218 protein-coding genes, 2 tRNA genes, 4 pseudogenes and 1 riboswitch (1 of these 225 running past the window's edge) are annotated in these 223829 nt (G+C 59.8%); of the genes and pseudogenes, 107 read left to right on the forward strand and 117 right to left on the reverse strand.

Annotated elements, in window-relative coordinates; genetic code table 11:
- The 5 genes from ribD to tyrS form a co-directional block, all read right to left on the reverse strand.
- On the reverse strand, nucleotides 1–492 hold the 5' portion of the coding sequence (ribD, locus tag V0R37_RS08995; protein ID WP_420374210.1) for a bifunctional diaminohydroxyphosphoribosylaminopyrimidine deaminase/5-amino-6-(5-phosphoribosylamino)uracil reductase RibD. 645 nt of this gene lie to the left of the window's left edge; 492 of the gene's 1137 nt are visible here — the first part of the coding sequence; it begins with the start codon at nucleotides 490–492; the stop codon falls past the left edge of the window.
- Nucleotides 489–950: a transcriptional regulator NrdR gene (nrdR, locus tag V0R37_RS09000; RefSeq protein WP_420374211.1), complete on the reverse strand. Its 462-nt coding sequence runs from the start codon at nucleotides 948–950 to the stop codon at nucleotides 489–491. The genes ribD and nrdR overlap by 4 nt, the downstream gene beginning before the upstream one ends.
- Nucleotides 951–989: 39 nt before the next feature.
- Entirely contained in the window at nucleotides 990–2234 is a 1245-nt protein-coding gene (gene glyA / locus V0R37_RS09005) for a serine hydroxymethyltransferase (protein ID WP_420374212.1), read from the reverse strand.
- Between the two features lie 190 nt (nucleotides 2235–2424).
- A complete protein-coding gene (locus V0R37_RS09010) occupies nucleotides 2425–3060 on the reverse strand; it encodes a YbhB/YbcL family Raf kinase inhibitor-like protein (RefSeq protein WP_420374213.1) in 636 nt (211 codons plus the stop codon).
- A 100-nt stretch (nucleotides 3061–3160) separates the two neighbouring features.
- Complete coding sequence (gene tyrS / locus V0R37_RS09015; RefSeq protein WP_420374214.1) at nucleotides 3161–4390, reverse strand: tyrosine--tRNA ligase; 1230 nt, start codon at nucleotides 4388–4390, stop codon at nucleotides 3161–3163.
- A gap of 248 nt (nucleotides 4391–4638) precedes the next feature.
- On the opposite strand from tyrS, the gene V0R37_RS09020 reads away from it, so the two are divergent.
- Both V0R37_RS09020 and V0R37_RS09025 read left to right on the forward strand, forming a co-directional pair.
- Nucleotides 4639–6009: a M23 family metallopeptidase gene (locus tag V0R37_RS09020; protein ID WP_420374215.1), complete on the forward strand. Its 1371-nt coding sequence runs from the start codon at nucleotides 4639–4641 to the stop codon at nucleotides 6007–6009.
- Nucleotides 6010–6035: 26 nt separating this feature from the next.
- On the forward strand, nucleotides 6036–7148 hold the full coding sequence (locus tag V0R37_RS09025) for an anhydro-N-acetylmuramic acid kinase (protein ID WP_420374216.1): 1113 nt from the start codon (nucleotides 6036–6038) through the stop codon (nucleotides 7146–7148).
- Nucleotides 7149–7211: 63 nt separating this feature from the next.
- Here V0R37_RS09025 and erpA read toward each other — a convergent pair whose 3' ends face one another.
- The 7 genes from erpA to pmbA all read right to left on the reverse strand — a co-directional run bounded on the left by erpA (nucleotide 7212) and on the right by pmbA (nucleotide 13385).
- The gene (gene erpA, locus V0R37_RS09030) at nucleotides 7212–7580 is read right to left on the reverse strand and encodes an iron-sulfur cluster insertion protein ErpA (protein ID WP_420374217.1); all 369 of its coding nucleotides are present in this window, start codon (nucleotides 7578–7580) and stop codon (nucleotides 7212–7214) included.
- A gap of 62 nt (nucleotides 7581–7642) precedes the next feature.
- Entirely contained in the window at nucleotides 7643–8398 is a 756-nt protein-coding gene (locus V0R37_RS09035) for a DUF6776 family protein (RefSeq protein WP_420374218.1), read from the reverse strand.
- A gap of 54 nt (nucleotides 8399–8452) precedes the next feature.
- Nucleotides 8453–9514: an N-acetyl-gamma-glutamyl-phosphate reductase gene (argC, locus tag V0R37_RS09040; protein WP_420374219.1), complete on the reverse strand. Its 1062-nt coding sequence runs from the start codon at nucleotides 9512–9514 to the stop codon at nucleotides 8453–8455.
- 160 nt (nucleotides 9515–9674) lie between these two features.
- Nucleotides 9675–10067: a 30S ribosomal protein S9 gene (gene rpsI / locus V0R37_RS09045; RefSeq protein ID WP_130038746.1), complete on the reverse strand. Its 393-nt coding sequence runs from the start codon at nucleotides 10065–10067 to the stop codon at nucleotides 9675–9677.
- Nucleotides 10068–10076: 9 nt separating this feature from the next.
- Entirely contained in the window at nucleotides 10077–10505 is a 429-nt protein-coding gene (rplM, locus tag V0R37_RS09050; RefSeq protein WP_420374220.1) for a 50S ribosomal protein L13, read from the reverse strand.
- A 304-nt stretch (nucleotides 10506–10809) separates the two neighbouring features.
- Nucleotides 10810–11910 (reverse strand): TRAP transporter substrate-binding protein, encoded by a 1101-nt coding sequence (locus V0R37_RS09055; protein ID WP_420374221.1) that lies wholly within the window; start codon nucleotides 11908–11910, stop codon nucleotides 10810–10812.
- Between the two features lie 107 nt (nucleotides 11911–12017).
- Nucleotides 12018–13385, reverse strand: coding sequence for a metalloprotease PmbA (pmbA, locus tag V0R37_RS09060; protein ID WP_420374222.1), 1368 nt, complete (start codon nucleotides 13383–13385; stop codon nucleotides 12018–12020).
- A 61-nt stretch (nucleotides 13386–13446) separates the two neighbouring features.
- On the opposite strand from pmbA, the gene yjgA reads away from it, so the two are divergent.
- Both yjgA and V0R37_RS09070 read left to right on the forward strand, forming a co-directional pair.
- Complete coding sequence (gene yjgA, locus V0R37_RS09065) at nucleotides 13447–14004, forward strand: ribosome biogenesis factor YjgA (RefSeq protein WP_420374223.1); 558 nt, start codon at nucleotides 13447–13449, stop codon at nucleotides 14002–14004.
- Nucleotides 14001–14672 (forward strand): alpha/beta hydrolase, encoded by a 672-nt coding sequence (locus tag V0R37_RS09070; protein ID WP_420374224.1) that lies wholly within the window; start codon nucleotides 14001–14003, stop codon nucleotides 14670–14672. Before yjgA ends, V0R37_RS09070 begins: the two co-directional genes overlap by 4 nt.
- Before the next feature lie 55 nt (nucleotides 14673–14727).
- On the opposite strand, the gene V0R37_RS09075 is transcribed toward V0R37_RS09070, so the two are convergent.
- Nucleotides 14728–17184 carry a bifunctional acetate--CoA ligase family protein/GNAT family N-acetyltransferase gene (locus tag V0R37_RS09075; protein ID WP_420374225.1) on the reverse strand — a complete coding sequence of 819 codons (2457 nt, stop codon included), beginning with the start codon at nucleotides 17182–17184 and terminating at the stop codon, nucleotides 14728–14730.
- Nucleotides 17185–17301: 117 nt separating this feature from the next.
- Between V0R37_RS09075 and gltX the strand changes: the two genes are divergently transcribed.
- Complete coding sequence (gltX, locus tag V0R37_RS09080) at nucleotides 17302–18711, forward strand: glutamate--tRNA ligase (protein WP_420374226.1); 1410 nt, start codon at nucleotides 17302–17304, stop codon at nucleotides 18709–18711.
- A gap of 17 nt (nucleotides 18712–18728) precedes the next feature.
- Here gltX and leuD read toward each other — a convergent pair whose 3' ends face one another.
- From leuD to V0R37_RS09115, 7 genes are read right to left on the reverse strand one after another with little or no spacing between them, the layout of a single operon-like run.
- Nucleotides 18729–19343 (reverse strand): 3-isopropylmalate dehydratase small subunit, encoded by a 615-nt coding sequence (gene leuD / locus V0R37_RS09085; protein ID WP_420374227.1) that lies wholly within the window; start codon nucleotides 19341–19343, stop codon nucleotides 18729–18731.
- Nucleotides 19340–20749: a 3-isopropylmalate dehydratase large subunit gene (leuC, locus tag V0R37_RS09090; protein ID WP_420374228.1), complete on the reverse strand. Its 1410-nt coding sequence runs from the start codon at nucleotides 20747–20749 to the stop codon at nucleotides 19340–19342. The genes leuD and leuC overlap by 4 nt, the downstream gene beginning before the upstream one ends.
- A 1-nt stretch (nucleotide 20750) precedes the next feature.
- Nucleotides 20751–21632 carry an isocitrate lyase/PEP mutase family protein gene (locus V0R37_RS09095; protein ID WP_420374229.1) on the reverse strand — a complete coding sequence of 294 codons (882 nt, stop codon included), beginning with the start codon at nucleotides 21630–21632 and terminating at the stop codon, nucleotides 20751–20753.
- Nucleotides 21633–21641: 9 nt separating this feature from the next.
- Nucleotides 21642–22415 carry an ABC transporter permease gene (locus V0R37_RS09100; protein ID WP_420374230.1) on the reverse strand — a complete coding sequence of 258 codons (774 nt, stop codon included), beginning with the start codon at nucleotides 22413–22415 and terminating at the stop codon, nucleotides 21642–21644.
- Nucleotides 22412–23236, reverse strand: a complete 825-nt coding sequence (locus tag V0R37_RS09105; protein WP_420374231.1) for an ABC transporter permease — start codon at nucleotides 23234–23236, stop codon at nucleotides 22412–22414. The genes V0R37_RS09100 and V0R37_RS09105 overlap by 4 nt, the downstream gene beginning before the upstream one ends.
- Entirely contained in the window at nucleotides 23233–24072 is an 840-nt protein-coding gene (locus V0R37_RS09110) for an ABC transporter ATP-binding protein (protein ID WP_420374232.1), read from the reverse strand. The genes V0R37_RS09105 and V0R37_RS09110 overlap by 4 nt, the downstream gene beginning before the upstream one ends.
- 10 nt (nucleotides 24073–24082) lie before the next feature.
- Complete coding sequence (locus V0R37_RS09115) at nucleotides 24083–25066, reverse strand: ABC transporter substrate-binding protein (RefSeq protein WP_420374233.1); 984 nt, start codon at nucleotides 25064–25066, stop codon at nucleotides 24083–24085.
- A gap of 104 nt (nucleotides 25067–25170) precedes the next feature.
- On the opposite strand from V0R37_RS09115, the gene V0R37_RS09120 reads away from it, so the two are divergent.
- Nucleotides 25171–25917, forward strand: a complete 747-nt coding sequence (locus V0R37_RS09120; RefSeq protein ID WP_420374234.1) for a GntR family transcriptional regulator — start codon at nucleotides 25171–25173, stop codon at nucleotides 25915–25917.
- Here the strand turns inward: V0R37_RS09120 and V0R37_RS09125 are convergent.
- The gene (locus V0R37_RS09125; protein WP_420374235.1) at nucleotides 25914–26405 is read right to left on the reverse strand and encodes a hypothetical protein; all 492 of its coding nucleotides are present in this window, start codon (nucleotides 26403–26405) and stop codon (nucleotides 25914–25916) included. The genes V0R37_RS09120 and V0R37_RS09125 overlap by 4 nt on opposite strands.
- Nucleotides 26406–26595: 190 nt before the next feature.
- On the opposite strand from V0R37_RS09125, the gene V0R37_RS09130 reads away from it, so the two are divergent.
- Nucleotides 26596–27030, forward strand: a complete 435-nt coding sequence (locus V0R37_RS09130; RefSeq protein WP_420374236.1) for a CopD family copper resistance protein — start codon at nucleotides 26596–26598, stop codon at nucleotides 27028–27030.
- A gap of 30 nt (nucleotides 27031–27060) precedes the next feature.
- Here the strand turns inward: V0R37_RS09130 and V0R37_RS09135 are convergent, their stop codons facing one another.
- Entirely contained in the window at nucleotides 27061–27513 is a 453-nt protein-coding gene (locus tag V0R37_RS09135; protein WP_420374237.1) for an Lrp/AsnC family transcriptional regulator, read from the reverse strand.
- A 112-nt stretch (nucleotides 27514–27625) separates the two neighbouring features.
- Between V0R37_RS09135 and V0R37_RS09140 the strand changes: the two genes are divergently transcribed.
- The 5 genes from V0R37_RS09140 (at nucleotide 27626) to V0R37_RS09160 (ending at nucleotide 37083) form a co-directional block, all read left to right on the forward strand.
- Nucleotides 27626–31114 (forward strand): indolepyruvate ferredoxin oxidoreductase family protein, encoded by a 3489-nt coding sequence (locus V0R37_RS09140; RefSeq protein ID WP_420374238.1) that lies wholly within the window; start codon nucleotides 27626–27628, stop codon nucleotides 31112–31114.
- A 288-nt stretch (nucleotides 31115–31402) separates the two neighbouring features.
- Nucleotides 31403–34324, forward strand: a complete 2922-nt coding sequence (locus V0R37_RS09145; RefSeq protein ID WP_420374239.1) for a ribonucleoside-diphosphate reductase subunit alpha — start codon at nucleotides 31403–31405, stop codon at nucleotides 34322–34324.
- Between the two features lie 19 nt (nucleotides 34325–34343).
- A complete protein-coding gene (locus V0R37_RS09150; protein ID WP_420374240.1) occupies nucleotides 34344–35504 on the forward strand; it encodes a ribonucleotide-diphosphate reductase subunit beta in 1161 nt (386 codons plus the stop codon).
- 157 nt (nucleotides 35505–35661) lie between these two features.
- Entirely contained in the window at nucleotides 35662–36330 is a 669-nt protein-coding gene (locus tag V0R37_RS09155) for a histone H1-like DNA-binding protein (protein WP_420374241.1), read from the forward strand.
- 189 nt (nucleotides 36331–36519) lie between these two features.
- Nucleotides 36520–37083, forward strand: a complete 564-nt coding sequence (locus tag V0R37_RS09160; RefSeq protein WP_420374242.1) for a YggT family protein — start codon at nucleotides 36520–36522, stop codon at nucleotides 37081–37083.
- Between the two features lie 133 nt (nucleotides 37084–37216).
- Here the strand turns inward: V0R37_RS09160 and V0R37_RS09165 are convergent, their stop codons facing one another.
- From V0R37_RS09165 to V0R37_RS09200, 8 genes are all read right to left on the reverse strand, one after another.
- Complete coding sequence (locus V0R37_RS09165; protein ID WP_420374243.1) at nucleotides 37217–37717, reverse strand: outer membrane lipoprotein; 501 nt, start codon at nucleotides 37715–37717, stop codon at nucleotides 37217–37219.
- Nucleotides 37718–37753: 36 nt separating this feature from the next.
- Entirely contained in the window at nucleotides 37754–38695 is a 942-nt protein-coding gene (locus V0R37_RS09170; protein ID WP_420374244.1) for a carbohydrate kinase family protein, read from the reverse strand.
- Between the two features lie 8 nt (nucleotides 38696–38703).
- On the reverse strand, nucleotides 38704–39792 hold the full coding sequence (locus V0R37_RS09175; RefSeq protein WP_420374245.1) for a DUF3426 domain-containing protein: 1089 nt from the start codon (nucleotides 39790–39792) through the stop codon (nucleotides 38704–38706).
- 23 nt (nucleotides 39793–39815) lie between these two features.
- Nucleotides 39816–40739, reverse strand: coding sequence for a 50S ribosomal protein L11 methyltransferase (gene prmA, locus V0R37_RS09180; protein ID WP_420374246.1), 924 nt, complete (start codon nucleotides 40737–40739; stop codon nucleotides 39816–39818).
- 62 nt (nucleotides 40740–40801) lie between these two features.
- On the reverse strand, nucleotides 40802–42148 hold the full coding sequence (gene accC, locus V0R37_RS09185) for an acetyl-CoA carboxylase biotin carboxylase subunit (RefSeq protein ID WP_420374247.1): 1347 nt from the start codon (nucleotides 42146–42148) through the stop codon (nucleotides 40802–40804).
- Between the two features lie 3 nt (nucleotides 42149–42151).
- Entirely contained in the window at nucleotides 42152–42592 is a 441-nt protein-coding gene (accB, locus tag V0R37_RS09190) for an acetyl-CoA carboxylase biotin carboxyl carrier protein (protein WP_420374248.1), read from the reverse strand.
- An 83-nt stretch (nucleotides 42593–42675) separates the two neighbouring features.
- Nucleotides 42676–43110 carry a type II 3-dehydroquinate dehydratase gene (gene aroQ, locus V0R37_RS09195; protein ID WP_420374249.1) on the reverse strand — a complete coding sequence of 145 codons (435 nt, stop codon included), beginning with the start codon at nucleotides 43108–43110 and terminating at the stop codon, nucleotides 42676–42678.
- 106 nt (nucleotides 43111–43216) lie between these two features.
- The gene (locus tag V0R37_RS09200) at nucleotides 43217–43726 is read right to left on the reverse strand and encodes a TlpA family protein disulfide reductase (RefSeq protein WP_420374250.1); all 510 of its coding nucleotides are present in this window, start codon (nucleotides 43724–43726) and stop codon (nucleotides 43217–43219) included.
- Nucleotides 43727–43817: 91 nt separating this feature from the next.
- Between V0R37_RS09200 and mpl the strand changes: the two genes are divergently transcribed.
- The 8 genes from mpl (at nucleotide 43818) to V0R37_RS09240 (ending at nucleotide 52301) form a co-directional block, all read left to right on the forward strand.
- Complete coding sequence (gene mpl / locus V0R37_RS09205; protein WP_420374251.1) at nucleotides 43818–45176, forward strand: UDP-N-acetylmuramate:L-alanyl-gamma-D-glutamyl-meso-diaminopimelate ligase; 1359 nt, start codon at nucleotides 43818–43820, stop codon at nucleotides 45174–45176.
- A 26-nt stretch (nucleotides 45177–45202) separates the two neighbouring features.
- Nucleotides 45203–45796: a YqiA/YcfP family alpha/beta fold hydrolase gene (locus V0R37_RS09210; protein ID WP_420374252.1), complete on the forward strand. Its 594-nt coding sequence runs from the start codon at nucleotides 45203–45205 to the stop codon at nucleotides 45794–45796.
- 47 nt (nucleotides 45797–45843) lie between these two features.
- Nucleotides 45844–47730, forward strand: a complete 1887-nt coding sequence (locus V0R37_RS09215; protein WP_420374253.1) for a ribonuclease catalytic domain-containing protein — start codon at nucleotides 45844–45846, stop codon at nucleotides 47728–47730.
- 28 nt (nucleotides 47731–47758) lie between these two features.
- Complete coding sequence (locus tag V0R37_RS09220) at nucleotides 47759–48637, forward strand: energy transducer TonB (protein ID WP_420374254.1); 879 nt, start codon at nucleotides 47759–47761, stop codon at nucleotides 48635–48637.
- The gene (aroE, locus tag V0R37_RS09225) at nucleotides 48634–49488 is read left to right on the forward strand and encodes a shikimate dehydrogenase (RefSeq protein ID WP_420374255.1); all 855 of its coding nucleotides are present in this window, start codon (nucleotides 48634–48636) and stop codon (nucleotides 49486–49488) included. The genes V0R37_RS09220 and aroE overlap by 4 nt, the downstream gene beginning before the upstream one ends.
- 3 nt (nucleotides 49489–49491) lie before the next feature.
- Nucleotides 49492–50214 carry a monofunctional biosynthetic peptidoglycan transglycosylase gene (gene mtgA / locus V0R37_RS09230; RefSeq protein ID WP_420374256.1) on the forward strand — a complete coding sequence of 241 codons (723 nt, stop codon included), beginning with the start codon at nucleotides 49492–49494 and terminating at the stop codon, nucleotides 50212–50214.
- 78 nt (nucleotides 50215–50292) lie between these two features.
- A complete protein-coding gene (gene lptG / locus V0R37_RS09235; RefSeq protein WP_420374257.1) occupies nucleotides 50293–51471 on the forward strand; it encodes an LPS export ABC transporter permease LptG in 1179 nt (392 codons plus the stop codon).
- Nucleotides 51468–52301, forward strand: coding sequence for a symmetrical bis(5'-nucleosyl)-tetraphosphatase (locus tag V0R37_RS09240; RefSeq protein ID WP_420374258.1), 834 nt, complete (start codon nucleotides 51468–51470; stop codon nucleotides 52299–52301). Before lptG ends, V0R37_RS09240 begins: the two co-directional genes overlap by 4 nt.
- Nucleotide 52302: 1 nt before the next feature.
- On the opposite strand, the gene V0R37_RS09245 is transcribed toward V0R37_RS09240, so the two are convergent.
- From V0R37_RS09245 to V0R37_RS09260, 4 genes are read right to left on the reverse strand one after another with little or no spacing between them, the layout of a single operon-like run.
- Entirely contained in the window at nucleotides 52303–53061 is a 759-nt protein-coding gene (locus tag V0R37_RS09245) for a 1-acyl-sn-glycerol-3-phosphate acyltransferase (protein ID WP_420374259.1), read from the reverse strand.
- 1 nt (nucleotide 53062) lies between these two features.
- Nucleotides 53063–53485: a Holliday junction resolvase RuvX gene (ruvX, locus tag V0R37_RS09250; RefSeq protein WP_420374260.1), complete on the reverse strand. Its 423-nt coding sequence runs from the start codon at nucleotides 53483–53485 to the stop codon at nucleotides 53063–53065.
- Nucleotides 53478–54071: a YqgE/AlgH family protein gene (locus V0R37_RS09255; protein WP_420374261.1), complete on the reverse strand. Its 594-nt coding sequence runs from the start codon at nucleotides 54069–54071 to the stop codon at nucleotides 53478–53480. The genes ruvX and V0R37_RS09255 overlap by 8 nt, the downstream gene beginning before the upstream one ends.
- Before the next feature lie 48 nt (nucleotides 54072–54119).
- Nucleotides 54120–54284, reverse strand: a complete 165-nt coding sequence (locus V0R37_RS09260; protein ID WP_102068856.1) for a rubredoxin — start codon at nucleotides 54282–54284, stop codon at nucleotides 54120–54122.
- Between the two features lie 145 nt (nucleotides 54285–54429).
- On the opposite strand from V0R37_RS09260, the gene thiD reads away from it, so the two are divergent.
- The 3 genes from thiD to hemL all read left to right on the forward strand — a co-directional run bounded on the left by thiD (nucleotide 54430) and on the right by hemL (nucleotide 57246).
- Entirely contained in the window at nucleotides 54430–55230 is an 801-nt protein-coding gene (gene thiD / locus V0R37_RS09265) for a bifunctional hydroxymethylpyrimidine kinase/phosphomethylpyrimidine kinase (protein ID WP_420374262.1), read from the forward strand.
- The gene (gene thiE, locus V0R37_RS09270) at nucleotides 55227–55877 is read left to right on the forward strand and encodes a thiamine phosphate synthase (protein WP_420374263.1); all 651 of its coding nucleotides are present in this window, start codon (nucleotides 55227–55229) and stop codon (nucleotides 55875–55877) included. The genes thiD and thiE overlap by 4 nt, the downstream gene beginning before the upstream one ends.
- 91 nt (nucleotides 55878–55968) lie before the next feature.
- Nucleotides 55969–57246: a glutamate-1-semialdehyde 2,1-aminomutase gene (hemL, locus tag V0R37_RS09275; protein WP_420374264.1), complete on the forward strand. Its 1278-nt coding sequence runs from the start codon at nucleotides 55969–55971 to the stop codon at nucleotides 57244–57246.
- Between the two features lie 34 nt (nucleotides 57247–57280).
- Here the strand turns inward: hemL and V0R37_RS09280 are convergent, their stop codons facing one another.
- The 7 genes from V0R37_RS09280 to V0R37_RS09310 all read right to left on the reverse strand — a co-directional run bounded on the left by V0R37_RS09280 (nucleotide 57281) and on the right by V0R37_RS09310 (nucleotide 65843).
- Complete coding sequence (locus tag V0R37_RS09280; RefSeq protein ID WP_420374265.1) at nucleotides 57281–57691, reverse strand: RidA family protein; 411 nt, start codon at nucleotides 57689–57691, stop codon at nucleotides 57281–57283.
- 9 nt (nucleotides 57692–57700) lie between these two features.
- Nucleotides 57701–59350 (reverse strand): AMP-binding protein, encoded by a 1650-nt coding sequence (locus V0R37_RS09285; protein WP_420374266.1) that lies wholly within the window; start codon nucleotides 59348–59350, stop codon nucleotides 57701–57703.
- Between the two features lie 51 nt (nucleotides 59351–59401).
- Complete coding sequence (locus tag V0R37_RS09290; protein WP_420374267.1) at nucleotides 59402–60574, reverse strand: acyl-CoA dehydrogenase family protein; 1173 nt, start codon at nucleotides 60572–60574, stop codon at nucleotides 59402–59404.
- Nucleotides 60575–61426, reverse strand: a complete 852-nt coding sequence (locus V0R37_RS09295) for an enoyl-CoA hydratase family protein (protein ID WP_420374268.1) — start codon at nucleotides 61424–61426, stop codon at nucleotides 60575–60577.
- 29 nt (nucleotides 61427–61455) lie between these two features.
- Nucleotides 61456–62244, reverse strand: a complete 789-nt coding sequence (locus V0R37_RS09300) for an SDR family NAD(P)-dependent oxidoreductase (RefSeq protein WP_420374269.1) — start codon at nucleotides 62242–62244, stop codon at nucleotides 61456–61458.
- Nucleotides 62241–64577 (reverse strand): bifunctional salicylyl-CoA 5-hydroxylase/oxidoreductase, encoded by a 2337-nt coding sequence (locus tag V0R37_RS09305; protein ID WP_420374270.1) that lies wholly within the window; start codon nucleotides 64575–64577, stop codon nucleotides 62241–62243. Before V0R37_RS09305 ends, V0R37_RS09300 begins: the two co-directional genes overlap by 4 nt.
- A 174-nt stretch (nucleotides 64578–64751) precedes the next feature.
- Nucleotides 64752–65843, reverse strand: coding sequence for a M14 family metallopeptidase (locus tag V0R37_RS09310; protein ID WP_420374271.1), 1092 nt, complete (start codon nucleotides 65841–65843; stop codon nucleotides 64752–64754).
- Between the two features lie 198 nt (nucleotides 65844–66041).
- Here V0R37_RS09310 and V0R37_RS09315 point away from each other — a divergent pair, with 198 nt between their 5' ends.
- The 6 genes from V0R37_RS09315 to proB all read left to right on the forward strand — a co-directional run bounded on the left by V0R37_RS09315 (nucleotide 66042) and on the right by proB (nucleotide 70971).
- Nucleotides 66042–66530 (forward strand): MarR family winged helix-turn-helix transcriptional regulator, encoded by a 489-nt coding sequence (locus V0R37_RS09315; protein WP_420374272.1) that lies wholly within the window; start codon nucleotides 66042–66044, stop codon nucleotides 66528–66530.
- A 51-nt stretch (nucleotides 66531–66581) separates the two neighbouring features.
- Nucleotides 66582–67808, forward strand: a complete 1227-nt coding sequence (argJ, locus tag V0R37_RS09320; RefSeq protein WP_420374273.1) for a bifunctional glutamate N-acetyltransferase/amino-acid acetyltransferase ArgJ — start codon at nucleotides 66582–66584, stop codon at nucleotides 67806–67808.
- 132 nt (nucleotides 67809–67940) lie between these two features.
- On the forward strand, nucleotides 67941–68252 hold the full coding sequence (rplU, locus tag V0R37_RS09325) for a 50S ribosomal protein L21 (RefSeq protein WP_420374409.1): 312 nt from the start codon (nucleotides 67941–67943) through the stop codon (nucleotides 68250–68252).
- A 37-nt stretch (nucleotides 68253–68289) separates the two neighbouring features.
- A complete protein-coding gene (gene rpmA / locus V0R37_RS09330; protein ID WP_420374274.1) occupies nucleotides 68290–68550 on the forward strand; it encodes a 50S ribosomal protein L27 in 261 nt (86 codons plus the stop codon).
- A 121-nt stretch (nucleotides 68551–68671) separates the two neighbouring features.
- Nucleotides 68672–69778 (forward strand): GTPase ObgE, encoded by a 1107-nt coding sequence (gene obgE / locus V0R37_RS09335; RefSeq protein WP_420374275.1) that lies wholly within the window; start codon nucleotides 68672–68674, stop codon nucleotides 69776–69778.
- A 23-nt stretch (nucleotides 69779–69801) separates the two neighbouring features.
- The gene (proB, locus tag V0R37_RS09340; RefSeq protein ID WP_420374276.1) at nucleotides 69802–70971 is read left to right on the forward strand and encodes a glutamate 5-kinase; all 1170 of its coding nucleotides are present in this window, start codon (nucleotides 69802–69804) and stop codon (nucleotides 70969–70971) included.
- A 38-nt stretch (nucleotides 70972–71009) separates the two neighbouring features.
- Here the strand turns inward: proB and V0R37_RS09345 are convergent, their stop codons facing one another.
- Nucleotides 71010–71498: an Lrp/AsnC ligand binding domain-containing protein gene (locus tag V0R37_RS09345; protein ID WP_420374277.1), complete on the reverse strand. Its 489-nt coding sequence runs from the start codon at nucleotides 71496–71498 to the stop codon at nucleotides 71010–71012.
- A gap of 194 nt (nucleotides 71499–71692) precedes the next feature.
- Here V0R37_RS09345 and V0R37_RS09350 point away from each other — a divergent pair, with 194 nt between their 5' ends.
- Nucleotides 71693–72997: a D-amino acid dehydrogenase gene (locus tag V0R37_RS09350; protein ID WP_420374278.1), complete on the forward strand. Its 1305-nt coding sequence runs from the start codon at nucleotides 71693–71695 to the stop codon at nucleotides 72995–72997.
- Here the strand turns inward: V0R37_RS09350 and V0R37_RS09355 are convergent.
- Complete coding sequence (locus V0R37_RS09355) at nucleotides 72973–73713, reverse strand: response regulator transcription factor (RefSeq protein WP_420374279.1); 741 nt, start codon at nucleotides 73711–73713, stop codon at nucleotides 72973–72975. The two genes, V0R37_RS09350 and V0R37_RS09355, sit on opposite strands and share 25 nt — an antisense overlap.
- Nucleotides 73714–73912: 199 nt before the next feature.
- Between V0R37_RS09355 and V0R37_RS09360 the strand changes: the two genes are divergently transcribed.
- The gene (locus V0R37_RS09360; protein WP_420374410.1) at nucleotides 73913–74317 is read left to right on the forward strand and encodes a helix-turn-helix domain-containing protein; all 405 of its coding nucleotides are present in this window, start codon (nucleotides 73913–73915) and stop codon (nucleotides 74315–74317) included.
- A gap of 184 nt (nucleotides 74318–74501) precedes the next feature.
- On the opposite strand, the gene V0R37_RS09365 is transcribed toward V0R37_RS09360, so the two are convergent.
- The 6 genes from V0R37_RS09365 to V0R37_RS09390 all read right to left on the reverse strand — a co-directional run bounded on the left by V0R37_RS09365 (nucleotide 74502) and on the right by V0R37_RS09390 (nucleotide 80730).
- On the reverse strand, nucleotides 74502–75167 hold the full coding sequence (locus tag V0R37_RS09365) for a YiaD family glycine zipper/OmpA-like lipoprotein (RefSeq protein ID WP_420374280.1): 666 nt from the start codon (nucleotides 75165–75167) through the stop codon (nucleotides 74502–74504).
- Between the two features lie 216 nt (nucleotides 75168–75383).
- Complete coding sequence (locus tag V0R37_RS09370) at nucleotides 75384–76379, reverse strand: Bug family tripartite tricarboxylate transporter substrate binding protein (protein ID WP_420374281.1); 996 nt, start codon at nucleotides 76377–76379, stop codon at nucleotides 75384–75386.
- A 166-nt stretch (nucleotides 76380–76545) separates the two neighbouring features.
- A complete protein-coding gene (locus V0R37_RS09375) occupies nucleotides 76546–77286 on the reverse strand; it encodes an amino acid ABC transporter ATP-binding protein (RefSeq protein ID WP_420374282.1) in 741 nt (246 codons plus the stop codon).
- Between the two features lie 48 nt (nucleotides 77287–77334).
- Entirely contained in the window at nucleotides 77335–78432 is a 1098-nt protein-coding gene (locus V0R37_RS09380) for an amino acid ABC transporter permease (RefSeq protein ID WP_420374283.1), read from the reverse strand.
- A complete protein-coding gene (locus tag V0R37_RS09385; RefSeq protein WP_420374284.1) occupies nucleotides 78432–79616 on the reverse strand; it encodes an amino acid ABC transporter permease in 1185 nt (394 codons plus the stop codon). Before V0R37_RS09385 ends, V0R37_RS09380 begins: the two co-directional genes overlap by 1 nt.
- 97 nt (nucleotides 79617–79713) lie before the next feature.
- Complete coding sequence (locus tag V0R37_RS09390) at nucleotides 79714–80730, reverse strand: amino acid ABC transporter substrate-binding protein (protein WP_420374285.1); 1017 nt, start codon at nucleotides 80728–80730, stop codon at nucleotides 79714–79716.
- Between the two features lie 231 nt (nucleotides 80731–80961).
- Between V0R37_RS09390 and V0R37_RS09395 the strand changes: the two genes are divergently transcribed.
- The 3 genes from V0R37_RS09395 to mutY are packed head-to-tail and all read left to right on the forward strand — an operon-like array spanning nucleotide 80962 to nucleotide 83623.
- Nucleotides 80962–81633: a cell division ATP-binding protein FtsE gene (locus tag V0R37_RS09395; RefSeq protein WP_420374286.1), complete on the forward strand. Its 672-nt coding sequence runs from the start codon at nucleotides 80962–80964 to the stop codon at nucleotides 81631–81633.
- Nucleotides 81630–82538: a cell division protein FtsX gene (locus tag V0R37_RS09400; protein WP_420374287.1), complete on the forward strand. Its 909-nt coding sequence runs from the start codon at nucleotides 81630–81632 to the stop codon at nucleotides 82536–82538. The genes V0R37_RS09395 and V0R37_RS09400 overlap by 4 nt, the downstream gene beginning before the upstream one ends.
- Entirely contained in the window at nucleotides 82538–83623 is a 1086-nt protein-coding gene (gene mutY, locus V0R37_RS09405; RefSeq protein WP_420374288.1) for an A/G-specific adenine glycosylase, read from the forward strand. The genes V0R37_RS09400 and mutY overlap by 1 nt, the downstream gene beginning before the upstream one ends.
- An 872-nt stretch (nucleotides 83624–84495) precedes the next feature.
- Here the strand turns inward: mutY and rodA are convergent.
- The 5 genes from rodA to V0R37_RS09430 all read right to left on the reverse strand — a co-directional run bounded on the left by rodA (nucleotide 84496) and on the right by V0R37_RS09430 (nucleotide 90256).
- On the reverse strand, nucleotides 84496–85632 hold the full coding sequence (gene rodA, locus V0R37_RS09410) for a rod shape-determining protein RodA (RefSeq protein WP_420374289.1): 1137 nt from the start codon (nucleotides 85630–85632) through the stop codon (nucleotides 84496–84498).
- A complete protein-coding gene (gene mrdA, locus V0R37_RS09415) occupies nucleotides 85629–87686 on the reverse strand; it encodes a penicillin-binding protein 2 (RefSeq protein WP_420374290.1) in 2058 nt (685 codons plus the stop codon). The genes rodA and mrdA overlap by 4 nt, the downstream gene beginning before the upstream one ends.
- A 5-nt stretch (nucleotides 87687–87691) precedes the next feature.
- Nucleotides 87692–88270 (reverse strand): rod shape-determining protein MreD, encoded by a 579-nt coding sequence (gene mreD, locus V0R37_RS09420; protein ID WP_420374291.1) that lies wholly within the window; start codon nucleotides 88268–88270, stop codon nucleotides 87692–87694.
- The gene (gene mreC / locus V0R37_RS09425) at nucleotides 88248–89141 is read right to left on the reverse strand and encodes a rod shape-determining protein MreC (RefSeq protein WP_420374292.1); all 894 of its coding nucleotides are present in this window, start codon (nucleotides 89139–89141) and stop codon (nucleotides 88248–88250) included. The genes mreD and mreC overlap by 23 nt, the downstream gene beginning before the upstream one ends.
- A gap of 71 nt (nucleotides 89142–89212) precedes the next feature.
- On the reverse strand, nucleotides 89213–90256 hold the full coding sequence (locus V0R37_RS09430; protein ID WP_041682717.1) for a rod shape-determining protein: 1044 nt from the start codon (nucleotides 90254–90256) through the stop codon (nucleotides 89213–89215).
- A gap of 230 nt (nucleotides 90257–90486) precedes the next feature.
- Between V0R37_RS09430 and gatC the strand changes: the two genes are divergently transcribed.
- Genes gatC through gatB form a run of 3 tightly spaced genes read left to right on the forward strand, consistent with a single transcriptional unit; the run spans nucleotide 90487 to nucleotide 93785 of the window.
- A complete protein-coding gene (gatC, locus tag V0R37_RS09435) occupies nucleotides 90487–90795 on the forward strand; it encodes an Asp-tRNA(Asn)/Glu-tRNA(Gln) amidotransferase subunit GatC (protein WP_420374293.1) in 309 nt (102 codons plus the stop codon).
- A gap of 3 nt (nucleotides 90796–90798) precedes the next feature.
- Entirely contained in the window at nucleotides 90799–92331 is a 1533-nt protein-coding gene (gene gatA / locus V0R37_RS09440) for an Asp-tRNA(Asn)/Glu-tRNA(Gln) amidotransferase subunit GatA (RefSeq protein ID WP_420374294.1), read from the forward strand.
- Nucleotides 92331–93785 carry an Asp-tRNA(Asn)/Glu-tRNA(Gln) amidotransferase subunit GatB gene (gene gatB / locus V0R37_RS09445; RefSeq protein WP_420374295.1) on the forward strand — a complete coding sequence of 485 codons (1455 nt, stop codon included), beginning with the start codon at nucleotides 92331–92333 and terminating at the stop codon, nucleotides 93783–93785. Before gatA ends, gatB begins: the two co-directional genes overlap by 1 nt.
- Nucleotides 93786–93787: 2 nt before the next feature.
- Here gatB and pyrE read toward each other — a convergent pair whose 3' ends face one another.
- On the reverse strand, nucleotides 93788–94459 hold the full coding sequence (pyrE, locus tag V0R37_RS09450) for an orotate phosphoribosyltransferase (RefSeq protein WP_420374296.1): 672 nt from the start codon (nucleotides 94457–94459) through the stop codon (nucleotides 93788–93790).
- Nucleotides 94460–94494: 35 nt separating this feature from the next.
- Nucleotides 94495–95382 (reverse strand): LysR family transcriptional regulator, encoded by an 888-nt coding sequence (locus V0R37_RS09455; RefSeq protein ID WP_420374297.1) that lies wholly within the window; start codon nucleotides 95380–95382, stop codon nucleotides 94495–94497.
- Nucleotides 95383–95586: 204 nt separating this feature from the next.
- Between V0R37_RS09455 and V0R37_RS09460 the strand changes: the two genes are divergently transcribed.
- From V0R37_RS09460 to V0R37_RS09470, 3 genes are all read left to right on the forward strand, one after another.
- Nucleotides 95587–95994 (forward strand): DoxX family protein, encoded by a 408-nt coding sequence (locus V0R37_RS09460; protein WP_420374298.1) that lies wholly within the window; start codon nucleotides 95587–95589, stop codon nucleotides 95992–95994.
- A gap of 54 nt (nucleotides 95995–96048) precedes the next feature.
- Complete coding sequence (locus tag V0R37_RS09465) at nucleotides 96049–96852, forward strand: DODA-type extradiol aromatic ring-opening family dioxygenase (protein ID WP_420374299.1); 804 nt, start codon at nucleotides 96049–96051, stop codon at nucleotides 96850–96852.
- 84 nt (nucleotides 96853–96936) lie between these two features.
- On the forward strand, nucleotides 96937–97719 hold the full coding sequence (locus tag V0R37_RS09470; protein WP_420374300.1) for an exodeoxyribonuclease III: 783 nt from the start codon (nucleotides 96937–96939) through the stop codon (nucleotides 97717–97719).
- Here V0R37_RS09470 and V0R37_RS09475 read toward each other — a convergent pair.
- On the reverse strand, nucleotides 97701–99146 hold the full coding sequence (locus tag V0R37_RS09475) for an aminotransferase-like domain-containing protein (protein ID WP_420374411.1): 1446 nt from the start codon (nucleotides 99144–99146) through the stop codon (nucleotides 97701–97703). The genes V0R37_RS09470 and V0R37_RS09475 overlap by 19 nt on opposite strands.
- A gap of 157 nt (nucleotides 99147–99303) precedes the next feature.
- On the opposite strand from V0R37_RS09475, the gene V0R37_RS09480 reads away from it, so the two are divergent.
- Nucleotides 99304–100170 (forward strand): DMT family transporter, encoded by an 867-nt coding sequence (locus V0R37_RS09480; RefSeq protein WP_420374301.1) that lies wholly within the window; start codon nucleotides 99304–99306, stop codon nucleotides 100168–100170.
- A 76-nt stretch (nucleotides 100171–100246) separates the two neighbouring features.
- Here the strand turns inward: V0R37_RS09480 and V0R37_RS09485 are convergent, their stop codons facing one another.
- The 8 genes from V0R37_RS09485 to metX form a co-directional block, all read right to left on the reverse strand.
- Nucleotides 100247–100441 carry a hypothetical protein gene (locus V0R37_RS09485; protein ID WP_420374302.1) on the reverse strand — a complete coding sequence of 65 codons (195 nt, stop codon included), beginning with the start codon at nucleotides 100439–100441 and terminating at the stop codon, nucleotides 100247–100249.
- Between the two features lie 59 nt (nucleotides 100442–100500).
- Nucleotides 100501–102117, reverse strand: coding sequence for a diguanylate cyclase domain-containing protein (locus tag V0R37_RS09490; RefSeq protein ID WP_420374303.1), 1617 nt, complete (start codon nucleotides 102115–102117; stop codon nucleotides 100501–100503).
- Between the two features lie 102 nt (nucleotides 102118–102219).
- A complete protein-coding gene (locus V0R37_RS09495; protein WP_420374304.1) occupies nucleotides 102220–103509 on the reverse strand; it encodes a PepSY-associated TM helix domain-containing protein in 1290 nt (429 codons plus the stop codon).
- Nucleotides 103510–103520: 11 nt separating this feature from the next.
- Nucleotides 103521–105719, reverse strand: coding sequence for a TonB-dependent receptor (locus V0R37_RS09500; protein WP_420374305.1), 2199 nt, complete (start codon nucleotides 105717–105719; stop codon nucleotides 103521–103523).
- Between the two features lie 118 nt (nucleotides 105720–105837).
- Nucleotides 105838–106452, reverse strand: a complete 615-nt coding sequence (locus tag V0R37_RS09505) for a trimeric intracellular cation channel family protein (protein WP_420374306.1) — start codon at nucleotides 106450–106452, stop codon at nucleotides 105838–105840.
- Between the two features lies 1 nt (nucleotide 106453).
- Nucleotides 106454–107698, reverse strand: coding sequence for a muropeptide transporter (locus V0R37_RS09510; RefSeq protein ID WP_420374412.1), 1245 nt, complete (start codon nucleotides 107696–107698; stop codon nucleotides 106454–106456).
- 12 nt (nucleotides 107699–107710) lie between these two features.
- Nucleotides 107711–108322, reverse strand: coding sequence for a methionine biosynthesis protein MetW (gene metW / locus V0R37_RS09515; protein WP_420374307.1), 612 nt, complete (start codon nucleotides 108320–108322; stop codon nucleotides 107711–107713).
- Nucleotides 108319–109572, reverse strand: a complete 1254-nt coding sequence (gene metX, locus V0R37_RS09520; RefSeq protein WP_420374308.1) for a homoserine O-succinyltransferase MetX — start codon at nucleotides 109570–109572, stop codon at nucleotides 108319–108321. The genes metW and metX overlap by 4 nt, the downstream gene beginning before the upstream one ends.
- Nucleotides 109562–109640, reverse strand: a riboswitch (SAM riboswitch). Its footprint overlaps the gene before it by 11 nt.
- Nucleotides 109641–109793: 153 nt before the next feature.
- Between metX and V0R37_RS09525 the strand changes: the two genes are divergently transcribed.
- On the forward strand, nucleotides 109794–110066 hold the full coding sequence (locus tag V0R37_RS09525) for a LuxR C-terminal-related transcriptional regulator (RefSeq protein ID WP_420374309.1): 273 nt from the start codon (nucleotides 109794–109796) through the stop codon (nucleotides 110064–110066).
- Here the strand turns inward: V0R37_RS09525 and V0R37_RS09530 are convergent.
- Nucleotides 109993–110502 (reverse strand): hypothetical protein, encoded by a 510-nt coding sequence (locus V0R37_RS09530; RefSeq protein WP_420374310.1) that lies wholly within the window; start codon nucleotides 110500–110502, stop codon nucleotides 109993–109995. The genes V0R37_RS09525 and V0R37_RS09530 overlap by 74 nt on opposite strands.
- Nucleotides 110503–110557: 55 nt before the next feature.
- On the opposite strand from V0R37_RS09530, the gene gshA reads away from it, so the two are divergent.
- The 4 genes from gshA (at nucleotide 110558) to V0R37_RS09550 (ending at nucleotide 113519) form a co-directional block, all read left to right on the forward strand.
- A complete protein-coding gene (gene gshA / locus V0R37_RS09535) occupies nucleotides 110558–112150 on the forward strand; it encodes a glutamate--cysteine ligase (RefSeq protein WP_420374311.1) in 1593 nt (530 codons plus the stop codon).
- A 290-nt stretch (nucleotides 112151–112440) separates the two neighbouring features.
- Nucleotides 112441–112578 carry a type II toxin-antitoxin system HicB family antitoxin gene (locus V0R37_RS09540; RefSeq protein ID WP_420374312.1) on the forward strand — a complete coding sequence of 46 codons (138 nt, stop codon included), beginning with the start codon at nucleotides 112441–112443 and terminating at the stop codon, nucleotides 112576–112578.
- 347 nt (nucleotides 112579–112925) lie between these two features.
- Complete coding sequence (locus V0R37_RS09545) at nucleotides 112926–113204, forward strand: type II toxin-antitoxin system RelE/ParE family toxin (protein WP_420374413.1); 279 nt, start codon at nucleotides 112926–112928, stop codon at nucleotides 113202–113204.
- Between the two features lie 12 nt (nucleotides 113205–113216).
- Nucleotides 113217–113519: a HigA family addiction module antitoxin gene (locus V0R37_RS09550; RefSeq protein WP_420374313.1), complete on the forward strand. Its 303-nt coding sequence runs from the start codon at nucleotides 113217–113219 to the stop codon at nucleotides 113517–113519.
- A 69-nt stretch (nucleotides 113520–113588) separates the two neighbouring features.
- On the opposite strand, the gene V0R37_RS09555 is transcribed toward V0R37_RS09550, so the two are convergent.
- Nucleotides 113589–113663: transfer RNA gene (locus V0R37_RS09555), tRNA-Arg, on the reverse strand.
- Nucleotides 113664–113894: 231 nt separating this feature from the next.
- Here V0R37_RS09555 and V0R37_RS09560 point away from each other — a divergent pair.
- Nucleotides 113895–114782 carry a c-type cytochrome gene (locus tag V0R37_RS09560; protein ID WP_420374314.1) on the forward strand — a complete coding sequence of 296 codons (888 nt, stop codon included), beginning with the start codon at nucleotides 113895–113897 and terminating at the stop codon, nucleotides 114780–114782.
- Between the two features lie 128 nt (nucleotides 114783–114910).
- Here V0R37_RS09560 and V0R37_RS09565 read toward each other — a convergent pair whose 3' ends face one another.
- Both V0R37_RS09565 and V0R37_RS09570 read right to left on the reverse strand, forming a co-directional pair.
- Nucleotides 114911–116446 carry a 3-hydroxyacyl-CoA dehydrogenase gene (locus V0R37_RS09565; protein WP_420374315.1) on the reverse strand — a complete coding sequence of 512 codons (1536 nt, stop codon included), beginning with the start codon at nucleotides 116444–116446 and terminating at the stop codon, nucleotides 114911–114913.
- A 43-nt stretch (nucleotides 116447–116489) separates the two neighbouring features.
- Nucleotides 116490–117710, reverse strand: coding sequence for a CaiB/BaiF CoA transferase family protein (locus V0R37_RS09570; protein ID WP_420374316.1), 1221 nt, complete (start codon nucleotides 117708–117710; stop codon nucleotides 116490–116492).
- A 158-nt stretch (nucleotides 117711–117868) separates the two neighbouring features.
- On the opposite strand from V0R37_RS09570, the gene V0R37_RS09575 reads away from it, so the two are divergent.
- The 3 genes from V0R37_RS09575 (at nucleotide 117869) to V0R37_RS09585 (ending at nucleotide 120006) form a co-directional block, all read left to right on the forward strand.
- Nucleotides 117869–118849, forward strand: a complete 981-nt coding sequence (locus tag V0R37_RS09575; protein WP_420374317.1) for an NAD(P)H-dependent flavin oxidoreductase — start codon at nucleotides 117869–117871, stop codon at nucleotides 118847–118849.
- The gene (locus tag V0R37_RS09580) at nucleotides 118846–119586 is read left to right on the forward strand and encodes an enoyl-CoA hydratase-related protein (RefSeq protein ID WP_420374318.1); all 741 of its coding nucleotides are present in this window, start codon (nucleotides 118846–118848) and stop codon (nucleotides 119584–119586) included. Before V0R37_RS09575 ends, V0R37_RS09580 begins: the two co-directional genes overlap by 4 nt.
- Before the next feature lie 186 nt (nucleotides 119587–119772).
- Nucleotides 119773–120006 (forward strand): hypothetical protein, encoded by a 234-nt coding sequence (locus tag V0R37_RS09585; RefSeq protein WP_420374319.1) that lies wholly within the window; start codon nucleotides 119773–119775, stop codon nucleotides 120004–120006.
- A gap of 117 nt (nucleotides 120007–120123) precedes the next feature.
- Here V0R37_RS09585 and V0R37_RS09590 read toward each other — a convergent pair whose 3' ends face one another.
- From V0R37_RS09590 to V0R37_RS09650, 13 genes are all read right to left on the reverse strand, one after another.
- Nucleotides 120124–122223 (reverse strand): UvrD-helicase domain-containing protein, encoded by a 2100-nt coding sequence (locus V0R37_RS09590; RefSeq protein WP_420374320.1) that lies wholly within the window; start codon nucleotides 122221–122223, stop codon nucleotides 120124–120126.
- 47 nt (nucleotides 122224–122270) lie between these two features.
- Nucleotides 122271–124382 carry a primosomal protein N' gene (locus V0R37_RS09595; RefSeq protein ID WP_420374321.1) on the reverse strand — a complete coding sequence of 704 codons (2112 nt, stop codon included), beginning with the start codon at nucleotides 124380–124382 and terminating at the stop codon, nucleotides 122271–122273.
- 315 nt (nucleotides 124383–124697) lie between these two features.
- Complete coding sequence (gene hemE / locus V0R37_RS09600; RefSeq protein WP_420374322.1) at nucleotides 124698–125768, reverse strand: uroporphyrinogen decarboxylase; 1071 nt, start codon at nucleotides 125766–125768, stop codon at nucleotides 124698–124700.
- Nucleotides 125769–125795: 27 nt separating this feature from the next.
- Nucleotides 125796–126602, reverse strand: coding sequence for a hypothetical protein (locus V0R37_RS09605; protein ID WP_420374323.1), 807 nt, complete (start codon nucleotides 126600–126602; stop codon nucleotides 125796–125798).
- A gap of 193 nt (nucleotides 126603–126795) precedes the next feature.
- On the reverse strand, nucleotides 126796–127221 hold the full coding sequence (locus V0R37_RS09610) for a F0F1 ATP synthase subunit epsilon (RefSeq protein ID WP_420374324.1): 426 nt from the start codon (nucleotides 127219–127221) through the stop codon (nucleotides 126796–126798).
- 9 nt (nucleotides 127222–127230) lie between these two features.
- Nucleotides 127231–128652 carry a F0F1 ATP synthase subunit beta gene (gene atpD, locus V0R37_RS09615; protein WP_420374325.1) on the reverse strand — a complete coding sequence of 474 codons (1422 nt, stop codon included), beginning with the start codon at nucleotides 128650–128652 and terminating at the stop codon, nucleotides 127231–127233.
- A 48-nt stretch (nucleotides 128653–128700) separates the two neighbouring features.
- Entirely contained in the window at nucleotides 128701–129609 is a 909-nt protein-coding gene (atpG, locus tag V0R37_RS09620; RefSeq protein ID WP_420374326.1) for a F0F1 ATP synthase subunit gamma, read from the reverse strand.
- 100 nt (nucleotides 129610–129709) lie between these two features.
- Nucleotides 129710–131251, reverse strand: coding sequence for a F0F1 ATP synthase subunit alpha (gene atpA, locus V0R37_RS09625; protein WP_420374327.1), 1542 nt, complete (start codon nucleotides 131249–131251; stop codon nucleotides 129710–129712).
- Between the two features lie 35 nt (nucleotides 131252–131286).
- The gene (locus tag V0R37_RS09630; protein ID WP_420374328.1) at nucleotides 131287–131826 is read right to left on the reverse strand and encodes a F0F1 ATP synthase subunit delta; all 540 of its coding nucleotides are present in this window, start codon (nucleotides 131824–131826) and stop codon (nucleotides 131287–131289) included.
- A gap of 14 nt (nucleotides 131827–131840) precedes the next feature.
- The gene (locus tag V0R37_RS09635; protein ID WP_420374329.1) at nucleotides 131841–132311 is read right to left on the reverse strand and encodes a F0F1 ATP synthase subunit B; all 471 of its coding nucleotides are present in this window, start codon (nucleotides 132309–132311) and stop codon (nucleotides 131841–131843) included.
- Between the two features lie 127 nt (nucleotides 132312–132438).
- Nucleotides 132439–132681 carry a F0F1 ATP synthase subunit C gene (gene atpE / locus V0R37_RS09640; RefSeq protein ID WP_310932679.1) on the reverse strand — a complete coding sequence of 81 codons (243 nt, stop codon included), beginning with the start codon at nucleotides 132679–132681 and terminating at the stop codon, nucleotides 132439–132441.
- A 102-nt stretch (nucleotides 132682–132783) separates the two neighbouring features.
- The gene (gene atpB / locus V0R37_RS09645; protein WP_420374330.1) at nucleotides 132784–133662 is read right to left on the reverse strand and encodes a F0F1 ATP synthase subunit A; all 879 of its coding nucleotides are present in this window, start codon (nucleotides 133660–133662) and stop codon (nucleotides 132784–132786) included.
- A gap of 57 nt (nucleotides 133663–133719) precedes the next feature.
- Nucleotides 133720–134145: an ATP synthase subunit I gene (locus V0R37_RS09650; protein WP_420374331.1), complete on the reverse strand. Its 426-nt coding sequence runs from the start codon at nucleotides 134143–134145 to the stop codon at nucleotides 133720–133722.
- A gap of 563 nt (nucleotides 134146–134708) precedes the next feature.
- Between V0R37_RS09650 and V0R37_RS09655 the strand changes: the two genes are divergently transcribed.
- Genes V0R37_RS09655 through V0R37_RS09670 form a run of 4 tightly spaced genes read left to right on the forward strand, consistent with a single transcriptional unit; the run spans nucleotide 134709 to nucleotide 138464 of the window.
- Nucleotides 134709–135695 carry a TRAP transporter substrate-binding protein gene (locus V0R37_RS09655; protein ID WP_420374332.1) on the forward strand — a complete coding sequence of 329 codons (987 nt, stop codon included), beginning with the start codon at nucleotides 134709–134711 and terminating at the stop codon, nucleotides 135693–135695.
- A 1-nt stretch (nucleotide 135696) separates the two neighbouring features.
- Nucleotides 135697–136638 (forward strand): amidohydrolase family protein, encoded by a 942-nt coding sequence (locus tag V0R37_RS09660; protein WP_420374333.1) that lies wholly within the window; start codon nucleotides 135697–135699, stop codon nucleotides 136636–136638.
- A gap of 35 nt (nucleotides 136639–136673) precedes the next feature.
- Nucleotides 136674–137174 carry a TRAP transporter small permease gene (locus tag V0R37_RS09665; RefSeq protein ID WP_420374334.1) on the forward strand — a complete coding sequence of 167 codons (501 nt, stop codon included), beginning with the start codon at nucleotides 136674–136676 and terminating at the stop codon, nucleotides 137172–137174.
- 12 nt (nucleotides 137175–137186) lie between these two features.
- Nucleotides 137187–138464: a TRAP transporter large permease subunit gene (locus V0R37_RS09670; protein WP_420374335.1), complete on the forward strand. Its 1278-nt coding sequence runs from the start codon at nucleotides 137187–137189 to the stop codon at nucleotides 138462–138464.
- 42 nt (nucleotides 138465–138506) lie between these two features.
- Here V0R37_RS09670 and V0R37_RS09675 read toward each other — a convergent pair whose 3' ends face one another.
- On the reverse strand, nucleotides 138507–139283 hold the full coding sequence (locus V0R37_RS09675) for an enoyl-CoA hydratase (protein ID WP_420374336.1): 777 nt from the start codon (nucleotides 139281–139283) through the stop codon (nucleotides 138507–138509).
- Between the two features lie 32 nt (nucleotides 139284–139315).
- On the opposite strand from V0R37_RS09675, the gene V0R37_RS09680 reads away from it, so the two are divergent.
- Entirely contained in the window at nucleotides 139316–141103 is a 1788-nt protein-coding gene (locus tag V0R37_RS09680; RefSeq protein WP_420374337.1) for a M61 family metallopeptidase, read from the forward strand.
- On the opposite strand, the gene V0R37_RS09685 is transcribed toward V0R37_RS09680, so the two are convergent.
- Entirely contained in the window at nucleotides 141100–142041 is a 942-nt protein-coding gene (locus tag V0R37_RS09685; RefSeq protein WP_420374338.1) for an NAD(P)/FAD-dependent oxidoreductase, read from the reverse strand. The two genes, V0R37_RS09680 and V0R37_RS09685, sit on opposite strands and share 4 nt — an antisense overlap.
- Before the next feature lie 60 nt (nucleotides 142042–142101).
- Here V0R37_RS09685 and folB point away from each other — a divergent pair, with 60 nt between their 5' ends.
- The 3 genes from folB to V0R37_RS09700 are packed head-to-tail and all read left to right on the forward strand — an operon-like array spanning nucleotide 142102 to nucleotide 145852.
- Nucleotides 142102–142461, forward strand: coding sequence for a dihydroneopterin aldolase (gene folB, locus V0R37_RS09690; protein WP_420374339.1), 360 nt, complete (start codon nucleotides 142102–142104; stop codon nucleotides 142459–142461).
- 17 nt (nucleotides 142462–142478) lie between these two features.
- Nucleotides 142479–143465 carry a tRNA 2-thiocytidine(32) synthetase TtcA gene (ttcA, locus tag V0R37_RS09695; protein WP_420374340.1) on the forward strand — a complete coding sequence of 329 codons (987 nt, stop codon included), beginning with the start codon at nucleotides 142479–142481 and terminating at the stop codon, nucleotides 143463–143465.
- Complete coding sequence (locus V0R37_RS09700) at nucleotides 143465–145852, forward strand: mechanosensitive ion channel domain-containing protein (protein ID WP_420374341.1); 2388 nt, start codon at nucleotides 143465–143467, stop codon at nucleotides 145850–145852. The genes ttcA and V0R37_RS09700 overlap by 1 nt, the downstream gene beginning before the upstream one ends.
- Before the next feature lie 38 nt (nucleotides 145853–145890).
- Here V0R37_RS09700 and V0R37_RS09705 read toward each other — a convergent pair whose 3' ends face one another.
- From V0R37_RS09705 to hemA, 5 genes are all read right to left on the reverse strand, one after another.
- Nucleotides 145891–146493 (reverse strand): UbiX family flavin prenyltransferase, encoded by a 603-nt coding sequence (locus tag V0R37_RS09705; RefSeq protein WP_420374342.1) that lies wholly within the window; start codon nucleotides 146491–146493, stop codon nucleotides 145891–145893.
- Nucleotides 146490–146816 carry a Grx4 family monothiol glutaredoxin gene (gene grxD, locus V0R37_RS09710; RefSeq protein WP_420374343.1) on the reverse strand — a complete coding sequence of 109 codons (327 nt, stop codon included), beginning with the start codon at nucleotides 146814–146816 and terminating at the stop codon, nucleotides 146490–146492. Before grxD ends, V0R37_RS09705 begins: the two co-directional genes overlap by 4 nt.
- A 51-nt stretch (nucleotides 146817–146867) precedes the next feature.
- Complete coding sequence (prmC, locus tag V0R37_RS09715) at nucleotides 146868–147683, reverse strand: peptide chain release factor N(5)-glutamine methyltransferase (RefSeq protein ID WP_420374344.1); 816 nt, start codon at nucleotides 147681–147683, stop codon at nucleotides 146868–146870.
- A gap of 4 nt (nucleotides 147684–147687) precedes the next feature.
- Nucleotides 147688–148767 carry a peptide chain release factor 1 gene (prfA, locus tag V0R37_RS09720; RefSeq protein WP_420374345.1) on the reverse strand — a complete coding sequence of 360 codons (1080 nt, stop codon included), beginning with the start codon at nucleotides 148765–148767 and terminating at the stop codon, nucleotides 147688–147690.
- 69 nt (nucleotides 148768–148836) lie between these two features.
- The gene (hemA, locus tag V0R37_RS09725) at nucleotides 148837–150111 is read right to left on the reverse strand and encodes a glutamyl-tRNA reductase (RefSeq protein WP_420374346.1); all 1275 of its coding nucleotides are present in this window, start codon (nucleotides 150109–150111) and stop codon (nucleotides 148837–148839) included.
- Nucleotides 150112–150280: 169 nt separating this feature from the next.
- Between hemA and V0R37_RS09730 the strand changes: the two genes are divergently transcribed.
- From V0R37_RS09730 to V0R37_RS09840, 23 genes are all read left to right on the forward strand, one after another.
- Nucleotides 150281–150356, forward strand: a tRNA-Phe gene (locus V0R37_RS09730).
- A 173-nt stretch (nucleotides 150357–150529) separates the two neighbouring features.
- Nucleotides 150530–151843, forward strand: a complete 1314-nt coding sequence (locus V0R37_RS09735; RefSeq protein WP_420374347.1) for a tyrosine-type recombinase/integrase — start codon at nucleotides 150530–150532, stop codon at nucleotides 151841–151843.
- An 84-nt stretch (nucleotides 151844–151927) separates the two neighbouring features.
- Complete coding sequence (locus V0R37_RS09740; RefSeq protein WP_420374348.1) at nucleotides 151928–152221, forward strand: plasmid mobilization protein; 294 nt, start codon at nucleotides 151928–151930, stop codon at nucleotides 152219–152221.
- A gap of 56 nt (nucleotides 152222–152277) precedes the next feature.
- Nucleotides 152278–152943 (forward strand): TrbM/KikA/MpfK family conjugal transfer protein, encoded by a 666-nt coding sequence (locus V0R37_RS09745; protein WP_420374349.1) that lies wholly within the window; start codon nucleotides 152278–152280, stop codon nucleotides 152941–152943.
- 11 nt (nucleotides 152944–152954) lie between these two features.
- Nucleotides 152955–153620: a lytic transglycosylase domain-containing protein gene (locus tag V0R37_RS09750; protein ID WP_420374350.1), complete on the forward strand. Its 666-nt coding sequence runs from the start codon at nucleotides 152955–152957 to the stop codon at nucleotides 153618–153620.
- 90 nt (nucleotides 153621–153710) lie between these two features.
- Nucleotides 153711–154031, forward strand: a complete 321-nt coding sequence (locus V0R37_RS09755) for a TrbC/VirB2 family protein (RefSeq protein WP_420374351.1) — start codon at nucleotides 153711–153713, stop codon at nucleotides 154029–154031.
- Between the two features lie 3 nt (nucleotides 154032–154034).
- Nucleotides 154035–154355, forward strand: coding sequence for a VirB3 family type IV secretion system protein (locus tag V0R37_RS09760; RefSeq protein WP_420374352.1), 321 nt, complete (start codon nucleotides 154035–154037; stop codon nucleotides 154353–154355).
- A gap of 11 nt (nucleotides 154356–154366) precedes the next feature.
- Nucleotides 154367–156811: a VirB4 family type IV secretion/conjugal transfer ATPase gene (locus tag V0R37_RS09765; RefSeq protein WP_420374353.1), complete on the forward strand. Its 2445-nt coding sequence runs from the start codon at nucleotides 154367–154369 to the stop codon at nucleotides 156809–156811.
- 11 nt (nucleotides 156812–156822) lie between these two features.
- Nucleotides 156823–157164 (forward strand): hypothetical protein, encoded by a 342-nt coding sequence (locus V0R37_RS09770; protein WP_420374354.1) that lies wholly within the window; start codon nucleotides 156823–156825, stop codon nucleotides 157162–157164.
- Nucleotides 157165–157557: 393 nt separating this feature from the next.
- Nucleotides 157558–157935, forward strand: a complete 378-nt coding sequence (locus V0R37_RS09775; protein ID WP_420374355.1) for a hypothetical protein — start codon at nucleotides 157558–157560, stop codon at nucleotides 157933–157935.
- A 78-nt stretch (nucleotides 157936–158013) separates the two neighbouring features.
- Nucleotides 158014–158718: a TrbJ/VirB5 family protein gene (locus V0R37_RS09780; protein ID WP_319280921.1), complete on the forward strand. Its 705-nt coding sequence runs from the start codon at nucleotides 158014–158016 to the stop codon at nucleotides 158716–158718.
- An 11-nt stretch (nucleotides 158719–158729) separates the two neighbouring features.
- Nucleotides 158730–159680 (forward strand): TrbL/VirB6 family protein, encoded by a 951-nt coding sequence (locus V0R37_RS09785; RefSeq protein ID WP_420374356.1) that lies wholly within the window; start codon nucleotides 158730–158732, stop codon nucleotides 159678–159680.
- A gap of 88 nt (nucleotides 159681–159768) precedes the next feature.
- Complete coding sequence (locus V0R37_RS09790; RefSeq protein ID WP_420374357.1) at nucleotides 159769–159906, forward strand: conjugal transfer protein; 138 nt, start codon at nucleotides 159769–159771, stop codon at nucleotides 159904–159906.
- 3 nt (nucleotides 159907–159909) lie between these two features.
- Nucleotides 159910–160596 carry a VirB8 family type IV secretion system protein gene (locus tag V0R37_RS09795; RefSeq protein WP_420374358.1) on the forward strand — a complete coding sequence of 229 codons (687 nt, stop codon included), beginning with the start codon at nucleotides 159910–159912 and terminating at the stop codon, nucleotides 160594–160596.
- Between the two features lie 27 nt (nucleotides 160597–160623).
- Nucleotides 160624–161511, forward strand: coding sequence for a TrbG/VirB9 family P-type conjugative transfer protein (locus tag V0R37_RS09800; protein ID WP_420374359.1), 888 nt, complete (start codon nucleotides 160624–160626; stop codon nucleotides 161509–161511).
- Complete coding sequence (gene virB10, locus V0R37_RS09805; protein ID WP_420374360.1) at nucleotides 161508–162635, forward strand: type IV secretion system protein VirB10; 1128 nt, start codon at nucleotides 161508–161510, stop codon at nucleotides 162633–162635. The genes V0R37_RS09800 and virB10 overlap by 4 nt, the downstream gene beginning before the upstream one ends.
- A 49-nt stretch (nucleotides 162636–162684) precedes the next feature.
- A complete protein-coding gene (gene virB11, locus V0R37_RS09810; RefSeq protein ID WP_420374361.1) occupies nucleotides 162685–163632 on the forward strand; it encodes a P-type DNA transfer ATPase VirB11 in 948 nt (315 codons plus the stop codon).
- Nucleotides 163633–163779: 147 nt separating this feature from the next.
- Nucleotides 163780–164697 (forward strand): TrfA, encoded by a 918-nt coding sequence (locus tag V0R37_RS09815; RefSeq protein ID WP_420374362.1) that lies wholly within the window; start codon nucleotides 163780–163782, stop codon nucleotides 164695–164697.
- A 451-nt stretch (nucleotides 164698–165148) separates the two neighbouring features.
- Nucleotides 165149–165607: a hypothetical protein gene (locus V0R37_RS09820; RefSeq protein WP_319280906.1), complete on the forward strand. Its 459-nt coding sequence runs from the start codon at nucleotides 165149–165151 to the stop codon at nucleotides 165605–165607.
- 34 nt (nucleotides 165608–165641) lie between these two features.
- Nucleotides 165642–166079: a hypothetical protein gene (locus V0R37_RS09825; RefSeq protein WP_319280904.1), complete on the forward strand. Its 438-nt coding sequence runs from the start codon at nucleotides 165642–165644 to the stop codon at nucleotides 166077–166079.
- Complete coding sequence (gene stbB / locus V0R37_RS09830) at nucleotides 166076–166783, forward strand: StbB family protein (protein ID WP_420374363.1); 708 nt, start codon at nucleotides 166076–166078, stop codon at nucleotides 166781–166783. Before V0R37_RS09825 ends, stbB begins: the two co-directional genes overlap by 4 nt.
- Nucleotides 166784–166806: 23 nt before the next feature.
- Nucleotides 166807–167229, forward strand: coding sequence for a hypothetical protein (locus V0R37_RS09835; RefSeq protein ID WP_420374364.1), 423 nt, complete (start codon nucleotides 166807–166809; stop codon nucleotides 167227–167229).
- A 12-nt stretch (nucleotides 167230–167241) separates the two neighbouring features.
- On the forward strand, nucleotides 167242–168867 hold the full coding sequence (locus V0R37_RS09840) for a type IV secretion system DNA-binding domain-containing protein (protein WP_420374365.1): 1626 nt from the start codon (nucleotides 167242–167244) through the stop codon (nucleotides 168865–168867).
- Between the two features lie 77 nt (nucleotides 168868–168944).
- Here the strand turns inward: V0R37_RS09840 and V0R37_RS09845 are convergent, their stop codons facing one another.
- Nucleotides 168945–169355, reverse strand: a complete 411-nt coding sequence (locus V0R37_RS09845; RefSeq protein ID WP_420374366.1) for a very short patch repair endonuclease — start codon at nucleotides 169353–169355, stop codon at nucleotides 168945–168947.
- A 208-nt stretch (nucleotides 169356–169563) separates the two neighbouring features.
- On the opposite strand from V0R37_RS09845, the gene dcm reads away from it, so the two are divergent.
- Nucleotides 169564–170835, forward strand: a complete 1272-nt coding sequence (gene dcm / locus V0R37_RS09850; RefSeq protein WP_420374367.1) for a DNA (cytosine-5-)-methyltransferase — start codon at nucleotides 169564–169566, stop codon at nucleotides 170833–170835.
- Here the strand turns inward: dcm and V0R37_RS09855 are convergent.
- A complete protein-coding gene (locus V0R37_RS09855) occupies nucleotides 170730–171908 on the reverse strand; it encodes an HNH endonuclease (RefSeq protein WP_420374368.1) in 1179 nt (392 codons plus the stop codon). The genes dcm and V0R37_RS09855 overlap by 106 nt on opposite strands.
- A 200-nt stretch (nucleotides 171909–172108) precedes the next feature.
- On the opposite strand from V0R37_RS09855, the gene mobF reads away from it, so the two are divergent.
- Both mobF and V0R37_RS09865 read left to right on the forward strand, forming a co-directional pair.
- Nucleotides 172109–175006 (forward strand): MobF family relaxase, encoded by a 2898-nt coding sequence (mobF, locus tag V0R37_RS09860; protein WP_420374369.1) that lies wholly within the window; start codon nucleotides 172109–172111, stop codon nucleotides 175004–175006.
- A gap of 490 nt (nucleotides 175007–175496) precedes the next feature.
- Complete coding sequence (locus V0R37_RS09865; protein WP_420374370.1) at nucleotides 175497–176195, forward strand: SOS response-associated peptidase; 699 nt, start codon at nucleotides 175497–175499, stop codon at nucleotides 176193–176195.
- On the opposite strand, the gene V0R37_RS09870 is transcribed toward V0R37_RS09865, so the two are convergent.
- The 5 genes and pseudogenes from V0R37_RS09870 to V0R37_RS09890 form a co-directional block, all read right to left on the reverse strand.
- Nucleotides 176196–176405 (reverse strand): hypothetical protein, encoded by a 210-nt coding sequence (locus V0R37_RS09870; RefSeq protein ID WP_420374371.1) that lies wholly within the window; start codon nucleotides 176403–176405, stop codon nucleotides 176196–176198.
- A gap of 49 nt (nucleotides 176406–176454) precedes the next feature.
- Nucleotides 176455–176934, reverse strand: coding sequence for a single-stranded DNA-binding protein (gene ssb, locus V0R37_RS09875; RefSeq protein ID WP_420374372.1), 480 nt, complete (start codon nucleotides 176932–176934; stop codon nucleotides 176455–176457).
- Nucleotides 176935–177012: 78 nt separating this feature from the next.
- On the reverse strand, nucleotides 177013–177813 hold the full coding sequence (locus V0R37_RS09880; protein WP_420374373.1) for a DUF3560 domain-containing protein: 801 nt from the start codon (nucleotides 177811–177813) through the stop codon (nucleotides 177013–177015).
- Nucleotides 177814–178373: 560 nt separating this feature from the next.
- Nucleotides 178374–178907, reverse strand: a complete 534-nt coding sequence (locus V0R37_RS09885) for a JAB domain-containing protein (protein WP_420374374.1) — start codon at nucleotides 178905–178907, stop codon at nucleotides 178374–178376.
- 601 nt (nucleotides 178908–179508) lie between these two features.
- Nucleotides 179509–179880: pseudogene (locus V0R37_RS09890) on the reverse strand (nitrilase-related carbon-nitrogen hydrolase); the annotation flags it as partial.
- 68 nt (nucleotides 179881–179948) lie between these two features.
- Between V0R37_RS09890 and V0R37_RS09895 the strand changes: the two are divergent.
- Complete coding sequence (locus V0R37_RS09895; protein WP_420374375.1) at nucleotides 179949–180539, forward strand: SAM-dependent methyltransferase; 591 nt, start codon at nucleotides 179949–179951, stop codon at nucleotides 180537–180539.
- A gap of 297 nt (nucleotides 180540–180836) precedes the next feature.
- Here V0R37_RS09895 and cadR read toward each other — a convergent pair whose 3' ends face one another.
- A complete protein-coding gene (gene cadR / locus V0R37_RS09900; RefSeq protein WP_420374376.1) occupies nucleotides 180837–181217 on the reverse strand; it encodes a Cd(II)/Pb(II)-responsive transcriptional regulator in 381 nt (126 codons plus the stop codon).
- Nucleotides 181218–181785: 568 nt separating this feature from the next.
- Entirely contained in the window at nucleotides 181786–182532 is a 747-nt protein-coding gene (locus V0R37_RS09905; protein ID WP_420374377.1) for an IclR family transcriptional regulator domain-containing protein, read from the reverse strand.
- A gap of 112 nt (nucleotides 182533–182644) precedes the next feature.
- Between V0R37_RS09905 and V0R37_RS09910 the strand changes: the two genes are divergently transcribed.
- The 5 genes from V0R37_RS09910 to V0R37_RS09930 are packed head-to-tail and all read left to right on the forward strand — an operon-like array spanning nucleotide 182645 to nucleotide 187577.
- Nucleotides 182645–183646 (forward strand): Bug family tripartite tricarboxylate transporter substrate binding protein, encoded by a 1002-nt coding sequence (locus V0R37_RS09910; protein WP_420374378.1) that lies wholly within the window; start codon nucleotides 182645–182647, stop codon nucleotides 183644–183646.
- Nucleotides 183647–183686: 40 nt separating this feature from the next.
- Nucleotides 183687–185210: a class I adenylate-forming enzyme family protein gene (locus V0R37_RS09915; protein ID WP_420374379.1), complete on the forward strand. Its 1524-nt coding sequence runs from the start codon at nucleotides 183687–183689 to the stop codon at nucleotides 185208–185210.
- Nucleotides 185211–185231: 21 nt separating this feature from the next.
- A complete protein-coding gene (locus tag V0R37_RS09920) occupies nucleotides 185232–185999 on the forward strand; it encodes a citryl-CoA lyase (protein ID WP_420374380.1) in 768 nt (255 codons plus the stop codon).
- 31 nt (nucleotides 186000–186030) lie between these two features.
- Nucleotides 186031–186759, forward strand: a complete 729-nt coding sequence (locus V0R37_RS09925; protein ID WP_420374414.1) for an SDR family oxidoreductase — start codon at nucleotides 186031–186033, stop codon at nucleotides 186757–186759.
- Nucleotides 186760–186782: 23 nt separating this feature from the next.
- Nucleotides 186783–187577: an SDR family NAD(P)-dependent oxidoreductase gene (locus tag V0R37_RS09930; RefSeq protein ID WP_420374381.1), complete on the forward strand. Its 795-nt coding sequence runs from the start codon at nucleotides 186783–186785 to the stop codon at nucleotides 187575–187577.
- Nucleotides 187578–187989: 412 nt separating this feature from the next.
- Here V0R37_RS09930 and V0R37_RS09935 read toward each other — a convergent pair.
- The 8 genes and pseudogenes from V0R37_RS09935 to V0R37_RS09970 form a co-directional block, all read right to left on the reverse strand.
- Nucleotides 187990–188599 (reverse strand): annotated as a pseudogene (locus V0R37_RS09935) (IS3 family transposase); the annotation flags it as partial.
- A 297-nt stretch (nucleotides 188600–188896) separates the two neighbouring features.
- Nucleotides 188897–189259 carry a transposase gene (locus tag V0R37_RS09940; RefSeq protein WP_420374382.1) on the reverse strand — a complete coding sequence of 121 codons (363 nt, stop codon included), beginning with the start codon at nucleotides 189257–189259 and terminating at the stop codon, nucleotides 188897–188899.
- A 63-nt stretch (nucleotides 189260–189322) separates the two neighbouring features.
- Complete coding sequence (locus V0R37_RS09945) at nucleotides 189323–191140, reverse strand: acyl-CoA dehydrogenase family protein (protein WP_420374415.1); 1818 nt, start codon at nucleotides 191138–191140, stop codon at nucleotides 189323–189325.
- Nucleotides 191141–191316: 176 nt separating this feature from the next.
- Nucleotides 191317–192096 carry an IclR family transcriptional regulator gene (locus V0R37_RS09950; protein ID WP_420374383.1) on the reverse strand — a complete coding sequence of 260 codons (780 nt, stop codon included), beginning with the start codon at nucleotides 192094–192096 and terminating at the stop codon, nucleotides 191317–191319.
- Nucleotides 192097–192146: 50 nt separating this feature from the next.
- Complete coding sequence (locus V0R37_RS09955) at nucleotides 192147–192935, reverse strand: citryl-CoA lyase (RefSeq protein WP_012250674.1); 789 nt, start codon at nucleotides 192933–192935, stop codon at nucleotides 192147–192149.
- Nucleotides 192936–192948: 13 nt separating this feature from the next.
- The gene (locus tag V0R37_RS09960) at nucleotides 192949–193455 is read right to left on the reverse strand and encodes a MaoC family dehydratase (protein WP_012250675.1); all 507 of its coding nucleotides are present in this window, start codon (nucleotides 193453–193455) and stop codon (nucleotides 192949–192951) included.
- Complete coding sequence (locus V0R37_RS09965; protein ID WP_012250676.1) at nucleotides 193452–194618, reverse strand: acyl-CoA dehydrogenase family protein; 1167 nt, start codon at nucleotides 194616–194618, stop codon at nucleotides 193452–193454. The genes V0R37_RS09960 and V0R37_RS09965 overlap by 4 nt, the downstream gene beginning before the upstream one ends.
- A gap of 43 nt (nucleotides 194619–194661) precedes the next feature.
- Nucleotides 194662–195414 carry an SDR family NAD(P)-dependent oxidoreductase gene (locus V0R37_RS09970; protein WP_012250677.1) on the reverse strand — a complete coding sequence of 251 codons (753 nt, stop codon included), beginning with the start codon at nucleotides 195412–195414 and terminating at the stop codon, nucleotides 194662–194664.
- Between the two features lie 188 nt (nucleotides 195415–195602).
- Between V0R37_RS09970 and V0R37_RS09975 the strand changes: the two genes are divergently transcribed.
- The 7 genes and pseudogenes from V0R37_RS09975 to V0R37_RS10005 all read left to right on the forward strand — a co-directional run.
- Complete coding sequence (locus V0R37_RS09975) at nucleotides 195603–197714, forward strand: acetate--CoA ligase family protein (protein WP_420374384.1); 2112 nt, start codon at nucleotides 195603–195605, stop codon at nucleotides 197712–197714.
- Between the two features lie 45 nt (nucleotides 197715–197759).
- Nucleotides 197760–198728 (forward strand): Bug family tripartite tricarboxylate transporter substrate binding protein, encoded by a 969-nt coding sequence (locus tag V0R37_RS09980; protein WP_420374385.1) that lies wholly within the window; start codon nucleotides 197760–197762, stop codon nucleotides 198726–198728.
- 13 nt (nucleotides 198729–198741) lie between these two features.
- Nucleotides 198742–199800 carry a CaiB/BaiF CoA transferase family protein gene (locus tag V0R37_RS09985; RefSeq protein WP_420374386.1) on the forward strand — a complete coding sequence of 353 codons (1059 nt, stop codon included), beginning with the start codon at nucleotides 198742–198744 and terminating at the stop codon, nucleotides 199798–199800.
- On the forward strand, nucleotides 199784–200380 hold the full coding sequence (locus V0R37_RS09990; protein WP_012250681.1) for a flavin reductase family protein: 597 nt from the start codon (nucleotides 199784–199786) through the stop codon (nucleotides 200378–200380). Before V0R37_RS09985 ends, V0R37_RS09990 begins: the two co-directional genes overlap by 17 nt.
- Nucleotides 200381–200571: 191 nt before the next feature.
- Nucleotides 200572–201321, forward strand: a complete 750-nt coding sequence (locus V0R37_RS09995) for an electron transfer flavoprotein subunit beta/FixA family protein (protein ID WP_012250682.1) — start codon at nucleotides 200572–200574, stop codon at nucleotides 201319–201321.
- 16 nt (nucleotides 201322–201337) lie between these two features.
- Nucleotides 201338–202270 (forward strand): electron transfer flavoprotein subunit alpha/FixB family protein, encoded by a 933-nt coding sequence (locus V0R37_RS10000; RefSeq protein WP_012250683.1) that lies wholly within the window; start codon nucleotides 201338–201340, stop codon nucleotides 202268–202270.
- A gap of 29 nt (nucleotides 202271–202299) precedes the next feature.
- A pseudogene (locus V0R37_RS10005) lies at nucleotides 202300–202630 on the forward strand (acyl-CoA dehydrogenase); the annotation flags it as partial.
- A gap of 56 nt (nucleotides 202631–202686) precedes the next feature.
- Here the strand turns inward: V0R37_RS10005 and V0R37_RS10010 are convergent.
- Nucleotides 202687–202851: a pseudouridine synthase family protein gene (locus V0R37_RS10010; protein ID WP_012250685.1), complete on the reverse strand. Its 165-nt coding sequence runs from the start codon at nucleotides 202849–202851 to the stop codon at nucleotides 202687–202689.
- A gap of 41 nt (nucleotides 202852–202892) precedes the next feature.
- Nucleotides 202893–203192 (reverse strand): annotated as a pseudogene (locus tag V0R37_RS10015) (hypothetical protein); the annotation flags it as partial.
- Between the two features lie 811 nt (nucleotides 203193–204003).
- Here V0R37_RS10015 and V0R37_RS10020 point away from each other — a divergent pair.
- The 4 genes from V0R37_RS10020 to V0R37_RS10035 all read left to right on the forward strand — a co-directional run bounded on the left by V0R37_RS10020 (nucleotide 204004) and on the right by V0R37_RS10035 (nucleotide 207168).
- The gene (locus V0R37_RS10020; protein WP_012250687.1) at nucleotides 204004–204354 is read left to right on the forward strand and encodes a helix-turn-helix domain-containing protein; all 351 of its coding nucleotides are present in this window, start codon (nucleotides 204004–204006) and stop codon (nucleotides 204352–204354) included.
- A 707-nt stretch (nucleotides 204355–205061) separates the two neighbouring features.
- Complete coding sequence (locus tag V0R37_RS10025; RefSeq protein WP_420374387.1) at nucleotides 205062–205316, forward strand: helix-turn-helix transcriptional regulator; 255 nt, start codon at nucleotides 205062–205064, stop codon at nucleotides 205314–205316.
- Nucleotides 205317–205426: 110 nt separating this feature from the next.
- Nucleotides 205427–206125 (forward strand): DUF6088 family protein, encoded by a 699-nt coding sequence (locus V0R37_RS10030; RefSeq protein WP_420374388.1) that lies wholly within the window; start codon nucleotides 205427–205429, stop codon nucleotides 206123–206125.
- On the forward strand, nucleotides 206122–207168 hold the full coding sequence (locus V0R37_RS10035; RefSeq protein ID WP_420374389.1) for a nucleotidyl transferase AbiEii/AbiGii toxin family protein: 1047 nt from the start codon (nucleotides 206122–206124) through the stop codon (nucleotides 207166–207168). The genes V0R37_RS10030 and V0R37_RS10035 overlap by 4 nt, the downstream gene beginning before the upstream one ends.
- A 302-nt stretch (nucleotides 207169–207470) precedes the next feature.
- Here the strand turns inward: V0R37_RS10035 and V0R37_RS10040 are convergent, their stop codons facing one another.
- The 6 genes from V0R37_RS10040 to V0R37_RS10065 all read right to left on the reverse strand — a co-directional run bounded on the left by V0R37_RS10040 (nucleotide 207471) and on the right by V0R37_RS10065 (nucleotide 213005).
- Complete coding sequence (locus V0R37_RS10040) at nucleotides 207471–208505, reverse strand: 5-oxoprolinase subunit C family protein (RefSeq protein WP_420374390.1); 1035 nt, start codon at nucleotides 208503–208505, stop codon at nucleotides 207471–207473.
- On the reverse strand, nucleotides 208502–209257 hold the full coding sequence (pxpB, locus tag V0R37_RS10045; RefSeq protein ID WP_420374391.1) for a 5-oxoprolinase subunit PxpB: 756 nt from the start codon (nucleotides 209255–209257) through the stop codon (nucleotides 208502–208504). The genes V0R37_RS10040 and pxpB overlap by 4 nt, the downstream gene beginning before the upstream one ends.
- A gap of 19 nt (nucleotides 209258–209276) precedes the next feature.
- A complete protein-coding gene (locus tag V0R37_RS10050; RefSeq protein ID WP_420374392.1) occupies nucleotides 209277–210047 on the reverse strand; it encodes a LamB/YcsF family protein in 771 nt (256 codons plus the stop codon).
- An 82-nt stretch (nucleotides 210048–210129) separates the two neighbouring features.
- The gene (locus V0R37_RS10055; protein ID WP_420374393.1) at nucleotides 210130–211089 is read right to left on the reverse strand and encodes a TRAP transporter substrate-binding protein; all 960 of its coding nucleotides are present in this window, start codon (nucleotides 211087–211089) and stop codon (nucleotides 210130–210132) included.
- 87 nt (nucleotides 211090–211176) lie between these two features.
- Nucleotides 211177–212469, reverse strand: coding sequence for a TRAP transporter large permease (locus V0R37_RS10060; RefSeq protein ID WP_420374394.1), 1293 nt, complete (start codon nucleotides 212467–212469; stop codon nucleotides 211177–211179).
- A gap of 17 nt (nucleotides 212470–212486) precedes the next feature.
- Nucleotides 212487–213005 (reverse strand): TRAP transporter small permease, encoded by a 519-nt coding sequence (locus V0R37_RS10065; RefSeq protein ID WP_420374395.1) that lies wholly within the window; start codon nucleotides 213003–213005, stop codon nucleotides 212487–212489.
- Between the two features lie 186 nt (nucleotides 213006–213191).
- Here V0R37_RS10065 and V0R37_RS10070 point away from each other — a divergent pair, with 186 nt between their 5' ends.
- Together V0R37_RS10070 and V0R37_RS10075 are read left to right on the forward strand one after the other, a co-directional pair.
- The gene (locus V0R37_RS10070; RefSeq protein WP_420374396.1) at nucleotides 213192–213893 is read left to right on the forward strand and encodes a GntR family transcriptional regulator; all 702 of its coding nucleotides are present in this window, start codon (nucleotides 213192–213194) and stop codon (nucleotides 213891–213893) included.
- A gap of 73 nt (nucleotides 213894–213966) precedes the next feature.
- Nucleotides 213967–214614, forward strand: coding sequence for a DsbA family oxidoreductase (locus V0R37_RS10075; RefSeq protein ID WP_420374397.1), 648 nt, complete (start codon nucleotides 213967–213969; stop codon nucleotides 214612–214614).
- Nucleotides 214615–214639: 25 nt separating this feature from the next.
- Here the strand turns inward: V0R37_RS10075 and V0R37_RS10080 are convergent, their stop codons facing one another.
- The 3 genes from V0R37_RS10080 to V0R37_RS10090 all read right to left on the reverse strand — a co-directional run bounded on the left by V0R37_RS10080 (nucleotide 214640) and on the right by V0R37_RS10090 (nucleotide 220207).
- Nucleotides 214640–215893, reverse strand: coding sequence for an MFS transporter (locus V0R37_RS10080; protein ID WP_420374416.1), 1254 nt, complete (start codon nucleotides 215891–215893; stop codon nucleotides 214640–214642).
- Between the two features lie 199 nt (nucleotides 215894–216092).
- Nucleotides 216093–218612 (reverse strand): YbcC family protein, encoded by a 2520-nt coding sequence (locus V0R37_RS10085; RefSeq protein ID WP_420374398.1) that lies wholly within the window; start codon nucleotides 218610–218612, stop codon nucleotides 216093–216095.
- Nucleotides 218609–220207: an NADH-quinone oxidoreductase subunit L gene (locus V0R37_RS10090; RefSeq protein WP_420374399.1), complete on the reverse strand. Its 1599-nt coding sequence runs from the start codon at nucleotides 220205–220207 to the stop codon at nucleotides 218609–218611. Before V0R37_RS10090 ends, V0R37_RS10085 begins: the two co-directional genes overlap by 4 nt.
- A gap of 95 nt (nucleotides 220208–220302) precedes the next feature.
- On the opposite strand from V0R37_RS10090, the gene V0R37_RS10095 reads away from it, so the two are divergent.
- The 4 genes from V0R37_RS10095 (at nucleotide 220303) to V0R37_RS10110 (ending at nucleotide 223793) form a co-directional block, all read left to right on the forward strand.
- Nucleotides 220303–221205 (forward strand): LysR substrate-binding domain-containing protein, encoded by a 903-nt coding sequence (locus V0R37_RS10095; RefSeq protein WP_420374400.1) that lies wholly within the window; start codon nucleotides 220303–220305, stop codon nucleotides 221203–221205.
- A 42-nt stretch (nucleotides 221206–221247) separates the two neighbouring features.
- Nucleotides 221248–222600 (forward strand): diguanylate cyclase domain-containing protein, encoded by a 1353-nt coding sequence (locus V0R37_RS10100; protein ID WP_420374401.1) that lies wholly within the window; start codon nucleotides 221248–221250, stop codon nucleotides 222598–222600.
- A gap of 83 nt (nucleotides 222601–222683) precedes the next feature.
- Nucleotides 222684–223409: a uracil-DNA glycosylase family protein gene (locus V0R37_RS10105; protein WP_420374402.1), complete on the forward strand. Its 726-nt coding sequence runs from the start codon at nucleotides 222684–222686 to the stop codon at nucleotides 223407–223409.
- A 36-nt stretch (nucleotides 223410–223445) separates the two neighbouring features.
- On the forward strand, nucleotides 223446–223793 hold the full coding sequence (locus V0R37_RS10110; protein WP_420374403.1) for a mismatch-specific DNA-glycosylase: 348 nt from the start codon (nucleotides 223446–223448) through the stop codon (nucleotides 223791–223793).
- Nucleotides 223794–223829 lie beyond the last annotated feature (36 nt).

Here is a 223829-nt window from a genome sequence, read left to right on the forward strand (position 1 = left end):
AGCCGCCAATTTCAACCAGACCCATGGCGTTTTACGGGCCATGCGCGCCACGAAGCCGGGATTGACGGCCAACGCCTCGTGGGCGCATACGCCCGCCGTGACGGCAATGCCGGCCGCCTGCAGCTTGGCGATGCCACGCCCGCCAACCAGGGGGTTGGGATCGCTCATGGCGATGACCACACGGGCCGGCCGAGCCGCAATCAAGGCATCCACGCAGGGCGGCGTGCGCCCGAAATGGCTGCAAGGCTCAAGGGTGACGTAAACCGTGGCGCCCGAAACATCGATGTCCTGCTCGGCGGCCTGGCGCAGCGCCATGACCTCGGCATGCGGGCCGCCCGCGCGCTGCGTGGCGCCGGATGCCAGCAAGTGTTCGCCACGCACGACAAGGCAGGCCACCCGTGGGTTGGGCGCCGTGATGTACATGACGCTTTCAGCCAGCCGCAAGGCCTCGCGCATCCAGCGCTCGTCGTCGACAACCAGGCCCGTGTTCACGTTTTTGGGGGCACCTGGATTTCGTCTATGGCCTTGACGAACTCGCGGATGTCTTCGAAGCTTTTATAAACCGATGCGAAGCGCACATAGGCGACTTGGTCGAGTTTTTTGAGTTCGTTCATGACCAGTTCGCCGACATAGTCCGACTTGACCTCGCGCAAGCCGCTGACCAGCAGGCTCTCTTCGATACGCGCCACGGCGGCGTCGACGTCTTCGGTGCTGACCGGCCGCTTGCGCAAGGCAAGGTTCAGGCTGGCACGCAGCTTGTTGACATCGAACTCGGCCCGTGTGCCGTTGCGCTTGACCAGGGCGGGCATGAGCAACTCGACCCGCTCGTAGGTCGTGAAGCGGCGCTCGCAGGCCGTGCAGCGGCGGCGCCGGCGTATCGTATCGCCCTCTTCTGAAACACGAGAGTCAATAACTTGCGTATCGAAGCTACCGCAGAACGGACATTTCATGGCTGGCCAGCCCCAGGAGAACCGGGGGCCATCCCCGCTTTAACGGTACACCGGCAAACGCGCCGTCAGTTCGTTGACGCGCGCCCGCACATCGGCGATGGCCGACTCATTGCGCGGGTTGTCCAGGACATCGGCGATCAGATGTCCGGTAAGTTCGGCTTCGGCTTCCTTGAAGCCGCGCGTCGTCATGGCCGGCGTGCCCAGGCGTATGCCGCTGGTGACGAAAGGTTTTTCGGGATCGTTGGGAATTGCGTTCTTGTTGACCGTGATGTGGGCTTCACCCAGGACGGCTTCGGCTTCCTTGCCCGTAATGCCCTTGGCGCGCAGATCGACCAGCATGACGTGGCTTTCGGTGCGGCCGGACACGATGCGCAGGCCGCGCTGAACCAGAGTGCGGGCCAGCACGTCGGCATTCTTGACGACTTGCGCGGCGTAATCCTTGAAATCGGGCGACAGGGCTTCTTTGAAGGCCACGGCCTTGCCCGCAATGACATGCATCAAAGGGCCGCCCTGAATGCCCGGGAAAATCGCCGAATTGATGGCTTTTTCGAACTGGGACTTCATCATGATGACGCCGCCGCGGGGGCCGCGCAACGATTTGTGCGTGGTCGAGGTGACGAAGTCGGCATGAGGCACGGGGTTGGGATAAGCGCCGCCGGCCACCAGGCCCGCGTAATGAGCGATATCGACCATGAAAAGCGCGCCGTTGTCGTGTGCGATGCGGGCCATGCGCTCGAAATCGATGCGCAGCGAATACGCGGATGCGCCGCCCACGACAAGCTTGGGTTTGTGTTCTTTGGCCAGCTTTTCCAGTTGTTCGTAATCGAGCTCTTCGTTGGCATCCAGCCCATAGGATACGAAGTCGTACAGCTTGCCCGATGCATTGACCGGCGAGCCGTGCGTAAGGTGGCCGCCTTCGGCCAGGCTCATGCCCAGCACCTTGTCGCCGGGCTTGAGCACCGCCATATAGACGCCCTGATTGGCCTGCGAACCGGAATTGGGCTGGACATTGGCGGCCTCGGCGCCGAAGATTTCCTTCAACCGGTCGATGGCCAACTGCTCGACAATGTCCACGTACTCGCAGCCGCCGTAATAACGCTTGCCCGGATACCCCTCGGCATACTTGTTGGTAAGCTGCGTGCCTTGAGCCTGCATGACCGCTGGGCTGGTGTAGTTTTCGGAGGCGATCAGCTCGATATGCTGTTCCTGGCGAACATTTTCCTTCTGGACGGCGGCCCAAACGTCGGCGTCGACTTGATCGAGGGTGCGGGAACGGTCAAACATTGTTTATCCTGGTGTGGTGATGGCGGGTGGCGAAGAGCAAAGCGCTTATTTTAGCCCGAATGGCCGCCATTTTTGCGCAAACTGCTTGCAATGCACCTGCGAAGCACGGTTTTCGGGCCCGCCGACAGCCTTGCCGGGCTCCTTGCTCAAACTGACTTGAAGTCCGCTCAACCAGCAAGAAAGACATGGCCTATGATTTACCGGCCAGGCGGGGATTCAGGGTGTAGGTGCCCAGAATCGAAGCCTGCGCCAACACATGGCCCTGTATGGCCTTGATGACGTCGCCACCGGTAAAACGGCCCTCGAATGGAAGCTCGGCGATGTCCAGCGCATAAACGGTGAATACATAGCGGTGCGCAATGGAGTCGTTCCACGGGGGGCACGGCCCGTCGTAGCCGAAGTAATCGCCATTCATGTCGCGGTCCGCCGCGAACCAGGTGGTGAAATCGTTGACGCCCTGGCGTGTGCCATCCAGCGCCAGAGGCCCCGCCTTGCCTCGGGGTGTAATGCCGTCCGAATAGGCCGCTTCGGCGATCTCGTTTACGCTGGCCGGAATGTCGATGAGTGCCCAATGGTAGAAGTCCACCCTGGGCAGGGAACTGGGTATCTCGCGATCCTCTTGGTTGACATCGTCGGGCTTGCTGGGGACATCGGGGTCGTGGCAGATGACGACGAACGACTGGGTGGCCTGGGGCGCGTCGGACCAGGCAAGATGCGGATTCGCATTGCCAGCCAGCGCCACATGATTCTGCCCATCGATCTTGCCGAAGGCGTTGCGCTCGGGGATTGCGCCCTGATCCGTAAAAGACTCACTGGTTAGCTTCATGACATGCTCCAAAAAAAAGCCCCCACGCTGCGCCTTCGGCTTGCTGCCCCCCAAGGGGGCGCTTTTTGCCTTGGGGCGGCCCGGCGGCAAAAAAAGGCTGTCAGCCGGTTAACGTGACACGGGCGAACTTGCGCTTGCCCACCTGTACGACATAGGTGCCCGCGGAAAGCTGCAGGGATTTATCTTCGACGCGCGAGCCGTCGATACGCACGCCGCCCTGCTCCACATTGCGTTGCGCTTCGGCTCCCGATACCACCAAGCCGGCTTCCCGCAATATCTTCAGTATCCCCAGCGGGGCGGCGCCGACCTGCACTTCGGGCATTTCGTCGGGAATCGCGCCATCGCGGAAACGCGCTTCGAAATTGGCCAGCGCGTCATCGGCCGCGCTCCGTGAATGAAAGCGGGCCACGATTTCCTGGGCCAGCGACACTTTAGTATCGCGCGGATTCATGCCTTCTTTTACTTGTTTTTGTAACTGGGCGATATCGTCCATTGAACGGAAGGACAGCAGCTCGAAGTACTTCCACATCAAAGTGTCGGAGATCGACATCAGCTTTCCGAACATGGAGTCGGGCGATTCGGTAATGCCAATGTAGTTGCCCTTGGACTTGGACATCTTGTCCACCCCATCGGTGCCTTCCAGCAATGGCATGGTCAGGATGCACTGCGGCTCCTGCCCATATTCCTTTTGCAGCTCGCGGCCCACCAGCAAATTGAACTTCTGATCGGTGCCGCCCAATTCGAGATCGGCTTTCAGGGCCACGGAATCGTAGCCCTGCATCAGCGGATACAGGAACTCGTGCACGGAAATGGGAATACCGCCCTTGAAGCGCCGCGTAAAATCCTCGCGCTCCATCATGCGGGCCACGGTATAGCGCGACGCGAGCTTGATCAGGCCGCGCGCGCCCAGTGGATCGCACCACTCGGAGTTATAGCGGATTTCAGTCTTGGCCGGATCCAGGACCAGGCTGGCCTGCGCATAATAAGTCTTGGCGTTTTCATGTATTTGCTCGGCCGTCAGGGGCGGGCGCGTGGCGTTGCGTCCGCTGGGATCGCCGATCATGGAGGTGAAATCCCCGATCAGGAATATGACGGTATGGCCGAGATCCTGCAGCTGGCGCATTTTATTAAGGACCACCGTGTGTCCCAGATGGATGTCGGGCGCGGTGGGGTCCAGCCCCAGTTTGATCCGCAACGGCTTGCCGGTGGCATGGCTGCGCGCAAGCTTCCTGGCGAACTCGGACTCCACCAGAAGTTCGTCGCAGCCTCGCTTGGCTATACGCAGATCTTCGTCGACTTGGGGGGTGATAGGGGCTTCGGTGGACGGCATATGAAATGGCTTTATCAGGGAAAATACAAAAAAATGCTCGAAAAATCGCGCCTAATACGCTAGCATAACGTGCGGGCGCGGTTCCGGTACTGCACTGGATAGATACGAAAACGATGCATGACGTCATCTTATCAGAGCGCTTGTCCCCGTAAAAAGGGGTACGCGTTCACTGGCCCCACACCAGCAAGTATTCCAGGCGGCCGGTTACATCTTCCAATAAAGCAGCGCATTACTAGGTTTTTGTTTTTATGTTCAAGACAGGGAAAACTGGCACTCCCTCTTATCGCGACACGCTTCGGGTACATCGGACACATCACTTTTTGCGCAACGGCCTTGTGCTCGTGGCGCTGGGTCTGTTCGCGGGCGCCGCGGCGCTGGCCGTCGTGAAGCCGCCCGAAACGCCTCCCGTATATCAAGCCAGCCAAAATCTGGCTCTTCCCAATCCCTTCCCCCAGCCGTTGGGGGATTTTTCCGCCCCGTTCATCAGTGAAACGCAAATCCGCCGGGGCGACACCCTGGCGGCAATATTGCAGCGCCTTCGTGTACAAGAACGCGGTCTGCAGCCCTTCCTGGTCCAGAACAAAGACGCCCGTTCCATCTACAAGCTGTACCCTGGCCGCAGTGTCCAGGCCGCGCTGGATAAGGACGGCAACCTTGTCTGGCTGCGCTACAACCATACTCCCGGCGCCAACGAGAATGGCAAGTATGTATCGCGCTGGCTCGAGATCACGCCCGACGGCAAGGGCGGCTTTGCGGCCGCCGAGCAAAGCCAGGCGGCCAGGCAACAGATACGAATCGCCGAAAGCGAGATCAGCAGCTCGCTGTTCGCCGCCACCGATGCCGCCGACATCCCCGACGCCGTCACCATGCAGATTGCCGACATCCTGGGAAGCAAGATCGATTTCATACGCGATTTGCGCCGCGGCGACCGGTTCCGCATCGTTTATGAATCCTATTCGCACGATGGCCGGGAAATCGGTGTCGGCCGCGTCCTGGCGCTGGAATTCATCAATAACGCCAAGGCCTACGAGGCGGTATGGTTTGCGCCGGATACGGGCTCCTCGGGAAGCTATTACGATTTCGACGGCCGCAGCCTGAAGGGGGCCTTCCTGCGCACAGCGCTGAAGTTCTCGCGCATCAGTTCCACATTCGGCATGCGCAAGCATCCTGTGCACGGCGGCTGGCGCGGACATAAAGGCGTCGATTATGCGGCGCCCACCGGCACGCCCATCCACGCGACGGCCGATGGCATCGTCGAGTTCAAGGGCAAGCAGAACGGCTACGGAAACACCATCATCCTGAAGCACCATGGCAGCTACAGCACGCTGTACGCGCATCAAAGCCGATTTGCCGCGGGCCTGAAGAAAGGCGACTCGGTCAGCCAGGGCCAGCTTATCGGGTATGTCGGCTCCACCGGCTGGGCAACCGGACCGCACCTGCATTACGAATTCCGTGTCAACAAAAAGCCCATCGACCCCTTGTCGGTGGACCTGCCTGTAGCCCGCGTATTGGACAAATCGCAGCGCAAAGCCTTTGAGCACACTGTGGCGCAATACCAGGAACACATTCATTTCCTGACGACGCTCCAGGGCGAGGGCACGCAAGTGGCAAAACGCTAGCGCGTTTGCCACACGCCGCGCCCCATATGGCTAGCTCCCTTTTCATCGGCCTCATGTCCGGCACCAGCACCGATGGGGTGGACGGCGTGCTGGCCGATTTTTCGGCCACCGGCCGGCCCCGCAGCCTGGCTTCGATATCGCTGCCCATGCCGGCGGCCCTTCGCGAAGAATTCCTTGCCCTGAACCTGGTTGGCGAAAATGAACTGGCCCGGGCAGCGCTGGCCGGCAATGCCCTGGCGGAACTGTACGCGCAGGCCGTGCAGTCGCTGCTTGCACAGGCCGATGTGGACCCCGCAAAGGTTGGCGCCATCGGCGCGCACGGCCAGACGGTCCGGCATGATCCCGCCGCGGGCTACACCATACAGATCAATGCGCCAGCTGTGCTGGCCGAGCGTAGCGGCATAGCGGTCATTGCCGATTTTCGCAGCCGGGACATCGCGGCGGGCGGCCAGGGAGCGCCGCTGGTGCCGGCATTCCACCACGCCCTGTTCGGGGAAGCCGCGCCGCGAGCCGTCCTGAACCTGGGCGGCATTGCGAATGTGACCTTGCTGGATGCCGACGGCGGGATTCGCGGCTTCGACACAGGTCCGGCCAATGTCCTGATGGATTTGTGGGCTTACGCCAAAACCGGCCAGGCCTACGACATTGATGGCGCCTGGGCGGGGACCGGCCAGGCCAATGCCGGATTGCTGGATATGCTGATCCGCAGCGAGCCCTGGTTCGAAAGGGCGCCCCCAAAATCGACCGGGCGGGATATGTTCAACTGGGCCTGGCTGAGCCAGCGGATTACGGAATTCAGAGCGGGCTCCGCCGGGCCGGCCGATAACGATATACAAGCGACCTTGCAACAGCTGACCGCCGCAACGGTGGCGCAAGCTATCGTCCGGCACGCGCCAGAAACCAGGGAAGTTCTGGTTTGCGGCGGCGGTGCGCTAAACGGCGGATTGCTGCGTGACCTGCGCCATGCCCTGCCCTGCCCGGTTCGCCCCACCTCGGAGCTGGGCGTTCCGGTGCAAATGGTCGAGGCGCTGGCATTCGCCTGGCTGGCCTGGGCGCATGAACACAGCCGCCCGGCGGGCCTGCCTTCGGTCACCGGTGCGCGCGGCGCCCGGGTACTGGGATGCAAATACCCCGCCTGAAGCGGCATGCGCCAAGGCGGGGCATCTGGCAAAACAGATGGGCGGCAACCTCGCCGCCATCGTTCAAGGCGAGAACGACGAACCGCAACCGCAGGTGGAATTGGCGTTGGGATTGCGGATGACGAACTGCGCGCCCTCGAGATCGTCCTTGTAGTCGATTTCGGCGCCGACAAGGTATTGGAAGCTCATGGGGTCGACCAGCAGTTGCACACCTTCCTTGTCGATGGTGGTGTCGTCGTCGTTGGTGGTTTCATCGAAGGTGAAACCATACTGGAAGCCCGAGCAGCCGCCGCCCTGCACGAACACGCGCAGCTTCAGTTCGGGATTGCCTTCCTCGGCCAACAAGTCCTTGACTTTGGACGCGGCGGCATCTGTGAAGATCAGCGGCGAGGGCGGAGCCTGCAGATCGATGGATTCGGTATGGGTATTCATTAGGCACTCCTGGCAGCCCTGTAAGACTGCGCAAATCAAGAAACTACTATAACACTAGCGGACTACTCGGCCGCCGGCAGATTGATCCGGCGGGAAACCCGCAAGGTGCCGCCTTCAAGAATATTGAGCGTGACAGCCTGGGGCGTGAAACCTTCGGGGACGCTCAACAAGCCGCCGCTGCGCAAGAACTGGTCAAAACTCAGGTCAAGGCCGGTTACCTCGGGGGAGGCGGAATCGGCGCTGCCGGGGGCCAGGGCGGGATGCAAGGTAATTTTAACCGGTTTCCCCTGCTGAACCCCCGCGGCCACAAACTGCATCTGGCCTTTGAACGGCGTGTCGTCCTGGGCATTGCGCATGAGCAGCACCTTGTATTGCAAGGTGGGGCCCAATCGCTCGATATCAAGTGCCCTGATGCTGATGGCCCCCTTGGGGCCGGGAGGCAGCAACTGATCGAAAAATGCCAACTGATCGCGGGCTTGCCCCAATTCCGCCTGGGTCGCCTGCAAGGTGGTTTCCAGCCCTTTCCGGGTGCTTTCCTCCATGACCAAACGCCCCGTCAACGCGTCCAGTTGCGCCCGCGCCTGGGCGAGTTCGATACGATGGTCAGTCAGTTCCGCCTGGATTTGCTGCGCCTGGCTTTCGTTTTGCTGGTGGTTGACGCCCCCGGCCCAGTACAGGGCGCCAGCCGCGCCAAGCACCAAGCCCGCCAGCAACGCCGGCACCTCCAGGCTCAGGCCCTTTCGTTTATGCCCCACGGATACCGATGGGGACATGCCGGCCTGCTCGTCAGAGCCGGTGCCCGTTGTTTTTTCTTTCATAGCAGAACAGACCCGTTGCCGGGAATTCAGTTCCGGCGCAAGCGTGCGCAGATGTTACGGCAATACCGCCACCTGCGTAAGCCCGGCCGATTCCGGCAGGCCGAACATAAGATTCATGTTCTGCACGGCCTGACCGGAAGCGCCCTTGACCAGGTTGTCCTGGGCGACCAGGATCACCAGTTGGTCGCCGCCGCCCGGCCGGTGCAGGGCAATGCGCAGGTGATTGGAAGCGCGCACGGAGCGGGTTTCAGGCAGGCTGCCGGCCGGCATGACATCGACGAATTCCTCGGTGCCGTAGCGCTGCTCGTACAGCGCCTGGAAATCGGTATCCAACGCCTCGGGCAGAATGCGTGCATAAATTGTGGAGAACATCCCGCGTATCATGGGGACCAGATGGGGCACGAAAGTCAGTCCGACGGGCTGACCCGCCAGTATCTGCAGCTGTTCGGCGACCTCGGGATGGTGCCGGTGGCCGGCCACGCCGTATGCCTTGAAGTTGTCGCTGGCTTCGGAAAACAGCGTGCTGACCTCGGCCTTGCGGCCCGCACCCGAAACACCCGATTTGCAATCGGCAATGATGTGCGTGGTATCCACCAGTTTTCGTCCGCCCTCGAGCAAGGGAGCCAACCCCAACAGCATGGTGGTCGGATAGCAGCCCGGATTGCCCACGACTTGCGCACCGGCGATTTTCTGGCGATTGAGTTCGACCAGGCCATAGACCGACTGCTTGAGGATGTCGGGGCAGGCATGCGGCATTTTGTACCACTGCTGGAATACCTGGGTATCCTGCAAGCGGAAGTCGGCCGCCAGGTCGATGATGCGCACGCCGTGCTGGAGCAGATTCTGGGCTTGGCTCATGGCTACGCCATGGGGCGTGGCAAAGAAGACCACGTCGCATTGTTCCAGCCCGGCGGTCTCGGGGGTCTGGAAACGCAGGTCGACGCGGCCCCGCAAATTGGGGAACATATCGGCGACGGGCATGCCGTCTTCCTTGCGCGAGGTAATGGCGGTCAACTGGGCATTCGGATGCTGGGACAACAGGCGCAAAAGCTCTACGCCCGTATAGCCTGTACCGCCCACAATGCCGACCTTGATCCGTGGTGCTGCCGAAGTCATAACAATTCCCAAAAAACGATCATCAACATCATGATTATGCAACAAGCTTGCCCAAGAGGGTATGCCGCCAGCGACAAACTTGGCCGATAAAAGACAAAACCCCCAGCCATCGGCCGGGGGTTTTGTGTCGCAAGGCCCAAGGGCCCCGGAGTACAGCCGATTAACGCTTGCTGAACTGTTTGCGACGGCGTGCTTTGTGGAAGCCGACTTTTTTACGTTCGACTTCGCGGGCGTCGCGCGTGACGAAGCCGGCTTGCTTCAACGGCGACTTGAGCGTTTCGTCGTAGTCGATGAGCGCGCGGGTAATGCCGTGACGCACCGCGCCGGCCTGACCGCTTTCACCGCCACCATGAACGTTGATATGAAAATCGAACGATTCCAGGTGGTTGGTCAGTTCCAGAGGCTGACGTACGACCATGCGGCCGGTTTCACGAGCGAAGTACTCATCGACGGGCTTGCCGTTGACGACGATCTTGCCCGAACCCTTTTTCAAGAACACGCGAGCCACCGACGTTTTGCGGCGGCCTGTTCCATAGTTCCAATTACCGATCATGACCTATCCTTAGAATTCCAGCGGTTTGGGCTGCTGAGCAGAGTGCGGATGCTCGGCGCCGGCATAAACCTTGAGCTTCTTGGCCAGGGCGTAACCCAAAGGCCCCTTGGGCAGCATGCCCTTGACGGCTTTCTGGATGGCGCGGCCAGGAAAACGCTCTTGCATTTTCTGAAAGTTGGTCTCGGTGATACCACCTGGGTAAGTCGAGTGACGGTAGTATTTCTTGTCTTGCGACTTATTACCGGTAACAACGATCTCGGCTGCATTGATAATGACAATGTAATCGCCGGTGTCAACGTGGGGCGTGAATTCTGGCTTGTGCTTGCCGCGCAAACGACGTGCGACTTCGCTGGCCACACGACCGAGGACTTTGCCCTTGGCGTCAATCACGTACCAGTCACGTTTGACTTCATGCGGCTTGGCCACAAAGGTCTTCATGATGGTTCCTAAATATTCAAGATAAGCTCTGCGGACAATCCGCGAAAGAGCGTTTTTCCCTGGCGGATAAATGCGTTTTTCTGCATGATGTTTCTGCATAAAAGCATTTATTTATCTGTTAGCCAAATCCGCCAAAGCGTTGTGTTTCGCCCGTGCGGTTTATGCGTATAGCCAGAAAAGCTCATTATCTTAGCATATTTACAGATTTTTCTCTGAGTTTTCAATGGCCCTACGGGAACACGCCGCCTTTGGGCAGCAAAATAGCCACCCGTGGGTGGCTATTTTGCTGTTGCGCCGCCAGAGGCTATTTTTTCTGGCCGGCCAGGGCCAGGCCCAGGTAGTTGTCGTAGGAGCCTTCGGCCACACGGAACCAAGGCACTATGCCGTCACGGAAGGCCATGTAGTTATCGAAGATTTTCTTGAAGCCCGCGTTCTTGTCGCAGAATTCTTTGTAGACTTCGTTGGACGCCTTGAAAGAGGCATCCATGACGTCGCGCGGGAAGGCGCGGAGAACAGCGCCGCTGGCAATCAGGCGGCGCAGGGCGGCCGGATTGTGCGCATCGTAGTCGCCGATCATTTTGCCGCCGGCGGCGCGCGAAGCGATGTCGATGAGCGACTGGTATTGCTTGGGCAGTTCGTTGTAGGCCGTGTCATTGACATACAGCGAAACCTGAGCGGAACCTTCCCACCAGCCCGGATAGTAATAATACTTGGCCACTTTCTGGAAGCCGAGCTTTTCGTCGTCGACGGGACCCACGAATTCGACGGCATCCAGCGTGCCCTTTTCAAGCGAGGGATAGATATCGCCGGGGGGAATCTGCTGCGGCACCACGCCCATGCGCGACAGGACTTCGCCTGCGAACCCGGCGGTGCGCATCTTCAGGCCTTGAAGATCGGCAACCGATTTGATTTCCTTGCGGTACCAGCCGCCCATCTGCGTGCCGGTATTGCCCAGCGGGAAGTTGATGATGTGGCGCGGAGCAAAGAGCTCGCGCATCAGCTTCAGGCCGTCGCCTTCGTACATCCAGGAATACATCTGGCGCGCGTTCAGGCCAAACGGAACAGCGGTATCGAAGCAGAAGGAAGGATCTTTGCCGTAGTAATAATAGGAAGCCGTCTGGCCGCACTCGACCGTGCGATTGCTGACGGCATCCATGACGCCAAAGCCCGGTACGATTTCGCCGGCGGGATACAGGCGAATCGAGAAATTGCCGTCGGAGGCTTCTTCGACCATCTTGCAGAAGGTTGCCGCCGTTGAATAAAGAGGGGGAAGCGAAGGCCCATAGGTGGAAGTCATTTTCCAGCTAATTTTGGGGTTGCTTTGCGCAAATACCGGGGCGGCAACGGCGGCGGATCCTGCCACGGCCCCTAAACCTGCTTTCTTGAGAAATGAACGACGCTGCATTAAAAGCTCTCCTTTCGGCATTCGAATATTTTTACAGTAGCACTGCCAAGTGCAGATATTACACCGTGCAGCACACCTTGTAACGAGGTAATTCTTCGCGCCGGCGCCTACTGTCCCGCAATGGCCATTTGCTCGATCAACACCGAACCGGTCGTTTTCGAGCCGCGCGTAATGGCATCGGCGCCCACGGCGACGATCTGGCGGAACATATCGGCCAGGTTGCCGGCTATGGTCACTTCCTGCACGGCATGGCGGATCTCGCCATTCTCGACCCAGTAGCCGAATGCCCCTCGCGAATAGTCTCCGCTGACATAATTGACGCCCTGCCCGATCAATTCAGTGACCAGGAAGCCGGTGCCCATTTTTTTCAGCATGGCGGGGAAATCGTCATCGGGCCGGCCAAGGCGGGAGCGCAGGCCAAGGTTGTGCGAACCGCCGGCATTGCCGGTCGTTTGCATTTTCAGCTTGCGAGCCGTGTAGGTGGACAGGAAATAACCATTGAGCACGCCTGCCGTCACCAATTGACGGGCCGTGGTATGGACGCCCTCGCCGTCGAAAGGGGAGCTGCCCATGGCGCCGGGTACGTGCGGATCCTCGAAAACGTCCAGGTGGTCGGCCAACACCGGCTTGCCCAGGGAGTCCAGCAGGAAGCTGGCCTTGCGGTACAGGGCGCCACCGCTGGCGGCCTGTACCAGAGCGCCAAGCAGGCCGACCGCCACCGGGGCCTCGAACAGGACGGGAAACCGCCCCGTCTTGATGCGGCGCGCCGAAAGACGGGCCAAAGTGCGTTGGGCGGCGTAGCGCCCAACGGCTGTGGGGTCGGCCAGGTCGGCGGCGGCCCGCGCGGTGGAATACCAGTAGTCGCGCTGCATGTTCGCGCCGCGTCCGGCGATGGGCGCAACCGACAGGCTATGGCGCGAATAGGGATAGCCGCCCATGAACCCGCGGCTGTTGCCCAGCACGAAATGCCCTTCGTAGGTATCGACCGACGCGCCGTCGGTGTTGGTGATCAGCGGGCTGACCTCGCGCGATGCGGCCTCGGCCCGGATCGCCAGGGCGGTTGCGTCCTCGGCGGAGACATCCCAGGGATGGTGCAGCTTCAGATCGGGATAGTCGGCGGCCAGCAAATCGGCGTCGGGCAGGCCGGCGGCGGGGTCGGCCGCGGTATAGCGCGCAATGTGCCAAGCGGCCTCGACGGTTTCGCGCAAGGCCTGGGACGAAAAATCGGAGGTGGATGCCGAACCCCGGCGGGTGCCCGCGAAAACAGTGACGTCCAGCGACCTGTCGCGGGTTTGCTCAACGGTCTCAAGGTCTTGATTGCGCACGGAAACGGACAGGCCGCGGCTTTCGGAAACCTCGGCGGCGGCATCGGAAGCCCCCAGCGATTTGGCATGTTTCAGCGCATCGCCGACCAGTTCACGAAAGCGGCTCTGGTTTTCGGCGATGGGTAAATAGGAAGTGGGTTGATTGCTCATTGATGCTCTTTCAGTTTAGGCGGTTATGATAGCCAATTAAAGAATGTTTTTTTCATCTTTCATGCCAAATACTTCCATCGATACGCCGGAATCGTCCGATCATGGCTACGACCGCCCCAGCAAATCGCAGGTAAAGCGGGAAATGCTGGCGCTGCTTGACCTGGGCAAGCAACTGGTCGACTTGTCTCCCGACCAACTCAAGCAACTGCCCCTGGCGGAGAAACTCTACGACGCCGTGCGGCTGGCGCAGCGCACCACCAGCCGCGAAGGGCGCCGCCGCCAGATCCATTTCGTGGGCAAACTGATGCGCGATGCCGACGCAGACGCCATCCGCAGCCAACTGGATATCTGGGAAAACGGTTCACGCGAGCAAACGCTGGCCATGCACCGGTTGGAAACCCTGCGCGACCTGCTGCTGCGCGACGACGACGCCCTGACCCGTCTGCTTAACGACTATCCCCGCGCCGACGTGCAGCGGCTGCGCACTTTGATCCGGGAAGGACGCAAAGAGGCCCAGGCCAATGCGCAACTGCAAGCCGGCCAGGATCCTCAACGCAAACACTACCGGGCCTTGTTCCAGGCCCTTAAATCACTTGACGACACCACGGAGCAGGAATGAGCGCAACGCTGCTGGAAGCCATTGAAATAGAGACGGGACCCAACCCCGGCCATGCTGTCATCTGGATGCACGGCCTGGGCGCCGATGGCAACGATTTCGCGGCCATCGTGCCTGAGCTCAAATTGCGCGATGGCCTTGCCCTGCGCTTCGTGTTCCCGCACGCGCCGGTCCGGCCAGTGACCATCAACAATGGCATGTCCATGCGCGCCTGGTACGACATTTTCTTCCCCGATCTGGTGCGGCGCGAAGATGAAACGGGCCTGCGCGCATCCCAACAAGCCATCGAGGCCTTGATCGCACGCGAAAACGAACGCGGCATCCCGTCCGAGAACATCGTCCTGGCGGGCTTTTCGCAAGGCTGCGCCATGGCCTTGCAGACCGGCTTGCGCCAGGACCGGAAACTGGCCGGGTTGATGGGCCTTTCAGGCTATCTGCCCTTGGCCTCGACGGCGGCGTCGGAACGCCATCCGGCAAATCAGCACACACCCATATTTCTTGCACACGGCACGATGGATCCGGTCGTCGTCCTTCCGCGTGCGGAAGCATCGCACCAGGCGCTGCTTGACCTGGGCTACCCTGTCAGCTGGAAAACCTATCCCATGCAGCACTCCGTATGCCTGGAAGAGGTGGCGGATATCTCGGCCTTTCTGAACAAGGTATTGGTCTGATTGCCCGGCCTATCCGCAGCGTCGCTTTGCGGCATCCTGCCAGCATCGGCGAATCTTAGCGGCGACGCGTTTCACCCAGGTCGAGCCATACGCGCCGCATGCTGGGGTCGTCCTCGGCCGCGTCATTGCGAAAGCCCAGGTGGGTCATCAGACTGAGCATCGGGCGGTTCGTTGCCAGCACCAGGCCATCTATATAGGTCAGGCCCTGTTCCTGGGCGGCATCGATCAACCCGCCCATCAATTGGGCGCCGAGCCCGCGCCGCTGCCAGGCGTCGCCAATGACCAGGGCATACTCGGCGCCGCGGCCATCGGCATTGCGCAAGTAATGGGCGAAGCCGATGATCTGCTCCCGCGGATGCCCCCGGTGCTCCGGATTGGGCACCTGCACGGTGGCCACCAGCGCCAGTTCGCGGTCGTAGTCGATGCGCGTGTAGCGCGCGAGCATGCGCGGCGTCAGCTCGCGCAACATGGATACGAAACGCATGTACCGGGACTCGTCCGATAAGCCGCGCACGAATTCCTGCAAGGGCTCGGCGTCTTCGGGACGGATGGGGCGCAGCATCCAGGGTTGGCCGTCCTTGAATGTCCGGGCCTGCACCAGCCGGCGCGGATACGGGTGGATGGCCATGTGGCCATATCCGGTCGTCTCGGGCAGCACCAGCATGGATTCGCTGCTCAGCCTTATATGGACGGCGTGTGCGATCAAATGCATATCGCCGGCAAACAGCGGGTCGATCACCAGCGTTTCAAGTCCGGGCATTTCGCTGCAAAGCTGCGAAATGCGCTCCAGGGTGTCCAGCAGGGCTTCGAATGCGCCCGGCGTCATCTGGCGCGACAAGGCGCGATGCCATAAGCTGCTGCGCTGGACGAGCTTGCGCGCCAGGTAACGGTTCAGGGGCGGCAGTTCCACCGCGCGGTACGACGCGGAGATCAGGGCGTCCTGCCCGCCCGAGCCGAACATGATGTACGGACCGAACTTGCCATCGCGGTGAACGCGTATGGCCATGGGCAGGCTGTCGTCGGGCGGAGCGGCGCCCGGCGCTTCCCGCAGCGGCACATGGAAGCAATCCAGCAATTGCCTGGACTCCTGGGCGGTCAGGCTGTGGCGGCGCTCATTCTGGACGAGGCGTACAAGCTCACGCGCCTCGTCCAGCCGGGGGGGCTTGCCCAGCGGTTCCGGCGGCAAGGTCTGCTGAGACAAGGTCTGGTTGTAGTGATACGAACCCAGGATGCCGAAGGCGTTGGCGGCGGACTCAGGGGTACGGAATGCCGGCGTGCCCACGCTGTCCAGCACATGCCTCAAGGGCCGCATGCTGGCATCGCCCAGAAAGCACGTAATAATGGGCTTGCGCGCGTCGGGCGCCATGGCGGCCAACTGCCGCGCAACGCCCTGCAAGTCGGACAGGGGGTCGGGCGAGAGCAGCACCAGCACCCCATCCACGCCTTGATCCTCTGCCAGGATACCGGCAATGCGCTGGACTTTCCCCGGGGTAAGCGGCGCATAGGTGACCACCGGATTGCGGGCCGCCGCGCCCGGCTCGAGCAGTTCATTCAAGGCCTTGACGCTGGCCAGCGACAGTTCGGCCGGAAAGACCGATTCGTTGTCGCCCATGACGTCCAGCGCCAATTGCGCGGCGCCATTGCCATTGGAAAACAGGGCTATCTTGCGTCCCCGCGTGCGCCGCGCATGCACCAGCACCTTCAACGCCGAAAAAAGCTGGACGAAATAACGGATGCGGACAGCGCCGGCTCGCCGCAACAACGCATCGAACACCGCATCCTGCGCGGGCGAGTCGTCGCCCTTGCGACCCGCCTTGAGCACCACGACCGGCTTGACGCTGGCCGCCGCGCGCAAGGCGCTGGTAAAGCGCCGCGACGAGGAGGCCTCTTCAAGATACAGGGCAATGCTGTCGGTGCGCCGGTCCATCGCCAGGTAATCCAGGACGGCGGGGATATCGACGTCGGACTCGTCGCCCACCGATACCACGGCCGAGAAGCCAAGGCTGATGTCTTCGGCCCAATCGAGAACCGCCGCGGCAATGGAGCGCGACTGGGCAACCAGAGCAACCCGGCCGCCCAGGGCCATTTTGGGCTGCAGGCTAAGGTTCAATCCCAGATGAGGGCGCTGCACGCCAAAGGCGCGTGGGCCCAGTATGGTGCAGTCGTTCAGCGTCCCCCAGGACCGGCAATAAATCATGTCTTCGACGGGGTCCGCGGAAGGCTCGCCGTGCGGCAGCAGGACCAGGCTTCTGGGCCGGCAGGCTTTCAGCGTCAGCAAAACCTCGGGCAGCCGCTGCGGAGCGACGCATACCAGCGCTTGATCCAGCCGCAGCTCCGGCCCCACGCCGGCCAGCGCATCGGGTAAAACGACCGGCTTGCCCTGTTCCGTCTGGACGAAGGTCAGGGCGCTTTGCAGCCAGCGCGGCGTATCCCGGACCAGCGGCAGGGGCTCGTCGGCCAGCACGAGAATCGTGCGCGGTTCAAACAAGGCGGCCAGGTGGTGTCGCGGCATGCTAGGGCCTGCTTTCAACAAGAATTGATGTGTACTCTAAAATAGCGGATCGCTTCCATGCTTCCATATCCGATGCGTGCCGATCATCCTGCGCATTCTAAAGCCTAACGACTCACCATGACCACTTCCGCCACTTCTGTTGTCCGCACCCGATTCGCACCCTCTCCCACCGGCTACCTTCACCTGGGCGGGGCTCGCACAGCCTTGTTTTCCTGGGCCTTCGCACGCCACCACAAGGGCGTCTTCGTGCTGCGCATCGAGGACACCGACCTGGAGCGCTCCACTCCCGAAGCGGTGCAGGCCATTCTCGACAGCATGGAATGGCTGGGCATGCAGCCCGACGAGGGTCCGTTCTATCAGATGCAGCGCATGGACCGGTACCGCGAGGTAATCGCCAAGATGCTGGACGACGGCACGGCATACCATTGCTACAGCAGCCCCGAGGAAGTCGAAGCCATGCGCGAGAAAGCCCGGGCCGCTGGCCTGAAGCCTCGCTACGATGGTACCTGGCGGCCCGAAGCCGGCAAAACACTGCCGGCCCCGCCAGCCGGCCGCAAACCTGTGGTCCGCTTCAAGAACCCGCAAGAAGGCGCCACCGGCTGGAACGACCTGATCAAAGGTCCCATCAGTTTCGACAACAGCGAACTGGACGACCTGATCATCGCGCGGCCCGACGGCACGCCGACCTACAACTTCTGCGTGGTGGTCGACGACTGGGATATGAAGATCACGCATGTGCTGCGCGGCGACGATCACGTGAACAATACGCCGCGCCAAATCAATATCTTGCGCGCGCTGGGCGCCGCCCTGCCGGAGTACGGGCACGTGCCGATGATCCTGGGGCCGGACGGCGAGAAGCTCTCCAAGCGCCACGGCGCGGTCAATGTCATGGAGTACGACAAAGAGGGCTATCTGCCCGAAGCCATGATCAACTACCTGGCGCGGCTGGGCTGGAGCCATGGCAACGACGAACTTTTCACGCGCGAACAACTGGTCGAATGGTTCGACACGCGCAATCTGACGAAATCGGCCGCGCAATGGGACCCCAAGAAACTGAACTGGGTGAATGCGCATTACATCAAGCATTGCAGCGACGCCGAGCTGGCCGAAAGGGTCGCGCCGCGCATACGCGAACGCCAGGGCGATCCCGGCGCCGTGGATCTTGGCGCCGTCATGGGCCTGCTCAAGGATCGCGCGGAAACCTTGAATCAGCTGACAGACGGCGCCATGCTGTTTTGCGGCCCTTATACGCCTGTCAGCCCCGAACTGGCGGCCGAGCACCTGGACGATGCCGCGAAAACACTGCTGGCGGATTTCGCTGGAAAGGCGGCCGCCCTATCCGACTGGTCGACCGAGGCGCTGGATGCGCTGATCAAGGCCTTGCTGGCCGAACACGGCGTGAAAATGCCCAAGTTGGGCATCCCGCTGCGGCTGGCGGTCACGGGCCAGAAACAAACCCCGGCCATCGGCGCGGTGCTGTCCATACTGGGCCGCGAGCGGGTGCTTGAAAGACTGGCTGCGCTGTAGACGAGGCATATCCGGCGCTATCCGGCGGCCGGGTATGCCCACGGACGGGTTTGCCTGTCCTGCTGCTGAAATGCATCGATGCGCTGCCCGATTGCCAAGGTCTGCTGGATATCGTCCTGTCCCAGCAGCAAGGCCTGCCTTTGCGTCTCGGGGAAAGCAAAGGCGATGTCTCCCGTTGCCTCGGTAGAGATTATGCAGGTCCGCAAGTCGACTTTTACCAGGCTGCCGGACAGGGCCGACTTGGCCAGCGCGTCTATCTGGGCACGGTCCAGGGTAATCGGCAGCAGCCCGTTTTGCAGGCAGTTATTGAAGAATATATCGCCGTAGCTTTCCGCCACGATACAGCACAGGCCAAACTCCTCGAGCGCCCACACCGCCATTTCCCGGGAACTGCCACAGCCGAAATTGGCGCCGCTTATCAGTATGCCGGCGCGCCGGAACGGTTCCTTGTTCAACACGAAATCGGGGTTCTCCGTCGCGTCGGGCAGATAGCGCCATGCCTCGAAAGCCCAGGGCGCGAATTCGCCGCGCTTCAATTGCGCAATGCGTTCGATGCGGACGATCAGGTCGGTGTCGATGTTGTCGCGCATGAGCGGAGCCGCATGGGCTTCGCATACCGAAAATGCTTTCATGGCCTGTCCCCCATCATGGCCGGTGAGGCGATCCTGCCCATGACCGCGCTGGCCGCCGCAACAGCCGGACTGGCCAGATGAGTCAAGGCGCCGGGCCCTTGGCGGCCCACGAAATTCCTGTTCGATGTCGAGATGCACCGCTCGCCCGGCGCCACCATGTCGCCATTGGCTCCCACGCACATCGAACAGCCCGGTTCACGCCATTGGCAGCCGGCGTCCAGGAATATCCGGTGCAAGCCTTCGCTTTCGGCCTGCCGTTTCACTTGCAGCGATCCGGGCACGACCCAGGCCGTGACGCCCGCGGCGACATGCCTGCCGCTGAAGACCTTCGCCGCCTCCCGTAAATCGGACAGCCTGCTATTGGTGCAGGACCCGATGAAAACCCGGTCTATCCCGATCTGGTCGATACGCTGCCCCGGCCGTAAATTCATGTACTGCAATGCATCGGAAAACGCCTTGCGCCGCTTGGGATCGCTTTCCCCGTCCGGGTCCGGAACGATGGCGTCGATCGCCGCCACGTGTTCCGGACTGGTGCCCCAGGTGACTTGCGGGCCGACCTTCCCGATATCGAGCTCGATTTCCTTGTCGTATACCGCATCCGGTCCGGACGGCAAGCCCCGCCAGTACGCCACAGCCTGGTCGAACGCCTCTGCCTGGGGAGCGAACTCCCGTCCCTCGATATATTCGAAAGTGGTTTCATCCGGCGCGATCATGCCTATCTTGGCGCCCATTTCGATAGACAGATTACAGAGCGTCATGCGCGCTTCCATGCCCATGCCGCGTATCGCCGGGCCGGTAAACTCCACCGCATGGCCGGTGCCCGCCGACGCCCCCAGGGTCCCTATCACGTGCAGAATGAGGTCCTTGGCGGTGACCCCCGCCGCCAGCTCGCCCCGAAAGGCGATGCGCATGGTCCTGGGCCGTTGCTGGCGTATGGTCTGCGAGGCCAGAACGTGCACCAGTTCCGACGAACCGATGCCCCAGGCGATGGCGCCGAACGCGCCGTGGGTGCATGTATGGCTGTCCGCGCATACTATCGTCAACCCCGGCAAGGTCAAACCAAGCTCCGGACCGATAACGTGCACGATTCCCTTGCGCCCATCGTCGATATCGAAAAGCTTTATCCCCCTGCTGGCTGTCTCCTTCCGCATGGCCTCTATCATCGCGGTGCTCCATGACGCATCCCCCGCCCGGCTGCCCGGCTGGGTCGAGGTGACATGGTCCAGGGTAGCGAAGGTAAGCTCTGGATTGCGCACGGGAATTTGACGGCTCTCGAGCCTTTTGATGGCATCCACGCCGGTCAGTTCGTGCATCAGATGGCGATCCACGTGCAGCAGGCTGATGCCGCCCGGCAGGCTTGCCACCTGATGCGCGTTCCAGATCTTGTCGAAAAGAGTATGGCTCATGTCAATCGCCTTTCAGATCCCCGGTTGCATGGCGGCGCTCGAAAGCCCATACATCGTCAAAGCCGACCAGCTTGTGCAGTTGATCCATCGAATACGAAGGGACATTCATGTCCATGGTGTGTCCGTTTGCCTCCAGGTGCTTGTATCCGGCCGCCAGCGCCGCTGTCGCCACACCCATTCCCAGGGCGGGATAGATGGCGATATCGAAGCCCCATTCGCGCAAGGTCGCCGCCGGGATCTCGGGCGAACGCCCGGTGGGCACCATGTTCGCCAGCAGCCACCCATCGATCTCGCCGCCTATCCGGCGAAATTCCTCGGCGGATTCGGGCGATTCGACGAAGACAATGTCGGCTCCCGCCCTGGCGAAGGCCTGACCGCGCTTGATGGCTTCATCCAGCCCCAGGCTGGTGCGCGAGTCGGTGCGCACGAGAAGCAAGGTGTCATCGCTGCGCCGCGCCTCCACGGCCACCTCGATTTTTTTCAGCATCTCCGGCAAGGGGATGACTCTGCGGCTTGGCGTGTGGCCGCATTTTTTCGGCATTTCCTGGTCTTCGAACTGGATCGCCTGGACTCCGGCCGCCTCATAGCCGCGTATTGTGTGGCGCAGATTCAAAAGTCCTCCGAACCCTGTGTCGGCATCCGCGATCAGGGGCTTTCCCACGCCTTGCGCAATGACCGCCGCGCGCCCCACCATATCGGTGTAGGTGACCAGGCCGGCATCGGGCAGGCCAAGATAGGAGCCCGAGACGCCATATCCGGTCATGTACAGCGCCTTGAAATCGAGCTGGTCGGCGATAAGCGCGGAAAACATGTCGAATACGCCGGGCGCCGCCACGAATTCACCGGAGGCAAGAATATGCTTGAGTACTTTTTTGGTAGCCATTGTCGATCTCTAAGGTTGCGTTCCACGCCGTAGATGGCGATCCCACTGCAGCAAGCCGACGCTGACCGCCGTGGCAAATAAAAACAGCATCATGGCCAGCGCCATGATGGTCGGAGGATTGTTCCGGTCGATGGCCAGCATCAACAGGTGGCCGATACCTCGCTGCGATGCGAACATTTCGCCCAGCAGCGTCCCCAGCAGGGTCAGCGAGAATCCGATGCGCAAGCCGGCCACGATTTCGGGCACGGTGGCGGGGATCAGCACATGCAGCGCCCCCTGCCACGGCGTCAACCTGTGGGTGCGGATGGAGCGAAGGTAAACGGGACGGATATTGCGCACCGCCGTCATGGTGAAGATCACGATGGGGATGATGCCGTGGATCACTCCGAATGCGATCTTGGCCGACAAGCCCAGGCCGAACATCAGGAGAATGATCGGATACAGGGAGATTTTCGGTATCGAATACAAAGCGATCAGTATCGGCTCCATGACGTCGCCGGCCAGTCTGCGTACGCCCAGGATCAAGCCCAGGCTGGTGCCGGCCATCACTGCAATCAGCAGCGCGGTAAAAAACGCCTTGCTGGTTTCGATCAGGTGCTTGGAAAAATCGGGGTCCGCAATTTCACGCTGCAATTGCGTCAGCGTGCGCACGGGTCCGGGCAGCACCTCGATGCCCAGGCCCCAGCTTGCGCCCTGCCATAGAAGCAACATGCCCGCGATCAGCAGCAGCACGTCCAGCCACCGGTCCCGCGCCGCTCCACGAGGCTTGATGTCCGAGTTCATGTCGGCTCCTTCAAAACCCGGCGCTGATAGAGACGCTGCTCGGCGGCGTGCAGGATAAGGTTGAGCGTGCCCACGAAAACCAAAAGCAATAGCATCAGGCCATACATCGTCTGGTTGTCGAAGTTGTTATAGGCGAAGGCGATCTGATACCCGAAGCCCGTCCCGGACAACAGGAATTCCCCGCCGATGACCGCAATGAAGGAATACACGATGGAAAGCTTGATCCCGGTAAACACAAACGGAAGACTGGCGGGCAGCTTGATCAGCCAGATTTCCTGCATGCGTCCCATGCGCAGCATTCTCGCCGTGCGAAGCAGGACCCTGGGGATGCGCTCCAGGCCGTTAAGGGTGTTCACCGTCATGGCCACCACGGCGAACAGAAAACCCAGCATTATCAAAGGCCACCGGTTCAAGCCGAAAAGTACGATAAGCATGGGGTACAGAACGAAGATCGGCACTGCGTAGTACGAAAGCAGCAAAGGATCCAGCACGCGGCGCAAGCGCGGCAGCTTGTACAGCGCAAGGCCGAAAAAGAAGCCCGTGGACGTTGCCAGCAGTATCGCCAATGCCGCCGACGAAAGCGTCATGAGCATATCGTCCCGATAAGCCCCGTCCAAGAGCAGCTTCCAGGCGCTCAAGGCCATTTCGGACGGCGGAATGAAAGACACGGGATCTATCCACGCCTGGCGGCTGGCCAGTTCGAGCAGGGCAACGGCAAGGATGACGAACAGGCAGCGCAGAAGGACGACGCGATGCCGGCGCATGGCGGCCGCCGCGCTTGTACGCCGCGGCGCGGGAATGGTGATTGCCGCTCCGCTCATACCCGCAACCCCAATGCCTTGAGCGACTCGTTGCGCAGCATTCCCCATATTTGCGATTGCAAGGCGCCGTAGCGCGGGTCCATGGCGGTTTCGCTGCCACGTTCCCGGCCCCAGCCCGTCTCAACGATATCGATGAAGGTCCCCGGACGCGCCGACATGGTTCCTATTCGGTCGGAGAGCAATACGGCTTCATCGATGGAATGGGTGATGAGCATCACCGTGGAGCCTGTCTCGCGCCACAGCTTGAGCATTTCTTCGCCCATCAGCAAACGGGTCTGCTGGTCCAGCGCGCCAAACGGTTCGTCGAGCAGCATCAGGCGCGGACGAAGCACCATCGCCCGGGCAATGCACACACGCTGGCGCATGCCCCCGGACAACTGCGCTGGATAGGACTTGGCAAAACCAGCCAGGCCCATGAACGCCAGGGCATGATCCACCCGTTCCTTGACTTCGCTTTCCCGCAAGCCGTTGCGGCGAGCTCCGAAGGCGGCGTTGTCGAAGACGGTCAGCCATGGAAAACTGGCGTCCTCCTGAAACACCACGGCGACGCCTTCGGGGACCTGCCCCCTGACCTCGGCGCCTTCGAAGTGGATATGGCCTTCGGTGGGCGAGCTCAAGCCCGCCACAAGATCCAGCAGCGTCGACTTGCCGCAGCCGGACGGCCCCACGACGGAGAAAAACTCGCCTTGCCGCAGGTCGAACGTGACAGGACCCAAGGCATGGACCGGCGCGCCGTCAAGCACGGCAAAGGTTTTCGTCGCGCCGGTGACCGCGACATGGGTCGTACCGCACAGAGCAGGCTCCGCCACAGCGGGATTCGTATCCAGGGAAAGCATGGCCGGACTCTTATTTGCTGCGTTGATCGGCGGGCAGCAGGCTTTCATCCACAATCGCCGTCCAATCGAACGGCCCTGCTTCAATCGCCTTCACCAGGACCAGACCCTTGAGCATGCCGTCCATGCCTTCGTAATCGAATTTTCCGGCGCTCCAGTAAGTGCCTTTCGAGGCCAGGATGTCATTGATCGCCGATTTGGTGATCTTCGGATCCATCTTGTATTGCCTGGCCAGGATATCGCCGGCCTCATCCGGATGCTTCAACAGGTAGTCGACCCCTTTACGGCGCCCTTCGATAATGGACTTGATGATTTCCGGGTTCTTCTTCAAGTAATCGCTGCGGACGATGCCCACGGTCTGGGTCATCCGGGGAATTTCGTCTTGCGACTTGAATACGATCTTGATGTTGTCCTTTTCCCGGCTCAGCACCGGCTCTGTCATGTAGATGACGTCGACGCCGCCTTCGCGCAGGGCGGTATACGCCGAACTAAGGCTGCCAACGGTCTTGCGCTCGACGCTGTCCAGCAAGCCTCGATTGCTCAAGGCAATGGTCGACACCATGTCGGTTACCGATTTGGGGCTGCTATAGCCCAGGCGCTTGCCTTTCAGGTCTTCGATCGACGACATGGGGGAGTCTTTCATGGCCACCCAGACGTTATCCGCCAGGCTGACGACGCCGCCGTGGACGATGGTCAGCTTCACTCCTTGCTTGATGGCCGCAATGGCCGCGGACAAGGCGACCTCGCCATAAGGAATATCGGATGCCAGCGCATTACGCACGGTGGTTCCGCCGCCTTGCGAAGTGATGAATCCGGTGACGTCGATTCCCGCATCCTTGAAAAAGCCTTTTTCCAGCGCAACGGCGAACGGTGCGCCGTACATTCCGTCCGCCCAATGGGTAACCGTAAGGTTAACGGCGCCGGCTTGGCCGCCGGCCAGCAAACCAGCAAAAAGCAGACTGTTTGCCGCCAACTTCAATAGAGGCTTGAATCTCATGTTTGTCTCCTAAGATATAGGTGTAATATATTTTTGTCCTACACTTTTAGATTAAACTATATCCTTATATTTGTCATCATCCTGTTTTAACAATGCAAAACAAAATGAAACCCTCCGGTATCGGCGCGGCAGAGACTGTCCTTCGCAGCGGCGACACCGTCGAGCGTGTCGCCGCCATCCTGAAGGAGCAGATCCTGGAAGGCAGCCTGGCCCCGGGCCAGCGCCTTATCTCAAGGGACCTGATTGAGGAATTGGGCATCAGCCGCGGCCCGCTGCGCGAGGCATTCCGGCGATTGGCCGCCGACAGGTTGATAGAACTGATTCCAAATCGCGGAGCCGTCGTCCGCCGGCTATCGCGCACCGAAATCATCCATCTGTTCCAGATACGCGAAGCGCTGGAGGGCCAGGCGGCGCGCCTGGCGGCACAGCGTATCGACCTTGGCGATAACCGGGCTCGCTTCAGCGCCATTGTGAAGCAGGGCCGGTATCACAAAGACAAGCTGGTCATGCAGTCATTCATCGAGCACAACCGGGAATTCCATCAAGCCATTGTCAAAATGAGCGACAACGCGGAACTGGCCGAATTGATCGACAGGTATCAATTGGCCGTTTTCATGACCTTGCTGCGCCAAGCAGTGGGAACCGAGCAGATCATCAGGGATTCGATAGAGCAGCACGAGGCCATCGCGGCGGCGATTCTGGCCGGCGATCCCGACCAGGCCTACGCCGCCATGCGGCATCATTTATGGCACTCGGCCAACGGCATGCTGGAGCGCGACGAGCTTAAATCGGCTAATGCGATCCGCGGCAAGGGAACATCGCCCAGCAATGCGCGCCGGGCGGCGGGCTAGAACGGCAGCCGATACCCCGGCGACATGCGCCGGGCCTTGATGGCGGATCCATCCGCATGGCGCATGGCAAGCGAATTGCCGCTTAGCGATGAGACCACGTAGCGATTGGTGTAGATGGGGTCGCTGGTATCGATGGGCATGCCATTGGACTGCAGCGTCTGCAAGACCAGGGCTTGACCGTCCCGCTTCCAGCATCCCGTCTCGGAGAGGCCTTGCGACGGCTTGCTGCCGCGCTTGAGCTGCTCGGTATACGCCATGGTGCCGTCCGGATGCAGGGTAAACAGGGTGCGCAATTCGCCCGCGACACCCTTTTCCTTGCGCACGCTTAGCCAATTTCCGGTCAGCGCATCGTCCTGGGCTGGCGCCTGGCATGTGGGCTGCGGCTTTTCCACGGGCGGCGGCTTGCTGGGTGCCGCGCACGCGGCAAGCAGCGCCGCCGCAAACAGGCCCGCGAATATCGCGCGCCGGCGAAACAAAAGTTCAAACATGTAGCCGTCCTTGCAAAACCACAAGCTGCGTGGGGTATCGACGGCCGCCGCAAGACCGGCGGCCTACAATCCTATCGTCCGGAAGTCGCCGCCTTCTTTGCAAGCCGACCTTCCGCCAAAAATAATTCTACCCGAACCGCCGCGCGTGCCAACCGCCGGCGGCGCTTGTGGCCGTGGAGCGCCTTCCATCATGAATTACGTCGTTCTGATCACGCTGCATTTGTTCGCAGCCTTCATCTTCGTGGGCACCGTATTTTTTGAGGTGCTGATGCTTGAAGGGGTGCGCAAGCATGTCCCGCGCGAGGCCATGCGCCAGGTGGAGGGCGCCATAGGCCGCCGCGCGCGCCGCATCATGCCCTGGACACTGCTGGTGCTGTACGGAGCGGGCATCGGCATGGCTTGGCACTACAAGGCCGTGCTGGCCCATCCGCTGGACAGCGCCTTTGCCACGCTGCTGACGATAAAAATAGTTCTGGCGCTAAGCGTGCTGGGCCATTTCATAACCGCCATGGTCCTGGGCGGCAAAGGCCTGCTCAAGACCCGCTATGTGCAGCGCATACACATCAGCGTCTTCACACACATGGTAGGCATCATCCTGCTGGCCAAGACCATGCTCTACCTCTAGATACGCGCCCGTCGCGCCGGCCCCGCCTTCTTACAGAGGCAGCTTGGCATCGTGCTTTATCTCGCGCAATGCCACGATGGTCCGGGTCTGGCGCACGCCCGGAAGGTTGAACAAAAAACGGTGCAGGAAGCTGTCGTAGGCTTCGGGGCTGGGCACCACGATCTTCAGCAGAAAGTCGGCGTCGCCTGTCACGGCATAGCACTCCAGGACCTCGGGGGCATCCCGCACCGATCGTTCGAAGTTCTCGACAATGTCCGCCGAATGCCGCTCCAGGCTGATCTGCGTGAACATGCAGCCTTGAAGACCGACCTTATTGCGATCGACCTTGGCGTAATAGCCCTGGATGACCTGTGCGGCTTCCAGCGCCTTGACCCGGCGCCACACCGGGGCGGCGGACAAGCCGACATGCTCGGATAACTGCTGGGCCGACGAGCGCCCCTCTTTTTGCAGCTGTTTCAGAATTTTGATATCAGTCTTGTCCATATGTCCAGATTTTTGAAATGTTCATTTCAATTTATAGGGATTTTACGCTATGAAATAGCAATAAAAACAGCGGACGGCATCTCTATCATGGGTGGGAACAATGGAGTTTTCTATGTCTTCGCCCTCTCTCGATACCCAATACCGCCTGGACGAAAACCTGACCGCGACGTCGGGGCGCATTTTCCTGACCGGCACCCAGGCGCTGGTCCGTCTGCTGCTGTCCCAACGCCGCGCCGATCGAGCCCGGGGCCTGCATACCGCCGGCTTCGTCACCGGCTATCGAGGCTCTCCGCTGGCCGGCGTCGACATGGCGATGTGGCGGGCCCGGAAACAACTGGACGAGCACCAGGTCAACTTCCTGCCGTCCATCAATGAAGACCTTGGCGCCACCATCGTCATGGGCACGCAACAGGCGGGCATCCGCGGCGACAGGACCGTCGATGGCGTATTCGCCATGTGGTACGGCAAAGGCCCGGGCGTGGACCGCGCGGGCGACGCGCTGCACCACGGCAATGCGGCCGGCGCCTCGAAAGACGGCGGCGTACTGCTGATTGTTGGCGATGACCACACCGCCGCCTCTTCGTCCATTCCGCACGCCAGCGAAACCTCTCTGCTGGCCTGGGGCATACCCATAGTGCACCCGGCCTCGGTCGAAGAATACGAACTGTTCGGCTTGTGGGGCTGGGCGCTGTCGCGCTATAGCGGCGCCTGGGTCGCCTTCAAGGCCGTGACCGAAACCGTTGAAAGCGGCCGCTCGTTCACGCTGCAGCCCATCCCCGACTTCACCGTGCCCGACGGCGATCCCCACAAAGGCGCCCTGGAATACAGCGCCAAGGAGTTCCTTACACCCGGCATCGAGAACCGCATTGCCTCCCGCCTGGAAGCGGTCAAGGCCTTCTCGCGGCTTCATTCGCTGGATCGCCTGGTGTACCCGGCTCCCAACGCCCGCTTGGGCATCGTCACCACGGGCAAGGCCTTCCTGGATACGCAAGACGCCTTGCGGCAGTTGGCCGATGCGCAGCCCGGACAGGCCTTGCCGGAACTGCGCCACTATAAGATAGGCCTTAGCTGGCCGATCGATGAACCCGGCTTCATGAGATTCGCGCGGGGACTGGACGAGATCCTGGTCATCGAGGAAAAGGCGCCGGTCATTGAAAGCCAGATCAAGGATCTGCTCTTCAACCAGGCGGTCCGCCCCCGCGTGGCCGGCAAGCGCGATCTGGAAAACGAGGCGCTGGTACCCAGGGAAGGGCAACTTAGCCCCGCCCTCGTCGCCGGCGCGCTGCGGCGCTGGTTGGCTCAGGCAGCCGGCATGGCCTTGCCCGAGATGGGCTGCGCCCTGGACGCCGACAGCGCCGCAGCGACCACCGCATTGACGCGGCGCCCTTATTTCTGTTCGGGCTGTCCGCACAATACCTCGACCAAGGTGCCCGAAGGCAGTCAGGCATTGGCGGGGGTTGGCTGCCACTACATGGCGACCTGGATGGACCGCGAAACCAGCGGCCTGACGCAAATGGGCGGGGAAGGCGCCGACTGGATAGGCCTGTCGCGCTATACGCGCATGCCGCATGTCTTCCAGAACATGGGCGAAGGCACATATTTCCATTCGGGCTATCTGGCCATCCGCCAGGCCGTCGCGGCAAACGCCAACATCACCTACAAGATCCTGTTCAACGACGCGGTGGCCATGACGGGCGGCCAGCCGGTGGATGGTTCGCTGTCTGTTCCGCAAATCTGCCAGCAGATGCTGGGCGAGGGAGTAAAACGCGTAATTATCACCACCGACGAGCCGGAAAAATACCGGGACGTGCGCTTGACCGATGGCGTGACGGTGCACGACCGGCACGAACTGGACGCCCTGCAACGCGAACTGCGCGCCATACCGGGCGTCACCGTCCTGATCCATGACCAGGTCTGCGCCGCCGAAAAACGCAGGCGCCGAAAGAAGAAGGCCTTTCCCGACCCGGCGCGACGCCTGTTCATCAACACCGCCGTGTGCGAAGGCTGCGGCGACTGCAGCACGCAATCAAATTGCCTGTCGCTGACTCCGGTGGAAACGCCGTTCGGCCGCAAGCGCGCCATCGATCAGTCCAGTTGCAACAAGGACTATTCCTGCGTCGACGGCTTCTGTCCCAGTTTCGTCTCGGTGCTGGGAGGGGCGCCGCGCAGGGCCATGAACGCGGCGCCGGCCGACCGCCAGCGGCTGCGTGATCTGATCGCACAGCTGCCCGCACCCGTTTTTGCGGAACGAAAGGGCGACTGCAATATATTAGTGGCCGGCATAGGCGGCACCGGAGTCATCACCGTGGGCGCCATCCTGTCGATGGCCGCCCATCTGGAAGGACGCGCGGCTTCCGTGCTGGACATTACCGGTCTGGCGCAAAAGGGCGGCGCGGTCATCAGCCATATACGCCTGTCCGACAGCGCGGAACCCACCGGCGCCGTGCGGATAGACCCGCGGCAAGCCGACGTGGCCATCCTGTGCGACACAGTTGCCGCGGCAAAACCGGAAACCCTGCAGGCTCTGCGCCATGGCCACACCCGGACCGTCATCAATACCTATCTGGCGCCCACGGCGGAATTCACGCGGGACCCTCAGGTCGACCTGGATCCACGCCCGCTGATCGATACCCTGCGCGCCGCCGCCGGCGAACCGAACACCCGCGAACTGGATGCCCAGACGCTGGCCGCCCGTTATTTCGGCGACAGCATTCTTGCCAATATGTTGATGCTGGGCTTTGCCTGGCAAGGGGGCGGCATCCCGCTTGGCGAAGAAGCCATTCTTCATGCTCTCAGCCTGAACGGGGTGGCCGTGCAGGCCAACCAGGAAGCCTTCCGCCTGGGCCGGCTTGCCGCCAGCCATCCGCAGGCGCTGCAGTCCGTCCGGGCCGATGAAAAAGCGGTGGTCATCCACATGCCGGAATCGCTGGACGCAATCGTGGAGCGCTGCCGAGCCTCCCTGGTCGCCTATCAGGACGATCGCTATGCACGGCAATACACCGACCTGGTGGACCAGGTGCTGGCCGTGGAGCGCGCCCTGCACCCGGATGCCCGGCCGCGCCTGGCTCCCCGGGTGGCCCGTTCCCTGTACAAGCTCATGGCGTACAAGGATGAATACGAAGTGGCTCGCCTGTACACCAATGGCGACTTCCGCAAGGAACTGGCCGAGAAATTCGAGGGCGACTACACCCTGCAATTCCATCTTGCCCCCCCGCTGCTGGCAAGACGCGATCCCCGCACGGGCATTCCGCGCAAGATGACCTTCGGCCCCGGGATGGAAAAAGCATTCCGCCTGCTGGCCCGCTGTAAGAAACTGCGGGGCACCTGGCTGGATGTGTTTTCATACAGCGGCGAGCGAAAAATGGAGCGGCGGCTTATCGTGGAATACCGGCAAGCCGTCCTGTCCATGCTGGAGCAACTGAACGAGGGCAATTTCGTCAAGGCGCTGGAACTGGCGGAGCTGCCGCAAATGATCCGGGGCTTCGGCCATGTCAAGCAAGCCAATGCCCAAGCCTACGGAGAACAACTAAGGCGGTTACAGGCAGCCCTGGGCCAGCCTGTCATGAACGTTAACAATATTTTTTTCCGGGCGCGCGCATAAGCGGTAAATGGGCGCTACGCCAAGCCTGCCGGGGCCTCGCATGACGAGGCCCCGTTTTTTGAGCGAAACAAGCATAAAAAATTAAAAATACAAGCCCTTGCCTACCTGCTATTCGCTCACTACAATTAGTGTTCCATAAAAACAAGACCACAACATATTGTGGTTTAATCGCTCAAAAACGATTTCCGCAACATACTGCGCCCCGCCGCGCGGCGTGCAGTCCACCCAAACAAAGAACGCTGTTCAACGTGCATCAACCGCTACGTTTTTCTTGTCCCAGGAGCCTTCATGCAAACCACACAAATCGCTGATTCCAGGCCTGACGCCGCCCCTCGCGGCGCACCTGTTTCCGCCAAGCCCGATAGCGGCAGCCAATGGGAAAACTTTCACATCATCCGGCGCAATGGCGCGGTCGTCGGCTTCGAACCCAGCAAGATCGCCATTGCCATGACCAAGGCCTTTCTGGCCGTCAATGGCGGGCAAGGCGCCGCATCCGCGCGTGTCCGCGAACTGGTCGAGAATCTTACCGCTCAGGCCGTCAATGCCCTGGTGCGCAACCGTCCCAGCGGCGGCACCTTCCATATAGAAGAGATCCAGGACCAGGTCGAGCTGGCGCTCATGCGTTCCGGCGAACATGACGTCGCACGGGCCTATGTGCTGTATCGCGAAAAACGCTCGCAAGAGCGCGCCCGCAGCGTGCCGGCGCAGCCCGCCGCCGAGCAAAGCACCCTTAGCGTAACCGACAACGGCATCAAGCGCCCCCTGGACCTGGCCAAGCTGCGCTCCACCATTGCCGAGGCCGGACAGAACCTGCCGCACGAGATCGACGCGGACGCCATCCTCAAGGAAACGGTCAAGAACATCTACGATGGCATCCCCGTCGACGAGGTCTTCAAGTCCGCCATCCTGTCGGCCCGCGCCATGGTCGAAACCGACCCCTCGTACAGCCAGGTCACTGCCCGCCTTCTGCTGCATACCATCCGCAAGGAAGTCCTGGGCGAGGAAGTATCGCAAACCGAGATGCGCACCCGCTACGGCGAATACTTCCCCACTTTCATCAAAACCGGCATCGAAGGCGGCCTGCTCGACGAAAAACTGGCCCAATTCGACCTGCCCAAGCTCAGCGCCGCGCTGAAGGCCGACCGCGACCAGCAATTCAATTACCTGGGCCTGCAAACGCTGTACGACCGTTACTTCCTGCACTTGCGCGGCCGCCGCATCGAGCTTCCGCAAGTCTTCTTCATGCGCGTGGCCATGGGCCTGGCGCTTAACGAGATCGACCGCGAGGCGCGCGCCATCGAATTTTACGAAGTGCTTTCGTCCTTCGACTTCATGAGCTCCACGCCCACCCTGTTCAATTCGGGCACCCTGCACTCGCAGTTGTCCTCGTGCTATCTCACGACCGTATCCGACGACCTGGCCGGCATCTACGACGCCATCAAGGAAAACGCACTGCTGGCCAAGTACGCCGGCGGGCTGGGCAACGACTGGACGCCCGTGCGCGCCCTGCGCAGCCACATCAAGGGCACCAATGGCGAAAGCCAGGGTGTCGTCCCCTTCCTTAAAGTGGTCAACGATACGGCCGTCGCGGTCAACCAGGGCGGCAAGCGCAAGGGCGCGGTATGCGCCTACCTGGAAACCTGGCACCTGGACATCGAAGAGTTCCTGGAACTGCGCAAGAACACCGGCGACGAGCGCCGCCGCACGCACGACATGAACACGGCCAACTGGATCCCCGACCTGTTCATGAAGCGCGTCATGGAAAACGGCGAATGGACCCTGTTCTCTCCGTCCGACGCACCCGACCTTCACGACAAGTACGGCCGCGAGTTCGAAGCCGCCTACCTGGGCTATGAAGACAAGGTGGCTCGCGGCGAAATGCCTCTGTACAAGAAGATTCCCGCCACGTCGCTGTGGCGCAAGATGCTGTCCATGCTGTTCGAAACCGGCCATCCCTGGATCACCTTCAAGGATCCCTGCAACATCCGTTCGCCGCAGCAGCATGTGGGCGTCGTGCACAGCTCCAATCTATGCACCGAGATCACTCTCAATACCAACGAGTCTGAAATCGCCGTCTGCAACCTGGGTTCGGTCAACCTGGCGGCCCACCTGAAGCAGGACGCCAACGGCCAGTACGTGCTCGATCACGAAAAACTCGAGCGCACCATCACCATAGCGATGCGCATGCTCGATAACGTCATCGACATCAACTATTACGCCGTGCCCAAGGCGCGCAACTCCAACGTGCGCCACCGCCCGGTCGGCATGGGCGTCATGGGGTTCCAGGACTGCCTGCACATGATGCGTGTGCCCTTCGCCTCCGATGCCGCCGTCGAATTCTCCGATCGGTCCATGGAAGCCACCTGCTATTACGCCTACTGGGCGTCCAGCAAGCTGGCTGCCGAGCGCGGCCATTACGCCAGCTTCAAGGGCTCGCTGTGGGATCGCGGCATCCTGCCGCAAGACACGCTGGCCATGCTGCGCGAAGAGCGCGGCGGCTACGTCGAGGTCGACGACAGCAGCACGCTGGACTGGGACTCGCTGCGCGCCCACATCGCCGAATACGGCATGCGCAACTCCAATTGCGTGGCGATCGCCCCCACGGCCACCATCTCGAACATCATCGGCGTTTCGCCATGCATCGAGCCCAATTACCGCAACCTGTACGTCAAGTCCAATCTTTCGGGCGAGTTCACCGTGGTCAACGACTGCCTGGTCCACGACCTGAAAGAACGCAATCTGTGGGATGAAGTCATGGTCGCCGACCTGAAATATTTCGACGGCAGCCTGGCGCGCATCGACCGCATTCCCAACGACCTGCGCGAACTCTACGCGACCGCCTTCGAAGTCGACCCCACCTGGGTGGTCGAATGCGCCGCGCGACGCTCGAAGTGGATAGACCAGGCGCAGTCGCTGAACATCTTCATGGCCGGCGTCTCGGGCAAGAAGCTGGACGACATCTACAAGCTGGCATGGGTGCGCGGATTGAAGACCACCTACTACCTGCGCTCCACCGGTGCGACCAATGCCGAGAAATCCACCGGCCGTGGCGGCGAGCTCAATGCCGTATCCATGGGCGAGTCCAGTCCGCTTGCCGCTGCGGCGGCAGCCCCGGCGGTCGCAGCGCTGCCTGAAGCGGAAATAATGGGCGCCGCATGCACCATGCGCCCCGGCGACGAAGGCTTCGAAGAATGCGAAGCCTGCCAATAACCAGACACAGGAAATCATTATGTTGAATTGGGAAGACACCCCGGCTACGCCCACCAGCGCCCCCGCCGCCGATGCCGGCGCCCCGCGCGCCGCCACGCAGGGCGTGGCCGACAACGCCATCGCGGCGCCCGCCATATCCGCCTCTATGGCGGCCGATGCCGGCGGACGCGTGCGCGCCGCCGACAAGCGCATCATCAACGGCAAGACGGACGTCAACCAGCTGGTTCCGTTCAAGTACAAATGGGCCTGGGAAAAATACCTGGCCACTTGCTCCAACCACTGGATGCCGCAAGAAATCAATATGTCGCGCGACATCGCATTGTGGAAGAACCCCAACGGCCTGACCGAAGACGAGCGCCGCATCGTCAAGCGCAATCTGGGTTTCTTCGTGACGGCCGATTCGCTTGCCGCCAACAACATCGTACTGGGCACATACCGGCATATCACCGCGCCGGAATGCCGGCAGTTCCTGTTGCGCCAGGCATTCGAAGAAGCCATACACACCCACGCGTATCAGTACATCGTCGAAAGCCTCGATCTGGATGAAGCCGAGATCTTCAATGCATACAACGAAGTTCCATCCATCCGCGCAAAAGACGAATTCCTGATTCCCTTCATCGATGCAATTGCCGATCCAAACTTCAAAACCGGCACGCCGCAAGCCGACCAGACGCTGCTTAAATCGCTCATCGTTTTCGCTTGCTTGATGGAAGGTTTGTTCTTTTATGTTGGTTTTACGCAAATACTTGCGTTGGGCCGCCAAAATAAAATGACAGGCGCCGCCGAGCAGTACATGTACATCTTGCGCGACGAATCCATGCACTGCAATTTCGGCATCGACTTGATCAACACGATCAAACTCGAGAACCCGCATTTATGGACGGCCGAGTTCCGCGAAGAGATGCGCGAATTGTTCCGACAGGCTGTAGACCTTGAATATGCTTACGCTGAGGACACAATGCCACGCGGCGTGCTCGGTCTGAATGCCTCGATGTTCAAATCGTATTTGCGTTTTATCGCCAATCGCCGCTGCCAACAAATCGGGCTTGAAGCGCTTTTCGCGCAAGAAGAAAATCCATTTCCATGGATGGCCGAGATGATCGACTTGAAGAAAGAACGCAACTTTTTTGAGACACGAGTCATCGAATATCAGACCGGCGGAGCATTAAGCTGGGAATAATGCTTGGAAGTCAGAGTGAGCTTACGTTAGACTCTAGGCGTGCAAAGTACTAAGTGCTTTGCACGCTTGCGCCATTTGAGATGGGTCGCACCCTTTTAGTGGGGGCCATATCAAATGGGTGGACGTTCTCTTCGACTCGATCTCAAGGAGCATTACTATGGCAACAGCCAAGAAGGCCGCAAAAAAAACGGCTACCAAAAAAGCTGCACCCGCCAAGAAGGCAACACCCGCTAAAAAAGTCGCTGTAAAAAAACCCGTAGTCGCTAAAAAAGCCGCGGTCGCCAAAAAGGCCGTCGCTAAAAAAACCGTAGCAAAGAAAGCAGTCGCCAAGAAAGCGGCGCCCGCCAAAAAAGCAGCAAGCAAAACTGCCGCCAAGAAAACGGTAGCCAAAAAAGCAGTCGCCAAGAAAGCCGTAGCTAAAAAAGCCGTGGCTAAAAAAGCGCCAGCAAAGAAGGTCGCCGCCAAGAAAACGGTAGCCAAAAAGGCCGTTGCAAAGAAGGCCGTAGCTAAAAAAGCGGTAGCTAAAAAGGCCGTCGCAAAGAAGGCACCCGCCAAGAAGGCCGTGGCCAAGAAGGCAGTCGCCAAGAAAGCCGTAGCCAAAAAGGCAGTCGCAAAGAAAGCGCCCGCCAAGAAAGCGGCAAGCAAGGCACCCGCCAAAAAGGCGCCAGCCAAGAAAGCAGCCCCGGCTGCTAAAAAGGCGGCTCCTAAAAAGGCCAGCGTAAAGAAGGCAGCTCAGGCCACCAAGGCGGCAACGCCGGCGCCGGCAGCCAAGAAAACCATCAATCCGGCCGCATCGTGGCCCTTCCCTACCGGCGGCCGTCCTTAAGGCCGTCCTTGCCGCCCGTCTTTCCGGCGGATACGGCATAGGGATGTAATGCGTTTTCAGTACCGCAGCACCTAACTGCCCGACATGTTCGGGCAGTTTTCATGCCGGCCGCTCTTTCACGGCCGGCATCTTCCGCCCGCAAGCCCAGCATGCGACAATGGCGCTTCTGAAATCACACGTAGCCCAGCCATGTTCAGCGAAGCCCTGCATTTCATCATCAATATCGCCTTTTCCCTGTTCGGTATTGCACTGATCATCCGCGCATGGATCTACGCCATACGCCTGCACCCCTTCAATCCCTATTCCCAGGCCGTGCTGCGCGTCACCGATTGGCTGGTCCAACCCATCCGCAAAGTGGTGTCGCCAGGCAACCGCATCGACTGGCCCAGCCTGATCGCCTGCTGGCTGACCGCCCTGGTATTCCTGCTTTTGACATGGTGGGTGCTTACCGGGCAGCTGCCCTTGGTCGACAGCCTGCCGCCGGCTTTGCTTGCGGCGGTGTTCACCGTGCTCAAGTGGGCATTCAACGTCATTCTATGGCTCACGCTTATACAGGCGATTCTGTCGTGGGTGAATCCGCTGGCCCCCATAATGCCGGTGCTGCATACCCTGACCGCCCCGCTGCTTGATCCCATACGGCGCATTCTTCCCAATCTTGGCGGGTTCGATCTTTCACCGCTGGTGTTGCTGATCATCGCCCAGGTCGCCATGATGTTCCTGCAACATTTCGCATTCAGGTTATTCGGGGTTTGATACGTTGGCGCGGCCGTGCCGCGACACGGCGCAGGCGGGGCGAGAATAATAGCCTTGACAGGCGCCCATAAGAAAAGGGGCCAATTCCTACGGATCGGCCCCTTTTTTTCTGCGTCATGACGCAGGCCGGGCTTTACATGGGAACGACGCGGGTAGGGCCATTGCCGCTGATAAGGCGTACGCGCTGCCCCGCCGAGATGGCGACATCGGCCGCCTGGGCGATGACCCGGGTTTCCCCATTATCGAGGCGAACGGTAATTTCCAGGCCCTTGGTCTTGCCGACCTGGTTCTCGACCGCATTGCCGGCCACTGCGCCGAGTATGCCCCCGCCTATGGTAGCCAGCACGTTGCCCCTGCCCCCGCCTATGGCGCTGCCCGCCACGCCGCCCAGCGCGCCGCCCGCAAGAACGCCCGCTCCGCTGCTGCGATCTTTCTGGATGGTGACGTTGCGCACGGATTCCACCGTGCCCGTGCGGACGACTTGTTCGCGCTGTGCCTGGCCGTAGCTGTACACCGACGATGAGGCGCTATCGTTGGCGCAGCCGGACAACACGGCCAGCGAGCCAAGCAGAGCGACGGCGGCCAGGGTTCGAGCCGAACGGTTGCCTGCGAACTGCGTATGAACTGTACTCATGGGATACTCCTTTAAAACAGATGCCGGATTTTCGGTTCAGCCCAGCAGGTTCACGCCATAGCGCTGGTTCAAGGCGGCGCCGATCTCGGCACGGGTCGGGCGATGATTCTGGGGACCCCGTGAACCGATTTTAAAGCCACCCATCACGTTCGCCAAGCGACATGCATCGACCAGGCTCCAATTTTGGGTAAGCCCGTATAGCAAACCGGCGCGATGCGCGTCGCCGCAACCCGTAGGATCGACCACGTATTGCGCCTTGACCGGCTCGATGTGGATTTCGTTGCCGTCGGCATACAGCGTTGCGCCTTCCGCACCGCGCGTCACGACGACCGCCTGCATGGACTGGGCGATTTCCCGCATGCTTCGCCCTGTGCGCTGCTCGACCACGCTGGCCTCGTAATCGTTGGCCGTAAGTATCCGGGCCAGCTTCAGCATTTCGTTGATGTCGTCGCCGGAGAACAGCGGCATGGCCTGGCCCAGGTCGAAAATAAAGGGTATGCCTTGCGCGTGCATTCGGCGGGCATGCGCGAACATGCCGTCCTTGGCGTCCGGCGCCACAATGCCCCATGCCGCCGCACGGCCGCTCAGGTCGTTGTCGGCCGAGCGCATCATGGCGCCCGGATGAAAAGAGGCGATCTGATTGTTGTCCAGGTCAGTGGTAATGAAGCACTGCGGGGTAAACATGTCGGCAAGCACGCGTATCATGCTGGTGTCTATGCCCAACTGCTGCATATAGACGATATAGTCCGCCGCGTCGGCGCCCACCGTGCCGACCGGCACCGGATTGCCGCCCAGCAGGCGCAGGTTATAAGCGATATTGCCCGCGCAGCCGCCATACTCCTTGCGCATCGTCGGCACGAAGAAAGACACGCTGAGCGATTGGATATTGTCGGCCAGGATATGATCCTTGAAGTGCCCCTCGAACACGGCGATGGTGTCGAACGCCACCGACCCGCAAATCAAAACCTTGTCAGACATTGCAATCCTTATTGAAAAAACTTGTCTAATTTATATCCGTTGATCTTCAGGCCATCAAGCGCGATGGGGACACTTATGGAGGCTTCGCTGCCCGCTGGAAACGGCTGATTTTTCGCCTCCGGCGCCAGATAGCTCTCGGGCGGAAGATTCTTGCGAACGATCAAGGTGCCTGAAAAATCCGTCAGGTCCAGCACCAGGGTCGGCCACTCTTGAGGCTTGTCGTAAGTATTGCGCAGCGTCAGTTGCAAGACCATGGAATCCGAGCCCGCCACGCCCGCGGGGTTCGCGGCGCCTTCGGCCATTGCCGCGGAGCCCGACCGCAATGAAGAGCTCATGATGGAAATGGCATCGATCCGGCGCGCATACGGAACCTTGCAATGCAAAGGGACACAAGCCCGTTCCAGGATCGGCCGCAGGAAAGCCGCCTGGTTGGCGATCTGCGCGCGATAGATGTAGGTCAGTTGAGCCAGCAAAAGGGCAAGGCCGATAATGACCAGCGCGGCCCAAACGATCCGGACCGGATTGCGGCCGGCCGCAATATCGCCGTCCAGGAACGCAGGGGCAGCCTCGCCTGGACCGGATGCCGGGCGGCGCGGCTCCACATAGACTTGCGGGGCAAGGCCATCGTCGCGCCGCCGTACCTGGGGCAAGCCTGTCTGGGGTTCCTTTGCCGGCCCTGCCTGGGGCTGTCCGATCACCGGTTCGGATTTGGATTTGGGAGCGCTCAAGGGCTCGCCAACACGAAAAACGGGGTCCTGGCGCGTTGCATGAGGACCCGCATCACGGCCCGAAGAAATCGTGAACGGATCGGCGGTACCGCCACGAGGCATTTCGGCATCGGGAGATACGGTATGGCCCGCCGCTTGCTGCGGCGCGGTCCGCCCGGGCGCGTCCGCGGCCGGCGCCGGACGCTGCCGGACAACGCTGGGCGGGATGACCGGCTCTTGGGCTGGCGATGCCGGCGACACCACGGCCTCGAAGCCGTCGAAAATATGAGCGCAATTGACGCAACGAATATAGCCCTTGCGCAACTGCAACTGCTGCAGGCTAGCCGAAAACGTTGTGCCGCATTGCGGGCAGCGCGTGGTCAAATCCATATGCGTAAAATCGTTCCAGACCGCTAGGCGGGGCGTTGACCATGCAGGCAGACCCAGCCTTCACGGGCCCGCCATACATTCATTTCCATCCAGGGAGCATACGCCTGGGCGACTTCTTGCGCCTGGCGCTCCAGCACGCCGGACAACACCAGATGCCCGTGCGGCGCCACCCGATTGGCCAGCATGGGTGCAAGCACCTTCAGGGGATTGGACAATATATTAGCCACTACCAGCCGGAATTGCCCATCGGGAAGATCATCGGGCAGCATCGCTTCCAACTCTACCCGATTGACCTGGGCATTGTAGCGGGTGGACTGCACGGCCTGCTCGTCTATATCGACAGCCAGCGTCCGGCCAGCGCCCAGCATCCGCGCGGCTATCGCCAAAATGCCCGATCCGCAACCGTAGTCCAGCACCGTTTCCCCGCCCCGCACATTGCCGGCCAGCCACTCCAGGCACAAATGCGTCGTGGGATGGCTGCCGGTGCCGAATGCCAGGCCCGGGTCCAGTTCTATATGGACCAGCCCGCCCGCCGCCTGATCCTGGACGGCGGGAACGTCGGGATTGCCGCGGTGCCAGCTTGGCACGATCCATATCCGGTCGCCCACCTGTATGGGCTGAAACTGCGCCTGTGTCAGGCGCACCCAATCGGCATCGGGAACGTCCCGCAACGTCCAATCGCCGCCGCGATAATCGGCGGCGCCGGAGTCCTGCACCTGTTCGAGTATCAGTTCCGGATCCAGGCCGTCGGGCAGCAGCGCCACCACGCGGTTGTTTCGCCATGCCTGCACATCGGGCTCAAGCCCAGGCTCGCCGAAAAGGGGCTGTTCGGCATCGGTGTCGCCGTCGGCGTCCTCAACCGATACCGACAGTACGCCCGCCTCGATCAAGGCATCCGACAGCGCTTCGGCCTGTGCTTCGGGGCAGATAAGCACGAGTTCGCGCATAGTTTATTCCATCAGTAAAACAGGGGCCTTGCCCCTGTTCGCCAAGCAGGCGGCCCCGCGGGCTAAGGCCGTTGCGACAGCTTGTGTTCCAGGTAATGAATGCTGGTGCCGCCTTCGACAAAGCGCGCATCCTGCATCAGCTCGCGATGCAACGGAATATTGGTCAGCACGCCTTCGACGATCATTTCCGACAGGGCGATTTCCATGCGCGCTATGGCCTGCTGGCGTGTGTCGCCGTAGGTGATGAGCTTGGCGATCATGGAATCGTAGTTGGGCGGCACGGTATAGCCGGCAAACACATGCGAGTCCATGCGTACGCCGGGACCGCCGGGTGTGTGCCAGTTGGTGATGCGGCCCGGGCTGGGCGTGAACTTGAACGGGTCTTCGGCATTGATCCGGCATTCGATCGAATGGCCCTTGAACTGCACGTCGCGCTGGCGCAATGTGAACTTCTCGCCGGCGGCGATCAGGATCTGCTGCTGCACCAGATCTATGCCGGTAATCATCTCGGTAATGGTGTGCTCGACCTGAATACGGGTATTCATTTCGATGAAGAAAAACTCGCCGTTTTCGTACAGGAACTCGAACGTGCCCGCGCCGCGATAATTGATCTTGCGGCAGGCTTCGGCGCAACGCTCGCCGATGCGTTCGATCAGGCGCCGGGCAATACCGGGCGCGGGAGCCTCTTCGATGACCTTCTGATGGCGCCGCTGCATGGAGCAATCGCGTTCGCCCAGCCAGATGGCATTGCGCCCGCCGTCGGCCAGAACCTGGATTTCGATATGGCGAGGATTCTCGAGGAATTTCTCCATATAGACTTCCGGGTTGTTGAACGCCGCACCCGCTTCGTTGCGCGTCATGGCAACCGCATTCAATAACGCCGCTTCGGTATACACGACGCGCATGCCGCGACCACCGCCGCCGCCGGCCGCCTTGATGATGACGGGATAGCCGACCTCGCGCGCAATACGAATGATTTCCTGAGGGTCTTCAGGCAGCGCGCCTTCGGAGCCGGGCACCACGGGTACGCCGGCCTCGATCATGGCCCGCTTGGCGCACACCTTGTCACCCATGATGCGGATCGACTCGGGACGGGGCCCGATAAAGACGAAGCCGCTCTTTTCGACGCGCTCGGCGAAGTCCGCGTTTTCGGCCAGGAAGCCGTATCCGGGATGTATGGCTTCGGAATCGGTGACTTCGGCGGCCGAGATGATCGCCGGCATGTTCAGGTAGCTGTCGCGCGCCGGCGCCGGCCCGATGCACACGGATTCGTCGGACAGGCGGACATATTTGGCGTCGCGGTCGGCTTCCGAATGCACCACCACGGTTTTGATGCCCAGCTCGCGGCAGGCGCGCTGAATGCGCAATGCGATCTCGCCCCGGTTGGCAATAAGGATTTTTTCGAACATGAATTAGCCGATGATAAACAAGGGTTGACCGTATTCGACGGGCTCGCCGTTTTCGACAAGGATTTCCTTGATGACGCCGGATTTATCGGCCTCGATCTCGTTAAGCAGCTTCATGGCTTCGATAATGCAAAGCGGCTCGCCCTCCTTGACCGACTGGCCGACTTCCACGAAGGGCGAGGCACCAGGATTGGGCGACCGATAGAAAGTGCCCACCATGGGCGCCTTGACCGCATGGCCCGCGGGCGCGGCCGGAGCTGCCGGAGCGGCGGCCGCCGGGGCGGGAGCTTCGGCGACAGGCGCCGGTGCGGCGGCGTAGGCCACGGGTTGCACGGTTTGCGAGAATTTGACGATTCTGACCTTGCCCTCGCCTTCGGTGATTTCGAGTTCGGCGATGCCCGATTCAGCAACGAGGTCGATCAAGGTTTTCAGTTTTCTTAGGTCCATACCAACTTCCCGTGCATTACCCCACTGCCATTGCACAGGGTGAACGCAAATGATTAAAGGTTAAAAAGAGACGTGTCCCGCTCTTAACTGGCTAAAGCATAACGCAGGGCGGCTTCATAGCCGAAGGGCCCAAGCCCCGCCACCACTGCCTGCGCCTTGTCGGCCAGGTAGGAATGATGGCGGAAGCTTTCCCGCTTATGCACATTTGATAAATGCACTTCAACAAAAGGAATTTCGACGGCTGACAGCGCATCGCGCAGCGCTACGCTGGTATGCGTGTACGCTGCCGCATTGATGATGATGAAATCGGTCTGGTCCTGGCGCGCCGCCTGTATGCGATCGACGAGCTCGCCTTCGTGGTTGCTTTGGAATGCAACGCAGTGCGCCCCGCATTCCGCCGCCACTTGCGCCAGACGCTGATTGATGTCCGCCAAGGTATGCCGCCCGTAGACTTCGGGCTCGCGGATGCCAAGCAGATTCAGGTTGGGGCCGTGCAAGACTAGGATGTGCTGCGCCATTGCGAATGTTTTGTGAAGACAGACCGCCTTTTTACGCTAAAAAGCGGTATTTGTCCATTAAATAGCCAGCGACGGGCGCGCTCGAGATCCCGACCCCACGGGGTTCTCAGCTCATGCCGACGATGATCTGCTCGAGTTCCTGGGGCTTCACTTGGCCCAGTATCTGGCGGGAAATGCGTCCATCTTTATCGAATACGACCGTAAAGGGCAGGCCGCCGTTCTTGTTGCCCAGGTCTCGCATCAGCTTGATGCCCCCGTGGCCGGCAATCAGCAGGGGATAGGATACCTGGACCTTTTGGCCGAATTTGCGGACATTGGCCGCCGTATCCACCGCCAGGCCCACAAACCGCACATGCCTATGCTTCTGGTGCAAGGCTTCCAGATCGGGCATTTCCTTGACGCACGGCGGGCACCAGGTCGCCCAGAAGTTCAGGACCAGCGGCTTGCCCAGGTATTGATCCAGGCCGATCCGCCGGTCGTCCAGGCCGGGGAACGCATTTGCATAGAAGGGGTCCGGCGGCAAGGCGGCGGCTCGCGCCGTCCAGATCGGCCCGGACAGGCCCGCGCAACCGGCAAACGCCAGCGAGGCCTGGCGTAAAAAGTCTCGCCGTTTCATAGGAACAATCCGAAGGGGTTCAGTAAACGCTTTCATCATAGCATCGCGTCGGCGGCGCTCTCCTGACTACAATACGCCACGGAGGATAGACATGCACTTACATATTCTTGGCATCTGCGGCACGTTCATGGGCGGACTCGCGCTTATCGCGCGCTCGGCGGGTCACACGGTCACCGGTTGCGACGCCGGCGTTTACCCGCCCATGAGCACGCAGCTGGAAGAACAAGGCATCCGCCTGATCGAAGGCTTCGAGACAGATCAGCTAAGCCTGAAGCCGGACCTGTTTGTCATAGGCAATGTGGTGACGCGCGGCAATCCGCTGATGGAAGCCATACTGGATCAGGGCCTGCCTTACGTATCGGGCCCGCAGTGGCTGGGCGAACAGGTGCTTCAGGGCCAGCATGTGCTGGCCGTGGCTGGCACTCATGGCAAGACGACGACCAGCTCGATGCTGGCCTGGATACTGGAACATGCCGGCCGCAAGCCTAACTTCCTGATCGGCGGAATTGCGGCGGGATTGCAGGTTTCGGCGCGCTACGACCCGGGCCGGCCGCTATTTGTGATCGAGGCCGACGAATACGATACGGCCTTCTTCGACAAACGCTCCAAGTTTGTCCATTACCGCCCGCGAACGGCCATATTGAACAATCTTGAATATGATCACGCCGATATCTTCCCCGACCTGGCAGCCATAGAAACCCAGTTCCATCACCTGGTGCGCACCATTCCCGCGCAAGGCCTCCTTGTCCGTCCCGCCGCCTGCGATGCGCTGGATAGAGTCCTGGCCCGCGGATGCTGGACGCCGGTCCAGACCTTCGGCCCCGGCGGCCAATGGCGGGCGCCGGCGGACGACCATCCTTCGCATTTCGAAGTATGGAACGATGACCGCGCCATGGGGACGGTCGAATGGGCGTTGACCGGCGAACACAACAAGATGAACGGGCTTGCCGCCCTGGCGGCGGCCGGGCACCTGGGCATCTCGGCACAGGCCGGCATAGAAGCGCTTTCGGCCTTCCAGGGCGTCAAGCGGCGCATGGAGCTGCGCGGCACTGTGCGCGCCATCGACGTCTACGATGATTTTGCGCACCATCCTACCGCCATCGCCACCACCTTGGCCGGCTTGCGCAAGCGGTTGGGAAGCCGCCGCATCCTGGCCGTGCTGGAGCCCCGCTCCAATACGATGAAGCTGGGCGCCATGGCGGCACGCCTGCCCGACGCGCTGGCCGCGGCCGACCTGGTCTTCTGCTTCGGCGCCGTCCAGGGCAAGCATGCGCTGGGGTGGGACCCCGCCAAGGTCCTGGCGCCGTTGGGCGAACGCGCCACGGCCTACTCCGATCTGGATAAAATGATTGAAGCCATACGCTTGGCGGCACAGCCCGGCGACTCGATTCTTGTAATGAGCAACGGCGGATTCGGAGGCCTGCACCAAAAGCTTCTAGACCGCCTATAGCCTCCAACCGCACAGATGGACGCACCATGATTCTTTATCTGCACGGCTTCCGGTCGTCGCCCAAATCGCACAAGGCCACCCTGCTGGCCGAGGCGTTGCGCGAACGCGGCATGCGGGACGAATGGGTCGCTCCGCAATTGCCCGCCAGTCCCAAGCGGGCCATCGAACTGGCGGCTTATCTTATAGAGCAGGCGAAAAAGACGCGCGGCCTGGAGCCCCAGAAGGATCTGACCATCATGGGTTCGTCGCTGGGCGGCTATTACGCCACCTGCCTGGCCGAATTCTGGAAATGCCGTGCTATCGTCCTGAACCCGGTCGTCTATGCCGCAAGGGATTTGGCAACGCAGGTGGGCGAACACACCATGTACCATTCCGACGATCCCTTCGTTTTTTTGCCCGAATATGTGGACGAGCTGGCGGAAATGGCCGTGGGCAGGCCGGCACACCCCGAGCGCTATTACCTATTGGCGGCAAAAGGCGACGAAGTCCTTGATTGGCGCGAAATGGCGGATTGGTTCTCTGGCTGCAAGGGTCGCATCCTTGATGGCGGCGACCATGGTCTTTCGGATTTTGAACAATGGCTGCCCGAGGTCCTGGCCTTCGCGCTGGCTCCCAGCTAATACCTTACACACCTCATGCGCGCCTTTGCGCACCCCGACGGATCACTATGTACGTTCTTTACGAAGACAGCGGAAATTTCAAGGCGGAGAAGATTTTTTCGCAAAGCGACTCGACCATGCAGGTTGAGTCCGAGTCAGGCAAGCGCAGCAAGATCAAGAACGCCAGCGTATTGTTCAGCTTCGAGCAGCCGGCCCCCGCCGCCCTGCTGGAACAGGGGCAGGCGCTTGCCCAGACCCTGGAAATCGACTTCCTTTGGGAATGCGCGCCGCAAGAAGAGTTCGAGGCGGCCACATTCGCCCAGGATTATTTCGGCCATCCGCCCAGCGCGGTCGAAAAGGCAGCCGTGATTTTCGCCCTGAACAGCGCGCCCGCTTATTTTCATCGGCGCGGCAAGGGCTGCTACCGCCCCGCCCCGCCCGACATCCTGGCTGCCGCTCTGGCGGCCATCGAGAAGAAACAGAAGCAAGCCGCCCTGCAGCAGACCTGGACCGACCAGATGGTGGCCGGCACGCTGCCGCCCGAAATCGCGGCGGTCGCGCAAACGCTGTTGACCCGTCCCGACAAGAACTCCATGGAATGGAAGGCCTTCGAGGCGGCGATCGACACGCTGGGCACCAGTCCCGAAAAATTGCTGCTGTCGCTGGGCGCCTGGCCGCATGCACTGGCCCTGCACCAGCACCGCTTCATGTCGGCGCATTTTCCCAAGGGCACGCAGTTCGCGCCGGTGGAGCTGGGCAACGTGGGCGCCGATCTGCCGCTGGCAGACGTAACCGCCTACTCGGTCGATGACAGCAGCACCATCGAGATCGACGACGCGCTGTCCGTTTCGGCACAGGACGGGGACATCGCCACGATAGGCATCCACATCGCCGCGCCGGGACTGGCCGTTACCCGCGATAGCGACCTGGACAAGCTGGCCCGCAGCCGCATGTCGACCGTCTATATTCCCGGCCTGAAGATACCCATGCTGCCGGCCGAGCTCATCAACGCCTTTTCGCTGGATGCCGGCCAGCCCCGGCCCGCGCTGTCGCTCTATGTGAAAGCCAATCTTGCAACCGGCGAACTGCTTTCCTGGGAGACCCGCCTGGAACGCATACAGGTGCGCGAAAACCTGCGCCATGACATGCTGGACGCCGTGGTGACCGAAGAGGCCCTGGACGACCCTGAAAGCGTTCTGCCCCATGGCGAGTGGCTGCGTCCATTATGGCGCTTTGCGCAGCATCTGTCGGAGCAGCGCGAGCAGATACGCGGCAAGCCTGAAAACAACAACAGGGTCGAGTACTCGTTTGTGCTGGACGGCCCCTACGACGATCCGGATACGCCTGTGCGCCTGGTGCCGCGGCGCCGCAACGCGCCGCTGGACCGCCTGGTCGCCGAATACATGATTCTGACCAACAACCTGTGGGGCGGCCTGCTGGCCAAGCATGGCGTACCCGGCATCTACCGCTCGCAGCAAGCCGGCCGGGTGCGCATGTCCACCCATGCGCTGCCGCATGAGGCCATAGGCGTGCCTCAGTATGCCTGGTCCACCTCGCCCCTGCGCCGCTACGTGGACCTGGTCAACCAGTGGCAGATACTGGCAACGGCCGAGCACGGGGTTTCGGCGCGCCTGGTGGCGCCCTTCAAACCCAAGGACGCCGATTTGTTCGCCATCATCGGCGCCTTCGATTCGCAGTACGCGGCCTGGAGCGACTACCAATCCTCTATGGAGCGCTATTGGTGCATGCGCTGGCTGCAGCAGCAGGGAATGCACACCGTCCAGGCCACAGTGCTGCGCGACGATCTCGTGCGCCTGGACTGCGCACCGCTGGTGATCCGGGTTCCCGCGCTGCCCGAACTCGAGCGCGGCCAGCTAGTGACTTTGGATATTCTTGGATTTGACGAACTTGCCCTTGAACTGGACTGCAGGCTGCGGGAAGTCGCCGCCGCCTGATCCATCGAGCCGGCGCTAGGCCACGAACATGCCCTTGCTTTCCGTCCCGCCGGGGCTGCATGCGCCCCACAACGATTACCTGCGCATAGCCCTGGTATTGTCGCTGGCCATTCATGCGGCCGCGCTGACCGTGCATTTCGTCGATCCGCCGGCGCGCCCACCCGAAACGTCCACGCTGGAAGTTACGCTGGTCAATGCCCGCAGCGAGGCGGCGCCGATACAACCCCGGATGCTGGCGCAGAATCCCTTGAACGGCGGAGGCGAAGCCAACTCGGGCCAGGCTGCCTCGCCCTTGCCGCGCACGGCGGCCCAATCGGCCGACGAAGTAGTGCTGGCGGCCCTGCGAAAACGGCAGGAAGAACTCGAAACAGAACAGGAACGCCTGTTCACCCAACTGATATCCAAGCAGGAAACACGCCCCGAACGCAAGCAGCCCGACTTGTTCGAGCAATCCAATGACCCCGGCGCCGATGCCCGCCACCAGGAAAGCCTGATACTGAATGCCCGGATCAGCGCATTGAAAGAGCGTATAGAGCGATACAACGCGCAACCCCGGCGGCAGTTCACCGGACCATCCGCCAAGGCGGTGGACTATGCCGAATATGTGGAGGCCTGGCGCAAGAAGATCGAGCTGCTGGGCACCGAGCACTACCCCGACGAGGCGCGGGGCAAGGTATACGGAAGCCTGCAACTGACGGTATACATCCGCCGGGACGGTACGCTGGAGCGCATTGAAATAGATCGGCCCTCCACCTACCCCGTACTCAACCTTGCCGCCTCGCGCATCGTGCAATTGGCTGCGCCCTTTCCGCCACTGCCACCGGCCATCGCCGCCAGAACCGATGTGCTTGCCATTACGCGAACCTGGAATTTTATAAACCAGACACTGGAAACCCAAACCCCATGACCTTATCCGGCACACCGAAACGCTATGGCGTCGTGGGCAACCCCATAGCCCAAAGCCGCTCTCCTTTCATTCACCTCGAATTCGGACGCCAGACGGCTATCGACCTGTCGTACGAAACCATCCTGGCCCCGCTGGATGGTTTCACGCGTACGGTGCAGGAGTTCTTCGAACATGGCGGCGCCGGCCTGAACGTTACCGTGCCCTTTAAAGAGCAGGCTTTCGATCTGGCCCATGCGCATCTGTCGGAGCGTGCCCGCCTGGCGGGCGCCGTCAACACCCTGTGGATGCAAGACGGCCAGTTGCACGGCTGCAACACCGACGGCGTGGGCCTGCTGAAGGACCTGGAACGGCTGGGTCACCCCCCAACAGGAAAAAAAATCCTGCTGGTCGGTGCGGGCGGCGCCGCGAAAGGCGTAGTGCTGCCGCTCATGGAAGCAGGCTGCACCCTGTTGCGCGTCGCCAATCGGACGGCGGAGCGCGCCCGCGATCTGCGCGCCCACGTCGCGGGACAGGTGCCCCAACTGGCGCCCAGGTTTGAGGCCGGAAGCCTGGATGAGGCCGGCGGTCCATGGGATATCGTCATCAATGCCACATCCAGCAGCCTGGGCGGCACGCCGCCCGATCTGCCGCGGAACCTGTATGCGCAAGAGGCCTTGGCCTACGACATGGTCTACGCCGCCAGGCCCACGGCCTTTCTGGCGCAAGCCCGGGAACAAGGCGCCAGGCATACGGCGGACGGCCTGGGCATGCTGGTCGGCCAAGCCGCCGCGGCCTACCGGATATGGCACGGCCGCATGCCCGATGTGGAGCCTGTACTGGAAGCCTTGCGGCGCGAGCTTCACTATACTTGAGCCATGACCGCCAGAAAAATAAACAAGACGAAACTGATCGGCGCCACGCTGCTGCTGGGCTTCGCGGCGCTGCTGCTGTACCAGTTCGGCCTGCTCGTCATGGTGCTGTGGCTAAGCGTGCGCGATCCGGGAAGCAGCGCCTTCATGAACGCCACGCTGACCCAGCTTCGAGCCTCGGATCCGCAGGCCAGCCTTGAATACCGCTGGGTACCCTATGAAAACATCAGCAAGAACCTGAAACGCGCCGTGGTCGCCTCGGAGGACGCCAATTTCACCGATCATGAAGGCATCGAGTGGGATGCCATCCGCAAAGCTTGGGAGTACAACCAGAAACAGGCGGATCGCGGGCGCAGCAAGATGCGCGGCGGCTCCACCATTACGCAGCAGTTGGCAAAGAATCTTTTTCTGTCCAGTTCCCGTTCGTACTGGCGCAAAGGGCAGGAACTGGTCCTGACCTACATGATCGAGTTCACCATGAGCAAGGAACGCATACTGGAACTGTATCTGAACGTGGCCCAGTGGGGTACGAATGTGTTCGGCGCCCAGGCCGCCGCCCGGCATTACTACAAGACGGACGCGGCGCGCCTGAGCCAATACCAGGCCGCCACGCTGGCCGCCATGCTGCCCAACCCGGCTTATTACGACGCGCATCGCAGCACGTCTTATCTGCGCTCCCGCGCCGCCACCATACAAAAACGCATGCACATGGTGGAAATCCCCGGGTAAGACGACCGCTGCGCCGTCCGCAAATGTTAAGCTTGCATCTTTCCGTTCGCCATTTAATTCAGGCCTCAAGCACATTCAATGCGCACCGCCCGCCGCTATCTCGCCCGCGAAATATACCGCTCCAGCGCCGTCGTCCTGATGGCGCTGATCGGACTGTTCACTTTTTTCGCCTTGATCGAAGAGCTGGACAATGTCGGCACCAAATTCACGCTGCTCAACCTGTTCTACATGCAGGCGCTGGCCCTGCCTACCCGCCTGTACGATTTGCTGCCGATAGGCCTGCTGATCGGCGCCATCCTGGCCCTGGCCGGCCTGGCGCAGCGCAATGAATTGGTCATCCTGCGGGTATCCGGCGTCAGCGGCATGAAGCTGCTGGCCATGCTATGGGTGGTTACCATCCCGCTGGTGGTGGGGGCCTTCTTCCTGTCGGAGGTCGTCACGCCGGCGGCCGAGATCAAGAGCAGCGAGGCCAGCCTGGCCTTGCTGGGCAAATCGGACGGCAGCCGCCTGAATAGCGGCTACTGGTTCAAGGAAGCCGATGCCGGCGGCGGCACCCGCATCATCAATATTTCCGAATTGAAGTCCAGCGGCGGCGTGGCCGGCATTACCTTGTATGAATTTCATGCCGGGCAGGAACTGGCCTCGGTGTCGCAAGCCAAGGAAGGTCATTTCACCAACGGCACCCTGGTGCTCGACGACGTAACCCAAACCAGCATCGATGCCGGCTCGGTGTCCGCCCTGGCCAACGCCAAAAAGCCGGATGCCCCTCTTACCCGCATCGACACCCAGGCGACCCGGGTGCTGAAGACCACCCTGACACCCGAACGGCTCATTGCACGCATCCTGACGCCCGAGCGGATGTCGATACTCGACCTGGTGGACTACATCGGCTACCTTAAAAGCAACCAGTTGCAGACCGAACGCCAGGTGGTCGCCCTGTGGCGCAAGATGGCCTACCCCTTTACCTTGCTGGTCATGATCACCATTGCGGCGCCCATCGGCTTCATGCAGACCCGGCGCGGCGGCGTGGGCAGCAAGGTGTTCATCGGCATCCTGCTGGGGGTGGGCTTTTTCATGCTCAATCAATTGGCCCTGAATGTCGGCATGCTCAGCAAGTGGGCGCCCTGGGTGACTGCGCTGGTTCCCAACCTGGGTGCCCTGGGCATTGCGCTGGGCGCCCTCATTCTCATGGAAAATCAGCATAATGTCCGGCGATTCAACCAGAACCGCTGGCCCTGGAGCAAATCGGCGGCATGACATCGGCACCCAGCATCTGGATGATAGGCGACCTGCAGGGCTGCTGCGAACCACTGCGCGCCCTGCTTGCGCATCCTGAAATCGCCCGCGACCCGCAGGCCCGTTTCTGGTTCGCGGGAGACCTTATAAACCGGGGGCCCGATTCCCTGAGCACCTTAAGAATGGTCATGGGACTGGGCGACCGCGCCATTTCCGTCCTGGGCAATCACGACCTGCACCTGCTGGCCGTGGCGGCCGGCGTCAAGAAGCCCGGCAAATCCGACACGCTCAACGACATCCTGGATGCACCCGATGCGCAGGAACTGATCGACTGGCTGCGCCACTGCCCCATGGCGCACTACGAACAGCGCCATTTGCTGGTCCATGCCGGGGTGCTGGCCAAATGGGACGTGCGAAAAACATTGAGTCTGGCCGCCGAAGTGGAATCGGCTCTGCGGGGACCGGACTGGAAAAAAATGCTGCACAGCATGTACGGCAACGAACCTGCGCACTGGAAGGACGAGTTCAGCGGCGGCAAGCGCCTGCGCGTCATCATCAATGCCTTGACGCGCATGCGCATGTGCAATGAGCGCGGACACATGGAATTCTCGCACAAGGGAGCTCCATCGCACGGCAGCGACGGGCTCATGCCCTGGTTCGATGTGCCCCATCGCGCCATCAAGGACGATACCGTCGTCTTCGGGCACTGGTCTACGCTGGGGCTGATGATCCGTTCCGACGTCATCTGCCTGGATACCGGCTGCGTCTGGGGCCGGCAATTGACGGCCCTGCGGCTGCATGATCAGCTATTGGTCCAGATACCCTGCGCCCAGTACCAGGAACACCATTAAGCTAAACGTCGTCGACGGCGGCGCCCATGACGGCGCGGCGTATGGCGCGATGCGCCGAAGCCGCCACCTTGGCGCGCCCTTCCTCTTCGCAATATGTGCTGCTCATGATCGGCAGGAACACCAGCTCGACCACGACTCCGGTGGTGCCCAGCAGCCGCCACAGGTTCTGCATCAAGTTCTGCTCGCCGACGAATGCCAGATAGTCGCTGCGCTGCCCCCGATGCGTGAAGCGCAAGGCCACCGGCTGGATATCGACATGGGCCCGGATAGCCGCGTCGAACAGGCTCGAATGAAATGGGGCGACATCGTAGCCGCTGGATGTGGTGCCTTCGGGAAACAGGCCCACGACCTCGCCTTGCTCGAATCGCGCCTTCATTTGGTGGCCCACCGCGCGAACCGCATGGCGATGTCCTCTTTCGATGAAGACCGTGCCCGCGCCCGCCACCAGCCAGCCCAGCACCGGCCAGCGCCGGATGTCGCTTTTTGCCACGAAGGCGGTTGGGCGTATGCTGTTGAGCACAAAGATATCGACCCAGGAAACATGGTTCGCCACCCACAGCACCGGGCCCGCGCGCTTGGGCTCGCCCCGGATGCGCAGCGCAACCCCGCACAAGCGCATCAGCACGCGCGACCAATGCAGGTTCATGCATGAACGCGTTCCAGGGGAAGCCAGGGGAAAGACGATGCTGACGGACAGTAAGCCCAGGATGATCCAAAGCGCCACAAAAACGGCGCGCAATGAGAAACGCAATACGCTCAAATCATTCTCTCTGTGAAGAATTTCCGGATTGGGCAAGCGCATCCAGGTAGCGCTGCAATATCACCATGGCGGCCATGGCGTCGTCCGCATCGTGGGTACCCAGCATTTGCTGGGCCTCCATGCTGGATCCGCGCTCATCGACCAATTCGACCTGCACCCCGAAGCGGCCTCGCAGTTGATTGGCGAATCGGCGGCAACGCAGGCTGGCGTATTGTTCGCCGCCATCGCTGGCCAGGGGAAGGCCGACGATGACTTTGTCGGGTTGCCAGGTCGCCAGCAATTGTTCGATGTCGGCAAAACGCTGATCGCGCCGCACGGACAGCAATATTTCCAGTGGCCGGGCTTGGCCCGTCAATGTATTGCCGATGGCAACGCCTATTTTTTTTGTTCCGTAATCGAACGCCAGCAGGGTCTGCTCAGGCATGGCCCGCGTCGCCGGTCAGCATGAGCGGATCGATGCCTAGCTGGCTCAGGGCCACCCCGTAACGGTCTTCGAATGGCGTCTCGAACAGGATGTCCTTGCTGACGGCCACATTCAGCCAGGCATTCTGCGACATCTCGCTTTCCAGCTGGCCCGCTCCCCATCCGGCATAGCCCAATGTGACAAGAAGTTGCGACGGCCCCTTGCCCTGGGCCACGTCCTGCAAGACATCGCGCGAGGTGGTCAAGGCCACATCCCCCAGTTGGATGCTGGAACTGTATCCACCCACCGGCGCGTGCAGCACAAACCCCCTGTCCGTCTGGACCGGTCCGCCAAAGAAAACCGGAGAGTCCTGGACAGGTCCGATTTCCAGGGAGAGATCCAGGTCGATGCGCTTCAGAAGATCGCCCACCGTAAGATCGGTAGGCCGGTTGATGACCAGGCCCAGTGCTCCATGCTCGGTGTGTTCACAGACATAGATGACCGTATTGGCCAGGTTGCCGGATACCTTGCCAGGCATCGCCAGCAAAAGCTGCTGGGACAAATCGGCGCTCGATTCCGTATCGGGGCGCTTAGCGGATGTGTTCATGGCTCGGCCTCCTGGTATCCAAAAATCGCAACATCGGCAGCTATGTGCTTATACCTCGATCAGCTCGAAATCTTCCTTGCGGGCACCGCACTCGGGGCATACCCAATTGGGAGGCACATCTTCCCAGCGGGTGCCCGGGGCAATACCCTCTTCAGGCAATCCCGCTTCCTCATCATATATCCAACCGCAAATCAAACACATCCAGGTACGCATTTTTTCTTACTCACTGAGATTTACAAATTCAAAGTCCGACGGACTCCGAACGCTTCCATTAGAATGGGGTCAATGTTACTAAACCCAATAGCATTGCACTTGATGCCAGGCAAAAATAGTGCAGACTTTAACCGACCGTTGATACGTGCAAGTTTCAAACCCGCCATTAATACTTATTTTCGGCCCTTTCGATCCCAGCGGATCGAGTAGCCTGCCTGCCGACACGGTTACCTGTGCCGCCATGGGCTGCCATGCCCTGTGCACCCTGACCGCCATCCTGGTGCGGGACACGGCCAGCACCGAGGAAATCCAGCCGGTGCCGCCCGAGCTCATCGACGACCAGGCACGCTGCCTGCTCGAGGACATGACCGTGCACGCGATAAAGGTCGGGCCACTTTATACAACGGAATCGGTAAGTGTACTCGCTCAGATAGCGGCCGATTACAACCACGTACCCCTGGTCCTGCACCTGGGACACCTGCCGGACGAGTCGCTGCTGGAAGGCATCGACGCCGAAGAGGTGCAACTGGCCCTGTTCGAACTGCTGATGCCGCAAACCGATATCGTGGTGGTCGATCACAAGCTGCTGGAGCAATGGCAATCGGAAGGCGTGTTTACCGGCGTCGACGCCGACACCCCCGCCCAGGCCCTGCTCCATTACGGCGCCAAATGGGTACTGAGCACCGGCGCGCCCTTGCGTCCCGGCCATGGCAGCCATCTGCTTCAAGGCCAGCACAGCGAGACCAGCAACTGGAATTGGCGGACGCCCGCCGCGCGGCTGGCCGATGCCGATGGCCCGCTGGCCTGCGCCATCACCACCCAGTTGGCCAGGGGCCTTGACGTCCCGGCCGCCGTCGACGCCGCCATATCGCTGTCCGAACCCTTGGCGGCGCGAACTTTCCAGCCCGGCATGGGACACCTATTGATCAACAGGTCTTCGCCATGACTCTTTCATTACGATTCCCTCAAGGTCTATACGGCATCACACCCGAATGGCACGACACCGACAGGCTGCTGCAAGCCATTCGGGAAGCGGCCCTGGGCGGCATGTCGGCCTTGCAATGGCGCCGTAAAACCGCGACTGCGGAAGAAGGGCTGGAACAGGCTCGCCGCGTGGCCGCGCTATGCCGGGAGCTGGGCCTGGTCTGCATCGTCAACGACGACTGGCGGCTGGCGGCGCTGATAGACGCCGACGGCGTACACCTGGGCAAGGAGGACGGCGGCATGGCGCAGGCCCGCCTGGCCCTGGGTCCCGGAAAGATCATCGGCGCTTCATGCTATAACCAGCCGGCCCTGGCCGCGCAGGCCTTGAAGGCCGACGCCGACTATATCGCTTTCGGCGCCGTATATCCTTCCAGCGTAAAGCCCGATGCCGTACGCGCGACCCTGGAACATATCGAACAGGGCCGCATGCTGGCCGAAAGCAGCCCCGAAAGGCCGCGGCCGGCCGTGGTGGCGATAGGCGGCATCACCGCCGACAACGCCGCCCCGGTCGTTCATGCCGGCGCAGACAGCATCGCGCTGATCAGCGGCCTGTTCGACAGCGGCGATATCCGCGCAACGGCGGCGCGCTGCGCGGCCCTGTTCGCCTAAGCCCCACCCCGGCCAAAGAGCCATGGGGCCGGAACAGCAACGCTTATTGTCCTATAGTCTGTATTTCCAATTTTCCGCGAGAGCCTGAATCATGTCCCGCAATACTCAATTATTCGACCGCGCCTGCCAGACAATACCCGGCGGAGTCAATTCGCCCGTCAGGGCCTTCCGATCGGTGGGCGGCGCACCGCGCTTCATCAAGCGCGCCCAGGGTCCCTATATGTGGGATGCGGACGACACACGCTATATCGACTACGTGGGCTCCTGGGGTCCGGCCATTCTGGGCCATGCGCATCCCGAGGTCATACGCGCCGTCCAGGAGGCCGCTAAAGACGGACTGTCTTTCGGAGCCCCCACCGAAGCCGAGATCGAGATAGCCGAAGCCATAGCGGCGCGCATTCCCTCGATTGAAAAAGTCCGCCTGGTAAGCTCCGGCACGGAAGCGACAATGACCGCGATCCGCCTGGCGCGCGGATTCACGGGGCGCTCGAAAATCATCAAGTTCGAGGGCTGCTACCACGGCCATGCCGACAGCCTGCTCGTCAAGGCGGGCTCGGGGCTGCTGACCTTCGGCAATCCCACCTCGGCGGGCGTGCCTACCGAGTTCATAAAGCACACGCTGGTCCTGGACTTCAACAAGCTGGAGTCCGTCGAGGCGGCATTCAATCAGTACGGCGCCGAGATCGCCTGCGTCATCGTGGAGCCCATAGCGGGCAACATGAACCTGGTCAAACCCACTGCCGGCTTTCTCGAGGGGCTGCGCACACTGTGTACGCAGCATGGCGCATTACTGGTTTTCGACGAGGTCATGACGGGCTTTCGCGCCGGGCCGCAAGGCGTGCAGGGATTGACCGGGGTTACCCCCGACCTGACGACCTTGGCCAAGGTCATAGGCGGCGGCATGCCGGTGGGCGCATTCGGCGGCCGCGCCGACATCATGGAGCACATCGCTCCCTTGGGCGGCGTATATCAGGCCGGCACGCTATCGGGCAACCCCGTGGCGGTTGCCGCGGGCCTGGCAACCCTGAAGCTCCTGGCCGAACCGGGCTTCTATGAGCGCCTGGAAGGCCAAACGCGCAAGCTGGCCGAAGGCCTGGCCCAGCGCGCCCAGGCCGCCGGCATCCCGATGTGCAGCGATTATGTCGGCGGGATGTTCGGAATCTACTTCCGCGAAAGCGTGCCCACGACGTTTGCCGAAGTATCGCAAAGCGATGTGGAGCGCTTCAAGAAGTTCTTCCATGCCATGCTGATCAAAGGCGTGTATTTTGCGCCGTCGGCGTTCGAGGCCGGATTCGTATCGGCCGCGCACGACGACGCGATCATCCAGAGTACGCTGGACGCCGCCGAGGAAGTCTTCACAAAGCTCTAGCAGCCGGCCCGCTTGATGGATGGCGCCGCGCCTGTCAGCCCTCCGGCGGGACGACGGCGGTGACCTCTATTTCAACGCGGGCCCGGTCTTCGATAAGGTCGGCCACCTGCACGGCCGTCATGGCCGGAAAATGGCGGCCGATGATCTCGCGGTAGTGCTGACCCACCTGCCGCAGCGCCGACACATATTCCTGCTTGTCGCATACATACCAGGTCATGCGGGTGATGTGCTGCGGACCCGCGCCGCCCTCTTTCAGGATGGCGACGATATTCTTCAGGGCCTGGCCCACCTGCTCGGCGAAATCGTCGGTTTCGAATTGCTGATGCGCGTTCCAGCCTACCTGGCCGCCCACAAACAGCAGGCGGCTGCCCACCTTCATTTCCGTCATGATTCCGTTCGCGTAGCCGCGCGGCTCCAGCCAATTGGGGGGATGCAGAAACTCCATGCGTTTTCCTTATTGAGTAGCTTTCTTGCGCAGGACGAAGCGCTGTAATTTGCCGGTTTCGGTCCGGGGCAGGCTTTCCATGAACTCGATGGACCTGGGGTATTTGTAGGGCGCGATCGCGGCCTTGACGTATTCCTGCAAGGCCTTGGCCATGGCGGCATCGCCTGCGAAGCCGGGCTTGAGCACGACATAGGCCTTGACGATATTCCCGCGCTCGGCGTCGGGCTGGCCCACCACGCCGCACTCGGCCACAGCCTCGTGCCGCAGCAGGACGCCTTCCACCTCGGGACCCGCGATGTTATAGCCGGCCGAAACAATCATGTCGTCGTTGCGCGCCTGGTAATACAGGTAGCCTTCTTCGTCCATGATGAAGGTGTCGCCGGGCAGGTTCCACCCCTGCTGCACGAATACACGCTGGCGCTCATCGTCCAGATAGCGGCAGCCCGTGGGACCTTTCACCGCCAGCCGGCCCGCCACGCCGCGGGCCACGGGCCGCAGGGCTTCATCGACCACTTGCGCCACGTAGCCCGGCACCGCTTTGCCGATGGCGCCCGGGCGCACCTGCTTGCCGGCGCTCGATACATACACATGGATCATTTCCGTGCCGCCGATGCCGTCTATCATCTCGATGCCGGTCGCCTGCTTCCATAACTGCCGTGTCGCATCCGGCAGGGCCTCGCCCGCCGAGACCGAATTCTTGAGGGACGAAAGGTCGTACTTGCCGACTTGCCCCGCCATTTGTCGATAGAAGGTGGGCGCGGTGAACGTCATGGTCGCGCCGAAATCCTGCACGGTCTTCAGCAATTCGTCGGGCGTCAGTTTTTCGGCCAGCACCGTGGACGCCCCGACGCGCAACGGGAAGCACAACAATCCCCCCAGGCCGAAGGTGAAGGCCAGCGGCGGTGTGCCGCAGACGATGTCATCGGCCCGCATGCCCAGCGTATGGCGCGAAAAGGTGTCGCACATGGCCAGCACGTCGCGGTGGAAGTTCATGCAGCCCTTGGGCTTGCCCGTCGTGCCGCTGGTGAATGCAATAAGGCAGATATCGTCGCCGGCGGTATCGCAGGGTGTGAAATCCGTTGGCTTGCCGGCGGCCAGCGACTCGATGCTGTCCGGGCCATCGTCGTGGAAACAGCGAACCTGGGCCAGCTCGGGACAATAGCTGGAATGCCCTGGATCGGTGCAGTGCATGATTTCGTCCGACAGGCGCTTGTCGCACAGGGCCGCCTGGATCTTCGCCTTGCTGATGGCTTTTTCAAGCTCCACCGCCCGCAGCAAAGGCATGGTGGGAACGGTGACCAGTCCAGCCTTGACGGCGGCCAGCCAACAGGCGGCCATCATGGGATTGTTGGGTCCGCGCAGCAATACGCGGTTGCCCGGCTGCAAGCCCATGTCCTCGACCAGCACGTGCGCAATGCGGTTGGTCAACACCATCAATTCACGATAGCTCATGCCGCGCTGGCCGGGGCCTTCGCGCCAGCGCAGGGCGATCCGCTCGCCGTGGCCCTGCTTGACCATGTCGTCGACCAGGACGCTGGCGCAATTGAATCGCGGCGGATAAGCCACGTCGGGGTTTCCATCGAGCAGCAGGTCCGGCCATTCCTCGAGGGGCGGAAGATGATCCCGCGCAAAGGTATCGTTATGAGCGGATGTTTCCATTGTCGTCTCCTGTCTTTGTGCACACGCGGCGCCGCTTGCGGCGCGCCGGGCCTAGCCGCCTTTCAGCAGCTCCCTGGCGATAATCAGCTTCTGGACCTCGGTGGCGCCTTCATAGATGCGCAGCGCACGAATTTCCCGGTATAGCTTTTCGACCGGGGCGCCAGAGACCACTCCCGCGCCGCCGAACATCTGCACGGCGCGATCGATGACCCGCTGCGCGGACTCGGTCGCCGCCATCTTGGCCATGGCCGCCTCGCCGGTGGTGCGCACCCCCTTGACGTCGCGCAGCCAGGCTGCCCGATAGGTCAACAAGGCGGCGGCGTCGATCTCGCAGGCCATCTCGCCCAGCGCCGCCTGGGTCAGTTGCATGTCGCCCAATGTCTGGCCGAACATGCGCCGCGACTTGACCCTGGCCACCGCCTCGTCCAGCGCGCGGCGGGCAAAGCCCACGGCCGCGGCCGCGACCGAGGCCCGGAAGATATCCAGTGTCATCATGGCGATCTTGAAGCCCTGCCCCGCGTCGCCCAGTCTTCTGTCGGCGCTTACCCGGCAATTTTCGAATCGCAAAGTCGCCAGTGGATGGGGCGCAATGACATCGATGCGCTCGGCGATATGCAGGCCGGGAGTATCGGCGTCCACCACAAAAGCGCTGATGCCCCGGGCTCCAGGCGCCTCGCCGGTTCGGGCGAAGACGCAGTAGAAATCGGCGATTCCGCCGTTGGATATCCAGGTTTTCACGCCATTCAGGATGTAGTCCCCGCCATCCTGAACCGCGGAGCAGGACATGGCGGCCACGTCGGAACCCGCATCCGGTTCCGATAGCGCGAAGGCGGCAATGGAACGGCCCGCCGCCACCTCGGGCAGATAGCGATGGCGCAGGGCCGTGCTTCCGGCGAGCGAAATGGCGCCGCTGCCCAGGCCTTGCATGGCGAAGGCAAAATCGGCCAGGCCATCGTGACGGGCCAGCGTCTCACGCAAAATGCATAAAGAACGGGAATCGATCTCGGGCCAGCGCCCGCCCCATGCGCCCTGCGGCCCCTGCGGCACGGCGTACCGCAGCCAACCGGCCTGGCCCAATTGCGCCACCAGCCGGCGGCAGGCCGCATCGGTATCCGCATGGTCGACATCCGTCAGCGCATCCCCGCACCAGGCCTCCAGGCCGGATGCCAGTTCCTGATGGCGGGCGTCGAAAAAAGGCCAATCCAGCCAACTGGTGTCGCTCATTCAGTTTCCTTCGAACACAGGCTTGCGCTTGGCGACGAAAGCCTCGTAGGCGCGCCGGAAATCCCGTGTCTGCATGCAGACGGCCTGGGCCTGAGCCTCGGCTTCAATGGCTTCATCCACGCCCATATTCCATTCCTGGTGCAACAGCTTCTTGGTCATGCCGTGCGCAAAGGTGGGCCCGTCCGCCAGTTGGCGCGCCAGCGCCTGGGCCGCCGGCAGCACCGCGTCCGGCGCGTGCAGGCTATTGAAGAAGCCCCAGCCCATGCCTTCGTCAGCCGTCATGGCCCGGCCGGTGTAAAGCAGTTCGGACGCCCTGCCCTGCCCTATCATGCGCGGCAAAAGCGTGCAGGCGCCCATATCGGCCCCCGCCAGGCCGACACGCGTGAACAGAAAGGCGGTGCGTGCCTGCGGCGTACCCAACCGCAGGTCGGAAGCCAGGGCGACCATGGCCCCGGCGCCGGCGCAGATGCCATCCACCGCCGCGACGATGGGCGCCGGACAGGCGCGCATGGCCTTGACCAGGTCGCCCGTCATGCGCGTGAAGTCCAGCAACTGAGGCATGCTCATTTCCGTCAACGGTCCAATGATTTCATGCACGTCGCCGCCCGAACAGAAGTTCCCGCCCGCTCCCGTCACGACGACAGCCTTGATATCGGTGGCATAGACCAGCCCGCGAAACAGATCGCGCAGCTCGGCATAGGAATCGAACGTCAATGGGTTCTTGCGTTCGGGCCGGTTCAAGGTGATGGTGGCGACCTTGCCGTCCTGCGATGCGGTCCACAGGAAGTTCTTCGCCTTGAAGCCGGCGTAGGGACGCTTATGATGCGTCATGGTGTGTACTGTTTCCTGCATGCTGTTTCCTTTTCTGTGCGCGGCGGGCCTCAGCCCGCCATGACCTCGCCGCCGTCCACGGGCAGGGCTTGTCCATTGATGGATTCGGCGGCCGGCAGGCATAGCCACGCCACGGCCTGGGCCACGTCGCTCGGCTGCACCAGCCTGCCTTGGGGGTTGCGTTGCGCCAGCGTGGCCCTGGCCTGGTCGGCGGATACGCCCGTTTTATTTACGATGTTCTCGATGGCACCCAGGACGATATCCGTTTCGGTATAGCCGGGACACACGGCATTGACCGTGATCCCCTTGCGGGCGACCTCCTGGGCCAGCGCGCGGGTAAGCCCCACCACGCCGTGCTTGGCCGCGCAGTAAGCGCCGACATAGGCATAGCCGACCAGTCCGGCGGTGCTCGCAACGTTGACGATGCGGCCCCATTTGCCTTCCAGCATGTCGGGCAGCGCGGCCTGCATGCAGTGGAAGGTCCCGCTTAGATTGACCGCGATCATGCGTTGCCAGGCGTCTTCGTCGATGCGGTCGAAGCGCTGGCTTTCCGCCTGCCCCGCATTATTGACCAGGATGTCGATGGCGCCGAACGCGGCCTTGGCCTGCGCGAAGGCTTGTACGACTTGGGTTCGCTGCGCGATATCGGCGCGCACGAAACCGGCCTGCGCCTGCGCGCCAAGGCGGCCGGCCGCCTCGTCCAGCGCGTCGGCATCGCGCCCCATCAGTGTGACGCGCGCACCTAGGCCGGCCAGGCGCTGCGCAACTGCGAAGCCTATGCCGCGCGATCCTCCGGTCACCAGGGCGTGCCGCCCGTTCAATGGCTGGGTTGTGTTCATTTTGCTATCGGCTGCGCATAGGCGGCCGCCCGTTCGAAATTGGTTTCCAATTGCCGTTTGGCGGGGAAGTACTGGCGCGGCCAATTGATATCGGTGTAGCCGATGCGCGCCGATTCCCGCAGGGTCCAGGCGGCATCGGCCAGATGGGGCCGGGCCAGCGCGCACAAGTCGGCGCGCCCCGAGGCGATGATGCTGTTCACATGATCGGCTTCGAAAATGGCTCCCACGGCTATCGTCGGCACGCAAGCCTCGTTGCGGATGCGGTCGGAGAACGGCGTTTGATACATGCGCCCGTAGACCGGCTGCTCCGCCTTGCTGACCTGCCCCGAGGAGCAGTCCAGCATGTCGGCGCCGGCCTGCTTGAAGCGCAGCGCGATCTGTACGGCATCGTCGGCGGTGATGCCGCCGTCGACCCAATCGTGCGCCGAGATCCGCACCGACATCGGCAACTCTTCGGGCCAGGCCGCCCTGACAGCGTGGAAGACTTCCAGCGGATAGCGCAGGCGATTGTCCAGCGACCCACCGTATTCATCATCGCGCTGGTTGGTCAGCGGCGAAATGAAGCTGGACAGCAAGTAGCCGTGGGCGCAATGCAGCTCCAGCCAGTCGAAGCCGGCCTGGGCCGCGCGCCGGGCCGCCGCCGCGAACTGGTCGCAAACGGCATCCATCTGCCCGCGCGTCATGGCCTGGGGCACCTGCGATACTCCCGGCATATACGGTAGCGCCGACGCGGACACCAGGGGCCAGTTGCCTTCGGTCAAGGGCATGTCGGTGCCTTCCCAACTGACGCGGGTGGAACCCTTGCGGCCCGCGTGTCCCAGCTGTATGCCTATGCGCGCATCGCTGTTCTGATGGACGAAGTCGACGATGCGCTTGAAAGCCGACATCTGCCCGTCCGTCCACAATCCGGGACAGCCCGGGGTTATGCGCGCTTCCGGAGATACGCAGGTCATCTCGACCATGACCATGCCTGCACCCCCCATGGCGCGCCCGCCCAGGTGCACCAGATGGAAATCGCCCGGCACCCCATCCACGCTGGAATACATCGCCATGGGCGACACCACGATACGATTCTTCAGTGTCACGCTGCGCGCCTTGTAGGGGGTCAGCATGGGCGGCACCGGACCGCCATCCGCATTCATGCCGGCTGTGCCGGCCAGCCATTGCTCATAGCCCTCCAGCCAGGCGGCATCGCGCAGGCGCAGGTTTTCGTGGGAAATGCGTTGCGAGCGCGTCAACAGCGAGTAGGCGAACTGCCTCGGTTCGAGGCCGGCATAGCGCGCGACATTTTCGAACCATTCGGTCGAATTGCGCGCAGCATTCTGGATTTTCAGGACTTCGACGCTGCGCACTTCCTGATAATGGGCAAGCGCCGCCTTAAGGTCTTTGCCATGGGCCAGCAGGGATCGGTGCAGTTCGATGGCGTCTTCCAGCGCCAGCTTGGTGCCCGAACCTATCGAGAAATGCGCCGTATGCGCGGCGTCGCCCATCAGCACGACGGGTACGCTGCGCCCGTCGGGCAAAGCCTGTTGATGTATCCATGTATCGCAGATGACGCGCGGGAAGCGTATCCAGATCGCCGACCCGCGCAGATGCCCGGCGTTCGAAATCAGCGCGTGCCCGCCCAGCCACGGCGCGAATAATTTTTCGCAATAGGCGATGCCGTCCTCCTGGCTCATCGCATCCAGGCCGGCGGCCTTCCAGGTTTCGTCCAGGGTCTCGACGATGAAGGTCGACATGCCCGGCTCGAATTGATAGGCATGCGCCTGGAACCAGCCGTGTTCGGTCTGGACAAAGGCAAAGGTGAACGCGTCGAATGTCTGCGTGGTGCCCAGCCAGACGAAACGGCACTGGCGCGTATCGATATCGGGCTTGTAGGTATCGGCGTAGCGTGTGCGCACCCGACTGTTCAAGCCGTCGGAGGCGATCACCAGGTCAGCCTGATATTTCTGGGCGATGGCCTGGTCGTCGGCCACGTCGGTTTCAAAGACCAGATTTACGCCCAGCGCTTCGCAGCGCGCCTGCAGGATATTCAGCAGCTTCTTGCGGCCTATGCCTATGAAGCCATGTCCGCCGCTGCGCACGCTTTGGCCTTTGTAATGGATTTCAATATCGTCCCAGTGGTTGAAGGCGGCGCTGATCTGCTCCGCCGAGACAGGGTCGGCTTCCTTCAGGTTATCCAGGGTGGCATCGGAGAAAACCACGCCCCACCCGAAGGTGTCGTAGGGGCGGTTGCGCTCTATGACGGTGACTTCATGGCGGGCATCGGCAAGCTTCATCAGCAAACCGAAATACAGCCCAGCCGGCCCTCCGCCTATGCATGCGATTTTCATGGTTGCTCCGGGTTTGTCTTCGCCATGGCCGCATTGCGCCATCGGCCGCTATATAGTTTAAGCTTAAACTATATAGCCAAAAAAAACCGCCCGCAAGGATTTTTTGCACAGCGCCCGGAGGCGCCATGCTTGCGAACGGCGTCGGCCCGTCAGGACCTTTGAACACCCACCAACTTAACGATTCGATTCCGCCAAGCCATAGATGGCCTGCAACAGATTCACACGGGATTGCGCCACCACCGCGCCGCGCCATTCGTCGTGATCGGGATAGAAGGCCGCCCGATGCGCCGCCTTCATTTCCTTGCGCCGGGCCGGGTCGACGTCGGCCTGGGCGGCCAGCCAGCGATCCCCGCGCAAAGCCAGAAAGACTTCGTTCATGGGCACCGTACCGTATTCGAGAGCCATGAAGGTCAGTTCGGGAACCTGGCGGCATTCCTCCAGCATGGCCTGCAGGCCGGTGCCAATGATGTCCACCGTGCTGGAATCGGGATCGGTCACGCTGACCACGTCGCTGCCCCACCAGGCTTTGGCCCGCAGATATTCCGGGCGCCCCTTCTGTACGAAGATTTTCTCGGCGTGCCCGTAAGGACCCAGGCCGGTGTGATAATCGATCCAAGCCATTCGGTCGCGATTCCGTCCGTAGAGCGCCAGCACCTGGCGCAATGTACGGTTGCTCCAGCTGGGCTTGCCGCCGCCGTAGAACAGGCCGTTCGGATGGCTGTATTGCCCCAGCATCACGCCTTCGCGATAGGCCTGCTCGCCCTCATTGTCCCTGAATGCCTGGATGGCGGCTTCGTTCTCGGCGGAAGGCGGCCAGCTTTGCGGAATCAGCAAGTCGTGCAGGCGTCCGTAGTGCTGGTTCCCGGGCAACGGTTTGCTGAAATCGCAGAAATTCCGGTTCAGATCGATATTGTCTTCATTGGTGCGATGCCCCCAGGAAAACCCATAGGCGTTCACCGCGTGGATCAGCAGGATGCCTATGCCGGCGGCCTGAGCCTTGTCCAGCAGGGCCTGGTCGTCCAGCAACGCCACCTGGCATCCCGATCCGCAATAACCCTCTTCGCCATGCATGGCCGAGGTCAGCACCAGCAAGGCGCGCGCGTCGGCGGCGCCGTAATAGGCCGTGTCCATTGCAAGTTCCTCGCCCTGTACGCCCGGACCCACCGGATTCACGTAGGACTCCAGATTGCATTGCCGCCGGCGGGCGGCGGCAAGAAAGCGTGCGCGCGCATCCGCGTAGCTGCCGCCAAAGTACTTCTCGAACATTATTCAGGTCTCCTGCAATTGTTATTCGGCGGACTGCGCCATATCAAGGACGGCGGCGGGGCGACTGGGTAAACTGCCGTTTGCGGCCGCTAACGGAATTTACCACCGCCATGTCATTGAAGATTAAAATATCCCGGCCTCTACCTTGGCATCCCGCAACAACGCCTCCTCAGTGTCATTTATCCTACAACAAAAGCCATGCCCGATACGCCCGACCTGGAAAGCCGCACCGTCCCCGAAGACCATCGCGATTTGCGGCTCTGGCTGCGCATGCTGACCTGCTGCAACCTGATCGAAAGCGAGATACGCAGCCGCCTGCGCACGGAGTACGAAACCACCCTGCCGCGTTTCGACCTGATGGCGCAACTGCTGCGGGCGCCGGGCGGCATGAAGATGAGCGAGCTCTCGCGCCATATGATGGTCACCAACGGCAATATCACGGGGATTACCGACCAGCTTGAAAAAGAAGGACTGGTCGAGCGCGTGAAAGTGGCAACCGACCGGCGCAGCTCGCTGATAAAACTCACCGGCAAGGGAAAGCGCAGCTTCAAGAAAATGGCACAGGCGCATGAACAATGGGTGCAATCCCTTTTCAGCGGCCTGTCCGAGAAAAGCCGAAACGCTCTTTTCGACGCCCTGGGCGAGCTCAAGCTGCTGACCCGTCCTCAGCCATCGGACCGGAACTGAACACTACGATAAAATCAATCGTTCCAGAATTCCCCTTGCCGAGTAAACGCCATGGCCGTCAATCTTTACATCCCCCCGGAATCCAGCATTTTCCCCGTCGCGGGCATAGAAATCGGCATCGCCGAGGCCGGCATACGCAAGGCCGGCCGCCGCGATCTGACGGTGTTCCGCCTGGCTGAAGGCAGCAGCGTTGCGGGAGTATTCACCCTTAACCGCTTCCGCGCGGCGCCGGTGCAGGTCAGCGAAGCGCATCTGGCAAGCGGGCAAGGCATCCGTGCCCTGGTCATCAATACCGGCAACGCCAACGCAGGCACGGGCCAGAGCGGCCTGCAAGCGGCCACCAAAACCTGCGAGGCGCTGGCCGGCATTCTTGGCCTGGATTCCCGCCAGATATTGCCTTTTTCCACCGGGGTCATCCTGGAACCGCTGCCAACGGACCGGCTGGTCGCCGCCCTGCCGGCCGCCGTGAGCAGTATTTCCGCGGACAACTGGTTCGCGGCCGCTCACAGCATCATGACCACCGACACCCAGCCCAAGATCGTCTCCAAACGGGTGGCGCTGGGCAATGCCACCATCACGCTTACCGGCATCAGCAAGGGCGCGGGCATGATACGGCCCAATATGGCAACCATGCTGGGCTACCTGGCCACCGACGCCGGCATTGCGCCGCAGTTGCTCAAAGACATGATCCGCGGCATCGCCGACCGCTCGTTCAACCGCATTACCGTCGACGGCGACACCTCGACCAACGATTCCTTCATCATCATGGCCACGGGCCAAAGCGGCGTCCAGGTCGATTCGACATCCGACCCGCTCTATGCACCGCTGTACGAGGCGCTGGCCGAAGCCGCCACGGAACTGGCGCAAAAAATCGTCCGGGACGCGGAAGGCGCAACCAAGTTCATGACCATCCAGGTGGAAGAGGCCAAAACCGGCGACGAAGCACTGAAAGTGGCTTATGCCGTAGCGCAGTCGCCCCTGGTCAAGACCGCCTTTTTCGCCTCCGACCCCAATCTGGGCCGCATCCTGTGCGCCGTCGGCTATGCGGGCATCGACGATCTGGATGTCAAGACGACCCGGCTGTGGCTGGGCGACGTGATGGTGGCCAGCCAGGGCGAGCGCCACCCCGATTACCGGGAAGAGGACGGCCAGCGCGTCATGAAAGAAGCCGAAATCGTCGTGCGCATCGCCCTGGGCCGGGGTACGGCGGCCGATACGGTCTATACCTGCGACTTCTCCCATGAATACGTCAGCATCAACGCGGATTACCGCTCATAAACAGGGTAAGCCCTTGACTTAATGCGTCATTTTCGCGACGCAACTTGACTTGGCCAAACGCCTCGGGCTAGAATCATGAGCTTGGCATTTGGCCAAGGCTTTAAAGCATATTTAAACTTTCAGGAATCCCACATGTACGCGGTCATAAAAACCGGCGGCAAACAGTATCGTGTTGCCGCAGGTCAAAAACTAAAGATAGAACAGATACCGGCAGACATTGGGCAAGAAATCACGCTAGACCAGGTGTTATCGGTTGGCGAAGGCGATCAATTGAAGATTGGCACGCCTTTGGTTACCGGCGCTGTGGTCAAGGCTACCGTTCTTGCGCAAGGCCGCCACGACAAGGTAAAGATTTTCAAGATGCGCCGGCGCAAGCATTACCAAAAACGCCAGGGCCATCGTCAAAACTACACCGAACTTCGTATCGAAGCCATTACGGCTTAACGATTGATTTAACGGTTTTGTATAGCAGGAGCTAAACATGGCACAGAAAAAAGGCGGCGGCTCTACGCGTAACGGTCGCGACTCAGAATCGAAGCGACTTGGTGTAAAAACCTATGGCGGCCAGCAGATTTCGGCTGGTTCCATCATTGTCCGCCAGCGCGGCACCCAGTTCCATCCCGGCGTCAACGTCGGCATCGGCAAGGACCACACGCTGTTCTCGCTGGTTGACGGCACGGTTCAGTTCGCCATCAAGGGCGCGCTAAACAAACGCACCGTCTCGGTCGTCACCGCCGAATAAGCGACGCTCGCGGATATCAGGAAGCCCTGCCGTTAAGGCGGGGCTTTTTGTTTCTGACAGCGCGCATAGACGAACTACAATAGACGCCCAAGGCGCCATCTTTTTTTTTAAGCTCACCACCATGAAATTCGTAGACGAAGCAACCATCGAAGTCATTGCCGGCAAGGGCGGCAATGGCGCGGCGAGCTTTCGCCGCGAAAAATTCATTCCCAAAGGCGGGCCCGATGGCGGCGACGGCGGACGCGGCGGCAGCATCTACGCCATTGCCGATCGCAACATCAATACCCTGATCGACTTCCGCTATGCGCGCCTGCACCGCGCCAAGAACGGCGAGAACGGCCGCGGCTCCGACCAATACGGAGCCGCCGCGCCCGACATCACCCTGCGCGTGCCGGTGGGCACCACCATCCTGGATGCCGAGACCGGCGAACAACTGTTCGACCTGGATCGAAACAACGAAAAGGTCACGCTTGCGGCCGGCGGCCCCGGCGGCCTGGGCAACCTGCATTTCAAGTCCAGCACCAACCGCGCGCCCCGACAATCCACTCCCGGCAAGGAAGGCGAGCAGCGCAAACTGCGTCTGGAGCTTAAAGTACTGGCCGATGTCGGCCTGCTGGGCCTTCCAAATGCCGGCAAGTCGACCCTGATCAGCAAGGTGTCCAACGCTCGGCCCAAGATCGCCGACTACCCCTTCACCACCCTGCATCCCAACCTGGGCGTGGTCCGCACATCGCCCTCGCACAGCTTCGTCATCGCCGATATTCCCGGCCTGATCGAAGGCGCCTCGGAAGGCGCCGGGCTGGGCCATCTGTTCCTGCGCCACCTGTCGCGCACGCGGGTGCTCCTGCACCTGGTCGACGTGTCGTCCCCCGATCCCGATGCCGATCTGATCGAACAGGCGGCCAAGGATGCGCGGGCCATCGTCGAGGAACTGCGCCTGTACGACACAGCCCTCTACGAAAAGCCGCGCTGGCTGGTCCTGAACAAATTGGACATGGTTCCGGATCCCGAGCAGGTAAAGCAGCGGCTATGCGATGCGCTGGGCTGGACCGGCCCGGTCTTCAGCATCTCGGCGCTGACCGGCGACGGCACCCAGGACCTGACCTGGCGCCTGCAGGAATGGCTGGACGCGGAACGCGAAAAAACCAATATCGCCCAGGACAAGGCCGACGGCACTTACGTTGCCGAAGACCCCCGTTTCGATGACACCCGTTCCGATTTAAGCTGAACCGACTCTTCGCCTTTCGCTACATGACCGCCGCTCATATTCCGCTGTCCGCCGTTTCTCATGCCAAACGCCTGGTCGTCAAAGTAGGCTCTTCACTCGTCACCAACGAAGGCAAGGGCATAGACGAGGCTGCCGTTGCGCAGTGGGCGGCCCAGATCGCCAGCCTGCATGGGCAAGGCAAGCAAATGGTGCTGGTTTCCAGCGGCGCCATCGCCGAAGGCATGGCGCGGTTGGGCTGGCCGCGCCGGCCCAACGCCATGCACGAGCTGCAGGCCGCGGCGGCCGTCGGCCAGATGGGCCTTATACAAGCCTACGAAGTGGCATTTGCCCGGCACGGCATACGCACCGCGCAAATATTGCTGACCCATGAAGATCTGGCCGACAGGCGCCGCTACCTGAATGCGCGCAGTACCTTGTACACCCTGCTGGGCCTGGGCGTTGTGCCCATCGTCAATGAAAACGACACCGTGGTGACCGACGAAATCCGCCTGGGCGACAACGACACCCTGGGCGCGCTGGTGACCAATCTGATCGAAGCCGAGGCGCTGGTCATACTTACCGACCAGTCGGGCCTGTACAGCGCCGACCCCCGCAAGCATCCGGATGCAAAGTTCATCGCCGTGGGCCAGGCCGGCGACCCCGCCCTGGAGGCCATGGCTGGCGGGTCGGGCAGCAGCATAGGCACCGGCGGCATGCTCACCAAGGTATTGGCGGCCAAGCGGGCCGCCAATAGCGGGGGCCATACCGTGATTGCCTCGGGCCGCGAGGCGGACGTTCTGTTGCGCTTGGCGCAAGGCGAGTCCATAGGCACCGAACTGCGCGCCATTCTTCCTGTGCGATCGGCGCGCCAGCGCTGGCTGGCCAACCACCTGCGCCTGCGGGGCCGAATTACCCTGGACGCCGGGGCCGTGCGCGCCCTGATGCAAGGGCACAAAAGCCTTCTGGCCATCGGCGTGACCGAGGTCGAGGGCGAATTCGAGCGCGGCGATGTGGTCGCTTGCGTCGATCAGCACGGCGTGGAATGCGGCCGGGGCCTGATCAATTACTCCGCCTCTGACACTCGCCGCATCATGCGCCAGCCCAGCAGCCGCATTGCCGATATCCTGGGCAGCATGTCGGATCCCGAACTGATGCACCGCGACAACATGGTGTTTGTCCGCAGCGCGGCCGGCCCGCGACCAGGCGGGGAATAACGCCGGGGCTCCGTGCCAAGCGGCCGGGGACCAGGCCGCTATTTCTGCGCGGGAATAAACAGGGTTTCCTTGACCTCTTCCATGACGACGCAGCTTTTGGTCTGCGTGACGCCCGGCAAACGCAGCAGGATATCGCCCAACAGGCTGCGATACTGCCCTATTTCCTTGATGCGGGCTTTGACCAGATAGTCGAAATCGCCCGATACCAGATGGCATTCCTGAACCTGCGGAATGCACAGGATTTCGCGTCGGAAATCGTCGAAGGTCCGATCCGACTTGCTGGACATGGATATCTCCACGAACACCAGCAGGCCGGCGTCCAGCGCGGACGGGGCAACCCGGGCGTAATAGCCGGTAATGATGCCGTCGCGCTCCAGGCGCTTTACCCGCTCGATGCATGGGGTTACGGTCAGGCCCACGCGCTCGGCCAGCTCCGTCATCGACATGCGGCCATCGCGCTGCAATAAATCCAGTATGTGCCGGTCCAGCTTGTCCAGTTCAAAGGTGGGGGTGCGCTGTATTCGCATCGCATGTTTCCTGGGAATTTCGCCCGGCCGCCCATGAATGGGCGGCGCCTTTTGCCGCAACAGGGATTATTGCTGAAAACACGGCCTTTCAACTTCTTTTCAGAAAATATTGCTGTAAATCCATTTTCTTTAGGGAAATTAACTAGGCTAGCTACCCTATCATCCTAGAAATTAGAGCTCAAGTTTGGAATGAAATGAAAATCATTGTTCTGGGGGCCGGCGCCATCGGCGTAGCCAGCGCCTATTATCTGGCGCGCCAAGGCCATGAGGTCACTGTGCTGGAGCGCAACCCAGGCCCCGCGCTTGAAACCAGCTTTGCCAACGCGGGCCAGATTTCATACGGCTATTCCTCGCCCTGGGCGGCGCCGGGCGTTCCGCTCAAAGCCATCAAATGGATGTTTGCCCAGCACCCTCCACTGACAATACGGCCGGACGGCACGCTATTCCAGCTGAAATGGCTCTTTCAGATGTGGCGCAATTGCAATGCCGGCCGCTACGCCGCCAACAAAGAACGCATGGTCAGGCTGTCGTCCTACAGCCGCGCCTGCCTGGAATCCTTGCGCAACGAGATCGGCATCCAGTACGAAGGGCGCAGCCAAGGCACGCTACAGGTATTCCGCAGCCAACAGCAACTGGATAGCGTAGGTCAGGACATCGATGTGCTGCGCGAGGCGGGCATCGAATATCAATTGCTGTCCCGCCAGGAACTGCGCCAGGCGGAACCCGCCCTTGCCCACACCGAAGACAAGCTGGCCGGCGGACTGCGCTTGCCCAATGACGAAACAGGCGACTGCCAGTTGTTCACCACGCGTTTGGCGGCTGAAGCCGAGAAGCTGGGCGTACAGTTCCGCTACGGCGTCGATATCCAGCGCGTGGTTCTTGCCGGCGGCAAGGTGGCCGGCATCCAATGTCAGGGCCATCAATTCACGGCGGATGCCTATGTCGTCGCCCTGGGTGCATGGTCCACGCAGTTGCTGAAGCATGCCGTGGCCTTGCCGGTGTATCCGCTAAAAGGCTATTCCATTACCGTGCCTGTCGCCGACGAGCGCCATGCGCCGGTATCCACCCTGCTGGATGAAACTTATAAGATCGCGATCACGCGCTTCGACCAACGCATACGGGTAGGCGGCATGGCCGAGATCGTCGGCTTCGACAAGACCCTGGACGAGCGGCGCCGAAAGACGCTGCAGATGGTGCTGGACGATCTGTTTCCCGGCAGCTATGCGGAAGGCGAGCTGTCTTTCTGGACCGGCTTGCGTCCCAAAACGCCGGACAGCACCCCCATAGTGGGCGCCACCGGACTGCCCAATCTGTTTTTGAATACCGGGCATGGCACATTGGGCTGGACCATGGCTTGCGGCAGCGGCCAGCTGTTGGCCGACATCGTTTCGGGACGGCCGACCGCCATACGCAGCGATGACCTGTCGATACATCGCTACGGTTCAGGCTCGCGCAGAGCCGCCAGTACGACGCACTATACGGGGCCGGTAAACATATAGCCCCAGTTATGCACCGATTTAAGCGGTATGTCGATACCGTGATCGGTGAACTTGCGGCGCAGCCGGCTGACCAGCACTCCCAGCCTGCCTTGCTGTGTCAGCGGCACGGTCAGGGCATAGCTGGAGTTGACCGCATCGATAAGCTGTTTATGAGTGGCCCGCAGTTCGGGGGTGGCCAGCAAAGCTGTCAGAAACGCCCGCTCGCCGGTCGTCAGGCGCATGCGTATGCCTTGCGGACTGACAAGCACCCATGCCTGCTCCTGCATGCTCCAGATGCCTGGCTGCGGATAAGCCGAAGGCTGAACTGACGGACTCTGGACTTTGCCGGCCCGGTAAAACAGGCGCAACAGCATACTGGCCAGGAGGCGTGTAGAACCGGTATGCGGACAACAGTTATCGGCGCCCACCTGCATGGCCTGGATAACGGCTGTTTCACTGTCCGGCTCGACCAGGGCGACGATGCCGGCGCCTGAATGCAGCGCCCGGAGACTGGCGGCGGCGGAACAGTTCTCGTCGTGCGAGCCGGCAAGCACCACGACGGCCAAGTGATCAGGGGAAAGCCGGGCCTGCGCCACCCGGTAAAGCTCGGGCATATCGATGCAGCACAGGACCTCGAAGCCGTGGGACTGTAGCTCGGCCGCACGATTGGAGCACTCGCGGCGAGCCAAGCTTCCCATTTCAGGAGCAAACAACAAGACAATAGGATCAAGCGTCATACTGCGGGAAGGAAAAATGCAAACATTGAGACCTCCGCCCGGGGCCAATAAATTCAAATCGAACGCTTTTCTATTGTGCGCTTTTCCCCAAAAATTTTAACTTCTAAATATTTTTTATTACTTTATTTTACATCAAACTATCACGTTCGTAATTGATACTATTACCAATGTGATTGAATTAAATCGTTCAATCACAATCGTGAACCATTTTGCCGACCGCCTTCGTCGAGCCCGAAATTTACGGGGCATGAGCCAATCCGCATTGGCCAAAGCCTGCGGTCTGTCGCAAGGCGCCATCGCCAACTATGAGAACAAGACGCGCCAAACTGCCAAAGGCATCTTCCAACTTGCCGAGGCGCTGCACGTCAACCCCGCATGGCTGGCCCAGGGCATAGGGCCGATGGAAGCGGCCGATCCCGTCGATGCACCACATTCGACATATCAGCTTTCCGACCCCGCACACGCTTCTCAGCATGGCCTGTGGCCATTCAAAAACATTTCTCCGGATGTTTACTGGTCGCTGTCCCGCAAAGAGCGCAATATCTTGGAAGACACTATGGCCAGTCTGATCAGATCATTTCGGGAAGAGTCCGCACAGCCGTAGGATGCGCAAGCGGGCTTGCGTAACGGCGCCAGCTCCTTGAATCATCGCTACGGGTTCAAGCAAGAAGGGCCAAGATCCGTACTCCATGGATCTTGGCCCTTCTTGCTTGCCCAGCTGCCGCTTCCGGCTGATCGATATTCGAATCAGCCCTGCCTTGGCCGCCCTTTACCTTGATAACGCCGGATCATGGCTGCTTGACGGCATACAGGTAGAGTTCCACTCGGCGGTTCATTGCGCGGCCCTCGGCCGTTGCGTTATCGCCTACCGGGTTTTGCGGACCCCTGCCTTCCGCGGTCAGGTTGCCCACCGGAACACCCCGGTCGGTCAAGTAGTTTGCCACAGCGCGGGCGCGGTTGATCGACAGCGTCTGATTGGTGGCCGCCGACCCGGTGCTATCCGTATAGCCGATGGATTTTGCCCGCAGTTCCGGATGCTGCACCAGAGCTCGCGCAACGCTGTCCAATACCGGCAGCAGAGCGGGCTTCAAGGCATACTTGCCCGTGTCGAAAGACACATTGCTGGGTATGTTCACGCGTAGCGTGCCGTCGGGCATTTCCGTCACATCCACGCCCAGGCTGCTGGCGCCGGATTTTTCGACATCGTTCTTCACGCCCGCCCAGTTGTAGCCGGCAATACCGCCGGCGACCGCGCCTATCCCGGCCCCGATCATCGCCGCCTTGCTGCTGTCGCCGATCAGGGCGCCCAGGCCCGCGCCGACCGCTGCGCCCGCGCCCGCGCCGACGGCTGTCTTGCCGCCCGTACCCATCCCCTGCATGTTGGCGCATCCGGCCATTATGGCAACAGCCCCAATGCTGGCGGCGATCCGGCTGGCTCGCATAGATATGTTCATACCATTCTCCTTGTTCCAGGTGTTTACAGCTTGTGTGGCGTCAATGCTAGCAAGCAGGAAACCCCCAGGATGTTACATTTTGGATCAGGAGCCGGTTTTTGACTTTTGTTGACATTGCGAAAAGAAAAATCCCCATGAACCAAAAGTCCATGGGGATTCGCGTGCCAGCAGCCGGCGCTTGCCGCGCCGGTACTGCCGTGTACGACGGGCCTGGGCTTAGAACAGCTTGGCGCCCGAGACTTCGACGATTTCCTTGTATTTGGCCAAGTCATGCTTGACCAGTTCGCCGAACTCTTCCGGCGTCGTCGGCTTGGCGTCGGAACCCATGGTCAACAGGTTCTTGCGCACGGCGGGATCCTGCAAGGCTTTTACATAGGCCGCATTCAGCTTGTCGACCACCGCTTTCGGTGCGCCGCCAGTGGTGAATACGCCGAACCAGGTACCCAGGTCGAACTTTTCAACGCCCTCTTGCTGCATGGTGGGTACTTGCGGGAATGCCGACGAACGTTCGGTGGTGGTGACGGCCAAGGCCTTGACCTTGTTTTCGGTAATCAGGCTTGCGGCCGATGCCAGGTTGTCGAACATGAAATTGATCTGGCCTGCCAACAAGGCCAGCTTGGCGGGAGCGGCGCCGGCGTACGGTACGTGGACGGACTTGATGTCGGCCCGGACGTTGAGCAGTTCGCCCGCCAGATGCCCGGCGCTGCCGTTGCCGCCGGAGCCGAAGTTCAGGATGTTCGGGTTTTTCTTGGCGTAGGCGATAAGATCCTTGACCGAATTGATCTTGTTGGCCGATGCAAAATCGTTGTTCACGATCAATATGTTGGGCACCGATGCAACCAGCGTCACCGGCTCGAAGCTTTTTACCGGATCGAAGGGCAGTTTTTCGTACAGCCAGGGATTGATGGCGTTGATGGCAACCGCGCCCATGACCAGGGTATAGCCGTCCGGCTTGGCCTTGGCGGCGATGCTGGCGCCGATATTGCCGCCGGCGCCCGGCTTGTTCTCGACGATGACGGTACCCAGGTCGGACTTGACCTTTTCAGCCAGCAAGCGCGCCATGCCGTCAAGGGGGCCGCCTGCCGCGTACGGCACGATGAACTGGATGGGCTTGGACGGAAAGTCTTCCGCCGCAGCCGGTGCCGCAAATGCCGCCATGGCAAAGCAGGCGGCAATCGCAGCGGACGAAATGGTTTTAAGGCCGGACAACATACGTAATCCCTTGTCATAAATTATAAGAAGGCATTACCGTACACGAATATCGCCTTCGGCGCGAGAGAAGTGTCCGTCCCGTGCAACAAGAATGGACACGCGGAGACCGCTACGCCACAAAATAGCCGCCCGCAGTCCCGGTTGCGGTATACGGGCGGGCCGTTGATTAGTGGAGTATCTGGCTAAGGAATAACTTGGTTCGTTCGTTTTGCGGGTTATCGAAAAACGCGTCAGGTGTGTTTTCTTCGATGATCTCGCCCTGGTCCATGAAAATGACCCGATCGGCGACCTTGCGCGCAAAACCCATTTCGTGGGTGACGCACAACATGGTCATGCCGCTTTCTTCGGCCAGGCCCACCATGACATCCAGCACTTCCTTGACCATTTCGGGGTCGAGCGCCGAAGTGGGCTCATCGAACAGCATGATCTTGGGGCTCATGCACAAGGAGCGGGCAATGGCCACGCGTTGCTGCTGGCCGCCCGACAACTGGCCGGGGAACTTCAGCGCCTGATCCGGAATACGGACGCGCTCAAGGTACTTCATGGCGGTGGCCTCGGCTTCGGCCTTGGACTTCTTGAGCACCCACACCGGTCCCAGCGTCAGGTTTTCCAGCACAGTCAAGTGCGGGAAAAGATTGAAATGCTGGAACACCATGCCGACATCGCGGCGTATGGTTTCAATCTGCTTCAGGTCGTTGGTAAGCTCGGTGCCATCGACCACGATGCTGCCTTGCTGATGCTCTTCCAGGCGATTGATGCAACGTATCATGGTGGACTTGCCGGACCCGGAAGGGCCGCAAATGACGATGCGCTCGCTGGGCGCGACGCTCAGATTGATGTTGCGCAGCACATGGAACTGTCCATACCACTTGTTGACATCTGCCAGGCGGATAATGGCCTCAGACATGTCTGTACTCCTTTGTATCTGCCCGCAATGCCGCGGGCGCCGTATTGATCAGCGTTGATGTCCCGTGCGCAAATGTCTTTCAAGCGACTGGCTGTAGCGGGATATCGAAAAGCAGAAAATGAAATAGATGAAGGCGATGAACAGGTAGGCCTCGGTGCTGAAGCCGCGCCAGGCGGCATCGGCCACCGCGGTCTTGGCGGCCTGGGTCAGGTCGAAGATGCCGATGATCACCACCAGCGAGGTGTCCTTGAAGAGCGCAATGAAAATACCGACCAGCGGCGGAATGACGACCTTCAGCGCCTGGGGTAATATGATCTTGCGCATCTGCTGCCAATAGCTCAGGCCGATGGAGTCCGCGCCTTCGTACTGGCCCTTGGGTATCGCCTGCAAGCCGCCGCGCACCGTTTCGGCTATGTAGGCCGCGGCGAACAGGATGATGGCTATCTGAGCGCGCAAAAGCTTGTCGATGCTGAAGCCTTCCGGCAGAAACAAGGGCAGCATGACCGAGGACATGAACAGCAGGCTGATCAGGGGCACACCGCGGATGAGCTCGATATAGACGACGCACAAGGCCTTGACGGCGGGCATATGGGAACGCCTGCCCAAGGCCAGCAACAGGCCGATGGGGAAAGCAAAGGCAATCCCGAAGGTGGCCAGAATAAGCGTTAGCGGCAAGCCGCCCCAGCGGTCGTTTTCGACATGGGTCAGGCCGAATACGCCGCCCCACATGAGAACCGCCACCGAAACCAGCGCCACGATCCAGATCAGTCCCAGGAAAGGCTTCCAGAACCAGCGTATGCAGCTGCACACGATGACGGCGATGAGGATGATCGTGGCCAGCAAGGGCCGCCATTGTTCATCGTAGGGATAGACGCCGAACAGGATGAGACGATGCTTTTCGGCGATGAAGGCCCAGCAGGCGCCGCCCGAGGCGCGGCACTCCTGGGCATTGGTGGCATCGAAATTGGCGCGGATGAACAGCCATTCGACCACGGCCGGAATGGCCATGAGCAAGAGCCAGGCGACCAGCACCGTCAGCAGGGTATTGAGCGGAGATGAAAAAAGACTGGCGCGCATCCATCCGATAACCCCCTGCTGCGCGCGTGGCGGAGGAAGGCTGGGCGCGGTCGGGGTGTGCGTGTTCATTAGCGCTCCACCAGCGCTATGCGCTTGTTATACCAATTCATGAATACGGAAATCGACAGGCTGACGGTCAGGTAGGCCGCCATGATAATAAGAATGCCCTCGATGGCCTGTCCGGTTTGATTGAGCGTGGTATTGACCACCGACACGATGTCGGGATAGCCGATAGCCACCGCCAGGGAGCTGTTCTTGGTCAGATTAAGGTACTGGCTGGTCATGGGCGGCACAATGACGCGCAAGGCCTGGGGCAGTATGACCAGGCGCAGCATGCGCGAGCGCGACAGCCCTATGGCTTCGGCCGCCTCCCATTGGCCCGCATTGACCGACTGGATGCCCGACCGCACGACCTCGGCCACGAAAGCCGAGGTATAGATGATGAGCCCGGCCAGCAGCGCGGCAAACTCCGGCGACATAGTGATGCCGCCGGAAAAATTGAAGCCTTTCAGCACAGGCATCTCGAGCGTGAGCGAAGCGCCGCTGACCAGCCAGCCCGCCACGGGGAAGGCAATAATCAGCGCCACGGCCGCGCGGCCGAGCGGAAAAATATTGCCGGTTGCCTCCTGGCGTTTCTTGGCCCAGTGGCCCAGCACCAATATGGCGAGAATGGCCAGCGCCAAACCGCCCATGACCCAGTCCAGGGCATCTCCCTGCACGGAAGGCAGCTTCAGGCCACGATTGGAAATGAAAACGCCCGGCATGGGATGGAGCGCATCGCGGGGGCCGGGCATGACCTCGGTGATGATGGCGTACCAGAAGAACAGTTGCAGCAACAGGGGAATGTTGCGCATGATTTCGATATAGGCGCTGGCCACCCGTGAAACCAGCCAGTTTTTGGAAAGCCTGGCAATACCCAGCACGGTGCCGAACAGGGTCGCGGCAATAATGCCGGCCACCGATACGCGCAAAGTGTTGAGAATGCCGACCCAGATGGCGCGTCCATAGGTATCCGCCGGCGTGTAATCGACCACAGACTCGCCGATGGCAAAGCCGGCTTCGCGGTCCAGGAAGCCGAAGCCCGTGGAAATATTGCGTACCGCCAGATTGTGCAGGGTATTGGAAACCAGATACCAGACGCCAAGCCCGACTATGCTAAGGACCAGCACTTGATAAATTAGCGACCGCAAGCCAGGATCGTTCCAGGATAAACGCCGCTTGGGAGACCGAGGCAAAGGTTTTTTATTCGTCATAAAGTTTAAATCGTTTGGAGGCTCTGACGCAGCCCCCTTTGCCTGAAGGCCGGACGGCGCAAGCCGCCCCGCCTTCTTACTTACATGCCTTGAAGGCTTAGCGGATAGGCCAGCCGTACATCAGACCGCCCTTTTGCCACTGGGCGTTCAAGCCGCGCTCCAGCTTCATGGCCGAGCTCATGCCGATGTTACGCTCGAACGACTCGCCATAGTTGCCGACTTGCTTGATGATGTTGTAAGCCCATTTCTTGTCGAGCCCCAGGCCTTTGCCCATTTCGCCGGTAACACCCAGGATGCGCTGGATGTTGGGGTTGGGACTTTTGGTCATTTCGTCGACATTCTTGGACGTAATGCCGTACTCTTCGGCCTCAAGCATGGTGTTGAGCGTCCAACGCACCACCATGAACCAGGGGTCGTCGCCCTGGCGAACCATGGGGCCCAGCGGCTCTTTGGAAAAGTCCTCGGGCAGGATGACGTGATCGTCGGGATTGGCCAGCGTGGAGCGGATGGTGGCCAGGCCGGATTTATCGGTCGTGTAGGCATCGCAACGGCCAGCCACGTATGAGCGCATGGCTTCGTCGGGGCTGTTGATCACGACAGGCTTGAATTCCAGCTTGTTGGCGCGGAACCAGTCGGCCAGGTTAAGCTCGGTGGTGGTGCCCGGTTGTACGCACACCGCCGCGCCGCCCAGTTCCTTAGCGCTTTTTACGCCCAGGCTCTTGCTGACCATGATGCCTTGGCTGTCATAGTAGTTGATGCCGGGGCTCATCAGGCCCAGCGTGGTGTCGCGGGTCATGGTGGCCGTGGTGTTGCGGGTAAGGACGTCGATCTCTCCGGACTGCAGCGCCGTGAACCGCTGCTGGGTCGTTACGGGCGTCGTCTTGTACTTGGTGGCGTCGCCGAACAACATGGCGGCGATACCGCGGCAGATATCCACGTCAATGCCGCTCCACTGGCCTTTGCTATCGGCAATCGAAAAACCAGGCAGGCCCGTATGTACGCCGCACTGTACAAAACCTTTCTTCTTGACGGCGTCGAACGTTTCGCCGGCGTTGGACGCGGCAGCGAAAAAAAACAGCGAGGCGCCCAGCGCAGCCGCTTTGATGAGTTTCATGATTAGTCCCTTCCGTATCGCTTCGAGTTTATGAACACGGCATACAATCTCTATTGAGCCGTTAGGTGTCGAATCGTAGCTGTTGAGAAGCATTAAAAACATGGGGGATATCCCTTGAGACATGCTTTGTAACAGCTGGAAAAACCTATTCTTCATTCTGCGGGCAGTCATGAAAAACGCGCAGCGCGGCCTTTGGGCCCTTATCATTCAGGTATCAACTTCATTGTCGCCATGATCGAATTTCAGCATGTATTCAAGTCATATGGGCGCGGGCGCAATATCCTGGCCGATATCAATTTTCGCGTCGAGCCCGGCGAATTCGTATTCGTATCGGGCCCATCGGGCGCCGGCAAATCGACGCTGCTAAAGCTGATCGGCGGCCTGGAGCCGCCCAGCCGCGGATCGGTCCATGTCAACGGCCATCGCATAGACAAGATGCCGGGCCGTGCACGGCCCTACTTGCGGCGTGCCGTGGGCGTGATACTTCAGGACACCCACTTGCTGTACGACCGCAACGCCATCAACAATGTATTGCTGCCCCTGGCCGTCATCGGGCTGGAAACGCGCCAGGCCGGCACGCGTGCACGCGCCGCCATGGAAAAAGTCGGCTTGTCGGGCAAGGAAGACCTGAACCCGGTAGAGATGTCGGGCGGCGAACAGCAGCGACTGGCCATCGCCCGCGCCATCGTCAACCGGCCCGCCATTCTTATCGCCGATGAACCCACCGCGAATCTGGACGAGGAAAGCGCTCGCAAAATCATGGAGGTGTTCCGCGATTTCAACCGTGTGGGCGTGACCACGCTCATCGCCTCGCATGACCGCGCTCTCATGGCTTCTTATGCATCACGCACGCTACGCATCGACGCGGGCCGCTTTTCCGATACCCAAGGAGTAACGCAATGAGGCGCTGGCTGCGACAACACCGCTATGCAATGCTGGTAGCTGTGCGCCGTCTTCTGGCGCAACCGTTTTCATCCCTGTCCAACATTCTTGTCATTGGCCTGACGCTGGCCATTCCCATTATCGCGGCATCGGTGCTGGTCTCGGCCCAGCCGGTCGTAAGGCAAATACCGGTATCGCCCGAGTTGACCGTTTTCCTGGCCCCATCCGCCACGGCCGACCAGGCCCGGAAGCTGGCGGCCGACTTGAAGGAAAAGCATGGCTCGGAGATCGCCAGCACCAAAGTCGTCACGCGCGAGCAGGCGCTGGAAAGCCTGAAAGCCAATCCGTCCTGGAGCGATGCGCTGGCCGTCCTGTCCAGCAATCCCCTGCCCGATGCCATCGTCGTCGTCCTGCGCGAATCGCCCGAGCTCGCCATGCATGCCAGCGCGCTGGCACGTCAATGGCGCGAGCTGGACCAGGTCGACTCGGTGCAATTGGACAGCGATTGGGTCAGGCGCCTGGAAGCCATATTGGGATTCGTGCGAATAGGCCTGGGCATGCTGGCCGCAGGCGTGGCGCTGGTCGTACTGGCCACGGTCTTCAATACCGTACGCATGCAGGCCCTTACGCAACGCGAAGAGATTGCGGTCGCCCGCCTGGTGGGCGCCACGGAGTCATTTGTGCGAAGGCCGTTTCTTTACCTGGGCGCGCTGACCGGCATGGTGGCCAGCGCCGTCGCACTTATCTTTGCCGCCTTGGCCCTGTATCCCTTGAATGCCGCGCTGGCACGTCTGGCCAATAGCTACGGCGCCCACATGGCGCTGCAACTGCCCGACGCCCTGAGCCTATTGCTGGCCTTTGTGCTGGTGGCGATATTGGCCGCCCTGTCGGCCCGCTGGTCCGTCACACGCAATACCCGATTCTGATGCTGTTGAACAAAGATCCCCGCCTGCACACATTCGCAAACACGATCGTCGATTGGCAAAGGCGGCACGGCCGCCATCATCTTCCCTGGCAAGGCACCCGCGACCCTTACCGGATCTGGCTGTCCGAAATCATGCTGCAGCAAACCCAGGTTGCCACCGTCATCGGATATTACGAGCGCTTCCTGTCGCGCTTTCCGGATATCCAGACCCTGGCATCGGCCAGCCAGGAAGAAGTCATGCCTTATTGGGCCGGCTTGGGCTATTACGCGCGGGCGCGTAATCTGCATCGCTGTGCCCAGGCGCTATGCACCGACTGGGGCGGCGCCTTCCCCAAGACATCGGCCGAAATCGCTACCCTTCCCGGCATAGGCCGCTCGACCGCCGCGGCCATAGCCGCCTTTGCCTATGGCGAACGCTGCCCCATCATGGACGGCAATGTGAAGCGCGTCTTCACCCGTTACTTCGGCATAGAAGGCATCACCAGCGAGCGGGCCACCGAGCAGTTGCTGTGGCGCAGCGCCGAAGCGGCCCTGGACCAAGCCGTGCCGGCTCCCGACATGGCGGCGTATACCCAGGGCCTGATGGACCTGGGTTCACAATGCTGCACCCGCAGCCGGCCCGACTGTCCGCAATGCCCCCTGCAATCGAATTGCTATGCCTTTGCACATTCCAGGCAAAGGGAACTGCCCGCTCCCAAGAAGAAAAAAACCAGTCCAGAGCGTCAATGCAAGATGCTTATCCTGGCCTCGTCGGGTGCCATTCTGCTGGAACAACGCCCCTCGCCCGGCATCTGGGGCGGCTTGTGGAGTCTGCCTCAGTACGAGGACGAGCAGGCCCTGGCAACGGCTTGCGCAAACTGGGGGCAAAGCCCCGGAACGGCACAGAAAATGGCCGGTCTTGTGCATGTGTTTTCGCACTTTCGGCTGCATATAGAACCCTGGTATTTGCGGGCCGAAACGCCTATCGCCGCTGAACCGGCGCCACGGCAGGCCTGGATACCCGTCGGCGATCTGTCCGCCACCGCCCTGCCCGCGCCCGTGAAGAAGATACTGGGCGGGCTGTTCGACGAGTCATTCCTTTTCTAGCGCATCTTCGGTTCAGGTGTTTACAAAGCTTTATGGCCGGTAAGCGTGTGGCTCTGCTCCAGCTTATCAAACCGGCGCAGCCGGTGGGCAGGGGCCGTGCTCGGATCGCTGCGCCCCTTCGGGGTTCCCTTGCAGCCGCTTTGCGCCGGGGTCGGGCGCGAACTCGCCAGCCATCAGCCGCCTGTGGGCTGATGGCCGGCTCAAACATGCGCGCCCTCTTACGCCCCCGCCGCAAAGCATCTGCGCCGGCTTGCTCAAACGTCGCCCAGCCCCTGCCCACCGGCTGCGCCTTGGCAACATAGTTGACGATGAACCCCCTTAGCGATGGACGCGGTTGGCGATGGACACCGCTGGGGCGATGAGCACCGTTGACGATGGACCATCCGTCAAGCTCGGAATGCCCCGGCCCGCGCGGCAGGCGCGCGAGGCCGGGACGGCGCAAGACCCCTTCCAGCAGCACCGAGCGCCACACAAAAAGGCCAAGCACAAAAACCGCCCCGGCGGCGCCGCTAACGTAAAACACCGCAGCGGGTCGGGTGGCGGGGGCCGGACGCGGCGACTTTCGGGGCCGAGCAAGCCGTCGGCGAACGCAGCCCGAAGGGGCGCAGGAGCCAGGCGCAGCGGCGTTCGGCGCGCAGGGCGCCGAACCGGACACGAGGAGCAAGGCCGGCTCCCGCCACCCGGCACGCGTCAGAGAGCACCGCACACGGATCTTGAGTCACCACTGAATATCGCGCCGCCAGAACCCGCAAGCACGTATGCACCTGAACCGAAAATGCGCTAGATCAAACGTCAACGCGAAGGCGAAGCGCAGACTTTACTGTTGTAAGGCAAGCGGAACCGACAAAGTGCACGTTGATATAGAAACGGAATTACTGCCTGACCGGCCGGTAGTGGCTGATGCTCATGAGTATCCCGCAGGCTATGCCCAGGGTCAGCAGCGCGGTGCCGCCGTAGCTCATGAAAGGCAGCGGCACGCCCACCACGGGCAGGACTCCGGTCACCATCCCGATGTTGACGAATACATAGACGAAGAACATCATCGCCATCGAGCCCGCCAGCAAGCGGCCAAATTGCGTGTGGGCTCTGGCGGCGATGGTCAATCCGCGCACAATCAGCAAGCCATACAACACCAGCAGCATCACGCCGCCGTACAGGCCGAATTCCTCGGCATAGACCGCGAAAATGAAGTCCGTCGTGCGTTCGGGGATGAAATCAAGATGCGCTTGCGTGCCCATCATGTAGCCTTTGCCGTAGACACCGCCCGAGCCCACCGCGATCATCGACTGTATGGTGTGAAAGCCCTTGCCCAAGGGGTCGGAGCTGGGATCCAGCAAAGTGCACACTCGATACTTCTGGTACTCATGCAGCACCACCCAATCGACATCGGGCTGGCAGATATCCGTCTCGTAGTACACCAATGTACCCAGGCAGACCACCACGACGGCGGCGATGGGCACCAGCAGCTTGAATGACAGCCCTCCGAAATAGATTACGCAGAAACCCGATGCAAAAACCAGCAAGGCCGTACCCAGGTCGGGCTGCATCACGATTAGCGAAAATGGAATCGCCAGCAGTATGCCAGCCACGAAAAAATCCAGTATGCGCAAACTGCCCTGATTCCGATGGAAGTACCAGGCCAGCATCATCGGCACGGAAATCTTCAGCATTTCGGAAGGCTGTATGCGCACCACGCCCAGGTCCAGCCAGCGTGTGGCCCCTTTGCTGGTTTCCCCAAAAAATTCCACTCCCAGCAGCAGGATGACGCCCATCACATAAAAGTACGGCGCCAGCCTCATCAGCAAAGGCGGAGGCACCATGGCCGCGGCCCACATGAATATGAAGGCGATCAGGAAATTGCGGGACTGATCGGCAAAGCGCCAATCTGTGCCGCCGACAGCGGAATGCATCACCGTCATGCCCAGTATGGTCATCAAGACCAGGAGGCTCAGCAAGGGCCAGTCGAACGCCGTCACGGCGCGGATCACCCATTGCATGATGCGTTTCATTGGATACCTCGCGAGGGAAGTCGGGGGTCGGTCCCAGCCAGCGGCGATTCGTGCCCATCGCCGGGCTCGTCCTCGTCAGAGGCCGGCAAATCTTCGGGACGCACCACGGCATCCTGCGACTCGCCGCTGGCGCCCTCGTCTTCCAGCGGCGGAGTGGCCGAGGGCTCGGATTTCGCGGCGGCGTCGGCCCGGTTGCTCTGATCGGCCCGTTTGGGCGAAAGCCAATAGTCGAAAACCTTGCGCGCGATTGGCGCCGCAACGGTCGCGCCCCAGCCGCCATTCTCGACAATCAGGGCCACCGCTATCTGCGGGTCCTCCACCGGCGCATAGGCCATGAACAGGGCATGGTCGCGCAAGCGCTCGTCCACGGCGCTTGCCTTGTACTTGGCCCCTTTCAAGCTGTAGACCTGCGCGGTCCCGGTCTTGCCGGCCGCCTGGTAGGAGGTGCCCGCAAATGCTCGCCGCGCGGTGCCGAAGCGCATGACGTCGGCCATGGCATTGCGGATGACGGCCAGATTTTCCGGCTTGAGCGGAATGGTGTACGAAGGCTTGGTGACCGTGCGCACCCGGTGGCCGGTTTGCGGATTCTCGACCAGACTGACCAGATGCGGCTTCATATACGTACCGTTATTGGCCAGGACCGACGTCGCCTGGGCCAGCTGCAGCAAGGTGAAGGCGTTATAACCCTGCCCCACCGTCACCGAAACCGTTTCCCCCGCATACCAGCGTTGCTGCGCCGGTTTCTTGTACGCCTTGCGCTTCCATTCCGTCGAGGGCAGCACTCCGCGCCGTTCGCCATCCAAGTCGATGCCGGTAATCTGTCCGAATCCGAACTGCTTGCTGAAATCGTGCAGGGCGTTCACGCCGATTTCCGGCCCCAGGGAAAAGAAATAGGTATCGGACGACACCACAATGGCGCGGTGCATATCGGTGGGGCCATAAGCGGCGCCGCCGGCGTTGCGGAAGCGCTGGCCGCCGAACTCGAAATAGCCCGGGTCCGAAATGCGCTGGGTCGCCGTCCGCTTGCCCAGCTCCAGGGCGGCAAGGCCCACAAACGGCTTGTACGTTGAACCGATGGGATACGTGCCGTACAAAGGACGATTGATCAAGGGATGATCCGGCGATTCGTTAAGCTTGCGCCAATTCTCCACGTCGATGCCGTCGATGAAAAGATTGGGATCGAACGAGGGCGCCGAGACAAAGGCCAGCACATCGCCGGTCTTGGGCTCGATGGCCACCAGCGCCCCCCGGCGGCCCTGGAACTGCTCTTCGGCGATCTTCTGCAGGCCTATGTCCAGCGACAGGATCAGATCGGACCCGGGCACCGGATCGATGCGGCTGAGCGTGCGCACCGGACGGCCCGTGGCGGTGACCTCCACCTCTTCGATACCCGTGCGGCCATGCAGCGACTCTTCCCAGGTTTTCTCTATGCCTTTTTTTCCAATGATGTTGCTGCCGCGATAATTGCCCGAGCGGCCTTCTTCTTCCAACCGGGTGACATCCTGCTCCGATATCCGCCCCACGTAGCCCAGGACATGCGCCGCCGATTCGCCCTCGGGATACTCGCGCACCCATCGGGCGCTGAGCTCGACGCCGGGAAACTTGAAGGCGTGCGCCGCAAACCACGATGCCTCGGTATCATTGAGATTGTTGCGCAGCAGGACGGGGTTATAGCGGCCGCTTTGGTTCAGGTGCTGAAGAAAGCGTCGACGGTCGTTGGGGCTAAGGTACACCAGGCGGCCCAGGTCATCGAGCAGCTCCTTGATGTCGCCCTGCACGCTGGCTGGCACGACCGACAGCGTGTAGTCCCGGAAATTCCGCGCCAGCACGGCACCATTCCTGTCCAGTATCTCGCCGCGGCGCGGCGGTATCGGCACCACCGCAATGCGATTCTGGTCGGCGCGCGCGGCCAGGCCGTCGTAGCGCACCACCTGCAAATACCAAAGGCGGCCAGCCAGCCCCATGAAGCACAGCAAGGCCAGCACACCCGCCACCGCCACGCGCAACAGCATGCGCCGCTTCTGATGGTGAGTGGTTTTCTTGAATTCGAACATAGGCCCTAGACCGAGCCGGCGTCGGTTTCATCGAGCCGGCGTTGCGGCAAATGGAGCAAAATATCCGCAAGCGGCCATAGCGCCACCGTGAACAGCGACGACCACAGCCAGCCCCAGCCGGCCCATTCCCCCGAGAGCCAGGCGCATATGAACTGGGTAATGGCGTTGGCCAATACGAATATGGGCAATAGGTGTATGGCTTGCACAATGGGGTTGAAACGCAATAGTCGCCGACGCAGGACGATGGCGCCGTAGGCCACCAGCGTAAACGTAAGCGCCTGGCCTCCGAGCAACGCGGCATCATGCACGTCCATGAACAGGCCGAACACGAAGGCGGTCAGCATGGTGACGCGCTGCGGCTCGTTCAAGCACCAGAACGCGATGACCAGCAATAAGAGATCGGGAGCCGGCTGCCAAAGACGCCAGGGCAAAAGCGAGACCATCCAGACCAGCATCAGGGTGATCCAGATGAACACCAGGCTCGACGGCTTCTTGAACGGCGACGCATCGATGGGCTGCAGCGAACTGAGGCCGGAGCGCGGCGGCCCCATTGCCGAAACGCTATTGTCCTGCTTGCGTAGCATTGGACACGCCCTCCTCTTGCTTGGATTCCTGGGCCGAGATGTCGACCCGCAGGACCAGAAAATGACGATGCCGCTCGGGGTGCGACAAGGGCGTTGCCACGGCCAGGGCGAAGCCTGTTGCAACGTCGCGCTCCACATGGTCGACCGTGGCTACCGAGAGGCCGGCGGGAAACAGCCCGCCGATCCCGCTGGTGATCAGCGTGTCGCCCGGCGCCAGATCCACATTAGCCGTCAGATAGCGGACTTCGACCTTGCCCGAGACATTGCCCCCGAACGCGATGAGGCGCAAGCCATTGCGCAACACCTGCACAGGAATCGAGACCTTGTCGTCGGTCAGGAGCGCCGCCTCGGACGTAAAAGGCGTGACCCTTACGATCTGGCCGACGATGCCGCCTTCGTCGATGACCGGCATGCCGGGCTGGATGCCGCTGGACGACCCCTTGTTGAAGATCAGGTGGTGCGAAAACGCATTGGGCGGTTCGTACAGGACTTCGACCGCCACCGAAGGCTGGACCACGGCGTCGGCGACATTCAGCAGGCGCCGCAATTGCTCGTTCTCGGCGGCCAGCTGGGCGGCATGCGTGGATATCTGGGCCAGTTCGATGCGCTGGCGCTGCAAGGCTTCTTTCTCGCTGCGGGCCAACGCCGCCGCCTCGGTCCAGTTGTCGATGTGCTCGAGCGCATCCCGGGGCGCCATCATGAGGCGCTGAAAAGGATACATGACGACCGATATCGCCTGGCGGGCCGGATCCAGGGCCTGCCAGCGGGAATCCACCACCAGCAAGGTCAGTGCCAGCAAGACGAAGACGAACAGCCTGAATTCAGCGGTAGGGCCGCGCTTGAATAGCCTGATCGTACCGGATTCTTGCATGGAATAGTCGCGCCTGCGCCGTAATATGCCCGGCGCACACGAAGGGGCACCCGACCCTTAAAGAATCAAATTCAATCGTAAATGAATACCGTACCCAGCCGTTCCAGATGTTCCAGCGCTTCGCCGCAGCCACGAACGACGCAGGTGAGCGGATCTTCGGCCACCACCACGGGCAGGCCGGTTTCTTCCTGGAGCAGGCGGTCGAGGTCGTGCAGCAGCGCGCCGCCGCCTGTCAGGGCAATGCCCTTGTCGGTGATATCGGCGCCCAGCTCCGGAGGCGTTTGCTCCAGCGCCGTCTTGACCGCCGAGACGATCTGGTTCAGGGGGTCGGTAAGGGATTCAAGTATCTCGTTGGATGAAACCGTGAAGCTGCGCGGAACGCCCTCGGACAGATTGCGGCCCTTGACTTCGATCTCGCGGATCTCGGAGCCCGGGAAGGCGGAACCGATTTCCTTCTTGATGAGTTCGGCGGTGGGCTCGCCGATAAGCATGCCGTAATTGCGACGTATGTAGTTGATGATGGCTTCGTCGAATTTGTCGCCGCCGACACGCACCGATCCTTTGTAAACCATGCCGCCCAGGGAAATGATGGCGACTTCGGTCGTGCCGCCGCCGATATCCACCACCATGGAGCCGCTGGCATCGGAAACAGCCAAGCCGGCGCCGATGGCCGCGGCCATGGGCTCTTCGATAAGATAGACCTGGCTTGCGCCGGCGCCCAGGGCCGATTCGCGGATGGCGCGGCGCTCGACCTGAGTGGAGCCGCAGGGCACGCATACGATGATGCGGGGGCTGGGCGCAAACATGCTGCGCGGATGCACCATGCGGATGAACTGCTTGAGCATCTGCTCGGTCACGGTGAAGTCGGCGATCACGCCGTCTTTCATGGGGCGAATGGCTTCGATGTTGCCCGGCACCCGGCCCAGCATCTGCTTGGCTTCGCGGCCGACCGCCTGGATGATTTTCTTGCCGCTGGGGCCGCCGTCGTGGCGGATGGCTACAACCGAGGGCTCGTCGAGCACGATCCCTTTGCCGCGAACATAGATAAGGGTATTGGCGGTCCCGAGATCGATCGCCATATCGCTGGAGAAGTAACTACGAAGGAATCCGAACATGGGCGCCCAGTGATATCAATAATTGAAAAAAGTCCGTCGGATCGGTGCTGCCATCAAGCGCAAACGCGAGGCGCCCGAATTCACCAACGAATTAAACCGACAATGATAACTTATAATTGATTCTTGATAAGGTCGAATAACGGCAAATTATTTTCTGTAACCAGCCCGCTGCACAACGCGTTACACGCTAATACATTGCCGGCCGCAACCCTCTTCCTGTAAAGACACCCATGGCAATCACCGAACAAGATGTGGCACGCATAGCCAAGCTCGCGCGCATTGAGCTTTCGCCGGATGAAAGCGCCCGCGCCCAAAACGAACTGAACGGCATTTTAAGCCTGATCCAGCAGTTGCAAGCCGTCGACACGGCAGGCATCGAACCCATGGCCCACCCTCTTTCCGCCCACCAGGACATTGCCCTGCGCCTGCGCCCCGACTCGGCCTCGGCCACCCGGACGCTGCAAGAGCGCCAGGCGCTGATGGCCAACACGCCCGCCGAGGACAACGGCCTGTTCCTGGTCCCCACGGTCATCGAGTAAACCATGCCAAGCACGCCATTACATACACAATTCGACAGCATCGCCTCGCTGCGCCAGGCACTGCAAGCGCGCGAGATCAGCGCGCGCGACCTGGCCGGCAGCGCGCTGGACGCCGCGCTGGCCCGCAGCGACCTGAATGCTTTCCTGCACATCGATCGGGAACTCACCCTGGCCCAGGCCGACGCCGCCGACAAGCAGCTGGCCGAAGGCCAGGCTGGCTCCCTCAGCGGCATACCCATTGGCCACAAGGACGTGTTCGTTACACAAGGCTGGCGCAGCACCGCGGCCAGCAAAATGCTGGAACACTACGTCAGTCCTTTCGATGCCACCGTGGTGGCCCGGCTGAAGCAAGCCGGCGCGGTCTCCATCGGCAAGCTCAATTGCGACGAATTCGCAATGGGTTCGGGCAATGAAAACTCCGCCTTCGGACCCTCCAGAAACCCCTGGGATACCGACGCCGTGCCCGGCGGATCGTCGGGCGGATCGGCGGCGGCCGTCGCGGCCGGCCTGGTCATGGCCGCAACCGGCACCGACACCGGCGGATCGGTGCGCCAGCCGGCGGCGCTGTGCGGCGTCAGCGGCATCAAGCCCACCTACGGCACGGTTTCGCGCTTCGGCATGATTGCCTACGGCTCCAGCCTGGACCAGGCCGGCCCCATAGCGCGGCACGCCCGAGACCTGGTCGAGCTTCTCGACCCCATGAGCGGCTTCGATTCGCGCGACTCGACCAGCCTGGAACAATGCGACGGCGCCCCGAACGCGCCCGGCCGCATCCGGGCGGACTTCGATGCCGCGCTCGCCGCCCAGCAATCGGCGGGCAGCCAGCCCCTGAAAGGACTGCGCATAGGCGTGCCTTCGGAATTCTTCAATGGCGGCCTGGCTCCCGATGTTGCCGCCGCCGTCGAATCGGCCCTGCAAACGTTCGAGTCGCTCGGCGCCCTGCGGGTCGGCATTTCCCTGCCGCGTACGGAACTTTCCATCCCCACTTACTATGTCATCGCACCGGCCGAAGCATCCAGCAATTTGTCGCGCTACGACGGTGTTCGCTACGGACACCGCGCTGCGCAATATCGCGACCTGGCCGAAATGACCAGCCGTTCACGCAGCGAAGGCTTCGGCGCCGAGGTGCTTCGCCGCATCATGGTCGGCACCTATGTGCTGTCCCACGGCTACTACGACGCCTACTATCTGCAAGCCCAGCGTGTGCGCCGCATGATCGTCAACGATTTCCAGCAGGCGTTTTCCAGCCACTGCGACGTCATCATGGGGCCCGTCACGCCCAGCGTCGCCAAGCATATCGGCGATAACCGCGAAGACCCCACCGCGGACTGGCTGGCCGACGTCTACACCCTGGGGGTCAGCCTGGCCGGCCTGCCCGCCATGTCGGTGCCCTGCGGCTTCGGCGGCGCCGGGCGCCCCCTGCCTATCGGGCTGCAGATCATAGGCAATTACTTCAGCGAGGGCCGCCTGCTCGCCGTGGCCGACCGCTACCAGCAAGCCACCGACTGGCATCAACGCAAACCGGAACAGCAATAATGGAATGGGAAATCGTCATCGGCCTGGAAACGCACACGCAGCTTTCCACCGAATCCAAGATATTTTCTGACAGCAGCACGCGCTTCGGCGCGGCGCCCAACACACAGGCCAACGAAGTCGACATGGCCCTGCCCGGCAGCCTGCCCGTCCTGAACCAGGGCGCGGTCGAACGCGCCATCCAGTTCGGCCTGGCTGTGGGCGCGCATATCGCGCCCCGTTCCATTTTCGCGCGCAAAAATTACTTCTATCCCGATCTGCCCAAAAACTACCAGATCAGCCAGTTCGAAATTCCGGTGGTACAAGGCGGAACCATCACTTTTTTCGTCGGCGATCAAGAAAAAACAGTCAATTTGACCCGGGCGCACCTGGAAGAGGACGCCGGTAAATCATTGCACGAGGACTTCACCGGACCGCATGGCGAATCGTCCACCGGCATCGACCTGAATCGGGCCGGCACCCCCCTGCTGGAAATCGTATCCGAGCCTGAAATGCGCTCGGCCGCCGAAGCCGTGGCCTATGCCCGCGCGCTGCACGGGCTGGTGGTCTGGCTGGGCATTTGCGACGGCAACATGCAGGAAGGCTCCTTCCGCTGCGACGCCAACGTCTCGGTCCGCCCCAAGGGCCAGGCCGAGTTGGGTACGCGCAGCGAAATCAAGAACGTCAATTCCTTCCGCTTCCTGGAGCGCGCCATACTGTACGAGGCGCGCCGGCAGATCGAGCTCATCGAAGACGGCGGCAAAGTCGTCCAGGAAACCCGCCTGTACGACTCGGACCGCGACGAAACCCGCAGCATGCGCAGCAAAGAAGACGCGCACGATTACCGCTATTTTCCCGATCCCGACCTGCCTCCCCTGATCATCGCCCCCGACTGGATAGAACGGGTACGGCAGGCCATGCCGGAACTGCCCGCCTCGAAACGGGCCCGTTTCGAAACGGAGCTGGGCTTGAGCGGCTACGACGCGGCGCAATTGACCATGGCCCGCGCCAGTTCCGATTATTTCGAGGAAATCGCCGCCCTGCTGCCCGAAGGCCAGGCCAAGCTGGCCGCCAACTGGGTTCTGGGCGAGCTTTCCGCCGCGCTCAATCGCGACGAAATCGACATCGGGCAAAGCCCGGTCCGCCCCGGCGCCCTGGCCGCGCTGATCGTGCGCATCATCGACGGCACCATCTCCAACAAAATGGCGCGCGATGTCTTTGCCGCCATGTGGGCCGGCGAGAACAACGGCGACCCGGACGCCATCATCGAGGCTCGCGGCCTGAAGCAGATCAGCGACAGCGGGGCCATCGGCGCCATGATCGACGAGGTGCTGGCCGCCAACCCGGCCATCGTGGAAGAGTTCCGCGCCGGCAAGCAAAAGGCGTTCAACTCCCTGGTCGGCCAAGTCATGAAAGCCGCCAAGGGCAAGGCCAACCCCCAGCAGGTCAACGACCTGCTCAAGGAAAAGCTGGGCTAGCCCTATACGCCGTAGCGGGCCCGGTAGGCCGCTACGGCTTCGCGGTGTTCGGCCAATTGAGCATCGCCGTCCAACAAGGCCATGATGTCGGCTAGCGACGCGATGCTGACCACCGGTATTCCGTAAGCCGCCGCGACGTCCTGCACCGCAGAATGCGCCGACAGCGCGCCGTCGGGCCCGGCACGCTCCATACGGTCCAGCGCAATCAGCACGGCGGCGGGCTCGGCCCCCGCCTGCCTGATGATTTCCACCGATTCGCGCACCGAGGTGCCGGCGGTGATGACATCGTCGATGATCACCACTTTGCCTTGCAGGGGCGCCCCCACCAGCATGCCGCCTTCGCCATGATCCTTGGCTTCCTTGCGATTGAACGCAAAGGGCACGTCGCGGGCCGCCATCGACGGGTGGCCGGCCAGCGCGACCGAGGTCGCCGTGGACAGCGGAATACCCTTGTAGGCGGGGCCGAACAGCATATCGAAGTGCAGGCCGGAGTCCACCAGCGCCTGCGCATAGAACTGCGCCAGGCGCCCTATCGACCGACCCGTATTGAAAAGGCCGGCATTGAAGAAATAGGGGCTGATCCGCCCTGATTTGACTTTGAATTGCCCAAAACGCAAGACTCCCTGATCCAGGGAGAAACGCACGAAATCCGTACGGTTGGAAGAGTCAGCCATCATTCAGCCAGGAAGAGGAAAGCCAACATTATCGGTCATAACGACCCATTGCCCAACGATTCGGCCAGGAAATCGATGAAGGAGCGCACTTTCGAGGTCAGGTACCTGCGGCTTATGTAGCTGGCATAAAGTTCGTAAGGCAATTGACGATACTGCGGCAGAATCTGCACCAGCGCGCCGGACTTCAAGTCGTCCTCGACCAGCCAGCCCGGCAGAAAACCTATCCCCACCCCTGCTCGCACCGCATGGTAGGAAAAGGTGGAATCGTCGGATTTCATCGCTGGATCCAAACGTATCCGGACCTTTCCCTTGGGTCCCTCGAACTCGAAGGCATCGGTATTCAGGTAATTGGGCACGATGCCCTTATAGCGGGATAAATCGGTAATCGTTGCCGGCATTCCGTCCATCAGATAACTGGGCGACGCCACCAGATAGAAGCGTATCCCGCAAATTCGCCGGGCAATCAATTGCGGCGAAGGGTCCCGGGTAACGCGCAAGGCCAGATCGTACCCTTCCGCCGCCAGGTCGACCTTGCGATTCGTAAACCGCAGATCCAGCACGACCTCCGGGTGCCTGCGCCTGTAGTCCGCCATTAGATGGACGATGCGCGGATTGGCAAACCAGACCGGCGCCGTTACCTTCAGCGTGCCGCGAGGAGCCTCGACACCGGTACCCAGCGCCGCAGCGGCCAGCTCAAGCGTTTCAAGGGCATTGCGGCATTGCTCGTAGTAAAGCGCGCCGGCTTCCGTCAGGCTGATCTTGCGGCTGCTGCGGTTCAACAGGCGGGCACCCAGCTCGCGCTCCAGATGGGCCAAATGCTTGCTTGCCATGGGAGCCGATATGGAAAGCCGCTCGGCGGCCGCCACAAAACTGCCTGCATCGGCGATCTCGCGAAACACCCGCAGGCTGACCAAGGTATCCATTGTTTCCTAAAAAGAAATGAATCAATAATAAATAGGCTATATATTTCCTATTATTATTCTATTAAACTTTCTTGCTGTAAATCATTGACATATCCGTTCGTCAACGAAACCATCTTTCAACCGGCCGGCCATCGACGGTCAATGTCCAGCCTTTAGCAAGCAGCATCTTTTCAACGCGGCACCATCAAACCTACGGGGATTACTATGACGACCAATTCATGCACTATCTGGGCTCCACGTGTATTGAGCATTTTGCGTATTGTGACCGGCTATTGCCTGCTGTGGCACGGAACCTCAAAGTACTTCGGCATGCCCGGCAACGCCATCGAAGGCTTGCAGATCTTTTCCTTGATGGGCATTGCGGGACTTATTGAGCTGATCGCAGGCGTCCTGCTAATCATCGGCCTGTTCACGCGCAGCGCCGCGTTCGTCGCATCGGGCTTTACGGCAGCCGCCTACTTCATCGGTCACGTCGCCGGCAAAGGCATGTTGCTCTTCCCGGTCATGAACGGCGGCGAAGCGGCCGTCCTGTTCTGCTTCATCTTCTTCTACCTCATCTTCGCCGGCCCCGGCCCCTGGAGCATCGACGCTTTGCGCGGCAAATCGGAATAAGCCAGCATTCTTTACACCGTTCCCGGCCAGCGCCGGGAACGGTTCGGACTAGATATGAAACTGCCCACTTACTTTATTTCGCACGGCGGCGGCCCCTGGCCCTATATGCCCGACATGCAAGCCAGCAATGCGGCGCTTGCCGCCTCGCTGGCCGACATTCCGGCGCAGATCGGCGACAAACCCAAGGCTATCCTGATGGTATCGGCACACTGGGAAACTCCCGGTACATTCATGGTCATGGCCGCGTCCAAGCCGCCCATGGTCTACGATTACTATGGGTTTCCAGCGCATACCTACGACATCCAGTATCCCGCTCCCGGTGCGCCCGACCTTGCCGACCGCGTCCTGCAGTTGCTTCAGGCCGCCGGTCTGCCCATCCAGAAAGACAGCCAGCGCGGTTTCGACCATGGCGCCTATGTACCGGCCTTTGTCATGTACCCCGACGCCGACGTGCCTATGGCGCAGTTGTCCATCGATGCGCATTACGATCCGGAAAAACACATGGCGCTTGGCCGCGCCCTGGCCCCTTTGCGCGCCGAAGGCGTGCTGATCATAGGCAGCGGCCTGAGCTACCATAACCTGCGCCAAATATACGGCGGCGGGGCCGAAGCATCGGCGCAATTCGATGCCTGGCTGCAAAAAGTCCTGCTGCACAGCCCGACGGAACAGCGTGCGCAGTCGCTTGCCGGCTGGGAGAGCGCGCCGGCGGCTCGGCTGGCCCATCCCAGGGAAGACCACCTGATCCCTCTTATGGTTGCAGCAGGCGCGGCCGAAAATGAAGCCGTAACCTGTGTGTACCACGAGACCCAGGCCTTCGCCGGCATCACCGCATCGAGCTTTCGCTTCGGGGCCGTCTAAGCGGTTGCCCGCAACACGATCGCGCCGCATAAGGTGCTGTATCGGTTAAAGTCTATGCTTTGACCGATACAGAGTAGCCATACGATGCTCCGCGTAATATCCGCCAATCTCAACGGCATCCGCTCCGCCGTCAGCAAGGGCTTGCTTGACTGGGTTGCCACCCAAGACGCCGATTTCATCTGCCTGCAGGAATTGAAGGCGCAGGCCGACAACATGACGGCCGAAATGCTTAATCCCCCCGGCTATTACGGCTATTTCCACTATGCCGAAAAGAAGGGCTATAGCGGAGTTGGCGTTTATGCACGCCGTCAACCGCTGCAAGTCATCGAAGGCCTGGGCGTGCCTGAAATCGATGCCGAGGGCCGCTATCTGGAACTCGTCTATGACACGCTCTCGATCATCTCGGTATATTTGCCGTCGGGCTCCAGCGGCGATCACCGCCAGGCGGCCAAGTTCGTATTCATGGAGCATTTCTTTGCCCATTTGACCAATCTGGTCAAATGCGGACGGCAAGTCATCCTGTGCGGCGACTGGAACATCGCCCATAAGGAAATCGACCTGAAGAACTGGAAGGGCAACCTGAAAAACAGCGGCTTCCTGCCCGAAGAACGCGCCTGGCTGACACGCGTATTCGATGAGATCGGCTGGGTGGATGTGTACCGCCGCCTATACCCCGAGGCAACCGGGGATGCCTATACATGGTGGAGCAATCGCGGCCAGGCCTGGGCCAAGAATGTGGGCTGGCGCATCGACTACCAGATCGCCTCGCCTGAAATCGCCGCCACGGCGAAAACGGCCTCCATCTATAAAGAACAGCGCTTCAGCGACCATGCGCCGCTGACGATAGACTACGAAACCACGCTATAGCTGGCGCCATGCGGCTTGGGAGCAGCATCCTTGGCCGCCTGCCCGCGCCCTTGGCCAGGCCGGCTCAGCAACCGCTCCAGCACATCGAATAGACGCGAATCTTCCGACTGCGCCACATTGAAGCGCAAAAACGATCCGGCCGACTGGGACAAGCTGAATACATTTCCCGGCGCGAGCACTACTCCATGATCGAGCGCCCGGCGGCTAAGCGTCAACGCGTCGACGCCGTCGGGCAAGCCGCACCACAGAAACATTCCGCCCCGGGGCCGCATCCACGGCTGTATGCCCAAGGTCGCCAGCCGCTCGGCCGCCGGCCCCATCGCATGCGCCAGCCGCAGGCGCAAGCCTTCGGTGTGCCGTCGATAGCTCCCTTCGCTCAACATCCGATGAACCAGCTCGGCCGATAGCCGGCTGCCGCCGAATGTCGTGGCTATCTTCAGGTCCGCCAGGGCGTCTATCCATTCGGGCCGGGCGGCAATATAGCCGCAGCGCACCGAGGCCGAAAGCGTCTTGGAAAAGCTGCCCACATGCACCACCCGATTCAAGCCATCGAAGGCGGCCAGGCGCGGCGACGGCTCCGGTTCGAAATCGGCGAAGATGTCGTCCTCGATGATGGTCAAGTCATACTGCTCGGCCAGCTTGAGCACGCGGTGGGCCGCCAGCGGCGAAAGCGCCGCGCCCGTGGGATTGTGCAGCGCCGAGTTGGTCAGGTACAGGCGCGGCCGGTGCTCGGCAAGGGCCCGCTCGAAACGCGGCAGATCCGGACCCGTCGGCGTATACGGCACCCCCACGACCCTGGCATGGTGCGCACGCAGCAAAGCATGGAAATTGAAGTAGCAGGGGTCATCCACCAGCACGGTATCGCCCGGCTCCAGCAGAAATCGGCACAGCAGATCCAGGGCTTGCGTACCGCAATCGGCCAGCAGAATCTGGTCGGGCGCGGCATCGATCGCGCTGTCATGAAGCCGGCGGGCCAACAGTTTCCTTAGCGGTGCAAAACCCAAAGTCGTGTCGTAGTTGGCCAATGCTCCGGCATCGGCTTTGGCAAGCGATCTCAAGGCGCGGCGTATGCTGTCCTGGGGCAGCCATGACGGCGGCAGCCAGCCGCAACCCGGCTTGAGCAGCCCTTCTTCAGAGTCCAGCGCCTGGCGGGCCACCCATAAGGGATCGATCTCGCGATCCAGCCTGGGGCCGATATCGGTCAGTGACAGGGGGGGCGTGGGCGCCGATACGTAGAACCCCGAACCCCTCCTGGCAAAGATCGTCCCCTCCGCCGCCAGGCGATCATAAGCGTCGACGACCGTCGACTTGGACACTTTCATATAGCCGGCCAGAGCGCGTATGGACGGCAGCCGGGCTCCGGTAATCAACTGGCGCCCGGCAATGCGTTGATGAATTTCGCGCATGACATGCGCCGTCAGCGTCATAGCTTCCAATGTGACCTCCGGGTTTCCATCACTGTATTTTCTGGACTGTACTTATATATGTACCAGTACGGATTTTTATAATTGTACTGATGTGTATCTGGTAAGACGAAACGGAAAGAATCATTATTCCAGCCATTGAATCAAAACAGGGGAAATAATGCGTGACGCTTCCAAGGGCTGGATGAACGGACTGGTGGGCGTGGCCATCTTCAGCGGATCGCTGCCCGCCACCCGTGTGGCGGTGGCTGGTTTCGATCCGGTATTCCTGACGGCGGCCCGGGCCGCCATCGCGGGCATGCTGGCTCTTGCCCTGCTTATCATGCAGCGCAGCGGGCGCCCCTCGTCACGGGACATGGCCAGTCTGTCGACCGTGGCACTGGGCGTGGTTGTCGGATTCCCGCTTTTCTCGGCGCTGGCCCTGCAACACATCACAGCGGCGCGCTCCCTGGTCTTCATCGGCCTGCTGCCCTTGTCCACCGCCATTTTCGGCGTCATACGCGGCAAGGAACGGCCTCGCCCCGCTTTTTGGCTGTTCGCGATCCTGGGCAGCGCCTGCGTGGCGGGATTCGCCCTGGCGCAGGACGCCCATTCCTCGTGGCGCGGCGACCTGCTGATGCTTGGCGCCATCCTGACTTGCGGCTACGGATACGCGGAGGGCGGGCGCCTATCGCGCCATATGGGGGGCTGGGAGGTGATTTCCTGGGCGCTGGTGCTGTCGCTGCCCTTCATGGCGGCCCTGGGCATCGCCACGCAGCCGCAAGCATGGCGGCAGATAGGCATGCCCGCCTGGATAGGCCTGGGCTATGTGTCCTTGTTCAGTATGCTGATCGGCTTTATTTTCTGGTATCGCGGCTTGGCCCAGGGGGGCATCGCCGCCGTGGGCCAATTGCAATTGCTGCAACCGTTCATGGGTTTGGCGCTGGCCGCCGCCATCCTGGGAGAAAGCGTCAGTTTGCCCATGATGGCCGCAACGGTTGCCGTAGTGGCTTGCGTGGCGGGGACGCGCATCTTTGCCAAGAGGTAGCGGCCTGAAAGCAAACGGCGCAAGCATATGCTTGCGCCGAATGTATGCAGGCCTAAAAAAGCCGATGCGCGGAAAACTAGGCCGTCACGTGCAATTGCGTTCCCACCGAACCAAAAGTGGCCAGCTTGGGCATGGAGTCCATGATGCTGGCAATGGTCTGAGCCTGATTGTCGAGCACTTTGCGCAACAGGACATTTTGCTGCTCTTGAGCGGCATTGAATCCTTGAAGGCTTAAGGCGGCACTGACGGTGCTCTCGACAGACATATCCATGGCGACTCCGGTTGGGTAAAGAAACCAGCGTCCAGCATAACGGAGGCCAAACGCATTGTCTAGTCGAAAAAACAGATCCGCAAGCGGCCAGCCCGCTTGGCCTGATACATGGCCGTATCCGCCCGCGTCATCAATTGCGATCCCGAAACGGGCTGGCCGGTATACAGCGCCACCCCTATGGATACGCCAAGCGTGAACTGGTGATTGCCGACAGTATGAGGCGCACAGATCGAAGCCATATATTGCCGAGCCAGGCGCTCCGCATCCGGGCGGGGGTCCGCCAGATTGGCCAGCAGTATCACGAATTCATCCCCGCCCAGGCGCGCCACCGTATCGGAACGCCGCCGCCCCTCGAGAAAGCGCCGCGCCACCTGGATCAGCACGGCATCGCCCATGGAATGGCCGAACTCGTCGTTGATGGGCTTGAAACAATCCAGGTCGCAAAACAGCAGAGCGAAACTCGTCCCATTGCGCTTGGCCAGATCCAGCGTGTACTGCAGGCGGCTTTCCAGCATCTGCCGGTTGTACAGGCCCGTCAGCGTATCGTGGTGCGCCAGGAAAGACAGGCGCTCTTCCCTTTCTTTAAGCACAAGCTCGTTCGCGCGCAATTTCGCCAATAGATAATTGAAGCCGCGCACCAGGCCGCCGACCTCATCGTCGCGTACGATGGGCAAGGCCTCCAGCGGGCGCTTTCCATCGGCCATTTCCCGCATGGACTGAGCGCTTTCGGTAAGAGGCCGCAATATGCGCGGCAACAGCAGCAGCAAAAGCAGCATGACCCCTATCACAGCCACCGATGTGCTCTGCACGACCAAGATCCGGAACTCATTCACCGGACGGAACGCCTCTTGCGTGGGTATGCGCGCCACCACAAACCAGCCGGTGCCGGGTACGCTGGCCATGGCGGAAAGCTCCTCAACCCCTTGTGCGTTGACCGTTACGCCGGTGCCGCGATAGCCGGCCATCGCACGGTCGTGCAGCAGGTTCACTCCCGGCGGCGGCGTAGGCTGCAAGATCATCTTGGGCACACTGGAACTGATAAAAAGCTGATCCCCAGGAGAAATCAATAAGAAGCCCCCGCGATGGCCAAATTGATTCTCTTGTATGTCGCGCAAAAAACCGTCTGCGCTCAGGTCCGCGATGCCTCCCAATACCGCTACAGGCTGATGGCTGTTGTTCCGGACCGCCGAGCTCACGATAATGATCGGCTGGCCAGTCACGCTGGAGCGCTCAGGGCGGCTAAGAATCGATATATTGCTTGCCAGCGCGGCCTGAAACCAGGCGCTATCCGAAAAATCCTGTTTTTCTTCCGGAGGCCAGGGCCCTTCGCCGACCGCTATCCGCTTGCCCTGAGGATCGACAAGAAATATTCCACCGGCGAAAAGCGGATTCAGGCGGTGGCGCTCGTGCAGCCACTCCTGCAATGGCTTGGGCTGGCCAAGCAGTTCCGCAGGCAGTGTGCGCGCCAGCTCGGCAATGAATTCCCGCCGGCTTCTGACGCTATATTCGACATCGCGCGCAATATACGAGGCGATGGCAAGCTGCTGATCGTCAATAAGCTGATGCAGCGTGTCTTGTGCGAATGGAAGCGCGACGATGAACCGAAAAACGATATTCGCAAGCATCAGCCCGGCGCCCAGGGCGAGTATGCGAAACTTTATCGTCTTGAAATTCATCCTGCCATCGTGCCGAGGACATAGGAAGCCATTTACGTATACCAGGAGAAACAGTCAGATATATATGAACACAATTCCAACTGTTTTGCTATCCCGCCGACATTACAGATTGGCGACGCCATCGTAAGTATCACGCCCTGCCGCCTGCTTGCGGGCGCGGCGCTTGCGCGCCCAGATCACTATTCCGGTAATCGACAGCATGGCCACCACGAGTCCCATCAGCGACATCATGACCCGGCCCGGGAAGCCCAGGATGCGGCCCGAATGCAAGGGAAACTGCAATTGGACGAAGATGTCCGCCGCCGTGCCCTTCCAGGGCAGGTAGTCGCCCAGATAACGGCCGTCCGTGCCGTCGAAATACATATTCGCTATTGCCATGCCGCCACTGCCATGATCGGCTCCGGGATGGAAGAAGGCAATGCTATAGAAGCCCAGATTGCGCGCATAGAAAATGCCGCCGGGCGGCCGCTCCCAGTCTTGCCGGCCGGCCTGCTCGCGGGATAGTTCCAGCGCCTGTCCGAAACCGATACGCGGCTCGATGGGTTGATTCAACGGCGACATGGGGCGCGTTTCGAATGGGCCCGGCGTCACTTGGGAAACCAGGGACATGGCGGGGAAGAACACCTCGCGGTACAGGTTCAGCGAAAACGACGTGAAGGCAATGACAAGAATGACGCCCCACACCCACAGCCCGGCGGCCCGATGCAAGTCGAAATTCAGCTTGTAGCCGCCCGCTGCCCAACGCACGCGCCAGGCCGGCATCCAGCGTTGCCACCAACCGCGGCCGTTCGAGGGCAGCGGCGCGTCCGAATTGACCAATCCGCCACGGGCCCCCGCCTGCTTGCGGCGCTGCGGCAAGGTAAGGTATAGCGCCACAAAGCTGTCCAGCAGCCAGACCAGGGCAACAATGCCCATGAATTGGTAGCCCCAGCGGTCGGAACCCCAGAATGCGGGGATGTGCAGGCTTTCATGCAGGTCGCGCAGAAACGGCATCAGGGCGCGCCTGGACAGCGACACTTCGCCGGCATCGCGCCTGCCCACAATGGCCGCCGTTACCGGGTCGACGAATACTTGCGTATAGTCCAGCGAGTACGGCTTGCCCGTGGCAAGGTCGATACGCGGCTGCACCAGATAGGTGGCGGCATGCCCTTCCTCGAAATGCAGGGGCACATACACCACCTGGGCATGCGGGTCGTCGGCCTCGATGACATCGATCAGGTCAATGGGCGAACGGAACTCGCCCTGGCTTTCGATCTTGTACAGATCGCTGTTCAGCCATTCATCGATCTCGTGCTCCCACGAAATCACCGCGCCGGTCAAGCCGGAGACGATCAGAAACAAAGCAATGAACAGCCCGGCCCAGCGGTGTATAAGTGTCGCAAACAATCTCATGAAAATGCCGATCAGTACTGCAATGAAGCCGACAGCATGACGGTGCGCGGCGCGCCCAGGACCAGGTAGCCGGCGCCCGGATAGCCGCCTGCCGACGCCCAGTAGTTCTTGTTGGCGACGTTGACGACATTGGCGCGCAGCGTCAGCAGGTGTCCGTCAAGCTCCGTAAGATAGCGTGCACCCAGGTCGAAACGCGTCCAGGCCGGCAGTTCCTGCTTATTGGCCGCATCGGCATATTGGGACGAGGTATACACCGCCTGCCCCGTCAGCGTCAGGCCGCCGGTGCCCGGAACATCCCATTCCAGGCCCAGATTCGCCATGGTCCTGGGCACGCCGATGGCGCGATTGCCATCGTTGATGCCGCCCACCGTGCTGACCTGCTTGGCATCCAGCAAGGTTACGCCGCCCAATACCCGGAAGCCGCGCACAGGTTCACCGTAGACGCTCAGCTCCGCGCCGCGGTTGCGCTGCTTGCCGTACACGCCATAAACCAGCGATTGCGGGTCGACATAAGCGGAAGGTTGATCCGAGGTGAACAGCGCCAGGCTGCCGCCGATTTTGCCGCCGTCGTATTTGATGCCGACTTCCTTCTGCTTGGTCTGGACTGGATCGAAGGTAGTGCCGGCGTTCATGACCGGACGCGCCGGAAAGCCTGATGTATTGGGCGCCGCGCTTATCTGGGACAAGCCCTCGATGTAATTGCCGTAGAACGAGATCTGGTCGCTGGCCTTGACGACCAGGCCCGCCACCGGCGTTACGCGGCTGGAAGTATTCGAAGGCCCGTTGGACGCGCCCGTGTTGTAGTTGAACGACCTGCTGGAAATCTTCTGGTGACGCAAGCCGGCCGTGAACAGGACCCTGTCGTCCCAGAAGGACATGGTATCGGCGATGGCGAAGCTGGTGGTGCGTATGCTATCGGTCAGCAGCGGGCTCCCCAGGTCTCCGCCGACGAGGCTCGGCGTTTGCGGCAGCGCCACACGCGCCGGATCATACAAATTCGAATTCCCGCTGTCCGCATAGAACACATAGGCGTTGCGGCTGTCCCAGCGATAGTGGTTGGCGGACGCGTTGATGGTGTGTCCGACGCTGCCGGTATTGAACTTTGCCCTTATGCCTATTTCGCCCGTCTTTACGATATCCTTGCGCGCGAACTTCGACCCGGACACGGTCATGTCGCCCGCCTGATTGATCACCTTGGGCGTGGACATGAAGGAAGACTCGTCGCTGCTGCGCCCACCCACCGCCGCCCACGTGGTGACCTTGTCGGTAATGTCGAACTCCCCGCGTATCGTGCCGAACAAGTCGCGTTCGTTGGAATAGATATAGCCCGGCCCCAAATTGGTGCCGGCATTGGGCGCGGACGGTATGGGCAGGCCCGCATCGACATTGATGCTGGGCTGGGGATCCTTCAAGCGGTGATCCTGCCACCCCAAATCCGCCGACAGCCGAACACGCTCGCCGCGCCAGTCCAGCCCCAGGCCGAAGGCGCTCAATTCACGCTTTTCGTCGCTCACGGCCGTACCGCCGTCGCGGCGCACCGCATTCAGCCGGATGCCGGTGCTGTCGTCCGGACCGAAGCGCCTTGCCAGGTCCACCGCTGCGGACCCTTGATTGCCGCTTTCCCAACCCAGCGTCAGTTCGGACAGCGGCTCATTCGGCGCCCGCTTGGGAACCACGTTGATGGAGCCGCCCATGCCGGAGTTGCCCGGTGCCGCGCCGTTCAAGAAAGCATTCGCCCCGCGAAACACATCCAGCCGCTCGATGAATTCGCTGGCCAGATACTGGCGCGGCAACAATCCGTAAAGCCCGTTATAGGTTATGTCATCCGAAAACAGCGGAAATCCCCGAACCATGTAAACCTGCTGGAAATTGCCGAAGCCCCGCGCATTTCGCACACCGGGATCGTTCTGCAAGATGTCCGCGACGCTGGCCGCCTGCTGGTCCTTGATCAATTGATTGGTGTATTGCGTGCTGTTGAACGGGCTATCCATGGTATCCAGATTGCCCAGCAAACCCATGCGCCCGCCGCGCGACACCTGTCCGCCGGCATAGGCGGGCAACAGGCCCTCGGCGGAGGCATCGGCGCTGGACTGCACGGTAACGGGCGCCAAGGTCTCGACCGATGTGTCCGCCGAAGAGGTTTGCGCATAGACCGGAGCGCCCGCAAAGGCGGCGATGATCGCCGCGTGCAGGTATAGGCGTGTTGGCATGATGGGCCTGGATAGAAATTGATATTGAGAATGATCCGCATTATTACGCAGATCAACTCCGCAGGTCAATGCCGCTCGGCCGCGACTTGGTTCAGGGCGACTCGTTGGATAAGATGGCTCAGCGCCATTCGTCGCGGTAAACGAACTTGGGCATCTGCCAGTTAAAGCGCAGCGCCAGCATGCGCAGGGCCAAGCCCGCCGACATGGACGCGATCATCGAGAGATTCAGACCGACTCCCAGATGCTGCGCGCCTATGAACAAGCCGCCTGTCAATACCGAAACGCTGGCATACAGCTCCTTGCGCAACAGCAGGGGAATGTCGTTGCACAGGATGTCGCGCAGCATGCCGCCCGCGCAGCCGGTAATCATGCCGCTGATGAGCACCACCGTAATGGGCAGTTCCATGCGCAATGCGATCTGACAGCCGATTACAGTAAAGACCACCAGCCCCAGGGCATCCAGCCACAGGAAAAGACTGCGCAAGCGCCGCATGACCGGCGCGATCAAGGCGGTAAGCAACGCCGCCCCCGCCGTTATCCACAAGTACTCCGGATGCAGCACCCAGGTTACCGGGTAATGGCCCAGCACCACATCGCGCAAGGTGCCGCCGCCCAGCGCCGTCACACAGGCAATGATGCAAACCCCTATCCAATCCATGTCGCGCCGGCCCGCCGCCAGGGCGGCGGTCATGGCCTCCGCGGTGATGGCGATCAGGTACAGGGCCAGCAGCATGTCAGGACACCGTATCCAGGCTGTCGATCTCGGCCTTGCGCAAGCGCAGCAGGATCAGGCCCGGCAAGGCGATCAGCACCGTAATCACAAAGAAGCCCGGCCAGCCTATCGACTCGACCAGGGGCGGCGTCAATGGACCGGCCAGGTAGGTGCGCCCCACCGCCGACAATGCCGAGAGCAAGGCAAACTGGGTCGCTGAAAACTCCTGCTTGCACAAGGCCATCAGCAAGGCGACAAAGGCGGCCGTGCCCAGGCCGCCGCACAGATTCTCCACCGCCACGACCAGCGCCATGGAATAAACGTGAGGCGGCGTTACCGCCAGCACCCAATAGCCGAAATTGGACACGGCCTGCAAAAGGCCGAACAGCATCAAGGAACGGTACAGGCCCAGCCGCGCCATGATGGACCCACCGGCCAGCGCCCCGACGATGGTGGCGGCAAGGCCGAACACCTTATTGATGGTTCCCACTTCCGAAACGCTGAAGCCCGCGCCGCGCAGCAAAAAGGTGGTCGACAGCGCCCCGGCGAACGCATCGCCCAATTTGTAGAGCACGATGAGCAGCAAGATGGTGAGGGCGCCGCGCCGCTTGAAAAATTCGACCAGCGGCTCGACCACCGCGACGGCCAGGGATCGCGGCGCGCGTGCCACCACTTCAGGTTCCGGGGCCAGGACGGTGGCAACGGCGCACACCGCCATGAAACCGCCCATCAGGAAATACATGTTCCGCCAGCCCAGCCACTGATCGGCCAGCACCAGGGCCAACCCTCCGGACACGATCATGGCCAGGCGATATCCCAGCACTTTGACAGCCGCCCCCGCCGCCCGCTCTTCCTTGCGCAGCACATCGGTGCTGTAGGCGTCAAAGGCGATATCCTGAGTCGCCGACAGGAAGGCCACCAATACCGCCAGCGCGGCCAGCAAGCCCAGGTGTCCGGCGGGTGAAAACAGGCCCATGCAGGCGATGGCCGCCGCCAGCAATATCTGCGTGAAAAATATCCAGCTGCGCCGGCGGCCGAGAACGGGCGGCGCATACCTGTCGACCAGCGGAGCCCAAAGGAACTTCAAGGTGTATGCCGTTCCGATCAGCGTCAGAAAGCCTATGTTCTGCAGCGATACATTATCAACGGTGGCCCAGGCCTGGAGCGTTCCACTGGTCAAGGCCAACGGCAACCCACTTGCGAACCCCAGCACCAGAAGGGGAATCACGCGGGGGCTGGCGTAAACGCTGGAAAATGTAGCGATGATGCACCTCTCTGATCAGTTGGGGGATTCGAAGCGATACACCGCCAGGGTACTGCGCCAGCCAGGCAAGAACTTGATTTCCTTGTTGCCGTTGAAGGTGGCCAGATGCGTTATGCGCAATTGCAGCGCAAGCGCCAGCGCCTCAAAATCCTTGAGCGTGCATAGATGGATATTCGGCGTATCGAACCACTGGTAAGGCATCTCGCCGGTTACCGGCATGCGCCCCCGCAATATCGACCAGCCGTGCGGCCAGTAACCGAAATTGGGGAAGGAAACTATCCCGTAGCGCGCCACCCGCGCCATCTCTCGCAATATATGCTCGGTGCGATGCATGGATTGCAGGGTCTGCGAAAGCACCACCGTGTCGAACTGTTGGTCGTCGAACAGCGCCAGGCCCTCTTCCAGGTTCTGCTGGATCACCTGCACGCCGCGGCGCACCGACGCAATCACATGTTCGTCGTTCAGCTCGACGCCGGCGCCGACCACTTTCTTGTCGGCCTGCAGATAGGCCAGCAAAGTGCCATCCCCGCAGCCCAAGTCCAGTACACGGCTTTCCGGCTCTATCCAGCTTGCAATGCGTCTAAGGTCGGCGCGTACATGGCGCGGCGCCACAGTTGACTGGCTCACGCTAGCACTCCTGTTGTCCGGGTTCGCTCGGGCAACCCCAGCTTGGCAGCGATCCGGTCGTAATAGCCCTGCACCACGGCGTGATAGCGGGCATCGTCCAGCAAAAAGGCATCGTGGCCATGCGGCGCATCGATTTCCGCATATGTTACGGGCCGCTTGTTTTTAAGCAGCGCTCGCGCAATCTCGCGCGAGCGGGCCGGTGGAAAGCGCCAGTCCGTGCTGAAGGAAACCAGCAGGAAATCAGCCTGGACGCCTTGCAGCGCACGCGCCAGGTCGCCGCCATGGTTGCGCGAGGGATCGAAATAATCCAGTGCGCGCGTAATCAATAAATACGTATTGGCATCGAAATAAGTGGAGAACTTCTCGCCCTGGTAGCGCAGATAGGACTCGACCTCGAATTCGACGTCGTAGCCATAATGGAATTCGCCGTTGTCGGCCGGCGCACGCTGGGTGCGGCCGAACTTGGTTGCCATGTCGTCATCCGACAGGTACGTAATGTGCCCCACCATCCGGGCCACCGACAAACCGTGTTTCGGCACCCTGCCGTGTGCGTAGTAATCGCCGCCATGAAAGTCCGGATCGCTGATGATGGACCGCCGGGCCACTTCGTTGAAGCCTATATTTTGGGCCGACAGGCGCGGGGTGCTGGCGATCACAACACAATGCCCTATGCGTTCCGGACAGGTTATGGCCCAGCTCAGGGCCTGCATCCCGCCCAGAGAACCGCCCATCACCGCCGCGAACTTTTCAATCCCGAAATGATCGGCAAGCCTGGCCTGCGCACGCACCCAGTCTTCGACCGTCAGCATGGGGAAAGCCGCGCCCCAGGGCTTGCCGGTTTTCGGATTGATGCTGGCCGGACCAGTCGAGCCGAAGCACGATCCAATATTGTTCACGCCAATCACAAAAAAGCGATCGGTGTCCACCGCCTTGCCGGGCCCGACCATGTTGTCCCACCAGCCAATGTCCCTGGGATCGTCGGCGGCAATGCCCGCAACATGGTGGGATGCGTTCAGGGCATGGCAAACCAGCACCGCGTTGCTGCGTTCCTGATTCAGCACGCCATAGGTTTCCACAGCAAGCTCGTAGCTGGGCAGAACCTGGCCGCTGGTCAATGCGAGCGGCTCGGTGAACGATATATATTGGGGGGATACGATGCCCACCGAACCCGAAGGCGTGGTGGAAGGCAGGATTTCCGCAGTAGCGGGCACGGCGATAGGGGAAATGACGGTTGCGGATAGTTCGGCCATATGGACCTCTTTAGCTGGATTTATGAGGCGCCCGCAAGCAGATCAAGCAAATCGGCGCTGTTTCAGGCTGTTATTTTATCACTCCTGCCAAACACGGCTTTTCGCAGACCGGACTTGCTGCCGCTGCGCTTTTATCCAGGACGGTTTTACCCGGATGATAAAACTTGATACATTCCATAAATAAATGTAAATAATACCGGAGATATAAGGAGGAGTCGCCCATGAAGCCGCTCACGCAACGGGAGGTGTCGTGCCTGCAATGGGCGGCGCTCGGCAAGACCAGCTGGGAAATGGGAATGATCCTGGGCCTTACGGAAAGAACCATCAATTTCCATATCCATAATGCCTGCCGCAAGCTGGGCGTCCATGGACGGCAAGCCGCCATCACTGCCGCCTTGCAGGCAGGCTTGCTGCCAGGCCTTATCGGGCCGGTTTCACACCCTGCAAAAACTCGGCGGCCTGGCTCTCGGGAAACCGATCCCGCGCGGCGGTAACAATCCCTTCCGTCAAGCCTTGCTCCGTCAGCCAGGCCCTGGCCTGCAAGGTGATTGCGCCGCTGGGAGACTGGCCCTTCACGGTGAACGATTCTCCTGGAGCCGGCAATGCCTTGGGCGGCTCCTGGCCCAGATTCCTGTATAACGATCCCACCACGGCCAAGGCGAATTCCTTGCGCCCGGCCTCGTCCGCCCGCAAAGCGTCGGGCAGCGCCGCATAGGCCACAGTAAAGAGAGCGTCGTCCACCGTCACGCTGGTCATGCTGAAGGTAATATCGTGCCCGGAAAACTTCAGGCGGCGTTCCTGAGTCACCGGCTTGTCGGGGAAAAAGGCCGTCACGGCGCCATCGCCCACGGTAAGCTGCCGCCAGTTGTATTGCGGCGAACATGCCACCAACAGGCTGGACAGCAGCATAATCACACCTATACGTATCACGGCCACACCTCGGGTAAAATCGCCAGCGACAGACACTTCTTTAAAGATACCCTGAATGACTTCAAGTAACCAACGCCTTGCCGTGCTGGGCTCTCACTTGCCGGTGCTGCAAGGCATATTGCGCGGTATTGAAAAAGAAGGCCTGCGCGTAACAGAGCAAGGCGCGCTGGCAACAACGCCCCACCCCTCGGTCCTTGGTTCGGCATTGGCCAACCCGCGCATCACCACCGACTACTCGGAAGCCTTGCTGGAACTGATTACAGGAACGCACGATTCTACCGAAAGCCTGGTCCACGAGCTGGAGCAGACGCATCGCTACGTTGCGCAGCAGTTGCCAAGCGAACTGATCTGGAATCAGTCCATGCCGGCGCACCTGCCGCCCGAAGCCGAAATTCCCATTGCCTGGTACGGCACATCCAACACCGGCATGCTCAAGCATGTATACCGACGCGGGTTGGCCGAACGCTACGGCAAGGCGATGCAATGCATCGCCGGCGTACACTACAACTTTTCGCTGCCCGATGCATTCTGGGACCTGATCGGCATACAGGGCGCTTCGCAAAGCGAACAGCGCTCCAAGGGCTACCTGGCGCTTATCCGGAATTTCACGCGCTATTCCTGGCTGCTCATGTATTTATTCGGCGCCTCGCCCGCCATATCCAAGAACTTCATGCGCGGCCTGCCCAATCCGCTGCTGGAACTCGACGCCGACACGCTATACCTGCCTTACGCCACCAGCCTGCGCATGAGCGACCTGGGTTATCAGAATAAAGCGCAATCCGATCTGCAGCTTTGCTACAACGATCTGGAAACATTCCTGGCCCGCATGCTGAACGCCGTCACCAAGCCCTGGCCCGCCTACGAGGCCATAGGTACGCATCGCAACGGCGAATGGATACAGCTGAACACCAACATTCTGCAGATCGAAAACGAGTACTACTCCAATATCCGCCCCAAACGCGCCACCGGCCGATGCGAACGCCCCGCCACCGCCCTTGCCGAACGCGGCGTGCAATACATTGAAGTCCGGTGCCTGGATATCGACCCTGAATCGCCCATAGGCATTTCGGCCGGCACCAGCCGCTTCATGGACGCCTTCTTGCTGTTCTGCGCGGCAGAGCAAAGCAAGCTGTTCCCCAATAACGGCTACTGCATGGATAGCCACGATAATTTCAGCGTGGTAGTGAAAGAAGGCCGCAAGCCCGGCCTGGTTCTGGTCAACCAGAATGTGGCCACGACCCGGGAGGAATGGGGTGCGGAGCTGATCGAAGGCATTGCTCCATACGCCCGCTTGCTCGACCAGGCCCAGGGCGGCGACTTGTATGCCCAGGCGCTGGCCATCCAGGCCGAAAAAGTGCGGGACAGCGAAAAAACGCCTTCGGCGCGCCTGCTGCAAACCCTGCGCGACCAGAAGCTGAGCCTGCACGATTACTCGCTCAAGCGCAGCCTGGAACATCGCGAAACCCTGCGCGCGCAGGCGCTGGCACCGGCCGAGCAGGACGAATACGAGACAATCGCCAAGGAGTCGCTAGTCGAGCAGAAAAGACTGGAAGACAGCGACACCGAGGATTTCGACAGCTACGTGGCGCGCTACCACGCCGCGCTCAAGAACACCGACAAAGGGTTGTCCTGCGGTTCATCAAGTTAATGCCAAGGGGTAGACGGCCGCGCCGTTTCCACTACGGCTTTTTCCCGGGCTTGCCGCCTGTGCTCTCATCACCCGAGGATACCGGGTGCTTCGCTCACTCCACGCCGGGAGCATCCGCCGTGCCTTCCGCCTGTATAGCGGCGTAATCCCCTTCCCCGGGACGCTGCCCGCTGCGTGCATCCCGGTCGGCGGCCGCCGTGCCGCGATCAAAAAAAGGATTTGCCCACGCCGACAGTACGCAGCATCCTTAAACAAGCCGGCCTGAAATGATCAGACCAGGAGGAAGCAAATTGCGTTATCCCATCTACGTGCATAAGGAAGGCAACAGCGCCTACGGCGCTACCTTTCCTGATATTCCAGGTTGCTTTGCTGGTGCCGATGATATCCAGGCGTTGCCACGTGCCGAACACGAGATGGCGGAAGCCTGAAACGCAAATCCCGAAGGCCCGCACCTAGCCCAATGCCTAGCCATGGCTATGGCGGAACACCCCCCATGGGGCACACCAATCTCAGGATGTTCTTTAAGGTCTACAGGAAGGGGAAAAGATGGTGCAGCCCGTGGCCGGGAGGAGGCCAAGATGGACGCTCTATTCGCATTGCCGCCGAAACAAAAGCGGCGAACTGCGATTAGTTGATTTCTGTCACGCTGTTATTACAGGCGACATAAGCCATTGATTCTGGCGCGCCCGACAGGAATCGAACCTGTATAGCATTTCAAGAAAATGGCTGAATTTATCGTTTGACGTTAAACGATAAACGCCATAAAATACAGACCATGATAAAAAGCTTCCGCTGCCACGACACCCAAGCTCTTTACAAAGGCAAACGAATCGCTCGTTTTACGAGTTTCCGGACTGTGGCGGAGCGCAAGTTGCAAATGCTCGATAGCGCCAGCACGCTGGATTTTCTGCGGTCACCGCCTGGCAACCGGCTGGAAGCGCTAAAGGGCAACCGAGTCGGGCAACATAGCATCCGCATCAACGATCAGTGGCGGATTTGTTTCATCTGGAGCGCAGAAGGGCCGGAATACGTCGAAATCGTCGATTACCATTGAACGGAGTCCATAATGATCAAAAATGGCATGCGTCCGATTCATCCGGGCGAGATACTACGCGAAGAATACCTCACGCCTCTGGGCATGAGCGTCAACGCTTTGGCCACTCATCTACATGTGCCGGCTACGCGCATGAATGAAATTGTGCGTGAGCGTCGCGGCGTTACACCCGATACAGCGCTACGGCTCGCCGCCTTTTTTGGAGGCGATGCAAGCTCTTGGCTGAACCTGCAACAGGCCTACGACTTGAAATCGGTAGAAGCTCAGATTGCCGAACGCATCATCAAAGACGTACGGCCACTTGAGCATGCCTGAATAAACGGAACCGCTACGCGACTTGATACCTACAAAAAAAGCAGCCCAAAGGCTGCTCTCTGAAATATATGGCGCGCCCGACAGGAATCGAACCTGTATCAAGAGCTTCGGAAACTCTCATTCTATCCATTGAACTACGGGCGCAGGGTCGTCATTGTAGCGTGTTTGCGGGAAAATTTTCCGATGCCCCGAAACCGCGGCGCAGCGGGGGCCATACCCCCATTCATGCACTGAAGCACTAGTCTAGTTATAATCGTTTATTCAGGAGTTTCCGGAAACACCTGCGTGCAAGCGCAAAGACCGTTCTCCTGTAGATAGACCATCACGGAATTCAGGCCTTGGCGCCCTCAGACTAGGAACACGCAGGATTCGATTATGAACAATACGGAAGAACACGTCGAAGAGACCATCGAGGAGCACGAAGGTCTTATCAAAACGCCCAAGCAGCTGATCGTAACCGTGATTCTGGCCTTCATTGTGCCGATTTTCATCATCATGCTGCTCGTCAATCTGGTCGCCGCCAGTTCCGAGATGGGTAGCGGTTCCGATGCACAGACAGCCGAAGCCATTGCCAAGCGCATCCAGCCCGTTGCCGGATTCAGCCTTGTCGACGCCAACGCGCCCAAAGTATTCAAGACCGGCCAGCAAGTGTTCGAATCGACCTGTACAGCCTGCCACACGGCCGGCGTGGCGGGCGCGCCCAAGATTGGCGACAGCGCCGCCTGGGCTCCTTTCGTGAAGGCCGGCTACGAAGACATGGTCAAGAATGCCATCCACGGCATCGGCGCCATGCCTCCCAAGGGCGGAAACCCATCTCTAAGCGATTTTGAAGTGGCCCGCGCGGTCGTCTACATCGCCAACAAGTCCGGCGCTTCGTTCGACGAGCCCAAGGAACCCGCCGTGGAAGGCAAGGCCGACGAAGCCGCCAAGCCCGCCGCTGCGGCACCCAAGGCGGAACCCGCTAAAGCAGCCGCCGCACCTGCCGCCAAAGCCGAAGCGCCCGCCGCTGAAACCGCGGCCATCGATCCGGCCGGCGAAAAACTGTACAAAGCCGTGTGCTTTGCCTGCCACGCCAGCGGCGTAGCCGGCGCGCCAAAATTCGGCGACAAGGCCGCCTGGTCCAAGTACATTGAAACCGGCATGGATGCGATGGTCCAGAATGCCATTCATGGCGTTGGCGCCATGCCTCCTCGCGGCGGCTCGCAAGCCTCCGATGCCGAGGTCAAGGCCGCTGTCGAATACATGGTGCACGCCGCCAAGTAACCGGCTCAGCATCCAAAACAAAAAGCCGCGGCATTTTTTTGCCGCGGCTTTTTGCATTGACTGTCCAGAGAATGATTTCTTGACAGAGGCCCGCCTTAATCAGCAGGCCCTCTCTCCCGGTTGCCCCGTCAGCGGGCGATGCAGGCCGGCTCGGCCCGCAAGGACAAGCCCAATTGCACACGGCGCTGCAACCAGGGGCTGGGCCGGTAGCGCATGTCGCCGGTCACGCGGTGCATGGCCCGAAGGATCTCGAATACATGCGCAGCGCCCAGGGCATCGCCCATGGACAGCGGACCGCCCTTTGGATAGCCCAGGCCCAGCGACACGGCCAGGTCGATATCGGACGGCGTCGCGATGGATTGCTGCGCAATATCGCTGGCCACGTTGACGATGGCCGCCACAATGCGCTGTGCGACAAAACCGGCTGAATCGTCGATGACTGAAACGGCAGTGCCATCGCTGGCGAGCAAGGCATGGGCGGCATCGCGCCATTTCGGCTGTGTGGCCACCGAGCACATCAACACCCGGCGCCGGCCTTGCTCCAGACCGAAGAAGGTGTCCAGCGCGACCGTACGCTCGCCATCGAGCTGATGCTCCCCAACGACACTGGCTGTATCTTCGCCATACGGCGTCACGATAATCAACGCATCCGCGGGAGCGGTCTCTGCCGCAATGACTGTGGCCCCCAGGCTCTTCAGCAAGGCCGCGGCGCGCTTGTGCCCAATAGAATGGTAAGGGGCCAGCCAAACCTTCAAATCCTGCGGCAAGACAGGCACGGGCGGCTCCGTGGGCACCTGCTTCTGCCCTTCGGGATAGGCATAGAAGCCTTCGCCGGTTTTACGGCCCAGCAGCTTGCCCGCCGTGCGGACCGCCGCGATCGGCGAAGGCCGGAAACGCGGCTCATCGTAAAACTGGTGGTAGATGGATTCCATGACGGGATGGGATACATCCAGCGCCGTCAGATCCATAAGTTCGAAGGGCCCCATACGAAAACCCGCCTGCTCGCGCATGATCGCGTCGACCTGATAGTACGGCGCCACCGATTCCTGTGCCGTCTTCAGGCCTTCGATATTCATGCCTCGGCCGGCATGGTTGACGATGAAGCCGGGCATGTCCTTGGCGCGCACAGGCGTATGGCCCATCACGCGCGCCAGGCCCATCAATGCATCGCCCGCCTGGGGGTCGCTGCGCAAGCCGTCGATCACCTCGACGACCTTCATCAATGGTACGGGATTGAAAAAATGGTAGCCCAGAACGCGCCCGGGCCGCTCGCAGGCCTGCGCAATCGCCGTGATGGACAAGGACGAAGTATTCGATGCCAGGATGCAGTCGGGTGCGACGATGCCTTCCAATTGGCGAAAGAGATCGCACTTGACGTCAAGGCGCTCGACCACGGCTTCGATGACCAAGTCGGCCCGGGCCATGTCTTGCAGATCGGAACAAGCCGCGACGCGGGCCAGCGATTCGGCCGCCTGCTGTTCCGATAGCTTTCCCTTGGAGGCAAGCTTGCCCCACATCTGCCGCAGGTTCTCGCGGGCCGCCTCGATGGCCTGGGCATTCAGATCGAACAACAGCACGTCCAGGCCGGCCTGCGCCGCTATCTGTGCAATGCCTCGCCCCATCGCGCCCGCGCCCACTATTCCCACCGTCTTGATGCTTTTCATTTCGTTTGCTCCTGATTTTGCATTGCGCGCCGCGCGAATTCGGTTAAGGGGTCAATTCCCGGATTTCTTCGTCCGAAAGTCCCAGGCGCTCGCGCAGCACTTTTTCGGTGTGCTCGCCCAGCAAGGGCGCCGCATGCCTGTAGCTGACGGGACTGCCGGAAAACCTTAAGGGACTGGCCCCCACAGGCGCCTTTCCGGCGGTGGCATGAGGCAGGGACTGCACCATGCCGCGCGCCCGCACCTGGGGGTTCTCGTATACCTGATCTATCGTGTTGATGGGGCCGGCGGGAACGCCAACGCGCTCCAGGGCCTCCAGCCAATGATCGCGCGCCTGCGTTTTCATTGCTTCGACCAGCATGGGCACCAGCACCTCGCGATTGATCACGCGATTCGAATTGGTTTTGAACCGAGGGTCGTCGGACAGCCCCGGCCGATCTATGACTCGGCAGTAAGCCTGAAACTGCGTATCGTTGCCCACGGCGACAATAAGGTGGCCGTCGGCGGCGGCAAACACCTGGTAAGGAACCAGGTTCTGATGCGCATTGCCGGCCCGCCTGGGCGCAACGCCGGTGGTCATGTAGTTCAGGTTTTGGTTGGCAAGCATGGCGACCTGGCAATCGAGCAGCGCCATGTCTATGTGCTGCCCCAAGCCGCTGCGGGCGCGTTCGTGCAGCGCGGCCAGTATCCCGACCGTCGAATACATGCCCGTCATCAGGTCGGCCACGGCCACGCCGGCTTTCTGGGGGCCGCCTCCCGGCAAATCGTCGCGCTCGCCGGTGATGCTCATCAAGCCGCCCATGCCCTGGATCATGAAGTCGTAGCCCGGCCGGCTGGCGTAAGGGCCGGTTTGGCCGAACCCGGTAATCGAACAATAGATCAGCGCCGGATTGACCGCCTTGATGCTTTCGTAGTCCAGGCCGTACTTGCGCAAGCCGCCGACCTTGAAGTTCTCGACCAGGATGTCGCATTGCGCCGCCAGTTCGCGTACCAGTTCCGCACCGCGTTCGCTGGATATATCCAGCGCCACCGATTGCTTGTTCCGGTTTGCCGAGGCGTAGTAGGCGGCCTCGGTGGTATCGCGGCCCTGCGCATCCTTGATATACGGAGGCCCCCAGCCGCGGGTGTCGTCCCCCGCGCCCGGCCGCTCTATCTTGATGACTTCGGCGCCCAGGTCGGCCAGATTCTGGGTACACCAGGGGCCCGCCAGCACACGCGTCAAATCAAGAACCCGGATTCCGGTCAAAGGTGCTGGACGTAAAGACATGGCGACTGCGTGCTCGAAAAGTAAAACTGGTATTTTGCCTGATCTGGCGCGGACATGTTTCATGGCCAACCTGCGGCGCCTGATCGTATTGTGATTTGGCCCTAGAATACGTCAACACAATACACCCGCAGGCGAGCCTAGAAAGGAGATTCCCCAGCATGCCACGCAGCACTGTCCAGGAGCTTTACCGCCATCTTGCACTACCTGTTATTTCAGCACCCATGTTCATCGTTTCGGGGCCCGAGCTCGTCATTGCGCAGTGCGCCAGCGGCATCGTGGGGTCGATGCCGGCACTCAATGCTCGCCCGCAAGGCGTCCTGACCCAGTGGCTTACGCAGATCGAGACTGCGCTCACCCAATTGAAGGCTCAGGATCCGCAGCGCGCCATTGCGCCCTATGCCATCAATCACATCATCCATAAATCCAATGACAGGCTGGCCGAGGACTTGGCGGTATGCGCTCAGCACAAGGTGCCATTGATCATTACCAGCCTGCGCGCTCCCGATGACGTCGTCGATACTGTGCATGCCTGGGGCGGCAAGGTGTTCCACGACGTGACCACACTGCGTCACGCCCGGAAAGCGCTGGATGCGGGCGTGGACGGGCTTATCCTGGTGTGTTCGGGCGCTGGCGGCCACGCGGGCACGCTCAGCCCTTTTGCCCTGCTGGCCGAAGTACGGAAAATATACGATGGCCCGATAGCCTTGTCGGGATCGATCACACGCGGGCAGGACATTCTGGCGGCACGGGCCATGGGCGCCGACTTCGCCTACATAGGCACGCGTTTCATCGCCAGCCCTGAAGCCCGGGCGGATGAGGCCTACAAGCAGATGCTGGTCCAGGCACAGGCCCAAGACATCATCTACACGCCGTTCTTCACCGGCATCCCCGGCAACTATCTGAAGCCCAGCATAGCGGCCGCCGGCCTGGACCCCGACAATCTGCCCATCCCCGGCTCGGACCACACCAATTTCGGCACCGGCCGCAGCAAACCCTGGCGCGACATCTGGGGCGCCGGCCAGGGCGTGGGCAGCATAGACAGCATCCTGCCCGTGGAGCAGATCGTGGAGAACCTCAAGGCCGAATACCGCCAGGCCTATATGCAACTGGATGACGGCTTCCAGCGAGGCCGCGCATGATCAATATCATCCAGGGCGACTCCTGCGTAACACTGGTCATCGACCGCCCCGAACGGCGCAATGCGCTGACCAATGCCATGTATGCGGAACTTGACCTGGCCTTGCAGGCCGCGCAGGCGGACGCGGGCTGCAAAGCGGTCATCCTGACCGGCTCGGGCGGCCATTTCACCGCGGGGAACGATCTGTCCGAGTTTCAAACCGCGCGCAGCGCGGGCGACAGCCCCGCCCTTGCCTTTCTGCGCAGGCTGGCCGGCATCGATGTGCCTGTCATCGCAGCGGTGGAGGGCCGCGCCGTCGGAGTCGGAGTGACCCTGCTGCAGCATTGCGACTTCGTCTATGCGGGGCACGATGCCGTGTTCAGCCTGCCCTTCGTCTCCCTGGGCCTTTGCCCGGAGGGCGGCTCCAGCCTGCTGATGGCGCAAATTGCGGGTGCGCGCCGGGCGGCCGAATGGCTATTGCTGGGCAGGCCCTTCTCCGCCCGGGAAGCCCAGGACAGCGGCCTCATCACCGCCGCCACCGCCTCCGGCCAAGCGCTGGAGCACGCCAGGCGGATCGCCGCCGAACTGGCCTCCCAGCCAGGGCAGGCCCTGCGCGACTCGAAGCGGATTCTGCGCAATGCCGGCCGGGCCGCGCTGGATAGGGCCTTCGACGACGAAAGAGACCTTTTTACCCAAAGGCTGCGCTCGGAAGAAGCGCAGGCGGCATTCCGGCGGTTTTTCGAGAGCAAGAAGAAATAAGCTCCAATTACCTGTGGAATCGGAGCGGTGGACCGGCCCCGCCGCATGTTTTGGGACCGATAAACCACACTTTCCGACTAATTAGGGTTTACCCCTAGCTTTTACCTAGGGTTAACCCTATAATTACTTATGTCAGCACATAACATTCTGTTCTGTCAGCACATAACCTTAATAGGTGAGGTAATTATGTCGGATCTTTCTTTCAACCAGTACAGCCGTTTGAGTGACTCTCTTGAGCGTGACTTGATGCGTAAAGCATTGACTGATGGAGAGTCTATTTCGATCGTTACCGCGGGCAAGAAGGCGCTGGCGTCCGTCAAGAAAGGCGTAATCGCCGTGTCCAACTACATGATCGCCGTTACGAAGGCCATGGACGAGGCACGTGCCAAAGATGCGCGTTTTTCCCGGGCGCAGTGGTAAATCCCGGAATCACGATCGAGCGCTGAAACTGGCGCTGTAGGCTAAAAGCCTGCCCATTTGGGTAGGCTTTTGTTTTTCTGAGCCGGTGCAAACCAACCCCCTCGCGCGTAAGAGGCATCAAGGTTTGTTCAACATGGCCTTGAGCATTCCCAGCCGCTCTTTGGGACTTAAAGACTGAGTCGCGGGATCCTCGCTTGCCGCAACACCGCCCAAGCCCATTTCCTCGATAAAGCGCGAGCGCTCGCGCACTACATATTCGCGGGCTCGGCGGCGCTTCTTGCACCAAGTCAGGTGCAGGCTGCGCTGGGCACGCGTAATGCCCACATACATCAGCCTGCGCTCCTCCTGAACGCGCAGGGCAAGCGCCTCGGCGGCTGTGGCCGGATCCAGGTCTTCTTCGTCCCGGCCCAGGTGGGGCAGCAAACCCTCTTCGACCCCCACCAGGTAGACATGGGGATATTCCAGGCCTTTGGATGCGTGCAAGGTCGATAGCTTGACGGCATCGGGCTCGTCGTCGTCGCCCCGCTCCAGCATGGTCACCAGGGCCACGTGCTGGACTAGCTCCAGCAGGCCCATATCGGCCTCATCGGCCTTGCGCTTCAGCCATCCGACAAACTCCAGCACATTCTGCCAACGATTCTGCGCCGGGCGCTCTTCCAGAGTGTCGTACAAATAGCGCTCGTACTGGATGGCATTCAACAAGTCGTCCAAAATGGCGCCCGCGGAATCCTGCACCGCGCCGTCCACGCCGGCCACGGCAGAGTCGTCCTGATTATCGACCATCAGGCTGGCCTGGGCCGGACGCAAAAGGACGGCCCCCGCCTTGCGCCCCGCACGCGACTGGATGCGTTGTATGAATTCGCCGAATACGAGCAAGGGCTCGAGCTGCTTGCCCGCCAGTTTTTCCGCCGTATCGATCTCGAAAATCGCCTCGAACAGGGACAGCTGCCGCTCGGCGGCAAATTGGCCCAGGGCCTGCAAGGTGGCCTGCCCTATCCCCCGTCGGGGGGTGGTGGCCGCCCGGATAAAGGCGGGGTCGTCGCTATCGTTTGCGATAAGGCGCAGATACGCCAGGATGTCGCGGATCTCCGGTTTTTCAAAAAAGCTCTGGCCGCCCGAGATCGTGTAGGGAATTCGCAAATTGCGCAATGCCTGCTCCAGAATGCGCGCCTGATGATTGCTGCGGTACAAAACCGCAAAATCCCGCCATTCGGCCTGCCGCTCGAACCGGGCCGCCGACAGGCGCACCGCGACGGCTTCCGCCTCGGCCTCCTCGTCGTCCATGGGCGTGACCTGTATGGACTCGCCCACGCCCAGATCGGACCACAGTTTCTTGCCGAACAGGTTGGGATTCTTGCTGATGACCTGATTGGCCGCAGACAATATCCTTTGCACCGACCGGTAGTTCTGCTCGAGCTTGATAATCTGCAAGCCGGGGTAATCGGTCGTCAGATTGGCCAGGTTCTCCACCGTTGCGCCGCGCCAGGCGTAGATGGCCTGGTCGTCGTCGCCCACCGCCGTGAACATGGCGCGCTGCCCTGTCAGCCATTGCACCAGCCGGTACTGGCAGACATTGGTGTCCTGGTATTCGTCCACCAGCAGGTAATGGACGCGGGCTTGCCAACGCTGCCTGACCTGCTCGTTATTCTCCAGAAGCAAGGCGGGCAGGCGGATCAGGTCGTCGAAATCCACCGACTGATAAGCCGCCAGGGTGGCGCTATAGCTGCGGTAGACCTTGGCCGCCTCGACTTCACTGGGCGACGATGCGCTGCGATCGGCCGCATCGGGATCCATCAGCGCATTCTTCCATAAGGAAATATTCTGCTGGACGGCGCGCAGCCGCGCCTTGTCGGTCGTAGCCAGCAGTTCCTGGATAATCGCCAGGGCGTCGGTGGAATCAAGAATCGAAAAACTGGGCTTCAGCCCGGCATGTGCGGCCTCTTCACGTAGGAACCGCAAGCCCAGGGAATGGAAGGTGCTGACCGTCAGGCCCTTGGCAAGCTTGGAGTCGACCAGCAGCTTGACCCGCTCGTTCATTTCGCGGGCGGCCTTGTTGGTAAAGGTAAGCGCCACCACTTGTCTTGCCTGGTAGCCGCACTCGCGCAGCAGATAGGCGATCTTTTGCGTGATCACGCGTGTCTTGCCGCTACCCGCGCCGGCCAGCACCAGGCATGGGCCGTCCAGATACAACACCGCCTGACGCTGCATCGCGTTCATGTCCTGTGCAACAGTATGGCCTCGTGACGAATTCAATGCCTGCCTTCCTATATTTCCAGCGGATCGACTTCAAGATTGCAGCGTACGCGGCGCTTGCGCGCCAGCTCTGCCACCGCAACGGACCAGGTAGACAGGAAAGCCTGCAAGGCCGGCCGGCTGCCGCTTTCCACTAGCAATTGGGCACGCTCCACGTTGGCGACCCGCACTACCCGCAGCGGCACCGGATCGTAAAGCGTCAGCGAAGACGCCGTGGGATAGCTCGCGGCGTCCTGCTCAGGGAGGGCCCGCGCCAGCGTCAGGAACTCCAGCGCGTCCGCCAATTGCCGGGACTCGGAAGTCAGCAAGGCCTGATGGGCGAAAGGAGGAAGCCCGATCGCTTCGCGCTCATCCAGGGCATAACGAGCGAAACCCTGATAATCGTGGCGTATCAAGGCCTGATACACCGGCTGTTCGGGATAATCGGTCTGGATGATGACTTCGCCGCCCTTCACATGGCGGCCGGCTCGGCCCGACACCTGCATCAGCTGGGCAAACAGCCGTTCAGGCGCGCGGAAGTCCTGGGCGAAAAGCATGGCGTCCGCATTCAGCACGCCCACCAGACCCAGATTGGTAAAGTCGTGCCCCTTGGCGACCATTTGGGTGCCGACCAGCAGATCGACATCGCCGGCATGCACCTTGGCGAACAAGGCGGCGGCGCTGCCTTTCAGCCGGGTGCTGTCGGCGTCGATGCGCGCGATGCGCGCCTGGGGAAAGAGCTCGGCCAGATGCTCCTCGACCCGTTGCGTACCGCGCCCCATCGGCTTCAGGTCCTGGTCGCCGCAGTCGGGACAGGCATGCGGCACCCGCGCCTGATAGCCGCAATGATGGCATTGCAGGTAATTGCGTCGCCCCGCGCTGCGATGCAGCACTGTATAAGCGGTGCAGCGCGGGCATTGGCTTACCCACCCGCAAGAGGCGCAATTGAGGACCGGGGCATAGCCGCGCCGGTTCAGGAATATCAGCGATTGCTGGCCACTATCCAGCCGCTGGCCCAGGGCTTCGACCAATTGCGGGGAAAAACCCTGCTGCATGGCAAGGCGGCGGGTGTCGACCAGGCGCACCTTGGGCAGTTCCACGTCGCGGGCCCGTTGCGCCAGGGTATACCGCAAATAATGGCCTTTGTCGGCATGCTTCCAGCTTTCCAGCGAAGGCGTGGCCGAGCCCAGGACGATGGGTATATCGCGGTCGCGCGCTCGCCAGACAGCCAGGTCGCGGGCGGAATAGCGCAAGCCGTCCTGCTGCTTATAGGATGTGTCATGTTCTTCGTCGACAATGATCAGCCCCAGATCGGCAATGGGCGCAAAAATGGACAGGCGCGTACCCAGCAGTACCCGGGCCTGGCCCCGCTGTATGCGTAGCCAGGCCTGCAGGCGCTCGCCGTCGGCAAGGCCGCTATGCATCACCGCCAAGGCGTCGGCACCGGCCAAGCCCGCCAGCCGCGCCCTCAAGGACTGCTCAAGCTGCGGGGTCAGGTTGATTTCGGGAACCATGAACAAGACCTGCCGCCCGCGTGCGAGCGCCGCCTGGATGGCATGCAGGTAGACTTCGGTTTTTCCGCTGCCGGTCACGCCGTGCAAAAGCACGGTCTTATGCGCTTGCAGCGCCGCTATCGCCTGCGCGGCGGCGAGCTGCTCGGCATTCAGCACGGGAGCCTGGTCGGCTGCCACGGCATCCGCCAGGACCGGCTTGCGCCGATCGAGCCGTTGCACGGGTCCTCCCGCAGAGCGCTTGCCCTGATAGGCGGATACCTTGCGCAAGCCCGCCGGTAGCGCCGGCAACATCACTTCGCCCAAAGGCCGCTGGTAATACTGCGCCGCGAAGGATGCCAGCCGCAACCAGTCCGAGGACAAGGGCGGAGTGTCGTCCAGGATCTGTTCGACCTCTTTGACCTGGGCGGGATCGAATGCGGGCTGGGCCGGCGTCGCCACTACGACACCCACCAATTTGCGGCGCCCGAAAGGCACGATGACCCGGGCGCCGACACACGCTTCGGCGGGAGCCCGATAATCGAACACGCCCTGCAAGGGAACGTCGAGCGCCACCTGCACCCAGCGGGCCGGCCCGGCGGCGGTATCGGGGGCCAGTGCAGTGGGTGATTCGGATGGGGTGGATGGGGACATCAATACTTAAAGTAGATTCTTGTTTAGCGTCTTAAATACCTGTCGCCATGAGAGTTCGATATTTTTTTGAGAGCCTGTGGATAACTTTGGGGAAAATCCTTTTAACAACTTTTAAAAAGTCAACCGCCAGAACCTGAAATAGTTGAACCAAGCTAATAACCCAGCCTGATATTCCATTTAAAACAATAGCTTATATAAAAAACAGAGAGCTTGAAACGCCTGCCCAAAAAAATGTTGCACAGCATCGTAAACTGTGAACAACCTTGATATTCGGGCAGGAAAAATAGGGGTTTTACCCCTTGCATGCAAGCACAATTAGTGCTTGGAATGGCTGTAGGTATGAACCTCGTCGACGAGCGACTGGACCGCCGCCGGAGGGGTGAAACGTGAGATTCCATGGCCCAGATTAAAGACGTGGCCCCCTTGGCCGACTGTGCCGAAGTCGTCGATGACCTTGCGTGCCTGGGTACGGATGGCGGCATCCCCGCCGAACAGCGCCATGGGGTCAAGATTGCCTTGCAGTGCAACAGAATCGCCCAGGCGTTGGCGCGCCTGGGACAGGTTGGCTGTCCAGTCCAGTCCCACGGCATCGCAGCCGCTGGCCGCAATGCCTTCTATCCATTGTGCGCCGCCCTTGGTGAAGACGATGACCGGCACGGCCCGCCCCTCGTGGTGACGGATCAGTCCCTGCACGACTTTTTGCGTATAGGCCAGGGAAAACTCCTGGAACAGGCCATCGGACAGCACGCCGCCCCAGCTATCGAAGATCATCACGGCCTGCGCGCCCGCCTGAATTTGGGCATTCAGGTAATTTTGGGTCGTTTGCGCGTTGATATCCAGGATGCGATGCAGCAGATCGGGGCGGCTGTACAGCATGGTCTTGATCAGTCGGTAGTCGCTGGAGCCCTGCCCTTCGACCATGTAACAGCCTACGGTCCAGGGACTGCCGGCAAAACCGATCAGGGGGACTTTACCGTCGAGTTCTTTGCGGATCAGCGACACGGCGTCAAAGACGTACTGCAACCGCGACATGTCGGGTACCGCCAGCTTCTTGACATCGTCCTCGTGACGCAGGGGGTGCGCGAACTTGGGGCCTTCGCCTGCCAGGAAGTCCAGGCCCAGCCCCATGGCGTCGGGAACCGTAAGGATGTCGGAAAACAGAATGGCGGCATCCAGGTCGAAGCGCAACAAGGGCTGCAAGGTGACCTCACAGGCGTATTCGCGATTCTGCGCCAGCCCCATGAACGAGCCGGCACGCGCCCGGGTTTCGTTGTATTCAGGCAGATAACGTCCCGCCTGGCGCATCAGCCATATAGGGGTATAGGGAACCGGCTCGCGCATCAAGGCGCGCAAGAAGACATCGTTCTTTAAAGTTGGTGCAGTCACGTCTATCCTTATTCAAGACTATTGATTTTACCCGTCTCTGGGGTGGGTGGGGGCGGGTTCGCGGCGGAACGGAGCCGCATCGATCTCATGCTTGCGCATCAGGGCCCAGAACGCCCGGCGGTGCTTCTGGGCGGCGCGGGCGGCCATGGCGATATTGCCCGAATGGCGGCCCAACGCCGCGGTGATGTAGGCCCGCTCGAATCGTTCGATGACCTGGCTTTTCGCGGCCCGGAACGATTCCCGGGATGTAGCGCAGCGGGACGCCGAGGCGATGGCGAAGGCCTCGAGCTCCATGCCGCTGCGTTCAAGAATGGTTTCGCACAAAGCATCCTGGCCGGACTTTGCCGCATTGCGGGCGACGGCGCCGTAGCCGGCCTTGGTTTCGGCCAATGCGCTGGTGCCGGCGGGCGGCAAGCCAAGGTAGCGGCGGGTATCGAGCAGCCGTTCGATGCGGGCGCGCAGTTCTTCGATGCACACCGGGTCGCGCATGAAATCGGCCAGCCCCAGGGAGTAGAGATCGTTCAGCGCGGCGGCCTTGAGGCCTCGCACCAGCGCCACAAGCGGGGTCTGGACCACGCCTTTCGCGGCGGACAGGGTGGTGCGTACCCACGGCAGGTTGGATTCGGTAACCGGCAAAAGGCAGACGTCGAACCGCCGCAGATGCATGGACAGATCCGCCAGCGCGCGCATCGAATCGGTTGCGGCCAGGTCGACGCCATGGTCGCCAAGAGCTTGCAGATGCAGCCGGCCGCCCACATGCGATCCCAGCCACGGCATGATCCAATCATCGGTGCAAGCGGTGCGCAGCACAGCGCAGTCCAAACGTTCCCTCATGATGTCCTCCCAGGTTATCGAGCAGATAGCGCAAGAGTAGTGAGGCGCGGGGACGCCAACAATTCGGAGTTCTCTTAACTCGGGAAGTACCTACGCAATATCAGATCATGCGCAGGCAAGAAAAAGGGCGCCCCGCAAAGGGCACCCTTAGGGCGAAACCGGCTCCGCGCTAGCGGGCCGGCTCGCGTTCCGATCAGTGCGAGCGCCGTGTCTGGCTGAGCTTGCGCGCGGCGGCCGCCTGGGCGGCCAGCATGGCCAGCTCGGCCTCGACCACGGCAATATCGGCCTTGTCCTTGGCGTTGCGCAGGGCCTCTTCGGCTTGCTTGCGCGCCTCGAGAGCCTTGGCTTCGTCGAGATCCTCGGCACGGATGGCGGTATCGGACAGCACCGTGACCGTACCTGGCTGGATCTCGAGTATGCCGCCGGCAACGAAAATGCTGACTTCGGTATCGTCGGCCAGGACGACCTTGACGGTCCCGGGCCGGATGCGCGAAATAAGCGGCGTGTGGCCGGGCAGTATGCCCAGCTCGCCAGACTCGCCAGGCAGGGTCACGAACTTCGCCTCACCGGCGAAGATCGATTCTTCTGCGCTGACTACGTCAACATGCAAGTTGGCCATGTTGGTTCCTTATTGGAGTTTCTTGGCTTTTTCGAAGGCTTCGTCGATGGATCCGACCATGTAGAAAGCCTGCTCGGGCAATGCATCGCATTCGCCGTCGACAATCATCTTGAAGCCGCGCAGGGTTTCAGTGAGCGGAACATATTTGCCGGGCGAACCGGTAAAGACTTCGGCCACGTGGAAAGGCTGCGACAGGAAGCGCTGGATCTTGCGCGCGCGGGCAACAGCCTGCTTGTCTTCCGGCGAAAGCTCGTCCATGCCCAGAATTGCAATGATATCGCGCAATTCCTTGTAGCGCTGCAAGGTCTGCTGCACGCCGCGGGCCACTGCGTAGTGCTCTTCGCCCACGACTTGCGGGTCGAGCTGGCGGCTGGTGGAGTCGAGCGGATCGACCGCGGGGTAGATACCCAGGGCGGCGATGTCGCGCGACAACACGACGGTGGAGTCCAAGTGCTGGAAGGTCGTTGCGGGCGAAGGATCGGTCAAGTCATCGGCAGGAACGTAAACGGCCTGGATCGATGTAATGGAACCGGTCTTGGTCGAGGTAATGCGCTCTTGCAGCTTGCCCATTTCTTCGGCCAGCGTAGGCTGATAACCCACGGCCGAAGGCATACGGCCCAGCAGTGCGGACACTTCGGTTCCGGCCAGGGTGTAGCGATAGATATTGTCGACGAAGAACAGGATGTCGCGGCCTTCGTCGCGGAATTTTTCCGCCATGGTCAGGCCGGACAAGGCCACGCGCAGACGGTTGCCGGGAGGCTCGTTCATCTGACCGAACACCATGGCCACTTTGGACTCTTTCAGGTTGTCCATTTGAATGACGCCGGCTTCTGCCATTTCGTGGTAGAAGTCGTTGCCTTCGCGAGTACGCTCGCCCACGCCGGCGAACACGGACAAGCCGCTGTGCGCCTTGGCGATGTTGTTGATCAGTTCCAGCATGTTCACAGTCTTGCCCACGCCGGCGCCGCCGAACAGGCCGACCTTGCCGCCCTTGGCGAACGGGCAGACCAGGTCGATAACCTTGATGCCGGTTTCGAGCAGCTCAACCGAAGGGGAGAGCTCGTCGAACTTGGGAGCGTCCTGGTGGATGGCGCGCACTTCTTCGCTTTGGATGGGGCCGCGTTCATCGATGGGGCGACCCAGCACGTCCATGATGCGTCCCAGCGTGCCTTCGCCGACCGGTACCGAAATGGGAGCGCCCGAGTTGGCCACTTCCATGCCGCGGCGCAGGCCGTCGGAGGAACCCATGGCAATGGTGCGCACCACGCCGTCGCCCAATTGCTGCTGGACTTCGAAGGTGAGCCCGGCTTCGGCGAAATCCGAGCTGGTGTCGACGAGCTTGAGCGCGTCGTAGATTTTTGGGATGCGGTCGCGGGGGAACTGAATATCCACCACGGCGCCGATGCACTGAACGATGGTACCGTTGCTCATGTTTAGTCCTTGCTAAATATCTTTGACGGGATGCCTTTCTGTTAATGCTTAAACAGCGGCAGCGCCCCCCACGATTTCTGAAATTTCTTTGGTAATGGCGGCTTGGCGGGTCTTGTTGTAGACCAGTTCAAGATCGCCGATGACTTTCTTGGCGTTGTCGGATGCCGCTTTCATGGCCACCATCCGGGCGGACTGCTCGGAGGCCATGTTTTCCGCAACGGCCTGATACACCAGGCCTTCCACGTAGCGCATCAACAGTTCGTCGATAACGGTCTTGGAGTCCGGCTCGTAGATGTAGTCCCAGCCGTAGGTCGACTTGGCCGCGCCCGGAACGTCGGCGGCGTCGCCTTCGGACTGGAAGGGATCGGCCAGGCCGCAGGGCAAAGGCAGCAAGCGGATAAAGCTGGGATCCTGCTTCATCGTGTTCACGAAACGGTTCGTAGCCAGGTAGATGGCGTCGATCTTGCCATCGATGAAGTCGTCGATCTGCACCTTGATGGCGCCAATAAGGCGTTCAAGATTGGGCTTGTCGCCAAGCTGGACTTCCTGCGATACCAGGTTGGCGCCGATACGCGTCAGAACGCCCGCGCCCTTGTTGCCCAGCGCCGTCGCCTGTACCGTAATGCCCTTCTGGTCGAACTCTTTGAGGCGGGCCAGCACCAGGCGCATGATGTTGGTGTTCAAGCCGCCGCACAGGCCCTTGTCGGTCGAAACGACAACAACGCCCACCGCACGCACATCATTGCGTTCGATCATGTAGGGGTGCGTGTAATCGGGATGCGCCTGCATCAGATTGGCGGCGATTTCCCGCACCTTGTTTGCATAGGGACGGCCCGCACGCATCCGGTCTTGCGCCTTGCGCATTTTGGATGCCGCGACCATCTCCATGGCTTTGGTGATCTTGCGCGTGTTTTGCACGCTCTTGATCTTGGTTCGAATTTCCTTAATTCCGGCCATCGCTCTTTCCTGAAAGGGCGTTATAGCGGGGCTGCTTGCGCAAGCCCCACCGTACGTATGGATACTGAAGCTGGTGCTTCATCACCCTCGCCAGTCAACCTTAAAAAGCACCGTGCTTTTTGAACTCTTGTATGGCTGCAACCAGTTCGGCCTCGTCGTCCTTGGACAGCTCTTTGGTGTCTTCGACACGCTTGATCAGCCCTTCGTGCTTGGACTTCAGGTAATCCTTCAGTGCCTTCTCGAAAGGCAGGATCTGAGCCACGTCCAGGTCGTCGAGGTAGCCGTTGTTGACCGAGAACAAGGTGACGGCAAGTTCCCAAACCTGCAAAGGCTGGTACTGCGGCTGCTTGAGCAGTTCAACGACGCGCTTGCCGCGCTCGAGCTGGCGACGCGTGGCGTCGTCCAGATCGGACGCAAACTGGGCGAAGGCGGCCAATTCGCGATACTGGGCCAAGTCGGTACGGATGCCGCCCGATAGCTTCTTCACAACCTTGGTCTGGGCGGCGCCACCGACACGCGACACCGAGATACCGGCGTTGATGGCGGGACGGACACCGGCGTTGAACAAGTCGGTTTCCAGGAAGATCTGGCCGTCGGTAATGGAAATGACGTTGGTCGGAACGAAGGCGGACACGTCGCCGGCCTGAGTTTCGATGATGGGCAGCGCGGTCAGCGAACCGGTCTTGCCCTTGACTTGGCCATTGGTGAACTTCTCGACGTACTCTTCATTGACGCGCGCAGCACGTTCCAGCAGGCGCGAGTGCAGGTAGAACACGTCGCCGGGGTAGGCTTCGCGGCCGGGCGGGCGGCGCAGCAGCAGCGATACCTGGCGGTAGGCCCAGGCTTGCTTGGTCAGATCGTCGTAAATGATCAGGGCGTCTTCGCCGCGATCGCGGAAGTATTCGCCCATGGTGCAGCCCGAGTAGGCCGACAGATACTGCATGGCGGCGGAGTCGGATGCCGCGGCGGCGACGATGATGGTGTATTCAAGCGCGCCGTGCTCTTCGAGCTTGCGGACCACGTTGCTGATCGTCGATGCCTTCTGGCCGATAGCGACGTAAACGCAGGTTACGTTCTTGCCTTTCTGGCTGATGATGGTGTCCACGGCGACGGCGGTCTTGCCGGTCTGTCGGTCGCCGATGATCAGCTCGCGCTGGCCGCGGCCGATAGGCACCATGGAGTCGATGGCCTTGATACCGGTCTGCAGAGGCTGCGATACCGATTTACGGGCAATAACGCCGGGAGCAACCTTTTCGATGATGTCGGTGGCTTTGGCATTGATGGGGCCTTTGCCGTCGATGGGCGAACCCAGGGCGTCGACCACACGGCCGCGCAGCTCGGGACCGACGGGCACCTCAAGAATGCGGCCGGTGGTTTTGACCGGATCGCCTTCGGAAACGCCAGTGTAATCGCCCAGAATAACCGCGCCGACGGAGTCGCGCTCGAGGTTGAGCGCAAGTCCGAACACGTTGTTCGGGAATTCAAGCATTTCGCCTTGCATCACATCGGACAGGCCGTGGATGCGGGTAATACCGTCGGTCACGGAAACGACCGTGCCCTGCGTACGTACGTCGGTGGACGCGCCCAGGCCTTCTATGCGGCTCTTGAGCAGTTCGCTGATCTCTGACGGGTTAAGTTGCATGTTCAGACTCCTGGAATCCTGTTATCTGGCGCGCTTCAGGCGGCCAGAGTGTCGCGCATGCGGGCCAACTGGGCCTGCACAGAAGTATCAAGTACTTGGTCGCCAACGATCACGCGCACGCCGCCGATAAGATCGGCATCCACCGTGACAGCCGGCTTCAATTTGAGGCCAAACTTTTTTTCCAGCCCGGACACCAGCTGCTGGACCTGATCATCGGCCAGCGGATAAGCGCTGATGATCTGTGCCAGCGCCGTACCTTCCTGCTGGTTCTTCAACTGTTCGAATTGCTCGGCGATTTGCGGCAAAACCAGGATGCGGTTGTTGCTGACGAGCAATTCAATAAAGTTACGCGCCTGCGCCGAAAGCGGAGACTTGATCAAACCCGTAAACAGTTCAGTACGCTGGGCGGTGTTGAGCCTTGGATCGGTCAGTGCCTCGCGCACATCGTCCTGGCTTGCCACGTGCGCAAGCTCGGACGCCAGATCCGACCACGATGCCAGGCTGGCCTGGTCGTTGCGCGCCGTGGCGAACAGCGCCTCGGCGTACGGTCTGGCAATTGTCGATAGTTCAGCCATGGCTTGCCCTGAGTTTAAAGTTGAGCCTTGAGCTGGTTCAGCAGCTCGGCGTGTGCCTGTGCGTCAACTTCTCGTTTGAGAATCTGCTCTGCACCCTTGACCGCCAGAATGGCGACATCGGCACGCAAGCCTTCACGCGCACGCTGGACCTCTTGGGCCGCGTCCTGCTGGGCTTGTGCAACGATACGCGCTTTCTCGGCTTCGCCTTCGCGGCGAGCCTGGTCGATAAGAGCCGCTGCCTGTTTCTCGGCCTCGACCATGCGAGCATGGTTTTCTGTTTTTGCAGACGCCTCGATCAGGCTGATGCGCGCCTGGGCCTGGGCCAGGTCGGCCTTGCCCTTGTCGGCGGCCGCGAGGCCGTCGGCAATTTTCTGACGGCGATCATCCATTGCTTTCGTAAGGGGCGGCCATACGAATTTCATCGTAAACCAGCCCAACACGAAAAACACGATCATCTGAAAAAAGAGAGTCGCGTTTAAATTCACGGTCGTTTCCCTTTAATACCACTTGTGCCGGGCGGCCTGGCCGCAAGACACCTAATGTCCATGCCGCAGGCCGGCGCCACACGGCCGACTGCGGCTGCTTAACCCGCCTTGCGGCGAGCTGCAATGCTTACCCGACGAAGGGGTTGGCGAATGCGAACAACATGGCAATACCGACACCGATCAGGAATGCTGCGTCGATAAGGCCGGCCAACAGGAACATTTTGGTTTGCAGTGCGTTCATCAGCTCGGGCTGACGAGCCGAAGCTTCCAAATATTTACCACCCATCAGAGCGATACCAATGCAAGCGCCGATAGCGCCGAGACCAATAATAATACCGCAAGCCAGAGCAACGAAAGCAACGTTGGTCATAACAACTCCTTGGTTAAAAACCGTGTAATCAAAAAGTCAAAAAAATGCATTGCAAGAACATCTTGCACCCCGGCCGGACAAAACTGCCCGGACCGAAAACTATTAATGGCCTTCGTGAGCCTGACCCACATACACCAGGGTCAACATCATGAAAATAAAGGCCTGCAACAGCACGATCAGTATGTGGAAGATTGCCCACATGGATCCCGCCAGAACATGCCCGATACCCAAGCCTATGCTTGCGCCATTAAATCCGGTCCATGCGCCGCCCAGCAAGGCGATCAGCATGAAGATGAGTTCGCCGGCAAACATATTGCCGAACAACCGCATGCCCAGCGACACCGACTTGGCGGCGTACTCGATGCAATTCAGAAGAAAGTTGAATGGAGCCAGGACCAGGCCGGCAATTCCGGGCGCATGGAAAGGCGCTGTAAACAGTTCTTTGACAAAACCGCCCGGATGCTTGATCTTGATGCCGTAATAGAACATCAATAGCAGCACACCCAGCGACATGCCCATGGGCACATTCAGGTCGGCCGTAGGCAGGATGCGGTGGTAATAGAGCGGATCGCCATGATGCGAACCCAGGCCGGTAAGCTTGAACACCCAGGCCAGGAAGTCGACCGGCACCAGATCGAGCATGTTCATGAGGATGATCCACAAGAACACGGTCATGGCCAGCGGAGAGACAAAGCGGCGCGAGACTTCGTTGGGAACAATGCTTTTAGCCTGTTCCTCGACCATATCGACCATCATCTCGACAAAAGCCTGGAAGCGTCCTGGAACGCCCGCATTGGCCAGTTTCGCAGCGCGCCACATCAGGAAGACGACCACAAGACCGGTAAGAATGGACCAGAATAGGGAGTCGTAATTGACGAAGCTGAAATTGGCGATGGCCGACTGCTTGGCACCAACGTTATTCAGGTGAACCAAGTGATGCTGAATATACTCAGACTGTGGCGAAATATCACTAGCAGCCATCTGAACCCTTATCCTGTTGACGAGCGTGCAAAGCCCATGAATTAACACACAAAAAAACTATGGCAGTTTGCGGAACATCAGCAACAGCACATAGCCTTTTAAAACACATACCAAACCGAAGAGCATGGCGGGCCACACCAGCCAGCCCCGCCCCAGCCACGCAGCCAGGCCCATTATCAGAATGGCCGATCCCAGCTTGAAGGCCTCGCCCACAAAAAAAGTAAGCGGACTGGATTTTACCGGACCCAAAAGGCCCAGCAGCAAACGTAAAGCGAACAACGCATTGGGCACGAAATAGGCCGCGGCGCCAATCAGGGCGGAAACCGCAGCCTCACCACCTGACACCAGCCAGGAAATCAAGACAGACCCCACCAGCATGACCGCCTGCGCGACAAGCGTACGGACGATGCCGCTGCTTGCTCGCAGGTTTAGGGCTTCGCGATCCCGATCAGAAAGCACGAGCTGCGCCTGGTCTTGATTCATAGTCTTGATTCGTTGTGTACCCAGCAACTGCAAACCCGAGGCTGGCGAACCCAAGATGCCATTCCCGCCATCGGCCTAAAGGACTACACCCACGTGGCGTCAAACTCATAGAGTATAGCTTTATTTTTTGCATGTAAGCAAGTTGTCAGCTCGTTTTTTTCAAGGCCAAGCGCACAAAACGCTTTGCAGCCAAGGCGCGGCTGGTTGAATTCGCATACGCCAAGTTTTTCTAAGCAATGGCCTAAATATTTCTGCCTTGCGACCGGGCAAAGCTGAACGATAAACTGGCCCGACAACAATGTGCCGGCAAGATTCCATCAGCCGCGGCACATAAAAAACAGACGCCCGGAGACATCCAACTGCGCGATCTGCCCCACAACGGCCCTACGTCACCCTCGAACGGCTTGCTGTGTATCCATACGTTTACACGACAGACGGAACATCCCATCGTGCCGGCTTCCGATGCCCGCCCCGCGCCTTTGACCGTCGGCCATCGGCATTCGGACCAGATACTGTCCATACTCAAAAGGAGGTTTGGGGGCCGCAGCCTCCTCAAGACAATTATGATTAAACACTATTTCGCAACCGCATTGCTGGCAATCGCGTCCTTCGGCAGCGCTGCCGCCATGGCCCAGGACAAGCCTGTAACCTTCCGCTTCGGACACACGCTTCCCGCCACGGATTCACAGAATATCGCGGCAAAAGAGTTCGCCAAGCGCGTCGAAGCGCGCACCAACGGCCAAATCAAAGTCCGCGTCTTTCCCAACGGAACATTAGGCAACGACGGCTCGCTGGTGACAGGCGTGCGTAGCGGAACCATTGACATCGGAGTAACGGGCAATCCCTTCCTGACGGGCATTTCGCCCAACCTCAATGTATTGGACCTGCCTTACCTGTTCGATGACGAAGCACAGGCATTCCAGGTGCTGGACGGCCCTATTGGTCGCGGCCTGCTGGACGATCTGGACAATTACGGACTGAAGGGCCTGGCATTCTGGGACATAGGATTTCGCAGTTTCACCAACAATAAAAAGCCCGTGACCAAGGCTGCGGACATGGATGGACTTAAGGTCCGGACGACGCCCAATCCGGCCCACATAAAGGCCTTTGAGCTATTGGGAGCCAACCCCCAGCCCATGGCTTTCGGCGAGGTCTACACCGCCTTGGAGTCGGGCGCCATCGATGGCCAGGAGAACCCGCCGACGCTTATTCTGTCGTCGAAAATGTATGAAGTCCAGAAGTACCTCTCGTTGACACGCCACGCCTACACCGCCGGGCTGGTTTTCATGAATAAGCGCAAGTTCGACAAGCTCACGCCCGAACATCAGCAGATCATGCTGGAAGAAGCCTTGGCGGCCGCAAACTATCAGCGCGAACTCAATGCCAAGCATCAAGAAGAGGCTTTGGCGGAACTGCGGCAGCACGGGGTTCAGATCACTACCAATCCAGATGTCGAAAGCATACGCAAGGTGGTCAAGGGCCCGGTGCATGCCGAATTCACTGAAAAGTATGGCGATACGGTCTTGAAAGCCATCCAAGGGCAGCCCTGACGTGAGCAGCGGCAGCGAAACCATGATCGCGGAAGCGCCCACCGCGATCATTGACGCCCACCACCATTTCTGGCGACTGAAAGAGGGCCATTTTCCCTGGCTTCAAGAGGCTTACGATCCCAACGAGTTTTTCCTGGGCGACTATGCCGAACTATGCGCGGATTTCGACGCGGACGCCTATCTGCGCCGCACCGCGGGCTATACGATCAAGGCCAGCGTCCATATCGAGGCTGAGCGGGCCCGCGACGAATCCGAGGCCGAAACGCTGTGGCTGCACGCGGAGCACGCCAAAAACAGCGGCTTCCCCGCCGCCGTGGTGGCCTACGTGGACTTCGCCGCGGAGGATGTTGCGCAAGCTCTTGCGCGGCAAGCCTCTTATCCCCTGGTGCGCGGGATACGATGCAAGCCCCGCACGAGCCCCAGCCCCGATATCAGCATCCTTGGCCAGGCGGGCACCCTTCAAGACGACGCGTGGCTGCAAGGATTGTCCCAACTGGAACGTCTGCGCTATTCATGGGACCTGCGGGTGCCATTCTGGCATCTCGAAGAAGCCGCCGAGGTTGCGGCCATGTTTCCCAACATACCCATCGTGCTGAACCACGCCGGCCTGCCTTGGGATCGCAGCGAGGCCGGCCTGAAGCATTGGCGTCGGGGCATGGCCGCCCTGGCTCGGTCCGAGCACGTGCATGTCAAGCTATCCGAGCTTGGCTTGCGCGACGCAAAGTGGAACGTCCATGAAAACGCATCGATCATCCGCGAAACCATTGCCCTGTTCGGATGGCAGCGCTGCATGTTCGCAAGCAATCTGCCAGTCTCGGGCCTTAACGTGGATTTCCCCACCCTGGTCGACACCGTCCGCCATGGCATAAGCGGCCTGCCCAGCCAGGCCCAGACCGCGATCTGGTCCGGTAACGCCCAGCGTTTTTATCGGATTTCGCTATAAACCGGCACGTCGCCGCCAATCAAGGAGCGCTCAGCGTGAAACAACGCCTAGTCAAACTGTCCGAACAATTTCTGGTATTGCTATTTGCTCTGATGATCCTTCTGGTTTTTGGCAACGTGGTGCTGCGCTATGCCTTTAATTCGGGGCTTGTGTCATCGGAAGAACTCTCCCGCTTTTTATTCATGTGGCTGACCCTGCTGGGCGCCTTGCTTGTCATGCGGGAAAACGCGCACCTGGGCATGAGCCTGGTGGTCAGGCGCCTGGGTGTGCGCGGCCAGCGTGCAAGCCGCTTCATCAGCGACAGTGTTGCGCTGCTATGTTGCGGCCTTCTTGCGCATGGGACCTGGAGCCTGGTCGTTATCGCCATGGATGAACGATCGCCGGTGACCGGAATCCCCATGGGAATCGTGTATCTATCGCTACTGATATGCAGCGTGGGCATGTCTTTGATGCTGGCGCATTCTCTTTATCGTCAACTGACCGGTCGCATGAGCGATGCGGAACTGGTACCCCAAGAATCTTCTCTTGGCGAGTAGGAAAAAATCAGAATGACAATTCTAATATTTGCGCTTTCCCTGTTAGGGGCGATGTCCCTGGGCATGCCTATCGCATTCGCCTTGCTGGTATCCGGCGTGGCCCTAATGTTTCATCTCGACAACTTCGACACACAGATATTGGCCCAGAATCTGCTAGAAGGCGTCAACAACTTTCCGTTGATGGCCGTCCCCTTCTTCATTCTCGCGGGCGCCCTGATGAACGCCGGAGGGCTGTCGGCTCGTATAGTGCGGGTGGCAACCGCCCTGGTGGGCCATGTGCGCGGCGGGTTGGGCTACGTGGCCATCCTGGCCGCAACCTTCATCGCCAGCCTTTCCGGCTCCGCGGTCGCCGATTCAGCGGCCGTCGCCGCATTGCTGATTCCCATGATGCGCAATGCCGGGTACGGGGTTCCCAGAGCCGCCGGACTGATCGCATCCGGAGGCGTTATCGCTCCCGTCATCCCCCCTTCCATTGCCATTATCATCTTTGGCGTAACCGCTCAGCTATCGATCACCAAGCTTTTCCTGGCGGGTATCGCGCCGGGCTTGATGATGGCCGTTGCCTTGACCTGCACATGGGCGCTTTGCGCCAAAAAGGAAACAGCGGTCACCATCGGCCGCTTCGATGGTTCGGAACTTGCCGCCGCCCTTTACGAAGGCATCTGGGCCCTGTTGCTTCCCGTCATTATTATCGGTGGAATGCGGTTCGGCTTCTTCACCCCGACTGAAGCGGCGGTTGTCGCGGTGATCTATGCACTGCTGATAGGCATGCTGGTGCATCGCGAGCTGACATTGCGCAAGCTCTATGACGCCATGCTCGACAGCGCCAAGACCTCCAGCGCCGTGCTTTTCCTGATGGCCTGTTCGCTTTCTTCCGCATGGCTGATCACCATTGCCGAAATCCCGGGCCAGGTCACTGAACTGCTGTCGCCATTCATGGACAGTCCGATCCTGCTCATGCTTATCATCATGCTGCTGGTCATGATCGTGGGCACTGCGCTGGACCTGATCCCGACCATCATGATCATGACCCCGGTGCTGATGCCCACTGTCCTGGAGGCCGGCATCGATCCGATCTATTTTGGCGTCATGTTCATCATGAACAATGCCATCGGCCTGTTGACGCCGCCTGTGGGCACTGTCTTGAACGTCGTGGCAGGGGTTTCACGGCAGAGCCTGGACAAGGTCATTGTCGGAGTATGGCCGTTCCTGCTGAGCTTCATGCTGCTGCTCTTGACCTTCGTCATATTCCCGCAGCTGATAATCGTTCCGGCCCGCTGGCTGTATTGAGGCATATCCGCTCCGGAAAAAATCCCGGAGCGGACGAACGCCCTATTGATGCTTGAAGTCGGGCTTGCGCTTCTCGACGAAGGCCTTCATGCCCTCTTTCTGGTCTTCGGTCGCGAACAGGGCATGGAAATTGCGCCGTTCGAACATCAGGGTTTCGTTAAGAGATCCCTCGTAAGCCATGTTGACGCATTCCTTGGCCATGATGACCGAGGGCAGCGACATCGACGCAATGATGGTGGCCGCCTCCATGGCCTCATCCATCAGGCTCTCCAGCGGGACCACGCGCGAAACCAGCCCGGCGCGCTCGGCCTCGGCCGCATCCATCATGCGGGCGGTCAGCACCAGGTCCATGGCCTTGGACTTGCTGACGGCGCGCGGCAGGCGTTGCGTGCCGCCGTAGCCCGGAATGACGCCAAGCTTGATTTCGGGCTGGCCGAAACGCGCGTTCTCGGCCGCGATGATGAAATCGCACAACATGGCCAGTTCGCACCCGCCACCCAGGGCATAGCCCGCCACCGCGGCGATAATGGGCTTGCGTATGCGCTTGAGCGACTCCCAATTTCCACCCAGGTAGTCCTGCTTGTACACATCCATGTAGGACCAGCCCTGCATGGCGGCGATGTCAGCGCCGGCGGCAAAAGCCTTTTCGCTTCCGGTCAGCACGATGGCGCCGATGTTGTCGTCGGCGTCGAATGTTCTCATGGCTTCCGCCAACTGGTCTATCACTTCGTTGCTGAGGGCGTTCAATGCCTTGGGCCGATCCAGCGTCAGCAAGCCTACGCGGCCGTGAACCTCTACTTTTACCAATGGCGCTTCCATGCCGTCTCCTTGTTGCACAGTAATATAGTGGAATGAAAAAAGAATCGATACTTTATAGCGTAACGCCTTTCGACCCTTATGGTCACAAAGTCCTGGTCCGCCTGACATTGCGCAACCCCGAGCCAAGCGGGCAGTCCTTTTCCCTGCCCGCCTGGATTCCAGGCAGTTATCTTATTCGAGATTTCTCGCGGCAGATAGAAACCATACAGGCATCCAGCCGGGGCAAACCCGTGGGCATCAGGAAAACATCCAACCACACCTGGCAATGCGATCCCTGCGAGAGCACGCTGGAGCTGGAATACACGGTGTATGCCTGGGATCTTTCCGTGCGGGGCGCGCACGTCGATGAGACGCATGCCTTCCTGAACGGCACCAGCATCTTCCTTTGTCCCGCCGGTCGGGAACAGGAAGCCTGCCACGTGGACATCTGTCCGCCGCCGCATGCGCGAAACTGGAAGGTATACACCAGCCTTGCCGAAGCCGCCGGCCATCCCCGCGGCGCCCGGCGCCATGGCTTCGGCATGTATGCGGCGCCCAATTACGATGCCCTGATCGACCATCCCATTGAGATGGGCACGCCGCAGGTCCTGCGCTTCAAGGCGCATGGCGCCGAGCACGAAATGGTGTTTACCGGCGTGGCGCCCAACCTGGACCTGAAGCGCATCGCCGCGGATGTGCAAAAGATATGCGCGGCGCAGATCGCTCTGTTCGAACCCCAAACCAAACAGGCGCCCTTCCTGGACAGCGCCAGCCGCTATGTCTTCATGACCATGGTCACCGGCGACGGATACGGAGGCCTGGAACATCGCGCATCGACCGCGTTGATGGCCTCGCGCCGCGATCTGCCTGTCATCGGGCAGGATAAGACCGGCGAGGGCTACCAGACTTTCCTGGGGCTGGTCAGCCACGAATACTTCCATACCTGGAACGTCAAGCGCATCAAGCCCGCCGTCTTTGCTCCCTATGATCTGAGCCGCGAGAATCATACCCGCCTGCTCTGGGTCTTCGAGGGCTTCACTTCCTACTACGACGACCTGATGCTGCTGCGCTCGGGCGTCATCGGTGAATCCGACTACCTGCGGCTGCTGGCCAAGACCATAGGCAGCGTGCAACGCGCCAGCGGGCGATTCAAGCAAAGCGTGGCCGAGAGCTCGTTCGATGCCTGGACGCGCTACTACAAGCAGGACGAAAATTCACCCAACGCGCTGGTCAGCTACTACACCAAAGGCGCGCTGGTCGCGCTGGGCCTGGACATCACCATACGCCATGCCAGCGCGGGCAGGCACTCATTGGACGATGTCATGCGGCTGATGTGGGAGCGCTATGGGCGCGACTTCTACAACGGAGCAGGCGCCGGAATAGACGAGGACGCCATGGCCGGCTTGATACACGAGGCGACCGGCGTGGACGTGCGGGACTTCATTGAGCGCCACGCCTACGGCCGCGAAGACGTGCCGCTGGAGCGTCTGCTACCTTTGCAGGGCATATCGATCAGTTGGAGGCCGGTATCCGACAATCCGACGCTGGACATGCGCTTGCGCAACAGCCATGGCGAAACGCAGATCGCCACGGTCTATGAAGGCGGCGCCGCGCATCGCGGCGGCTTGTCCGCCGGCGACGTATTGGTGGCCGTCGATGGCTTGAAGGTCGGCGACAGCGCCGGATTCGATCGCCTGCTGGCGGCCTATCAGCCCGGCGATACCGTGATCGTGCATGTGTTCCGGCGCGACGAGCTGCGCGCCTTCGACCTGGTGCTGAATGCGCCCCTCGCAAGCGAGTGCGTGCTGGAACCCGCTTCGGCGGTTGGCAAGCACTCCTAGACGCTAAAAGGCAGGCCCTCGATCCGGGCCTGAATGGCTTTGGCCGCCGTCACCCCGTCGGCCAAAGCCGTGACCACGCAAGGGTGCTGCCGCTGCGCAACTTCGCCTATGGCGTACACGCCGGGGCAGCCGGTTTGCGCGGTCCGCATATCGGTTGCGATAAACCCCCGGGCGCTGCGCTGCAGGCCCAGCGCGTCCGCAAAGCCCACGCAGGGCTCCCATCCATAGAACACCATGATCATGTCGTAGGCCTGGCCATTGACCGTGCGCGCCCTAGGATCGACCGCATAAGGCCCAAGGGCGACGCAAGCCTGCGGCAATTTGCTGACGAACTGCCGCTGAGCCCGCACATTGCGGGCATATAGCTGCACACTTTGCGCCCCTTTCTCGAGGGCATACAGGGCGTTCTCGAACGCATTGTCGCCACCGCCCAGGACGGCCACGCGCTTGCCGCGAAAATCCTGCGCCACGATATGCTCGCCTGGGCCGGTCAGTATGCCTTCCGGCCACTGCAACGGCGCAGCGCAATCCGCCGGCACTGCCAGGGAACGCGCCCGCACGCCGGTCGCCAATACAAGATGGCGGGCCCGCAATGGTTCGGCCAGACCCGATCCCGTCACGATAAAACCCTGCCCGGCCGCTTCCACGCGCTCGACCACGCAGGAAAGGCGTACCGCCACGCCAGCCCGCTCTACACTGAGCGCCAGATTATCCGCCACCTGCGGGCCCGTCATACCTGGCAGGGAGGCATTCCATTCATCCAGGAAAGGATTACTGCGGCACAGGCCGCCCAGCACATCCCTGCCCTCGATCAGCACGGGCGAAAAGCCCAGCCGCGCCAGCCAAACGGCGCAAGACGCGCCCGCCGGGCCTCCGCCGATAATGGCGGCGTCATAGTTCTTACCGCCGCCGCGGGCGGGTTCCGGCAAATTCGTCATGAGTTCCATACACGCCATGCTAAAGCACTACAATTCGAACAATTCTACAAGGCCACCATTATGCCCACCCGACGCATTTTCTTTAGCCAATTGGCGCTGGACGCGCGCATCGGCATCCTGGAACACGAATTACGAGCCACGCAGCCGCTGCATATCGATGCCGAGTTCGACGTGGATATCGCCCAGGAGGTACACGATCAGAACATCGCCACTGTTCTGGACTATCGCATGCTGCGCAGCGCCATCGTGGACGAATGCACCCGGGCTCATGTGAATTTGCTGGAAACGCTTAGCGAACGCGTCATCGACCGGATCCTGCTGGAATTTCCCGAGGTTACCTTCGCCCGTATCCGCATCAGCAAACCGCTGGCATTTTCCGACTGCGCCGCCGTGGGAATCGAACTGCAACGCAGCCGCTGAACCTGTTTATCAATACCATGCAAGCCAAAACCATTCATTCCCCAAGCCTAGAAAAAGATCCCGGTCCGGATAGCCGCCGCGCACAGAAACAGCGCATCAACGAGAACAAGCTGGCCAAGCGCCTTATACGCGAAACCGGCCGCGCCATCACCGACTTCAACATGATAGAGGATGGCGACAAAGTCATGGTGTGCCTGTCGGGCGGCAAGGATTCCTACGGCATGCTGGACATCCTGCTGACCCTGAAAGCGCGCGCGCCCATCGACTTCGATATTATTGCGGTCAACCTGGACCAGAAACAGCCTGGGTTTCCCGACCATGTGCTACCCGATTACCTGCGCTCGCTGAACGTACCCTTCCATATCGAAACCCAGGACACCTACTCCATCGTCACCCGGGTCATTCCGGAAGGCAAGACCATGTGTTCGCTGTGCTCGCGGCTACGCCGGGGCATCCTGTACCGTGTCGCCAGCGAGTTGGGCGCCACCAAGATCGCCCTGGGCCATCATCGCGACGACATCCTGGCCACTTTTTTCCTGAACCTGTTTTATGGCGGACGCATGAAGGCGATGCCGCCCAAGCTGATGTCCGACGACGGCCAACATATCGTGATCCGCCCCCTGGCCTATGTGCCGGAAAAAGACTTGATCGCCTACGCCCAGTTGAAGCAGTTCCCCATCATTCCGTGCAATCTGTGCGGCTCCCAGGAAAACCTGAAACGCCAGGAAGTGGGACGCATGATCGCCGAGTGGGACAAGAAGTTCCCGGGCCGGTCATGGAATGTATTCGGCGCGCTTTCACGCGTGGTACCCACGCACCTGATGGACAAGGACTTGTTCGACTTTGCAGGCCTTGTCGCCACCGGCCAGGCGGACGACAATGGCGACAAGGCTTTTGATGAAGAGCCGCTTGAACCGCCCATCGGCCTGTACCCGGACCTGGACGATACCCCAACCGTAAGGCGCAGCATCGCGCCAACCACTGCCCGCAAGGAGTCTGCCTAGTGGCACCAAGAAACAGACACTCTTTCATTCCTCACCTTTTCTTCTCTTGTTTTTACGTTGTATTGATCTTGCTGGCCGGCGCGGCCTTCCCCACCCGCGCCATCGCCCAAACCGACTCGGCTGCGGCGCCTCCGGCCCGCAATACTCCTTCTTATGCCGCGCTGGCCGACTTGCTGGAAAACGACAAGGCGCGCGACAAGCTCATTGAACAATTGCGTAGCCTGGCCCCGGCAGACGCGCAAGACCCGGCGGCCGGCAGCGTCGCCTCGCCGGCTCAAGCCCAGTCCAACCGGAATCCCGCCGATCTGCCCCTGTCGCAACGCCTGGCCGTACAGCTGCAAACCTTTACCGCCGGCGTATTGCACGACACCGCCGCGACCATGGCGGCCGTGCGCGCAGCCCTCAGCGGCAAGGCCGTCCCCGGCAACCATCTGCGCGCATCCCTGCCGGCCCTGAACGTGCTGTTGTTCACTCTATTGGGCACGCTGCTGGCCTATGCAGTCTTTCGCGCGCTGGCCAAGTTCGGCTTTGCCCGCCTGAATAGCTGGATCCTGGACGACAAAGGAAAGACCGATCCGCCGCCCCAACTGACGTCCACCGTCAAGCGCTACCGTTATGCCTCGCTGGCGTTGAGCCGCAAGTTGCTGGGCGTGCTGGCCGCTTTCCTGATCGATGTGGCGGCGACCCTGTCGGCGGCACTGGCCGGTTATGTGCTGTCCACGGTCTTGGCGGATGGCGCCGGCGGCAAGTCCCTGTTCGCACTGCAGTTCCTGGCCGCCTTTGTCATGATCGAAATTGCCAAGGCCGTTTCACGGGGGGTGTTTGCCACCCGCTACGATCAGTTGCGGCTGCTGCCGCTGTCGCCCGAGGCGGCCGCCTACTGGAACCACTGGCTGACGCTGCTGATCGGCCTGACCGGCTACGGGCTGATGGTCGCCGTGCCGATCGCCGAAGCGGTCTTCCTGCCCGCGGCTGCCAAGATGCTGGGCTTGGTCATCATGCTGGGGGTCTATGTCTATGGCGTGCGCGTGGTCTGGAAGAACCGCAAGGCGGTACGGGCCGGGCTGGTCGAGCGGGCCGAGCAATCCGGCACCGCCGTATTCGGCACCCTGCTTCGCGTGCTGGGCCGGGTCTGGCATTTGATCGCACTGGCGTACTTTACGATGCTGCTGGCGGTCAGCCAGGCAAATCAGGACCAGGCATTGGTCTTCATGACACGCGCCACGATACAGACCGTTGCCGCCATGGCGATAGGCTTGGCCCTGGCTGCGGCACTATCGGCGCTGCTGTCGCGCCGCATCCAGTTGCCCGATGATTGGCGCCGCACCCTGCCCTTGCTGGAATCGCGCATCAACGCTTATGTGCCGGCCACCCTGAAAGCCTTGCGCCTGCTGATCCTGATCACGGTGTCGCTGGTCGTTCTGGATGCATGGCACGCGTTCGATCTGCTTGCCTGGCTGGAATCGGCCGATGGCCGCGCCACCGTCGCACTGATTTTCCGCGTGGGTATCATACTGGCCATGGCCGCGCTGAGCTGGACCGTGCTGGCCAGCCTTATCGAACATCGCCTGAGCCTGTCCCGCGACACCCATAGGCCCAGCGAGCGCGAGAAGACACTGCTCATGCTGTTTCGCAACGCGGCGGCGGTGGTCATCGCCACCATGACGGTGCTCATCGTGCTGTCGCAAATCGGCATCAACATCGGCCCGCTGATTGCCGGCGCGGGCGTAGCCGGCCTGGCCATCGGCTTCGGCGCCCAGAAACTGGTTCAGGACGTGATTACCGGCGTGTTCATCCAACTGGAAAACGGCATGAACCAGAACGATGTGGTCGAGCTGGCGGGCATTTTCGGCACGGTGGAAAAGATAACCATCCGCTCGGTCGTCATCCGCACCCTGGACGGGGGCTACCACCTGATCCCCTTCTCGACCATCGACAAGCTGACCAATCACACACGAGACTTCGGCTATCACTACGGCGAGTACAACATCGCGCACCGCGAGAATGTCGATGAGGCCATTGCGCAGCTGGAGCTGGCGTTCAAGGACTTGATGCAAGACCCGGAGCTGTCGCGCGAAGTGCTGGAAGACATCTCCATACCCGGCGTGACCGGCCTGACCGAGCGCGGTTTCACCATACGGGTGCTGATCAAGACCACGCCGGGCAATCAATGGGCCATACAACGCGGCTTCAACCGGCTGGTCAAGCAGCGCTTCGACGCGGCCGGCATCGAGCTGCCGTATCCGCAAACCGTGCTGCATTTCGGACGCGACAAGCTGGGCTATGCCGCGCCGGTGGACGTGCGCGGAGTCGATGCCCTGAAGCACTCGGCGGGCACGACGCCCGCGCCCGGGCAAACCATGCGACCGGCCCTGGATGAAGGATAGCCGGCCAAGGCCGCCAGGCCGGGGCCTGGCGGTTGCGCCTATTCGGAAGCGGCCTGCGGCCCGGACTCAGGCGCGATGCCGTCCCATCGGGGTCCCGGCACATGGATATCAAAAAGTTCGAGCACGCGAGCCACAGTGTGATCGACCATATCGTCCAGCGTCTTGGGATGATGATAGAAGGCCGGCAGCGGCGGGAAGATGACGCCCCCCATTTCGGTCACGGCGGTCATATTGCGCAAGTGCGCCAGATTCAGCGGCGTTTCGCGCACCATCATGACCAGGCGCCGGCGTTCTTTGAGCGTGACGTCCGCGGCACGGGTAATCAGATTGTCGGACAGGCCGTGGGCCACAGCGGCCAGCGTGCGCATGGAACACGGCACAACCACCATGCCGGCGGTGGCAAAGCCCCCACTGGACAGTGTGGCGCCCACATCGCGAAAACTGTAGACGCGATCCGCCAGGGCATGAACGTCCTGCCGGGTCTGGTTCAGCTCGTACTTGATATTGAGCACACCCGGCGGAGACACCACCAAGTGCGTTTCAACATCGGGTACAGCCTGCAGCGCCTGCAGCATGCGCACGGCGTAAATGGCGCCTGTGGCGCCCGTTACCCCGACGACCAGCCGGCGTTTTTGAATCACGCAAGCGCCCCGGCCTCTTTCAATACCGTGGCCAGTTCGCCGTTTTCATACATCTCGGCAATGATGTCGGAGCCGCCGAGGAATTCGCCCGCGACGTACAGTTGCGGGATGGTCGGCCAGTTGGAGTAGGCCTTGATGCCTTGGCGTACTTGGTCGTCATCCAGCACATTGACCGTAACCAGCTTGGTCACTCCGGACGCCTTCAACACCTGTATGGCGCGGCCCGAGAAGCCGCATTGAGGGAACTGGGCTGTGCCCTTCATAAACAGCACAACAGGGTTTGCCGTGACAGTTTCACGAATAAAATCTTGAACTTCGCTCATGATGCTCTCGTTTCCAGAAAAAAGGTTGCGGACGGCCTTGATGGGCCATCCCTAATTATAGATACCGCCGGTCACCCGTTCTATGCCCGCCAGATCCGGCAGGCTGGCCACCCGGCTAAAGCCGGATGACTCCATTATTCCACGTACCGCCGCCGCCTGGTCCCAGCCATGTTCCATGAACAGGCCACCTTGGGACGCCAGCCAGTGTCCAGCCCCTTGGGCAATCGCACGCAAGGCAGCCAGGCCGTCGCCGTTGTCCGTCAGGGCCGAAGGCGGTTCGAAACGCAGATCGCCCTGCCGCAGATGCGGATCGGACGCTGCAATATACGGCGGATTCGAAACAATCAGGTCAAAAGCCCCAACGTCCGGCAGGGCATCGTACCAATTACCGTGGAAAAATTCGACCGCGGCGCCCAGGGTTTGCGCATTTTGTTGCGCCACATCAAGCGCCTGGGCGCTTGAATCGGAGGCCAGCACCCGCGCATCGGGACGATCAAGGGCAATCGAAATGGCGATGGCGCCGGTGCCCGTACCCAAGTCCAGCACCCGGGGCGCCATGCGCCCTTGCAGATGCCGCAAGCCCGTTTCCACAAGAAGCTCGGTCTCCGGACGCGGTATCAGGACGGCGGGCGACACCAGGAAGTCCCGGCCCATGAATTCGCGGACCCCAATGATATAGGCCATGGGCTCACCGTTCAGCCGGCGGGCCTCCAATTCGCGGAAGCGGGCTAGTTTTTCCGGAGCGATGGGATCGCCGTCATGGGCAATCAGCCACACGCGCGGCACTTGAAGCACATGCTGCCACAGCATCTGGAATTCGAGCCGCGGCAGCTTGCTGTCCAGCGACAGGCCGCGCAGGGTCTCCATGGCGCTAGTCCTGTCCCAGGGACGCCAGCAGTTCGGCCTGATGCTCGGCCAGCAGCGCGCCGGTCAATTCGTCCAGATCGCCTTCCATGATGCTGCCCAGCTTGTACAGCGTAAGGTTGATCCGGTGATCCGTTACCCGGCCCTGCGGATAGTTGTAGGTCCGTATGCGCTCGGAGCGGTCTCCCGTGCCGACCAGGCTCTTGCGCTGCGCCGCCTCTTTATCGTGCTGCTCCTGCTGCTGCTTGTCCTTCAAGCGGGCCGCCAGCACCTGCATGGCCTTGTCCTTGTTGCGGTGCTGCGAACGATCGTCCTGGCATTCCACCACCATGCCTGTTGGCAAGTGCGTGATGCGCACGGCCGAATCCGTCTTGTTGATGTGCTGACCGCCGGCGCCACTGGCGCGGAAGGTATCGATGCGCAATTCCGACGGATTGATGACGATATCGCTTTGCGCGTCGGCCTCGGGCAGCACGGCCACCGTGCAGGCCGAAGTATGGATGCGCCCCTGGGTTTCCGTTTCGGGCACGCGCTGCACGCGATGCGCTCCGGATTCGAACTTCAGGCGGCCGTACACCCCGTCGCCGTCCACCCGCGCAATGACTTCCTTATAGCCGCCGACTTCGGATTCGCTGGTCGACATGAGCTCCACCTTCCAGCCGTTATTCTCGGCATAGCGGCTGTACATGCGCAGCAGATCGCCGGCAAACAAGGCGCTTTCGTCGCCGCCGGTTCCCGCCCGTATTTCCAGGAATACGCTGCGGCTGTCGTCGGGATCGCGGGGCAGCAACAGCACTTGCAGCTCGTCCGCCAGCGCCTCCAGCCGGGCCTTGCCCAGCTTCAGCTCCTCTTCGGCCATGGCGCGCATTTCCGGATCGGACACCATGTCCTGCGCGGCCTGTATGTCCTCTTCCGTCGCGGTATAGGCATTGAACACCGTCACCACCGGGTCCAGCTCGGCCCGTTCGCGCGATATCTTGCGGTAACGGTCCATATCGCCGGCGATTTCGGGTTCGGCCAACAATGCGTCGACCTCGATTAATCGGTGAGCAAGCTGCTCCAGCCGATTGCGCATGGATGTTTTCATAGAAAAAAGGGAATCAAACAGTTGATGAAGCGGACGCGAAAAAAGCGGGCATGGCCCGAAACAGCATCGCTAACGACGGCGTTCCACCGTGGGCAGCAGCCGCGGCAGCAGGGCCAGCAGTTGCTGGCGGTCGTCGCTTTCACTTCGATTGAGCGCGGCCAGCGGGCCGTGCATGTATTTTTGCGTCAGGCCGTGGGCCAGTTGCTCGAGAACCTGTTCGGGGGAATCGCCGCGGGCCAGCATGCGCCGGGCACGCTCCAGCTCGTTGCGGCGAACCTGGTCGGCCGCCTGCTGAAAGTCCATGATGGCCGGAACGATTTCGCGATTCTGCAGCCAATGCATGAAATTCTGCACACGCGTCTCGATGATCGCCTCGGCCTGCACCACTGCGGCGCGGCGCGCGTCGGTGCCGCTTTGCACCATGCGGCCCAGGTCGTCGACGGTATAAAGGTATACGTCGGCCAGCCGGCCGACCTCGGTCTCGATGTCGCGCGGCACGGCCAGGTCTATCATCACCATCGGACGATGGCGCCGCGAGCGCGTAGCCCTTTCGACCATCCCTAATCCAAGGATGGGCAAGGAGCTTGCCGTACAGGAAACGATGACATCGAAGTCGGCGAGCTTGTCCGGGATGTCGGACAGCTTCATGGTCTTGGCCACGAAGCGCGAAGCCAGAAGGTCGGCGCGTTCCAGCGTGCGGTTGGCGACGACGACATGTTTGGGATTCAGGGCGGCGAAGTGCGTGGCACAGAGTTCGATCATCTCGCCGGCGCCGATGAACAGCACATTGGCTTGCGACAAGTCGCCGAATACGCGTTCGGCCAAACGCACGGCGGCCGCCGCCATGGACACCGAATGCGCCCCGATGGCGGTTTGCGAACGGACTTCCTTGGCTACCGAGAAGGTCCGCTGGAAAAGCTGGTGCAGCAGGGTGCCCAGCGCACCGGCCTGCTCGGCTGCCCGGACCGCATCCTTCATTTGACCAAGGATTTGCGGCTCGCCCAGCACCATGGAATCCAGTCCGCTGGCCACGCGGAAGGCGTGGCGGACCGCATCGTTCTGCTGGTACTGGTACAGATGGGGCTGCAGGCTGCCCGCTTCCAGGCGATTGAAATCCGCCAGCCAGGCCGGCAAATGCTCGGACACCTGGGGTTCGGCCGCACAGTAGATTTCGGTGCGATTACAGGTGGACAGGATGGCAGCTTCTTTGACGGACGCACCGAATGCGGATCGCAGGCCGTCCAGCGCAGGCCTTAAGACATCGATCGGAAACGACACGCGTTCGCGCACCGATACCGGAGCGGAAACGTGATTCAGACCGAAAGTTAAGACGTCGACAGACATGTATCGTTAAATAGGCGGAAAGCTGTGCATATGCAAACGGGATTATAGTCGCCACTGAACTTTTCCTGAAATTTCGGCTTGCGCTGGCGCAAACTTATGCAAGAATAGCGGGTTCCTGTGGCGGAAAAGCACACATTTTATTTTTCGTGTATGATTTCGCCTTCTTGATGGCCTGGTAGCTCAGTCGGTAGAGCAGAGGATTGAAAATCCTTGTGTCGGTGGTTCGATTCCGCCCCAGGCCACCACCCCGCTGTTCCAGCACGCTTCAAAACATCCCAAACCGCAGACAAATCAGTACCTTAGGCGAGAGTTATTGCCCAAGGCGTCTCACTGCGCGTCGCTACATCCCGCATTTGTCTGTACCCCCGTCTGTACCCCACAATAGTTTCTTGAAAAACAGCCTTTGGGGGTACAAGTCGTGGGTTTACTAAGCGAAACTCAGATCAAAGCGGCCAAGCCTGGCCCGAAAGAATACATGCTGAACGACGGGGACAATCTGTACCTGCGTGTACGATCCACCGGTAAAGCTTGGATTTACCGCTATATGAAGGACAGCAAACCCATAAAACTCGGAATGGGGCCATACCCGGAAGTCACGCTCGCACAAGCTCGAACCAAGGCATATGAAGCTAATAGTCAGCGAGCCAATGGCTTAGACCCGAAGGAAGTCCGTGAACAACTAGCAGAACAGACACGTATCGCTCGTCTGCATACCTTCGAGCTACTGGCGCGCGCCTGGCACGCCAGTGCTAAGAAAGACAGGGAATGGTCGGAGGATTATGCCCAGAAGGTCATACGACATCTGGAGATCCACATTTTCCCGTGGGTCGGACACAAACCGATCGAGATGATTCTTCCAACGGAAATAGTCCGATGCCTGCACCGTCCAAAAGATCGCGGTAACTTGGAAACTGCTCAACGTGTGCGTGAGGCCGTTCAGCATGTCTACCAGTACGCTGTTGATGTCGGCGCTCTGGAGCCGAGCAAGAATTTCGTCAACAAGAACACCGGCGGCCTGCCACCGCCACGCAGTCGGCATTTCGCAGCGATTACCGAGCCGGCCCAACTTGGGCAACTGCTCCGCGATATTCGCAGCTACCACGGCCAGTTCATCACGCGGTGTGCATTGCGGCTTGCGCCCATGATGTTTCAGCGGCCAGGCCAGATCCGGCTCGCCGACTGGGAGGATATCAGCCTTGAAGTTGAACTATGGCGTTGCCCGCCGGAGAAAATGAAGATGCGCGAGTGGCAAAAACGCGATAGCCGCACGCCGGCACACATCGTCCCGCTACCTCGCCAAGCCTTGGAAATCCTGCGCGAGCTATACCCGTTGACTGGCCCGACCGGCCCCGTATTCCGTAGCATGTCACGACGCTCGGAGAAAAGTCGCTACATCAGCGACAACACGATTAACGCGGCGCTGCGCACCATGGGCTATGACACCAAGGAAGAAATAACCGGTCACGGCTTTCGCGCCACAGCACGCACGATGATCCGCGAACATCTGGGCTGGGAGCCCGACGTCATCGAACGCCATCTGGCGCACACTTCAGACGAAGAGCTCGGCAGCAGTTATGACCGCGCTGCCTTTATTGCCCAGCGCAAAACGATGGTGCAGCAATGGGCCGACTTTCTGGATGAACTGGAAGTTGGGCAGATGCCAATGCCCGAGGACAACATACTGCAATTCATCCGTTATCGGCCACGGCCTGCGCTACGGGTTAGGGCATGACAGGACTCAGGCCATTGCTATCTATATTGACACCTGGGCCACACCCGCAAGATCGCTAGCTGTATCTCCCCAAGGAGCCTGTCTATGAATGAACCTCTCTCCGAGGTCATCCGCATCCGGGTGACCCCGTCTCATGCTGCACGTCTGGGCGAGGCTGCCGCCCTTTCCGGGCTTTCCCTCTCCAACTACATAAGGCGGCGACTGTCTGCCGACGACACGCTGCAGGAAGAACTGACGCTGCTGCGCCAGATAGTGGCCGACCTGGGCCATCTGCACGAAACCCGCGTGGCTGCCGTCGAAACTGCTTATCTCGTGCGAGCCATGGCCAAGCCTGAACAGATCGCCATCGCCCAACAGAATCTGCAGCGTCAACGCTGACCCTCCTAGGTCTTTTCCAAGGCCGCCTGCCGCACCCCTTCCCCGGAGACCTCTTCATGCAAACCCTTCCCGCCCTGCGTGCTGGGTCGCTGGCGCTCGCCTGCGTCCTGGCTCCTGTCACTCATGCTGCTGGCACTGCTGAGCTGCTCACGGGCATCCCACGTCTGGCATGCGAAGCAACGCTATGCCTGTCTTCCAGCTTGCGACCTGGCGAGTGCAGTCCCTCCCTGGACCACTACTTCGACATCAAGAAGTACAACAAGCACGGCTTGGACTGGTCTGCCACCGTCGCAGCGAGACGTTCCTTTCTATCCCAGTGCCCGGCGTCCGGCGATGCAGGAATGTCAGACCGCATTGACGCTATTTCACGCGGCGCTGGCAAATGCGACGCGGATTTCTTGAACCGAACCTATGCCGCTACAGCATACAAATGGCGCAAGCGTGAATACGGCGGCGACAGCGGGCAAACCGTCTACCAGGTCTATCCGCTACCTACGGTCACGCTCGACCAACTGCCCACCTATTGTGTCGTTTACAACGATCACGCTTGGACGTATGAGTTGGCTGTTCGCTACGTCGGCAAGCCAACCATGGGCGGGCACTGGGTCAAAGCCGAGGAGTACGAGGCAGCGCAAGCCAAATGGGATGCCGACCATAGTGGGCTATGGGCTAAAGGCTGGAATTTTTCCCTGACGGACCCCAGACACCGACGCGGACGCTGAAGGAGCCAGGCATGATCGCAGAACTTGCAGCTTTGGCCATGACCTGCGCACCCAACATCCACCCAGTCACGCTACAAGCACTGATTCGTCATGAGTCCCGAGTCCAGCAATACGCCATCGGCGTAAACCGCAAAGGCCGGCACCTACGGCAGCAACCCAAAACATTGGGCGAAGCGACCGCAGCCGCTGACCGCCTCATTGACCAAGGCATCGACTTCGATGCCGGTTTGGGACAGATCAATGTTCGCAATTGGGCGTGGTTGAATCTGGATAGCAAGACCGTCTTTGATCCCTGCCGCAATCTGGCGGCCGCCCAGACGGTACTGGCAGAGTGCTATGCCAGAGCGTTGCCCCGGCAGACGGATCCGCAGCATGCCTTACGCGCCGCGCTGTCCTGCTACAACACCGGCAATTTCAAGCGCGGCTTCACCAATGGCTATGTCGGCAAAGTGTTAGCCCAGGCCAAGATCAAGGTTCCGGCCTTGGCACCCCTGGACAATGCAACGACCAAGTCCGCGAAAAATGCCACACCGGCAGAGTCGGCGCAAAAACCTGATCAAGAACTACCTGCTCAACCCGAAGGCGCACCGGACGGTTTCAGCGCCAACCCGGCGACCGACGGCTTTTCGCAAACGCGTGACGGCGAACCAGAAAGCAGCCCTAACTCCGACGCCTGACGCATCCCTGGCCGACTTGGCCGCGCTCATTCCTTTTCTTTCCAACCATCACCCCTGCGCCTCTTCGCGCCTAGGGGCAGGAGTCTTTGCATGTCTCTACTGAAACACTTCAAGAACACTATGCCCTTCCTGCGCATGGTCAACAAACTGACTGCAGCCGCACTGCTGTTCGGCATCCATCAGGCTGCATTTGCACAATCCATCGGCGGACTTTCCCGAGCGCAAACGACATTACAGACGCTCCGAGACAATCTGGATGTCATCCTGCCCATCGCAGCCATCATCATCGGTCTGATCATTTTTGTACTGTATTCCGCAGAGGTCATGCGCAAAGACGATGCCATCCGTTGGGGCATCGGCGTGCTGCTGGCCGGATCAGTTGCCGAACTGGTTGTGTTGCTTTGGAAGTAAACCATGGCGACCAACACCTATCCGGTCTTCAGAGGACTGGGCCGCAAGGCCACATTCATGGGCGTTCCCACCAAGCTGTTACTTGGCGCCTTTACCTGCGTAGCCATGATCGCCATGACGGCAGGCCTGGCCTGGTGGGGCTTGCTCTTCGTCGTCATACCAACGCTTGCCATTCTCACCCGCGATGACGATAAAGCTCTGGATGTGCTGTGGCTCGAACTGAAAACGCGGCGGCGCAATCGCAATCAACGCTTCTGGCACGGCTCAAGTTACGCCGTGCAAGGCTACGACCGGCGTCGGCCCTGGCGCACGCTCATCAAGTAAAGGATGTTTCCATGACTGCTGCTACCACCTTGGCCGTGGACGAACGGCGCGTCTCGCGCTATCTGCCCTATTCCCATCATGTCACCGACCAGATCATTGCCTGCGACAACCATGAATACCTGGCGGTCATAAAGGTAACGGGCCGCGCGCCGGACGCCTATGCACGAGATGAGCTGAAAGATTGGATCGAAGCGCTGCATAACGTACTACGCGGCTTGCCTATGGGATCGCTTGGCCTGTACTCCCACATCGTGCGCCGCCGCGTCACGGAATACCCCGACAGCACCTTTAACCAGCCTTTTGCTTCCCGGTTCGATGCCGCCTACCGTGCCACATTCGATGCCTCGGGCCTCATGATCAACGACCTATACCTGACAGTCCTTATTCATCCGGTACAGGATCCGATACTAGGCACATTCGCCAGCCTGGAAAAAGCCGACGCGCAACGCATTGCGCACTGGCAAGCCGAATCCATCGAACGCCTGAACGGCATCATACGTGCCTTGAGCGCTGGCCTTTACCGCTACGATCCACAAACCCTGGGCATCGTAGATCGCAAAGGCTTTGCCTTCAGCGAAGCCGCCGAGTTCCTGGGATTTCTGCTTTCCGGTACGCACCGGCCCGTACCGATCAGCCGAGAACGCTTGCGAGACACCCTACCCTACGCCAGACCGATCTTTGGCCGCCATGGAGAATTGGGGGAACTACGAACCGTCGCCAGCTCTCGCATCTTTGGCATGATGGAGTTGCGCGACTACCCCGAAGCGACGAAAGCCGGACACCTGGATCGGCTGCTGGGCCTGCCACACGAGTTCGTACTCACCCAATCGTGGGGCAGCCATACTGGGGCTGCAGCCAAGAAGCTGGTCAAAAAACATCACAAGCTGCTGGTCGATTCCGGCGACGATTCGATCAGCCAAGTTACCCAACTGACTGAGGCCATGGACGACCTGACCTCAGCTCGCCTGGGCCTGGGCGACCATCATGCTACGATGCTGATTTATGGCGACACGGCTGAAGGGGTGCGCCAGGCCTTGGCCCAGACCGCCACAGCGCTAGCCGAAGAGGCGGTCGGCTTCCGGCCACTGGACCGAGCGCTGGAAGCCGGATTCTGGGCGCAACTGCCCGGTAACTGGCACTGGCGGCCACGCCCGGTACCCATCACATCGCTCAACTTCCTGTGCTTTTCCAGCCTGCATAACCAACTGACCGGCAAACCGGTCGGCAACCCCTGGGGACCAGCGGTCACGATGCTCAAAACCCAGACAGGCAGCCCGTTCTTCTTCAACTTCCATGCCTCTACCGAGGACTTGGACGAAACCGGAAAACGTCGCCCGGGCAACACCATGATCATTGGGATGACCGGCACGGGTAAAACCGTGCTGCAGGGAATGCTGATTACCCAGGCGCAGAAATTTGGTGCAACGTGTGTTGTTTGGGACAAGGATCAGGGCATGCAGGTGCTCATCATGGCGCTGGAGGGCCGCTACTTCAACATCCGACTTGGTGAAGCAACAGGCTGGAATCCGTTCCAGATGAAGCCCACCAAAGGAAACGTCGCCTTCATGGTGCGCCTAGTCGTATTCCTGGCCGAGCGCCGGGGCGAAGCAGTCACCACACGACAGCAGGCCGATATCACCCAGGCCGTGCAACAGCTGACCACACTGATCGACCGGGAGGCCCGCACACTATCAACCCTGAATACCTTGCTGCCCAACCCGTACAGCGAAGATGACACCACAAGCACTATCCATGCTCGTCTGGCCCCGTGGTGCCAGGGCGGTGAATACGGCTGGGTTTTCGATAACCCTGCCGATGAACTGAGTCTAGGCACCGACATGGGCAAATCCGCCATTTTCGGATTTGATCTGACCGAACTGCTCGATGATGACGCGGTGCGGGGCGCAGCCACGATGTATCTGAAGCACCGCGTTGATGCCCTGCACGATGGCCGGCGCATCATCAACCTGTATGACGAATGCCAGCACCCATTAAAGGACAGGCATTTTCAGGAAGACATGCAAGATGCCAGCCGTACCATCCGCAAGAAAAACGGCGTGCTGGCCTTCGCCACCCAGGAGCCGGGCGCCATCACGGAAAACCCAGTCGGCCCCTCACTGGTTCAACAGACGGCAACCTTGATACTGCTGCCCAACCCCAGAGCCAAGGCCCGCGACTACATCGAGGGCTTCGGCCTGTCGCCCACTGAATTTGAACTGTTGAAGTCTTTGGGCGAAGCCAGCCGCAAGTTCCTTGTCAAGCAAGGCTCCAGTGTCACGGTCGCGCAACTGGACTTGTCCGGCTGCGAAGACGAATTGCTGGTGTTCTCCGGCAGCCCCGACATGGCTGAGATAGCGGAGCAGGCCGTGGCCCAGGCCGGGCATGATCCGGTCGCTTGGTTGCCTGTGTATCTGGACCTCGTCAAACAAAGCCGCCAGATAACCGCCATCTCATAAGAAGGTAGCCTATGAAACAAGACACTCATGACCGGGAAAAGCAGCTAGCAGCGCTTAGACATAACCAGCGCCAGGCACAGGCCCGCGATGATCTGCAGGCGACGAAAGATCAGGACTTCTATGCCCGCCTCGGGCTTTCCGGTCCCGACAGCAGCACCCCAGAGGATGCGTATGTCATTTCAATCCACTGCGAACGCTGGGATCTTCCAGATCTGGAAGCAGGTGTGACCAGTACGCGCGACATCGAACTCGATCGCGTCACCCTCGATGCCGATGACCCAGTGCGCCATAGCCGGGATTACGGAATTTCCGAACCATCGAGCACCGATCCCAGCATGACCCCGAACATCTAGTTCCGCTCCGCGTATCCGCGCGAAGACCATGCTTATTTTGAGCAAGGTGTAGAAAAATATTACAGCCTACACATTCACGAAGTGAACGGCCACCCACCTGGCCCCGCCGAGTATCAACGGGTGGCTGACTTGGTCGGCGTTCGCTTTGACCAAGCTGTACTACAGCAGGAACAGGGGCTTGAACAAGAAGGTCCAGACCTGTGCTCATGAACCCATTCAACCTACACCAGTCCCTGTTGCGAATGACGCCATGGCACACTTTGTCGGTACATTCTGAAACATGAGCAAGGGTCCGACTGGCTTACAAAGGCCGGGCACGTTTGCAGCGTGATGACGCCTGGGAAGATTTCTAGCGCACTCAGGTCCACCTAACCGTTCACCATAGGAAACCCAATGAATCGACGACATTTCATCACTGCAGCTGGTGTCAGCGCCTTAGCAATTCTTGCAGGTTGCAAGACTGAGCCCAACGGGGAAAAATTCATCGGGTACTGGTTCTCGGACAATGGTCGCTATCCCCCAACCCTGGTTCACATTGAACGCAATGGCGACAGCTTTCTGTTCACAGAAACCGCCTGGAATAATCTCGGCAAAGTTGGCTACCGGTCCAATACTGTGCCTGCCACGCTCAAGAGTTCAGACAATATCCTCGTGGTGGCCGACGCTGCCCAGGTGGCCTACAAAGAAGCAGATGATGAAATTGTTTCCGACAGCCTGAAGGCCCGGCGCATTACAGAAGCCGAATACCAGGCCGCCGTTTCCAAAAAGTAGACCTCTACTACTCCTTCCCGAGCACGACACAAAAAGCGGCGGCCTAGTTCGCCGTCATCATTTCCCCCTGGAGCCCTCATGACACGCTGCAAATTCCTTGCGGCGGGCATTGCTTTGTCCGTCACCTTCCTGAATCCGGCCCACGCCAGTGGTATCCCTACCGTCGATGCAGCCACCATCGCGCAACTGCAGGAACAGTTGCTCACCGCCCGCGACCAATTGAAGAACCTGACCGAACAGCTGCAAACGGCAAAAAGCCAACTGGCGGCTTTCACCCAGTCTAGCGGTTACGGAAATGTCGCGAGCGATCTCGATATCCGCAACCAACTACGCGCCGCGCTGCCATCCAGCGCCCAAGACCTCCTGGATCGCTCCGGCAGTTCGGGCCTTAACGGGGATGTCTCCCGAATCACTGATGATGTTATGGCACCAGTGGACTTCAGCGAGGATCGCCAACAGCTCTCAAAACGTGCACTGAACATTGAAGCCACCGCGAAGGCCATGAGCGAACGTGCTTATGACTCCATGACTCAACGTCTAGCGAATGTGGATACGCTACAAAGCAAGATTAATGAAACTACCAATCCCAAAGAGATCGCCGAATTACAAGCTCGCATCCAGATTGAACAGGCCAATATCACCGCAGAGCAGACACGCATTGAACTGGCGTCTCAGCAACTGGAAGCAGAACGTAACTTGTTGCAGGCAAGAGCCGAACGGGTCTATGGCGGCTGGTTTGGAAACAGCTCAGGATCGAGCAGCTCCACCGGCCCTGCAGAATAGGTCCGAACATCATGGCCAGCCTCACCCCCCCCGTCGCACCTCCCTCGGCCCCGAGCGACATCGCACAATGGGTCACAACTCAGACTGAAAGCATACTGAGCGATGCCATCAATAGCCCCATGCAGGCGCTGTTTGAAGCGCTTATGCCCGTTATCGTTGTGGGCCTCACACTGCAGTTTGTGGTGTACGCATTTGCCCTTATGCACGGGCAGAGCAATTTGACCGTGACTGAGTTCTTTCGTAAAGCAATTCTTGTGGTCATTATTTCAATGATTTTTGGTGCTGGTGGCCTGTATCAGGCCGACATCGCGAAGACGATGATCGCGCTGCCGGACAATGTCACACAATTGGCGCTCGGCACAGGTGACGTGGCCTTGGAAGTAGACAGACTGCAGAATGAAACAAGTGAGGCATCCAATGCCATGCTCGGCGCTAGCGACCGTCCCTGGTACAACTTCATGCCTTCAACGAAGGAAGTCCTAGTCAGCATTCTGGCGACGCTGTTGCGCATCAATGCCGCCGTAGTAGGCAGCATCATCATGGTCATTGTCGTGGTCTGCAAAGTAGGCATGGCCCTAGTCGTCGCTGCAGGCCCAATTTTTATTGCCGCCACGTTGTTTGAACCAACCAAGCAGCTTTTCAACAGTTGGGTATCTCAGGCACTGAACTTCATATTCCTGGCCTTGCTCGCAGGTCTTGTCTTTGGCCTCATCCTGCAGCTCAACATTCAACTGATCCGCATGATCGCCGACCAGATTGAAACGGGTGTTTCCGACGTTCTCTCGCTGTTTGGAGCCCAAGTGCTGGTTGGAGCAGCAAGCCTTGTAATCATGGTCATGATTCCAGGCCTCGCAGCCGGGCTATCTAATGGCTTCGGCGCTCAGCTCGGTGTGGGTACCGCTGCCAGAGGGGCGTTTTCAATGCTACGACTGCGCAGCATGCTGCGCCTGCGTGCCAAATAGGCATTCTGCTTGTCGGCCCATGATGGGCCAATCAACCGGCTTTCCATCCCCAATCCTTCTGCCGGTCCGGCAGGACAGGAATCTTTCCATGAAAAACTTTTTTGCCGCCCTTGCGCTGGCCGGGCTGCTGGCTGGCTGCGCCTTTCATGCGCCGCAGCCGCCGCAACCTGCCGACTCTCCTCGCGTGCCGGTCAATGCTACGCCGCCTCTTTTCAAAGGAGTTTGACTCGTGTCCGCATCTCTTAAATCCGAAGACGTTGCCGCCTACTTGGAGCAGTCGCGCGGCTTGGAACGGGATCACCTCGGCGAGCTCGTTAGCAGCCGTAAGCGTGCCTGGCAGGTGGCCCTCGGTGCAGGCCTGATCGCCCTGGCCTCCATCGCTGCTGTTGCGGGCCTCACCCCTTTGAAACAGCCACCTGAAATGTATGTGGTCCGCGTCGATAGCGCCACCGGCTCCATCGACCATGTCAGCAGCCTGGGCCAACCGCTGGAAGACTACGGCCAGCGCATCGCCAAGTATTTTCTGAACACGTACGTGCTGAACTGCGAGGGCTACAGCTGGCAGACGATACAGGAGCAATTCGACACGTGCGCCTTGCTGTCCTCTGCACCCATCCAGACGCAGTACGGCAAACGATTCGAAGGGCAGGACGCCGTCACGACACGCCTCGGTACCCAGGGCACCATCGATGTGCAGGTTCATTCGATCACATTGGGTGCCAACCAGGCCGCCATCGTACGCTTTACCAAGACAGAGCGGGAAGTCACCACGGGCAACATCACCAAGGCTCAGCACCTGATTGCCACCATGGCGTATCAGTACACCGACGTGCCGCTCACCGAAGAGGTCGCCCGCCTGAACCCGCTGGGCTTTCAGGTCATGCGCTATGACCTGGCTGCCGATCTGTCGCGCTGACACCGACAAGGATCTGAAGGAATTCTTATGTTTAAACATTTCCCCAGTCGGCAGGCGCTGGCGTTGTTTCTTTGCCTGGCCATCCCTGCCAGCGCCCTGGCGCTGGAGACCCCTCGTTCCTCGCGGCTCGACCACCGCGTGCGCTATGTCAATTACAACGACGCCAATGTCATCCAGCTCAATGCCGTGATCGGCGTGGCCACCCATATCGTGCTGGAGCCCGGCGAAAAATACGTCTACCACGTCTTTGGCGATAGCCAAGCCTATGCGTTTACCTACAAGAACAATCATCTGTTCTTCAAACCCACGGCAGAAGACGCCAACACCAACCTTATCGTCGTCACTGACAGGCGCGATTACAGCTTCCGGCTCTCGTACAGCGACAATCGCAATTCAGCCGCCTTGTACAAACTCGTGGTTCGTTATCCAGAGGCTGAAGCCAGGCAACGGACCCAGGTCGCACAAAAGGCTGCGATTGAGCGATCCTTACAAGCCGTCAGCGCGAACATGAACTGGCAGGCCTACACCCGCAGCGGCGACGCGGCCATCGCACCGGTACACGCCTGGGATGATGGCCGTCAGACCTGGCTGCAGTTTGCATCGCAAGCCGACATCCCGACCGTGTACCGCGTCACACCAGACGGCGAGGAAGTCATCACCAATCACCACATGAAAGATGAACGCACCATGGTGCTACATCGCACGTCTGCCTTATGGCATCTGCGCCTGGGCGACCAAGTGCTGGCGATTCACAACGGCGCCTACGGCACCACACCCGTACCAGCACATACCGGCACGGCATCACCAGCAGTCAGACGCAGCGTCAAAGGCGCAGCGGGCCCGCAGGCGCCCGCTGCGGCACCTGTGCCCACCATCCGCATACGCGAAGCCACGCAAGAAAGGAAGTCCCCATGACGGAAAAGGAACAAGACCAGGCACAAGCCTCGCAAGAGGGGAACCCTAAAGACGCTAACCTGGAGCGGCAAACGCTGAATCTGGAAGCAACCGGGCGCAGCGCCCCACGTGGTGCCCGCGCATTTCTGTGGCTCACCATCCTGATCGCTGTGGCAGTAGCTGCCGGCGTACTCATGAAGGTCTGGAGCCGAGAGCCAACAACAAAAGCCGATAGCGGCCTGGAAGCCGATCAAAGCGGCATTACCAATCGCCTCAAAGCCCCCAAGGTAGAGCGTCCCGCGCCACCTCCAGCACTGCCGCCTCCGACGCCCGAGCCAACGGTGGCGCCCAGCTACAACGTCCCGCCACCCATGCCCGCAGCTCCGCCTCCCATCGATGAGCTTACCCAGCGTCGGCTGACCAGCCCGCTACAGGCGGGTGGCGCAGACGCAAGCGGCACGACCCCAAGCCAGTCAAATGGCCCTCAAGGCCCTTATAGCGATGCTGGTCCCCTGGCCGACAAGCTGCGCCCGCTGGAGCTGGCCCCATCAGTGGCCGGGCAACTGGGTGACCGCAACTTCCTGCTCACACAAGGCACCATGATCGACTGCACCTTGCAGACAAAACTGGTCAGCACCCAGTCCGGGCTTCTGACGTGTCTGGCCACGCATGATGTCATGAGCGCCAACGGCAAGGTCAAGCTCATTGATGCCGGCACCAAGTTCACGGGTTATCAGTCTGGAGGCATACAGCAAGGCCAGGCCCGCGCCTTTGTGACTTGGAACCGACTGGAAACGCCTACCGGTGTCATCGTGAACCTGAGTTCGCCCGGCACAGGCCCGCTGGGCGAAGCGGGATTGGGCGGACATATCGACAACCACTTCTGGGAACGCTTTGGCAACGCCATCCTGCTTTCTCTGGTGGGCGACTTCGGTAACTGGGCATCCAATCAAGGGCAATCGGGCAGCAACAACATCCGCTTTGACAACACCGCCGAAGGCGGTCAGGAAGCGGTTGCAAAGATTCTGGAGAAGTCCCTGGACATTCCCCCCACCCTTTACAAGAACCAGGGCGAGCGTATCGGCATCATGGTCGCCCGTGATCTGGATTTCAGTCACGTCTATGAGCTTGAACCCATCCACTGAAGCGATCCCCTTTGATCGATCCATTGCGGTTCGCACCTTTCTGCGACCTTTGTCCAAACATCAGGAGGATCCCAATGTCACTGAAATCGCCATCGTGCGAGCCGGTGAGCTTTACACCCGCACACGCGGTGCCTGGCAGCTTCATGAGTGCCCCAAGCTTTCCTACCCGCACCTGGAGGCCCTGGCCACGGCACTGGCCGCGTACAACCATATGGCACGCAGCCCCATTCAATCTGTCGTCCTGCCCGATGGCGAGCGCGGCCAGATCGTATTGCCACCAGCCTGCATTGACGGCACTTTGGCCATCAATATCCGCAAGCACGCCCAAGTGGCGCTCTCCCTGGAGGAACTGCAGTCGCAAGGTGCTTTTGAGGCCGTCCATGACGCCGCCGCCCAATACACGCCGGACGGTATTTCGAGAACCGATCAAGAACTGATGGCCCTGAAGGACGGTGGTGACATTCCCGGATTCCTGCTCGCTGCCATTCAGGCTCGCAAAAACCTGGTCATCTCCGGCGCGACAGGTTCGGGCAAAACCACCTTTGCAAGATCGCTGATCGACCGTGTGCCCGTCGATGAACGCCTGGTCACCATCGAAGACGTGCATGAGCTCATTCTGCCCCGGCACAGAAACCGCATTCATCTGATGTATGGCGGCAGGCGCGGTAGGGTTTCGGCCACCGAAAGCCTGGCCGCCTGCATGCGCTTATCGCCAGACCGGATATTCCTTGCCGAGCTACGCGGCCCTGAAACCTGGGATTACCTGGCAGCGTTGAATACGGGCCATCCAGGATCCGTCACCACCACCCACGCCAACGGGGCCGCCGATGCCTTTGACCGCCTGGCGATGCTCATCAAGCAATCACCCACGGGCGGCAACCTCGATCTGCCAACCATTCAAGCATTTCTGCGCCAGACCGTAGACATCGTGCTGCATTTCGAGCGGTTCAGGCTGAAAGAGCTTTGGTTTGAGCCCAGGCGACAAGCCATCGGCTGAACCGCAGCCAACAACGCCCTGAAGGGCATCCATTTCCATCACTGCGGCCGGGCATCGCTTTACTCGCTCGCATCTACCCCTGAACCCGTGTGAGGCGCTGCACACGATCCAGGCAGGCCTTGTATGGGCTCGCCTGGAGCTTTACCCATGACCTCATCCACCCGTGTGCCTTTTCACAAGGACAACAATCTGCTGCGCCTGTCAGCAGCCATGCAACGCGCTCAGCAAAAAGCCACTCAAGCCCTGGCCGCCGCCGCAGAAAGACAGGCCTCAACTCCAACGCCATTCATGCTGCCGGGCATCAATGAAACGGCGCGCGCCATCCCCAACTACATCGCCCGAAGCGCCATCTTTGCGCCGGTTCGTCGTGGATGGCGCACCATGCACGATGACGCCGTGTTTCTGGAAGGCAGCAACATCCTGCTCAAAGGTTCTGGCAAGCAGTTGAGCGAAGACCACGCCGACATCTGGATGCACGCCATGTACCTACAGACCACGGCTTTGCTGGGCGAAGCGCCTGTCATCAACCGAGCGGATTTCCTGCGCGGCATGGGCAGGCCCACAGGAGGCAGCGCCTATGAATGGCTGCATGAAGGCATGAAAGACCTGGCTCGCTTCACATTGTGCATTGAGGCCCGCAGAAAGGATGGCTCAGTCAAATACAGCTATGGCAAACACCCGTCAACACGAGTTCTTGCCATGCTGGGCGGCTTCGATTACCACGAACCTACCGGCAGCTATACCTTGTACGCCGATCCTCGTTGGGCGCAAATCTTCGGCAACCGAGAGTATGCCCTGGTGGACTGGGCCAAGCGCCTGCAAATGCGCCATGACCTGTCCAAAAGCCTGCAGCGCCTGATCGGCACATCCGCCGACATCCAGCAAAAATATAGCTTGGACATTCTCAAGCAACGCGCCCAATACACCGGTCGCATGCGTGATTTTCGAACGAGCCTGGAGCGCAGCCTGACAGAACTGGAAGCGCTGCAAGTAATCGCAGAACCCCACATAGAAACCGCCACCCGGGGCCATGAACAAGCGGTCTGGACACGACTGGATCGCTAGATTCTCCATCGTCATAACATCGCGCCCGACTTCCAAAAACAGCCGATTCAAGGGTCTTTTCCGGGCTGTGGATAAGTGGTTTCTACCGTCGTCATAGCATCGCGCCTGCATCGTCATAAGATCGCGGCTTCTCGTCACAGCATCGCGCTTTATCGTCATAGCATCGCGCATCATTTCTGGAAAACCGCATAAACAGGCGCTTTCCAGCCATCAAAACGCCTTCTACCTTATTTCTACCTTACTTCTACCAACGAGGCCTGTGAATAAGTCGGGCTATCCGCTTACCGAACACGCACCATCCTGTCTGCACAACTCCGACCGTCTTGAATCATCACGCTGGGCATCCGCACAGCGGCTGCATCGGTCAGCAACGGAGCACATTCGCCCTTTCGGGCATCTCCTCTCTCATCCCTCATCACTGCCCTTCAAGACACAGGGCAAAGGAAATTTCATGAGCACGACCATCGACACCCGCATGCTCAACATTGTTCAGAGAGCCACTCACTACGGCATTGGCACCATGAGCCTGGGCGAAGCCCTGACCGCCGCTCTAGTGCTCGATCGCAGCGACTGGCTCCATGAGCGAGGCTATAGCATCGCCGAAGCTCTGGATCGAATCGGCCCGGGCTGGGCGGCCCGCCTCCCCGAGGTGGCCAGGCAATTTCACACCAACGTGACCCAAGCCCGATCTCGATTTTCCTTCGAGATCGTTCCCCACCACCCCGAGACCGGCGGCTACACCCTGCGCCTGCTTGATGACGGCCAGGAAGTCGGCGGCGGACAGTTCTCTGCACAGGGTAAGTCGGTTCGATTCGCTGACGAGCAGTCCGCCTACGACGAAGCGTTGGCCGCAGGCTGTTCGTGGCTGGCAGGCAAGCAGGCCAAGGTCTTTCCCGAACGGTCGCACTGAGCGACCCCGTGTTCACCTCAACCCCTGGAAACCTATGAATGAATCTCCATCCATAACGCGCTACCGGGACACACTCGCATCCCTGGATCCTCGTATCAGCCTCGCTGCACAGTTGCGCGCGCTGTTTCCCTTGATCGAGGCTGAGCTGGCTGTCGGTGTTCCCCATGCCGCCGTGCTGGACGATCTGGCCGCCGCAGGCCTGACGGTACAACGCAGCACCTACGCCATCACGTTGTACCGCTGGCGCAAGGCCCAGCGGCCAGCAGCCAGCCAACCAGCCTCGACAGTGAAACCGTCCTCATCTCCTCCGGCACTTGATGCTATCCAAGGCCGACCGCGCAACATCCAGACACCCGGCGATTTGCGCAAGATTCGCGACATGCAGATAGACCTGGAGGCTTTGCGCCGTGAAGGCCTGGCCAATCGTACACAGACTGCTGACAGCAACCCCACCAAAAGGAATAAACCATGAAAGTCGCCGTCCTGAACTACACCGGCTCCGTTGGCAAGACAGTTGCCGCCTCTCACCTTCTGGCGCCACGCATGAACAGCGCACAGATCTTTGCAGTGGAATCTACCAACGAAACGGGCGCCGACCTGGGCCTCAATGTCGATCAGCTACGCGGTGAACACTTTGGCCGATTATTCCGCGAACTGCTCACCCGCGAAGATGCGATTGTCGATGTAGGCGCCAGCAACATCGAAGATTTTCTGACGCACATGATGCGCTATGAAGATGCTCACCAAGAAATGGACTACTTCGTACTGCCCGTCATCAATACCGGCAAGGCCCAGCGCGAAACCATCAAGACCGTGGCTGCACTAGCGGAACTGGGCGTTGATCCAGAGCGAGTACGAATCCTTTTCAATCGTGTCGATACCAGCGTGCAGGATGAGTTTCCCTCCATCCTTGCCTATGCCGCCAAAACAGGTGAAGTGCAGGCGAACCCTCAGGCCGCTATTTACGAAAACGAAGTCTTCGAGCTGCTCGCCGACCAACGCACCACGATTGCCGACGTATTGGCTGACCAGACTGACTACCGCGCATTGCTTCGGTCTGCCGATCCTGAAGACCATGTTCGCATTTCGCAATTGAGCAACCGACACGCCCTGCGTGCGCTGGCCAAGCCAGTGGACCGGCAAATGAACGCGGCTTTCACCGCGCTGTTTTCCTGAGCCCGGCCAGCATGGAATCACACTTGAACTCCAGTGGCGCTCGTACCAAGCTGGATTTGCTGTACCACGAGGTGCTGGGTGAAGTAGCCGGCCTCGTGGACAGACTGGAAAGCGCCACCCAAAACCTGGATGCGGTGCAAAAGCAGATGCAGACCATGGGCGAAGTTCAGCAAGTCCTGCCTCAGCAACTCAGCCGACATCTCACCGCCACGATGGAAGCGGCAGCCAAACCCATCAACCAGCATGTCGAACACGTCATTCAGACCATGCTGGATGACACCGGCGCCCGGCTGGATCAATTGGCCCAGAATGCTGCGAAGTACGCCAGCATCGCCCATCAGTCCGCGCGGCGTATGGCGATCATCGCACTGATCGTAGGCGGCGCAGCAGGCATTCTGGGCGGCTTGTTGGCAGGCCTTGCCCTGGGCCAGAATTTACTCTCTTGAGGACCGGCACTTATGTCCGCCTTGATCTCACCCATCACCCGGCGGCGAATTGCCGCCTTTTCTTTGGCACTCTTGCCCACCGCCGCCTGGATGGCCGCTGCCACCTGGGGTAGCCACATGCACTGGCGAGACTGGAACGCCCAAACGTTCTGGCACTTTATGATACTGACGCCGCAGTACCCAGTGCTCTACGGTGCGCTGGGCATCGGTCTGGTCCTGGCCCTGGTGCTGATTCTGCTTATCGGGCGCACCACCAGAACTGAAGGATTTGAGGGCGCTGCCTATAAGCGCTTTGTACGTGGCACGCGCACCACTTCTGCAAAAAGCCTAGCTCTCCAGTGCGAAGAAGGTGGCAAACAGCAAATCGACGTGGGGGGCATCCCCATGCCGATCGCCAATGAAAACCTGCATCTGCTCATCACCGGCGCGACGGGTTCCGGCAAATCGGTGCTGTTGCGCAACATGGCCGCTTCGGTGCTCAGGCGCTCAAGGCACACTATGAACAACCGTTTACTCGGCCAAATGCCAGAGCGCAACGATCGGATGATCGTGATCGATCCCAATGGCGACCTACTCAGCAAATTCTGGCAACCCAACGATGTGATCCTAAATCCATACGATGCCCGCAGCCAGGGCTGGTCGTTCTTCAATGAGGTTCGCGCCGATTACGACTGGAAGCGGCTAGCCCACTCTATGGTTCCGATGAGCCAGGACAAGAACGCAGAAGAATGGAATGATTTCGGTCGTCTGCTGCTGCGCGAGACGGCCAAGAAACTGCATCAACTGCAAGGCGACGAAGCCAGCATCATGGACTTGTTTCGCCTGTGCACCATCGAAGACCCGAAGGTGTTAAAGCAATTTCTGGAAGGCACTCTGGCCGAATCCCTGTTTGTCGGCTCCAGCGAAGCCAGCAAAGCCTTGTCTTCCGCCCGCTTTGTGCTGTCGAACAAGCTATCGGAACATACAGGCATGAAATCGGGAAAATTCTCTATTCGGGATTGGCTGGGCAAATCAGACGGCGGAAATTTGTATATCAACTGGCGCGAAGACATGATGAGCTCCATGAAGCCGCTGGTGTCGTCGTGGGCTGACGTGTTCATCACGTCGATTCTATCCATGCCCGAAAGCGCCCACCGCCGCTGGTGGCTGTTCATTGATGAGCTTGCTAGCCTAGAAGCTCTGCCTTCACTGGAAGCCGGTTTAACCAAAGGCCGGAAAAACGGCCTGCGCATCGTGGCAGGGCTGCAGAGCACCTCCCAGTTGGAGCACATCTACGGGCGAACCATGGCCACCACCATCCGTGCCAGCTTCCGCAACTTGGCTGTGCTCGGTGGCTCCCGCACCGACCCCCAAACGGCGAAAGATATGAGTGAAAGCCTGGGAAAGCACGAGGTCGAGCGCCCCAAGTACAGCATTAGCCGAAGTGTGGATCATCGAAATACGTCGGATAACATGGATCGGACGACGGAAGACGTGGTAACCGCGGCGCAGATACAGTCGCTGCCATCGCTGGATGGGTACGTCGCTCTTGCCGGGGACTTTCCAATCGCACGAGTAAGCATGCGGTTGAGAGGCTTTACGAACGCTGCAGCGGCATTCAACGAGTTGTCGATAGGACGGAAACGTGCAAAGGCCTAAGCTCACCCTGCAGCTCTTCGATTCTCACAGCCAACCTGCATTTGGCCATCTCCTCGAATCACAATGGGATGCACATTTCATCGTTTCGGCCCAAGGAACTCTCTTAACCGTTGCTCTACCGCCGAAAGATCTTTGGTCTCGCACTCCCACAGCACGAGCACCGACCAACCCAGCCGCTCCAGTTCGGCGGCATTACGCTCATCTCGTTGCCGGTTTGCAGCGATCTTGGGTATCCAATACTCTTGATTCGACTTTGGCTTTGATGCGCGTCCGCATGAATGCGCATGCCAAAAGCAGCCATGCACCATCACGATCTTTCCGTATTTAGGAAGGACAATGTCTGGCTTGCCCGGCAAATCTTTACGATGCAGCCGGAACCTGTAACCCAGGGCGTGCAGCAGCGAACGTACAACGACTTCAGGCTTCGTGTCCTTGTGCCGAATGCGACTCATCAGCGCCGAGCGCTGAGACGGGGTGAACGTGTCCATAGGCAACTATATCCTAGCTCGGCTCTCTTGTAAGTAGCGCCCTAGACGTACATGACTTTTATGTCATGTCTCGCCTGGTACGGGGGGACAGTACCGCTTAAGCTTATGACCGCCCATGTCGTACCACGCCGGGAGAACCATTTTTCCTGTATGATACGGGTTGATACGGGTTCCACCTACCATATATAAATAGACGACGTTCAGAACTATGACCCTTAACGAAGCAGCCAAAGCTATTGGCATTTCTGCGATAACCCTCAAGAGATGGCTTCTCAGCGGAAAAGTCGAGGACGTTGCTCGTAACCGCAATAACTGGCGCGTATTCTCGGACGCCGATATTGAGCGCATACGAAGATTCGCCCAACAACAGCCAAGCGAAGAGAAGAGTGGCAGGGCATCCGGCCTTCTCGGAAGCATCCGTTCAACCAGTCCATCGCCGTATTCTGTCGCGTCTTTTTTCGCGGGAATAGGCGGATTTGATATCGGCTTCGAAGCGGCGGGGTTTTCCATTTCGATGCACTGCGAAGTCGAACCCTTCTGCCAGTCAATCTTAAAGAAGCATTGGCCGAACACTCCCCTACATCACGATATTACGAAAATTGAAAGCCATGAAATCCCCTCTTCAGACGTTTGGGTCGGCGGGTTCCCGTGTCAAGACCTCTCTCTTGCTCGAATGGGTAAACGCGCAGGACTTAGAGGCAGCAAGTCCGGACTGTTTTATGAGTTTGCTCGACTGGTTGGAGAAGGCAAGCCCAGAGTTATTCTTCTCGAAAACGTTGCGGGCTTACTCAGCTCCCACGGAGGAAAAGATTTTGGCATCGTGCTCTCGACGTTGGCAGAGCTCGGGTATTCTGTCGGATGGCGTACTCTTAACAGCAAATACTTCGGAGTACCCCAGTCAAGGCAGAGGGTCTACATTGTCGGATGTCGTGAAGACGGGCGCGGTCCCGGAGAAATACTTTTTGAGTCCGAACGCGGCGAGGGGGATACTCCGTCGAGCAGACCGAATGGGAAGGAACTTGCGGCCTCATTTCAGGACATCATTGGAGATCCTAGCGGAGAAGGCCCCGTAATCCAGGCCCTTGCTTACTGTCTATATGCAACCTCTGCGCGCCACACGGGCACAGACTGGAGCAGAAACTATGTTTGCTATCCGAAAATTGGAGCAGTTCGCCGACTAATCCCTTCCGAATGCGAAGGCGTAATGGCCTTTCCAAAAGGATGGACGCTGCCATCCCATACAGATCTGAGTGCTGATGACCTAGATTCGGCTCGCTACCATGCTCTAGGTAACGCTGTAACGCCTCCGGTTGCCGAGTGGCTTGCGCTGCGGATCCGACAATATTTAGAATCCAGGGACGTTCCAGAAGAAGATCAACGGTTCATTGCTTCGTTGTACGCTTTTAAGAATGAAGGATTCGGCCAGTTGGCTCTTGAGCTGGGTAGTAGCGAAGCAGAAATGTCGCCTTCAATGGCGTAGAAAGGCGCTAAGTCGATTAACCCTTTAGATTCAGCTTCTTTCGCCCTCTCCGATACTGACAGCCTGTAATTTGAAGCCGCGCCGTTGAAGTCGAGCTTGACGATTCCGTTATCAAAAGCCCAATGACAAAGCTTACTCAGGCATAGACCGTTGCTGACCTGATTCAGATCATATTCAGCCCATGGGAGTATATGGGCTGCATCGACCCCCGCCGGCCCCGTCAAGTCTGTTTTAGGCAGGCGAAACCCGGTGAAAAGGCAAGTGTTTCGATAGTTTATTTTTACTTCTCTGCTGAATCTCGCTCCGCCCGAACCCCGCTCTGCCAGCAGCCTCCACGATTTGACGCGGTTGCGCGCAGCCTCCATCAAATCTTCAAGATTCTCTTCGCCGAGGCCCATCACTTCTTCGGTTTCAGTGGCGTGAATGCCCATCCACATAAACCCATCCAAATTCGGTAGTTCAAGAGCCCGTGCGGCATAACGCAGAGGATCGTCCTGTTCTACGTTCATCAGCCGCAGCTCTTCACAGGCCGTCAGTATTCCTCTCACATTGACCGAGCGGAAAGCCACTCTATGCCGCCTAAGCGTTTCCGCCACCGCGCTCTGATCGTTTAATGCCCCTTCCCATGCCTGCATAACCATCTTGAAGCGCTCAATAACGTCCAGTCGGACATAGTCCGATGATGAGTTCGACAAGATCAGTTGGGTTGGACTGATCACCAGCTCATGATCTGAAAACTCGACTATGTCAAATAAGATAGAAAAAACAGAGAAATTATCTTTAAATAACTGGAGCTTTCCTGCCGGCGTAGCTCCTATTTCTCTCTTCGGTTTAGGAAGCAGCAACAACGCCGACAGTATCAGATAAATATGTTTATCTTCATGAGCGTCGGCCAGCCTTATCCGGGGCTTCCCCTGACTATGGCGAATGAAGTTATTTGTGTGAAGCCTAAAGCCGGGAATAATTTCTAGGGTGATCTGGCGGTTGAGGACATCATGGACTCTTATGTTCTCATGGCTACCCGCCGCCTCATATTCCCCTCTCCCGCCGCTCGTTCTTAACGCGATTCGCACTGCGTCTCCTCTATCTGGATGCCTGTATAAGTAAGAGTTTACGACACAAGCCGGTAGCAATAGAGCGTCTGCTCTATCGGTCGCGGACTCGCTGAACCATGCCGCAGAGCCTCCAGCGTCCGGCATATATCCGAAGCCACCAACCACGCGCGAAGTCTGCTGGTGACTTTCTCGCCTCCTCCCTCTCTTCCGGAGCCCTCATGATCTCGCACAGCCAGATCTATCGCGCCCACGCGTCTCTCGCCACCCATTATTACGCTGACCAAGCCGATGATTACTACAGCCGTGACGGCAGCGCCGCCACTTGGCAAGGGGAAGGAGCCCGACGTCTTGATGCAGTCGGTGAAATCGATTCCGCACGCTTCAAAGCCATGCTGCAGGGCGACTTTGGCCGTGGCATCGCAGCGGGCCGGTCGATCCGCAAGGATGCGAAGGCCCGTGCCGCGCTCGATCTGACGTTCGGTGCGCCCAAAAGCATCACCTTGCAGGCCTTGATCGGTGGCGACGAACGCCTGATTCACGCCAACGATAAAGCGGTCGCCTCGGCTCTCGCCTATGTCGAACAGCACCTAACCATGGGCCGTCACAAGCAAAACGGTAAGTCGCGGTTGGAACACACCAGCAATCTCGTCATTGCCAAGTTCCGCCACGAAACCGCACGCCCTACCGAAGGCGCAGCCCCCGACCCTCACCTGCACGTCCACGCCCTCCTGATGAATCTGACCCAGCGGGCCGACGGCAGTTGGGTGGCGTTGTCCAATGAAGAAATCTTCAAACTGCTGCGCGTGACAGACTCTATCTACCAGGCGGAACTGGAACGCAATGTCCGTGCGCTGGGGTACGCGGTTCGCCATGAAAAAAACCATATCGAACTAGCCCACATCAGCCGCGAGCAGATCGAGTTTTTCAGTAAACGCAGTGCCGGCATCACGGCTGAACTGTCTGCACGCGGCACCTGTCGGGAAGAAGCCCCTCACGCCCTGCGCCAAGGCATCACTTTGGCCCACCGCAAAGAGAAGGCTCAAGAACTCAGCCGCACGGAACTGCATCGACAATGGCGTGATGCCGCTGCAGGAATCGGGATGCAGTTTGACCACGCATGGCAACAAGGGGATATCCAGCCGACAAAGGAATTGGAGCATCGGTCCGACCTAGTGGCGCAGGCCTCACTGAACTGGGCGATCCAACATCTGTCTGAAAGGGAATCTGTCATGCCTCTGGCGGATTTGCTGCAAAACGCCGTTCGCCATGCCGGTGGCTATACGGATATTGCGGCCACTCAGACAGCGATCCAGAGCCATGTAGATTCCGGCACCCTGATCCGGGAAGCGCCGCACTACCGGAGCGCCCAGGACATGCAGGCCTCTCCCATGACGCGCGAAGACTGGGCCACAGAAGTCATACGCCTGCGCAGCTTGCCCCGGGACACCGCTCTGCAGCTGGTTGACCAAGCCATTGCCGAAGGACGTCTGGTGATGGAAAGTCCACGCTATGCAACGCGGAAGTCCTTTGAGGCTGAGTCCAGAATACTCGCCGCCGAACGAGCCGGCCGCGGTGCCTGGCACGCCACCATTTCCGACGCCAGCGCCGAAAGCAATTTGGACACGCGCTTGACACCGGGACAGCGCGAGGCCGTCATGTTGATCGCAACCGACTCCGATCAGATCACCGGTATCCAAGGTCTGGCTGGTACTGGCAAATCTTTCGCTCTGCAAAACACTCAAATGATCCTACAGCGCCAGGGACACACCATGGCAGCCCTGGCTCCTTACGGGAACATGGTTCGCAATCTGCGCGAAGATGGCATACCGGTCAACACGATTGCATCGGTACTTTCTGCGTCTGACAAACGCCCCTTCATCGACACCCTAGGGCCAAAAACCATCGTAGTGATCGACGAGGCCGGGGTCGTGCCCGTGCGGCAGATGGACAAGCTGCTGGCACTCATTCAACCAACAGGCGCTAAAGTGGTCTTGCTGGGCGACACCGCCCAGACGAAGGCCATCGAGGCAGGCCGCGCGTTTGCCATGCTGCAGGAAAACGGCATGAAAACCGTATTGATGGCAGACATCCAGCGACAACGCTCTGAACGGCTCCGCCAAGCAGTGCAGCTGGCCGCCGACGGCCAAGCCAGCCGATCTCTACCGCTCCTAGATCAGGTGCTTAGCATCCCGGATCAATTCACTACTGACGAGCATGGCTACAAAAGCCGGGACAGTTCCGCACGATATGAAGCCATTGCCCAAGCCTATACGCGGCTTTCAGCGGCCGACCAAGCGGGCACCATCGTGGTGACTGGAACCAACGCGTCTCGGGTAGCCATCAATGAACGGATCCACGCCCTGCTCGGTCTGGAAGGAAAAGGGCGGCGATGCCAACTGCTGACTCGACATGACACCACTCGCGCAGAACGCAGCGTTGCGCGGTATTACACCGTGGGAGACATCGTCGTGCCAGAAAGGGACTATCAGTGCGGGCTGAAACGCGGCGAAATGTATCGCGTAACCGGCAGTACACGCCATGATCGCCTTACCGTCGAATCGATCCAGTCCGACCAGTCGCCTACTCAAGCCATGGAAATCATTCCCAAAACCATGTCCAAGCTATCCGTCTACCACCTGAGCCGAGCAGAGCTGTCTGTCGGCGACCAAGTCCGCATTACACGCAATGATGCCCATAATGACTTGGTCAACGGCCAACTGGCGAAGGTCGCGGCGATTGATACAAGCAGCGTCACCATCGAAACCAACGGTCGCCGCGTGCAGCTGTCCACAGATCGACCGCTTAACATGGACTATGCCTACACTGCCACCGCGCATAGCGCCCAAGGGCTGACCTGCGACCGGGTGCTTTACAACGCCGAAAGTTTCAGCCGCACGACCGCCCAGGACACCTACTATGTCAGCATCTCACGCGAACGGCACGAGGTTGTTGTATTTACTGACGATGCCAAGAACTTGCCTGAAAGGGTGGATCGACTGACGTACAAAGGGTTGGCGCATGACCTGCAGCCGATGGTATCTAAGCATCTGGGACATGGTCAGAACGAACTGGGGCCGCTTCCGCAACGTGTGGAATCCGGGCTGGAACTAGGATGACTCCCGTATTGGTAGTCGCATTGCAGGAACCCTGTATGTCCATTGCTGCTTGTTTGCAGTCCGCGCGCAATTTCCATGCTGTCTGCACGCAGTCAAAGCACAGATGGAAAGCAGCTCGCATGTAGTCATCGTGTTGAGGGCGCATAGCGGCCACACCGTCTACACATCACGAGGCCACGGTTGTGGCCAGATGTCTTTCCAATAAATCAATCTCTTGCGCATCTTTGTTGCCCTGTATGTCCTACACCAAGGCAAACGTCCGTTTGGTCGCAAGCAGTTGAAAAGCAAGCAGTTTCCTTACCCCGCACGGGGTGCGTCTTGTGTGGCGCTTTTAAGGCCACAAATGAGCGAAAGCGAATTTGGGGTTTTGAAAGTGCCAGCCAGGTCGAAGAGCTGGCAACGTCTCATGACAGGGGCCCATCAAAGATGGGAATAGCTACTAGCCATAATCCATTCGATGTATGGGAATACGATTCTGTCACAATAAAGTATGTGCAATCGATATGTCACACCGAGCCAAGCTGAGATCGAGAGGTTTTGGCATATTGGTAACCGAAACCAACCTCAATGGTGGGAAGCTGCCATCCACCCGCGCGCCGTCGGCCCGTTTATTCGAGCACACGGAAGCGGGCGCGAGCTGGTGACCGGCCAGTGGGCGCTCATTCCTCACTTTGCCAAGATGGCGAAGCTGCCGTATCAAACGAATAACGCTCGTTCAGAGGAATTATCCAGCAAGGCAAGCTATCGCCAACCCTGGCAGCGTGGCCAGCGCTGTATCATTCCGGCGCTGTCTTTCGACGAGCCTTGCTGGGAAACTGGCCGCAACGTATGGTGGCAATTCCGGCGATCAGATGGTGCCCCGTGGGGCTTGGCCGGGCTGTGGAATACCTGGACTGATCCGGCAACGGGCGAAGTCGTAGAAAGCTACACCATGCTCACGATCAACGCCGACACACACCCGTTGATGCGTCGCATGCACAAGCCTGACCCAAGGAAGCCTGGCAGTGCCCAAGGCAAACGCTCAGTCATTCCAATTGAAGTGGATGACGCGGATTGCTGGCTGTCCGGCTCGACTGATGAAGCTAGCAGCCTTCTGCGCTTGGCACCAGAGCATACTTTCGATGCCGCGCCTTTACGGGCAGCATCGCAGGCCGGTGCCAGCGCCACCACACAGCAGCCGCTGTGGTAGCTACTCCGGCATATCCAACAACAGTTTAACCGTCTGGGACACTGTCAGTCCGTCAGTCCAAGCAGACGCCAACACTTCATTACCCTCCATTTCCTGTGCTTCTATGATGGCCTGAGCATCTGACCATGTCATGTCGCCCTGCTCGCACAGCGCGTCATAAACAGCGTTTTCCCAATCGGTCCGTGGTCCGGTTCGTTTTCCGGCTTCCATTCTGTTCTCCCGCGCCAATCAACACCCCGGCGATGCCGGGGCAAATTTCTTAAATACACATCCAGGCGCGTCCTGCACCTGCAAGATTGAACGGAATATCATCGGCCGCTATAGCGCCTCCACCCGTGGACGCAAGGACAGTAGTGACCTTACGCGCTGCCGGTTTAGTTGACGACGCTTGGCCATCTGTACCACGACCTCCAAGCATCTGCATCTGCTCGGCTACGATCTCGGTGCTATAACGGTCAGCGCCTGTTTCCTTATCCTGCCATTTTCTGGTCTTCAATCGCCCTTCTACATAGACCGCACTACCTTGGTGCAGGTACTCGCCGGCAATTTCTGCCAAGCGGTTATAGAACACAATCCGATGCCATTCGGTTTCCTCTCGCTTTTCTCCGGTCGCCTTGTCTTTCCAGCTTGTCGATGTGGCAACGGAGATTGTGCAAATCGCGGCGCCATCCGCACTGTAGCGGATCTCTGGATCGCGGCCCAAGTTGCCGATAATGAGGACTTTGTTGACTGATGCCATTTTGTTGCTCCTGATAGCGGTTCGGCGTAATCTCGCCGACAAATTTCCCAAGCCGATAAAGCGGCCTGGGGCTTCGGTTTAGTTTCCGGTCGATCCGTCCAGAATCTGCATGACAGCTTTTGCCTGCCAAATGGCGGCGTTACTCAATTGCCGCACCCACGCGCTACGCGTTGGGCTCCACCGAAATCCGTGACGTTTTAATATTTCTCGGGTGGCCTTTTCCGGTTTCCCTTCGAACATGAACATCACGCGGTTCTCTTCCGCGTCTTCGGCGTATGCATACCCTGTCCCCTGCACGCTGACCGGCTCACGCTCCTGGTTAGCCCGCAGTTGTTTGATCCGCTGCTGGATACGGCGAATATTCGCGTTATTGTTGGACAAGGCATAAGACGGGAAGCCCACACGTCCGGCATAGTCCGGCGTGATCAGCTTCTGTGCGCTGTCTTCCGAACATCCAAGTTCAAGCAAAGCATGGCGCTGGCCCTCTGGATCAGCCCCATGTTTACGGATTACCCGATTGATTTTCTTCATGTGCTCTTGATTCGCTGTCAATTGCTTCACCTGGCGCAGGAGTTTTGCTATTGCGTCCGGGTCGTCGCTGGATATGCCGCCATCACCTACTGAAGCCGCTTTTTTCGTGTAGTGATCGGCCTTTTTCTGCAGGTCGAAGGTTTTGCCAAAAGTGTTATGAATCCACTGCCTATAGTTACGGTCGCGCCCTTCACTATGATGGCCAATCAAGACCGGCTGGCCGAAGGGAATCGCCTCACCCATCTGCCGCGCCCAGCCATAGGCGGCAGCGGCCTGCGTCTGGGCCTGTGCCGCCCTTGCCTCTAGATTGGCTTTGCGCTCTGCCTGCTTTTGTTCGTAATGGTTCATGTTTCTGCTCCTTCAAAAATGCGCGGTGGCGCGGTAGTGATTGCTGACCAGGCCTGAAGATTCTTGAGCCCGTTTGTAGGTCTCTGTTGCCGGGTTGTGCGCTGTGTCCAACGCGTTGTGCCGCCGGTCCTGTGAGTTCCATCGCCCTTGCCGCGCTGGGTCATGCAGTGACTAGCGGAAAGAGGAAGCTTTGTAAAAGTCGCATTGCGGCTTTTATGAATGCCTCTTGCAGCGCCGGAGCGAAGTGATACAGTCGGCGTTTTGGGGCGATGGAACGCTCAGGACCAGGCTTGCGATTCAACGTACGCAATCCCACAACAGCCCGCGCGGCGAGCGCCTCAATCACCAAGATGGTGATCTAACTTGATTAAATGCAGTTATGGCCTTGCTTTCTGCTTGCGCCGGCAAGCCGCTATTGCCCGTCCTGGCGCACCAGGACGGGCTGCTTTTGTTGAGAAGGAAGAAAACGGATAACTACTTGTGCGACAGCACAGGTCCAATCGGCGCGCCGCATAGCGCGGCGTCCACTAGGGCAGACGAGGATTCACCTCCCCCCAGATTTACACCTGACCTCGTTCCGCTAACGAAGTCGTGTTCTGCCCAGTCACGATGATGTGATCCAACAAGCGAACATCCACAAGTGCTAAGGCATTCTTCAAATGCCGCGTCAGCGCCAGATCGGCTTCGCTGGGTTCGGGTATACCGCTGGGGTGGTTATGCGACATGATGATTGCTGCCGCATCCAAGCGCAGCGCCGTTTTAACGATTTCACGCGGGTATACGCTGGCCTGCGTCAACGTGCCATGGCTCATTTCCATGTAACGGATCACCTTAAACTGGCTGTTCAGGTACAGCACAGCGGCAACTTCATGACCCATGCCCGACAATTTGGCCTGAAAATACCGTTTGACGGCGTTCGGGTTCCCCATGTCGGCCCGATCACCGATCAAGCTTTCGGCTGCGATCCGCGCGGCGGCCAGTACGTGCGAATCGGTCGCAGCATGATATCGGCCTGACGGGCTACGCACATACAGCGTCTGCCCTGCGTTCATGTTGTCATAGCCCAAAGCTGCATTATGGTTAACATGTTCCATTTTCCTGTTCCTTCAAAAGCCGGTTGATTTTCCTGCTGACCGGAGTCGAAGATTCCGAGCCTGGTCGTAGGTTTTCGGCGTTCGCAGTAATACGGTTCCTGCGGGGTTGCCGCCGTTGCCGTGAGTTCGTCGCCTTGCCGTGCTGAACTGCTGGCCGGGGCTGATGACGGGAACGTGGAATATATGGAGGGGACCCGCTCGGCGGGGAGGAAGCCGTTTATGCCGCGAAAGCCAGGGCAGCGGCAACGGATGGCGGTACAGTCGGCGTTTTGGGCGGCGCGCTCATGGCAACGGGAACAGACGGCCCGATATGCACTGATTGCGAATGCTGGCCCGCGCGGCGAGCGCCTCCATCGCCAACGGCGATCTAATTGAGCCCGCGGGGCGGATTCACCACCACCCAGAATTAGCTGCTCCAGTGCAGCAGCATGCCCGCGACGGAACCAGCAAGGTGAGTGGCGACGGGTGATGCCATGTGACAACGCAAAAGCGCAACGGGGCATAGAAACAGTAAATCTGCACCGCTCACGCGCGTATCTGCAGCAGCCCTGGCGAACAGCATTCCTCGGACATTTCCATCATGACAAAATTAACAAATCGATCACGCCTCGGACTCCCGAATTACTGTTTCGCCGGAAGATTCACGCCTACAACGGCACAATGCAGCGATGACGAGGAACGCGCCAGCCAGCAGCAGCATCGGCGCATCTCCGAAGCGCGTATACGGCGTCAAGCCGGCCATACCTTGTACGGTGACCGGTAGCACCCCCGCTTGGTGCGGCGGCACTTCGGCCATCACCCGGCCATGGGGATCAATCGAGGCAGTAATACCGGTATTGGTGGAGGTCACCATGGGGCGAGCCGTCTCGATGCTGCGCAGTCGGCCAATTTGTAGATGCTGGCGGAGCGCCCATGTATCCCCGAACCAGCCGAGATTGCTCAAGTTGACCAGAATACTCGCCCCTGGGTCGCCGCCAGAGCAAGCCAAGTGAATCCGTTACGTACAATAAACGGATTGCTTTCAACCGTCGAGGAAATACTATGTGGGACGAACGCTATGCCAGTGATACGTTTGCGTATGGGACAGAACCAAATGATTTTCTGATGGAGCATGCAGGCATGCTTTCTGGTCCGGTGCTAAGCCTGGCGGAAGGCGAGGGGCGAAACGCAGTTTATTTAGCGTCGCTGGGCCTTCAGGTCTTGGGTGTCGATGGCTCGGCTGTAGGACTAGCGAAGGCACAGAAGCTTGCAGCGTTGAAAGGGGTATCAATTCGAACGGCAACGGTCGACCTCGCCACTTATACGCCGCCAGCTGATTCCTTCGGTGCTGTCGTGTCTATTTCAGCTCATTTGCCCAGCCATGTCCGCAAAAGATTGCATCGGCTGGTCGCGCAGTCAATAAAGCTCGGCGGGGTGATAGTACTGGAGGGTTACAGCCAGGCACAGATCAACCGGAACACAGGTGGCCCGAAAGATGCCGACATGCTGCTGGCTCAGTCGGATATCGAACAGGAATTCCCGGATTTCGAAGTGCTCTTGTCCCGCGAAATAGAGCGAGAAGTCATTGAAGGCAAATTTCATACGGGCTTAGCCAGCGTCGTACAATTTATCGGGAAAAGAAAAGCAAAATGATATGCCTTCAGACGATTGCAGTCGTTTCAGGACATCATATACACCCGCATGGTTGACTTAACATATACAGAGGTGCGGCCTGGCGGGCTGTTTGACTAACCCAACTACTTAACTTGGGTGTCTGTCCTTGACGCTGCAAATCCTCACATACAAATATCAAAACCCAAAAACCGGATTTTCAAGCGTTTAAATAAGACGTGAATTTTCAAATAGGACCACGATCCATTTTTGACAACGGTTCGTCAACGTCAAATAACTTTCCATTCAAAGAGCCCCTACGCCGTGCAACCGATGCTTTTAACTATGGCAAGAATTATCAGCAAGGGCGAGCAATATCCCGCACTCAGCCGTCGGTGCCGTGCTCGCGCATTTTTGGCGCAAAGCCAATAGATGCTGCTTTAATTGCATTAATTCTTCGACGCGTGTTTCTACTGTATGGATATGCTCGTCCAATAAAGCATTCACATCGCCGCACTCTTCATTGGGCGTATCCCGGTGCTGAAGCAAAGTTCGCACTTCGTCCAACGCCATATCGAGCGTGCGGCAATGCCGGATAAATCGTATGCGTTCAATGTGCGCCTCGCCATACAAACGATAATTGCCATCGCTACGAGCAGTCTCCGGCAGCAGCCCCTCCTTTTCGTAATACCGAATGGTTTCCACCGCAAAGCCATCCACTCGGTCGATCCGAACGCGCAACTCATCACCGAGCCGCCCACGCGCAGCGTGCAAGTCACCTCATCCGCGACAAGCGTACAGCTCGAAGCCGCCTTGCGCCAGGCAGGCAAGAAGGCGTGGGTCGCCTTAAGGTGTTCTAATCAGTGTGATTCTAGGGCGCGAACTTTAAATTGGGAATCGGCGCCATGCGGTGTGATTACTATCGTAGGTCTTCGCTACGAGAATCGTAGCGGCGGCGCAATTAACAGCCCAACCGGGTGACCCGCCAATCACCTAGGCCGTGCCGGTCAAGCTCAGCCCATAGTCCAATGGTAACACCACCGCCTGCGCCTGACGGAACTGCTCTACCGTCTAGGCTGAAGCATTGGCCTGAGGCGCCTTAATCAAAACCTCGGCATCTCCACTGGCGGCACGTGGCATGGCTTTCTCCGTCTGTGTCAATGGATCTACTATTGCATTAATAGATTCAGAAACGGAATAAGTGCCATTGGGATTAGGGCGAAGCCTGTAATCCGACAAACTACCGACCAGAACACCAAAAACGATGCCCCGCCAAGCGGTCAACCAATCATATTGTGCTCAATTCCTTTTTTATAAGTTCGACAATGGAACGCTGCCGCTTCAAGGGCATTCTATCTATCACACTGGTCACGCTGATGGCGAATATAGGGTGGCGGGACCGATCCAGTATTGGCACCCCTACCCCTAGTACTCCCGGCACGACGGCATTGCCTACTGCTGACCAGCCGCGTTCCAGTGTGGACTTGATCAATCGCTCCATTTGCTCGCAAGTCATGCCGCCGAACTTGGACAGGATGGCTCTATTGGCACCTAAAATCTGTTGAATATCTTCGTTGGGTAAACTGGCCAACAAGGCAAGACCGGCAGCGCCAACCCCCAATGGTTGCCTGTGCCCAAGAGTCACCGACAGAACCTGCACCGGATAAGACCCTAGTTCCCGGTGTACGCACAATGAATCATCATGTTCGCGGCGCACCAAAAAGCTTGAATCACCTGTCTGTGCGCTGATGCGCGCCAGCACCGGTTTTAGTCGCTCGACGCTGTATGTAATAGCTAGCTCGCCCTTAAAGTGCGCATAGTTAAAAATAAACACCCGATCACTCGTTGGCGGCTGTACGTAACACTGATCAACCAGCACGTCGAGAAACCGATAAACCGTTGTGCGCTGTATGCCCGTTAATGCCGCAATATCGGTAATTTTCAAGCCTTCGTCACCCGCAGCCCGCAGCACTTCAATGATCTGTAGTCCACGTCTGAGTGTTTTAGGTCCCGATCTATCTGTAAAATCTTTCATAATTTAATTTGTCCAAAAAATAGACAATGTACATTGTGTGTTATTGGCTTTCTATATACTATCAAGCTGAAGGACATCATCAATGTTCAAATTATAGACACACGGAGACTACATGAGACTCAAACTGCAAAAATTAATTCTGAAAGCAAGCCTATTTGGCGCCTTCATACCCGCATTATTGTCAAACAGTGCGGTGGCCACAACCCATGACAACTACCCTAACCGGCCCATCAGCATGGTGGTCGGTTATGCCCCGGGCGGCGCAACAGACATGCTGGCCCGTCTTATTGCAAAGGCTTTGACAGATGAGCTGGAGCAGCCAGTCATCGTTGAAAATAAGGCTGGGGCCAACAGCAATATCGCCGCAGAGCATGTCGTTCGCTCTAAGAAAGACGGGTATACCATCTTTGTAGGCATAATCGGGAACACGATCAATCAAGCCTTATACAGCAACCCGCATCGCGATTTCATAAAAGATTTCGCACCCATTGGCATGATGGCTTCTATTTCTAATGTCCTCGTTGTTAATCCCAAGCTGCCAGTTAATTCTGTACAAGACTATATCGATTACGCAAAGAGGAACCCTGGTCAATTAACGTGCGCATCATCAGGCATAGGCTCATCTATTCATATGTCATGCGAACTGTTCATGATTCAAACAGGAACCAATCTCCTGCATGTCCCTTACCGCGGTAGCGGGCCCGCAGTCACCGACCTATTGGGTGGGCAGGTTGATTCCATGTTCGATAACGTACCTTCATCTCTGCCACACATACAAGCTGGCAACTTACGTCCAATAGCCACCACGACAAAAGCTCGTGTCAGCACTTTACCCAATACTCCTACATTTACAGAAGAGGGTGTAAAAGGATTCGTAGTCGAAGGATGGTTCGGTCTATACGCTCCAGCAGGAACACCGGGGCCCATTATCAGCAAGCTAAATCATGCTTTAAATAAAGCACTGGTAAAGGCCGACATTATCTCGACTTACGACAAGAACAACTTCACTGTTCCCGAACAGCCCAATTCTCCTGACAGCTTCAAACAATACACACAATCGGAAATCGATAAATGGGCTGAAGTCGTCAAAAAGGCAAATCTCGCAGCCAACTAATTCAACTTAGATCTTAACCCTTTAAAGGCGCCCTGGCATTATGTTTCCCATTGACTTTTTATATCGCGCGGCACAATTGCACGCTGGCCGAATCGCCATAGAAAGCCTCACCGAGCGCATTACCTACGCCCAGTTGATAACAGCAGTCAATGCGCTGGCCGTAATACTGCAAGAGAGAGATCCTGCCCCTGGATCGCGCGTCGGTCTATGCGCGGCAAACTCGTCCAGTTACATCGTTGGCATGCTGGCGATACTGGCGGCGGGAAAAGTCTGGGTGCCCTTGAATTACCGCAGCACCTCCCCAGAGATCCGACGCATTCTGGACACCACCGCACCCACCGCCCTGCTGGTAGACGATACCGGCGATGCGCTGATTCAGGGCGAGGAAGGCCTGAAGATCGCGTTTGAACAGTTCCCCAAGCTGATCGATACGCACCGGGGCCTGATGCCCAAGCGCCACGCGCTATCACGCGATGACACTCAGGCCATCAAGTTCACCGGCGGCACAACCGGCATACCCAAGGGGGTCATGCAGCCGTACAGAGCCTGGGTGGCGGGCATCATCAATCAAATTCACGGCTGGCAAATTACGCAGCAAGACAAATTCGTCATTTGCGCGCCCATCAGCCACGGAACCGGCACCTATGTGATGCCCTTGCTGGCCCAAGGCGGTACGCTGCTGCTTTGCGCCTCCAACTCGGCGCAAGACATTGCCCACGCGTTCAAGCAGCAGGGCGGCACCATGACGTTCATGCCCCCTACGCTCATCTATAAGCTCATGGCCGCAGCCGGCATCGACGCATCCAGCTTCCCGGCGCTGCGCCTCATGATCTACGGCGGCGCTCCCATGCCAGTAGAAAAAATCATTCATGCGCAGGCTTTCTTCGGGCCTGTCGTGGCGACCACGTACGGCCAGACTGAAGCACCTCAAATAGCCACGCTGCTGGCCCCAGACGACTTGGCCAACCCCTGCTACCGTTCATCTGTCGGCAGAGCCACCTGGCTATCCGAGCTTGCCGTCATGTCACCCGAGGGCAAGCTGCTGCCCACTGGCGAAAAAGGCGAAGTCGTGATCAAGGGCGATCTGGTCATGACAGGCTACTGGCAGTTGCCTGAAAAAACCGGGGAAACCATCAAGAACGGCTGGCTGCATACCGGCGATGTGGGGTATCTGGACGAGCAAGGCTTCCTGTATATCAAAGACCGGCTGCGCGAGGTGATTATCACCGGCGGCTTCAACGTTTATCCCATAGACGTCGAAAATACGCTGTCGCTGCATCCGGCCGTGCATGAAGCGTCGGTATTCGGCATCGCTGATGAAAAATGGGGTGAAACCGTCAATGCCGCCATTGAGCTGAAGCCTTCCCAATCGGTCAGCGGCGATGAGCTGAAAGCCTTCGTCCGGGAAAAGCTGGGGCCGGTGCTTACGCCCAAGAGCATTTACTTTTATGACAGCCTGCCACGCTCATCAGTGGGTAAGGTTCTGAAAACCGCCATCAAGGACAAGGTCATCAAGGACCAGGACGTCAATTCAGCGCTCGCCCATACCGGCGCCACCCAATAACCCAATATAAACGGAGCTTCCATGGCCAACACCCCTACTACAGAACTATGCACGCACAGCCTTACCGGCATGAGCTATCGCGACAAGGACCTTGTCAATGATCTGATCGGAGAACGTACTTTTACTGACGTCATGTTCACCCAGATCATGGGCCGCAGACCGCGTCCGGTCGACCTGCGCATTATCGACGCGGTCCTGATTACCTTGATGGAGCATGGCCTGACCCCCAGCGCCATCGCCACACGTTTGATTTACATGAGCGCACCCGAAAACCTGCAGGGCGCGGTATCGGCCGGCATACTGGCAGTTGGAAGCCAGTTTGTGGGCACCATGGAAAACTGCTCTGGGCTGCTCGCCCACTTGCTGAAATCAAACGATCTGGAGCAGGCAGCACTTGAGCTCGCGCAACAATACAAGACTAATAAACAGCACCTGCCCGGCTTTGGCCACCACCTGCACAAACCCGATGATCCCCGTTCGATCAAGCTTATCGAGCTGGCCCAAAAAGAAACGGAACTGCCCCAGGATCACGTGAACGCACTGCTGGCGCTCAGCAAGGCGGTTGACTCGGTATACGGCAAGCACATTACGATCAATGCAACCGGCGCCGTTGCCGCACTGCTTGGCGAGATTGGCATTCCCACACAGCTTATGCGCGGTTTTGCCGTGATTTCCCGGGCAGCCGGGCTGGTATCGCATATCGCGGAAGAACAGCGCGTGCCCACCGGCCGCTTCATTTGGGAAACGATTGACGGGGCGATCCCTTATGTCAAGCAACGCACGGACTAAACAGCCTTTCAATCATTAATCAAAGGTAACAATAGTGCAACAGTATGTTTTGGTCACCGGCGGGTCCAGCGGTATTGGAAAAGCCATTATCGAAAGGCTAGTAATGGAAGGTTTCCATACCTTAAATCTTGACAGACATGCCCCCTGCCGGCCATCGGCCAACGATCGCCATATTCCTGTGGATCTACTAGACACGGACGCGCTAAACCGCGTTCTTGCGCAGCTATCCCAAGAATACGAGGTCTTGCGTATCGTTAATAATGCCGGGATGGTCAAGCCGGCATTATTGGAAAGCACTCTGATCGACGACGTAAGAACCGTGGCAAAGCTCAATATTGAAGCCCCTATCCTAATTGCTCAACAATTCGTGCCTGCCATGCGGGCCAAGAACTTTGGCCGTATCGTCAACATCAGCAGTAGGGCGGCATTAGGCAAGGAAAGACGCACCGCCTATGCCGCTTCCAAGGCAGGGCTTTTGGGCATGACGCGAACCTGGGCACTCGAGCTGGCTGGCAACGGTATTACCGTTAATGCGGTCGGCCCCGGCCCTATCGCCACCGAACTATTCAGAGCCGTCAATCCACCCGATTCGCCTCTAACCCGGCAAATATTGAGCACAATACCGGTACAGCGCCTGGGCGAACCCGCCGAAGTCGCTCATGCCGTGTATTCTTTCCTTGACGACCGTGCGGGATTCGTGACGGGCCAAGTGCTTTACGTTTGCGGAGGCATGACTATAGGCTTAGGGAATGCATCGTAACCTTTTCTTGAGCGAATTCAACCATGAAGTTTGCTAATAAAGTTGTATTTATGGCCGGCGCAGGAAGTAGCGCGCCGGGTTGGAGTATAGGAAAAGCGACATGCGTCACACTGGCCCAACACGGCGCCAGCATTGTTGCGGTGGACTCCAACATCAGCGCTGCGCAAGACGCAGCAGAAGAAGCACAAAAGGCAGGAGGTAAAGCATTGGCTGTTCAAGCCGATGTCACCGACCAGGCGTCTATAGAGCGGGCCGTTGCACTGGCTACCCGTGAATTTGGCGGCATCGATGTTTATGTCGCCAATGCTGGCATAGGAAAAATAGGTGGGGTTGCTGAAACCCAAACATCTGATCTGGATCGCATTTACCAAGTCAACGTCCAAAGCCTGCTTACCGCGTCCAAATTGATAATTCCCCACATGATTCAAAGAGGCGGCGGAGCAATAGTGACCATATCGTCCGTTGCTGGCATCCGCTATATAGGCTATCCGCATCTTGCTTACAGCGTGACCAAGGCGGCATTGATTCAATTTACCCGAATGATTGCACAAGAATATGCAACCCTAGGCATTAGGGCGAACACCGTCATACCCGGCCTGATTGATACACCACGCATAAAGAAAAATGTATGGTCGGCATTTTCAACCGACGGTAACGAACAAGAAGTCAACGACAAGCGCAATCAACAGGTTCCTATGCAGCGCATGGGTACTGCGTGGGAGGTCGCCAAAGCAGTCGCCTTCCTGGCATCTGACGACGCCTCGTATATCACCGGTACGGAACTTATCGTAGACGGCGGGCTCACCGGCAAGTATTAAAGGGCAAGCCTTGGTGCCGGATTAAGCGGTGCTGTAAGCGCACTAGATCTATTGATTTGCGGCGCTTTTTCGGGGCGATTGGCGTCGAATTGCGGGCTTCATCCCAATTCCAATGGCACTTACCTAAGCTACTAATCACGCTCGTGGCAATGTATTTGACAGCGAGCCTGGTTGCGATCCATCTTCGACTATGGATCGTATTTGACCGTCGTTTTCGCATTCGCGGCTCGCATCACTCTGGTCGGTCTCCCACCCGGCGCTGGCTGAGCAACGTGAACAGTAAGCATCCGGTCTAGCTTCCAAGTACCCATAAGTACCGACAATGTGTGAACTTGCCCGGTTTGAAGATGGTAGTTTCTTGTTAATGGAGAACGGGAATGACTGAAAGCAGAGTACGGCAATCCCCCCATATTCAGTAGTAAGCGACAGTAGAATCAGTTAAATATTTACGGGCTAATTTCTGTCTCGGAGTGATGCCGCCCAAGGCCATGTTGGGCCGATAGTTGTTGTAAGTCTAGAGCAAAGCGGTAGCGCCGTGCTGAACTTCGTCTAGACTGCCGAACAGATTTTGAGCGAGCCAATCATAACGCACGGTTCGGTTATAGCGCTCGACGTACGCGTTTTGCTGCGGATTGCCGGGCTGGGTATGGACTGAGCGTAATACGTTGCTTTAGAGCCCATTCCAGCATCGTTTTACCGATGTATTCGGGGCCATTGTCGCACCGCAAACACGCCGGCTTGCCGCGCCACTCGATGATCTGGTCCAGGGCTCGCGTCACGCGCTCGGCCGGCAAGGAGAAGTCCACCTCAATGCCTAAGCCTTCGCGGTTAAAGTCGTCAACGACATTGAACAGTCGGATGCCGCGACCGTCGGCAAGCTGATCATGCATAAAGTCACTTGACCAGATTTGATTGATATCGGTGGCGGTCCCCAAGGGCTCGGGACGCTCGCGCACCAGGCGTTTACGCGGCTTGATGCGCAGATTCAGTTCCAGTTCACGATAGATCCGGTAAATTCTTTTGTCGTCTAATTGGTCAATCAAAAATCAACTGTGGTCTTTGTCGTCTCCGTAGTCGCCCAGTAGGCGCTACAACATGCAGCCAGACGTCGCATCCATTCCTATGTGATTCACGCAAGTTTGTTGCCATCCTGCAAAGCGAGTCTCGGAATTGGAATTGGCGACGAACTCAGTATGATCTTTGAACAACCTCCATATGCGACATTCCCAAATACCGTTACGCAGCCAGTTTTCCCTGATCGTCGTGGTAGAACTCGCCAGATTTCCACATGCTGAGCATCAGACCTGAAAGCTTTCTCGCTAACGCGACAACGGCTTTCTTGTACCCCATACGCTGTCGCAGCGAGTTGGCCATTTCGCAAGCGTTGTCTCGGTACCGTAACGCGAGAGCAGGCACGAGGCAGCCTCATAGAGTAGTGATCGCGTTTGGCGGTTCCCATGTTTTGATATCCCGCCGTTTCTGTCAACTTCTCCCGATTGATACTTCTTCGGCGTCAAGCCAAGAAACGCACCGACATCTGAAACACTGCTAAACCGTGCGGGATCATCGACTGCCGTTTTAAAGCTCATTGCAGTGAGCATTCCCACGCCAGGAATGGAGGAGCACAACAACAAGCAAGTCAAAGGGCGTGTATTGAGAAGTGGTCCGCTTTTTACCCCCATCGCGCAAGCGCCGAAGGCCTGCGCGGATGAAGTCTCGCGACAGTCGGGGTATCGATCCGAGCGTTAGGACTGGAAAAGCGGCGCCATATGGCGATTGACGACAAGGCCGTAACGCACAGCACGCGCACGCTGCATGGCACGCGGAAGAATATGGCTTGCATAGAACACGCAGCTTGCGAATTTGCCGGCATAAAAATGGTCGTCCTTTCCTTCTGCTAGCGCTTCGGAACAAACCAAAGCGGCGCGAGCCATATGCCAGCCGCATAGCAGTTCACCAGTCAACATCAGATAAGGAACGCTGCCGAGCAGCACCACATCATCATCCTTGCCAGCTGTCTGTCGCAGGAAGTCCGTCGCCTCCTTCCACGCCTGCGCGCCCGCCCGCAACTCGGTTGCCATGATGCGCAAGCCGTCCCGATATGCAGGATGCTCGGCTGCGGCAGCGTCAAGAGCCTCTCCGGCAGCATTCATTTGCCGCAACAGCTCATGCACAACGAATGCCGCATGTCGAAGGACTTTTCGCCCCACGAGGTCATTCGCCTGAATGGCGGTCGTGCCTTCATAGATGGGAAGGATACGGGCATCGCGATAATACTGGGCAGCGCCCGTTTCTTCTATGAAACCCATCCCGCCATGGACCTGAATACCAAGGGAGGTGACTTCCAGCGAGGTCTCGGTGCAATATCCCTTGAGAACCGGAATCAGAAACTCGAAAAACGCCGCGTGCCGTGCACGCATGTCCGCATCGGGATGATGTACGGAAAGATCCTGGTGGGCTGCAGTCGCGTAAGCCAGCGCGCGCATGCCTTCCGTCAAGGATTTCATGGTCATCAACATACGCTGCACATCGGGATGATGGGCAATGGGCTGCGGGCCCCCGCTGCGCCCCTTGCCCTGCAAGCGCTCTTTCGCATATCCCAAGGCAAGCTGAAACGCCCGATCGGAAACCGCCACCCCTTGCAGACCGACGCTGAACCTGGCGGAATTCATCACGATGAACATGTTGGCCAAGCCTTGGCCAGCCTCTCCGATCAGATGCCCGACCGCTCCTTGTCCCACTTCGCCTTTTCCGTCTCCGAAAAGTAGCATCGCCGTAGGGCTACCATGAATGCCAAGTTTATGCTCCAGCGACGCGCACCACACATCGTTGCGTGGCCCCAGCGTACCGTCTTGAGCGACCAAATACTTGGGGACGACGAACAGGCTCAGGCCGGAAATGCCGGCTGCCGCACCTTGAACGCGCGCCAGGACGAGATGAACGATGTTTTCAGCGAAGTCGTGCTCGCCGTAGGTGATGAATATCTTCTGGCCGAAAAGACGATAACTTCCATCGTCCTGCGGAACGGCGCGCGTCGCGATTTGCGAAAGATCGGAACCGGCTTGCGACTCTGTCAGATTCATTGCACCGGTCCATCGACCTTCGAGAAGGTGCGGCAGATAGAGCGCCCTCTGCTCTGCGCCTGCCACTCGGCTCAATGCGTCGATCACCCCGTCCGTCAGCATCGGACACAACGCAAAGGACATGTTGGACGCATGCAGGCTTTCGTTTACGGCCGCGCTCAGCAATCTTGGAAGGCCCTGGCCGCCGTCATCGGGCGCATGCGGCAGGCTTTGCCAACTGCCTTCGACGAACTTCGCGTAAGCAGCGCGAAAGCCGGGCGAGGTGCGCACGCCGCCGTCGTTCCATTTCGCAGGAGTGCGGTCTCCGATAGCATTCAGCGGCGCGAGTACCTCTTCGACAAAGCGCGCGTTTTCATCAAGTACGGCATCAATCAGTTCTTCGTCGGCCTCGTTGAAATCTGGTGAGGAGAGAACCTCGCCCAGGCCCGCCAGAGATTTCATTGCAAAGCGGATTTCTTGAAGTGGAACACGATAAGTCATTGATTCTGCATCCATGAAAGATTGTCAAATCTGATAGCGGCAAGCAGTGGAAAACGGAGCCCGTGAACGAATCGAGACGTTCTCGAAAACATAGCGTGCGGACACGTCCCGACCGCAGGTCGGAAGCCTGCGGCGCATGCGATGCTTTGCTCGTTTCCCTTGAAAGAAAGCTGTCGTCAGCCGGTAATCAAGGAATTCGACAAACCGATATCTAAACACCGCGCACCGAAAACGTTCTCGCTTACAGTAAGTAAAAGGCGGACATAGGCCTCTTCATTTACCTGGAAGCGATCACTCGGACCGGATATGGAAATGGCGATGGGAACGATCCCCAGCATGCCCGAAACGGCAAATGCGTCCGCGCCAGGCTCGCCCTCACCGCGTGTTTCGTACCAGCCTCGCCGCTTACCGTATTCGACGCTGGCAAGTAACTGTTCAATATCAACCACTGTCGTATCGGTCAGTTTGCGCAAGGGGCGCGCGCCCAGCATATCAGCCGCCTCGTCGACCGGCAGCATGCCCAGCAGAGCCTTGCCCATTGCTGAGGCATGCAAGGCTACCCGCTGGCCCACTGCCAATACATAGCGCAGCATATGCCGACCGTCCTTTACAGCAACCACCTTGACCGCCGCCCCGTCTACACATCCAACGTATGCCGTCTCCCCCGTCCTTTCAGCCAGAAAATCCAGCGCATCCTGAGTGCCGGCGATGATGGGATCTTCAGCACCGATATGCTCGGCGACGGTCATCAGCCTGCCGGAAGGGTAATAACGGCGCGTCTGCTTGCAGCGGACCAGATAGCCCAGATGATGCAAGGTATACACGAGATCAAGACAGCTGCTGTCCGGTAGGTTGAGAAGCTTGGCCAGTTCCGAATTCGAAAGTTCGCGCTTTTCACGCGCGAACGTTTCAAAGACGGCCAATGCACGAGCTGCGGCACTGACAAGAGTCGGCATTGACTATTACCTCGGAAATGGTGATGACAAGGCCGCTATTGTACTGAGCGTTAACGCTGGGGAGCAATATTGCGCTCGTCCTGCGCCAGCACCACGTCCCAGATCTTCTGTCCGACGGGATTATTTTTTTCTTCGTACAGATGGGCGACCAACCCCCCGGCACGCCCGACCAGCATCAGGCCGCGCGCAATCATCGGATCCAGCTTCATGTCGCAAATGATGGAGCCAACCGCCCCCACGGCGTTCATGGGCAGTTTTTTCTGGCGGTCGAGCAAAAGCGCCTTCTGCACGGCTTCCATCAGTTTCCAGTGCTTACTGAAATAGCCTAGTTCCTGGGAAAGGCGGCGCAACGTCGGCACGCGGGGATCGCCGTCGATATGGATGGGATGGCCCAGCCCATAGACGAACTGCTTCTTCTCGCGGCTGCTCTGTATCACGCGACGGGCGCACGCCAGGAAGGCATCATCGTCCGCATCCTCGTCCAGATCGGCGGCTGCGCCACCCAGCATCTCCGCGCAATTCTGCGTGGTTCCCAGGAAAACGCTGCCTGCGCCCAGCAGGCCTGCGGCCACAGCCGCCTGCGGCGCCTCGGGGGCACCGAGATAAGTCAAACGCGCACTCATCGCACTGGGCGTCAGACCATGGTCGCAGGCCGTCACGAGAATGTGATTGATCATCGTTTTCTCATTCTGGCTGGGGCGCTTGCCGAAGATCGTGAACATCATCATGTCGACGAAGTCCATTTTCCCCAGGAGATCCTGCGCCAGGTTCTCGCCCCGCACTGTAATGGCTTCAGGAGTGGTGTATCCAATTTCAGTCTTGAGTTCGATCTTTTTCATGATGCCTTGTCCTTCAATAATTTTGCGAATCAGCGGGCTGGCGCGCCACCAGCATCTTGACCATGCAGATGCATACGGTTTCGCCGTGCTGGTTGATGCCTTGCCTTTCGAATTCGATGATGCCGCGATCGGCGCTCGACGTTTCCTTGCGGTCCGCCACGACGATTCTGACGCTGATCGTATCGCCGATGAAAGCCGGCTTGGGAAAGCGGAAATTAACCTCCAGCAGCCCCAGTATCGAGGGTTCAAGAAACTGATTCATCACGGTCCGCGTCGTCAGCCCGGACATGATCGAACCCACCAGTAGACCATGGGCAATGCGCTGCTTGAACGGCGTGTTTTCGGCATAGACATCGTCGGTATGCAGGCGGTTATAGTCGCCGCTCAGACCCGCAAAAGCACCTACGTCAGCCGCCGTGATGGTGCGGCCTGCCGTCTCGAATACCATGCCCGGCTCAAGGTCTTCCCAGAAATACCGGAAGGATGCGAGATCCGTCGGTGAGATTTCGCTTGCGATCATTGTTTTTTCTCCATGGCGTTGATGGCCGACAAGCCCAGCAGTTCGCGCCCGACGATCAGGGTCTGGACTTCCGCCGTCCCCTCGGGGATGACGCCGCCGCTGGTATCTCGGAAGATTCTTTCCAGCCCATATTCCGTTGAATAGCCCAGGCCGCCATGGACGGCAATGGCAGTGCGCGCCACGTTGTGCGCCGCTTCCGCCGCATGCAGTTTCGCGATCGAACATTCAACGCGCGCAGGCTTGCCTGCCTTGACGGCAGCCGCAGCCTTGTAGGCCAGGCCGCGCGCCGACTCGACCTGGATGAGCATGTCCACGATATGCTTCTGTATCAACTGGAATTCACCGATCGGTCGCCCAAACTGCTTGCGCGTCTTTGCATATTCAACCGACATGTCCAGCGCAGCCTGGGCCGCGCCGACCGCACCCATGGCAATATTCAAGCGTCCGTGATTCAAACCCTTGAGCATTTCTTTCAAGGCGGTGCCTTCAGTACCCAACAGGGCGCTCTTGGGCACTTTCACATCCGCAAAAGTCAGTTCAGACGTGCCGGAGGCCCGCAACACCATCTTGTCCACCAACCGGGAATCGAAGGGGGTTTCAGCACGATCGATGACAAAAATCGACGACTTGCCATCACAACTCGGGCTGAAAGTCCTGGCAAGCACGATTGCATAATCGGCATAGTGGCCGTTGGTGATCCACAGCTTGCTGCCGTTCAACAAATAATGGTCGCCCTTGTCCTCTGCCTTGAACTCGATACCGCCTACGTCAGAGCCATGGTTGGGCTCGCTGATCGCAATGCATGAGGCCTTGCGCGATTCCAGTACGTCAGCCATGTATTTGGCTTTCTGCTGCTCGGTGCCATGCTCGCTAAGCAAGCGCAGGAAGATACTGGTGATGTTGATGATGGTACGCAGCGAACCCCAATGGTAGCCGGCTTCCTCCATCATCATGCCCCAATTGATGGAATCCAGATCGTAGCCGCCATCTGCCTCCGGCAATTGGCCGCCAATATAGCCGAATTGCGCCAGACCCTGAAGCACATCCAGCGGGATACGCTTCTCTTGCTCGCACAGCGCAATGCGGGGAACAATCTCAGCGACCATATATCGACGAATACTGTCACGCAGGGCGATCTGATCGGAATCGAATTCAAAATTCATGCTTGTCTCGATGATTATTTACGAAAGAGTCAGTTAACGCGGTTCAGGAGGAGAAACGTCCGCCTGTTACATACAGCGTGATCCCAGTGATATAACGTGCATGCTCCGAGGATAGGAAGGCCACCGAAGACGCGATGTCTTCGGGCGCTCCGAGGAAGCCGACGGGATTGCGCGCCAACGCCATTTCACGCAGCTCGGGATAGGTCGGCAAAGAACGCATCAGTTCCGTCTCGATGAATCCGGGCGCTATCGCATTGACTGTAATGCCAAAGCGAGCCTGCTCCAGCGCAAGCGCCCGAGTGAAACCAACCAAGCCTAACTTCGCCGTCGTGTAATTGGTTTGACCAGGGTTGCCGAAGACAGAACGAGACGCAATATTGACGATGCGTCCCCATTTGCGTTCCATCATTCCCGGCAAAACGGCACGGCTGAAATGAAAGGCCCCCTTGAGAATGGTGTCGACCACCGAATCCCAGTCTTCTTCCGACATCTTGGTCAGATACTTGTCGCGGGTGAAACCGGCATTGTTCACCAGGATATCAACGCCGCCCCATTCCTTCACTACGGCATCGATGCCGGCCTGTACCTGATCCTTGTCACAGACATCGCATTGAATAGCCATGGCCTCGAACCCTTCATCCCGCAGGTTCTGCGCAGTGGCATCGGCTGTTTCCACATCGATGTCGCAAATCACTACGCGAGCCCCTTCTTGCGCCAGTTGCCGACTTGCCTCGGCGCCAATCCCCCGGCCTGACCCTGTCACCAGGGCAACTTTGCCTCGAATTTTCAGATCCATACTTCCGCACCATATCGAAATTTATCAAATAGTCTCTTGAACATTGGACGCAGCGTCGCCATCCGTAAGTTGGTCTATAATACGACATCTCGAATCATAAGTCGAATAATGATTGATAAATTCAGTATTTGGTACTACCATCCACAACATCGAATCAAGAAATGCCTGAGGCTCTAATGGAAAGCAACATGTTTCTAAACCTATCAGCCCTCTTCGACCCTCGGTCTGTCGCCGTGGTAGGAGCCTCGGATCGCCCCAACAGCATCGGCCAACGAACCGTCACCAACCTAGTCGAACACTCTGACTTCGTCGGCGAACTATTCCTTGTGAATGCCACAAAAGACGAAGTCATGGGGCGCCGCGCCTATCGCTCAGTAACAGAATTGCCCTGCGCGCCCGACTTGGCGGTCATCGTGGTGCCTGCAGCCGCTGCCGTCGGCGTGATCCGCGAATGCGGCCAGAAAGGGATCAAGTTCGCTGTGGTGCTGACCTCGGGTTTCAGCGAAGCCGGAGATGAAGGGAAACGGCTGGAGCAAGAAATCGCAGACATCACCAGGCAAACCGGGATACGGGTATACGGCCCCAACTGCCCAGGTCTGGTCAACAACAACCGGGGAATCGGGTTCACGTTTTCCCCCGCCTACAAGCTGGATCGCAAGGCCGGTCCGATCGGGCTGGTCACCCAGGGAGGCGGGCTGGGCCGTACATTCCTGCAGGCTAGCGGCCGCGGTATGGGCATCGGCTTATGGTGTTCGAGCGGCAATGAGGCCGACCTGACCGTCAGCGACTACATCAACCACATGGTCAGCATGCCGGAAGTCAAAGTGATCGTGACTTTGCTGGAAGGGATCAACGACCCCGAGCGCTTCGTGCAAGCCGCCCTCAATGCCGCACGCTCGGGTAAGCCCATCGTCGCGCTCAAGGTCGGCAAGTCAGAATACGGAATCAAGGCTGCGCAGTCTCACACGGCGGCGCTTTCCGGCAGCGCCGAAGTGAACAGCACCGCTTTCAGGCAGCTGGGCATCATAGAAGTGAACGACATCGATGAAATGATTGACACCGCAGCCTTGTTGGCGCGTGCCGTTCCACCCACCGACCTGAGCGTCGCCATTTATTCTTTTTCCGGCGGAACCGTCGCCCTCGCCGCCGACATGCTCGGCGAAGCCCAACTGAAGCTGGCGGAATTCACGCCGAACACCCTGGACGAACTGAGCCGCCTGCTGCCTTCCTTCGCCGCCATCCATAATCCAGTAGATACGACTGCTGAAGTGCTGGTGAATAAAGACATCAGCCACGCCTCGCTGCTGCAAGTAGCACGAGACCCCAACGTCAACGCCGTGCTCTATCCCATCCCCATGGAATATGGTGATACCACATTGGCGGCGTGTACCGATATGGTGCGCGTGCAAGCGGAAGTTGATAAACCCATCATTCCAGTATGGATGAGCGACAAGACCGGAACAGGCTATGACGCACTCGTCCAGCAAGAGCTCGTTCCCTTCCGTAGCTTGTCGCGCGCCATCAAGGCCATTTCGCGTTGGAACCAGTATGGGCGCTGGCGTGCGGGTTTCGATTCGTCATGGAAACCGGCCTTGAAAGCGTCTGCAGAAACCGGAGAGTCGGCCCAGGATTATCAAACCTACACGGAGCGCGAAGCGAAATCGATTCTGGCTCGCGCCGGTGTGCGCGTGCCTACCGGCGGCGTCGCCGCCACCCTGGAAGAAGCTCTGCATCTGTCTGCTGGTATCGAAGGACCAGTCGTGGCAAAAATCGTCAGCCAGGACATTCTGCACAAATCGGATATTGGCGGGGTGCGTACAGGGCTGCGCACCGATGCCGAAATCACGGATGCCTGGCACGGCATACTCGAAAATGTCCGCGAGGCTGATCCGCACGCCCGCATCGACGGAATCCTGATCGAGGAAATGATCGCTCAGCGCGGCGTCGAAACACTTGTCGGCGTACACGAAGACCCTCTTTTCGGCCCCGTCATCACCTTCGGTCTCGGCGGGATATTTGTCGAAGTATTCCGTGACGTCAGCCGCCGCCTGCTTCCGCTGACACCCGCGCAAGCTCGGGAAATGATCGCAGAAACGCGATGCTACACGTTGTTGAAGGGCGTGCGTGGCCAGGCAGCGGCAGACATCGAAGCACTTGTCCAACTGCTACTCGCCGTCTCGGATTTCGTCATCCAAGGTCCCTTATCCGTACACGAACTGGATCTGAATCCTGTCATCGTCGGCCGCGAAGGTGCCATTGCGGTCGATGCCGTTCTCATTGCAAGCAAGCGCAATAGCTAGTTTCACCAACTCATATTATTTATACCAACCAGGAGGAAACAAAAGATGATCAAAAAGTTCACAATGCCGGCTCTGATTGCCGCAACATTGATGGCCGGCAGTGCTGTCGCAGCTTATCCGGACCGACCTATCGTATTCGTGGTGCCGTTCACGGCGGGCGGCATCACGGATAACGTAGCTCGTACCGCCGCAGCCAAGCTGGAAAAAGAGCTAGGCCAGACGGTCATCGTGGAAAACCGCTCGGGTGCCGGGGGCAGCATTGGAGCGGACTACGTTCTGCGTCGGCCAGCGGACGGCTATACGATCTTCCTGGGCACACAAGGCACCCAGATCACCAACCAGCTCATGTACGACAGCACGAAATACGACGCCCAGAAGGACTTCGTGGCCGTTCACGGGCTGACCGCCATACCCAATGTAGTGGTCGTCAACGGCCAGAAACCCTACCAGACTCTGGACGCCCTGGTGCAATATGCCAAAACGAATCCAGGCGCACTGACCAACTCTTCGGCCGGCACGGGTAGCGGTACTCATCTAGCCGCCGAGCTGTTCCAGGATGTGGCCGGTGTGTCTTTCACGCACGTTCCCTACAAAGGCAGTGCCCCCTCCATCACTGATCTCATGGGCGGACAAGTGGATCTGTCCTTCGATTATCTGGTATCCACGCGCGGCGGCATCACGGAAGGCCGTCTGAAACCCGTGGCCGTCACGGGTGAAGCACGTCTGCCCGACCTGCCCGATATTCCCACGATGACCGAGCTGGGTTATCCCAAAGCGACCTCCGTTTCATGGATGGGCGTGTTTGTCCGCGCAGGCACTCCCCAAGACGCAATCGACACGCTCACAACTGCCTTTGAAAAGATCATAGCGGATCCCGATGTAGCAAAGGCTTACGCCAACTTCGGTGGCGCGACGCTGAACAAGCCAGGCAGCGAGTTCGCCCACTTCATCAGCGAAGAAACCGAAAAGTGGAGCGCCGTCGTGAAGGCTGTCGGCCTAGAGAAAGGACGCTAAGACGATTTGAGCCATGACTATGACATCCACGCCCCAACCTTCTCTGGCAGGCCTGCAGGTTCTTGATTTTTCCGAACTGCTGCCTGGGCCGTTCTTCACCCAGAACCTTCAGGAACTTGGTGCCACGGTCACCAAAGTAGAACGACCGCCGAACGGCGACAGTGCCCGTCTGTTGTATCCCGGCATTTTCGAGTCGGTCAATCGAGGCAAGCATTCGATCATGCTGAACCTCAAGGATCAAGCTGGCCTGGAACAGGCACGATCCTTGGTGAGAACGGCGGATGTTCTGGTAGAGGGCTACCGCCCCGGCGTAATGGCCCGCCTGGGGCTGGGTTACGATGAAGTACGCACTCTGAATCCGCGTATCGTTTATGTGTCGCTAAGTGGTTATGGCCAAACGGGACCCAACTCGAAACTGCCGGGGCATGACTTGAACTATCTGGCGATGGCTGGTGCCCTGGCGCTCGGCGGCTGTGACCGCGAGTTTCCCGCCTCCGGCGCAGGTCTTTCGGTGGCGGATCTTGCCGGCGCCATGTACGCACTGTCCAGCACGCTGGCCGCACTACTTGCCCGCGCGCTCACGAACCAGGGCCGCTATCTCGATGTGTCTCTGACCGACTGCGTCGCCCACTGGATGAACCCACGCCTGGGACAGTTCGGATGGGCGGGCCAGGCTACCTTGGCCGAACAGCGCAGCGAGGTATTGAGCAAGCCAGGATACGGCGTCTTCAGCACGAACGACGGCGGCCATGTCGCCATCGGTGCGCTTGAGGACCACTTCTGGACCAGGCTCAAGAACGCCCTGTCACTTGACCAGTTCGAGGGCTATGCAACGTACGCACAGCGCGCTCTCATGGCCGACCGCATCAACGATGCCATCGCCGCCCGAATTCATCAGCTTTCCGAACAGCAGGCCATTGAGTTGCTGCAGAACGCCGACGTGCCGATCTCCCCTTTGGTACTCCCGTCGCAGCTCCTGGAATCCGAACACGTCCGCAGCCGTGGACTGGTCGGGAAAGATGCCAAGTTTCTCCGTTATCCGGTGGACATGACTCATGTACACCAGCCTTGACCCTGCAGAACTCAGTCCACGCGAAATCTATCGCTTTATGACCTCATGCATAGTGCCGCGCCCCATCGCCTGGGTGTCGACAGAAGACGCGCAGGGCTCCGCCAACCTGGCTCCTTTCAGTTTCTACACGCTGGTATCGACAGTACCGCCTCTGGTCGCCCTGAGCATCAGCGCAGCACAGGAACAGGACAAGGATACTGCCGCAAACATTCTTAGCACCAAGGAGTTCGTGATCAACTTCGTCACGGTCGCGCTCATGGACAAGATGCATGCATCTTCAGCGCGCTTTGCCGCCGGCATCGACGAAGCCGCAGCGCTGGGCATAGAAATGATGCCCAGCCAGGTAGTGCGCCCACGCAGCGTCGCCGCCAGCCCCGTCCATCTTGAATGCGTATTGGCCGATTGCTTGGAATTCGGACGCTTCAAGACGCGCCTCATCGTCGGCGAGGTCGTCAACTTCCATCTTTCCGATCAATGCATGCAGGATGGAAAAATCGACGGTAGGCTGCTTGACCCACTATGCCGACTGGGAGGGCAGTGGTACGCGGGACTACAACCCCGCATGCAGCCCTTTACATAGCCTTCCATCCCTAGGGCTTAAATACAAGGAGACTGGGCGCAGCAAATGGACAAATACGGCGCTGTGACTGATCACATGAGCGGCGCGCAGTTCGGTGATTTCATCAATCCGAATACGACAAGTGGGGCGAGGCGGTCAGGATCGCCGACGTCCAGGTTCAATAACGCAATTCAACACATATTGGAAATAGCATGAAAATCCTTGTTCCTGTCAAACGCGTGATCGACAAAGACGTCAAGGTGCACGTGAAATCCGATGGAAGCGGTGTGGACACCGCCAACATCAAGCACAGCATGAACCCTTTCGATGAAATTGCGGTGGAAGAAGCCGTACGCCTGCGGGAAAATGATGCTGTCACCGAGGTGATCGCCGTTTCCGTGGGGGTGGTACAGGCTCAGGAGACTCTCCGAACGGCGCTCGCGATCGGCGCCGATCGCGCAATCCTAGTCGAAACCGCAGAAGAACTGGAGCCGCTTGCCGTGGCCAAGGTGCTGAAGGCACTCGTCGACAAAGAGCAACCGCGACTGGTGCTAATTGGCAAACAAGCAATCGACAACGATGCCAACCAGACCGGCCAGATGCTTGCTGCCTTGGCGGATTTTTCGCAGGCCACCTTTGCATCCAAGGTGCAACTCGACGGCGACACGGCCACGGTCACCCGGGAGGTCGACAGCGGGCGGGAAACCCTTACGGTATCGCTACCCGCGGTCGTCACCACAGACCTGCGCCTGAACGAACCGCGCTACGTCACATTGCCCAACATCATGAAGGCCAAAAAGAAACCACTGGAATCGGTCACCCCCTTCGACCTGGGTGTCGATATCAGCCCTCGAGTGAAGGTCCTCAAGGTTACCGAGCCGCCCCAGCGCAGCGCGGGCATTACGGTGCCGGATGTCGCCGCATTGCTCGACAAGCTCAAGAACGAAGCCAAGATCATCTGATAGGAAGAGGTCCACCATGATAACTCTCGTTATTGCCGAACACGACAACAGTGTGCTGAAGCCCGCCACGCTCTGCACCGTCGCAGCCGCCGCCGCTCTGGGTGGTGAAATCCATGTGCTGGTTGCCGGTCATCAAGCCGCAAGCGTCGCTCAAACTGCCGCACAAATCCAGGGCGTATCCAAAGTGCTGCACGCCGACGGTGAATCCCTGGCTCATGCTCTGGCAGAGAATCTCACTGCACAGGTGCTCGCCATAGCCGACGGCTACAGCCACTTCCTGTTCCCCGCTACCTCGACCGGCAAGAACGTGGCGCCACGCGTAGCCGCCAAGCTGGATGTGTCGCAGATCAGCGAAATCACTAAAGTGCTGAGCGACGACACCTTCGAGCGCCCCATTTATGCCGGCAATGCAATCGCTACCGTGCAGAGCCTGGACTCTCGGAAAGTCATCACCGTGCGGGCCACCAGCTTTGATGAAGCGGCAGCAACCGGCGGGTCAGCCGCCGTCGAAGCAGTGACGGCAACGGCAGATTCGGGTAAGAGCCGCCTTGTTGGTCGCGAGGAAAGCAAGAGCGACCGCCCCGAGCTGACATCCGCCCGTATCATAGTTTCGGGTGGTCGCGCCCTGGGTAGCCAAGAAAAATTTCAAGATGTCATCACGCCGCTGGCCGACAAGCTGAAGGCGGCTATCGGTGCGAGCCGTGCCGCCGTCGACGCTGGGTACGTTCCCAACGATTTGCAGGTAGGCCAGACCGGCAAGGTCGTGGCACCAGACCTGTATATCGCTGTAGGTATCAGCGGCGCCATCCAGCACCTAGCCGGCATAAAGGACTCGAAGGTCATCGTGGCCATCAACAAGGACGCAGAAGCCCCAATCTTTTCGGTGGCGGACTACGGCCTGGTAGCCGACTTGTTCATCGCTGTCCCGGAATTGATCGAAAAAATCTAACTGCCCGCCGTACTTTCCGGGAAACACCTATCAACTACAAAGCCCCCGTCAAGGACCTTCTGTTCAACATCGAGCATTTGGCGGAAATCGACACGTTGGCCCAGATGCCGCGCTTTGAAGACGCGGATCTGGATACGGCTCAAGCCGTGCTCAAAGAATGCGCGGTTCGGTGAAGAAGCCATCGCGCAGCTGAACGTCGTGGGCGACACAAAGCCCGCCACGTGGAATGCCGGCGAGGTGACCACCAGCCCCGGCTTCAAGCAGACTTTTCGGCAGTACGCCGAAGGCGGGTGGCAGGGCTTGCAACACGCACCGGAATTTGGTGGCCAAGGCTTGCGGCCTTCTCGTATAGGCAGTTCGAGCCAGGCGGTGGGAATGCGTTTGCGGAACCGAACCAGCGGCGTCCTAGGCCAAATCTAGGGGGCATCGATGAACCGCGCCAGCGCCAGCAAAGTCGGCTCGTCTTTCAACTGCACGCCGTTCCACAAACGCTGCAGCTGCTCTGCGCTTGGTTCGCCTTCCACTTGAGCCCAATAGGTCTCGGGAATATTGTGCCGAGGATCTGCAATTCGCGATTGCAACGTCCGTCATTGGTCAGTAGAAGCAAGCCTTCGCTATCTCGATCCAGCCGCCCGGCTGGGTAGAAGTCCGAGACGTCTACAAAGTCTTTAAGCGTAGCCCGGCCTTGGTCGTCGCTGAGCTGAGTCAGAGCGTCGAAAGGCTTGTTGAGCATCAACAAGCTCGGCGTGTCGACCGTTGCTTGCCGAGCACGCCGAACGAAGGGTTTCCGCGCACGATTTAATTCGATGCCCAGTGAATGCCTTCGAAGCAGGTCTGGCAAAGGCGGCGCGGAGCACAGCAATAAAGCGAGTACCCCGCCCGCGATGGCCCAGGCGACGACTCCAGCCATGACGCCTGCCATCACGGGGCCGCGCAAGATCTGAACGGATCGGGTCCGCCGCCAGATCTCGGCACAACCACCCGCACGCCGACCCAACCAATAAATCTACCATCGCCGATGGCGATCCTGGATCTCGGTGTGGCCGAGTATTCCACCCGCCATTGTGCGATGTATGCCAAGCGTGCGGTCAACAACCTCCAAAACACGGCATCAAGAATCATTGACCCTGCGGCTTTGTAAGGCAATCTGTCGATCGAACATTCGGGCGGTCAACCAGGCCAGCTGCATGGTAGCGATGACAGTGACGACTTGTATAGGGAAGGCTCGGGGCTCGGCTTAGCTATCGTGAAAATTATTGTGGAGGCCCATAGAAGCCGAGTCAGCGCCAGCTCGACGGCCGACGCAACCCGGTTCGAAGTAGTGTTCCAGCGACGCAATATTCAGTACGCTAGCAGCACTCCTGATTCCTATGGCTCGTATCGCCTCGTGCCGAAAGCAAGCCTATCCTGCTCCAGAGCGGCGGTCGAATCACAAAGCTGATACTCACACGCGACATTTCCCATCTGCGTTCAGCTGATCCGCCACAAGCTGGTCACGGCGCGCTGCATGCTGACGGCTGGTAGTGCGGTCTCCCGTAAAGAAAGGTCGTTGTCTTTACAATCTTTGCCTCTCATGCTGTGCCGTTAGCTGTCACAATGACCCAAATTGGATTCAGCCATATGATTAATCGTGTAATTTTATTAGTTAAGTATTTTATTGACAGTCATATATTGATTCACCATCATGTCATAATGTATCAAACTACTGGAAAAAACCCCTGACCCTCGACATCATGAGCATCGGCGAGCGCCTACGTATCGCACGTACGAAACGAGGCCTAACCCAAGAAGCGTTGGCCGGTCTGGTTCAGGCTCCCCTGACCCAGGGTGCCATCGCACATATAGAAAGCGGCCGAAGCGAGTCCTCACGCCACATAGTATGGATCGCTGCAGCCCTTCGAGTCCGCGCCGAGTGGCTCGTTACCGGAGAAGGGGAAATGTTCGAGGATGAGTGGCCATGGCCTGGAATATCTCGGGAATCCGTATCAAAGTTGCCAACGCTGGTCTTGGAAGACATTGGCGATTACATCGAGATGAAGCTCTCTAAACATGGCAGGAACAGCGGCGACGGCAAAACAGAATAAGGCAACTAGACAGCTGCAGAAACGAGTCGCCGCAGCCAGCCGTCGCTTCTAGATAGTCGCTGAAAAGCTACACAAATCCCGCAGGCTGGCCTTCGGCCTACAACGGGTCAGAGCGATCCGATTTGATTCATTCCGAATCAGATTAAGCGTACCTTCTACAAATTTACATGACCCATATGACTCGTTCATATTAGTTTTGTATTGACTCTTCTAAATAGATACGTAATGATTGCACCAAGCCTGCTCTTTAACAACGCAACACCGATGAATACCGCGCCCTGCCCCACGACGGGCGGTGCGAGTGCGCGGCTACCCGAGTCGTCAGCATACTGCGGGGCGACAGGCACCTGGGTAGGAGCAAAACAGGTGAAAAATCATCACTCCCCCGGGCCGGTAGAGACTGGCGCAAACTGGGGGAACTGGTGACGATCCGTACCCACGGACGCCGGCACTGCCACCAAAGGCAGGCCACCCTCGACGGATGGCGCGTAATCCGTTGATGACAGCGGCAAAGACCGCAGTTCTCGGCATCCCGCCGAACCGCAGCAGCGGGCCAGCGGCGGGCTCCGCCGAGAATGATCGAAGCATCCGGCCCCCATCGCGGCATCTTGGAGGGCCGTCCACGAAGGCGCGGGTCGCGCCTGCTTTGGAAAGCATCCTGAACCCCGTTCTCCCAGGGTGCTTCCCAAGGTCCAATGGAGGAAGAAATGAAGGAACAGCAGGTCCAGCCACAAATTTTTGGCCACCCGTCAACCACATACCATACCCAGCAACCACCCGACCAAGCACTTCTCTACCGGATTCACACGGCCGAAGCCAAGCTTGGGGTATCCCGATCAACTATCTATCGGCTGGTCAATGAAGGCGAGTTAGTACTGATCAAGATAGGCAAACGGTCCAGCGGAATCACAGCAGCCAGCCTACACGCGCTCATCGAGCGCAACAAGGCACTTGTCAGTTAGGCCATTGCGGCATTGATCTTTTGGAGTCCGTCTGAAAATCGTACACAAATTTCGGACGGACTTGCTCTTTGTCCGAAAAAAAGCTACAAATATCGGACAGAGGTGCCGCCATGAACGATCTCAAGACGCAGATCATGACTCACATTGATGCAGCCGGGCCCGACCAGGTATGGGTGCCAGCCGACTTTTCCCAACTTGGCGGCAGAGACGCCGTGGACAAGGCGCTCCAACGCCTGCTCACGGCGGGCCAATTGCGCCGTATCGACCGTGGACTGTACGACAGACCCAAAGTAAACAGCCTGACCAAACAGGCAACACCCCCAGATTACCGCGCCGTCGTGGACGCCATCGCGCGGCGCGATCAACTGCGTCTGCTTGTCGATGGAATGACCGCAGCCAACGACCTTGGCCTGACGGATGCCGTGCCAGCGAACGTCATCATCCACACCGATGCACGCCGACGCACCATTCAACTTGATAATCTGACCATCACGTTCAAGCTCACGGCGCCAAGCCGCCTGTATTGGGCCGGGCGACCCGCCATGCGGGTCGTACAGGGGCTGTACTGGCTCAAGGACACCCTACCCGCTGACAAACCCCGAATCATCAAACGGCTGTCAAAGCTGCTGGAAAGTTCCGAGCGAGGCGAAGCCATACGCCAGGACTTACTAGCAGGTTTCCATACATTGCCCGCGTGGATGCAGGCCATCGTGCGCGAACTGCCGGGCTGTGCTGCAACCGGCGTCGAAGGCTCTACAGCGCCACTCAGCGCCACCAACGGCCGGACGCACACCGACACTTTTGCATGAACCCGAACTTTCATACCATCATCCAGGCCGCCGACGATGAACGGCGCGGCCTGTTCCTGACAACGGCCGCTCGTCTGGGCACGGCTGTGCAAAATGTCGAAAAAGACTTCTGGGTGTGCTGGACGCTGGACGTACTATTCAACGGCCTGCCGCCAGACGGCCCTCGCCTGCTGTTCAAAGGCGGTACATCGTTGTCCAAGGCATACAGCTTGATTTTCAGGTTCTCCGAGGACATCGACATCACCGTATTCCGCGAAGACATTGGTGAACCCGCTGAAACTGCAGAACTGGACGCGCTGAGCGGCAAGCAACGCCGTATCCGGCTGGACCGCATCCGCACCGCCTGCCAGCGCTATATTGCTGACGATATGACAACGCGGCTCCATGCTATCGCAGCTCAGGTCATACCTGCCGACCGCTTCCATTTGGAACTGGACCCGGACGATCCCGACCAGCAGACGCTGCTGTTCTGGTACCCCGCCGTGACGGCCACCCCCGGCGACTATATCCGTTCCGCCGTAAAAATTGAGGCGGGGGCAAAATCGGCCTTAGATCCGCATGAAGCTGCCGTTGTGTCTCCCTACGTTGCCAACGATCTGCCCGATTTGGATATGGCAGTGCGCAACGTGACAACAGTCAAGCCAGAACGCACCTTCTGGGACAAGATCATCATCCTGCATGGCCTGCGCCAATGGCATGATCGCAGAGGGCTACTGCGCCACGGCGGTCAACGTGTCTCCCGGCACTATTACGACGTGCACCGGCTCTTGCAGCACCCCGACGCCGACGCATGGATGGCTGATCGCACCCTGGCACAAGACTGTGCGCAACATGCCCGGCTGTTCTTCGGCGGTGCGGACCTCCGGCTGGACACGGCAGCACATGGCTCCTTTACCCTCGCCCCGTCGCACTCGATGCACGAGACACTGGCCCGAGACTACGAAGCGATGAGCGGTATGATCTTCGGGCCGCTTCCTGCTATCGGAGATGTGCTTCAAGTCGTCGCTGACCTGGAGGAACGCTTGAATACGCATCTGAAGTGAGCGGATTGTAAGCACATGGCATACTCTGCAATTCACAGAGATACTGCTGGCCGAAGCAACTTGGAATCGAACCACGGGCCGCTTTCGTTGTTTTTTAGCACCTGTACCCCAGCTTGTACCCCACCGTTCCCATTCGATGGAGAAAGCCCACAGATACTGGCTTTCCCGGATCTATTCGATTCCGCCCCAGGCCACCAACGAATTCAAACACTTACGCCAATCTTTATCGGTTGGCGTTTTTGTTTTCGGCTCTTCACCATTTCCGCAGCACCCATGCATTCCTCCGCCCGGCGATAAGCCCCCTAGGCTTGGTGACCAGCCGGCCCGGCTGCCGCACTTTGGCGCGGCAATAACGATGCAATATGCGCGCACTGGTCCACCATGAGGCGTTTTTCCTGCCTGAGCGCTTGTACGGCCTTTTCATAGTCGACCTGAACGAATCTGATGCGTGCTCCCAGGGGAGCTTGCGCAAGCACGCGCAGGTCGGCACTGATCACCCCGCCGATCTTGGGATACCCGCCGACGGTATTGCTGTCGTGAAGCTGGATGATGGGCTGCCGGGAAGGCGGCAACTGGATGACGCCGTTCAGTATGCCGTGCGACATCAGCTCTCGGCTGCTTCCCGCCCTGAATGCCAGGGAGGGCCCCGCCATCCGATAGCCCATTCTGTTGCTGGCAGGAGTGATGGTCCACTCGGCGTCCCAGAAAGTTTCCTGGCTGGCTTGATCCATCCATGCATATTCGGCGGCCGGGAGCACCCTGACTGGCAGACAGGCGTCCCGGGTGAAGTCCGCGAGCCCGGTGGACAGGCCGTAGGGCGGGCTGGACAAGGTTGGATACGGGTTCGTCGCCCAGAGCTCGGCATACTCACCCGGCTGTGTGTAGATACGATCTCCTTTTTGCAAGCCACGCCCTTGAAAGCCGCCGAACGCGCCTTTCAGGTCAGTGCTGCGCGAGCCCATTGATGTGGGCACATTGATGCCGCCCTGCACACACAAATATCCCCGGGCGCCATGGCAGGGCGGGCGAGTGATTTCCAGCCGCTGGCCGGTTTGCGCCTTGATGCCGGACCATGCTGGAATGCGAACCCCATCCAGTTCCGCCTGGAAGTCGGCGCCCGTCAATGCAACCAGCGTGTCGCGCGCAAAGCGGACGCGAAAGGGAGGAAGTGTCAGCTCTATCCCCGCAAAGCCGGGGGGATTGCCCACCAGGCGGTTGCCCAGTACAAACGCCATCTGATCCATGGCGCCCGCCGTGCCCACGCCAATGGCACGCTGACCCAAACGACCCAGGTCTTGAACGGTATTTAGTTGGCCGCAGGCCAAAACGCGCATCATGCTATGACTTTTTCCGCATGAAATTTGACCCGGTCTCCGGCGGACAATAGCGCGGGGGGGCGGCGGAATGCATCAAAGAAGGTCAGGCGAGAACGCCCCAATACATGCCAGCCCGATGCTGAAGCACAACCAGTGATACCGCCCAGCCCGCCGGCGATCACAATCGAGTTGGCAGGCAGCGATTGGCGGGGCACCGTCCGCCGGCTGATGAATAGTCTGTCGTCCAGGCCGATCAGATAGGCATAGCCAGGATGAGCCCCCAAGGCGGCGACCACATATTCAGCGTCTGCATGAATGCGCACGACTTCCGAGGGGAGCAGGCCGGTCGCCTCGGCAACGCCAACCAGGTCGATGCCGCCGTCGCCGCCATAGATGACAGGAATCTCGATCAGCCGCCCGGGCGCCTTGGCACCGTACGTATCTTCCCATGCGCTACATACGATATCCCGGATGATGGAGGGTTCCGTTGATAGCGGGTCGTATATGACCAGGAGGTTGCCGACGCCCAGTGTGACTTCAAAGGTATCGTAGGCGCCGCGCAGGGCATCGGCCAGCAGCCATATCCGGCGTTGGACTTCAAGATCCGGCTTCGAGCAGAACTCGAATAGAAGGGAGCATTCACCGACATGGCTGATACGTATGGGGTCAGCCACGCCAGGCTGGAACAGGACGCTCTTGCTACGGATGCTGCTTCCCGGGGCTTGCGCCAAGGGGCAAGAATGGGATCCGCTCTGGTTGTGGAATACAGCCATTTCAAAGACAACACATAGACTAGGGCCGTGTAGAGGCGTAAGGAGCGATCCGGTATCCCGCATGTTCGAGCGCATTGCGGATGCGCTTCGCAATCGACACTGCGCCCTCGGTGTCGCCATGCACGCAAACGGTGTCGATGCTTACCGGAATGCGCTTGCCGGTATAGGAAATGATGCTTTGTTCCTCGACCATATTCAGAACGCGCTCGACCGACTCGCCCGCATCATGAATGACCGCGCCGGGCTGGCCGCGGGGCATGAGCCTGCCATCATCCAGGTAGGCGCGGTCCGCGTAAATTTCATGTGCCAGCCGCAGGCCTGATGCAGCGCCCGCCCGTTCCAGTTCGCTGCTGGCCATGACGGACAGGATAAGGCCGGAGTCTATCGATTCGATCACGTCCACCAACGCCGCGCTGGCTGACGGGTCGTCCGAAACAAGATGGCCCATGGCACCGTGGGCTTTTACGTGAGTAAGCCGGTGCCCCGCAAAACGCGCCATACCCATGGCTGCGCCAATTTGGTACGCCAGGAGCTCTTTCAACTGCGGCAGGGTATAGGGCATGTCGCGGCGTCCGAAACCCCATAAGTCAGGGTAGCCGGGATGCGCGCCTACCGCGACGCCCAGGCGTTTGGCCTCGGTGCAGATGTGCGCCATGATGGACGGGTCCCCCGCATGGAATCCGCAAGCGAGGTTCACGGTGGACACTACTTGCAGCATGGACATATCGTCGCCCATCCTGTAGGCGCCAAACCCCTCGCCCATATCACAGTTGATATCGATGCTTTTCATATTTCTTGACATATCGGCCCGCCCAGGCGCGGGCCTGGGCGTATAGGTGTGATCGCGGCGTGCCGCGAAATCTGTGAAGAAGCTATTGCAGTCCGCTTTCGACTGCCTGGCGCTCTTCGGGCTGCAGTTTCTCCAGCCACCCTTTTTTCATTTCGGCACCGACTTTGCGCATTTCCGTTTCCACGGCAGGGTTGAGCACCAGGACGTTCATGCCTTCTTCTTTGAGCCGCTTGACTCCCCCCGTGGCTTCATCCCGGCTCATTTGCCATCCGCGCTTTTCGGCCTTGGCAGCGGCGTTCTCGACGATTTTCTGTGTTGCGGAGTCCAGCTTTTCCCAGGCCGCCTTGTTGACAAACACGATGCTCTGAGGAGACATGGTCGGCACGTCGTAATAGTATTTAACGTAGTCCCAGGCTTGCGTGTCCACACCTGTGGCCGCCGACGTCATCATGGCGGAGACCATGCCCGTCATGAAAGCTTGCGGCACATCGGCGCCCTGCACGACGACGGGCGAGGCGCCAATGCGCTTTGCGAACTCGGCGGCGCTTGCCGAGGAGGAGCGAAAGCGCAAACTCTTGAGTTGTGAAATATCCTTCAGCTCTTCATTTGAATAGACACCCTGGGTCGGCCACGCGACGGAATACAACACTTTCAGATTTTGCTTGGCCAGCCGCGCTTCGATCAGAGGACGTACGGCCGTCCATAGCTTGTACCCCTGATCATAGCCGCTGACCATGAAGGGTATGGTTTCAAATGAGTAAATGGGAGCTTCGTTGGTCATGGCGCCGATAAGAATTTCACCTATCTGGACCTGGCCGGATTGGACGGCCCGCTTGATCTCCGGCATGCGGATGAGCGCGCCGCCGCTGTGGACGACGATATTCAGCTTGCCCTGCGTTTCTTTGTTGATCTGCTCGCTGAACAAGCGGATGTTTTTCGTGTGGAAATTGCTGTCCGGATAAGCAGTGGGCATCGTCCAAGTTACCTGTGCTGCGGCCGAGCCGCCGATAAGCATGGAAAAGAGGGCGGTCAATAGTTTCATGTCTTGCTCCAGGATGACTTCTATGAATAAATGCGCCTGATGGCGCAGGCAATAATTAACAAGCGAAGGGCCGTTTCGCGGCCAAGGCTAAAGCATGGCTTTGGGAAGCCAGGTGGCCAGCCAGGGCGCAAACCAGATGGCCGCGACGGCGGTGAGCAACAGGATGAAGAATGGCATCGTGGCCCGTGCTATATAGAGCATGTCGCGCCCCGTCAATGACTGCAGGACGAACAGGTTGAAGCCGACGGGCGGGGTGATCTGCGCCATCTCGACGACAAGGATCACGAAAATGCCGAACCAGATCAGATCCAAGCCGGCTGCCTGAACAGTGGGCAGCAGTACGGCGGATGTCAGGACGATCATCGACACGCCGTCTAGGAAGCAGCCGAGGATGACGAAAATGACGACGAGAACCATGACGAGCAGTCCGGCCGACAGATGCAGGCCTGCAACCCCCTGAGCGACAGCCGTAGGCAGGCCGATGAACGCCACCGCTGTAGTCAAAAAACCGGCTGCCGCGATAATGAAGCCGATCATGCAGGAAACGCGCATGGCCGCCATAGTGCTTTCCCAGAACACTTTCATGGACATACTTCCCGACAAGACGGACAGCAATAGAGAGCCAGCGACCCCTAGGGCCGCCGCCTCGGTAGGCGTGGCGACGCCGGTATAGATGGCGCCGATGATGGCGATAATGAGCAGTACCGTGGGGATCAGCAGTCGAGAGGCAGAGAGTTTTTCACGCAGGGAGAGCCTCGCGTCTTCTTGCGGTGTGGCCAGGGGATGCAGCCAGGACCAGATCGCGATATATCCGGAGAACAACAACACCAAGAGCAGACCAGGCAATATTCCAGCAATGAAAAGGCGGGCTACGGAAACCTCGGCTGTGACGCCATAAACGATCATCATGATCGAGGGCGGAATCATGAGGCCAAGCGTGCCCGAACCCGCCAAGGAACCGATGACCATTTTTTCATCGTACCCACGCTTGCTGAGCTCAGGCACTGTCATGCGCCCTATGGTTGCGGCCGTTGCCGCCGACGAGCCGCAGATGGCGGCGAATATTCCACAGCCGATGACGTTGCAGTGGAGCAAGCGGCCGGGCAGCCGCAGCAGCCAGGGCGCCAATCCCTTGAACATGTCCTGAGATATATTGCTGCGCGTGAGTATTTCCCCCATCCAGATGAACATGGGGAGTGCCGTGAGCGACCAGGAGCTGGCCGCGCCCCACGTCGTATTGACCATCAGTGCGCCAGGCAAAGTATCCGTGAAGACGGCTAACGTGGCCCAGCCTAAGGCGAATAGCGCTACGGCTATCCATACCCCGCCCACCAGCAGCACGAACAATAGGCCAAGCACGAATATGACTTCGACGAGCATGATGATGATCCCAACGCTTAAATGGATTCGGTCGTGGAGGCTGGGGCCGCCGTCAGGTAGGAGGGCTGCTCGCCGCGCAGGCTTCTTGTCAGCTCTTCCGCCAGCGCGACAAACATCAGCAATGCGCCCACCGCCATTCCGCTTTGCGGTATCCATAACGGGACGGGGACCATGCCCTGCGTCATTTCCCCGAAAACAAAAGACTCATACACCGCGGTGCCCGCATACCAGGCGAACAAACCCATGAAGAGCGTTGAAATGACCAAGCAGACAAATTCCGTCAACTTCCGATGATTCGGCGCCAGGCGTTCGATCAATAATGCGACGCGGATATGCTCATTCTGGCGCAGGGTGGCTGACAATCCGAGGAAAGTCGAGGCGGCCATGGCCCATCCCGCGAATTCATCGGTCGAGTACAGGGCGATGCCCAGCGGGCGCGCGGCGATGTTGGCCAGGGTAATAAGCGCTATGGCGATCAAAAACAGGCAGGCGAGGACTGCGGCGCTGCGGTAAACAACATCGAGAAGTCGGTGCATGGCGTAGCCTATAAAGGAAACCTTTTGGGAGCCCACAGCGGGAGCCGGGGGATGATTCGGTCCGGGCATGCCGGTTTTTCCCTCAGTTCATTCAATAAAGTATATATATAGTATATTAATAATATGAATCTTCAGAGATAGGTAAAATCCCTAGACTATCTATCCGTTTTCAGCGGGAATGGAAAAATGAATGATTCACCCAAAAAAGAAACATTGGCCGAGCGCGCAACCAAGATGATCCGGGAAGCGATACTGAATTTATCGCTGGAGCCGGGCACGAGAATCGACGAGCGTATCCTGGCGCAACGCTTCGACATCAGTCGCACACCCGCCCGGGAAGCGCTGAATCGCCTGGCCTCGGAAGGGCTGATACGCATCGAGCCTAATTTTGGTACCTATATCCTCCCGCTGGATCTGGGGGAGATACGCAGTTTTTTTGACGCCTATTTCATGCTCGAGAAAGCGGTGGCTTTTTTTGCGAGGCTGTCCGATCCCACACTGGCTGCGAATCTGACAGAGCTTAATGAGATGCTCGAGGTGGCGCAGCACAATCAGGACGTGGATCAGGTGCAGCGCCTGAACACCCGTTTTCACCGGCGAATTGCGCAGGCTACCCACAATGATCACTTAATGACGTTTGCCCGGCAAATTGAATACCACTCTGCCAGGTTTACGTATTTCATTTACAAAACGGAGCACGAACGGGGATTGAGCGCGGATGCCGAACATGCGAAAGTGCAGGACGATCACATCCGGATCATCGATGCAATACGAAAACAAGACCGCACCCTGCTAGATCGGTGCATGACTGAGCATGCGCGGCAATTTTATGATCGCGCCATACGCGTCATATCGCATTGCACGGGCGAAGGCTTGAGCCTGCGCTGATTTGGGCCGCAAGCACTCCACCCGCACCCTTGGATAAAATATGGCAGTTGCCATCTATTCATAGGAGCCTCGCATGGTCACCCGTATCAAGATCGATTTCGTCTCCGACGTATCTTGTCCCTGGTGCGCGGTGGGATTGAGCTCGCTGGAGCAGGCATTGTCCAGGGTCAAGGGCGAGATCGAGGCGGAGCTTCATTTCCAACCCTTTGAGCTGAACCCGGACATGCCGCCCGAAGGGCAGGATACGGTCGAACGGCTATCGCGCAAGTACGGCATGACGCCGGAGCAGGTCCGCCACAATGGAGAGCTCATCACAGCGCGTGGCCTTGAGGTCGGCTTCACGTTCAATATGGACAAGCGCACGCATACGTACAACACCTTCGATGCGCATCGGCTTTTGCACTGGGCCGGCCTTGAAGGGCACCAATTGGCGTTGAAGCATGCGCTCTTGAAGGCCTACTTCACGGACGGCGAGAACCCCAGCGATCACGAGACTCTGATCGGGCTGTGCCGCGAATCGGGATTGAACCAGGATCGCGCACGCGAGATCCTGGACGCCGATGAGTACTCGGCGGAAGTACGTACCCGCGAACGCTTTTACGCCCAGCAGGGCATCGATTCCGTCCCTTCCATCATCCTGAATGACCGGCATCTGATCCAAGGCGGTCAGGCCCCCGAGACCTTCGAGCGGGCTTTGCGGCAGGTTGCTGATGCCGGGTAAATCGACCCGAAGCCTCTAACCTACATCAGCCCTTCGCTTCATCCAGACGCGGCAGGAACCATGCCAACAATCCCGCCAATGGCAGGAAGGAGCAGATCATGTATACCGTGTTGATGCCGTAGCGGTCGGCCAGGCTGCCCAATAGGGCCGCGGCCAGCCCGCCCAGGCCGAAGTTCAGGCCGTAGAACAAGCCGCCGATCAGTCCGATGCGGTTGGGCAGCAGATCCATGGCATAGATCAAGATGGAGGCGAAGGCACTGGCCATAATGAGATTGATCATGATGGTCAACACACCCGTCCAGAATAGATCGGCATAAGGCAGGAGCAAGGTGAGGGGCAAGGGGCCCAGGACGGAAATCCAGATGATGCGATAACGGCCGATGCGATCACCCACGATACCACCCAGCAATACGCCGACGGCAGCCGAAAACAGGAAGACAAACAGCATCATCTGCGAGGCGGGGATGGACAGGCCGAATTTTCCGATTAAATAGAAGGTGTAGAAAGAGCGGAAGCTCTCGCTATAAGCGTTCTTGGAGAACATCAATATGGTCAGCACCACCAAACCGATCACGATAGTGCTGCGGGCATACGCCTGACGGTCCCCCGTAGCACCCTTTGCGCGCGGCTTGAGCAAGGCGAACTCCCGGCTGATCCGTGTTTGTTTGCCGCCCGTCCAGAACATCAACAAGATAGCCACCAGCGAGGCCACGCTGAACCACGCAAGGCTGGACTGCCCCCAAGGCACGATGATCAAGGCGGCAAACACCGGGCCGAGCGCGCCGCCGAATTGCCCGCCGACCTGGAAAATCCCCTGTGCCAAGCCCTGCCGGCCACCCGATGCATAACGTGCCATGCGTGTAGCCTCGGGGTGAAAAATGGACGACCCGATGCCGATCAGCACCACCGCCATCAGGATCCCCTCATAGCTGGATGCATAAGCCAGCGACAAGAGACCCGACAAGGTGAACCCCATACCTACCACAGGCGAATAGGGGGCCGGCCGGCGATCCGTCCACCAACCGATCACCGGTTGCAGCAATGATCCAGAAATCTGGAAGAACAGCGTTATCATGCCGACCTGCATGAAATCCAGGGCGTAGGATTCCTTGATAATGGGATACACCGCCGGAATCAAGGACTGGATCAGATCGTTCAGCAAGTGTGTGGCGCTCAGTACCAAAAGAATACTGATATGCACGGCCGGCCGGGCGGATAAAGAGCGTTTTCCCATCTGATCGGTATTGCCGGAGGGTGGATTCTCAAGTGATTGATCCATCACACCTTGATTTTGCGGGTTCACGTCTAATCTCCACGCCTGGGCTGCCGTGGCGCCAGGGGCTAAGTAAAGCCGGGGTTATTGGGTCGATACGGTCGCAGGAACCATCGTGCGTTACGGTAACATAGTAAATAGAAGCTTTCCCAGCCGGTAGAGGGAATCTTGCGCTATCCCACCGTCGACCCAGGCACCCCTGGACTCAGAAGCCCAGAGGCAGCCATTGGCCGCACTCGTATCGGAACAGCTCATTTCCTTCGTAACGCCACAACAGCATCCAGCCATGGTCGAATAGCCGCCCCAGGACGGGGTTGCGAGCGATGATGTTTTCTATCGAAGCCGCGGGCGCATCGATCACGACGGTCAGGCGGACGGGCTGGTGATACCAGCCGTCGCCATTGTGCACGGATTGCTTGGGCAGGCCGATGCGAAGGTCTCCGCCATTGCCCTCGAAGACGCCGACATGGCCGTCCACCACGTTGTGCAGCACTTTGTTGCCCGCGCCGTAATGCAGAGGATCGCACGTCGAGGCGTGATACTGCCAGGAAAGCCAATTGGTGACCAGCATCGGCCCCATCATCAGCTTCTCAAGCACACTGCCGTCCGCATCGAACAGCGCGTCATAGTCATGGAGGTAGGCGCGGCTAAGCACCCTGCCGCGGCTACGGTCGCGCGGGCCGATGATAAATGCCGCGTTGCGGGTCAGCCCCCATTCGGGCCTGGTCTGGGAGCCATCATTGGCTCTGCGCCGGAAAGACGTCAGCAATGCGCCGGGAGCAAGGTCCGTGTCCATCCACAGCGCCGGCGCGCGCTCGCGGCGGATGCGGTCGCCCGCCAGTTCAAAGACGCGCTCCATCTTCTCCCAACGCGCCCGCGCTTGCGGCGGCAGAAGATCAAGGTCGAAGCCCGTCACTTCATCCGTGGTCGTATTGTGCAATGCGCCCATGAAAACTGTCTCCGGGGGAATATTGATTGCGCGCATGCGCAAGCCTTCACGTACCCGCGGATCATTCAACAAGAGCGCCAGCGCACGCGCATTGGCCTCGCCCGGGCGCCCGTAACAGGCCCCGCAATCGAGCGTCGACGCATGTGCGTTGTTGGCGCTGTGCCCGGCGTGGCCGCACAATATGACCAATGGCGCCAGACGGTCATCCAGCCCCATTGTGTGCAAGGCGTCGGCGGCCAGCTCCACGCGTTTCTCGAGATCAAGCCCCACAAGCATCGGCCGGCACTGCTCCTGGGCAGAAATGTGCAAACCAATGTGATCCATATTAGTGCGTGGTTTGGCCGGGGGCCTGATCCAACGAGCGATCTTCGGGAGATAGCCGACGCCAAGCGCTTCAACAAAAGAGAAGCTTGCATTCGACCAGCGTACCGTGCCCAGCCATTGATCAAGGCCTGCCAACCGCTGCCGACGAGTCGACTGTGCGTGTTCCGACCTCGCCTCGCCGTCGGGAACGGCCTCTCCCACTGCCGTCACCACGTCCTGCGCCGCCACACTGGGATAGGCCAAGCCCGGCAACTGCGGTCGGTGTATGTCGGTGCCCAATGGGTTGTAATGGATAGGAAGGCCGAAGAAACCCGCAAACGCGCGTGTCTGGACACCGGCCCATATTGCTTCCAATGAGCGGCGCATCCGCTCGCTACGCGTATCAATGCAGAAAACGGCTTGAACCTCTGGCTCTTGCATGACATGCGAAGCTGCCGGCACGTGCAGGGTCTGTGCAAACCCTCGCTGGAAGCTCGCTTCCAGCGCCTGCTGCCAAAGCTCATCGACCGACAGCGCAGCATCCGCTTGCGCGACACGCCGGTCAAAATCCAGCCAATTCGCAGCAAGCTCCGCGAGGGCGCCACGCGCCTTCGCAGCTGGCACGGAACGGGCCAGCAAGGCTTCCCACGCGAGCCGGCAAACCAGCAGTTCGCGCAAGCGGGGATCCTCCTGGCCGGAGGGCACCTTCTGCCAGCCGACATAGGCACACCATGACGCCCAGCCATTGATCGACAACAGCAAGGCCTCGAAGTAGTCCTCCCAGACGGACTCCTTCAGCTCAAGCTCGGTCAGAGCCCAACGTATGGCATCGTCAGCCTGTAACGGCAGCGTGCGCAGTTGCTTCATGAATCCGGGCAGGCCCAGCCTGGAACTGAGGCCGTGATCGCCCACCATGCTTTCGCGCCAGAAGCCGTACAGGCTGGCGCTGCCCGACGCGCGCCAGTGGGCCTCATGCCGGTCGAAGTAGGTTGCGCAGGCCTGACTCAACTGGAACACAAGGGCCGCCCGCCAGGGCCAGCGCTTGTTCTTCTGCTTGGTATCGTCCAGCAAGTCCACCAGCAACGGCTCGCGGCGCACCCCAATCGGCCTCGTCAACGCTTCAATGCATTGCTCAGCTGTCATGGCATCGGGCGCATGCCCAGCGTAACGCTCCAGCACCGTATCAAGGTCTGCGCGCGTAATACGATCCGCCTCCCACTCTTGCTTGATGTAATCCCGCGAGGGGAACACATGAAAATCACCCAGCACGGCCAGGCGCGCCGCAATATGGCGGATCGGCATATCGATGCGACGCCAATGCGGATTCACCGCCACCGCCTGGTTGAGCGGCCAAGCGGGCATGATGCGCGAACACGCGCGCGCCGCAGCCAGGCGCATTGCCGCCTCATCGGATTCAGCGGCGGTCGTTGCGGGGACAGTCTCCGGCACGGGTGCAAGCATGATGGAGCTCATGATTCAGACCGCCCATAGCCGGACTCGTACAGACGCCAAGGGATCCGCTCCGCATCGCTATCGGCCCCAGCCCAAGAGGCCGGCCACAGCCTCAACACCCAGTGCGTATAGCCTTCATCCATGTAAAAACCCGCGTATACCCAGCGGCGAACCGTCTCGAGCGACTGAGGCCACAGCTGGAATGCGATCATTTCGAGATACATCAGGGCCATTCCGATCAAGGCGACGATGCCCGCGGCATGCAGCGGATCGTTGCCCGCACCAACTGGCACGCGATCCACGACGCTGGCGGCGACCGTCAGGAAAACAGCGCTTGCCAGCGCCACCCCTAGCCGAGCCGGCACCACACCGGAACGACCCGCTACGCCCTTGGGGACCCACAGCAGAGGCGCCCACGCCAGGGCAAGGACGGCACTCCACCACCAGGGCCAGGCATGCCCGTCAATCAGCGCCTGAAGCACGAATACGATGACAAGCGCAGCGGGCACCGCAACAATCATGCTCAAACCGGAATTTTTAGTCTCTCCCGTGATGAGTTTTCGGCTTGACTCCCTGACTGCGCTCGATGCGTTCAGAAAGCTGTGCGCCTTATAAAGTGAATGCCCCAGCAAGTGCAGCGCCGCAAACAGGTATAAGCCCAGGCCGCATTCGAGCAGCATGAAGCCCATCTGCGCAATCGTCGACCATGCCAGGTGCACTTTCTGGCTGACCCGCGTCAGCAGCACCAGCCCCGCCACTATTGCGGAAACCAAGCCGAATACGACCAGCAGCCAGCGTGCGGCCAGCGATACGCCAAGCAAGGGAGCAAACAACACCAACACATACCCGCCAAGATTGACCACCCCCGCATGCAGCAGTGCCGATACCGGCGTCGGCGCTTCCATGACCTGGACCAACCAGCCGTGCACCGGCATCAGCGCCGTACGCGCAATAACGGCCAACACCAGGCAGATGCCGCTACAGGCAAGGATTGCGGAAGCATGGCCGGCGGCGATATATGCCCACAGGGCGGAGAACGATCCACTTCCCACCTGCGACCACGCGAGGATCGCGGCGAGAATCAAGAGCACGTCGGCCGCACGATCCGTCACCCTCTTCTTGTGCGCAGCCAGCAAAGCAAACGGCCGGTCGCGGTAGAAGCACAACAAGTAATGCATGGCATATTGGATGACGGCCCACGCGGCGATCAGAACCAGCCAGTGATTGGCCAGCAATAGAAGGTGTACGGCAGCCAGCACAGCGGCCAGGGCGGCCATGTACACCGCTTGCCGCAATTCGCCTTTCAGATGCTTGGAGGAATAAACGCCGATGGCGCCGCCAAGCAACTGCACAAGCAGGCTCACCCAGGCGCCGAATTGATTTGTGGCCAACCAGCCGTCCGGAGCCGGCCCCGTTGCGTCGCGCATCCACACTAGCAACAGCTCGGAAACGAGTCCCGCCAATGAAAACGCCAGTGCGACAAAAGCGAATGTATTGAATTGCCGCCACATACGCGCTAGCGGCAAGCGACTGCGCCACGCCCAAAATGAAGCGACCGACATCAGTACGGCAGGCGCCAAGGCAAACGCGAAATTCATCTCGTGCAACAGACTCATGCACACTCTCCGAAAGATAACGGAGGTATTCTTCAAGTTTTTATTCGTTCTGTATATTACATTTATAATATTGAATAGTTCTCTAAAATAGAACAATGGACATCAGCCAACTGAACTTCCGGCATCTGTTTTACTTTTGGCACGTAGCAAAGAGAGGGTCTCTCACGCACGCGGCCGAACAGATCCACACGTCCCAGTCCGCCCTCTCCACTCAAATCAAGCAACTGGAGGGCCGCCTGGGCAGGCCTTTATTCGACCGGCGCGGCCGGCACCTGGAGCTGACCGCCACGGGCCAGCAGGTATTTGCCTACGCCGACAATATCTTCGGCTTGGGCGAGCAAATGCTGGGCTGGCTGGAAGGCCGCGACGAAGGCACGACCTTCGTGCGTGTAGGAAGCGTTTCGACCATGTCACGCAACTTCCAGGTCAATTGGCTGCGCCCCTTGTTCCGCGACCCGACGGTTGTTCTTTCCGTGGACTCGGGGTCGTTGGACACACTGGTCGAGCGCCTACTGCGTCATCAACTGGATGTGGTGCTGGCCAACGAGCCGGTTCCTTCCGACCCCGCCCGGCCGGTATCTTCACGCTTTCTCGGCAGTCAGGCCATTTCCCTGGTTGGCCGGTCCGATCGCTGGTCAGGCACGACGTTGCGTGTCCCGCAAGATCTTGACGCCGTCGAAATGGCCATGCCGAGCACGCGGCACAGCGTGCGCACGCAGTTCGATGCCCTGTGTTTTGCGGCTGGCGTACAACCAAGGCTTCGGGCGGAAATCGACGACATGACGATGTTGCGGCTGGTGGCACGCGACAGCGGCTGGATCACCATGCTGCCCCAAGTCGTAGTGCAGGACGAACTGCAATCAGGTGAACTGGTGCACATCGGGGAATCTTCCCAGCTTACCGAGCACTTCTATGCCATCACCATCCAGCACACCCAAATAACACCGCCTCTTAACCAGCTATTGCTGCGGGCAACGGAGGGGGAAGTGTTCTCCTAGGCTTCGGATATCGAAGCTCCGAAAGCCAATCTATAATTTCCCATGCGGAACAGAACCTACACGCCCGATGCCAACTTCATCGATCTCCTCATCGATGCGGTGTTTGCGGTCGACGCCAATGCCCGCGTGCTGTTCGCCAGCGCCGCCTGCGAACGCATTTTCGGGTACACCCCCGAAGAGTTGGTCGGCATGAATATGTTCGACATCATGCTGCCGGAGGATCGTGAACGAACCCGGCAATCGGTGACCGAGATCATGTCCGGCCGCCCCCAGCTTCATTTCGAGAACCGCTATGTGCGCAAGGACGGGAAAATCGCTCACATCATGTGGGCGACACGCTGGTCGCCCACCGATCAAGTTCGAATCGGCGTGGCACGCGACATCACCGAGCGCAAGCACGCCGAATTGATCCAGACTTCGCTCTATGCGATATCCGAAGCTTCTCACGGGGCTGGAGATTTGCTCACGCTGATTCAGCGCATTCATCAGATCGTCGGCACCTTGCTCCCGGCCGACAATTTTTCCGTCGCGCTCTACGACAAGGAAACGGGATTGCTGAGCTTTCCCTATTACGCCGACGAGTACGACAGCAAGCCCGAGCCCTGCAAGCCAATGGCCGGGACGCTGTACGCAAGAATCCTGGAAAGCGGACAGCCGCTGCTGCTGCCGGGAACCGCGGCAAGCACAGATGATACGGATGCTCACGCCGGCCCGAGTCCGCTATGCGAACTGGGTGTTCCTCTTAAATCGCATCAGGACACCATCGGTGTGCTGGTGCTGAAGAGGTACCCGGGCGGCGCGCACTACAACGAGAAGGACCAGGAGCTGCTGCAGTTCATTTCCACCCAGATCGCCACCGCCATAGAGAGCCAGCGCATGCAGGCCCGGCTCCAGCACATGGCGGAATACGATCAACTGACCGGGCTGCCCAACCGAGGGCTGTTGTATGACCGGCTCAAGATGGCGCTGTCAATGGCGCGGCGAGAGCACGAGCGGCTGTCGGTGCTTTATCTCGACCTGGATCAATTCAAACCGGTCAACGACACCCTGGGCCACAGCATGGGCGACCTGCTATTGCAGGAAGTCGCCGGCCGCTTGAAGCAGTGCGTGCGGGAGTCGGACACCGTGGCGCGTATTGGCGGCGATGAATTCGTGGTGCTCCTTCAGCGCGTACCCGCCCCCGAGCACGCCACCGTGGTCGCGGCAAAAATCCACGACGCATTGAACCGGCCGTTCACGCTGGACGGTCACATCTTAAGCGTTGTGCCCAGCATCGGGATTGCGCATTACCCCGAGCATGGCGAGCACGAGCAGCAGCTCCTGAAATACGCCGACCAGGCCATGTACCGGGCGAAGCATAAAAACAGGCTGAAGACGGGCAGCGGAGTAGACTAAGCGCTGGACGCAGCACCACGGCACTCCAACCGTAACCAGATAATCAGCGCCCGTGCACGCACGGGCTCACTCAGGCAAAACACATGGTCGCAAGACTTGACCCCGATCCAGACAACACCTGCACGGCCATCGCCCGCGTGCTCGCAGGCAGCTTGCAGGTACTGGCGTTTCCTAGCGCCAGCCATGTTTACAACCCGCTGACCTACATGTGGGAAGCGCACCGCGAGTATTTGCAGCGCTACGGCGGCAAGAAGAACCGCATCTTGCTGCTTGGCATGAACCCCGGCCCGTGGGGCATGGCGCAGACCGGCGTCCCCTTTGGCGAGGTTTCCGCGGCACGAGACTGGCTGAAGATCGAGAAGCCCCTGGGTGGCCCATTGCCTGACCAGCACGAGAAATACCCGATAGCCGGCTTCGCCTGCCACCGTAGCGAAGGCAGCGGCGATCGCTTCTGGGGCTGGGCGCGACGGCGCTTCAGCAGTCCAGAGCAGTTTTTCCAGGATATCTTCGTCTGGAACTACTGCCCCTTGCTCTTTCTGCGCAACAACCGCAATCTGATCCCCGAACAACTGCACAAGGCCGAACGCGAGCCTTTATTCGGCATCTGCGACGCAGCGCTAAGCGCTGTGATTCACGCGATCAACCCACGCGTGGTGATCGGTATCGGGCGCTTTGCCCACGGCCGCGCGCAGATCATCACAGCCGGTGGCACACCAACGGCCTACCTGCTGCACCCCAGCCCCGCCAACCCCACGGCCAACCAGGGCTGGGCCGACATCGCCGACCAAACACTTGCCCCCTGGCTATGACGGCGTGAGCGCAAGCTAAAGGCAACAAGCCCTCGCATGGCCACAGAACCACCGCCATTCACCGCCCTGGCGCCCAGGCTCCCCGACATCGTCACGGGCGGCCTTGCGGTCGTGTTTTGCGGACTGAACCCGGGCTTGTCCGCGGCAACATCCGGGCATCACTTCGCCAATAAAAGCAATCGCTTCTGGAAGACGCTTTACCTGGCCGGCTTCACTCCGGAACGGATCGATCCCGCCAACGACAGCCAGATCCTGCAATACGGCTGTGGCCTGACCGTCGTAGTAGACAGACCCACGGCACGAGCCAATGAAGTGTCCAGGCAAGAGTTCCAGGCATCGCAAGGTGTAATGACCCAGCAGAATCTGCTCAGATTATGCGGCTAAAGCAAATGCCTCGGCCGGGGTTTTCATGGCCAACGC

It is taken from the genome of Pollutimonas rozaliensis, assembly GCF_048751585.1.
Classification (GTDB): domain Bacteria; phylum Pseudomonadota; class Gammaproteobacteria; order Burkholderiales; family Burkholderiaceae_B.

Bases quoted from the DNA above. Each gene is read 5' to 3' on its own strand.
- nrdR (WP_420374211.1), bottom strand. From the start codon at position 950: ATGAAATGTCCGTTCTGCGGTAGCTTCGATACGCAAGTTATTGACTCT.
- glyA (WP_420374212.1), bottom strand. From the start codon at position 2,234: ATGTTTGACCGTTCCCGCACCCTCGATCAAGTCGACGCCGACGTTTGG.
- V0R37_RS09010 (WP_420374213.1), bottom strand. From the start codon at position 3,060: ATGAAGCTAACCAGTGAGTCTTTTACGGATCAGGGCGCAATCCCCGAG.
- tyrS (WP_420374214.1), bottom strand. From the start codon at position 4,390: ATGCCGTCCACCGAAGCCCCTATCACCCCCCAAGTCGACGAAGATCTG.
- V0R37_RS09020 (WP_420374215.1), top strand. From the start codon at position 4,639: ATGTTCAAGACAGGGAAAACTGGCACTCCCTCTTATCGCGACACGCTT.
- V0R37_RS09025 (WP_420374216.1), top strand. From the start codon at position 6,036: ATGGCTAGCTCCCTTTTCATCGGCCTCATGTCCGGCACCAGCACCGAT.
- erpA (WP_420374217.1), bottom strand. From the start codon at position 7,580: ATGAATACCCATACCGAATCCATCGATCTGCAGGCTCCGCCCTCGCCG.
- V0R37_RS09035 (WP_420374218.1), bottom strand. From the start codon at position 8,398: ATGAAAGAAAAAACAACGGGCACCGGCTCTGACGAGCAGGCCGGCATG.
- argC (WP_420374219.1), bottom strand. From the start codon at position 9,514: ATGACTTCGGCAGCACCACGGATCAAGGTCGGCATTGTGGGCGGTACA.
- rpsI (WP_130038746.1), bottom strand. From the start codon at position 10,067: ATGATCGGTAATTGGAACTATGGAACAGGCCGCCGCAAAACGTCGGTG.
- rplM (WP_420374220.1), bottom strand. From the start codon at position 10,505: ATGAAGACCTTTGTGGCCAAGCCGCATGAAGTCAAACGTGACTGGTAC.
- V0R37_RS09055 (WP_420374221.1), bottom strand. From the start codon at position 11,910: ATGCAGCGTCGTTCATTTCTCAAGAAAGCAGGTTTAGGGGCCGTGGCA.
- pmbA (WP_420374222.1), bottom strand. From the start codon at position 13,385: ATGAGCAATCAACCCACTTCCTATTTACCCATCGCCGAAAACCAGAGC.
- yjgA (WP_420374223.1), top strand. From the start codon at position 13,447: ATGCCAAATACTTCCATCGATACGCCGGAATCGTCCGATCATGGCTAC.
- V0R37_RS09070 (WP_420374224.1), top strand. From the start codon at position 14,001: ATGAGCGCAACGCTGCTGGAAGCCATTGAAATAGAGACGGGACCCAAC.
- V0R37_RS09075 (WP_420374225.1), bottom strand. From the start codon at position 17,184: ATGCCGCGACACCACCTGGCCGCCTTGTTTGAACCGCGCACGATTCTC.
- gltX (WP_420374226.1), top strand. From the start codon at position 17,302: ATGACCACTTCCGCCACTTCTGTTGTCCGCACCCGATTCGCACCCTCT.
- leuD (WP_420374227.1), bottom strand. From the start codon at position 19,343: ATGAAAGCATTTTCGGTATGCGAAGCCCATGCGGCTCCGCTCATGCGC.
- leuC (WP_420374228.1), bottom strand. From the start codon at position 20,749: ATGAGCCATACTCTTTTCGACAAGATCTGGAACGCGCATCAGGTGGCA.
- V0R37_RS09095 (WP_420374229.1), bottom strand. From the start codon at position 21,632: ATGGCTACCAAAAAAGTACTCAAGCATATTCTTGCCTCCGGTGAATTC.
- V0R37_RS09100 (WP_420374230.1), bottom strand. From the start codon at position 22,415: ATGAACTCGGACATCAAGCCTCGTGGAGCGGCGCGGGACCGGTGGCTG.
- V0R37_RS09105 (WP_420374231.1), bottom strand. From the start codon at position 23,236: ATGAGCGGAGCGGCAATCACCATTCCCGCGCCGCGGCGTACAAGCGCG.
- V0R37_RS09110 (WP_420374232.1), bottom strand. From the start codon at position 24,072: ATGCTTTCCCTGGATACGAATCCCGCTGTGGCGGAGCCTGCTCTGTGC.
- V0R37_RS09115 (WP_420374233.1), bottom strand. From the start codon at position 25,066: ATGAGATTCAAGCCTCTATTGAAGTTGGCGGCAAACAGTCTGCTTTTT.
- V0R37_RS09120 (WP_420374234.1), top strand. From the start codon at position 25,171: ATGAAACCCTCCGGTATCGGCGCGGCAGAGACTGTCCTTCGCAGCGGC.
- V0R37_RS09125 (WP_420374235.1), bottom strand. From the start codon at position 26,405: ATGTTTGAACTTTTGTTTCGCCGGCGCGCGATATTCGCGGGCCTGTTT.
- V0R37_RS09130 (WP_420374236.1), top strand. From the start codon at position 26,596: ATGAATTACGTCGTTCTGATCACGCTGCATTTGTTCGCAGCCTTCATC.
- V0R37_RS09135 (WP_420374237.1), bottom strand. From the start codon at position 27,513: ATGGACAAGACTGATATCAAAATTCTGAAACAGCTGCAAAAAGAGGGG.
- V0R37_RS09140 (WP_420374238.1), top strand. From the start codon at position 27,626: ATGTCTTCGCCCTCTCTCGATACCCAATACCGCCTGGACGAAAACCTG.
- V0R37_RS09145 (WP_420374239.1), top strand. From the start codon at position 31,403: ATGCAAACCACACAAATCGCTGATTCCAGGCCTGACGCCGCCCCTCGC.
- V0R37_RS09150 (WP_420374240.1), top strand. From the start codon at position 34,344: ATGTTGAATTGGGAAGACACCCCGGCTACGCCCACCAGCGCCCCCGCC.
- V0R37_RS09155 (WP_420374241.1), top strand. From the start codon at position 35,662: ATGGCAACAGCCAAGAAGGCCGCAAAAAAAACGGCTACCAAAAAAGCT.
- V0R37_RS09160 (WP_420374242.1), top strand. From the start codon at position 36,520: ATGTTCAGCGAAGCCCTGCATTTCATCATCAATATCGCCTTTTCCCTG.
- V0R37_RS09165 (WP_420374243.1), bottom strand. From the start codon at position 37,717: ATGAGTACAGTTCATACGCAGTTCGCAGGCAACCGTTCGGCTCGAACC.
- V0R37_RS09170 (WP_420374244.1), bottom strand. From the start codon at position 38,695: ATGTCTGACAAGGTTTTGATTTGCGGGTCGGTGGCGTTCGACACCATC.
- V0R37_RS09175 (WP_420374245.1), bottom strand. From the start codon at position 39,792: ATGGATTTGACCACGCGCTGCCCGCAATGCGGCACAACGTTTTCGGCT.
- prmA (WP_420374246.1), bottom strand. From the start codon at position 40,739: ATGCGCGAACTCGTGCTTATCTGCCCCGAAGCACAGGCCGAAGCGCTG.
- accC (WP_420374247.1), bottom strand. From the start codon at position 42,148: ATGTTCGAAAAAATCCTTATTGCCAACCGGGGCGAGATCGCATTGCGC.
- accB (WP_420374248.1), bottom strand. From the start codon at position 42,592: ATGGACCTAAGAAAACTGAAAACCTTGATCGACCTCGTTGCTGAATCG.
- aroQ (WP_420374249.1), bottom strand. From the start codon at position 43,110: ATGGCGCAGCACATCCTAGTCTTGCACGGCCCCAACCTGAATCTGCTT.
- V0R37_RS09200 (WP_420374250.1), bottom strand. From the start codon at position 43,726: ATGAAACGGCGAGACTTTTTACGCCAGGCCTCGCTGGCGTTTGCCGGT.
- mpl (WP_420374251.1), top strand. From the start codon at position 43,818: ATGCACTTACATATTCTTGGCATCTGCGGCACGTTCATGGGCGGACTC.
- V0R37_RS09210 (WP_420374252.1), top strand. From the start codon at position 45,203: ATGATTCTTTATCTGCACGGCTTCCGGTCGTCGCCCAAATCGCACAAG.
- V0R37_RS09215 (WP_420374253.1), top strand. From the start codon at position 45,844: ATGTACGTTCTTTACGAAGACAGCGGAAATTTCAAGGCGGAGAAGATT.
- V0R37_RS09220 (WP_420374254.1), top strand. From the start codon at position 47,759: ATGCCCTTGCTTTCCGTCCCGCCGGGGCTGCATGCGCCCCACAACGAT.
- aroE (WP_420374255.1), top strand. From the start codon at position 48,634: ATGACCTTATCCGGCACACCGAAACGCTATGGCGTCGTGGGCAACCCC.
- mtgA (WP_420374256.1), top strand. From the start codon at position 49,492: ATGACCGCCAGAAAAATAAACAAGACGAAACTGATCGGCGCCACGCTG.
- lptG (WP_420374257.1), top strand. From the start codon at position 50,293: ATGCGCACCGCCCGCCGCTATCTCGCCCGCGAAATATACCGCTCCAGC.
- V0R37_RS09240 (WP_420374258.1), top strand. From the start codon at position 51,468: ATGACATCGGCACCCAGCATCTGGATGATAGGCGACCTGCAGGGCTGC.
- ruvX (WP_420374260.1), bottom strand. From the start codon at position 53,485: ATGCCTGAGCAGACCCTGCTGGCGTTCGATTACGGAACAAAAAAAATA.
- V0R37_RS09255 (WP_420374261.1), bottom strand. From the start codon at position 54,071: ATGAACACATCCGCTAAGCGCCCCGATACGGAATCGAGCGCCGATTTG.
- V0R37_RS09260 (WP_102068856.1), bottom strand. From the start codon at position 54,284: ATGCGTACCTGGATGTGTTTGATTTGCGGTTGGATATATGATGAGGAA.
- thiE (WP_420374263.1), top strand. From the start codon at position 55,227: ATGACTCTTTCATTACGATTCCCTCAAGGTCTATACGGCATCACACCC.
- hemL (WP_420374264.1), top strand. From the start codon at position 55,969: ATGTCCCGCAATACTCAATTATTCGACCGCGCCTGCCAGACAATACCC.
- V0R37_RS09280 (WP_420374265.1), bottom strand. From the start codon at position 57,691: ATGGAGTTTCTGCATCCCCCCAATTGGCTGGAGCCGCGCGGCTACGCG.
- V0R37_RS09285 (WP_420374266.1), bottom strand. From the start codon at position 59,350: ATGGAAACATCCGCTCATAACGATACCTTTGCGCGGGATCATCTTCCG.
- V0R37_RS09290 (WP_420374267.1), bottom strand. From the start codon at position 60,574: ATGAGCGACACCAGTTGGCTGGATTGGCCTTTTTTCGACGCCCGCCAT.
- V0R37_RS09295 (WP_420374268.1), bottom strand. From the start codon at position 61,426: ATGCAGGAAACAGTACACACCATGACGCATCATAAGCGTCCCTACGCC.
- V0R37_RS09300 (WP_420374269.1), bottom strand. From the start codon at position 62,244: ATGAACACAACCCAGCCATTGAACGGGCGGCACGCCCTGGTGACCGGA.
- V0R37_RS09305 (WP_420374270.1), bottom strand. From the start codon at position 64,577: ATGAAAATCGCATGCATAGGCGGAGGGCCGGCTGGGCTGTATTTCGGT.
- V0R37_RS09310 (WP_420374271.1), bottom strand. From the start codon at position 65,843: ATGTTCGAGAAGTACTTTGGCGGCAGCTACGCGGATGCGCGCGCACGC.
- V0R37_RS09315 (WP_420374272.1), top strand. From the start codon at position 66,042: ATGCCCGATACGCCCGACCTGGAAAGCCGCACCGTCCCCGAAGACCAT.
- argJ (WP_420374273.1), top strand. From the start codon at position 66,582: ATGGCCGTCAATCTTTACATCCCCCCGGAATCCAGCATTTTCCCCGTC.
- rplU (WP_420374409.1), top strand. From the start codon at position 67,941: ATGTACGCGGTCATAAAAACCGGCGGCAAACAGTATCGTGTTGCCGCA.
- rpmA (WP_420374274.1), top strand. From the start codon at position 68,290: ATGGCACAGAAAAAAGGCGGCGGCTCTACGCGTAACGGTCGCGACTCA.
- obgE (WP_420374275.1), top strand. From the start codon at position 68,672: ATGAAATTCGTAGACGAAGCAACCATCGAAGTCATTGCCGGCAAGGGC.
- proB (WP_420374276.1), top strand. From the start codon at position 69,802: ATGACCGCCGCTCATATTCCGCTGTCCGCCGTTTCTCATGCCAAACGC.
- V0R37_RS09345 (WP_420374277.1), bottom strand. From the start codon at position 71,498: ATGCGAATACAGCGCACCCCCACCTTTGAACTGGACAAGCTGGACCGG.
- V0R37_RS09350 (WP_420374278.1), top strand. From the start codon at position 71,693: ATGAAAATCATTGTTCTGGGGGCCGGCGCCATCGGCGTAGCCAGCGCC.
- V0R37_RS09355 (WP_420374279.1), bottom strand. From the start codon at position 73,713: ATGACGCTTGATCCTATTGTCTTGTTGTTTGCTCCTGAAATGGGAAGC.
- V0R37_RS09365 (WP_420374280.1), bottom strand. From the start codon at position 75,167: ATGAACATATCTATGCGAGCCAGCCGGATCGCCGCCAGCATTGGGGCT.
- V0R37_RS09370 (WP_420374281.1), bottom strand. From the start codon at position 76,379: ATGTTGTCCGGCCTTAAAACCATTTCGTCCGCTGCGATTGCCGCCTGC.
- V0R37_RS09375 (WP_420374282.1), bottom strand. From the start codon at position 77,286: ATGTCTGAGGCCATTATCCGCCTGGCAGATGTCAACAAGTGGTATGGA.
- V0R37_RS09380 (WP_420374283.1), bottom strand. From the start codon at position 78,432: ATGAACACGCACACCCCGACCGCGCCCAGCCTTCCTCCGCCACGCGCG.
- V0R37_RS09385 (WP_420374284.1), bottom strand. From the start codon at position 79,616: ATGACGAATAAAAAACCTTTGCCTCGGTCTCCCAAGCGGCGTTTATCC.
- V0R37_RS09390 (WP_420374285.1), bottom strand. From the start codon at position 80,730: ATGAAACTCATCAAAGCGGCTGCGCTGGGCGCCTCGCTGTTTTTTTTC.
- V0R37_RS09395 (WP_420374286.1), top strand. From the start codon at position 80,962: ATGATCGAATTTCAGCATGTATTCAAGTCATATGGGCGCGGGCGCAAT.
- V0R37_RS09400 (WP_420374287.1), top strand. From the start codon at position 81,630: ATGAGGCGCTGGCTGCGACAACACCGCTATGCAATGCTGGTAGCTGTG.
- mutY (WP_420374288.1), top strand. From the start codon at position 82,538: ATGCTGTTGAACAAAGATCCCCGCCTGCACACATTCGCAAACACGATC.
- rodA (WP_420374289.1), bottom strand. From the start codon at position 85,632: ATGAAACGCATCATGCAATGGGTGATCCGCGCCGTGACGGCGTTCGAC.
- mrdA (WP_420374290.1), bottom strand. From the start codon at position 87,686: ATGTTCGAATTCAAGAAAACCACTCACCATCAGAAGCGGCGCATGCTG.
- mreD (WP_420374291.1), bottom strand. From the start codon at position 88,270: ATGCTACGCAAGCAGGACAATAGCGTTTCGGCAATGGGGCCGCCGCGC.
- mreC (WP_420374292.1), bottom strand. From the start codon at position 89,141: ATGCAAGAATCCGGTACGATCAGGCTATTCAAGCGCGGCCCTACCGCT.
- V0R37_RS09430 (WP_041682717.1), bottom strand. From the start codon at position 90,256: ATGTTCGGATTCCTTCGTAGTTACTTCTCCAGCGATATGGCGATCGAT.
- gatC (WP_420374293.1), top strand. From the start codon at position 90,487: ATGGCAATCACCGAACAAGATGTGGCACGCATAGCCAAGCTCGCGCGC.
- gatA (WP_420374294.1), top strand. From the start codon at position 90,799: ATGCCAAGCACGCCATTACATACACAATTCGACAGCATCGCCTCGCTG.
- gatB (WP_420374295.1), top strand. From the start codon at position 92,331: ATGGAATGGGAAATCGTCATCGGCCTGGAAACGCACACGCAGCTTTCC.
- pyrE (WP_420374296.1), bottom strand. From the start codon at position 94,459: ATGGCTGACTCTTCCAACCGTACGGATTTCGTGCGTTTCTCCCTGGAT.
- V0R37_RS09455 (WP_420374297.1), bottom strand. From the start codon at position 95,382: ATGGATACCTTGGTCAGCCTGCGGGTGTTTCGCGAGATCGCCGATGCA.
- V0R37_RS09460 (WP_420374298.1), top strand. From the start codon at position 95,587: ATGACGACCAATTCATGCACTATCTGGGCTCCACGTGTATTGAGCATT.
- V0R37_RS09465 (WP_420374299.1), top strand. From the start codon at position 96,049: ATGAAACTGCCCACTTACTTTATTTCGCACGGCGGCGGCCCCTGGCCC.
- V0R37_RS09470 (WP_420374300.1), top strand. From the start codon at position 96,937: ATGCTCCGCGTAATATCCGCCAATCTCAACGGCATCCGCTCCGCCGTC.
- V0R37_RS09475 (WP_420374411.1), bottom strand. From the start codon at position 99,146: ATGACGCTGACGGCGCATGTCATGCGCGAAATTCATCAACGCATTGCC.
- V0R37_RS09480 (WP_420374301.1), top strand. From the start codon at position 99,304: ATGCGTGACGCTTCCAAGGGCTGGATGAACGGACTGGTGGGCGTGGCC.
- V0R37_RS09485 (WP_420374302.1), bottom strand. From the start codon at position 100,441: ATGGATATGTCTGTCGAGAGCACCGTCAGTGCCGCCTTAAGCCTTCAA.
- V0R37_RS09490 (WP_420374303.1), bottom strand. From the start codon at position 102,117: ATGAATTTCAAGACGATAAAGTTTCGCATACTCGCCCTGGGCGCCGGG.
- V0R37_RS09495 (WP_420374304.1), bottom strand. From the start codon at position 103,509: ATGAGATTGTTTGCGACACTTATACACCGCTGGGCCGGGCTGTTCATT.
- V0R37_RS09500 (WP_420374305.1), bottom strand. From the start codon at position 105,719: ATGCCAACACGCCTATACCTGCACGCGGCGATCATCGCCGCCTTTGCG.
- V0R37_RS09505 (WP_420374306.1), bottom strand. From the start codon at position 106,452: ATGCTGCTGGCCCTGTACCTGATCGCCATCACCGCGGAGGCCATGACC.
- metX (WP_420374308.1), bottom strand. From the start codon at position 109,572: ATGGCCGAACTATCCGCAACCGTCATTTCCCCTATCGCCGTGCCCGCT.
- V0R37_RS09525 (WP_420374309.1), top strand. From the start codon at position 109,794: ATGAAGCCGCTCACGCAACGGGAGGTGTCGTGCCTGCAATGGGCGGCG.
- gshA (WP_420374311.1), top strand. From the start codon at position 110,558: ATGACTTCAAGTAACCAACGCCTTGCCGTGCTGGGCTCTCACTTGCCG.
- V0R37_RS09545 (WP_420374413.1), top strand. From the start codon at position 112,926: ATGATAAAAAGCTTCCGCTGCCACGACACCCAAGCTCTTTACAAAGGC.
- V0R37_RS09550 (WP_420374313.1), top strand. From the start codon at position 113,217: ATGATCAAAAATGGCATGCGTCCGATTCATCCGGGCGAGATACTACGC.
- V0R37_RS09560 (WP_420374314.1), top strand. From the start codon at position 113,895: ATGAACAATACGGAAGAACACGTCGAAGAGACCATCGAGGAGCACGAA.
- V0R37_RS09565 (WP_420374315.1), bottom strand. From the start codon at position 116,446: ATGAAAAGCATCAAGACGGTGGGAATAGTGGGCGCGGGCGCGATGGGG.
- V0R37_RS09570 (WP_420374316.1), bottom strand. From the start codon at position 117,710: ATGTCTTTACGTCCAGCACCTTTGACCGGAATCCGGGTTCTTGATTTG.
- V0R37_RS09575 (WP_420374317.1), top strand. From the start codon at position 117,869: ATGCCACGCAGCACTGTCCAGGAGCTTTACCGCCATCTTGCACTACCT.
- V0R37_RS09580 (WP_420374318.1), top strand. From the start codon at position 118,846: ATGATCAATATCATCCAGGGCGACTCCTGCGTAACACTGGTCATCGAC.
- V0R37_RS09585 (WP_420374319.1), top strand. From the start codon at position 119,773: ATGTCGGATCTTTCTTTCAACCAGTACAGCCGTTTGAGTGACTCTCTT.
- V0R37_RS09590 (WP_420374320.1), bottom strand. From the start codon at position 122,223: ATGAACGCGATGCAGCGTCAGGCGGTGTTGTATCTGGACGGCCCATGC.
- V0R37_RS09595 (WP_420374321.1), bottom strand. From the start codon at position 124,382: ATGTCCCCATCCACCCCATCCGAATCACCCACTGCACTGGCCCCCGAT.
- V0R37_RS09605 (WP_420374323.1), bottom strand. From the start codon at position 126,602: ATGAGGGAACGTTTGGACTGCGCTGTGCTGCGCACCGCTTGCACCGAT.
- V0R37_RS09610 (WP_420374324.1), bottom strand. From the start codon at position 127,221: ATGGCCAACTTGCATGTTGACGTAGTCAGCGCAGAAGAATCGATCTTC.
- atpD (WP_420374325.1), bottom strand. From the start codon at position 128,652: ATGAGCAACGGTACCATCGTTCAGTGCATCGGCGCCGTGGTGGATATT.
- atpG (WP_420374326.1), bottom strand. From the start codon at position 129,609: ATGGCCGGAATTAAGGAAATTCGAACCAAGATCAAGAGCGTGCAAAAC.
- atpA (WP_420374327.1), bottom strand. From the start codon at position 131,251: ATGCAACTTAACCCGTCAGAGATCAGCGAACTGCTCAAGAGCCGCATA.
- V0R37_RS09630 (WP_420374328.1), bottom strand. From the start codon at position 131,826: ATGGCTGAACTATCGACAATTGCCAGACCGTACGCCGAGGCGCTGTTC.
- atpE (WP_310932679.1), bottom strand. From the start codon at position 132,681: ATGACCAACGTTGCTTTCGTTGCTCTGGCTTGCGGTATTATTATTGGT.
- atpB (WP_420374330.1), bottom strand. From the start codon at position 133,662: ATGGCTGCTAGTGATATTTCGCCACAGTCTGAGTATATTCAGCATCAC.
- V0R37_RS09650 (WP_420374331.1), bottom strand. From the start codon at position 134,145: ATGAATCAAGACCAGGCGCAGCTCGTGCTTTCTGATCGGGATCGCGAA.
- V0R37_RS09655 (WP_420374332.1), top strand. From the start codon at position 134,709: ATGATTAAACACTATTTCGCAACCGCATTGCTGGCAATCGCGTCCTTC.
- V0R37_RS09670 (WP_420374335.1), top strand. From the start codon at position 137,187: ATGACAATTCTAATATTTGCGCTTTCCCTGTTAGGGGCGATGTCCCTG.
- V0R37_RS09675 (WP_420374336.1), bottom strand. From the start codon at position 139,283: ATGGAAGCGCCATTGGTAAAAGTAGAGGTTCACGGCCGCGTAGGCTTG.
- V0R37_RS09680 (WP_420374337.1), top strand. From the start codon at position 139,316: ATGAAAAAAGAATCGATACTTTATAGCGTAACGCCTTTCGACCCTTAT.
- V0R37_RS09685 (WP_420374338.1), bottom strand. From the start codon at position 142,041: ATGACGAATTTGCCGGAACCCGCCCGCGGCGGCGGTAAGAACTATGAC.
- folB (WP_420374339.1), top strand. From the start codon at position 142,102: ATGCCCACCCGACGCATTTTCTTTAGCCAATTGGCGCTGGACGCGCGC.
- ttcA (WP_420374340.1), top strand. From the start codon at position 142,479: ATGCAAGCCAAAACCATTCATTCCCCAAGCCTAGAAAAAGATCCCGGT.
- grxD (WP_420374343.1), bottom strand. From the start codon at position 146,816: ATGAGCGAAGTTCAAGATTTTATTCGTGAAACTGTCACGGCAAACCCT.
- prmC (WP_420374344.1), bottom strand. From the start codon at position 147,683: ATGGAGACCCTGCGCGGCCTGTCGCTGGACAGCAAGCTGCCGCGGCTC.
- prfA (WP_420374345.1), bottom strand. From the start codon at position 148,767: ATGAAAACATCCATGCGCAATCGGCTGGAGCAGCTTGCTCACCGATTA.
- hemA (WP_420374346.1), bottom strand. From the start codon at position 150,111: ATGTCTGTCGACGTCTTAACTTTCGGTCTGAATCACGTTTCCGCTCCG.
- V0R37_RS09740 (WP_420374348.1), top strand. From the start codon at position 151,928: ATGAATGAACCTCTCTCCGAGGTCATCCGCATCCGGGTGACCCCGTCT.
- V0R37_RS09745 (WP_420374349.1), top strand. From the start codon at position 152,278: ATGCAAACCCTTCCCGCCCTGCGTGCTGGGTCGCTGGCGCTCGCCTGC.
- V0R37_RS09750 (WP_420374350.1), top strand. From the start codon at position 152,955: ATGATCGCAGAACTTGCAGCTTTGGCCATGACCTGCGCACCCAACATC.
- V0R37_RS09755 (WP_420374351.1), top strand. From the start codon at position 153,711: ATGTCTCTACTGAAACACTTCAAGAACACTATGCCCTTCCTGCGCATG.
- V0R37_RS09760 (WP_420374352.1), top strand. From the start codon at position 154,035: ATGGCGACCAACACCTATCCGGTCTTCAGAGGACTGGGCCGCAAGGCC.
- V0R37_RS09765 (WP_420374353.1), top strand. From the start codon at position 154,367: ATGACTGCTGCTACCACCTTGGCCGTGGACGAACGGCGCGTCTCGCGC.
- V0R37_RS09770 (WP_420374354.1), top strand. From the start codon at position 156,823: ATGAAACAAGACACTCATGACCGGGAAAAGCAGCTAGCAGCGCTTAGA.
- V0R37_RS09775 (WP_420374355.1), top strand. From the start codon at position 157,558: ATGAATCGACGACATTTCATCACTGCAGCTGGTGTCAGCGCCTTAGCA.
- V0R37_RS09780 (WP_319280921.1), top strand. From the start codon at position 158,014: ATGACACGCTGCAAATTCCTTGCGGCGGGCATTGCTTTGTCCGTCACC.
- V0R37_RS09785 (WP_420374356.1), top strand. From the start codon at position 158,730: ATGGCCAGCCTCACCCCCCCCGTCGCACCTCCCTCGGCCCCGAGCGAC.
- V0R37_RS09790 (WP_420374357.1), top strand. From the start codon at position 159,769: ATGAAAAACTTTTTTGCCGCCCTTGCGCTGGCCGGGCTGCTGGCTGGC.
- V0R37_RS09800 (WP_420374359.1), top strand. From the start codon at position 160,624: ATGTTTAAACATTTCCCCAGTCGGCAGGCGCTGGCGTTGTTTCTTTGC.
- virB10 (WP_420374360.1), top strand. From the start codon at position 161,508: ATGACGGAAAAGGAACAAGACCAGGCACAAGCCTCGCAAGAGGGGAAC.
- V0R37_RS09815 (WP_420374362.1), top strand. From the start codon at position 163,780: ATGACCTCATCCACCCGTGTGCCTTTTCACAAGGACAACAATCTGCTG.
- V0R37_RS09820 (WP_319280906.1), top strand. From the start codon at position 165,149: ATGAGCACGACCATCGACACCCGCATGCTCAACATTGTTCAGAGAGCC.
- V0R37_RS09825 (WP_319280904.1), top strand. From the start codon at position 165,642: ATGAATGAATCTCCATCCATAACGCGCTACCGGGACACACTCGCATCC.
- stbB (WP_420374363.1), top strand. From the start codon at position 166,076: ATGAAAGTCGCCGTCCTGAACTACACCGGCTCCGTTGGCAAGACAGTT.
- V0R37_RS09840 (WP_420374365.1), top strand. From the start codon at position 167,242: ATGTCCGCCTTGATCTCACCCATCACCCGGCGGCGAATTGCCGCCTTT.
- V0R37_RS09845 (WP_420374366.1), bottom strand. From the start codon at position 169,355: ATGGACACGTTCACCCCGTCTCAGCGCTCGGCGCTGATGAGTCGCATT.
- dcm (WP_420374367.1), top strand. From the start codon at position 169,564: ATGACCCTTAACGAAGCAGCCAAAGCTATTGGCATTTCTGCGATAACC.
- mobF (WP_420374369.1), top strand. From the start codon at position 172,109: ATGATCTCGCACAGCCAGATCTATCGCGCCCACGCGTCTCTCGCCACC.
- V0R37_RS09865 (WP_420374370.1), top strand. From the start codon at position 175,497: ATGTGCAATCGATATGTCACACCGAGCCAAGCTGAGATCGAGAGGTTT.
- V0R37_RS09870 (WP_420374371.1), bottom strand. From the start codon at position 176,405: ATGGAAGCCGGAAAACGAACCGGACCACGGACCGATTGGGAAAACGCT.
- ssb (WP_420374372.1), bottom strand. From the start codon at position 176,934: ATGGCATCAGTCAACAAAGTCCTCATTATCGGCAACTTGGGCCGCGAT.
- V0R37_RS09880 (WP_420374373.1), bottom strand. From the start codon at position 177,813: ATGAACCATTACGAACAAAAGCAGGCAGAGCGCAAAGCCAATCTAGAG.
- V0R37_RS09885 (WP_420374374.1), bottom strand. From the start codon at position 178,907: ATGGAACATGTTAACCATAATGCAGCTTTGGGCTATGACAACATGAAC.
- V0R37_RS09895 (WP_420374375.1), top strand. From the start codon at position 179,949: ATGTGGGACGAACGCTATGCCAGTGATACGTTTGCGTATGGGACAGAA.
- V0R37_RS09905 (WP_420374377.1), bottom strand. From the start codon at position 182,532: ATGAAAGATTTTACAGATAGATCGGGACCTAAAACACTCAGACGTGGA.
- V0R37_RS09910 (WP_420374378.1), top strand. From the start codon at position 182,645: ATGAGACTCAAACTGCAAAAATTAATTCTGAAAGCAAGCCTATTTGGC.
- V0R37_RS09915 (WP_420374379.1), top strand. From the start codon at position 183,687: ATGTTTCCCATTGACTTTTTATATCGCGCGGCACAATTGCACGCTGGC.
- V0R37_RS09920 (WP_420374380.1), top strand. From the start codon at position 185,232: ATGGCCAACACCCCTACTACAGAACTATGCACGCACAGCCTTACCGGC.
- V0R37_RS09930 (WP_420374381.1), top strand. From the start codon at position 186,783: ATGAAGTTTGCTAATAAAGTTGTATTTATGGCCGGCGCAGGAAGTAGC.
- V0R37_RS09940 (WP_420374382.1), bottom strand. From the start codon at position 189,259: ATGGGGGTAAAAAGCGGACCACTTCTCAATACACGCCCTTTGACTTGC.
- V0R37_RS09945 (WP_420374415.1), bottom strand. From the start codon at position 191,140: ATGACTTATCGTGTTCCACTTCAAGAAATCCGCTTTGCAATGAAATCT.
- V0R37_RS09950 (WP_420374383.1), bottom strand. From the start codon at position 192,096: ATGCCGACTCTTGTCAGTGCCGCAGCTCGTGCATTGGCCGTCTTTGAA.
- V0R37_RS09955 (WP_012250674.1), bottom strand. From the start codon at position 192,935: ATGAAAAAGATCGAACTCAAGACTGAAATTGGATACACCACTCCTGAA.
- V0R37_RS09960 (WP_012250675.1), bottom strand. From the start codon at position 193,455: ATGATCGCAAGCGAAATCTCACCGACGGATCTCGCATCCTTCCGGTAT.
- V0R37_RS09965 (WP_012250676.1), bottom strand. From the start codon at position 194,618: ATGAATTTTGAATTCGATTCCGATCAGATCGCCCTGCGTGACAGTATT.
- V0R37_RS09970 (WP_012250677.1), bottom strand. From the start codon at position 195,414: ATGGATCTGAAAATTCGAGGCAAAGTTGCCCTGGTGACAGGGTCAGGC.
- V0R37_RS09975 (WP_420374384.1), top strand. From the start codon at position 195,603: ATGTTTCTAAACCTATCAGCCCTCTTCGACCCTCGGTCTGTCGCCGTG.
- V0R37_RS09980 (WP_420374385.1), top strand. From the start codon at position 197,760: ATGATCAAAAAGTTCACAATGCCGGCTCTGATTGCCGCAACATTGATG.
- V0R37_RS09985 (WP_420374386.1), top strand. From the start codon at position 198,742: ATGACTATGACATCCACGCCCCAACCTTCTCTGGCAGGCCTGCAGGTT.
- V0R37_RS09990 (WP_012250681.1), top strand. From the start codon at position 199,784: ATGTACACCAGCCTTGACCCTGCAGAACTCAGTCCACGCGAAATCTAT.
- V0R37_RS09995 (WP_012250682.1), top strand. From the start codon at position 200,572: ATGAAAATCCTTGTTCCTGTCAAACGCGTGATCGACAAAGACGTCAAG.
- V0R37_RS10000 (WP_012250683.1), top strand. From the start codon at position 201,338: ATGATAACTCTCGTTATTGCCGAACACGACAACAGTGTGCTGAAGCCC.
- V0R37_RS10020 (WP_012250687.1), top strand. From the start codon at position 204,004: ATGAGCATCGGCGAGCGCCTACGTATCGCACGTACGAAACGAGGCCTA.
- V0R37_RS10025 (WP_420374387.1), top strand. From the start codon at position 205,062: ATGAAGGAACAGCAGGTCCAGCCACAAATTTTTGGCCACCCGTCAACC.
- V0R37_RS10030 (WP_420374388.1), top strand. From the start codon at position 205,427: ATGAACGATCTCAAGACGCAGATCATGACTCACATTGATGCAGCCGGG.
- V0R37_RS10035 (WP_420374389.1), top strand. From the start codon at position 206,122: ATGAACCCGAACTTTCATACCATCATCCAGGCCGCCGACGATGAACGG.
- V0R37_RS10040 (WP_420374390.1), bottom strand. From the start codon at position 208,505: ATGATGCGCGTTTTGGCCTGCGGCCAACTAAATACCGTTCAAGACCTG.
- pxpB (WP_420374391.1), bottom strand. From the start codon at position 209,257: ATGGCTGTATTCCACAACCAGAGCGGATCCCATTCTTGCCCCTTGGCG.
- V0R37_RS10050 (WP_420374392.1), bottom strand. From the start codon at position 210,047: ATGAAAAGCATCGATATCAACTGTGATATGGGCGAGGGGTTTGGCGCC.
- V0R37_RS10055 (WP_420374393.1), bottom strand. From the start codon at position 211,089: ATGAAACTATTGACCGCCCTCTTTTCCATGCTTATCGGCGGCTCGGCC.
- V0R37_RS10060 (WP_420374394.1), bottom strand. From the start codon at position 212,469: ATGCTCGTCGAAGTCATATTCGTGCTTGGCCTATTGTTCGTGCTGCTG.
- V0R37_RS10065 (WP_420374395.1), bottom strand. From the start codon at position 213,005: ATGCACCGACTTCTCGATGTTGTTTACCGCAGCGCCGCAGTCCTCGCC.
- V0R37_RS10070 (WP_420374396.1), top strand. From the start codon at position 213,192: ATGAATGATTCACCCAAAAAAGAAACATTGGCCGAGCGCGCAACCAAG.
- V0R37_RS10075 (WP_420374397.1), top strand. From the start codon at position 213,967: ATGGTCACCCGTATCAAGATCGATTTCGTCTCCGACGTATCTTGTCCC.
- V0R37_RS10080 (WP_420374416.1), bottom strand. From the start codon at position 215,893: ATGGATCAATCACTTGAGAATCCACCCTCCGGCAATACCGATCAGATG.
- V0R37_RS10085 (WP_420374398.1), bottom strand. From the start codon at position 218,612: ATGAGCTCCATCATGCTTGCACCCGTGCCGGAGACTGTCCCCGCAACG.
- V0R37_RS10090 (WP_420374399.1), bottom strand. From the start codon at position 220,207: ATGAGTCTGTTGCACGAGATGAATTTCGCGTTTGCCTTGGCGCCTGCC.
- V0R37_RS10095 (WP_420374400.1), top strand. From the start codon at position 220,303: ATGGACATCAGCCAACTGAACTTCCGGCATCTGTTTTACTTTTGGCAC.
- V0R37_RS10100 (WP_420374401.1), top strand. From the start codon at position 221,248: ATGCGGAACAGAACCTACACGCCCGATGCCAACTTCATCGATCTCCTC.
- V0R37_RS10105 (WP_420374402.1), top strand. From the start codon at position 222,684: ATGGTCGCAAGACTTGACCCCGATCCAGACAACACCTGCACGGCCATC.
- V0R37_RS10110 (WP_420374403.1), top strand. From the start codon at position 223,446: ATGGCCACAGAACCACCGCCATTCACCGCCCTGGCGCCCAGGCTCCCC.